This window comes from Vibrio sp. 99K-1 (genome assembly GCF_013114585.1).
GTDB classification, from domain to species: domain Bacteria; phylum Pseudomonadota; class Gammaproteobacteria; order Enterobacterales; family Vibrionaceae; genus Vibrio; species Vibrio chagasii_B.
The window spans coordinates 54,192-220,141 of sequence record NZ_VTXF01000005.1; the positions used below are offsets into that span (position 1 = coordinate 54,192).

The 165,950-nt window shown below is 43.7% G+C and carries 147 protein-coding genes (1 of these 147 only partly in view); 59 read left to right on the plus strand and 88 right to left on the minus strand.

Annotation, left to right across the window (positions count from 1 at the left end; all coding sequences use genetic code 11):
• Positions 1-167, plus strand: the 3' portion of a protein-coding gene (locus tag F0228_RS05535; RefSeq protein ID WP_171731189.1) for a DUF6434 domain-containing protein. The gene continues 49 nt to the left of window position 1, outside the view; only the last 167 of its 216 coding nucleotides appear in the window; its start codon lies beyond the left edge, outside the window; it ends in the stop codon at positions 165-167.
• A gap of 85 nt (positions 168-252) precedes the next feature.
• Here the strand turns inward: F0228_RS05535 and F0228_RS05540 are convergent, their stop codons facing one another.
• The 21 genes from F0228_RS05540 to F0228_RS05640 form a co-directional block, all read right to left on the minus strand.
• On the minus strand, positions 253-1,755 hold the full coding sequence (locus F0228_RS05540; RefSeq protein ID WP_171731188.1) for an efflux transporter outer membrane subunit: 1,503 nt from the start codon (positions 1,753-1,755) through the stop codon (positions 253-255).
• 12 nt (positions 1,756-1,767) lie between these two features.
• A complete protein-coding gene (locus F0228_RS05545) occupies positions 1,768-4,878 on the minus strand; it encodes an efflux RND transporter permease subunit (RefSeq protein ID WP_171731202.1) in 3,111 nt (1,036 codons plus the stop codon).
• Between the two features lie 9 nt (positions 4,879-4,887).
• On the minus strand, positions 4,888-5,997 hold the full coding sequence (locus tag F0228_RS05550; RefSeq protein ID WP_171731187.1) for an efflux RND transporter periplasmic adaptor subunit: 1,110 nt from the start codon (positions 5,995-5,997) through the stop codon (positions 4,888-4,890).
• 99 nt (positions 5,998-6,096) lie between these two features.
• Positions 6,097-6,975 carry a LysR family transcriptional regulator gene (locus F0228_RS05555; protein WP_171761982.1) on the minus strand — a complete coding sequence of 293 codons (879 nt, stop codon included), beginning with the start codon at positions 6,973-6,975 and terminating at the stop codon, positions 6,097-6,099.
• A gap of 177 nt (positions 6,976-7,152) precedes the next feature.
• On the minus strand, positions 7,153-7,812 hold the full coding sequence (locus F0228_RS05560) for a sugar transferase (protein WP_032498275.1): 660 nt from the start codon (positions 7,810-7,812) through the stop codon (positions 7,153-7,155).
• A gap of 9 nt (positions 7,813-7,821) precedes the next feature.
• Positions 7,822-9,009 (minus strand): glycosyltransferase family 2 protein, encoded by a 1,188-nt coding sequence (locus tag F0228_RS05565; protein ID WP_171731186.1) that lies wholly within the window; start codon positions 9,007-9,009, stop codon positions 7,822-7,824.
• Positions 9,006-10,106 (minus strand): glycosyltransferase, encoded by a 1,101-nt coding sequence (locus F0228_RS05570; protein WP_061034081.1) that lies wholly within the window; start codon positions 10,104-10,106, stop codon positions 9,006-9,008. The genes F0228_RS05565 and F0228_RS05570 overlap by 4 nt, the downstream gene beginning before the upstream one ends.
• A 278-nt stretch (positions 10,107-10,384) precedes the next feature.
• Entirely contained in the window at positions 10,385-11,809 is a 1,425-nt protein-coding gene (locus tag F0228_RS05575; RefSeq protein ID WP_061034080.1) for a Wzz/FepE/Etk N-terminal domain-containing protein, read from the minus strand.
• On the minus strand, positions 11,806-12,924 hold the full coding sequence (locus F0228_RS05580; protein WP_171761983.1) for a glycosyltransferase: 1,119 nt from the start codon (positions 12,922-12,924) through the stop codon (positions 11,806-11,808). Before F0228_RS05580 ends, F0228_RS05575 begins: the two co-directional genes overlap by 4 nt.
• Positions 12,917-13,702, minus strand: a complete 786-nt coding sequence (locus tag F0228_RS05585) for an acyltransferase (protein ID WP_116870549.1) — start codon at positions 13,700-13,702, stop codon at positions 12,917-12,919. The genes F0228_RS05580 and F0228_RS05585 overlap by 8 nt, the downstream gene beginning before the upstream one ends.
• A 93-nt stretch (positions 13,703-13,795) precedes the next feature.
• Positions 13,796-15,169, minus strand: coding sequence for an O-antigen ligase family protein (locus F0228_RS05590; protein ID WP_116870550.1), 1,374 nt, complete (start codon positions 15,167-15,169; stop codon positions 13,796-13,798).
• 197 nt (positions 15,170-15,366) lie between these two features.
• The gene (locus tag F0228_RS05595) at positions 15,367-16,497 is read right to left on the minus strand and encodes a glycosyltransferase family 4 protein (protein WP_253820280.1); all 1,131 of its coding nucleotides are present in this window, start codon (positions 16,495-16,497) and stop codon (positions 15,367-15,369) included.
• A complete protein-coding gene (locus F0228_RS05600) occupies positions 16,478-17,986 on the minus strand; it encodes a sigma-54 dependent transcriptional regulator (RefSeq protein ID WP_061034076.1) in 1,509 nt (502 codons plus the stop codon). The genes F0228_RS05595 and F0228_RS05600 overlap by 20 nt, the downstream gene beginning before the upstream one ends.
• A gap of 205 nt (positions 17,987-18,191) precedes the next feature.
• A complete protein-coding gene (locus F0228_RS05605) occupies positions 18,192-18,596 on the minus strand; it encodes an Hpt domain-containing protein (RefSeq protein ID WP_061034075.1) in 405 nt (134 codons plus the stop codon).
• A gap of 370 nt (positions 18,597-18,966) precedes the next feature.
• Positions 18,967-20,199, minus strand: coding sequence for a glycine betaine/L-proline ABC transporter ATP-binding protein (locus tag F0228_RS05610; protein WP_008217849.1), 1,233 nt, complete (start codon positions 20,197-20,199; stop codon positions 18,967-18,969).
• On the minus strand, positions 20,192-21,091 hold the full coding sequence (locus F0228_RS05615) for a proline/glycine betaine ABC transporter permease (RefSeq protein ID WP_008217852.1): 900 nt from the start codon (positions 21,089-21,091) through the stop codon (positions 20,192-20,194). The genes F0228_RS05610 and F0228_RS05615 overlap by 8 nt, the downstream gene beginning before the upstream one ends.
• A gap of 155 nt (positions 21,092-21,246) precedes the next feature.
• Positions 21,247-22,239: an ABC transporter substrate-binding protein gene (locus F0228_RS05620; RefSeq protein ID WP_061034074.1), complete on the minus strand. Its 993-nt coding sequence runs from the start codon at positions 22,237-22,239 to the stop codon at positions 21,247-21,249.
• A 530-nt stretch (positions 22,240-22,769) separates the two neighbouring features.
• Positions 22,770-23,459, minus strand: a complete 690-nt coding sequence (locus tag F0228_RS05625; RefSeq protein WP_061034073.1) for a tyrosine-protein kinase family protein — start codon at positions 23,457-23,459, stop codon at positions 22,770-22,772.
• Positions 23,459-25,558, minus strand: a complete 2,100-nt coding sequence (locus F0228_RS05630; protein ID WP_171731183.1) for an SLBB domain-containing protein — start codon at positions 25,556-25,558, stop codon at positions 23,459-23,461. Before F0228_RS05630 ends, F0228_RS05625 begins: the two co-directional genes overlap by 1 nt.
• Positions 25,555-26,388 (minus strand): OmpA family protein, encoded by an 834-nt coding sequence (locus F0228_RS05635; RefSeq protein ID WP_171731182.1) that lies wholly within the window; start codon positions 26,386-26,388, stop codon positions 25,555-25,557. The genes F0228_RS05630 and F0228_RS05635 overlap by 4 nt, the downstream gene beginning before the upstream one ends.
• Positions 26,389-26,451: 63 nt before the next feature.
• Positions 26,452-26,781, minus strand: a complete 330-nt coding sequence (locus tag F0228_RS05640; protein ID WP_061034070.1) for an STAS domain-containing protein — start codon at positions 26,779-26,781, stop codon at positions 26,452-26,454.
• 330 nt (positions 26,782-27,111) lie between these two features.
• Between F0228_RS05640 and F0228_RS05645 the strand changes: the two genes are divergently transcribed.
• Positions 27,112-27,957 carry a DNA ligase gene (locus F0228_RS05645; RefSeq protein ID WP_171761984.1) on the plus strand — a complete coding sequence of 282 codons (846 nt, stop codon included), beginning with the start codon at positions 27,112-27,114 and terminating at the stop codon, positions 27,955-27,957.
• A gap of 134 nt (positions 27,958-28,091) precedes the next feature.
• Here F0228_RS05645 and F0228_RS05650 read toward each other — a convergent pair whose 3' ends face one another.
• Positions 28,092-29,462, minus strand: a complete 1,371-nt coding sequence (locus tag F0228_RS05650; protein ID WP_061034068.1) for an MATE family efflux transporter — start codon at positions 29,460-29,462, stop codon at positions 28,092-28,094.
• Between the two features lie 142 nt (positions 29,463-29,604).
• On the opposite strand from F0228_RS05650, the gene F0228_RS05655 reads away from it, so the two are divergent.
• On the plus strand, positions 29,605-30,213 hold the full coding sequence (locus tag F0228_RS05655) for a riboflavin synthase subunit alpha (RefSeq protein WP_171731180.1): 609 nt from the start codon (positions 29,605-29,607) through the stop codon (positions 30,211-30,213).
• A gap of 105 nt (positions 30,214-30,318) precedes the next feature.
• Here the strand turns inward: F0228_RS05655 and F0228_RS05660 are convergent, their stop codons facing one another.
• Together F0228_RS05660 and F0228_RS05665 are read right to left on the minus strand one after the other, a co-directional pair.
• Positions 30,319-30,522, minus strand: coding sequence for a CPXCG motif-containing cysteine-rich protein (locus tag F0228_RS05660; protein ID WP_008217868.1), 204 nt, complete (start codon positions 30,520-30,522; stop codon positions 30,319-30,321).
• A gap of 58 nt (positions 30,523-30,580) precedes the next feature.
• Positions 30,581-31,447: a fructosamine kinase family protein gene (locus tag F0228_RS05665; RefSeq protein ID WP_061034066.1), complete on the minus strand. Its 867-nt coding sequence runs from the start codon at positions 31,445-31,447 to the stop codon at positions 30,581-30,583.
• Positions 31,448-31,953: 506 nt separating this feature from the next.
• Here F0228_RS05665 and F0228_RS05670 point away from each other — a divergent pair.
• Positions 31,954-32,298: a DUF3802 family protein gene (locus F0228_RS05670; RefSeq protein WP_008217871.1), complete on the plus strand. Its 345-nt coding sequence runs from the start codon at positions 31,954-31,956 to the stop codon at positions 32,296-32,298.
• 114 nt (positions 32,299-32,412) lie between these two features.
• Here F0228_RS05670 and F0228_RS05675 read toward each other — a convergent pair whose 3' ends face one another.
• A complete protein-coding gene (locus F0228_RS05675; RefSeq protein WP_061034065.1) occupies positions 32,413-32,898 on the minus strand; it encodes an NlpC/P60 family protein in 486 nt (161 codons plus the stop codon).
• Positions 32,899-33,002: 104 nt separating this feature from the next.
• On the opposite strand from F0228_RS05675, the gene F0228_RS05680 reads away from it, so the two are divergent.
• Positions 33,003-35,048: a methyl-accepting chemotaxis protein gene (locus F0228_RS05680; RefSeq protein WP_171731178.1), complete on the plus strand. Its 2,046-nt coding sequence runs from the start codon at positions 33,003-33,005 to the stop codon at positions 35,046-35,048.
• A 115-nt stretch (positions 35,049-35,163) separates the two neighbouring features.
• On the opposite strand, the gene F0228_RS05685 is transcribed toward F0228_RS05680, so the two are convergent.
• Positions 35,164-35,973 carry a sterol desaturase family protein gene (locus F0228_RS05685; protein WP_171731177.1) on the minus strand — a complete coding sequence of 270 codons (810 nt, stop codon included), beginning with the start codon at positions 35,971-35,973 and terminating at the stop codon, positions 35,164-35,166.
• 74 nt (positions 35,974-36,047) lie between these two features.
• Here F0228_RS05685 and F0228_RS05690 point away from each other — a divergent pair, with 74 nt between their 5' ends.
• Together F0228_RS05690 and nagK are read left to right on the plus strand one after the other, a co-directional pair.
• Positions 36,048-36,788 carry a tRNA-uridine aminocarboxypropyltransferase gene (locus F0228_RS05690; RefSeq protein WP_239962622.1) on the plus strand — a complete coding sequence of 247 codons (741 nt, stop codon included), beginning with the start codon at positions 36,048-36,050 and terminating at the stop codon, positions 36,786-36,788.
• Between the two features lie 163 nt (positions 36,789-36,951).
• Complete coding sequence (nagK, locus tag F0228_RS05695; RefSeq protein ID WP_008217891.1) at positions 36,952-37,860, plus strand: N-acetylglucosamine kinase; 909 nt, start codon at positions 36,952-36,954, stop codon at positions 37,858-37,860.
• Between the two features lie 127 nt (positions 37,861-37,987).
• On the opposite strand, the gene F0228_RS05700 is transcribed toward nagK, so the two are convergent.
• The 6 genes from F0228_RS05700 to F0228_RS05725 all read right to left on the minus strand — a co-directional run bounded on the left by F0228_RS05700 (position 37,988) and on the right by F0228_RS05725 (position 43,271).
• A complete protein-coding gene (locus tag F0228_RS05700) occupies positions 37,988-38,254 on the minus strand; it encodes a DUF2960 domain-containing protein (RefSeq protein WP_061034061.1) in 267 nt (88 codons plus the stop codon).
• Positions 38,255-38,472: 218 nt separating this feature from the next.
• Positions 38,473-40,290 carry a bifunctional molybdopterin-guanine dinucleotide biosynthesis adaptor protein MobB/molybdopterin molybdotransferase MoeA gene (locus tag F0228_RS05705; RefSeq protein ID WP_171761985.1) on the minus strand — a complete coding sequence of 606 codons (1,818 nt, stop codon included), beginning with the start codon at positions 40,288-40,290 and terminating at the stop codon, positions 38,473-38,475.
• A complete protein-coding gene (gene mobA / locus F0228_RS05710) occupies positions 40,290-40,874 on the minus strand; it encodes a molybdenum cofactor guanylyltransferase MobA (protein WP_017112061.1) in 585 nt (194 codons plus the stop codon). The genes F0228_RS05705 and mobA overlap by 1 nt, the downstream gene beginning before the upstream one ends.
• Complete coding sequence (locus F0228_RS05715; RefSeq protein WP_008217897.1) at positions 40,852-41,571, minus strand: energy-coupling factor ABC transporter ATP-binding protein; 720 nt, start codon at positions 41,569-41,571, stop codon at positions 40,852-40,854. The genes mobA and F0228_RS05715 overlap by 23 nt, the downstream gene beginning before the upstream one ends.
• 10 nt (positions 41,572-41,581) lie before the next feature.
• On the minus strand, positions 41,582-42,280 hold the full coding sequence (locus F0228_RS05720) for an ABC transporter permease (RefSeq protein ID WP_171761986.1): 699 nt from the start codon (positions 42,278-42,280) through the stop codon (positions 41,582-41,584).
• 184 nt (positions 42,281-42,464) lie between these two features.
• Positions 42,465-43,271 carry a substrate-binding domain-containing protein gene (locus F0228_RS05725; RefSeq protein ID WP_061034058.1) on the minus strand — a complete coding sequence of 269 codons (807 nt, stop codon included), beginning with the start codon at positions 43,269-43,271 and terminating at the stop codon, positions 42,465-42,467.
• Between the two features lie 303 nt (positions 43,272-43,574).
• On the opposite strand from F0228_RS05725, the gene F0228_RS05730 reads away from it, so the two are divergent.
• From F0228_RS05730 to F0228_RS05740, 3 genes are all read left to right on the plus strand, one after another.
• Entirely contained in the window at positions 43,575-45,038 is a 1,464-nt protein-coding gene (locus F0228_RS05730) for a sigma-54 dependent transcriptional regulator (RefSeq protein ID WP_061034057.1), read from the plus strand.
• The gene (locus F0228_RS05735; protein ID WP_171731172.1) at positions 45,028-47,055 is read left to right on the plus strand and encodes a cache domain-containing protein; all 2,028 of its coding nucleotides are present in this window, start codon (positions 45,028-45,030) and stop codon (positions 47,053-47,055) included. Before F0228_RS05730 ends, F0228_RS05735 begins: the two co-directional genes overlap by 11 nt.
• A 259-nt stretch (positions 47,056-47,314) precedes the next feature.
• The gene (locus F0228_RS05740) at positions 47,315-48,934 is read left to right on the plus strand and encodes a methyl-accepting chemotaxis protein (protein WP_061034055.1); all 1,620 of its coding nucleotides are present in this window, start codon (positions 47,315-47,317) and stop codon (positions 48,932-48,934) included.
• Positions 48,935-49,076: 142 nt separating this feature from the next.
• Here F0228_RS05740 and F0228_RS05745 read toward each other — a convergent pair whose 3' ends face one another.
• Complete coding sequence (locus tag F0228_RS05745) at positions 49,077-49,967, minus strand: mechanosensitive ion channel domain-containing protein (protein WP_061034054.1); 891 nt, start codon at positions 49,965-49,967, stop codon at positions 49,077-49,079.
• Between the two features lies 1 nt (position 49,968).
• Positions 49,969-52,314: an AAA family ATPase gene (locus tag F0228_RS05750; RefSeq protein ID WP_061034053.1), complete on the minus strand. Its 2,346-nt coding sequence runs from the start codon at positions 52,312-52,314 to the stop codon at positions 49,969-49,971.
• A 461-nt stretch (positions 52,315-52,775) separates the two neighbouring features.
• On the opposite strand from F0228_RS05750, the gene F0228_RS05755 reads away from it, so the two are divergent.
• Positions 52,776-54,359, plus strand: coding sequence for an ABC-F family ATPase (locus F0228_RS05755; RefSeq protein ID WP_008217915.1), 1,584 nt, complete (start codon positions 52,776-52,778; stop codon positions 54,357-54,359).
• A 173-nt stretch (positions 54,360-54,532) separates the two neighbouring features.
• Here the strand turns inward: F0228_RS05755 and F0228_RS05760 are convergent, their stop codons facing one another.
• The 10 genes from F0228_RS05760 to F0228_RS05805 all read right to left on the minus strand — a co-directional run bounded on the left by F0228_RS05760 (position 54,533) and on the right by F0228_RS05805 (position 64,520).
• A complete protein-coding gene (locus F0228_RS05760) occupies positions 54,533-56,422 on the minus strand; it encodes a methyl-accepting chemotaxis protein (RefSeq protein WP_171731171.1) in 1,890 nt (629 codons plus the stop codon).
• Between the two features lie 303 nt (positions 56,423-56,725).
• Entirely contained in the window at positions 56,726-56,830 is a 105-nt protein-coding gene (gene cydX / locus F0228_RS05765; RefSeq protein WP_116870564.1) for a cytochrome bd-I oxidase subunit CydX, read from the minus strand.
• Positions 56,831-56,855: 25 nt separating this feature from the next.
• A complete protein-coding gene (cydB, locus tag F0228_RS05770; RefSeq protein ID WP_171731170.1) occupies positions 56,856-57,992 on the minus strand; it encodes a cytochrome d ubiquinol oxidase subunit II in 1,137 nt (378 codons plus the stop codon).
• A 9-nt stretch (positions 57,993-58,001) separates the two neighbouring features.
• On the minus strand, positions 58,002-59,618 hold the full coding sequence (locus F0228_RS05775; protein ID WP_171731169.1) for a cytochrome ubiquinol oxidase subunit I: 1,617 nt from the start codon (positions 59,616-59,618) through the stop codon (positions 58,002-58,004).
• A gap of 119 nt (positions 59,619-59,737) precedes the next feature.
• Positions 59,738-60,346 carry a DoxX family protein gene (locus F0228_RS05780; RefSeq protein WP_116870567.1) on the minus strand — a complete coding sequence of 203 codons (609 nt, stop codon included), beginning with the start codon at positions 60,344-60,346 and terminating at the stop codon, positions 59,738-59,740.
• Positions 60,343-61,110 carry a putative DNA-binding domain-containing protein gene (locus F0228_RS05785; RefSeq protein ID WP_171731168.1) on the minus strand — a complete coding sequence of 256 codons (768 nt, stop codon included), beginning with the start codon at positions 61,108-61,110 and terminating at the stop codon, positions 60,343-60,345. The genes F0228_RS05780 and F0228_RS05785 overlap by 4 nt, the downstream gene beginning before the upstream one ends.
• The gene (locus F0228_RS05790; RefSeq protein ID WP_116870623.1) at positions 61,103-61,969 is read right to left on the minus strand and encodes a DUF692 domain-containing protein; all 867 of its coding nucleotides are present in this window, start codon (positions 61,967-61,969) and stop codon (positions 61,103-61,105) included. The genes F0228_RS05785 and F0228_RS05790 overlap by 8 nt, the downstream gene beginning before the upstream one ends.
• An 83-nt stretch (positions 61,970-62,052) precedes the next feature.
• A complete protein-coding gene (locus tag F0228_RS05795) occupies positions 62,053-62,367 on the minus strand; it encodes a hypothetical protein (protein WP_017630665.1) in 315 nt (104 codons plus the stop codon).
• A gap of 1 nt (position 62,368) precedes the next feature.
• Positions 62,369-63,310 carry an MBL fold metallo-hydrolase gene (locus F0228_RS05800; protein WP_171731167.1) on the minus strand — a complete coding sequence of 314 codons (942 nt, stop codon included), beginning with the start codon at positions 63,308-63,310 and terminating at the stop codon, positions 62,369-62,371.
• 385 nt (positions 63,311-63,695) lie between these two features.
• A complete protein-coding gene (locus F0228_RS05805; RefSeq protein ID WP_171731166.1) occupies positions 63,696-64,520 on the minus strand; it encodes a formate dehydrogenase accessory sulfurtransferase FdhD in 825 nt (274 codons plus the stop codon).
• A gap of 397 nt (positions 64,521-64,917) precedes the next feature.
• Here F0228_RS05805 and F0228_RS05810 point away from each other — a divergent pair, with 397 nt between their 5' ends.
• The 11 genes from F0228_RS05810 to cobB all read left to right on the plus strand — a co-directional run bounded on the left by F0228_RS05810 (position 64,918) and on the right by cobB (position 76,471).
• Positions 64,918-65,379: a DUF3305 domain-containing protein gene (locus F0228_RS05810; protein WP_061034050.1), complete on the plus strand. Its 462-nt coding sequence runs from the start codon at positions 64,918-64,920 to the stop codon at positions 65,377-65,379.
• Complete coding sequence (locus tag F0228_RS05815; protein WP_171731165.1) at positions 65,369-66,016, plus strand: DUF3306 domain-containing protein; 648 nt, start codon at positions 65,369-65,371, stop codon at positions 66,014-66,016. Before F0228_RS05810 ends, F0228_RS05815 begins: the two co-directional genes overlap by 11 nt.
• A gap of 301 nt (positions 66,017-66,317) precedes the next feature.
• Positions 66,318-67,985 carry a 4Fe-4S dicluster domain-containing protein gene (locus F0228_RS05820; RefSeq protein ID WP_061034048.1) on the plus strand — a complete coding sequence of 556 codons (1,668 nt, stop codon included), beginning with the start codon at positions 66,318-66,320 and terminating at the stop codon, positions 67,983-67,985.
• 9 nt (positions 67,986-67,994) lie between these two features.
• Complete coding sequence (locus F0228_RS05825; RefSeq protein WP_017059621.1) at positions 67,995-68,633, plus strand: molecular chaperone TorD family protein; 639 nt, start codon at positions 67,995-67,997, stop codon at positions 68,631-68,633.
• A 78-nt stretch (positions 68,634-68,711) separates the two neighbouring features.
• On the plus strand, positions 68,712-68,912 hold the full coding sequence (locus tag F0228_RS05830; RefSeq protein WP_008217926.1) for a twin-arginine translocation signal domain-containing protein: 201 nt from the start codon (positions 68,712-68,714) through the stop codon (positions 68,910-68,912).
• Positions 68,913-68,922: 10 nt separating this feature from the next.
• Positions 68,923-71,778 carry a formate dehydrogenase subunit alpha gene (locus F0228_RS05835; RefSeq protein WP_171731164.1) on the plus strand — a complete coding sequence of 952 codons (2,856 nt, stop codon included), beginning with the start codon at positions 68,923-68,925 and terminating at the stop codon, positions 71,776-71,778.
• Positions 71,779-71,789: 11 nt separating this feature from the next.
• Positions 71,790-72,398: a formate dehydrogenase FDH3 subunit beta gene (gene fdh3B, locus F0228_RS05840; RefSeq protein WP_004742271.1), complete on the plus strand. Its 609-nt coding sequence runs from the start codon at positions 71,790-71,792 to the stop codon at positions 72,396-72,398.
• A gap of 13 nt (positions 72,399-72,411) precedes the next feature.
• Positions 72,412-73,485 (plus strand): formate dehydrogenase subunit gamma, encoded by a 1,074-nt coding sequence (locus F0228_RS05845; RefSeq protein ID WP_061034045.1) that lies wholly within the window; start codon positions 72,412-72,414, stop codon positions 73,483-73,485.
• Positions 73,469-73,885, plus strand: coding sequence for a hypothetical protein (locus F0228_RS05850; RefSeq protein WP_004742273.1), 417 nt, complete (start codon positions 73,469-73,471; stop codon positions 73,883-73,885). Before F0228_RS05845 ends, F0228_RS05850 begins: the two co-directional genes overlap by 17 nt.
• A gap of 374 nt (positions 73,886-74,259) precedes the next feature.
• Positions 74,260-75,480, plus strand: a complete 1,221-nt coding sequence (locus tag F0228_RS05855; RefSeq protein WP_171731163.1) for an ammonium transporter — start codon at positions 74,260-74,262, stop codon at positions 75,478-75,480.
• A 256-nt stretch (positions 75,481-75,736) separates the two neighbouring features.
• Entirely contained in the window at positions 75,737-76,471 is a 735-nt protein-coding gene (cobB, locus tag F0228_RS05860; protein ID WP_061033408.1) for a Sir2 family NAD+-dependent deacetylase, read from the plus strand.
• A gap of 124 nt (positions 76,472-76,595) precedes the next feature.
• Here cobB and F0228_RS05865 read toward each other — a convergent pair whose 3' ends face one another.
• From F0228_RS05865 to potA, 6 genes are all read right to left on the minus strand, one after another.
• Positions 76,596-77,384: a GGDEF domain-containing protein gene (locus F0228_RS05865; protein WP_171731162.1), complete on the minus strand. Its 789-nt coding sequence runs from the start codon at positions 77,382-77,384 to the stop codon at positions 76,596-76,598.
• 97 nt (positions 77,385-77,481) lie between these two features.
• A complete protein-coding gene (locus tag F0228_RS05870; protein WP_008217941.1) occupies positions 77,482-78,519 on the minus strand; it encodes an extracellular solute-binding protein in 1,038 nt (345 codons plus the stop codon).
• 180 nt (positions 78,520-78,699) lie between these two features.
• Positions 78,700-79,734, minus strand: a complete 1,035-nt coding sequence (locus F0228_RS05875) for an extracellular solute-binding protein (RefSeq protein WP_061033410.1) — start codon at positions 79,732-79,734, stop codon at positions 78,700-78,702.
• Positions 79,735-79,881: 147 nt separating this feature from the next.
• On the minus strand, positions 79,882-80,652 hold the full coding sequence (gene potC / locus F0228_RS05880; RefSeq protein WP_008217945.1) for a spermidine/putrescine ABC transporter permease PotC: 771 nt from the start codon (positions 80,650-80,652) through the stop codon (positions 79,882-79,884).
• Entirely contained in the window at positions 80,652-81,509 is an 858-nt protein-coding gene (gene potB / locus F0228_RS05885; protein WP_061033411.1) for a spermidine/putrescine ABC transporter permease PotB, read from the minus strand. The genes potC and potB overlap by 1 nt, the downstream gene beginning before the upstream one ends.
• Positions 81,493-82,608 carry a spermidine/putrescine ABC transporter ATP-binding protein PotA gene (potA, locus tag F0228_RS05890; protein WP_061033412.1) on the minus strand — a complete coding sequence of 372 codons (1,116 nt, stop codon included), beginning with the start codon at positions 82,606-82,608 and terminating at the stop codon, positions 81,493-81,495. Before potA ends, potB begins: the two co-directional genes overlap by 17 nt.
• Positions 82,609-82,938: 330 nt before the next feature.
• On the opposite strand from potA, the gene F0228_RS05895 reads away from it, so the two are divergent.
• From F0228_RS05895 to ttcA, 4 genes are all read left to right on the plus strand, one after another.
• Positions 82,939-83,754 carry a membrane protein gene (locus F0228_RS05895; protein ID WP_004742282.1) on the plus strand — a complete coding sequence of 272 codons (816 nt, stop codon included), beginning with the start codon at positions 82,939-82,941 and terminating at the stop codon, positions 83,752-83,754.
• The gene (locus tag F0228_RS05900; protein WP_116870576.1) at positions 83,747-84,598 is read left to right on the plus strand and encodes a glucosaminidase domain-containing protein; all 852 of its coding nucleotides are present in this window, start codon (positions 83,747-83,749) and stop codon (positions 84,596-84,598) included. Before F0228_RS05895 ends, F0228_RS05900 begins: the two co-directional genes overlap by 8 nt.
• Before the next feature lie 122 nt (positions 84,599-84,720).
• Positions 84,721-85,371: a DUF2987 domain-containing protein gene (locus F0228_RS05905; RefSeq protein WP_171761987.1), complete on the plus strand. Its 651-nt coding sequence runs from the start codon at positions 84,721-84,723 to the stop codon at positions 85,369-85,371.
• Positions 85,372-85,668: 297 nt separating this feature from the next.
• A complete protein-coding gene (ttcA, locus tag F0228_RS05910) occupies positions 85,669-86,562 on the plus strand; it encodes a tRNA 2-thiocytidine(32) synthetase TtcA (protein WP_008221945.1) in 894 nt (297 codons plus the stop codon).
• Positions 86,563-86,685: 123 nt separating this feature from the next.
• On the opposite strand, the gene uspE is transcribed toward ttcA, so the two are convergent.
• From uspE to ccoN, 10 genes are all read right to left on the minus strand, one after another.
• The gene (gene uspE, locus F0228_RS05915) at positions 86,686-87,636 is read right to left on the minus strand and encodes a universal stress protein UspE (RefSeq protein WP_171761988.1); all 951 of its coding nucleotides are present in this window, start codon (positions 87,634-87,636) and stop codon (positions 86,686-86,688) included.
• A gap of 132 nt (positions 87,637-87,768) precedes the next feature.
• A complete protein-coding gene (locus tag F0228_RS05920; RefSeq protein WP_017632474.1) occupies positions 87,769-88,515 on the minus strand; it encodes an FNR family transcription factor in 747 nt (248 codons plus the stop codon).
• A gap of 86 nt (positions 88,516-88,601) precedes the next feature.
• Positions 88,602-89,276, minus strand: a complete 675-nt coding sequence (locus F0228_RS05925) for a sulfite exporter TauE/SafE family protein (protein ID WP_171761989.1) — start codon at positions 89,274-89,276, stop codon at positions 88,602-88,604.
• Complete coding sequence (ccoS, locus tag F0228_RS05930; protein ID WP_116870580.1) at positions 89,266-89,502, minus strand: cbb3-type cytochrome oxidase assembly protein CcoS; 237 nt, start codon at positions 89,500-89,502, stop codon at positions 89,266-89,268. Before ccoS ends, F0228_RS05925 begins: the two co-directional genes overlap by 11 nt.
• Positions 89,502-91,874: a heavy metal translocating P-type ATPase metal-binding domain-containing protein gene (locus F0228_RS05935; protein ID WP_171761990.1), complete on the minus strand. Its 2,373-nt coding sequence runs from the start codon at positions 91,872-91,874 to the stop codon at positions 89,502-89,504. The genes ccoS and F0228_RS05935 overlap by 1 nt, the downstream gene beginning before the upstream one ends.
• A gap of 5 nt (positions 91,875-91,879) precedes the next feature.
• Positions 91,880-92,359, minus strand: a complete 480-nt coding sequence (locus tag F0228_RS05940) for a FixH family protein (protein ID WP_008221951.1) — start codon at positions 92,357-92,359, stop codon at positions 91,880-91,882.
• Between the two features lie 85 nt (positions 92,360-92,444).
• Positions 92,445-93,419: a cytochrome-c oxidase, cbb3-type subunit III gene (gene ccoP, locus F0228_RS05945; RefSeq protein WP_061033419.1), complete on the minus strand. Its 975-nt coding sequence runs from the start codon at positions 93,417-93,419 to the stop codon at positions 92,445-92,447.
• On the minus strand, positions 93,419-93,595 hold the full coding sequence (locus F0228_RS05950) for a CcoQ/FixQ family Cbb3-type cytochrome c oxidase assembly chaperone (RefSeq protein WP_004742291.1): 177 nt from the start codon (positions 93,593-93,595) through the stop codon (positions 93,419-93,421). The genes ccoP and F0228_RS05950 overlap by 1 nt, the downstream gene beginning before the upstream one ends.
• A gap of 9 nt (positions 93,596-93,604) precedes the next feature.
• Complete coding sequence (gene ccoO, locus F0228_RS05955; RefSeq protein ID WP_004742292.1) at positions 93,605-94,225, minus strand: cytochrome-c oxidase, cbb3-type subunit II; 621 nt, start codon at positions 94,223-94,225, stop codon at positions 93,605-93,607.
• A gap of 11 nt (positions 94,226-94,236) precedes the next feature.
• Positions 94,237-95,670: a cytochrome-c oxidase, cbb3-type subunit I gene (gene ccoN, locus F0228_RS05960; protein WP_009846707.1), complete on the minus strand. Its 1,434-nt coding sequence runs from the start codon at positions 95,668-95,670 to the stop codon at positions 94,237-94,239.
• A 252-nt stretch (positions 95,671-95,922) separates the two neighbouring features.
• On the opposite strand from ccoN, the gene F0228_RS05965 reads away from it, so the two are divergent.
• From F0228_RS05965 to F0228_RS05975, 3 genes are all read left to right on the plus strand, one after another.
• Positions 95,923-96,288 (plus strand): hypothetical protein, encoded by a 366-nt coding sequence (locus tag F0228_RS05965; protein WP_171761991.1) that lies wholly within the window; start codon positions 95,923-95,925, stop codon positions 96,286-96,288.
• Between the two features lie 111 nt (positions 96,289-96,399).
• The gene (locus F0228_RS05970; protein ID WP_171761992.1) at positions 96,400-97,584 is read left to right on the plus strand and encodes an FIST N-terminal domain-containing protein; all 1,185 of its coding nucleotides are present in this window, start codon (positions 96,400-96,402) and stop codon (positions 97,582-97,584) included.
• Positions 97,584-99,308: an ATP-binding protein gene (locus F0228_RS05975; RefSeq protein ID WP_061033421.1), complete on the plus strand. Its 1,725-nt coding sequence runs from the start codon at positions 97,584-97,586 to the stop codon at positions 99,306-99,308. The genes F0228_RS05970 and F0228_RS05975 overlap by 1 nt, the downstream gene beginning before the upstream one ends.
• Positions 99,309-99,458: 150 nt before the next feature.
• On the opposite strand, the gene F0228_RS05980 is transcribed toward F0228_RS05975, so the two are convergent.
• Entirely contained in the window at positions 99,459-99,827 is a 369-nt protein-coding gene (locus F0228_RS05980; RefSeq protein ID WP_171761993.1) for a DUF3693 domain-containing protein, read from the minus strand.
• 145 nt (positions 99,828-99,972) lie between these two features.
• Between F0228_RS05980 and F0228_RS05985 the strand changes: the two genes are divergently transcribed.
• The 9 genes from F0228_RS05985 to F0228_RS06025 all read left to right on the plus strand — a co-directional run bounded on the left by F0228_RS05985 (position 99,973) and on the right by F0228_RS06025 (position 105,902).
• Entirely contained in the window at positions 99,973-100,176 is a 204-nt protein-coding gene (locus F0228_RS05985) for a hypothetical protein (RefSeq protein WP_171761994.1), read from the plus strand.
• A 2-nt stretch (positions 100,177-100,178) separates the two neighbouring features.
• Complete coding sequence (locus F0228_RS05990) at positions 100,179-100,379, plus strand: hypothetical protein (RefSeq protein ID WP_108167716.1); 201 nt, start codon at positions 100,179-100,181, stop codon at positions 100,377-100,379.
• Positions 100,369-101,481 (plus strand): replication initiation factor domain-containing protein, encoded by a 1,113-nt coding sequence (locus F0228_RS05995; RefSeq protein WP_171761995.1) that lies wholly within the window; start codon positions 100,369-100,371, stop codon positions 101,479-101,481. Before F0228_RS05990 ends, F0228_RS05995 begins: the two co-directional genes overlap by 11 nt.
• Positions 101,469-101,816, plus strand: coding sequence for a DUF1293 family protein (locus F0228_RS06000; RefSeq protein WP_171761996.1), 348 nt, complete (start codon positions 101,469-101,471; stop codon positions 101,814-101,816). The genes F0228_RS05995 and F0228_RS06000 overlap by 13 nt, the downstream gene beginning before the upstream one ends.
• A 2-nt stretch (positions 101,817-101,818) precedes the next feature.
• The gene (locus F0228_RS06005; RefSeq protein WP_171761997.1) at positions 101,819-102,043 is read left to right on the plus strand and encodes a hypothetical protein; all 225 of its coding nucleotides are present in this window, start codon (positions 101,819-101,821) and stop codon (positions 102,041-102,043) included.
• Between the two features lie 41 nt (positions 102,044-102,084).
• Positions 102,085-102,285, plus strand: coding sequence for a hypothetical protein (locus F0228_RS06010; RefSeq protein WP_108167720.1), 201 nt, complete (start codon positions 102,085-102,087; stop codon positions 102,283-102,285).
• 130 nt (positions 102,286-102,415) lie between these two features.
• On the plus strand, positions 102,416-104,194 hold the full coding sequence (locus F0228_RS06015) for a hypothetical protein (protein WP_171761998.1): 1,779 nt from the start codon (positions 102,416-102,418) through the stop codon (positions 104,192-104,194).
• A 2-nt stretch (positions 104,195-104,196) separates the two neighbouring features.
• The gene (locus F0228_RS06020; RefSeq protein ID WP_116872039.1) at positions 104,197-104,538 is read left to right on the plus strand and encodes a DUF2523 domain-containing protein; all 342 of its coding nucleotides are present in this window, start codon (positions 104,197-104,199) and stop codon (positions 104,536-104,538) included.
• A complete protein-coding gene (locus F0228_RS06025) occupies positions 104,538-105,902 on the plus strand; it encodes a zonular occludens toxin domain-containing protein (RefSeq protein ID WP_171761999.1) in 1,365 nt (454 codons plus the stop codon). Before F0228_RS06020 ends, F0228_RS06025 begins: the two co-directional genes overlap by 1 nt.
• A gap of 337 nt (positions 105,903-106,239) precedes the next feature.
• Here the strand turns inward: F0228_RS06025 and F0228_RS06030 are convergent, their stop codons facing one another.
• Together F0228_RS06030 and F0228_RS06035 are read right to left on the minus strand one after the other, a co-directional pair.
• Positions 106,240-106,734, minus strand: a complete 495-nt coding sequence (locus F0228_RS06030; RefSeq protein ID WP_171762000.1) for a hypothetical protein — start codon at positions 106,732-106,734, stop codon at positions 106,240-106,242.
• Between the two features lie 108 nt (positions 106,735-106,842).
• Positions 106,843-107,595, minus strand: a complete 753-nt coding sequence (locus tag F0228_RS06035) for a hypothetical protein (RefSeq protein WP_171762001.1) — start codon at positions 107,593-107,595, stop codon at positions 106,843-106,845.
• 369 nt (positions 107,596-107,964) lie between these two features.
• On the opposite strand from F0228_RS06035, the gene F0228_RS06040 reads away from it, so the two are divergent.
• Positions 107,965-108,138: a hypothetical protein gene (locus tag F0228_RS06040; RefSeq protein WP_171762002.1), complete on the plus strand. Its 174-nt coding sequence runs from the start codon at positions 107,965-107,967 to the stop codon at positions 108,136-108,138.
• 17 nt (positions 108,139-108,155) lie between these two features.
• The gene (locus F0228_RS06045; RefSeq protein ID WP_171762003.1) at positions 108,156-108,662 is read left to right on the plus strand and encodes a hypothetical protein; all 507 of its coding nucleotides are present in this window, start codon (positions 108,156-108,158) and stop codon (positions 108,660-108,662) included.
• Positions 108,663-108,794: 132 nt separating this feature from the next.
• On the opposite strand, the gene F0228_RS06050 is transcribed toward F0228_RS06045, so the two are convergent.
• Complete coding sequence (locus F0228_RS06050) at positions 108,795-109,160, minus strand: phage protein (RefSeq protein WP_171762004.1); 366 nt, start codon at positions 109,158-109,160, stop codon at positions 108,795-108,797.
• Between the two features lie 859 nt (positions 109,161-110,019).
• Here F0228_RS06050 and F0228_RS06055 point away from each other — a divergent pair.
• A complete protein-coding gene (locus F0228_RS06055; protein ID WP_171762005.1) occupies positions 110,020-110,607 on the plus strand; it encodes a porin family protein in 588 nt (195 codons plus the stop codon).
• Between the two features lie 315 nt (positions 110,608-110,922).
• Positions 110,923-111,525, plus strand: coding sequence for a DUF2971 domain-containing protein (locus F0228_RS06060; protein ID WP_061033436.1), 603 nt, complete (start codon positions 110,923-110,925; stop codon positions 111,523-111,525).
• Between the two features lie 94 nt (positions 111,526-111,619).
• Here F0228_RS06060 and F0228_RS06065 read toward each other — a convergent pair whose 3' ends face one another.
• The 4 genes from F0228_RS06065 to matP form a co-directional block, all read right to left on the minus strand.
• Positions 111,620-112,840 carry a hypothetical protein gene (locus F0228_RS06065; RefSeq protein ID WP_061033437.1) on the minus strand — a complete coding sequence of 407 codons (1,221 nt, stop codon included), beginning with the start codon at positions 112,838-112,840 and terminating at the stop codon, positions 111,620-111,622.
• A gap of 143 nt (positions 112,841-112,983) precedes the next feature.
• A complete protein-coding gene (locus tag F0228_RS06070; RefSeq protein WP_171762006.1) occupies positions 112,984-113,295 on the minus strand; it encodes a hypothetical protein in 312 nt (103 codons plus the stop codon).
• Positions 113,296-113,400: 105 nt separating this feature from the next.
• Positions 113,401-113,709, minus strand: a complete 309-nt coding sequence (locus F0228_RS06075; RefSeq protein WP_171731730.1) for a DUF3634 family protein — start codon at positions 113,707-113,709, stop codon at positions 113,401-113,403.
• A 23-nt stretch (positions 113,710-113,732) separates the two neighbouring features.
• Positions 113,733-114,188 carry a macrodomain Ter protein MatP gene (gene matP, locus F0228_RS06080; protein ID WP_008221970.1) on the minus strand — a complete coding sequence of 152 codons (456 nt, stop codon included), beginning with the start codon at positions 114,186-114,188 and terminating at the stop codon, positions 113,733-113,735.
• Between the two features lie 189 nt (positions 114,189-114,377).
• On the opposite strand from matP, the gene F0228_RS06085 reads away from it, so the two are divergent.
• Both F0228_RS06085 and fabA read left to right on the plus strand, forming a co-directional pair.
• Entirely contained in the window at positions 114,378-116,030 is a 1,653-nt protein-coding gene (locus F0228_RS06085) for a Lon protease family protein (protein WP_171762007.1), read from the plus strand.
• Between the two features lie 70 nt (positions 116,031-116,100).
• The gene (gene fabA, locus F0228_RS06090; RefSeq protein ID WP_004742305.1) at positions 116,101-116,616 is read left to right on the plus strand and encodes a bifunctional 3-hydroxydecanoyl-ACP dehydratase/trans-2-decenoyl-ACP isomerase; all 516 of its coding nucleotides are present in this window, start codon (positions 116,101-116,103) and stop codon (positions 116,614-116,616) included.
• 251 nt (positions 116,617-116,867) lie between these two features.
• Here fabA and rmf read toward each other — a convergent pair whose 3' ends face one another.
• The 14 genes from rmf to F0228_RS06160 all read right to left on the minus strand — a co-directional run bounded on the left by rmf (position 116,868) and on the right by F0228_RS06160 (position 138,291).
• Positions 116,868-117,041: a ribosome modulation factor gene (gene rmf / locus F0228_RS06095; protein WP_004742306.1), complete on the minus strand. Its 174-nt coding sequence runs from the start codon at positions 117,039-117,041 to the stop codon at positions 116,868-116,870.
• 162 nt (positions 117,042-117,203) lie between these two features.
• Positions 117,204-118,910 carry a DUF3466 family protein gene (locus tag F0228_RS06100; RefSeq protein WP_171762008.1) on the minus strand — a complete coding sequence of 569 codons (1,707 nt, stop codon included), beginning with the start codon at positions 118,908-118,910 and terminating at the stop codon, positions 117,204-117,206.
• Between the two features lie 9 nt (positions 118,911-118,919).
• Complete coding sequence (locus F0228_RS06105; RefSeq protein ID WP_171762009.1) at positions 118,920-120,836, minus strand: ABC transporter ATP-binding protein; 1,917 nt, start codon at positions 120,834-120,836, stop codon at positions 118,920-118,922.
• Positions 120,814-121,074 (minus strand): glutaredoxin family protein, encoded by a 261-nt coding sequence (locus tag F0228_RS06110; protein WP_081090360.1) that lies wholly within the window; start codon positions 121,072-121,074, stop codon positions 120,814-120,816. The genes F0228_RS06105 and F0228_RS06110 overlap by 23 nt, the downstream gene beginning before the upstream one ends.
• Before the next feature lie 21 nt (positions 121,075-121,095).
• Complete coding sequence (rlmKL, locus tag F0228_RS06115) at positions 121,096-123,225, minus strand: bifunctional 23S rRNA (guanine(2069)-N(7))-methyltransferase RlmK/23S rRNA (guanine(2445)-N(2))-methyltransferase RlmL (RefSeq protein ID WP_171762010.1); 2,130 nt, start codon at positions 123,223-123,225, stop codon at positions 121,096-121,098.
• Between the two features lie 507 nt (positions 123,226-123,732).
• Positions 123,733-124,284: a cell division protein ZapC gene (locus tag F0228_RS06120; RefSeq protein WP_008221983.1), complete on the minus strand. Its 552-nt coding sequence runs from the start codon at positions 124,282-124,284 to the stop codon at positions 123,733-123,735.
• Between the two features lie 220 nt (positions 124,285-124,504).
• Positions 124,505-125,515, minus strand: coding sequence for a quinone-dependent dihydroorotate dehydrogenase (gene pyrD / locus F0228_RS06125; RefSeq protein ID WP_061033444.1), 1,011 nt, complete (start codon positions 125,513-125,515; stop codon positions 124,505-124,507).
• A gap of 305 nt (positions 125,516-125,820) precedes the next feature.
• A complete protein-coding gene (locus tag F0228_RS06130) occupies positions 125,821-130,662 on the minus strand; it encodes an NAD-glutamate dehydrogenase (protein WP_171762011.1) in 4,842 nt (1,613 codons plus the stop codon).
• Between the two features lie 228 nt (positions 130,663-130,890).
• The gene (locus F0228_RS06135) at positions 130,891-131,109 is read right to left on the minus strand and encodes a DUF2835 domain-containing protein (RefSeq protein WP_081090361.1); all 219 of its coding nucleotides are present in this window, start codon (positions 131,107-131,109) and stop codon (positions 130,891-130,893) included.
• Positions 131,110-131,315: 206 nt separating this feature from the next.
• On the minus strand, positions 131,316-133,922 hold the full coding sequence (gene pepN / locus F0228_RS06140; RefSeq protein ID WP_171762012.1) for an aminopeptidase N: 2,607 nt from the start codon (positions 133,920-133,922) through the stop codon (positions 131,316-131,318).
• A 218-nt stretch (positions 133,923-134,140) separates the two neighbouring features.
• Complete coding sequence (locus F0228_RS06145; protein WP_061033448.1) at positions 134,141-134,824, minus strand: hypothetical protein; 684 nt, start codon at positions 134,822-134,824, stop codon at positions 134,141-134,143.
• A 260-nt stretch (positions 134,825-135,084) separates the two neighbouring features.
• Positions 135,085-137,079, minus strand: a complete 1,995-nt coding sequence (gene prc / locus F0228_RS06150) for a carboxy terminal-processing peptidase (protein ID WP_171762013.1) — start codon at positions 137,077-137,079, stop codon at positions 135,085-135,087.
• A gap of 17 nt (positions 137,080-137,096) precedes the next feature.
• Positions 137,097-137,720: an RNA chaperone ProQ gene (gene proQ / locus F0228_RS06155; protein ID WP_004742319.1), complete on the minus strand. Its 624-nt coding sequence runs from the start codon at positions 137,718-137,720 to the stop codon at positions 137,097-137,099.
• A gap of 97 nt (positions 137,721-137,817) precedes the next feature.
• Complete coding sequence (locus F0228_RS06160) at positions 137,818-138,291, minus strand: GAF domain-containing protein (protein WP_008224656.1); 474 nt, start codon at positions 138,289-138,291, stop codon at positions 137,818-137,820.
• Positions 138,292-138,380: 89 nt separating this feature from the next.
• On the opposite strand from F0228_RS06160, the gene F0228_RS06165 reads away from it, so the two are divergent.
• The 4 genes from F0228_RS06165 to rsmF all read left to right on the plus strand — a co-directional run bounded on the left by F0228_RS06165 (position 138,381) and on the right by rsmF (position 145,740).
• Entirely contained in the window at positions 138,381-140,177 is a 1,797-nt protein-coding gene (locus F0228_RS06165) for an ABC transporter ATP-binding protein (protein WP_171762014.1), read from the plus strand.
• Positions 140,178-140,243: 66 nt separating this feature from the next.
• The gene (locus F0228_RS06170) at positions 140,244-141,515 is read left to right on the plus strand and encodes a paraquat-inducible protein A (RefSeq protein ID WP_239939777.1); all 1,272 of its coding nucleotides are present in this window, start codon (positions 140,244-140,246) and stop codon (positions 141,513-141,515) included.
• On the plus strand, positions 141,502-144,159 hold the full coding sequence (locus tag F0228_RS06175) for an MlaD family protein (RefSeq protein WP_061033452.1): 2,658 nt from the start codon (positions 141,502-141,504) through the stop codon (positions 144,157-144,159). The genes F0228_RS06170 and F0228_RS06175 overlap by 14 nt, the downstream gene beginning before the upstream one ends.
• Positions 144,160-144,318: 159 nt before the next feature.
• Positions 144,319-145,740 carry a 16S rRNA (cytosine(1407)-C(5))-methyltransferase RsmF gene (rsmF, locus tag F0228_RS06180; protein ID WP_171762015.1) on the plus strand — a complete coding sequence of 474 codons (1,422 nt, stop codon included), beginning with the start codon at positions 144,319-144,321 and terminating at the stop codon, positions 145,738-145,740.
• Between the two features lie 311 nt (positions 145,741-146,051).
• Here rsmF and F0228_RS06185 read toward each other — a convergent pair whose 3' ends face one another.
• A complete protein-coding gene (locus F0228_RS06185; protein WP_008223483.1) occupies positions 146,052-146,960 on the minus strand; it encodes a S1-like domain-containing RNA-binding protein in 909 nt (302 codons plus the stop codon).
• A gap of 28 nt (positions 146,961-146,988) precedes the next feature.
• On the opposite strand from F0228_RS06185, the gene F0228_RS06190 reads away from it, so the two are divergent.
• Positions 146,989-148,344: a hypothetical protein gene (locus F0228_RS06190; protein WP_061033454.1), complete on the plus strand. Its 1,356-nt coding sequence runs from the start codon at positions 146,989-146,991 to the stop codon at positions 148,342-148,344.
• 102 nt (positions 148,345-148,446) lie between these two features.
• Here F0228_RS06190 and F0228_RS06195 read toward each other — a convergent pair whose 3' ends face one another.
• Complete coding sequence (locus F0228_RS06195; RefSeq protein WP_061033455.1) at positions 148,447-148,932, minus strand: DUF4442 domain-containing protein; 486 nt, start codon at positions 148,930-148,932, stop codon at positions 148,447-148,449.
• A 176-nt stretch (positions 148,933-149,108) separates the two neighbouring features.
• Positions 149,109-149,996: a putative PEP-binding protein gene (locus F0228_RS06200; protein WP_171762016.1), complete on the minus strand. Its 888-nt coding sequence runs from the start codon at positions 149,994-149,996 to the stop codon at positions 149,109-149,111.
• A 207-nt stretch (positions 149,997-150,203) separates the two neighbouring features.
• Between F0228_RS06200 and F0228_RS06205 the strand changes: the two genes are divergently transcribed.
• Positions 150,204-151,262 carry a 3-deoxy-7-phosphoheptulonate synthase gene (locus F0228_RS06205; protein WP_061033457.1) on the plus strand — a complete coding sequence of 353 codons (1,059 nt, stop codon included), beginning with the start codon at positions 150,204-150,206 and terminating at the stop codon, positions 151,260-151,262.
• Positions 151,263-151,274: 12 nt separating this feature from the next.
• Positions 151,275-151,757: a YajQ family cyclic di-GMP-binding protein gene (locus F0228_RS06210; protein WP_004742331.1), complete on the plus strand. Its 483-nt coding sequence runs from the start codon at positions 151,275-151,277 to the stop codon at positions 151,755-151,757.
• A 157-nt stretch (positions 151,758-151,914) separates the two neighbouring features.
• Here F0228_RS06210 and F0228_RS06215 read toward each other — a convergent pair whose 3' ends face one another.
• Positions 151,915-152,856 (minus strand): bifunctional precorrin-2 dehydrogenase/sirohydrochlorin ferrochelatase, encoded by a 942-nt coding sequence (locus tag F0228_RS06215; protein WP_171762017.1) that lies wholly within the window; start codon positions 152,854-152,856, stop codon positions 151,915-151,917.
• A gap of 480 nt (positions 152,857-153,336) precedes the next feature.
• On the opposite strand from F0228_RS06215, the gene F0228_RS06220 reads away from it, so the two are divergent.
• The 6 genes from F0228_RS06220 (at position 153,337) to F0228_RS06245 (ending at position 159,053) form a co-directional block, all read left to right on the plus strand.
• Complete coding sequence (locus F0228_RS06220; RefSeq protein ID WP_061033459.1) at positions 153,337-154,365, plus strand: amino acid ABC transporter substrate-binding protein; 1,029 nt, start codon at positions 153,337-153,339, stop codon at positions 154,363-154,365.
• 147 nt (positions 154,366-154,512) lie between these two features.
• Entirely contained in the window at positions 154,513-155,718 is a 1,206-nt protein-coding gene (locus F0228_RS06225) for an amino acid ABC transporter permease (protein WP_171731738.1), read from the plus strand.
• Between the two features lies 1 nt (position 155,719).
• Positions 155,720-156,817: an amino acid ABC transporter permease gene (locus F0228_RS06230; RefSeq protein WP_171762018.1), complete on the plus strand. Its 1,098-nt coding sequence runs from the start codon at positions 155,720-155,722 to the stop codon at positions 156,815-156,817.
• Positions 156,818-156,839: 22 nt separating this feature from the next.
• Entirely contained in the window at positions 156,840-157,604 is a 765-nt protein-coding gene (locus F0228_RS06235) for an amino acid ABC transporter ATP-binding protein (RefSeq protein ID WP_004742336.1), read from the plus strand.
• A gap of 293 nt (positions 157,605-157,897) precedes the next feature.
• Positions 157,898-158,563 carry a Bax inhibitor-1/YccA family protein gene (locus F0228_RS06240; RefSeq protein ID WP_008223498.1) on the plus strand — a complete coding sequence of 222 codons (666 nt, stop codon included), beginning with the start codon at positions 157,898-157,900 and terminating at the stop codon, positions 158,561-158,563.
• 160 nt (positions 158,564-158,723) lie between these two features.
• Positions 158,724-159,053, plus strand: coding sequence for a TusE/DsrC/DsvC family sulfur relay protein (locus tag F0228_RS06245; protein ID WP_008223499.1), 330 nt, complete (start codon positions 158,724-158,726; stop codon positions 159,051-159,053).
• 44 nt (positions 159,054-159,097) lie between these two features.
• On the opposite strand, the gene yccX is transcribed toward F0228_RS06245, so the two are convergent.
• Positions 159,098-159,385 carry an acylphosphatase gene (gene yccX / locus F0228_RS06250; RefSeq protein ID WP_008223500.1) on the minus strand — a complete coding sequence of 96 codons (288 nt, stop codon included), beginning with the start codon at positions 159,383-159,385 and terminating at the stop codon, positions 159,098-159,100.
• Positions 159,386-159,473: 88 nt separating this feature from the next.
• Here yccX and F0228_RS06255 point away from each other — a divergent pair, with 88 nt between their 5' ends.
• A complete protein-coding gene (locus F0228_RS06255; protein WP_171762019.1) occupies positions 159,474-160,877 on the plus strand; it encodes a methyl-accepting chemotaxis protein in 1,404 nt (467 codons plus the stop codon).
• Positions 160,878-161,027: 150 nt separating this feature from the next.
• Positions 161,028-162,221 carry a class I SAM-dependent methyltransferase gene (locus F0228_RS06260; RefSeq protein WP_008223506.1) on the plus strand — a complete coding sequence of 398 codons (1,194 nt, stop codon included), beginning with the start codon at positions 161,028-161,030 and terminating at the stop codon, positions 162,219-162,221.
• Between the two features lie 53 nt (positions 162,222-162,274).
• Here F0228_RS06260 and F0228_RS06265 read toward each other — a convergent pair.
• Positions 162,275-165,950 (minus strand): immunoglobulin-like domain-containing protein (locus F0228_RS06265; RefSeq protein ID WP_253820281.1); only part of this gene is annotated, 3,676 nt, incomplete at its 5' end.

Here is a 165,950-nt window from a genome sequence, read left to right on the forward strand (position 1 = left end):
TCACAGATAGCTATAAAACGACTCAGAATGTCCGTCGATATTTTAAATCCCAATTTGGTGAGCAGTTTAAGTTTGATCGTGATTTCATGCTTTGGATGAAAAGCTCAGCGGGATTAACGATGGGTGATGCCGTACAAGAGTGGGCGAAGCGCAACCAAGCTAAGTAGTCACGTTTGTTTGAATGGAAAAATACCGCTGATTGATTCAGCGGTATTTTTTGCTTATTGCTTCGGTGAATTGCGTGTCGGTCTCTTAATTTATAGCAGCTAACTCGACATTTTCTGTATTGTTAGAGACTTTCCAATCACCACCGAGTGCTTTGTATACAGCGATAGTCGTGTTCGCGGTTTGCAGCTTGGCGGCTACTTGGCGGTCTTGCATCATCTTTTGTTGTCTTTGTGCATCTAACACAGACAAGTAATCAACAAGGCCAGCCTTGTACAAGGATTTTGCCTTGCTGACGGCGTTATCAACAGCGAGGGTGGCTTCATCAATGCGCTTTTGATTCTCTTGGCTGCGGCCGTACGCGAATAAGCTTGAATCTACCTCAGCGAATGCGCTGTCTACCGAATGTTGGTAATTAAGTGCTGCTGAACGGAATCTCGCTTCGTTCATCTCGACCATAGCTTCACCACGGCCACCATCAAACACATTCCAACTAATACCCGCTGACGCAGCCCAACCGAATGAATCGCTGCTGAATAAGTCGTCAAAGCTTCCAGCGGTAACGCCAGGTGTGCCTGTTAAGAAGAACTTTGGATAACGATTGGCAATACTCGCACCAAGTTCTTCGTTGATAGCGGCCATTTCACGCTCTGCGATGCGAATGTCTGGGCGCTGCTCTAACAAATCTGAAGGGATGCCTGTTGGGATAACATCTTTCATTCTTGGAAGAGTATAGTCACCCGCCAAACGCTGATTAACGTCCGAAAGTGACTCGCCTAGCAATACAGCCATACGCTGCTTGTGAACTTGTTCTGCAATTTCTAGTTGAGGAACAATCGACTCTGTTGCGGCAAGCATTGCTTTGGCCTGTGCCAGATCTAATTCAGAGCCATAACCGCTGCGAACCACTTTGGTTACGAGTTCAAGTGTTTGTTGTTGGTCTTGTATGTTCTCCATGGCGATTGCTTTGCGTTCTTGAGCGCCACGGTATTGAAGGTAGTTGTGGATCACGTCTGCGGTGATTAAGGTATTTAACCCCGATTGGAAGATTTCGGCTTGTTCGACACGAATCGAAGCTGCGTTTGCTTGTCTGTCGATGCGTCCAAACAGGTCCATTTCCCACGCGATGCTCGCGCCAAGAAAACCGCCATCGTGTTGTGCCTCCAACAATGACATACCGGTTGCTGATTCAACCGCATCAGAGGCACCAAATACGGGGCCGAGTAGGGAGTCATTCTCACTCAGTTGGTAGTTGTAGTAACCACCACCGACATTTACGGTCGGTACTTTAAAAGATTCAACAACACTCTTATAAGAGTTCGCCATATTGATCCGTTCAGCAGCTAGTTTGAGTGGTATGTTTTGGCTTTGCACATCAGAAACTAACTGGTTGAGTGTCGGATCATTGAACTGAGTCCACCAATGGTTCTGCTGTTGATTCGTCTCACTGTGGCTTTCACTGTCTTGGCTGTACAAGAAGGTTTCTGCCATTGTGGTTTGTGGCTCCTCGTAATCTGGGCCAACCGCACAACCGGTAAGTAACAAGGCTAGCGCAATAGGAGCCACTTTAAACTTAGGTAATCGATACATGTTTACTGCTCCTTATTGAGTGACGTTAGTTTGTTGGTTACCTGTATTGCTAGGTGTCGTATCAAGCACAACAACAGCATCCTTTATAGCATCTGAAATACTCACTGTTTCTTCTGCTCGATAGAACAGTTTGTATAGCGCGGGCATAACGAACAGAGACAACACGGTTGCAGCCGCCAAACCACCAATAATCGTTGCCGCCATCTGGTCGAATAGGAGATCCGTCAGTAGCGGGATCATACCAAGAGCCGTTGTTAGTGCGCCCATTGAGATCGCCATGGTACGGTTCACGGTTGCTTCTTTAATGGCATCCGACAGAGTACGACCATTGGTGCGTTCCAGTTCAATTTGGTCCATCAGTACAATACCGTTTTTGATGATCATGCCTGTTAGGGTGACTGCACCAATCAAAGCCATGAAGCCGAAAGGTTTATCCAATAACAACAAGCTGAATGTCGCCCCCGTTGCTGCAAGCGGTAATGTGGTGAAGATAATCACAGGTTGCTTAAAGCCGTTAAACATCGCGACTAGAATGATCACCATCAACAACATCGCTTTTGGTAGTTGCTTGAGGATGTCACTCACTGCTTTATGTTCGTCATAGTATTCGCCACCCCATTCAAGGCTGTAACCTGGCGGAAGTTCGATAGCTTCAATATCGTCAATGACGGCATTTCTTACAGCAGCCGGAGTGGTGTAGCGGCCAACACCGGCTTGTGCGGTGATGGTTTTCACACGATCACGACGCCAAATCATGGTCTCTTCGCTTGTTAGTTCAAACCCATCCACCACTTGGCCGAGAGGTACGCTATGTAAGCCCAATAGTGAGCGAACTGGCAATGTCTCTAGTGATTGAAGGCTACGATCTGTGCGTCTAAGTTGGATCGTAATGAGTTCATCGTTTAGGTTCATGCGTCCTAGCGGCATGCCTTCAGAAGCACGCTTCATTGCGAATGCGCTATCAGCGCGGTTGATACCAGCTTGGCGAACCTTATCTTGGTTGATGATCGGCTGAAGCACTTTGCTCTTTTGTCGCCAGTCATCACGCACATACTTGGTATCAGGGTGCGCTTCAAAAATCGCTTTAGCTTGGTTAGATAAATCATGCAGTACAGCAACGTCAGGGCCAGAGAAGCGCGCTTCTACGCTGAATTTATCTGATGTCGCAAGCTTCAAACCTCTGAACCTTGGGTTCGCGTTTGGAAACTCTTTTGCAAGCCATTTGTCACCACGAGCGATTAAGGTACTGAGTGATGGATAATCGGTCGCGTTAATCAATATTTGGCCATACGCAGGGACGAATGGTTCTGGCTCGATCGTTACTGAGAATCGTGGTGCACCAGCGCCAACATAGGTAGAGATACTGGTCACTTCTGGTTGTTCTAATAACCAGGCTTCAATACGCTCCATATCTTGTGACGTTTGTTCGATCTTTGCGCCATTCGGGAGCCAGTAATCAAGGAACAAGATTGGACGGTCTGCTTGCGGGATGAAATTAATCGCAATGCTTGGAATCGCTAGCGCGGTAACCAGAATCAAAGGTATCAGTGCTGACAGTGCTTTAATTGGATTATCGACGGTCCAGTTCACGCTCTTTCGGTACAAGCTGACTTTTGTATCGGTTTTTTGCTCAGTTGGCTTAATGAACATCCAGCACATTAGCGCGGTAAACGTCATTGCGACAAACCATGACAGCAGTAGTGAAGAGGCGATGATCAAGAATACTGAACTCGCAAATTCAGCGGCATCTGTCTGAGAGAAGATAACCGGGCTCGCACCCATAATTGCAATCACGGTCGCGCCAAACAGCGGTGTTGCCGTCTCTTTTACTGAGTCGATAGCTGCAACCGTTCGGTCGATACCTTTGTTAATCTTCACGATCATCATGTCGGTAATCACAATTGCATTATCAACCAACATGCCCAGAGCAAGGATAAAGGTACCGAGAGACACACGGTGTAAGTCGATGTTTGCGATGTTCATATAGATGAGCGTCAGCAGAATCGTAAGTAGTAAACTAGAGCCAACAATGGTTGCACTCTTTAAGCCCATGAAAACGGATAGCACGATAAATACAATCGCAACACTTTCAAGTAGGTTGCTTACGAAGTTATCTATCGACTTTTGAACTTCTTCAGGTTGATTGGCAACGGTGGCGACTTCTACACCCAGAGGCAACGATGCTTGGAACTCATTGACGATTCGATTGATGTCATCGCCTAGAGATACGACATTCACACCAGACACAGGGCTCATGGCAAGCGTCACAGCTGGTATACCGTTGTAGCGGTTTTCTGTCATCATCGGTTCTTGATAGCCCATGGTCACATCAGCAATATCGCCAAGACGGATAAGGCCAGTACCTAAATCACTTACGCCACCTTTAATCATCAGGTTTTTGATGTCCGCTAAAGAAGTGAATTGGCTTGATTGCTGAACTCGAATTCGTTCGCTACCCGCAGAGAACTTACCTGCGTCAAACGTGGTGTTCTGCGTGTTTAACTGGCTCCATACCTGCGCCATAGATAAGTCGTACTGCGCCAAACGTTCATCAGGAATATCAATATGAACAACGCGCGGTTGGACACCATGCAATTCTACTTTTTTAATGCCATCGACGGTTTTAATGCGACGTTGTAACTCTTCCGCATAACTACGAAGCTCTGATGGAGTCGCGTCTTTACCGTAAACTGAGAAAAGCATCCCGTACACTTCAGAAAACTCGTCTTGTACTATGCTGATTTGCGCAGTACTCGGTAGGAGCATCTTCATGTCTGATACTTTACGACGAAGTAGATCCCATTCTTGTGGGAGTTCTTTTGAGTTTAGCGACTCTTTCAAATCGACAAACACCATCGACATGCCTGGACGAGAAAGCGAGCGTAGTCGGTTTAAAGTCGCCATTTCTTGAAGTTTGGTTTCAACCGTATCCGTGACTTGTTGCTCAACTTCTTCAGCCGAAGCTCCAGGGTAGAGAGTGACGACGACAGCCGTTTTTACGGTGAAGCTTGGGTCTTCAAGTTTTCCTAGATCAAAATAAGAATAGAGCCCAGCAATCACGCTTAACGCGGTGAAGAACAGGACAAAGGTTCGTTGCTTTATGGAAAAGTCAGCTAAGTTCATGGTGTTCACCTACAGCTCTTTAACTTGGATGGATGAGAAATGCTGGCCTTCCTTGATGTATTGCGCACCGCTTACGACGACAAAATCGCCATCATTTAAAGTTGAATCGACACACGCGCTGTTTTCTCTCACAGAGGTAATGTTGATCGGCACGGATTCAGCTTGTGAGCCCTTGATAACAAACACTTGTTCATCGCCAGACTGATTAACAATTGATGAGTAAGGTAGGCAGAAATTGTTGCTACTTTCACCTAAATCAGTGGTGAGCGTCACCGCTTTACCAGGTAATAGGTTACGAGAGTCTGTATTAGTTAAATCATCCAAACGATAAGTCACAGAATAGGTCTGTTTTATTGGGTGAGGGAGTGTGGAGATTTCAGTCGCATGACCAGTAATAGACTTTTTTGCGTGATACCAACTGATGGTAGCTTGTTGTTCAGCTTCGAATTGGTGAATCAAGTTTTCTGGTACGTCGATGGTCACTTCAAGCTGTTCCGGCTTATGAATAGTAAACACAGCTACACCAGGAAGCACTTGTTCATATTGATCGAAGTTTGATGAAGCAATCACACCATCGAAAGGCGCTAATAAGCGGGTGTAGCGCACCGAATCTTTCGCTCGACGAATGTTTTGTTCTACTACCTTAACTGCGGCTTCGCTGCGTTCGTAACCGCTGATTGCACGGTCTAGGTTTACGTTAGCAATAGCATCATCAGCAATCGCTTGTTTAACGCGGGCTAATTCGGCTTTTGCTAACTTATGTGCAGATTTCGCTTCTAAAGCGCGAGCTTGCAACTCTTCTAAAGCAACTTGGTAATCGTGTGGGTCGAGTTGAGCGATAGGCTGACCTTTTTGCACGCGATCCCCCGTTTTAACTAGCAATTTTTGTATGGTACCGGGAACACGAAATGCCACGCCTGCGGTTTCTACTGATTGAAGCTTCCCTGTGAAGGTTTTACTCGACTGTTGAGATGCAGATTCAAGTTGGATGACTTGAATAGGGCGTTCTTCCGTTACTTTAGATGAATCTGCAGTTGGCTCCGTAGAAACAGAATGGTTGCAACCGATAAGAGGGAGAAGAGTGGCTGCGAGTAGAGAGTAGCGATAGATGGACATCATGAATTGCTCCTAAATATTGATGGAGCAATTCTATCGAGATGAAGACTAGAGATAATCAGTGCTAACGGTATAACACTGTCATGCTATTTGTGACAATAATTAGAGATTTGGCAGTTCTTGTAACAAGAAATCAATCAATAATTGACTTGCGTGGCTGAGTGCTTTGCGCTGCGGGTACAACAACCAAGCTTCTTCTTGTTGCATGGTGTGATCAGGAAAAAGGTTAATCAGTGACCCTTCTTTAAGCTCTTGTCTCACCATCAATAGAGGTAATAAGGCGATGCCTCGATGGCGGGTAGATGCACCCTTCACAAAGCCGATACTATCACTAACGATAGAGGGTTCTACCTTTACAATTTGTCCTGATATTTCCCACTCTTTATCAACATCACCACTTGGCCAACGGAAACAGACAAACGGAAATTTAGACAGCTCTTCAAGCGTTGTAGGTTTACCCGATTTAGCAATGTATTCAGGGCTAGCAACGAAAATGCGCTGCAAATCCATTACCTTACGCGCGACAACATTAGAATCACTCAAACGACCACCATGCATCGCAAGGTCTAACCCTTGGCGATACATGTCGATAAAACCGTTACTGATGCTGCGAATATCGAGCTCTATTTCTGGGTAGAGATCTTGGAACTTGAATAGGGTGGCTTGGACAATATCACCGGTCTCTGGAAGCAAACCGATCTTGACTCGACCGTGAGGTACTTCCAACAAGTTCGACGCAACGTGATTGGCTTTTTCCAAAGCACTTAATGCCTTCAGCAGTTCGTTGTAATACAGCTCGCCAGACTTGGTAACGGATAGGCTTCGCGTCGTACGGAAGAACAATTGTATATTAAGTGATTTCTCTAAGTCATTGATTCGTCGACTGACATTTGCTCGCGGAAGATCGAGAGCCTTCGCGGCAGCGGTAAAGCTTCCAAGCTCAACAACGGTAGTGAATAGTTTAAGATCTTCAATTTTCATAGTGACGGCCGACTTAGCGTAGATAATTGGGTCAATTAGTCCGCATCGTATACCAGATGGTATATAAAATCGAAAAAACCAATGAGCAATTAACGACTCATTGGTTTTAATAGGACATAAATCAAAAAGTGAGGGACTAGAGTAGTTCGATACTGGTAATTGAATGCAAAGTCTATTTTAGCGCCCACGGCCATCAACCATAACGACGATCGTTTTGGTTATGATGCTTAGGTCTGTTGCAATCCAAGATTTGACCGAGCAAAGGCTCAATGCATAGCTGTGGTCGAATCCAACTTTACGACGAACATCGTCAATACAAGTGTCGTAACCTTGATTGACTTGCGCTAGACCCGTGATACCGGGCATAACGCCGTAGGTACGGTCTGCAAAGTACGGAATCTCGTTTTCTAACTTAGTGTAGAAAGTAGGACGTTCTGGACGCGGACCAATTAAAGACATTTCACCTTTTAGCACATTGAATAACTGAGGGATTTCATCAAGGCGAGTTTTTCTTAAAAAACGACCGACAGGTGTAATTCTAGGGTCGTTTTGTGTCGCCCAAACCGCACCGGAGCGAGACTCAGCATCTTCGTACATGCTACGGAACTTCATTATCTCAAAGATTTCCATTTTCTCTGGTGTTGATTTACCGACACGAAGCTGGCGATAAAGCACTGGACCACGAGAAGTAAAAACAATCGCTAGGGCAATGATAGGGAACACTGGCGACAGAATAATAAGTGCAACCAATGAGGCGACAAAATCGAAGGTACGCTTCGCACGAGAGACTTTGTATTGGTAAAGGTTGTGATTTGATAGTTGGTCAATGTTCATCATGGTCAATCCTTAACGATTTGCTCGAGTCCAAGGTGAGCTTTCAAGTCCGAATAAGTAGCGTAATCCGCCAATGAAGTTGGCATAATGCCCAACGACTAAATAAGAAATTAATGAAATAGGTTTGTTGACTAGGCGCTTAGGTAATATGCAGCCAAGTAAACCAATGGTGTATATCGCAATCTGTGCCCACAGCAGCGCTTCGAACACTAAATAGTGATTTAGGAGAGCTGAACACACTAAGCACATGATCATCAAATAGGGGGTCAGTAGGCGTAGCCCTTTACCTGAAAAGAAAGCGAAAGCGATGCCTTTGAACTTAGGGCTGAACAAGCCGAATAATCGGATGGCTTGCTGCATGTTACCTGCCGAGATACGTAAGCGACGTTTGAAGTCGGTTTTGAGGTTCGACTCTTCAAGCTCCAGTGCAACCATTTGAGTTTCATATTCGGCGATATAGCCTTGCTTGACGATTTGCATCGGTAAAATGAAATCATCATTAATGGTATTGAGTGGCAGTGGCTCGAAAAGTGATGTTCTAAATAAGTAGAAGGCGCCATGAGAACCTAAACTGGACCCCAAAGATGCTTCACACTGTTTCACCGCCGTTTGATATTGCCAATAGGTGTTTTCACCTTCGTTTCCTGTAGGGCATAACAGATAAGTAGCGTTAACGACACCAACCTTGTCACTTTCGAAGTGAGCAGCGGCAATTAAAAGTGCATCCAATGATATCAGGGCTGACACGTCACTAAGTGCTGTGATATCGCTGGTTATGTTTGTCACTTCTTCGTTTACTACTGAGACTTTACCTCGGTTCTGAGTGTGATCATGTATCTCGAAATGGATGTCACTGCATATTGCTTCTTGGATGGTCATTTGAGCAATTTCAACGGTGTTATCCGTACACCCATCACAAGCAATGATTACAGTAAGTTTTTTCTTCGGGTAATCCAATGATGCTAGGTTACGGATTTTATCCGCTATCCATTGCTCTTCGTTAAATGCCGGTACCAGAATAGTGATGCTTGGTAACGTACAATCTTGTTTTTCATCTTTGTAGCAGCGATGGCTTTCTTCTACTTGACGTATTGGATGGCCTTTCGCATACCATCGTAAAAGGATCGGATACGCTGCATGGTGATAGACAATCAACATTCCTGAAAACAAACACAAACCGGCTAATACCCAATCAATCATGCGCAAGCTCCTTGAGAAATATTGTCGTAAGACGCGACCATTTTCACTATATCGAAGTTGTCGAGCACATATTGGCGCGGTGATAGGAAGCGTTGCTGCTGACCCTCTAGCAGCGCGTTGGCTAACTCAATAATGTTTCCTTTTTTTACCAGCGTGCCACTAATTGGACATAGCGTTTCATCAATTGCACCAACATCCATTGCTACCGTAGGAATATTGCAAGCTTGCGCTTCTAACGTAGACAGGGGCAGACCTTCGTGTCGTGAAGGAAGACAGAAAGTATCGAGCGAGCCATAAAATGTGGTCATGTCTTCAACTAACCCCAGAAATATTACGCGTTCGTGTAAACCAAGTTTTGTCGTTAATGCTTCTAATTGGGTTCGCTTTGAGCCGTCACCTGCGAACGCAACAATGAAATTAGCGGGAAGAAAGGAGAGCGCTTTGATGAGTTGGTCTTGTCCCTTCACATGTTCTAAGCGTCCAGCACAGCCAACGATGTGTTTATCGTTAGGTAATTCGAGCTTTTGTCGAGCAATCGCTTTGGGCGTTGGCTTGAATTTATCGCAATCGACACCGTTTTTTATGGTGATGATATTGTTGTATGAAAAAGTATGACGAAGTTGGTCATAGACACGGGTCGCGTCGGCAACTAATGTCGGTTGAGCGGCTTTTAAAGCAAGGGCTTGGAGTCTTCGACGTTTGTTGTTTTTTAAATGCCATGCGTCGTGCTCTGTATGGATACGTGTTGGGACGCCTGAAACTCTCGCGGCGTATCCAGCGTAGAGCAATGGACCAATGTGATGCGTATGGACGACGTCCGGGCGTATTGCTTTAAAAGCTTTAATGAGTTTGACGATGATACCGAATTGAACACCCGGTGCTTTATCTAAAAACACGATCTGATTTTGATACGGTTGTAGTTTCGGCCAATTTTTTATCGCCTTATCTTTGGTTCCTTCTAAGCTAACGATTAGTACTTGGTCGAGTGGCTTTGCAAGACGTAACAAGTCGAGAGTGAGTGTTTCTAAACCTCCTGGCGCTAGGTGCTGAACCACATGTATGACTTTCTTACGTTGGTTTGTATTTGGCTTTTCCATAATGCGGCTCCTTGCACTGACGTTTTAAGTCTTTTTGCTAAACATATTTGTTGTTATGACTGCAATGTTGCACGTGCCGTGCCAGAAAATTAATTAAGTTTAATCAATGGCTTAATTTAATTTAGTGTCTGTTGATTTTACATTCTCAAAATAGGAATCAAAAGACAATCGACAGTGAGAGGAATCGGCTCAAATCTCCAATGGAACAACAATGCTGTTTATCGCTAAAAAAAGAGCACCAACATCAGGTTGGCGCTCGTTTCTTTAATAGTGAGCCCTTAGTTCATGTTCGGAATGACCGTTAATACCGACACGCCCATGATCGCTTCAATATCACTTTTTCGTTTGATCGATGAGTCAAACAATTCGAACAGTATCGCTAACCCCGCACCCAAGCCAATGCCTGCGATCAGACCTGCTAGGATGAATATGAAGGTCGGCATATTCGATTTGATACTCGGGGTGTAAGGTAAGTCGATAATCTTCACACGTTTATTTTCTTCGAACACACCTAGCGAGCCAGTTAACTGAGCCATCTCATAACGTTCATTAAGTTCATCGAATAGTTGTCGCTTAACTTCTACATCACGCTGCAAACGGTACATCTCTTTTGCGTTGTCACCGAAGTTGTTTGCCTTGTGTTCCAATTCAAAAATCATGGTTTTAAGGCTTTTTGTCTCTTCTTTTAATGACTCATAGCGCCCCCGAACAAGTTGAAGGTTATGAAGTTGAGTCACTAAAAGAGGTTGCGTGTCGGAGAGTTTGTCTAGTGAGGTGCTACTCGCTATATCCCACAATTGGTCACTGTTCATTCCGGGTTGCTTCTGTGCGAGCAGTGTTTTTCTTTCGTTCTCAAGACGTTCCAATTCAAGGACCTTCGCCTGTACAGCACTGTGTTTATTGGTGTACTTTGCTTTTAATAAGGTTAACGAACTTTGTGTGTCAATGATCTGATCTTCTAATCGTCCGATAACAGGATTGGTTTTTGATAGTTGTTGGTCAATTGACCCTAGGCTTTTTTCAACGCCTGATAACTCGGCTTCTTTCTCGGCTAGGGTTTGCTTTAACGAAGCCAATCGATTCAAGCTTTGGCTTTGAACCTCAGGAGTTGAGTGTACATTTTCATTAATATATCTCGCTAACTCTTCTTCCGCCTTTGCCAGTTCGGCGCTTCGCTCGTCGATGTGAATTCTAAGGAAACTACTCGAGTCTTGGATCGACGAACGTTCTGGAGCCAATATTTGCTCTATAAAATGCTCGCTGACGGAACTAAGTGTCTCTTCCATACCGATCGGCGTGTTAGAGGTAAGACTTATTTTTAAGAAATCTTTACCCATTTGAGTAACAGATAAACGTTCTGACAAATCCGTAATGATCTCTTGTTTTTGAACTTCCGACATATCTGGTTTTGTTAGCTGAAGCTCATCTGCCACCGAATAAAGAACGTGACGGCTGTGTAACAGGGTTCTAAGTGCACTCATTCTGTCTTTAAGCATGGTAGAAACGGCGATGTCCTCAAGAAACGGATTCATTTTCGCGGTTTCTTGTATCAGCATACTGGTGTGCGAATCGTATTTTGTTGGCGCAAGTTTACTCACACCAAACCCCACAAATGGCAAGATAAGAATAGGGATTAGAATCACGTAGCGCTGACGCCACATCCCGTTCAATATGCTTAATAAACGCAGCTTGAGATTGTTCATAATAGCTCCAGCATCCAATGTACGAAGTTGCCACGGTTTTTCCAGCTGTCTTTTTCGACGATAGAGATAGGCGAGTGAGTGAGTTGACGAGCGTTGTTAAGTGCTTGGATCATTTCCTGGGCATTGTTGATAGCTGTAACGTGCTTCTGATAAGACGCCATCGCAGGGAATGGTGTTGTTACGATGGGTGTGCCTGCAGCTAAGTATTCCATTAGCTTAAGTGGGCTACACGCTTGTATTTGCTCATTGTCTACGAAGGGCAGCAAACTAATATCCCAATGTTGTGAGTAACTTGGTAAGGTGTGATGTGGTCTTGGGCCAAGGTAATGGACATTGTGTAACTTTGGTAACATTAGCGTATCAAGCTCGTTGGGCCCAATGAATACAAAATCCCATTCAGGCATTGCGTGAGCAACATGTCCGATCATGTCATAGTCTAGCCACTTCGACAGGCTGCCATAAAACCCTGCAATCGGACGATGACTGCTTGGCAGGTCTTCAGCTCTGGCTACTGGTGTAGAAAATAGCTCAACATCAACGCCGTGTGGAAGCAGCTGCGTTTTAGATTTAGGAAACTTTTTCACTAACTCTTTACTCGCTGCGAAAATCAGATCCGCTTTATCTATAAGTTTAGATTCGTGCTCAGCGACAGTTTGGTGGTCAACGCCTGCGAGCGCATTGAAATCATCGCCGCAATAATAAACGACAGCAGACTCACCCAGATGCCCACACAGGTCAACTGCAGTAGGAAGTGACGTCCACAGGATAGGGTCTTGTAAGTTAAGCTCTTCAATCATTGGTTTTAACTGTTGCAACATCATCATTTGAGCGAGCTTGCGCGAAGCGTATGATGCAGGAGCAGGAATGGTTCTCAAGTTGGCGACTTTAATGTTATTGAGGCCAACAGAGTCCGACATGTTCTGGGTGATTGCGTTAGTCTTACCAAACAACTTATTGAACGCACGCGTTACATCTTTCACGCTTAAGCGTGGTTGTCTAAGGCCAATGGAGTTAATCCAAAGTACTTTATGTGTTTTAACTAGTTGGCGAACTAAGTGCTGGGTTGACGATGGAAGTCCGCCAAAGTCTTCACCGAATACAATGAGATCACGCATGGTCACCTCCGTGAGTCTCAAATGCATCAAAAACATCCGACTCCGTCACTTCTTCGGATTTTATTTCCCCAACCACTCGTGCGGGATTACCTGCGGCAATAGAGAATGGGGCAATACTTTTGGTTACAACGCTACCGGCAGCAATCACGGCACCTTCACCAATTGTCACGCCGCCTTTGACAGTTACATTGGTCCCTAGCCACACATCTCGTTCTAGTATGATGTCGCCAATCTGTTGTGGGTCATCACCTTCACCGTTTGCACGACGTGTCGCATCAAGTGGGTGGCCGGAGTAACCAAAAAGAAAGGCACCGCCAGCAATTCGGACGTTGTCGGAGATAATCACTCGTTTGCCGACCGCGATAGTTGATTGCCAACCCACATCAACATTATCACCAATTGACAGTAACGGATGCTCTAAACCGTCGAGCGGCTGCGTACACCCTGAAAATGTAGTGTGACCCGATATACGACAGTCATTCCCAATTGAAATTTGCAGTGGTCCACTTACGAAAGGTAGGCCTCCATACAAATATAGGCGCTTACCACACTGTGCGACTCTGCCTTTGAACGCTGGGGTCCAGTAGCAAAAGCGAGTAAATCCCCCGATGACATTCACAATCAATTTGTGTGTTTGGTATAGGCAACGATTGAAGATCTGAGGAGTAGGGAGCTCGGCGCTTCTGATGTTTTTCAAAATGAAAAAAACATTTCTAATTCGAGAATTAGGGTGAAACTTAAGCCAGTGTTTAAATTGATGGATGCTTGCTGACGTCATAATGAAATTCCTTCTCTGTTGTTATATAGAAGTACCTTCATATTGTGTGCCATATAGTAAAGCCCATATTTTCAATGAGTTAAGGTTTAGCTTTTAGATTTTCTCATTTTGACAAGCAGTTTGAGATACGTTTGAAACGCAAACTGTGAGTGCTGCAAGGATGTAAATCGGCCAGTTGAAGCCTTGAGTTAGAAAAGTGCCGGAAACAATGGTACCGATCAGGCCTGCGTAGACCGCGTAGGCGATAGCATTGAGTTCTGGTGGGACATTGGAACCCGCAGCTTTAAGTTGCGCCAAGGTGGCACGAGAGGTTTTGATCAGAGATACGATAAGCCCTACGAAAATGATCAACCCAATAAATCCAGTTTCAGCTAAAACGCCAAACCAGGTGCTGTGCACAGCATGATTTAATCCATCCCAATAAGCGCTATAAAAAAAGTAATTAGAGTAGAAGTTATTTAAGCCAACCCCAGTAAGAGGGTTGTCTAATGCCATTTTGAAAGCGGCTTCCCAAGCGTATATTCGTCCCATAGCGGATTCATCAATCCCTTCTTCGGCCGCACCACCTGAAGCTCTGTCTGATATTCCAGCAGCTAAGTAAAGGACGACTGCGGCAATTGCTCCGCCAGACATTAACAAGAGTTTAGAGTGAACCAACTTCCAAGCAAATATACCAATCACGGCAATACACCCTAATAGTCCACCACGGCTCTGCGTTGCGATGATAGCAGCGAGTAGTAGCACGCAAACGAAGCCACTTATAATTCGTTTAAATAATGGGATTCCGGAAGTGCTGGCTTGACTGATAGTAAATGCGAGAGGGAACATTAATACCAGCGCCAAATCGTTAGGATCTCCGAGCATTGACCCAAAATCACGACCTATGGTTACGCGTGTGCCTTCGACCAAACCAATACCGTTGATTGAGTTGTAAACGGCGATGGTGCTGACCAGAGCTCCCGCGTATATGATCGTCATCGCCGTTTTCGCTAAGTCTTCCGTGGTGTTCACGAGCCAAGTAATGGCAAGAGTCATGACAATAATCTTCCAGTAGATACCTTTAAATTCAGCTAACGCGATCGGTCTATTAGAGGCAAAAACAATCCCAATGATCGTGAGAATCCAAAAGATAACCAGCCAATTCAGAGAATGATGCCAAGAGATTTTAAGCTCTCTACTGACCAGTGAGTGCCACAGCAATGCCGACAATGCCCCCATGGACAGTAACAAAGGGATCTTCATTGGATAGAGTACTGGTAATGCTTCATGAATCCTGAAAAAAGAGAACACAACAAACAGAATTACAAACCAAAATGCCTTATTGATGACGAACAAGGCACCAAGCGGGATAAAGGCGAGTCCGATAGCCACTGCTGGGTGAGGAACGAGATACCAAGCAGCACCAATAACAAGGCTTAGCAATGAGAGCCCTAAAATTAGCGGTGTTCGGTTAACTTGGTCTCTCATTGTAAATCCCTAGCGTTTTTTATTATTCAACTAAAGACATAGCAAGGTGAATGCCACATATCGACTGACACTAAGTTATTGTATTTATGTTCAATTTAGATTTTTCTAAAACGTTGAGTTGAGGCGGGTCAAAATGAGAATCAAATTGGAAACGCGCTTGCCATTGTTATTTGGATTGAATCTATGGTGTGGCAACGTTATGCACTGTAGCAGGCTAGGATCTGGGGAATAACAGCTTGTGGAGAGTAATGCTCGCGGATGGTCGCTTTGGCTTTCATTCCCATAGTCTGCTTGTCTTGAAAAGGGAGGTCAAACCAACTCGTTAAACATGCAGTGAGTTCGCTTTCATTTGTAGCGATGTAACCATTGGATTCATGCTGAATCAGTTGCGATAGATTACCAACGTTGGTCGCTATAACCGGTATGCCGCGAGCCATGGCTTCTAATGCCGCCATAGGTAGACCTTCGTAACGAGATGGTATGACTAAAACATCAATGGTTTTCCATGCATGGTCCATACTGGTTTGGTGTCCATGGAATGTTAAGTTATTTGGTTTACTCTTTTCGAGCGTTTGCCTTTCAGGACCATCTCCAAATAGGTGAAATTTATGATTAGCCGCAAACTGTGCAAGAGCAACAAAACGGTCTGGCGCTTTTTCGTGGCTTAAACGGCCAATAAAACCTACCTGATAAATTTGTTCACTGTTGCTTTCGTTAACTAAATGTTGAGCATTCGGAGAGCTGTCTGGGATCGCAATGAAATTATTAAGCAGGGTAGTTCGTGACGGGATCTTATCTTGTATTTTGTTGCTGACAACAAAACAGTGATTGGACAGGAATCCAGTATATCTATCTAAAAAATCGTAGATCCAAACTTTGCCTTTAGGTGTTTCGCCTGCGTGATACGTCGATATTTGACGAGGCTTACAATGGCTTGGGGTCACTAGCTTCACCAGTTTACTCACAATGCTTGCTTTGTAGCCATGAGCATGGACATGCGTGGGTTTATATTGCGTGATTGCCAGTTTAAGTTGCGAAACTGAATAGGTTTTACTTGGTGCTAAGTCGTTAAGGTGACTGTAAGGCAGGTCTAAGTCTTTTAAGCGTGTTATCACTGGGGGAAGAGGAGCAAACTTGGTGAGCAGGACGACTCTAGCTTTGCGGTTATGTTTAAGTAAACCAAGTGCGAGCTCAATGACATGCGTTTCAATTCCACCAAAGGTTTGGCTATCGATGAGTAGCCAAATCTCTTGAGGTTCAGGAACTAAATGCCCCTGAACCTGAGTTGGTTGAGCTTGAGTATCCAAATTAGGCTTGGTTACACTCATCTTCAGACTCCCAAGCCTGTTTCTTACGGTAAACAGTGGAAGGGCTCAGCTCCAATAAAACGGCAGCGTTTAACACATTTCCATCACAATGATTGATCGCATGTTGAATGGCTTCGCGTTCTATCTGCCACATTGGACGTATCGCACCGTCACTAGTGGTAAATGCCGGTGTCATTGGATCATTTGTGTCTGGAGAGACAGATGAACGCTCAAGCTCTTCTGGTGTGACTGGAGGCAGCTTACCTTCTTGAACAACTGGCGACACGGCTTCCACAACAGCGCTACGTATTGGCGTAACGCTTTTTGAGGTTGTAGCGTCTGCTTTATTGATCGGAGCAGGTAACATCTCTTTGGTTACACTGGTTTCATTGTTTAACACTACGATGTTGCGAATGATGTTTTGTAGCTGACGAACATTGCCCGGCCATGGATAGCGCTTAAGTAAACCTTGTGTCTCTTTATCGATAGAATTGAATTTCTTCTTGTCTTGTTTGGCGTAAAGTTTCAAAAAGTGGTTAGCTAGAGTGACAATGTCACTTCCTCTTTCTCTCAGCGGTGGCATCTCAATAGGCACCACATGTACACGATAGTAAAGGTCTTCACGGAATCGACCTTCTTCTACTTCGACGAGAGGGTCACGGTTAGTCGCACAGATGATTCTGACATCTACTTTGATTTCTCGGTTGCCACCTAACGGGGTAAAAGTCCCGGTTTGTAGGAATCGAAGGAGCTTTTTCTGCATTTCCAATTCCATTTCACAAAGTTCATCCAGAAACAGTGTGCCACCGTGTGCTTGCATTGCAGCACCTTTACGATCGGTTGTAGCACCGGTAAATGCGCCTTTGACATGACCGAAGATTTCGCTTTCCATTAAGTCGCGGGGGATAGCACCACAGTTGATGGCAACGAATGGTTTATCACCACGCTGACTCTCTTGGTGAATTGCCTCTGCGCATACTTCTTTACCTGTCCCGCTCTCGCCATTGATGAACACACTTGCGGTTGTCGGAGCAACTGAGTCGATGATTTTATAGACGGCTTGCATCGGTAAACAAGAACCGATGAAGTTATGGAAACGGTCACGATCGAATTTGCTTTGAATATTGTCGACTAGATTTTCGAGTTTGGCTCTGCGCAGATGCAGGTTAACCGATGTTTTGAGGCGGTCGGCTTGAATTGGCTTTTCCAAGAAGTCTTCCGCACCGCGCTGAATTAGGTCAACGGCAATGTTCACTGAACCATGGGCTGTCGCGATGATTACAGCGGTTGGGATGTCGTTATCACTGATCCAATCTAAGACCTCTTCACCTGGCATATCAGGCAGTTTAAGATCGAGGATAACCAGTTGTGGGACGTGTCTCTCTATAAATGTTTTAGCTTCAGCTCCAGTTTCGACATGAAATATGTCGTATGGCTCGTCTTTTACGTACTGCTTGTAAAGTACGGCGAGGGAGGTGGAGTCTTCAACTAACAATACCTTAGGGCGCATTGTGTAATTCCTTTTGAAACTTTATCCTAACCAATCAATAACATAGTGATGTTTGAGCGTAGATACGAGTCGACGGTCTTTGTTACTTACTGGGCGCGCTGTCTTATTTGAGTTTAGTCTGTTTATGCGAACAGATGACCATGAAACGTAAATCGGTGATGACTATGTTTAGCTATTTAACTAATTTATATCTGGTGAAAGAGCGCTAACTAAAACCGGCTTCTTTTCTTTCTAATAACGCGTTGATTGAACGCTCTGCAAGTTCGATTAACTCGCCAACCTGCAGAAAGGCTTGTTCATGATGCGCTTCTAAACACTGCTGTTCTAATGCTCTTGCTAACTTACCTAAAGGCCGGTTACCTAGCGAAAGTGCGGTACTACCAAGGGTATGGACTTCAAACTCGAGCGTTTGAGCGTCGTTGTTGCTAACTGCTTCTTTAATGGTGAGTAAACGAGCCTGTGACTCTGTCACATAGTGGTCGATTAAAATTGGAATAATCTCCGGACTGGTATCTCGAACCATCTGTTCAAGTACGCTTTCTTCCACAAGCTCTTCATTTTTTAGCTTATTTTCACCTGAAGGTGTGTCTGACGTTAAAGTCGAGTTCATCAAACTAGTCCTTTTATTGAGCTGTAAATACTTACATCATCGAGAAGTCTAATACTCGTTTGCACTCTTAAGTTTTAGTCATTTTCTGGAATAATTTCAACTGGTTGCCTTATAAACAGCAGAATAAATCGACATTAAGCCATGCTTGTGGCTATCTTTGTGATAAACCTAACGGATTGATTATATGTATTTTTACTTACAAAATATGAACTTAGGTGTGTAATAGGAGAAGGGCTTAGACTCTAGTGCTAAAAAACCTCGTTTCCTCTAAATCTAGTAAACTAAAGAAAAAGGCCACCCTGTTGCTGAATAGTGGTGGCCTAGTGTTAATAAAGTCATTGGTTACGCCTTTGTCCAAGTTGGACTTGGACTAAGACGCTTTGTCAATTTTTGGCTTTGGGATAGGTTCTACTTCTTCCTCGCTTGTCTCTGAGAAGATGTCGGCAACAGCGCTTCTCTCTAGTTCACCTTTGAGGTTCCCATCTTCGTCCACGACCGGAAGAGAGTAGTCGCAAGACATGGTGTCTGGCAGAACTTCTTCAATCACTGCATCAGGTAATACCGCAGGAACTTCTTCGTAGATCTCATCACTGAAATCGTGAACCGAAGAATCTTCAACAGCGTCTTGTAAGCTCTCTTTTGTGACCAAACCTTGATAGCCATCGTCAGTAACGTGATAAGCGTAATCGTGCTTGAGCATCTTCATTTGAGCCAATGCACCTTCGATGGTCTCTGAGGTGATTCGATACAAAGGAGGCTGCATAACTGTTTCTACAGTCAAAGCACGAGCGCGATTCACGTCTTTTACGAATGCCTCAACGTAATCATCGGCAGGGTTAAGTAGGATTTCATGAGGCGTGCCTTGCTGTACTAACTCGCCATCTTTAAGGATAGCGATGCGGTCACCTAGGCGGAGGGCTTCGTCTAGATCATGGGTGATGAAGACAATGGTTTTATGGAGTTTCTCTTGAAGTTCAATTAACTGATCTTGCATTTCGCTTCGAATGAGAGGGTCGAGTGCAGAAAAGGCTTCATCCATTAATAAAATTTCAGCGTTAGTACACAGGGCGCGTGATAAGCCGACACGTTGTTGTTGACCACCCGAAAGTTGGGCAGGGTACTGATTGCCATACCCTTTCAAACCTACGGTTTCCAACCACTCATTTGCTTTTGATAGGCGCTCATCTTTTTTGATACCTTGGACTTCCAAGCCATAGGCGACGTTCTCAACCACAGTTCGGTGTGGCATCAACCCAAAGCGTTGAAATACCATCGACATTTTGTGACGACGAAACTCTTCCAGTTCTTTGGTATTCAAGCTCATTACGTCGATGCCTTCTACCGTGATTTTACCTTGAGTCGGGTCAATTAAGCGGTTGAAGTGACGGATGAGTGTTGATTTACCTGAGCCTGAAAGCCCCATAATCACAAAGATTTCACCGCGATTTATCTGAAGGTTAATTTCTTTAAGGCCAACGGTATGACCGGTGTCGGCGAGAATCGCATCTTTATGCTCGCCATTCTTAACGCGGTCCATTACGGACAGAGGTTTAGGCCCAAACACTTTGAACAGGCCACTAATTTCGATTAATGGTTTAGTCATGTTTGAACCCTCCTAGGTGGGCATTGGTTCTACGCGCATAAGCCTGTGACGCTCGGTCAAACAGAATCGCGAGTGCAACAATGGCGAAGCCGTTCATCAAGCCTAGAGTGAAATATTGGTTGGTAATCGATTTAAGAACCGGTTGTCCTAAGCCCTTAACACCAATCATAGACGCAATAACCACCATTGATAGGGCCATCATGATGGTTTGGTTTATACCTGCCATGATGGTTGGCATTGCCAGTGGTAACTGAACGCCCCATAAACGCTGTTTCTTGCTCGCACCAAAAGCAGTCGCAGCTTCTAACACTTCTTTATCGACTAAACGAATACCTAAGTTAGTTAGACGAATCACAGGGGGGATTGCGTAAATAACCACGGCGATAAGACCTGGAATTTTACCAATACCAAGCAGCATAACGACTGGGATTAAGTAAACAAACGCAGGCATTGTCTGCATAATATCCAGCAGTGGTGTAACGATCGATTGTGCGCGATTAGAACGCGCCATGGCGATACCAATAGGAATACCTAGGAAGATAGAAACTAAGGTACACACAGTGATGATGCTGAGTGTCCGCATTGTGTCTTCCCACATACCAAAGTAGCCGATGAGAAGTAGAGAGAGCACACAACCTAGAGCCAGTTTCCAAGAGCGACTGGCGGCATAAACTAAGCCCGTGCAAACGCCAAGAACGATCAGCCAAGGGGTAGAGATTAGAAGTTTTTCAAACCAAACTAGGAAGGAAAGAAGAGGGTCAAATAATGATTCGATCATTTCTCCATATTCACGGGAAAACTCACGATATGCGCCGTCTAGCGTCTTTTTAATTGCTCGCAAATCAGAGCGTTCCATTTCTGGGAAGCTCGATAACCAATTGCTGTCAGCCATTTTATATCCTTATAGTTCGGAGCCACTTGTTCAACACACTAAAATGCGATGTGAACAAGGCTCCGAATTACGAATAACATCAAGTATAGCGACGTTATTTCCATTGTATTGAAGCGTAGCCATAGACAAATATAACTACTCTCTAAGCATTGTTATTAAAGCTCAGCTTCAACCTTTTTTGCGACTTCTTCAGAAACCCATGGGTGCCATACTTCTGGGAATTCACTCAAGAAATGTATGCTCGCTTCTTCACCATCCGCTTGGTTGTCTTCCATCCAAGCTAGTAAAGCATTCATTTTTTCGTTGGTGAAACCACGCTTAGTAAAGTAGTCGTACGCTTCCGGTGCGCGCGATGCAAAACTTTCAGTGGTAATGGTGTGGACAGGAGAAGGCGGGTACATGGTTGCTTTAGGAGATTCACAGCCTTCTTGGGTCGTACAGCTGATAAATTCTTCTTTATCAACACCACTGCCAAAGTCGACTTTTACCATGTCATATTTGCCAAGAACTGCAGTTGGTGCCCAGTAGTAACCGAACCAAGCTTCTTCACGTTCATAAGCTTTCGCGATAGATCCAGATAAACCAGCACTTGAGCCAGGGTCTACGATGGTAAAACCGCTCTCTTCTAGGTTAAGTGCGTCAAACAGGTTAGCGGCACTGATTTGACAGTTCCAACCTGCTGGACAGCTGTAAAATGCGGATGTATCTGGGTCTTCAGGGTGCTTGAACAACGCAGCGTTCTTGCGTACACCTTCGATTGTTGCCATTTCTGGGTTTTGTTTAACTAGGTAAGCAGGAACCCAAAAACCCTCTTCACCACCATTTACAAGAGCTTTACCTGCGTAGCGAAGACGTTTCTCTTCAACACCTTTATCAAGAGCGTCTTTTAGGCTGTTACTCCATAGTTCCGGTGCAACATCTGGTTGGCCTTTTTCAATCATGGATGTGCCGGTTGGCATAGTGTCACCAGGGATGAGTTCGGCATCACAATCGTAACCATGCTCAAGGATGAATTGGTCGATGTTGGCGATAAGAGTTGCAGAGTTCCAGTTCATGTCTGCGATTGTTACGCTGCCACATTCTCCAGCGTTAGCATGACCACTGGCTGCTGCAACTAACAAAAATACGGAGCTTAACTTGTATTTCATATTGAGTTTCCTTTCTCTTTAATAATACAACCAAGCTAGTCAAGGTCAGTTGACTAACTGAATTGCTCGATGGTGATCCTTTCCATGTTTTGAACCATTTGAGCAGAAGGAGGGATGGGGGAAGTGTGTGAATCAATCAGCAAACCAATACAGCAACAAAGCATAAGTGTGATTTGCTTGATTTATCCACGGTGTTTCACCGCCATCGGATAACTTTGTCAAACTATTACAAATTCGTCAAAAACCACCTCTATTTATAATCTTAGGGAATATTCGTACGAATTCCATCTTTGACGCTATTTACATGGCACTTTAACAGGCTGTGTCACATTACCACCAAAGTTAGCCGGTTTGTGTTGATCTTTGAGGCGTTTTCAAGGTGAGATGACCACTAATTATGTGTATGAAATGCATTGAATGGTCGCAAAAATCGTATTTTCTATATTAAATTCGCCAAAAATTAGAAAATACGATTAATGTGCGATTTGAGGAAGTAATTGGCATTAATTCACCTGCTAGCAGGATACATTCTACATCGGCAGGTTCAAAAACTCGTTCCGATAGAGTTTATTAGCTAGACGCTCACGTAGCTTAACTGGGATAAACTTCATTCGGTTTATCTGTCTAACCAGTTCTTGTGCAAAGCTTGGCGTATCCTTCATATTCATGATGCAGCCCGTTAAGGAAATAGTCTGAGCATCGAGAAGCTTCTTAGCTTGCTCGAGATGATGAGACGATGTATCTCCGTAAGCGACAACAAGAAGCGTTGAATCACAGGCGCTAGCTACTGATTGAGCTGGGATATTACCTTTATTTATGTTGAGTAGCGGCGAAGTATCGATGATTACGCGGTCGTATTTAACTAGCCATTGAGCAACAGCCTGCTTTAATGTCGATGGATCTTTGTATGCTAACTGCGTCGATGCGACTTGCGGTGCGGGTACCCCGATAAACGTGCGTTGTGATTCAACATGCTCAATAAGCTGACCTGATTGTTCCTCTTCAAGCATATTGAGGTTCTTAAAAGCTGGGTTGAACAGGTTAAGGTCCACATACAGTGTAGAGTGACCCGCTAACAAGAAACGCTCGGCGAGGGCAGTTGCGACCGATGTTACGCCGTCACCTGAATGACAAGCAGTAACACAGATAGAGCGTTGTTCGTTTAATTCAGACGCCAAATAGATTTGCTCAACTTCGGCATGCGTTGCTGAAATAGTCATTATAACGCTCCTATTAGTACAATCGTGGTAGTAATACGTAGTATGTCCTCTAGGCCTACACGGGCTTTTTCCATAAAACTGTCACGACGGTCTGGAATGTAAATGGTGTCTCCAGCGCGCAAAACCGGTAGGTTATAAATGTTGGCTGTTTTACTAAATTCAACCAGGTCGAAAGTGCGAGCTTGTCCTTGGCAACAAGACATATTTACAATGGTAATCTTCTCAACGTATGCATTGTCAGTAGGGCCAGCCGCTTCAGCTAAGATATCTAAAATCGTCATGTTATCGTTAAACGCATAACGGCCGGGGTTATTAACGGCCCCTAGCACACGCACGGTTTCTTCTTTTGGCTTGTCTAGCCAGTTTTTGTTCTTCTCAGGGATATAGATAGTATCGCCAGTAGTGACATTCGGTAGTAACGATTCATCGCCTGTTTCAAAATACAAAGACAGATTAAGCTTGCTGACCTTGGCGTAAGGTTTATCACGATGGGTCACACGAATGTTGTGTATGTCTGCATCTCCAGTAGGGCCGTCGGCCGCAGACAAGATATCTAGGAAATGCATGTCTTTAGTGAAACGGTAACGGCCCGGTGCGTTGACTTGTCCAAAAATGTAAATAGACGCATCAGAGCTTTGGCGAACCCATTGTGATTTATTGTCTGATGGGTCTTGCGGTAAATCGTGTACACGAACGATTGAGCCAGCAGAGATATAGGGCATTTGGTCTCGTGGTGCACCGTTTTTAATAAACTCATCTAAATCGAATACCACGAGCTTTCTGCCAGTCACAATCTCAATTTTTGTAGTATCAGCGCGTAGAGTTGGTCCTCCGACATGCGCGAGTAGGCCCATGAAGTTCATTTCGTCTGACCACTCAATTCGACCAGGTCGGTTTACTTCACCAATCACGTTAACGGCTCTGTCTGGAGCGATCTTCAACCAAGATTTTTCGTTCATATCCGTTTTCTCAGGAACAAAAATCGCATCACCAGCTTTAATGTTTGGTGGGTTTGAGTTCGGTAAGCCTTCGGTATAGGCGGCTAAATCGAATCGAAGTACTCGACCATCGGCTTTGATAACGCGGATTTGGCGAGACTCAGCGAAGCGAGTAGGTCCACCGGCGTTAGCCAAGATATCCATGAAGGTCGCGCCTTTTTTACCTTCAAAGGCACCAGGTGCTGCCACTTCGCCCATTACATAAACCATGTTCGCACCGGATTTAATCTCTTCTTCCTGTTTTGGCACAAAAATGGTTGAGCCTGGGCGTAGCACTGGCAGTAGACTTTCGTCGCCAGAATCAAGGTAGCGCTTAAGGTTGAATAGCGTTGGAGTATTGTTTGAGATGACGCGGATTTGTTCGACACTAGCGTAGCGAGTTACGCCGCCAGAGCGCATTAAGACATCAACGAGATCGGTATTTTCTTTATAAGTGAATGAACCAGGTGCGTTGACCTCACCGAAGACTTTAATTGAACTTCTTGAATCCGCGCTGTCACCCGAGTTGGCAAGCTTAGCAGGATCAAATTCTTGTTCAATATTACCAACCAGTGGTGAAGCAGGGACAAATAGAGAATCAAGTGATTGCAGTGTAGGCAGGTAGTCCTCATCGCCAGAATCTAAGAAACGCTTGTAATTAAACTCTTTACGTTCTGCGCCACGCTTTAAGATTAACTTGTCCAATTGAGCCCCAGAACGTAAGCCTCCAGCCGCGTACAGCGCCATTTGGACGCTCGAGCCCAAAGCCAAGGTGTATTCACCCGGTTGTTCAACGTAACCTTGCACGTAGATAATGATCTGTTGTTCTTTTACATAAACAGAAGCATTCGATAGATCTTTATAAGCCGTCGCCAGTGACTCTAGAACGACTTTATTCAACTGTTCTTTATCGTAGCCTGCGACGAACACAGTACCTACTTCAGGTAGGGTGATTCGACCGCGTTTATCCACTTGGTAACCTTTGTTTAACTCGCTCTCTCCAGGCACATTCACTTGGATAAGATCACCGACTTGCACTGCGTCCGAAAAGTCGTCGTCGGCATGTACTAAAGTCGCGATGAACATCGATAACGTGATAAGTAACGCAATCAGTAATTTCATAGTGAGCTCCCCATCTTAGCCGCGTTTTCAGGGGAGATGACTTCGATACTCACTCTTCGATTGGTTAAGCGTGTACCTTCGGATTCACCTTCAAATAGTGGTACGGTTTCACCTACTGAGACGGCCTTGATACGGCTAGGGCTTAGACCAAAGATAGTGAGATAGCGCTCAACTTGTTGCGCTCGGCCTAGGGCTAATTTGTCGTTGTATTCTTCTGAGCCTGTTGCGTCTGAATGGCCTGTCACTATTAACTCTAGCGACTTGTTGTCTTTTAAGATGTAAGACGCCTCTGCAAGCTTACCCATATATTTAGGATTCACTTCGATAGAGTTGTGTGCGAATTGATTGTCGACGTTGAGTAGATCGTACAGTTGTTGAATTATCGACAGCTGCATACGGAATTGGTTTTCGTTCTTGGGAGGTTCACAACGCGCTTGTGAAGTTACATAGTCAAGTTGAACCTCAAGTTCGTTTAGGCGTTTTCTTTGGATAACCAAATCGTTAGCCGCATCTAAAAGTAGGCCTCCTTGAAGCTCGCGAGCGATGCGATTTTGCTTCTCGATGGCTTGGACAACCGCAGCGGGGAAGCACCAACGCGCGCCTTCTTGAATCAGCGCATCCAAATGCAATTTAGCGAGTTGCCAATCAAAACGTAAGCCATGCTCTGGACCTAACGGTTCGTCAGGCATAACCGGCGAGAAGTCAGAATTCTGATAGTTCATCGAATCATAACTCTCGGCTAGTCCGCCAGTGCCGTGTTCTGGGTAACTTGTGCAACCCAGAACTAGCACAGACAGAGATAGGGCTATGTAGTTTTTGATTGTATTCATGCCAACGTCCTTTGTTTTACGCTTTTTATTATTATTTTTTGTTACTTCTAGCTTAGTGGATCTTCATGAATTTGTAGGATTTTTTGAGTTAACAGGGATAGCGTGTCCAATTCGCAGAAGGTTCATGATTTCCAGTGGTTGACCCGACACGTTTTCTAGTCGCATGTTACGTTCACGCTCAGTTAGGCGTTTGAACATGTAAACAATCGCACCCACACCCGATGAATCAAGAAATTCGACCTGACTGAAGTCGACTTCGATCTCTTGATGACCGTCATTAGAAATCACGTCATCAATGTCGGTTTGTGCATCGCGACTGCCTGCCGCGTCTAAATCACCAAAAATTGAAAGTGTTAGTGTTGTTGTGTTTAGGTCAATCTTACGTAGTTCCATAGTCTTATCTCCTTTTGTTCATGAGTTTACAAAAGCACTGAATGTGCCAACTTTTTTGGTCTTACATATCAATGGCTTATAGTGTTTGATTTTTAGTGTTTCATATTGAGAAAGGTGATTTCTCAATATGAGAACTAAAATTGGTTGGATTTTTGGGAGGTGTAACGAATTGATTTTGCGAATGAAACGCCATTATGGATAAGGTTGATGCATTGATCGCATCTTAGATTAAAGATTGAATGATGAATGGTTAGAACACCTAGGATAGAAAGTAGATTTGAGCAAAGTGCTCATACTTTTAACCGCTCAAGCTACAAAAGGAATTTTGAAATGAGGCTAACCAGGTTGGCAATAGCAACACTGTGTGCGTTTTCTACGTTTCCTTCTCATGCTTCGTATCTGCCTCCTGCACAATTGGTTTTAGCAAATACCTATAAGCAAGGTATAGATGTGTCTGAATATTGGACCAGCGAAAAGCTCGATGGCATCAGGGCTTTGTGGGATGGAAAGCATCTATATACCCGCAATGGGAATCGAATTTATGCGCCTAAGTGGTTTGTCAAAGAATTACCGGATGTTCACCTTGAAGGAGAACTGTGGGCTGGAAGAGACAATTTTCACTTAGTCCAAACAACAGTCTTAGACCACACTCCAAGTGATACAGCGTGGCAAGAGATCGAATTCATGCTGTTTGATATGCCAGGTGCGGCGGGCGACTATCAGAAACGTTACTACAACATCTTGCACTGGGTAAGAGTGATAAACGAACCGCACATTGGGTATGTGGAGCATACACCGATTGCAAGTGAAGAGGCATTGTTTCATCAGCTTGATAATGTCGATGAGCGTAAAGGCGAGGGGTTGATGCTTCGTAAGATTACCAGCCGATATCAGGCGGGTAGAAGTAATGACTTGTTAAAACTAAAACGACATCACGATGCAGAAGCGACCGTTATTGGCTATAAAACCGGAACTGGCAAGTATAAGGGGATGATGGGCTCAATTTTAGTACACACAGAAGATGGTGTGGAGTTTTACATTGGAAGTGGCTTCACCGATAAGATGCGCTTGTCTCCTCCAGAAATTGGCAGTCAAATTACCTTCCGTTACAATGGCTTCACTCAAAATGGTAAGCCGAAGTTTGCAAGGTTCGTTAGAGAGAAAAGTGATTATTAAACAATTGCACATCAGCGTGCCGAACAAGCATTGTTGATAACTATTTTGGACACGGAAAAAGTGTGTACATGAAATAAAAAAGAGCTCTGATTATCAGTGCTCTTTTGTTTAATTAACTTGTCTTTAAGAAGCGGTTAGCGAGAGCCGAACTCCAACTGTACTTCATCACTTTGTTTGTGCATCCAATGCAAACGCATACCAAGCATAATTGCTGCTGAAGACAAACCAATAATAAAGCCAATCCAGAAGCCGTGTGCGCCCATTGGTTCAACAATCCAATCCGTCATCCCTAAGATGTAGCCAATCGGCAGACCAAGCAGCCAGTAAGCGATAAAAGTACGATTGAAGATTGAACGCATATCTTTATAACCACGAAGTGCACCCGCAGCGATGACTTGAATTGCATCTGTACATTGGTATACCGCCGCAAAAATCAGGAGCTGCATTGCGATGGTAATTACTGCTGTGTTTTCTGTGTAAAGAAGTGAGACCTGCTCTCTAAACAACACGGTGAGTGCCGCTGTGATAAACGCTGTTACCAAGCCAACAATGATACCAACGTGAGTCGCAATTTTAGCGCCTTCAGTGTTGTTTTCACCCAGTTTATGACCAACACGGATACTAACCGCAGCACCAATACTCATTGGGATCATAAACACCAGTGAAGAGAAGTTAATCGCAACTTGGTGCGCCGCTACGATCAATGAGCCGAGTGGGGCAACTAACAGCGCAACCACTGCAAACAACGTCACCTCGAAGAAAAGCGCAGCTGCGACAGGAAAACCAAGTTTAAATAAGCGAACTTGAGCTTTTAGTTGAGGTTTATGGAATTGACCGAAAATGTTGATTTTAGCCAAGCGCTTAGAGGTCAACACATAAGTAAACAGTAAGCCAAACATGATCCAATAAACGATAGCGGTTGCTACGCCACAACCCACACCGCCAAGGGCAGGAGCACCAAGCTTACCGTAAACAAACATCCAGTTAAGCGGAATGTTTAATAACAGGCCAATAAAACCAATGACCATTGCAGGCTTAGTCAAAGACATACCGTCAGTAAAACTTCTTAAGGTTTGGAACAACAAGAAAGCTGGCACTGCAAACATTACCGCATTCATATAGCCGATGGTCTTTTCTGCCATTAGGATTTCAATATCCATCAATTGCAAAATGGCTTGAGTTTGGAAAAGGACTCCAATGATTGGAATCGAAAGTACAAGCGCTAAGAATGCACCTTGCTGAATCTCAAAAGGAATCTTAACTTGGCGACCAGAACCATTTAGTTGTGCGACCACAGGCACTAACGCCATAAGTAATCCGACACCAAACAAAATTGAAGGAAGCCAGATACTTGCCGCTATTGATACCGCTGCCATATCGATAGCACTGACGCCACCGGCCATAACAGTATCAACGAAACTCATGCCAGTTTGCGCGATAGATGCGATCAATACTGGCGTCGCAAGTTTGATTAGATTTGAGGCTTCTTCTTTGTAACGATGCACAAACAACTCCAGATGAGAAAGAAAATGGGACAGGAATGAATATTCAGAAGGAATCAGAGACACTGATCGTTAAGCTTCCATTGGACGAATCATAAAGAAATGTCACAATAACTGCCATAGTAAAATGCTAAATAGGAAACTTATGTTTACAGGTATCGTTCAAGGCATGGCAACACTGGTTGCTATCAATAAAAAAGAGTTGTTTCAGACTCATACCATTGAGTTAAAGGATGAAATGGTACAGGGGTTAGCTATCGGCGCTTCTGTTGCTCACAACGGTTGTTGCCTGACAGTGACTGACATTTCAGGTAACCAAATCTCTTTTGACTTAATGCAAGCAACATTACGTCTAACCAACTTGGGCGAGTTAAACGTAGGTGACAAAGTGAATGTTGAGCGCGCCGCTAAGTTTGGTGACGAGATTGGTGGTCACAGCATGTCTGGCCACATTTCGTTAATGGCTAAGTTAGTTGAAGTTATCAAAACGGAAAACAACCGCACACTTTGGTTTGAACTACCAGAAACATCAATGAAGTATGTTCTAAGCAAAGGGTACATCGGTGTTGATGGTTGTTCACTTACGATCGGTGAAGTGGAAGATAACCGCTTCTCTGTACATTTAATCCCAGAAACCCTGAATCGCACGCTATTTGGTGGCCGTGAAGTCGGTGACGAAGTAAATATCGAGTTTGATCCTCAAACTCAAGCGATTGTTGATACTGTGGAACGTGTACTAGCGAATCAAAAGTAATCAACCGTCACATTTAATCTGCGTTGTTCTATTTACGCGATGACCAAATAAAAAAGAGCATCCTAGGTGCTCTTTTTTGATTTTGTTGCCTGTAAGAAACACAAATTAGAATACCTGCTCATCGTCTGCATCGATCGACAGGTTTATTCTGTCTCGCACTTCGTCGACTTGCATGTCTAGGTGAATGGCATTGCAGCAGGCAGGGCAGTCGTCGTAAAAATCTTGACTGCCATTGGATGCGTCGAGCGTTATATTAATACCGTGCCCGCAATGAGGGCAGGAGACATGTTTCTCTGTATATTTCTGCATGACAAATTCTCCTCAAGCTAACTTATACCATCTGACCGCTTATCTATTGTGATAAGTATTACACAGCCTGAATCTTCTGAATGCACGCTTCTGTTTGTGCCAGATATTCACCGCCAAATTGATTACAGTGATTAAGAAGGTGGTACAAGTTGTAAATGTCTTTTCGATCAGTATAGCCAACGTCAAGCGGCATGACGCTTTGGTATCCTTCATAAAACTCAGGTGGGAAGCCCTGAAACAGTTCAGTGAGCGCTAAATCACACTCATGGTCGCCCCAATAACAAGCTGGGTCGTAGCAAATAGGACCAAATGCTGAATTAGCCACATTACCATTCCAAAGATCACCATGAAGTAATGAAGGGCGAGGGTTGTGGCCAGCAAGTCTCATGTTCACCATCCCAACAATGTCGTCAATATCCCCGAACTCGATGCCTTTCTCTTTTAGGAGCTGGAGTTGAAAACCGATGCGTTGTTCAGAAAAGAAACGGCCCCATTTTTTATGCCAGGGATTTGGTTGAAGCGTGCTGCCGATGTAGTTGTCTTGGTCGCAACCAAACTCTTTTTGCTCACCCCACTGATGAAGTTTGGCAAGCTGGACACCAAAGTCATAACTGTTATTGCCTGTCTCGAGTGGTTTGGTAGGCAGATAGTTAAGAATGATAAACGAGCACTCTTTGGTTTTACCAATCAGCACCAGCTCAGGTACGTAGACTGTTGAAGTCTCTCTTAATAAACGTAGGTTCTCAGCTTCAATCTCAAACTTAGGTAGGAACTCTCGCTGATTCACCTTAACGAAGTAACGTTCATTACCGTCGCTGATCATATAGCAATCGTTAATGTCACCACCGGGAACCTTAACGCGCTCGGTAATCTGAAAATTGAATAAGAGTGTGTCTGAAAGCTGTTGAGAAATGGCCTGCCACATAGGAAATCCTCAATGAACTGTTGGAGTGAAATACTATCGTTTGATAGCAATAGTTTAGGACAAATCTGAGTGATTTATAGACGTTCTGGTCAATGTTCTCAGCACTAGTACAAGACAGTACGGATCAATTAACAGTTTTGTGAACTCGGGCTATGTGAATGCCTTTGATAAATCAGTAAAAAGTGAATCACCAATCGCAAAATAGTTGGAACAAATATCACGTGCGACACCAAATAACCTTACTTCCACTAGAAAACCAATAATAGCTTGGTATGGTTGACGCGCTATTGCTAAAGAGAGCTTTGAGATGTTGTGGTTTGAGCAAGGCGGGTAATTATTATTGAGTAAGCTGCTTCGCGTATTATTGATTCAATTTTGCACTTAAATACTAACAAAGATCATTTTAATCCTCGTTATAGCAATAAAATGATGACAAATGACTTCATATACATAGTATTAGCCTAATACGTATTAATCTGCCTTAGAGCTTAAAACGGAGATTTATTGTGGTTGTAGAAACCGATGGCTACCTAGCTTTGATCGAGCACTTATCATTTAACCTAGATGTATTTACTAACGGTAACGGTGATACTGGAAACGAAAGTGTCGAAGACATAGTAACTGACATGATTTCAAGCAACATTATGGCGATCTTCGAGCAAAACCCTGAGCTGCATTCAAGTGTACGTTTTCAGTTGCTTAAAGAAGCGGATGCCGTGGTTGCTGATCTAGGGGAAGTGCTTGCAGGCGTGTGGGCTAAAAAAGCGACAAACGAACAGATTGTTTTCTTGGATGAATACATCGCATTGGTGAAGAACCTATTCGATACTGCAGTAGCAAAATACGATTAACCTCTATTTCGTCGTTACTGACTATTTTTGTGGTTAGTACTCTTTATTGATGGACTGAAAGCGTAGCACCTCTATGAGGTTGCCTTTAATTCAATTGGTGGCCTCGCAAATACACTATATGCGCCTAAAGTGCCAAAATTTAGAAGCCCAATATGGGTTATCTAGCCTAGATATGATTACACCTTTCGACGTAGACGCATGTAGGAACTGGTTATTCCCCAAATACACACCTACATGCCTAACGGTGAAAGACGTCTTGAAAAATACCAAATCTCCACTCCTTGCTTGCTCATAAGCAATTTCAACACCTTGTTTACTCTGATCTTTTGTTGTTCTTGGTAATGCTTGCTGCGTCGCATTTTGCACGGCAATTTGGACAAAAGCGGAACAATCCACGCCTCTGAATGAAGTTCCACCGAAATGATAAGGTACGCCTTTCCACTGCTTGTACACACTCATATAAGCATTGGTAGTCAATTGTTCTGACTTTGATAGAGGTTTATTTGCAATTTGGCTGTTTTTAGAAGGGGATGGTGCTGAGCTACAAGCTGTTAATGTTGCGAAAGTTATTGTAACTGCAAGCATTTTTCTGAATTTCATATGTAACTCTTCTGAAAGAAAACTGAAATAAAAGCGTAATCAAGGGCTTCTAGTATACCGACTAACTTAAGGATATCTCTTTTTGTAGTCAAACTGGATTTCGCATGACTGACACCAATTTATCGGTAAAACCCTCACGTTATACATTCTCGCTCATTCAAACGGTTAGTGCCGTATTTATTTCGATCCTTCTACTTGTCAGCTTTTTATCTATGGTCAGTATTCGTGGCATAGATCGAGTAGGAGGTTACTTTGATACTCTGTCTGAACAAGCTCTGCCACTCGCTCTGCATAACGCAGAATTAACACAAAGCGTATTAGAACAAGTAAAACTACTCACTTATAGCACCCAATCGACTGACTTAGATACACTAAACCAAACACGTAATTTGATCGATGAACTCGCTGTAGAGAGTAACAACACGCTCGAGGAACTCCTTTTTATCTCCCAATCTTTTCCTGATGCGATTTCTCTTGAACAAAAGCAAAGCCTTATCGACGATATGGCACAGCTACAACAAATGACCGACACGGTTCTTTCTGCACAAATTGAAATACAAAGTAAGCAAAACCTAATCGACAGTAAAATTGGTGAGTTTCGTTACGGCGTAGGATCTATCGGTCCTGAAATGAATCGTATTAGCTCATTCTTAGTTGAAGATAATCCAGAAGCGAGCGATGCGGCCAACCGCTTTACGTCGAGTGCATCTGCGATGGCCAATACTTTCTTAATGTTGATGATGCAAAACGACCTAGAGAAAGCAGAAGATGAATATCGTCAATTGAGGAACCGAATCGCAGGTCTTAACTTGGCCTACAGTGATTTCTCAGATTGGCACCCAGACATTGCAGAATTCGCGAGCCTAATCGCTCCTTATGAAATGGTAAAAGAGGGCTTTACAGAAGAGGGCGTGATCAAACAAATATTGCTTAAGCTAGAGCTAGTCAAACAACAAGAGCAAAACTTAGCGCAAGTGATTGGACTAGCGAATACGGTGATTAACACGCTCAATCAGCTATCGTCGACAGCGTCTCAACTGATTGATGAAAGTGAACTGGTCGTAAACCAGACCATTACTAACATCGACCGTGTGCTATTTATTAGTGGGTTAGTGATCGCAATGATCATTACTACGTCATGGCTAGTACTGCGTCGTTGGATGAACAAAGGCTTAAAAAACATTACACGTCAGTTAACGTCTCTTGCAGAACATGACTTCTCGAAGCAGAGTGAGTTGCTTGGCCCACTCGAGCTACAAGTCATCACCTCTAAACTTAATACGGTTGTCGATTCAACTGCCGATTCTATACGTTTAGTTACTCGCAACTGTGAAACGCTTTATCAGACCGCAGAAGTAAGTCACGACGCTGCAGAGCAAACCAACTTGAGCCTGCATGAGCAGAATGAATCTCTGCAGAATATGATCACCACAATCACACAACTTGAAGCGTCGATTGGTGAAATCGCTCGTATTTCGAATGCCTCGAATGATGATGCCCAAGTCGCAGAAGACGAGTCAGTGAGTGGTAGCCAGGTTATTGGTTTAAACCAAGAGCGCTTACAAGCGTTAGAGCACTCTTTAAACATGAACGAACAGTCGATGGCTGATCTTGATGGGCGAGTGAAGCAAATTCGTGAAATGGTCGACATGATCAGTGGTATTGCAGAAAACACCAACCTGCTGGCATTGAATGCTGCGATAGAAGCAGCGCGAGCGGGAGAGCAAGGTCGTGGTTTTGCGGTAGTCGCAGATGAAGTAAGGAAATTAGCGAGTGGTACATCCCAACAAACCACTAATATCCGAAACATGATGAATGAGCTGGTGGCTGCGGCGGACCGTTCTCGTACGTCTGTTACTGAATCACGAACTGAGATGGCGAATGCACTTCAAGCGAGCGGCGATGTGAAGCAAGCTTTTGAGAAGATTGAAGTTGCGGTTAACCAGATTAAAGGCCGCGTCGAGCAAATCATGGTCGCAACAGAGCAACAGGCTCGTGCAACTGTTGATGTGACACACTCAATCACGCGCGTGTCCGAACAGGGCGAAAATACCAAACTGCAACTTGAGTCCATGATTGAAAGTTCTGAGCAAGTGGGTGAAATCGCAGGCCATCAACAAGCTATGCTTCATAAGTACGTATTGAAGTAGATGTGTCAACGTTGTCCGGAAGTGGGAATTGCCGCTGAAGGGTGAAAAGCTACGCATATAAAAATGGCGCAATCTCTTAATGAGTTGGCGCCATTTTTTATTATGTCTTGAGGCGTTAGGTCTTGTCTTCCGAATGAGGGAAGGAAGCGAATGGTTGGCGTAACATCAAGTCGAGTCTTTGTTCTTTTCCGTCTCGTATTTCTGGCACACCAATATTGACCTTGTCGTGCCCAAGCTTGGGTTGAGCACGATACGTTTTAAACCAGATATCCCAAACTGATAAGAAGAACCCAAAGTTAGAATGGGTTTCTTTGACAATCACAGAGTGGTGCACTCGATGCATGTCTGGCGTGACAATCACTTTACGAAGCTGTTTGTCGAACCATAAAGGTAAACGACCGTTACTGTGGTTAAACATTGCACTTACATTCAAAACGACCTCGAATACCACAACGGCTAGTGCGGGCACACCCAATACAAAAATTAACGCGACCTTAATCAACATCGACAAAATCATCTCAAAGGGATGAAAGCGGGTACCTGTAGTTACGTCTATATCCAGATCGGCATGATGAACACGATGAAGTTTCCATAGAGCTGGGATACGGTGAAACACCAGGTGCTGAGTGTAAATGGCAAGATCTAATAATACGACACAAAGGAACACGGTGATTTCAAAGGGTAGACTGATGTTATTGAACAGACCCCATTGGTTTTGTTCCGCAATCAGTGCCGCTTGAAATGCCGCAACAGGTATTAATGTCGCCAATAAAACACTGTTAAGCGCCATTAATGAGAAGTTATTTCCCCAACGAAACCATTTATTTTGAGTCAACGTTTTTCTTGGCGCACGATATTCCCACAACGCACACAAAACAAAAGCGCTAACAAAGAAAACAAGGCGAAGTAAGGATGGGTCTTGCATGAGAATTCCTTCTATCATTCTAACGATACTGTAAGTACAATCGGGCCACTTTTCTAGATTTACTGTTATTGTCCATGAGAATCCACGCTTTTCACCGTTTATATCAACACCGTTTGTCCCTTTCTACCAAGCCGTTCAATGCGCGCGGGTGTAAAGTGGTTCGATGTGAGTTCTGTAAAATCAAACAAGACAGCTGTATCTGTGACCACCAACCGAACATAGATACGAATATTGCCACAATGTTGATCTTGTCAGATAACGAAATATTGAAACCAAGTAATACAGGTCGTTTGATTGTCGACACAGTAAAAGACAGCCATGTTTACCTATGGCATCGAACAGAGCCAAACACAGAGATGCTGGATGTTCTGAAGGACGAGCAATATCAACCGGTGATTGTGTTCCCAGAAGATTATACCGATGACAAATCGCGAGTGGTTCAAGACCTGCCACAAATGCGTAATCCAAATAAAAAGCTACTACTGATTTTCATCGATGGTAGCTGGCGTGAAGCAAGACGTATCTTTAGACGTTCTGAGTACTTACAAGAGCTACCTGTGTTGTCGATTGAACCTGAATCCGTTTCTCAATACATGATGCGAAAGTCAGACAATGAGCAACACCTTTCAACTGCAGAAGTCGCGAGCTTAGTATTAAAACAAGCTGGTGAAGAGCAGGGCGCCAAAACATTACAACTATGGTTTGAAGCATTTCGCGAAAGCTACATGCTAAGTAAGACTCGTTACAAGTCAGATCCGACCAAACCAAGCCTGAATGCTTTCATAGAGCACAGTAAAAATGAGACGTCACTCTAACCTTTAACCGCTTTGTGCTGACTTGTTGTTCAAACAGACTCAAACACGAGATAAGTTTGTTATCTATCACGGTTTGTAGGGGGAGTGTTATGGATAATGTTCCCCAGTTGTTTTATTTAAAGAGTTTATTTGCCCGAATTTAGGGAAAAATTGGAGAGATTTCATGTATTACGGCTTCGATGTTGGCGGCACTAAAATTGAATTTGGTGCATTCAATGAGAAACTTGAGCGAGTAGCAACAGAGCGCGTTCCAACACCAACAGATGACTATCAATTACTGCTTGATACGATCGCTGGTTTAGTAAAGAAATACGATAGCGAATTCTCTTGCGAAGGCAAAATCGGCCTTGGCCTTCCTGGTATGGAAAACGCAGACGACGGCACTATGCTGGTTGTTAATGTTCCTGCATCAACAGGTAAGCCACTACGTAAAGATTTAGAAGCGCTAATCGGTCGTAGCGTAAAAATCGAAAACGATGCGAACTGTTTCGCGCTTTCTGAAGCATGGGATGATGAGCTAAAAGACGAGCCATCGGTTGCTGGTCTAATTCTAGGTACAGGTTTTGGCGGCGGTTTAGTTTACGAAGGTAAGGTATTCTCTGGTCGTAACCACGTTGCCGGTGAACTAGGCCATATGCGTCTACCTTTGGATGCATGGTTCCACCTTGGTGACAACGCACCGCTTTTAGGTTGTGGTTGTGGTAAAAAAGGTTGTCTAGATAGCTATCTGTCGGGTCGTGGTTTCGAATTGATTTACGAGCACTACTTTGGCGAGAAGAAGAAAGCGATTGAGATCATCCAAGCTTACAACGAAGGTGAGGCTAAAGCGGCTGAACACGTTGACCGCTTCATGGAACTTTTGGCTATCTGCTTTGCGAACCTGTTTACTGGCCTAGATCCACACGTTGTTGCACTGGGTGGCGGTCTTTCAAACTTTGAGCTTATCTACGAAGAAATGCCAAAGCGCGTTCCTAAGTACTTACTGTCTGTTGCTAAGTGTCCGAAGATCATCAAAGCAAAACACGGTGATTCAGGTGGCGTTCGTGGTGCTGCATTCCTAAACATCAAATAGTGATGGCTTTCAGCTAAACAAGTTACGCAGAATAAATAAAAATGCCGCAATCTCGAAAGAGGTGCGGCATTTTTATTGTTTGGTGTTTTTGAGCTATCGACTAACAAGAGCGAAGCTCGCTAAGAACTTACTTATTCTTTTTACCAACACCAAGGTTTTCTTTTTGCTTCAGCGTAAGCTTTGAAAAACCTAGCTTACGGAAGTAATTGTCTTGGTAGTTGCGAACTGCTTTAGTATCTGAAATCAACTCAAGCTGCTGCTCTGTTTTTAAATATTCAGTGATGTCGATGCCTTCAGCATCAGCAACCGCTTCTTGGATCGTGCGGTGTTCTTGTTTTGAAAACAGTAACTCTTTGTCTTCGTCTTTGTATGTGTACAGAATGGTACGAGCCATGATGCGCTCCAATAGAATTTTTACTTTGGGCGCACTCTACATAAAAACCGTACGTCGCTCAAGGTAATGGTAAGAAATCTTAAGATTAACTTAGTTAATGGGTTACTTATTAAGGTTAGCTCAGAAATATAAAAGCCCCTTACGACTAAACCTTAGAAGAAGGGGCTTCGAACGTTCGAGCTCTAGTGCAATCAACACACCTTAGGCAGTTTTACTAATTAAACACGGCCTTGCAGTGGAATGATCGTCACTGTTTCACCAACTTTGACGGTATCAACCGATGGTGAAATTTCAATTAAGCAGTTTGCTTCACTCATTGAGCGCAGAATGCCTGAGCCTTGTTTACCAGTCGTCTTAACTTCAAGTACACCAGATTCGTTCATAGTGAACACACCACGACTAAATTCAGTGCGGCCTTGGCGAGAACGCAGTTGCTCGGTAGCTACTGCATTCGCTTTTACTGGTGTCCAGTTTGTTTGACCTTGCAGCTTACGAATCGCTGGCTCAACAAAATTGATGAATGACACCATTACTGCGACTGGGTTACCTGGTAAACCGAAGAATGGTTTATCTTCAATTTTACCGTAAGCAAGAGGACGCCCCGGACGCATGTTGATACGCCAGAAGTTAATCTCACCCAGTTTATCTAGCGCAAGCTTGATGTAGTCAGCATCACCAACAGATACACCGCCAGACGTTAATACCATGTCAGTCTCTAACGACGCAGCATGAAGGACATCCATCATCTTTTGTTCGTCATCTTCAATAATGCCGTAATCAACGATGTCACAGCCCAGTTTTTGAAGCATACCAATAATAGTAAAACGGTTTGAATCGTAAATAGAATTTGGTTTTTGCTCGCTACCTGGTGCTTGAACTTCATCACCTGTCGAGAATACGCCAACTTTCACTTTACGTAGAACAGGGCAGGTACCAAAACCTAGTGATGCCATCATGCCCATTTCTGGTGCTTCGATTCTTGTACCACGAGTAAAGACAGGTTGGCCGATTTCAAGATCTTCACCCGCCATACGGACATTTTGTCCTACTGAAATTTTTGCGTCTGGGAAACTAACTGTGTCACCTTCTTGAACAGCCTGCTCACGCATAACAACCACATCAACACCTTCTGGCATTGGTGCACCTGTCATGATCTTAACCGCTTCACCTTGTTGAACGGTCTTGTCGTAGCTGTGTCCTGCCATAACTTCAGCAACAACGTGGTAGCTATCCAGTTCTAAGTCTTCACTACGAATAGCATAGCCGTCCATTGCAGAGTTCGTGTTCTGAGGTACATTGATAGGTGAGATAACATCTTCCGCTAATACGCGACCATATCCTTGTTCTAGGGCAACGGATTCCGTCAGCTCTAGTGAATCAATGCTATCAACAATCTTTTGCTGGCCTTGAGTCACGGTAAGGCCTGCAGGGGAAAAAGAGTCGCAACATACAATCGGTGTATTATCTTTTGGTGATGAACACGCTGCTGTTTTGCTTGTTTTCGACACAGGATCAAATGACTGAGCGTATTCGATGATGAAATCACGAATCGCTTCTAAGTCGCTGATCGCCATTTGTGGCAGGTCGGATTCGACTTTGCTGTCGGCTGCGATAGCAATGATGTTGACATCATTTGGATAAAGCCAAGGTTTACCCACTTCATCACGGTGAAGCTCGATTTTAGGAAAAGCGATGTTCTTGCAGCCTTCAACTAAAATCAAATCCAACGTGTTGGTATCGAAACGGGTAAGCAGATAATCAAAGTCAGCTTCGGCTTCTGGCGTTTCTGTCATCATTACATGACGGTTGCGAGAGCTGATCAACATTTGGTTTGCACCAGCTTTACGTAAGCGATAGCTGTCTTTGCCCGGCTTATCGACATCAAAATCGTGGTGAGCATGTTTAAGAACGCCAACTTTCAAACCTGCGTCGGTTAACAAAGGTAACAGGGCTTCAAGTACCGTTGTTTTACCTGTGCCGCTGTAGGCAGCAAAACCTAATAACGGCAGGTTAGGGCGTTGTTTTGAATCTTTCATTATTGAAGCGTTCCGAATTGGGTGAGTTCTTCTGGCGTATTAAGGTTTACAAAGCAGTTTGGTGCATCGCTGAAGTCGACGTACTCAGTGACGCACTCTTTATAGAGCAAGATTATCTTGCGATCGCCACGCTCTAAAAAGGCTTCTAGCTTTGGAAGAACACGCTTGTGGAATAGGGTAAACACGGGTTGTTTGAATTCGCCATCGTGAGCCACAAGAATGTCACTGTCTTCTTTTACAGCTGCACAAAATCGCTCTACAAGATCATCACTGATTTGTGGACTGTCACATGGGACAAAACCGACCCAATCAGTGGTCGCGTTTTTAAGGCCAGCATGAATACCGCCCAATGGCCCCGGATAATCAGGGAACGAATCGGAAACAACCGGAGCGAATGCTTGGTAACTGTCGAGGTTACGGTTGGCATTGATGGTGATGCTGACATCTTGTTGTGACAGCTTGTCTATAACGTATTGAATAAGCGGGGAACCGTTGAGCTCAACGAGTCCTTTATCTTTTCCGCCCATACGGCTGGCTTGTCCGCCAGCCAAAATAACCCAACTAGTTTGCGTTGGAAGCAGCATAAATATTCTCTTGTGCTTTGTTCTTTTTAATTACTTGCAGAAGCGGTGACTCAGCTAGCGTGTTATCTTTGATCCACCATTGCTTCTTGCACAAATCGGTTAACGCGTTGGTTTGGTGACTGGTAATGACTAAACTCGCGCCTCTCTGAAGAAGATCTTCGGCCATAATCACCAATCTTTCAATAGATTCTTTGTCTAAAGAAGCACTTGGCTCGTCCATCAGCAAAATTGATGGCTTGAGAATCCAAGCTCGTGCCATTGCTACGCGTTGACGTTCACCACCAGACAACACAGAAATGTGTTCATCTGCTAGGGTTTCTAAACCTACCATCCTCAACGCATTAATTATTTGAGCTCGCTTATCTTTTTGGCTCTCTTTACTAAAGCGAATCCCATAAGCGACATTCTGGTACACAGAACCATCAAATAGGTAAGGTGTTTGATGCAGATAGATGATGTCTTTAAATTTTAGTCTAGGGAACAGGTTATGTTGCCAACTTTGTGTCGGTGACTGAATACGGCCAGAAGTCGGCTTAATCAATCCAGACAGAATTTTTAATAGAGTGGTTTTTCCTACACCGTTATCGCCCTTAAGATAAATCGCATCGTTCGGACCGATCGACAATTCAGGGATGTGGAACAAAACACGCTCTTTGTAGCGCATTGAAATTTGCTGCGTTGTTATTTTTATACTCATGACAGCGTTCCTAAGTTCTTAAATAGCCTTTTCCTCTCACACTAGAAAGGAAAAAGTTAAGGGCTAATGCCAATGCCAATAAAACCATGCCTAACGCCACACCTTGAGCGAAAGCACCTTTGTGACTTTCCATTGCAATAGCGGTAGGGATGTTTCTTGTCATTCCCATAATGTTTCCGCCAACCATCATTGAACAACCTACTTCAGTGACGATGCGAGAAAACGCAGCAATGACTGCCGCCAGTAGAGGAAAACGAGTTTCCCAAATCAAGGTGCAGGCAACGCGAGTGGTTGAAACTCCCAGAGTGCATGCCGTTTCGACAGCTCGGCGATCACTGGCTTGCAGCGCACCGTGCATCATGGCAACTAGAATAGGAAAGCAGATCAGCATCTGACCTAGAATCATAGCCTTTTGAGTGAACAGCAATTGCCAGTCGCCCAGTGGGCCAGAACGAGAGAGCATCATGTACATCAATAAGCCAATAACCACGGTTGGTATTGCTTGCAATGTGTTGATTACTGAGAGTAACGCCCATTTCCCAGGGAATTCCGTGTAGGCCAATAAGAAAGCCATGATGATAGAGGGAACAATTACCAGAGAGATGGCGGACAAAGATACGCTGAAGGACACCGCGACAATTTGCCACAGGTCGTGGTCAAAATTCACCAGTAAATTCAATGCATCTAGCGTTGTTTGCCATAAGGTCATGAAGTATCTCGTGTGAATCGATAATAGGTTTTTATCGGTAATGACTGATGTTAATCATAGCTGACACAATATTAATGAGCCTTATTGGCCAGCTATTATTTCTTTACTTGTTTGGTTTGCTGACTCGTTAAGCCTAGTGCTATTTGACAAAAAACCTATTTAGCACAAGCTAGCGAGCGACAAACTACTCAGCACTCGCAACAAACAGTTGCTTGCCGTGCAGCTTAAAGTCGTTGATCAGTTTTTGACCTTTAGGGTTAACCAACCAATCGCTGAATGTTTTTGCTGCTTGGTAGTGAATGCTTGGGTAACGCTCTGGGTTAACTAGAATTACTTGGTAAGGGTTGAATAGGTTTTCGTCACCTTGGAAAAGGATTTTTAGATCCAATTTATTTTGGTAAGCCAGCCAAGTGCCACGGTCAGTCATTGTGTAACCTTGCATCTCTGACGCCATGTTTAGAGTAGGGCCCATGCCTTGACCAACGCTGCGGTAGCCGCCAAAGTTTGGCTCCATCTTAGTTTGAGCCCAGATACCCATCTCTTTCTTATGTGTACCTGAATCATCACCACGAGACACAAACGTTACATTGTTTGTCGCAATCGCTTTAAATACATCCGCCACTGCTTTTTGAGATTCAACTTTCGCTGGGTCACTTTCAGGGCCAACGATCACAAAGTCGTTGTACATCAATTTACGAGGTAAAACGCCGTAGCCTTTCTCAACAAAGTTAGCTTCTGCTTTTGGTGCGTGTGTCATCACCAAATCCACATCACCGTTTTCACCCATGCGAAGTGATTTACCAGTACCCGCCGCTAAAACATCGACTTTGATACCCGAATCTTTTTCGAATTCAGGCAGTAGATAATCCAGTAAGCCAGAATGATAAGTGCTTGTCGTTGTCGCAAGCTTGATATGAGTGGTGTCTTCTGCGCTGCTAGCCGAGTAACTGACGATAGATAGAGCTGCAATAGTTAGGGGAATTGCTTTCATTATTATTATTTCCATTTTGTTAGAAATGAATGACATGTCTTCAGTTTTAAAGGGCTCAAAGAAGGACATGTGCATAAGATGCTAATTATAGTAATTAGAAATCCTTTCCCTATAAGCAATCTTAATGCCAACAAATAATGCATCAAGTCTCATTAAATTGCTGTTATTTCGGACAAAACTGCGTCATTTCGCTAGATAAAATGAACCAAAACATGAGCTAGGACAAAATGTCGCACATTGTCCCTGTTGAACAAAAGGTTAATTGGTACACTCTGTCCCAACTTTCCCTTTCGGCTGATCATTATGTCTTTACCTAGTTCAAACGCCTCTAACCTCAATCCAAGCACCTTGACTCAATATCAGGCGTTTTCGGTCCTGGTGGTCGATGATGAAATTGGCATGCAGGCAATTTTAAAGAAAGCACTAGGTAAGTACTTTGGCAAGGTGTCGAGTGCAGGCTCTGTAGAAGAAGCAGAAACGCTACGTTGCAATGAACACTTCGACCTGATCGTTCTCGATATTAATCTTCCTGGTCGCTCTGGTATTGAGTGGGAAGAAGCCTTCAATGATAGCGACCGAAAAGCAGATGTTATCTTTATGACTGGCTATGCCGATCTGGAGATGACCATATCAGCACTCAAGCTCGGTGCTTCAGATTTCATTTTAAAGCCATTCAACTTAGAACAGATGATTCAAGCTGTACTTCGTTGTATGGATAAGCGCCTTGACCAAAGAATGCAGTACGCGTTGAAGCGTGATGTCAGCCGCCACATCAAAACCGAGATTATTGGTAGCTCAGATAAGACCAAACAACTTAAGCTTCTTATTAGCCAATTTGCTCCGTCAAGAGCGTCCGTGTTAGTAGAAGGTGAGTCTGGTACCGGTAAAGAATTGGTTGCACGTGGTGTTCATGAAGCCAGTAAACGAACTGGGCCATTTGTCCCAATCAACTGTGGTGCGATTGCTCCAGAGCTTCTTGAAAGTGAATTATTTGGCCACACCTCCGGTGCCTTTACTGGCGCGAAGAAGAATCGTGAAGGTTTATTCAGAGTGGCTAATGGCGGTACGCTATTCCTTGATGAAATTGGCGAAATGCCACTGCCTATGCAAGCTGCACTGCTGCGAGTGCTCGAGCAACGTACCATTCGCCCCGTCGGTAGCGAGACAGAGATATCCGTAGACGTTCGTGTTGTCGCGGCAACCAATCGAAACCTTCAAGAAGAAGTCGAGAAAGGGCACTTCCGCCGCGACCTATTTTACCGACTCAATGTACTTAAGATTGATGTGACTCCGTTACGCGAACGACCATCCGATCTGATTGAGCTTGTTCCATATTTTACGCGCCTACTATCGAGTGAATTAGGTATGCCGATACCTAATTGGGCACATGAAGATATCTTAGCGATGAATGAATACGAATGGCCGGGCAATATTCGCGAGCTTAAAAACCTCGTGGAGCGCTGCATTCTATTAGACAAGCCACCAGCTCACTATTGGCGAGAGATAAATGGCGACCCGGCACCTGCGAGTATTTCAGTGACGGTGTCACATGGTGCTGAAGTGCCGAACTTGAATACAACGGACGCTGCTGAAGGCTATCCAAACACTTGGACACTTAAAGAAGTGGAGAAAGCACATATCGAACAGCTTGTGAGTTTTCACGATGGTAATAAGTCTGCAGCGGCAAGAGACCTTGGCGTTGCTCGTAAAACCTTAGAACGCAAATACAAAGACTGGAACACAGAAGGCTCAGAATATGCCGATTAGACGTCAGTGGTGGGCAAAGTGGGCGTTCCGCTTCAAAACCATGGTGCGCTACCGTTTACTGTTTCTCACGTCAGCACCGATCTTTCTTACTCTGTGCGCGCTCGTTGCGATCACCTTTTATTGGTCTGTTCACTATACGTGGCAAGGCGCTTTGATCGATGTTGATGAACGTCTCGACGTCGCAGACAACAGTATTCATCTGATTCAAAACCAACAAGCTTATAACGTGCGCGCATTTGCTGAGTCTTACAACTTTCGAATGAAGCTTGCGAACGACGTGCCTCAAGATGAACTCATTCGTTGGGTCTCAGAGAATAAGTCACGATATGAGCTCGATTTTTTACGCTGGCGCAGCGTAGAAAGCATGGAAAAGAAGCTTGAATACCTGAATCTCACGCATAAATCATCGTTTTTCAGTGTGTTAGACAGAAATGAACTCGATTACTTAGATCGTGATCTTGCAAAAAAGGCAGAGGTTCCGATGCTTAATGGTCATGATGTTGAAACACGTGGCTTGGTTAGCCGTACTGTCGTATCCATTAAAGATAAACATGATCATGTGATCGGCTTTCTTGATGGCGGGATCTTGTTGAATAACAGCACTCAGTTGGTCGATCAAATCAGCAACCTGATCTATCCGCAGAGAGAGGGCTTCAACCGTCATGTAGGAACCGTCACCGTATTTCTTGACGACCTTCGTGTGAGCACTAACGTACCATTAAGCAGTGAAGACAGTGTAGGGCGTGCAATTGGTACGCGAGTTTCTCACGAGGTTCACTCTAAAGTCTTAAACGAGGGCAAAGAGTGGCTCGACAGAGCATATGTATACGATGCATGGTACATCACGGCTTATCAACCAATTCACGACCAGTTTGGCAACGTGATCGGCATGCTATATACGGGTTACCTAATCTGGCCGCTCATTGAAACCTACCTGACTAACCTTGGCGAAATCAGTATAACTATCGTTCTGTTGTTGCTGGTTTCAGGTTTGATCGTTCACAGAGGTGCGCGCGATCTTTTCAACCCTATCGAACGCATTCATAAAGTGGTGAAGCTAGTACAGATGGGGCAAGACAAGCGAATTGGTACGTTAGGACTGGATGATCAACATGAGCTTACCTTACTTGCTAAACAATTCGACAAGATGTTGGATCTGCTGCATGAGCGCAATCAAGAGATTCAACAAGCGGCGTTAGAACTCGAGTGTAAAGTCCATTCTCGCACCGCTAGTTTGAAAGAGAAAACCGAAGAACTCGAGCTGCATATCAAGCTGCTAAATCAAGCTAGAGATAAGCTGGTGGTCAATGAGAAACTGGCAGCGCTCGGTGAGCTAACCGCAGGTATTGCTCACGAGATCAACAATCCAACAGCGGTAATCCTTGGCAACGTTGAGTTGATGAAATTTGAACTAGGGGATGAAGTAAGCCGTGTCGAAGAAGAAGTCCATGCCATCATGGAGCAAATCGACCGAATCCGAAATATTACGCGAAGCTTGCTTCAATACAGCCGACACGGTGGCGTGCAGGATGAGATCACGTGGCAACACATCAACCCGATCGTCGATGAGAGTATCACGCTCGTGAAAACTGGGGCGAAAAAGCGCGGCATGGTTTACGTTTCGAACTTAAACGCTAAAACATCGGTTGAAGTAAATCGAAACCAACTGCTGCAGATTCTGGTCAACCTACAAATGAATGCTATTCATGCAATGGACGGGCAGGGAACATTAACAATCTCGAGTGAAGATTGGGTAGAAAACGGCGTGTCTCATGGCGCTATCGTGCATGTTGAAGACGAAGGTTGTGGCATCAAAGAAGAGCAGTTAAAGCGCATCTTCTCGCCATTCTATACAACGAAACGCGACGGGACTGGCTTAGGCTTATCTGTATCTCAAAGTATCTTAAGTCAAATTGGTGGCGAGATACGCGTAGAATCAGAAGTGGGTAAAGGAAGCCGCTTTAGTATCTACCTTCAGCAAAAAGCGACACCACAGTTATTGGTGTCTAACCTCTAAACCTGCTACGGCTATCGTTTGATGGTTGTCCTAGCTCGCTTGGGCTGTTGTTTTTACATTCAGCCCAAGCACGAAAATCCCGCACTACTAAACTATCACCAATCAAACCTCAACCTCTGCCTGTTTGACCTATACCTCTTTTTGATTATGTAACACAGTGTATATTTAGTGTTCTTGATGCATATCATCTGAACTGTACAAAATTTTGATAACTTGGTCGAAAATCCATAATCAAAACAAATAATAAAGTCAGTCAGCTATGAAATTAAGTAACTTATCTATCAAGTCAAAACTCGCCTCAATTGTCGTTCTATCGGTTGTACTGCTAGTAATGGCATCTACATTTAACCTCATGCAGCAAAGAGCCAGCTCTATGGAAGAGCGGCAAGATAAGCTCAGTGCTCAAGTTGAAACCGCAGTAAGCTTAGCCGGCTATTACTACAGCCAACGTAGTGTACTAGGTGAAGAAGTCGCAAAGGAGCGAGCGCTACAAGCCATTAAGACGCTTCGTTATGACAACACCAATTACTTCTGGATCCTTAACCAACAACTCAACATTATTAGTCATCCGCTCAAACCTGAGCTTAATGGTACCAACGCAGGTAATTTGAAAGACGGAGCAGGAAAGCACCATTGGCGTGAAATGGTGACGATCTCACGCTCACCTCAAGAGAAAGGCTTTCTCGATTACCAGTGGATGAGCCCTCAAGGTGAACTCAAAGATAAAATCTCTTACGTACAACTCTTCCCTGAGTGGAACTGGATTATTGGCTCAGGAATACTGGTCGCTGATATTCAAGAGGCTTTCTACGCATTAGCACTTAAAGAAGGCATGGTCGCAGTTGTTTTATCAGGCTTACTGTTTGCGATGGGTTATGCGATTTCAAATAACATAATCGTCCCGCTTAACAAGCTTATCGATAACACGCATAAAATTGCCGATGGTGACCTTCGTGTTCGCATGAATATGACACGTAAAGATGAGTTGGGCGATATGAGCCACCAGATCGACACCATGCTCGACAAACTGCAAACAACGCTTCGTACAGCAAACGAGTCTGCGGATCTGTCTAGTAATATGGCAAGTCATATCGCGCAGGCCAGTGAAGAGGCAGCAACCAGTGTGAATTCGCAACATGCACAGCTTGAACTGTTATCGACCGCAATGACAGAGATGAGCGCGACCATTTCAGATGTCGCGATGAATGCAGAAAACACCGCTGCGAGTACCAACAAAGTGGTCGATCACGCTAACCAAAATGATGAAAACATGCAGGTAACCGCAACGACCATATCTCAAGTATCTGAGAACATTTCAACTGCAAATAACTTGGTCAGAGATCTTCAATCTGGTGTTACAGAGATAAGCCAAGTGGTTGGTGTGATTCGCGATGTGTCTGAGCAAACTAATCTACTAGCGTTAAACGCCGCTATCGAAGCGGCACGTGCAGGGGAACAAGGGCGCGGTTTTGCTGTAGTTGCTGATGAAGTTCGTAACCTAGCAAGTCGCACGCAAAATTCTACCAACGAAGTGCAATCGACCATCGAGAAGCTAACACAACAAGCCGAACGTACATTTAATGCTATGCAAAGCAGCAACGAAAAAGTGGACCACAGCGTGGTTGCATCTAATGAGACACGCCAGCAACTCGATGTGATTGTGAATGAGCTACACAACGCCAATGATATGGTCTCGCAAATTGCTGCTGCGTCCGAGCAGCAGAGCACAGTAGCAACAGAGATGAGTGAGAGTGTTACTGGTATTCATTTGGCCGCTAACGAAGTCCTACAGGCTTCACAATCGCTGGCTGAAGACAGTCAGAAGATGGCAAACACCACTGAACATCTCACAGAACAGTTGAAGTACTTTAAGGTTTAGCGCTTTTCACCAGAAACTTATGGAGCCATAGAGCGGTAAAATTAATAGCTGTTACATAGGCGGCAACCATAAAAAAACACCTCCAATCTTATTCAAGTGCGGAGGTGTTTTTGTTTCGAACAATCGAGTAATCAACCTAAAGCTATGAGTGAGCAGCCACCGAGATTTTAGGTGGGTTGATGTTGTGTTTCTTAAACTCTTTCATGACACGAAGCGTAATATCTGTCTCGAACAGTTTCTCATAGGCTGTATCCACCACATAAGCTTTACAGGTTAGCTGTATTGCTAGGTAGTTGTCAGTAATGGTCTGTTTCACCAACACCGTCACAGGCTTAGGTAGGTGGATGTAACGGCTTGATGAGGCCGCTTCCTGTATCAGATCACGGGCGAGGGTGATGTCCTCATCCATACCGACGTAAAACGGAATCACCACCTGCATATCCAGCGCGCCATAGTTACCACTGGTGGTGACTTCGTTTAAGAACTTGTTGTTTGGAATCGTGATGATGTCGTCATTCAAAGTTCTCATACGTACCGAGCGTAAACCGATAGTAATAATGTCGCCGTAGTTACCTTCAAACGTGACGCGGTCACCGACTTGAAATGGTCTGTCAATCATTACGGTGATACCCGCGATGAAAGAGGCCGCCAAGTCTTTAAGCGCAAAGCCGACCGATACGGCAAGAGTACCGCCAATCAGAGCCAAGATTTGGTCGTTGATACGGAAACTCATCATGAACACGATAAGACCCGTACTCACATAAATGAAGAACTGCATGAACGATTGAAGCTTTTGCAACAGCATTCGATATTGAACGAACTGACTACCAAAGCTCGTCACCATTGAGTTGATGAACTTCAATAATAACCACATCGCTGCAATGACTATGATGGAGAAGAACACGCCACTCCAACGAACCAAGCTCGCGATCTTAGAGATGTTTTCTACATTGGCTAACTCTTCTGTCGCATAAGTCGGGAAACTTACCGCCGTTGCCAAGCCAACAAATAATAGGACAAATAACTTCTTCATTTTACTTCACCAATAAATGTTGACGGTCGAGAACGTTAGTAATGTGTCGGAACCAGTGGTCGGAAATTTTCGCCTTGTCTTCATTCCAACCAATGTAACCACGGCTTTCAAAATAGCGAAGAATACCGGTGACTTCAGCAATACTTAGCTGAGTACACTCTGATAGCACCTCGGTAGACGCGATCTCTAACTGAACGATAGAGCGAAGGACCGCCAACATTGGTTTTGGCATGTTCTCTAGTTCTTGCGCCTCGGGTACGTGGAACAGCCTTACCACCGCTTGGTCTGTCTCTTTATTTCTATTTAAAGAGAGACGGAAGAAGCGCAGTGCAACGGTTGGGTTACCATCGGAGTAGTGCCACAAGATACGATAGAAACCTTGGCGCGCGCGCTCTTCTTCGCTCATGTCATCTTGGTCCCACTGTTTTGGTACCACTAAACCATCAAACGACAATGGCTTATCGAGTTCAGTATTGATACGGCTGGTTAGCAACTCGCCAACTTGTTTCTCAGTCCAACGTGGAAGGAAACAAACCAAATCAAACAATAGACGCTCGCCACGAGCTCGGTCGACAAATCGCCAGCTAGACTTGGCAATCGACATCACGATTCTGTGGTTCTTCTTCGAACGACGAAGTAAGTTAGTTAATCGAATCAGATCAGAAAGACCACCAACCATTGGTTTAACTAGGCGCTGGGCATTATCAATTGCAATCAGATAAGTCGTTTCGCTCTTACGAAGATGTGCCAAGATTTGAATCTCAGTTGCGTCTTCTTCTAAGCCGATGCTTACTGCTAGGTGACACAGTAATTCTTGGTAACCCGCGTAAGGGCAACTAACGTAAATTGGTTCTGCATTCGATACCTTGTGCAGTAGGGTATACAGAAGCGTTGTTGCACCCACGCCACGTTCACCCGACACGATACAAATCGCTGGGCTGTCAGACATAAGATAACGAGACAGTTGTTTTACTTCATCGCCTGCATAGTCAATCAGCTCGCTGTCGATGGATCCAGGTAGAATGTATTCGTATGTCTGATCGCCTTTAATACGCACTAAGTTTTTCTGATTCTTATCAAGGTCAGACTGCTTAGCCACTTCAATCCTAAACAGGTAAGCCAGTGCTTGACTGAATACTGTGTAGTTCGAAAGCAGTGACATGATGCGATGCTGGAAGTGATAAACACTCAACCAAGCAATACCAAGCGCAGTCGCGATGATATTAAGTAAAAAAGTATCTTGGCGATTCACGGCCCAATTAACCCACACTGGGCGATCAGAGATATGTTCTAGGCTATTGAATACCTTCGCTCTCCATAATCGAAGTACCGAGATGGTCACCAACACAAACCAAAAGAATAGAACGCTGTAAATCCAACTGTAGATGGTGCCTTTACCCAGCGTGATGCTTGAGATTTGCAGAATCACACCAGCAACAATGAAACTCCATACGTAACGGCGAATCGTTGAAAGGCGTAGCGCAATGACTTCTTTGTTTGAGGTACGTCCCATGCGGTATGCAAACTCAAGAATGAAGCTGATTGCGATCGAGCCACCTAAAATCCACCACGTGAAGATCTCAAGGAATATCAGATGTTGCAGGCTAGGGATACTTGATAGCACACGCAGAGACAGGGTGATAGCAATTAACCAAGCAATGGCTCTATCCGCACGGCTCACATACCAAATTAAACGAATCAGGAATGGAGGGTTTGGCTTCGCTTCGAGCAGGTTAACGCGAAACAGTTCGATCAACCTTTTACTGTTCGCTAACCACCACACCAGCGCAAAATAGATGAACAGCACTTTTAACGCTGCACCAATCACAGGCACCGGGGAAATGAAGATGTCTTTAATAAGCGCTTTGAAGCTGCGTATTTGGAAATACACCAAGTATTCGACGTTTAGCTTTGTCAGTTCCCACTCTTGTTTGAACTGGGTAACACCGTAAGGACCAAAACCGGTCAAGCGTTCTCTGTTACTTGTGGTGCTTTGCTCCAATAAGTGCTGCTTGCTCACATTCAAGCTGTTCAACGTGACGTAGCTAGACTCTACATCGAACCACTGTTTTGGCTCGCTGTTTTCTCGATAAGCCTTGAGTCGTTTATCGAACGTTGCGATTTGCTGATTCTGAACACGGAGCACTTCAGCGAGCAACAGATTTACCTTGCGCTTATCTGACGCCTCCATAAAAAGAGGGTCGGGAAGCTCATCGATACGATTACTCAGATCTTGGGCAATGTCAGAGACCTGAGGTTGTGATTGTAAGTCATATTCCAAGTTGGCATGACTCGGCCATGAGAGCATGGCTAATATGAGGAATAAGAAGCGCGGTAATGAACGCATAAAAGTCTCTTAGAATTATGAGGTTAGGATTACTATAGTTAGATAATCGAGCTTTGTGAAATCTCATGCATTAATGAGGGCGAGTACTTTATCCCCGAATCTTGGTGTTTTGTCATGAAACTGTCAGGCGTTAGACTAGTATTTGTGCATTAGAGGGTGTTGTGAATAGCTATGTATAAAGAAGCTTTGGTTGTAACGGGTTGTTATGCGATATATTAAATTATTTATAAGAGATATGTCTTTATATAAGGCGGATTTTACTCAGTGGCTCAATACTTTATATGTTGCACAGTTTGGCTATTTATCGCTCTATAAATAGAAATCAAAAATGTGAGTTATCTCAAACTATGATTTAGCTAGGTTATCGCTCACTTATTAGCGGGTAATTGCAATCAATACTTGCAGTTAAAGCCCTGAACAAGTAACGTTGCGGCGTTTTTCACATTAAAAAGGTAAAGGCATTGATCTCCACAGCAAATATCACCCAACAATTCGGCGCTAAGCCACTTTTCGAAAATATTTCAGTTAAGTTCGGCGAAGGTAACCGTTACGGTTTAATCGGCGCGAATGGCTGTGGTAAATCGACGTTCATGAAGATCCTATCTGGTGAACTTGAGCCGAGTGCTGGTAACGTAAGCTACGATCCAAACGAGCGCGTTGCAAAACTGAACCAAGACCAATTCGCTTACGAAGAATTCTCGGTAATCGACACAGTTATCATGGGTCACAAAGAGCTTTGGACTATTAAACAAGAGCGTGACCGCATCTATTCTTTGCCAGAAATGAGCGAAGAAGACGGCATGAAGGTAGCTGATCTTGAAGTTCAATTCGCTGAGATGGACGGTTACATGGCAGAAGCGAAAGCGGGTGAGCTTCTTCTTGCTGTAGGTATCGAAGAAGCATTGCACTTCGGCCTAATGAGCGAAGTAGCACCTGGTTGGAAACTTCGTGTGCTTCTAGCACAAGTTCTGTTCGCAGACCCGCACATCATGCTTCTTGACGAACCAACGAACAACCTGGACATGGATACCATCAAGTGGTTGGAAGATACGCTAAACCAACGTAACTGCACAATGATCATCATTTCGCACGACCGTCACTTCCTAAACTCTGTTTGTACGCACATGGCTGACCTTGATTACGGTGAACTTCGCCTATTCCCGGGTAACTACGATGAGTACATGACGGCTGCGACTCAAGCGCGTGAACGTCTACTGTCTGATAATGCTAAGAAGAAAGCACAAATTGCTGAACTTCAAACCTTCGTTTCTCGTTTCTCTGCTAACGCATCTAAAGCGAAGCAAGCAACGTCTCGTGCTAAGCAAATCGATAAGATTCAGCTTGAAGAAGTGAAAGCTTCTAGCCGTCAAAACCCATTCATTCGTTTTGAACAGTCTAAAGAGCTATTCCGTAACGCACTTGTGGTTGAAAACCTATCTCAAGGCTTCGAAGAAGACCTATTCAACAAGTTCGATGCGATCTTCGAAGTAGGTGAGCGCGTTGCGATCATCGGTGAGAATGGTGTGGGTAAAACAACACTTCTGAACACACTAGCTGGCGAACTTGAAGCTCGCACTGGTGAGTACAAGTGGTCTGAAAACTCAAACATCGGTTACTACGCTCAAGACCACGCACATGACTTCGAACAAGACATGAACCTGTTCGATTGGATGAGCCAATGGCGTCAAGAAGGTGAAGACGAGCAGGTAGTTCGTGGCTTCCTAGGTCGTATGCTATTTGGTCAAGACGACATTAAGAAATCAGTTAAGGTAATTTCTGGTGGTGAGCAAGGTCGTATGCTTCTTGGTAAGATCATGATGCACAAGCCAAACATCCTACTTATGGATGAACCAACTAACCACATGGATATGGAATCTATCGAAGCGCTTAACTTGGCTCTTGAGAACTACAAAGGCACATTGTTCTTCGTATCTCACGACCGTGTATTCGTAGACTCTCTAGCAACGCGTATCCTTGAAATCAAAGATGGCAAGATCAACGATTTCCGTGGTACTTACGCTGAATTCCTAAAAGCACGTGGCTAATCTAGACTAGTGCTTCGGACAACCGCTGTTTATAGACACCTGTAGTCTGCAGATAACAGAAAGTGTCCTTATAGAATTAAAACGCCCTTATCAGCATAAAGCGATAAGGGCGTTTTTTATTACCTACAGTTTATGCAGAGGTGGTGACAGCCCACAACAAAGTAGGCTACACATCAGTATTTAAACTGAGCCACAATCTTCTCTAACTTCACACTCACGCTCGATACCTGCTCACTACAACGCACTGATCCTGATACTACGGTATGTGTATTACTTGCTAGATGAGCGATGTCGCTGATGTTTCGGTCGATCTCCGCAGATACCATGGATTGTTCTTCAGATGCTGTCGCTATCTGACTGTTAAGGTCGAACATCTCTCCGACTTGAAAGTGGATACCTTCAATCGCATTGACCACATCTTTAGTCTGGTGCTTAACTTGTTCGGTTTGCTCCAAGCTTGCCGACATCTTAGCGACTGTCTTGGCAATGCCGGACGTTAAACCATGAATGGTCGATTCAATTTGATGGGTTGAGTCGTTAGTCATTAAAGAAAGCTCTCTCACTTCAGAGGCGACCACGGCAAAGCCTCGTCCATGATCGCCTGCTCGTGCAGCTTCAATCGCAGCGTTAAGCGCAAGTAGGTTAGTTTGTTCGGCAATTCCCTGAATCGTCGTTACCACTTGATTGATTTCACGGCTCTGTTCTTCAAGCTGCACGATTAGGTCTTGCGACTCTGCAATGTTTTCAACCAACACATTGATACTCGCATCTGTTAAGTGTGTTTCTTGTAATGCTTGATGGGCGTTATCTTTAATTTTCTCTGCATTAGTTGCGGCATTTTCTATATTGGCTGTGACCTCGTTACTGGTCATCACCAGTTCGTTCACAGCGGTCGCGACGGACTCCGATTGTTGTTTCTGTTTCTCAGCATTACTCATGCTTTTGATCGCGGCTTCTTCAGAGCTACATGAACTCTCTGTCAACACTGTCATAACTCCCGACAACTCTTTAATGTTGCCGTGCAGCTTGTTGATGAAGGTATCAAACGAGTGAGCAAGTTGAGCGAGCTCGTCGTTACCTTTAGCGTTCATTCGCACCGTTAAATCACCATCGCCATTGGCAATCGACTCCATCATCACGTTTATCGCTTTGATACGACCCAAGATATTGCGACCGATGAACACCAACAGCAAAGAAAGCAACGCAACAATAGCGGCGCCAAACAGATGCAACATATTTTGTGTGTGCCTAACTGCCACTGTAATTGCATGGCTTATCTCATTCTGCACTTCTTCAATGGCTTGTTCCGTTTTATGGACATTGCTACGTAATGCGCCTCTAAGCCCCAACTCTGCAGACAAGCCTAGATTGCTGTTAGCGACCAACAGAGTTTCAACTGCAGCCTTATATTCGGAATAGGCTTGTTCAGTCGCAATCGAGGTTTGGGAGTAGGGTTCAAAATCAACAAGAGCATTGGTTAACGCCGCATTCGTTTGGCTATTAATATGTGCGAGGTAATGGAAGTCTTTTTCGATCAGCTCTAACAACGCAAGTTCCAGTGCCAAGCTTGATTCTGATTCGATTGCTGATTTCAGCGCTGTTCTTTTTCCATCAAGAGCGGCGACAAAGCCCAAAGGTGGGGTTGTACGTTCAATGTCGTTCACTTGATTGACGATCTGGTGGAACTGTTTCTGGTACTGATGAAGGGTATCGGAGATCTTGGTCATTTGCTCGGTCAGGTGAAGTTCGTGCGAGGTGAGAGTTTGGTTCAACGTCACCAATCTTTGATTCAATATGTCGGCGGTTTTATCGAAACGCTCTGCGTATTTTTGATTGTGGCGAGACAAGAAGTCTTTCTCATGTCGCCTAAGCGTTAATAAATCTACTGAGCTTCTGAGGTTTTCGGTCGCAGCGATCTCCAATGATTCCAATTTGTCTAAGCTGAGTTGCTCGTAGACGGCATAGATAAAAACAGAAATAAACAGGGTGAGGTTGATTAAAATAAACTTACTGCGAATAGAAAGAGACAGCAGAGGATGCTTAGGTTCCGATGGATTACTCATGGTTAATTCCCTTTAAGCCGGTGACGTTGATATTCATCTCTAATTTGTATTAATAGATTCATTAAACTGATGAATATGTAACTAATAGCTTATTGGGGTGTTAAATCAAGATTCATTTAAGGAAAAGCTAATTCAAGAGATAGGACCTGCAGGTTTAGATGGTACGAGTGGCTCATGTACGATCAAAAAAAGCCTCCATTTCATAGCGAAACGAAGGCTTTCCACAAACATTAGCGGGCAATTTTCAGTATAAAAAATGAAAACAACATACCCTATGTTCGTTTATATGAAACGAGTTATCCGTTAATCCGTCTCATCTAGAAGGTCTGTGTTTTCTAACCATAGCGCATTAATGATGCCAAATGCGCAAGCGAGCAAGATTCCCAGAACCCAACATAAATACCACATAAGTTATCCTCTTGGTTCGCCAAAATTAATACAGCGATGAACTGTTATCATGAATGTATTTACTGTCTAAGCGACCGAACATCTTGTAGTAACACCAGATTGTGTAACCCAAGATAATAGGCACAACGATGACCGCAACAACAGAGATAATGCTCAAAGTCAGTTGACTAGAGGTTCCGTCCCACAACGTCAAACTATGAGAAGGTACCAAGCTAGATGGCATGATCATTGGAAACAAAGCGACGCCCGCGGTTGTTATAATGCTTGCAATAGACAAGCTTGAAGATGCAAAAGCTAATCCTGCACGGTTCAGTCGAGTCATTAGTGCGCAGCTCAACATCCCAATGATGCCTAACGCTGGGATAATCCAAAGTACGGGATCAGTTTCGTAGTTGTGCAGAAGTAAATCATCAAACTTCACAACATGCTTCAGTAATGGATTTGAAACCGCATCCGTTACGACTGGACTAGTGATGAGATAGCCTGGCAGGGTGTAGGCAAACAAACCGCCCACAGCAAATAACCCAGCAGTAGTGAGTGCCATACATATAATGACTCTCTGTGCTCGCTGTTTTAAATCGCCCGTTGTTTTCATTTGTAAAAATGCCGCGCCTTGCGTCACAACCATAGCCAAGCTCACTAGACCGCATAATAGCGGGAAGGGCGTAAGTAGATCCCAAAAACCACCTTGGTACGACATCATTAGCAACTCGTTAAATTCAAACGGAACACCAATTAATAAGTTGCCGAAACCAACACCAAAAATAACTGGAGGAATAAAGCCGCTGATGATCAGTGCAATGTCACAGGCTTTTTTCCATTGTGGATTGTCGATTTTTGCACGGTAGTCCATACCTAATGGTCTCAACCACAAGGTCGCGAGCACTAATATCATTGCTAAATAGAACCCTGAAAACGCGGCGGCGTATATTGCTGGCCATATAGCGAATATTGCGCCACCTGCCGTTACTAGCCACACTTGGTTACCGTCCCAGTGAGGTGCTATGGAGTTAATCATAATTCGTCGGTCGACTTCCGATTTTCCAAGAACAGGGAGTAGAGTTGCGACTCCCATATCAAAACCGTCAGTGATGATAAAACCGATCAACAACACGCCAATTATTGCCCATGTAAACAGGCGAAGACTTTCGTAATCAAACATCTGAATTCCTTAATGAAGATCAATAGATTTATCTAACTGATTCGTAGTGTTGTATTCCAAAGAAGATGTTGGCTCGGTATGCGTTCTCTCGTGGTGATAACGGCCGGTTTTTAACGCGCTCGGGCCCATTTTTGCGAACTTGACCATCAGGAACATTTCCACGATTAAGAACAAGGTGTACAAGAGGTAAACCAAAGCAATAGAGAGCCACAAACTTGAAGCGGGTAGGTTTGAAGCCGCCATATTTACTGGGAGGATTTCACCAATAGCCCAAGGTTGACGACCATACTCAGCAACAAACCATCCGGCTTCACAGGCAATCCATGGTAGTGGTATCGCACATACGGTTGCTTTCAACAGCCAACGATTCGTCCCAATCTTACGACGGCAAATCTGGACGAATGAAAGCCCAATGATCGCGAACATCAAGACACCACACACCACCATGATTCGGAAACTCCAGAATAGCGGGGCAACCGTAGGAATGGTGTCTTTAGCGGCCTGCTTGATTTGGCTTTCTGTAGCATCCACCACGTTGTCACTGTATTTTTTAACCAGCAACCCATAGCCGAGATCGTGCTTAACCGATTCAAAATCATCGATATTTTGTTGTGATTTATCACCAGAGCGTAGTTTTTCTAATAGTCCATAAGCCAAGATACCGCTGCGCACTCGTTCTTCATTTTTTGCTAATAGATCATGAATCCCTATAACAGGTGTATCTAAAGAACGCGTTGCGATAATCCCCATCACGTAAGGGATTTTAATAGCGTAGTCTGTCTCCATGGTCTCTTGGTTTGGGAAACCGAACAGAGTGAAAGAGGCCGGTGCTTCTTCAGTGTGCCATTCAGCTTCGATAGCGGCCAGTTTCACTTGCTGAACATCACCTAACTCATAGCCAGACTCATCACCAAGCATCACGGTTGAAACAATGGCAGCCATACCAAAGGCACTCGCGATTGCAAATGAACGACGAGCGAACGGCAGATCACGACCTTTCAACATGTAGTAAGCACTGATACCCATGATGAATAATGCGCCGGTGGTGTAACCCGCGGCAACGGTGTGCACAAACTTCACCTGTGTCACAGGATTAAAGATCACCTCTATGAAATCTGTCATCTCCATGCGCATGGTTTCGAAGTTAAACTCGGCACCAACAGGGTTTTGCATCCAACCGTTGGCCATCAAAATCCATAGACCAGAGAAGTTAGAACCTAAGGCTGTTAGCCAAGTCACTGACAAGTGCTGACGCTTAGATAACTTGTCCCAACCAAAGAAGAACATGCCGACTAAGGTGGATTCCAAGAAAAACGCAATCAAAGCTTCTATCGCGAGCGGCGCGCCAAAAATGTCACCCACGTAGTGAGAGTAGTACGCCCAGTTAGTACCAAACTGGAATTCCATGGTTAAGCCGGTTGCTACACCAACCGCGAAGTTAATACCGAACAATTTACCCCAGAACTTAGTCATGTCCTTGTAGATTGTCTTATTGGTCATGACATACAGCGATTCCATCACTGCAAGTAAAAAGGAGAGTCCTATAGTGAGCGGAACGAATATAAAGTGATAAAGCGCGGTACTCGCGAATTGAAACCGCGACAGATCGACGACATCTGTAAGCATAAAAACTCCTTCCCGCCACGTGTGTGACGGGTAAGATAATGGAAAATAAAATGATAATTAGAGAGAACTAATTAGGAGGTTACATATAGCGCTATGGCGTTAGACGTAATTGGGTTTGATTACCAACGAAGTGCTTTGTCTTGCTTTTTAGAGAACTTTTTACGTAGCCAGTAATCAGCACTTACGTAGCGACCGCCACCGAAGACAAGAAGAACCAACAGCATGACAAAATAGGTGCCTGCGAACTCCATACCGTTATTCAGCATTACTGGGTCGCCAAGCTCAGTGATGTAGTTGTAGCGACCAGGGAAGTTAACAGACAACCATTCGATGAAACCATTCAGTCTAATGGTCGCTTCCATACCGCCAGTCGCAATCGCATCCCAACCGTGTTTCCAGTGAACCATTGCACTCGCTACGCTCATCATGAAAATCATTGGAATCGAGATAAAGCGAGTAAACAGACCTAACGCGATACAGATACACCCAAGCACTTCGGTTGCTGCCGCTAGGAATGCCAGTAACTCAGGAAAGGGAAGGTTAAGGCCTCCATCGGCTGCAGAAGCCCCAAACCATGCAACGGTTCCTGAGAAGCCAAGTACCTTTGAACGAGCACCCACATAAATCACTGGAATCAAGTAAAGGCGCACCAAAAGCAGTGCTAAGTAATCGTATTGTTTGCATTTTTCGACGATAGCGTCGTACCAGTTGACGGCTGACTTAATCATAAATTTTCTCCTAAAGAGTGAACGCCAATCAGCTCAATGTCACTGAAGTGTTCAACCCAATTAATAAACTCGAATCTCGCCAATTGTTGAGCAATTATTTGTTTTGTATTGGCTAGAGATTGATTTGGCTGTTGTTGGATCATTTGGATAATCGCAACATCGATTTCTCTAAGTTTTATGGTATTAACGCGCTGGTTTGAGTCTCGGTACATCGCGTAATACACCGGGTGGCGCCTTTGTGTCAGAAACGTCAGTGACTCACCATGAATCAGGAAAGGCACCTGAACGAGATTCATTGTTTGATTCACTGACAGCCCTAACTGAAGCTGTTGTCCATCCTCTCGAACGTCACATGTACACGTAACAGGTAACACTTTTTCTGTTGAATCAATCTCAACGCAAAACGCACACCACTCATATTCAAGAACTGCCAAGTGGTCTGTTGATAGAGCGTGGGCTGCGGTCAAGCGACTGCCATACATGGCTTCGGTTCGGCGTTGAATAAAGCTGACAAACTCAGTCGCGATATGGTGAAACTCCGGCTCAGAGGCGTAATGCACGACCACAAACTCATCCACCAATATCAGTAGTTGGTCTTGATCGACTTGCTGACAAAACAACGGGAAGGTGTTGTTTAATACCCCAAACACGTTATCTCTAATGAATTCGCTGTATCGACACACGGTATTGTCTTCAAGAGGCGAACGTATCAATGCGGCCAAAGCTTGTGTTTGCGTTACCATTGAGCTTGGTGGGTTATGCATATGACAACTCCTGCTCGATAGGGCGATGAGTTACACCCGCATCCAAGATCTGACTGTGTACATCTCGTAGCTCTTCTGTCAGCACAACCAAAGGAGGCACGTTGTTGTCTCGTTCGAGTAACAAAGGCTTGCTGCCATGAAGTGCAAAGGTATAACGTGCCAGGTCAATCACAGCCTGTTGTACTTCCTTACCGTGGGTATCTAGCAGCGATTTGTCACTCTCTACAAGATGCCCAGCAATGTGGTAGTAGCGAATCGCATCACTTGGCAGCGTCTTGATCATCTCAGCCGCATCGAAATGATGGTTCTGGCTATTCACATACAGGTTGTTGATGTCGACAAGCAGCTCACAGCCACTACGCTCAGCAATATCAGCGATAAACTCACCCTCAAGCATCTCTTGTCCGTAGTTATGGTAATAAGAGATGTTCTCCATCACCAAAGGACGTTGGATGATGTCTTGGACTTGTTTAATTCTGTCTGCTAAGTAGATGATATTTTCCGCTCGACGTGGCACGGGTAACAGTTCATACAAATACCCTTGGTTATCGCGAGAAAAGCTTAAATGTTCGCTATACACCTCGATATTTAACTCATCGAGAAATTGACCAACTTGACGAACAAACTTCGTATTTAGCGGTTGGCAATCCCCTATAGACAAGCTTAAACCGTGTGCGATCAAAGGGTATTGCTTCGCTATATCCTGTAGTTGTTCACGCTTTAGTCCGCCTAAACTCATCCAGTTCTCTGGTGCTAGCTCCAGGAAATCGATATCAGGGTGCTTTGGGGAACGAGCGAGCAGTTCTATGTGCTCACTGCGTAATCCAATGCCTTTGTCTGTATTCTGAATAGTTCGCACTTTATGGTTTAACTCTCTACTTGAAAGGGCTCGGTTATTTGATGCTAGAGCCTTAGTTTTTAACGCTTTAGTTTCATGTGTTTCTACTGGCCACATACTCCACCTGTTACCTTGCTGTTCGCCAATATGATGCGTTCTTTACTCGGTGAAATACCTTCAGCCGTTAAGCCACACTTACCATCACGAGCACGCACCAGGCGATCTTGCGGGTCGCTAGTAAGTTCAGCCTTTTCGAAACGTTTTTCGGTACCACACTTACCGGCTGCACATTTGCCCCCATGACCAGATGATGCTTTTGCCTCAACGGGCGCTTCTGGTGGCGTATCTGCAAATGCCATCGCAGAATGAAGACTAATTGCAGAAGTAATTGCGATTGAAAGGGCGATTTTATTGTTCATATTATTTCTCCTTTACGGCAGACATAGGGAAGCTTGCGAGGTCGCGGCCAGACATAATTGGCCCATCGTAGTATTCACGAACGATTTTCACAGATTCTGATTTAAGCTTGAGTCCTAAACCCATCCAGTGGTTGAGCACCAACATTTTCGGATTGATCTCTTGAGCAATCTTTCCAACGACAGAAGGCTTAGCGTGCATGAAGGTAGAAACACCATCGGCTTGTTCATGAATAGCCATTGGCATCATCATGATGTCAGCGCCACGAGCGAAGTCTAAGAAAGCAGGGTTGCTACCATTTTGGTCTGCTGAAATCACCATCACGCCTTCTTCACTTTCGATTCGGTAAGCGAGACAAGGCACATCACCATGAGGGATACCCAGAGCGGTGATCTTCAAACCATCCTTTTCATAAACGACGGTTGGCACTGTCGATTGGTAATCAACATCGATAAGGTTGACTGGGAATAGGCCATCGGTTCCATCGTATAAGCCAGCAAGATAAGCGTATGCGCCGTGGTCAGGGTCAAAGTTCGCTGCGAAGTAACCATTTAGGCTTGGGAAGGCTGAACCAGCGGCTGGGCCTGAAATCTCCAATGCCTTTTCACGCTCAAAGAAATAGCCACCTTTAAGTAGCGCAGGAACGTCATTTACGTGGTCGGTGTGAAAGTGAGTGATCCCCATAAAATCTAAGTCTTCAAGCTTTGCGCCTGCTTGACCGAAGCGAAGATAAACACCGCCGCCGGCATCAATCATGATGCGTGACTTTCCTTTCCACCAAATGATCTCTCCTGAAGATGCACGTAGGTCATCCGAGATAGGACCACCCGAACCAAGGATCTGAAGTGTGAAATCGGTATCAACAGGTTTCACTTCGATGGCATAACTGTTTGCTGCTAACGTCAATCCGAGCGCTAACGCGAGTGCTTTTAATGGCTGTTTCATATTGTTATCCAATTCTTTGTTTCTTATTCGTTTTTCTTTGATGTGAGCATTCAAAGAAGTGAAACTTTCGCCAAGCGGCACGTTGGGTGCGTGCTTCGTTCTGTTCACGGAGCACAAGATAAAGAATTGTTAACGTTTGGTATATCTAGTAATTTTGAAATTAATGTTCAATCAAACTTAACAAGAATGATGGAATAGTTTATGAGATAGAAAAGTGTTCAACATAAGAACAAACTAAGGGTGTTTAAGCGATCAGTGGGAGGGTATTTGATTAGAAAGTAAATTTGGCTAGGGGCTAGATTGGTCTAAAAACTGAAGAATATAAAAAAGGTGCAGCTGATACTGCACCCATAACAAATTAACTAAGCACGAGTTAACTTTACGTTTACTGCTCGCCTTTCACATCGAAATCTATTTTGTCTGCACCAGTAAACACTTGGAAGCGCAAGCCTTTAGCACGAGCAATCGTTGTTATGCCGAACCTCTGAGCTAAATCTAAGCCCATTTGTGTGACGCCAGAGCGTGACAGTAGAACAGGGATTCCCATCTGCGCTACCTTAATCACCATTTCAGACGTTAGGCGGCCTGTGGTGTAGAAGATCTTATCTCCGCCATCTTCTTTGTTAAGCCACATCTCACCCGCTAGGGTATCAACCGCATTGTGACGGCCTACATCTTCCACAAACGACAACACTTGATCGTCTTTGCAAACAGCACAGCCATGAACCGCACCCGCTTTCTTGTAGGTGTCGTTATAATGAGTCAGCGCTTCTAGAGCCGTATAGATTTCAGATTGCTTAATCTTGGTTTGAGGCACTTGGTAATCTTCCAATTGCTTCATCACGTTGCCATACATGGTACCTTGACCACAGCCAGACGTTACGGTCTTCTTCTTCAGTGCTTGTTCAAGTTGGCTCGTATCTTCTTTAGTAATAACCGCTGCAGAACTGGTTTCCCAATCGATAATGATTGATTCAACGGCTTCTGGATCAGACAGGAAGCTTTGGTTTTTCAAGTAACCCAAGACTAATGCTTCTGGGCGTGAGCCTAATGTCATCAGCGTTACGATCTCTTTCCAGTTCAACATCACGGTAAGAGGGCGCTCGCACGCAATTTGTTTCGTTAGCTTTTCGCCATATTCATCAAACACTTCAACTTCGATGGTCTGAAGTGGGTTTTCACTGGTTTTTATTATGTTTGGTTTTACCACAGTCACGTCCTACTTAATGAGATAGCGATTATAAGGGATAAGAAGTTAGGCAAGAGTCATCATACGACTCTTTAGAATACATGCGTTATCTGTCACTTAGTCATTCTTAGCTTTAACTCAAGCATTTAGCAATTCTCATTCCAAAATAGCGGCTATTCGAGAAAACATGAAGCATTCGATTAAAATAGCGCAAAATATGAGAGTTCACCGAGACTAACTGTCTCAAACCAGCGCAATCGACTAACGTTATAGGGGTAACTTTACGACAAACGCACTAAAGACGGAGCAGGACTTAAAATGTATTGGCGTGTTTATTGCTTTGTAGAGGGTATATGATTATGCGAAGTACAAAATGTCCTACGTACGATCAGAATAAAGAAAATCAATTGGGTGCAGTATGTCTGAGATAAAAGAATTCCAAGAACACTACGAAAAAACAGAATCAGCTTGGCCAATAGGTGTCCAAAGAATAGAGAAAGAGATCAAAACGGGCATTTGGGTAACGACTCAATGGGAACTCATCGGTTTTGAATTATCACCTGAACATGAAACCCCAGACGTATGTTTGCTCCAGTTACACAAAGACGAACGTACCGACTACCGCTTCAATCTAAGCTCTCAGCAACCTAAGCTATTCTTAGTTATGGATAATGTTGACTCCGGTAAGCCTATTATTCAATTACTGACGGCGTCACAAACAGTCGCAGGCCAGTACATGGACGGAGATAACCAAGTATTGTCTTACGACATGCCTTTACCTGTACAAGCGTGGATGGAAGCCTTTATCGGTCGTCATGGTGAATTATTAGAAGCGAGACGCAAGAAGCGTAAAGGGGCAGGTCGTTCTAATGGCAACTAACTTTTTTAGCCGTTGGTCTCAACGAAAGCTCGATGAATCGACTGATAAAGCGCGTGAAGCTGAACAGCCTCTTGAGGAAACCTCGGTTACCTCTCCTGAGTCTGCTTCTCAAACACCCACCTCTGCTGAAGAACTCGCACCAAATGACCCAGCTCCTATCGAGCCAACTAACGCTTTAGGAGAGTCAGGTGACACTAAAGAGTCGGCATCAGAGGCAACTGAAGAGCTGTCTATGGCTCAATTATTGGTATCAGAAGCATCAGAAAGCGTAAAAAAAGCCGCATTACGTAAGTTATTTCTCTCAGAAGAGTTTAACGTACGTGATGGCTTAGACGATTACGATGACGATTATAGTAATCTTAAGTCACTTTCTGAAGGTGTCGCTGAAAGCTTACGTGATTGGGTAAAAGAGAAGGCAGAAGAAGAAACGTCAAGCGAACAAGAGCAAGTTACTGAAAATAAAGAAGAAGTTTCAGTGAGCAACGCTGAAGACGCGGAATCAGATCTTGTTGAAAGTGACGAAATTACGGGACAACAAAAAGAACTGTATAAAAACACAGTACCGGTTGGTTTCGACACCGATGCTATCGAAAATGACCCAAAAGAGGTGGGACAAAATATACCACACAAAGAATAGGTACATTTTGACTAAACACTCAATGAACCGCTTGCGACAAAATGTCCCAAGCGGTTTTTTTATTATCAAAATCGATTTAAATTTAATCTAATCCATTGAAAATATTGAATTATTAAATTGGCACGGCATTTGCTAAAACTAGTCCATTATCGACTTTTTTGTAGATAACTCGCGTAAACTTGATGAGTGAATGAATAGTTAACGAGACCATACGTTGTTAACTGAATACTCAGCAAGTTCTCCAACGCTAACTACAATGAAGATTGAACAGATTATCCATATCCAAAAATGGAACTGAGCAATGCTTAAACAATTATTAGAACAAGCAACTTCAAATAACGCAAAGGCGAGGCTGTATGCGTTTGAGAATACCGTTGAGTTAACAAACCTAATTCCACCGACAGTAAGTTATGAAAGTGGTGGTAATACGCTAATTATTGGTCCAACTGCGATCATCGAAAGTGCTGCGGCGCAATTGCCTCAGTTAACAAGCCTGACACTACTTTCAACAGACGGTGCGAAAGCGACCAACACTGAGTCAGAGCTTTACTACGCAAATGCTGTTCAGGTTTCAGGGTTCCTTGGTACGTTCGAAGTTCTAATCGAAAACAAAGGCCTAACCAATAACCTTGCAAAAGTAGCAATCAATCATGACTGTTTTGATGTGGTTTTGGACTTATGTCTGAATAGCTGCATGACTGAAGAAGTGCCTGTTCCTGGTTATTACCCAGTAGGTCGTGGTTATCCAAAACTAGCTGAAGCGTTAGAAGAAATTCCTACGTTAATGGGCACGTTTGATAAGCCTAAGTTCTTCCGTTTGGACACAGACCTATGTGCACACAGTTCTCGTGGTGTTAAAGGTTGTGAGCGTTGTGTTGATGCTTGTCCTGCTGGCGCGCTTTCAAGTGAAGGCTCAGATAAGACGGGTCATAAGATCGAGATTAACCCTTACCTATGTCAAGGCGTGGGTACTTGTGCAACGAGCTGTCCGACAGAAGCTATCTCTTACGCATTACCTAACCCTGACGATACTCAAAAATTCATTGAACGTACGCTAGCTAACTATGAGCAAGCGGGTGGTCTGGATCCAATCGTACTTATCTGTAGCTCACGTCATGAAACTTACAACGTGATGGCTCTTAAAGCGCTACCAGATAACGTGATTCCAATTGTCGTAGAAGAACTGCCATCTATTGGTATCGATACTTGGTTTGCAGCATTAGTTAATGGCGCGACTCAAGTTCTGTTTGCGGCATCCCGCTTTATGCCAGAAACGATCATTCGTGTTCTAAATAACGAAGTAGGGATTGCACAAGAACTACTAGATCAAATCGGTATTCCAAAAGAAACCATCGATATTCTGTACTTAGAATCTCTACGTGAAGGGCCTCCAACACTTTGTGTGGATTCATTCGACCTTGCACTTGGCGATCTTCAAGGCAACAAGCGCCAACGTCTATTTACAGCACTTGATGCGATGTCTTCAGCTCGTATTCCTGTTGAAAATATTGTTGAGCTTCCGTCAAACGCACCTTACGGCAACGTTTCGTGTGATAGCAAAGATTGTACGTTATGTATGAGCTGTGTGGCTGTGTGTCCGACACGTGCACTTCATACCGACGGGGCTTCTCCATCACTTAAATTTGTAGAACAAGACTGTATTCAATGTGGCTTGTGTGAAAAGGCATGTCCTGAAAATGTTCTGACTCTTACGCCTCGTATGAACTGGGTAAAAGAAGAACGTCAAAAAGCAGTTGTGATTCATGAAGAGAAAGCTGCGGAATGTGTACGTTGCCATAAACCATTCGCACCTCAGTCTATGATTGACATGTTACAGAACAAGTTACGCGGTCACTCTCACTTTTCAGATGAAGCAGCGATTAATCGTATTGCTATGTGTGAAGACTGCCGTGTGGTGGATATGTTCGATTCAATGGCTCAAGACCCATTGAAACAATTGAAATACTAGGAGTTAGCCTTGGAAACGAATTTGGATCAGGCACAAGAACAGACACTAAGAACTGAGATCTATTTGGTTCTATCCGCACTGTTTCGCAGCGCACCTTCTGAAGAGGTGATCGACTTTCTAAAAACGCTAGACATTGAAGCGTCTGAAAGCGCTATGCAAAAGGCTTGGATTGCCATTCAACAAGCGGCAACAGAATCAAACCGTGAAGCGCTTGAAGACGAATATCAAGATTTGTTCATCGGCATTGGTCGTGGCGAGGTCGTTCCATTTGGTTCTTGGCATCGCACGGGCGCCATGATGGAAAAACCATTGGCAGAGATTCGTCATGACTTAGAGCTGTTAGGCATTGAGCGTGACGATCAAGTGAAAGAGCCAGAAGATCATATCGCAGCACTGTGTGAAGTGATGGCTATGCTAACGGCTGAAGAAGAAGCACTACAACAGGCGGTATTCAATAAGCACCTTGGCCCTTGGTTTAACTCTTTCACGCGTCAGCTTGAAGGGGCAGAAAGCGCGAACTTCTACAAATCGGCCGCTCAACTGTGTGAAGCATTCTTAACGTTAGAACAAGTGCGTTTTAGCGTGAATACAAAAAGCAGTAAGCACAAATTAAAGATTGATGTGAAAAACGTCACTGATTACGAGTAATCGAGCAGTACGCGATTATATCGATAGAGGGGCATTAAGCCTCCAAAAAAAGATCTACCGTAAGGTAAGGAAGCAATGATGAAAGATAATAAAGATATAAATACAAGCCGTAGGGATCTACTCAAAGGCTTGACGACTGCAGCCGTTGCTGGTGCCGTTGTCGCTGGTACAACTAAAGTGGCAACCGCTTCAGAAACTGTTGAAATTTCGAAAGAAGACGTGAAGAAGACAGGGTATCGTGAGACGCAACACATTCGCGATTACTACGACACACTTTAGGAGATAACGGATGAAACTTGTCAAACGCTCCGATAGTGTGAGCAAAGAAACCAATCAGCTAGGTGTGTCTCGACGTGCCTTCATGAAAAACACTTCATTAGCTGCTGGTGGCGCAGTGGTAGGCGCAAGTCTATTTGCACCAGGTATGATGAAGAAAGCACAGGCTAAATCAGTCGATCCAGAAGCGAAAACAGAAGTGAAACGTACTATCTGTTCTCACTGTTCTGTGGGTTGTGGTATCTACGCTGAAGTTCAAAATGGCGTATGGACAGGTCAAGAGCCTGCATTCGATCACCCATTTAACGCTGGTGGACACTGTGCGAAAGGTGCAGCACTTCGTGAGCACGGCCACGGTGAACGTCGTCTTAAGTACCCAATGAAATTGGAAGGCGGTAAGTGGAAGAAGCTTTCTTGGGAACAAGCGATTGAAGAGATCGGTAACAAAGCGCTAGAACTTCGTAAAGAGTCTGGCCCTGATTCAGTTTACTTCCTAGGTAGTGCGAAACACAGTAACGAGCAAGCTTATGCATTCCGTAAGATGGCTTCGCTTTGGGGCACCAACAACGTTGACCACCAAGCGCGTATTTGTCACTCAACCACAGTAGCCGGTGTTGCGAACACTTGGGGTTACGGTGCAATGACAAACTCGTTCAATGACATGCACAACTGTAAATCGATGCTGTTCATTGGTTCAAACCCAGCAGAAGCTCACCCAGTAGCGATGCAACACATCTTGATCGCGAAAGAGAAGAACAACTGTAAGATCGTTGTTGCGGATCCTCGTCGTACGCGTACTGCTGCGAAATCAGATCACTACGTTTCTCTTCGTCCAGGTTCTGACGTTGCGTTTATCTGGGGTGTGTTATGGCACGTCTTTGCAAACCAATGGGAAGACAAAGAATTCATTAAACAACGTGTATTCGGCATGGACGAGATCCGTGAAGAAGTCGCGAAGTGGAACCCAGCAGAAGTTGAACGCGTAACTGGTGTTAGTGAAAAAGACGTATACCACACCGCGAAACTACTTTCTGAAAACCGTCCGGGTTGTATCGTTTGGTGTATGGGTGGTACTCAACACACGACTGGTAACAACAACACACGTGCTTACTGTGTACTTGAGCTTGCGCTAGGTAACATCGGTAAATCTGGTGGCGGTGCAAACATCTTCCGTGGTCACGATAACGTACAAGGCGCAACTGACCTTGGCGTACTGTCAGACACACTTCCTGGCTACTACGGCTTGTCTGAAGGTTCTTGGCGTCACTGGTCGAAAGTTTGGGATATCGACTTTGATTGGATCAAAGGCCGTTTCGACGACAACGCATACGGTGGTCAAAAACCAATGAACAGTGCAGGTATTCCTGTATCTCGTTGGGTTGATGGCGTACTTGAAGACAAAGACAAGATTCGTCAGCGCGAAAACATCCGTGCCATGTTCTACTGGGGTCACGCGGTGAACTCTCAGACTCGTGGTCCAGAGATGAAGAAGGCGATGCAGAAGCTGGATATGATGGTTATCGTTGACCCATACCCAACAGTCGCAGCAGTAATGAACGATCGAACAGATGGCGTTTACTTGCTTCCAGCAACCACTCAATTTGAAACCTACGGCAGTGTAACGGCGTCAAACCGTTCTCTACAGTGGCGCGACAAGGTTGTTGATCCTCTATTCGAATCTAAACCTGACCACGAAATCATGTACCTGCTTTCTAAGAAGCTTGGTTTCTCTGATCAGCTGTTCAAAAACATCCGTGTTGAGAACAACCAACCACTGATTGAAGATATTACACGTGAATTCAACAAAGGTATGTGGACGATCGGCTACACAGGTCAAAGCCCTGAGCGTTTGAAAGAACACCAACAGAATTGGCACACATTCCACAAAACGTCTCTAGAAGCAGAAGGCGGGCCAGCAAATGGCGAGACTTACGGTCTACCTTGGCCATGTTGGGGCACACCAGAGATGAAACATCCGGGTACACACATCCTTTACGATACGTCTAAGACGGTTGCTGAAGGTGGTGGTAACTTCCGTACTCGTTTTGGTGTTGAGTTTGAAGGTCAAAGCCTACTAGCAGAAGACAGCTACTCGAAAGGCTGTGAGATCAAAGACGGCTACCCAGAGTTCAGTGACAAACTACTGAAACAACTGGGTTGGTGGGATGATCTAACGGCAGAAGAGAAAGCGGCTGCTGAAGGCAAAAACTGGAAGACTGACGTTTCAGGTGGTATCCAACGTGTGGCAATTAAACACGGCTGTATCCCATTTGGTAATGCGAAAGCACGTGCGATTGTTTGGACATTCCCAGACCGTGTACCACTGCACCGTGAGCCGCTTTACACTCCACGTCGCGACCTCGTTGCTGATTACCCAACGTGGGACGACAAAGAAGCTATCTTCCGTGTTCCTACGCTTTACAAGTCGATTCAAGAGCAAGACAAATCTGGCGAATACCCGATTATCCTGACCTCTGGTCGTTTGGTTGAGTACGAAGGTGGTGGTGAAGAAACCCGTTCTAACCCTTGGCTAGCAGAACTACAGCAAGAGATGTTTGTTGAAGTGAACCCGAAAGATGCAAACGACATCGGCTTTAAAGACGGTGACGATGTTTGGGTTGAGGGTGCAGAGAAGGGCCGTATTAAGGTGAAAGCGATGGTTACACGTCGTGTGAAACCGGGTCTGGCATTCATCCCATTCCACTTCGGTGGTAAGTTCCAAGGCGAAGATTTGCGTTCTAAATACCCAGAAGGCACTGATCCTTACGTTATTGGTGAAGCTGCTAACACAGCAACCACATACGGTTATGACCCTGTCACGTTGATGCAGGAAACGAAAGTAACCCTTTGTAATATTCGTAAAGCGTAAGGAGTCTTAAAATGGCTAGAATGAAATTTCTTTGTGACACCAAGCGTTGTATCGAATGTAACGGTTGTGTCACTGCATGTAAGAATGAAAATGATGATGCTCTGGAATGGGGTATTCAACGTCGTCGCGTTGTAACACTGAACGATGGCGAACCAGGTGAAAACTCAATCTCAGTAGCGTGTATGCACTGTACTGATGCGCCATGTATGGCCGTTTGTCCTGCAGACTGTTTTGAACATACAGAAGACGGCATCGTACTTCACAATAAAGATCTGTGTATCGGTTGTGGTTACTGCTTGTTTGCTTGTCCGTTTGGCGCACCTCAATTCCCTAAACAGGAAGCGTTTGGTGAGCGCGGTAAGATGGACAAGTGTACCTTCTGTGCTGGCGGCCCAGAAACAGAGCCAGGTTCTGTTGAAGAGCGTCAAAAATACGGTGCGAACCGTATTGCTGAAGGCAAACTGCCAATGTGTGCTTCGCTTTGTTCAACTAAGGCACTGCTAGCGGGTGACGCGGAGAAAGTTTCTGATGTTTTCCGTCAGCGTGTTGTTGAGCGTGGTGCGAAAGGTGCAGGTTGGACAGACGGCAATGACCTTTCTTACGATGCGACTAAGAGCTAAGTAGGAGAGACATATGCTTACAATGTTTAAGCGTCTCTTCCTTGTTGTGCTGCCGATGTTGGCAGCACTAACAATGCTTTCTCCTATGAGTCATGCATCTGAGACGAACTCATCACAAACTCAAACAAGCTCTGCTCAAAGAGAGATCACACAACTTGCGGGTGCCGATTTCTGGCGACAAGTAAGAAATGGTGAAGAAGGTTACACCACATCTCAATCGGCTGAGCACGGTGTGTTAATCAGTACACCAGGTCAAACGTGGTACATATTGAAAGAGAAGTGGATGTCACCAGCCGGTGCCGTCGCTATCTTTGGCAGTATTGCTTTCGTAACCCTTATGTATGTTGTGATTGGCCCATTGATGTTAAGTGCACCAAGAACAGGCCGTAAGATCAAACGTTGGTCTCGACTTGATCGTGCATTGCACTGGAGCATGGCGTTTACCTTCTTAACACTGGCGTTCAGTGGTTTGATGTTGGTTTACGGTAAACACTTCTTGAAACCTTATATCCCGACTGATCTATGGGGCTTCATCGTTCTACTGGCTAAGCAGTATCACAACTACATCGGCCCGATTTTCTATGTACTGTTGATGGCGGTTCTTATCAAATGGTGGCGTAAGTCGATCTTTAAGAAAGTCGATATTCAGTGGTTCTTGAAATTAGGCGGTATGGTAGGGAAACATAAAGGTTCTCACCCGTCTGCAGAATTCTCAAATGCCGGTGAAAAAGCGCTGTTCTGGCTACTTATCGTAATGGGTAGTGTCGCTGCGATCAGCGGTTTGGTATTGGACTTCCCAATCTTCGGTCAAACTCGTCGTGATATGGAGCTTTCAAACTTAGTTCATATGCTGGCAGCTTTGATTCTTATCTGTGGCTTTGTGTTCCACATCTACATCGGCTTGTTCGGTATGGAAGGTGCACTAGAAGGCATGGTAACCGGTGAAGTTGATGAGACTTGGGCGAAAGAGCACCATGACCTTTGGTACAACGAAGTAATGGAACAAGAGAAAAACGGCGTTGAACAAAGCGCAAACGCAACAACAGAGAAAACGGAAGGGGTGAATAAGAATGAACAAACCTCATAAAGGTATTTGGGTTGCTTACATCCTAAGCTGCTTTACACCATTTACGTGTCTTATCTCTGGTGTGATTGCGATTATCTACGCAGGCTACCGTTTAGACAAAGGCGAAGATGGCGAAGTAGTGGATACCCATTACTACGGTTTGATCCGCTCGTTCTTCTTGAACCTGACGTTCTTCGTGGTGCTTATCGTAACGGTAGCAACCTCAAACGGCGTGTTAATTGGTGTGAACGATTACTGGTATCAAAACCATATTATCGATGACATCGCTTACTACATTCCATATGTAGGCATGTTGTTCGGTGGTGTTGCGATTGTGGTTTGGTTTATCCGCATGTATCAAGGTATGCAGCGTTTAAGTCAAAACCTACCGCAAAACCCGTCGACAGGACCAAACCTGTAGCGCTAACGCGTTAACGACATATCTAAAGAAAGCCCAGTGATTCATTTCACTGGGCTTTTTTGTTTTTGAGCCTTTAGAACAGTAAATAGTTTTCGGTCGCTCCCTGCATCAGAACCTACTCATTGACCGCTTCAATATGGTGCAACTCCCTTATTTGGTGCAATTGTCGGTGTGATTTTTCCTACTTTCAAGAACCATAAAAGTGCACACAAATATTTAGACTATAAAAATCAACAAGTTAAAAAGGAAATCTGTTGCACGAAAATTACCCTTCGCACTTGGAACGCATCTTGCCTTTACTGTTGAGTCTTTAATTACAACATTGAATCGCACGATAGCAGTGCAAATCAGATAAAGCGAAGGAGAATGCTTTAATGAGTGAAACGGTGACTCAAGTTCATAGTGCAGTACAAACCCTTACCCAAAGTTCAGACACTTTATTCCTATTACTCGGTGCAATCATGGTCTTCCTGATGCACGCTGGCTTTGCGTTTCTCGAAGTCGGTACCGTCCGAAAGAAGAACCAAGTCAACGCTCTGGTTAAGATCCTTTCCGACTTTGGTGTCTCCGCCATCGCTTATTTCTTTATCGGTTACTGGGTTGCTTACGGCGCTCACTTTTTTGCCGACGCTGAAACGCTCTCACAAGGTAATGGATACGAACTGGTTAAGTTCTTCTTCCTAATGACCTTCGCAGCCGCAATTCCAGCCATCGTTTCAGGCGGTATCGCGGAGCGCGCGCGCTTCTATCCAATCCTAATTGCAACGTTATTTACCGTTGGTTTCGTATATCCATTTTTCGAAGGCATCATTTGGAATGGTAACTTTGGCTTCCAGGATTGGCTAGAAGGCCAGTTTGGTTATGGATTCCATGACTTTGCGGGTTCAGTCGTGGTTCACGGCGTTGGCGGTTGGATCGCTTTGGTTGCCGTTTACTTCTTAGGTATGCGTAAAGGTCGCATCCGCGCGGGTAAACACACTAACTTCGCACCATCGAACATTCCTTTCCTGGCATTAGGGGCATGGATCTTATGTGTGGGTTGGTTTGGCTTTAACGTGATGTCAGCACAAGCAATCAACGGCATCAGCGGCCTAGTGGCGATGAACTCACTGATGGCAATGGTTGGTGGTATTCTGGCGGCGCTTGTTGCAGGTAAAAACGACCCAGGCTTTATTCATAATGGTCCTTTGGCTGGCTTAGTAGCAATTTGTGCAGGGTCAGACTTAATGCACCCATTAGGCGCTCTGATTACTGGCGGCGTGGCGGGCGCTTTGTTTGTTTACCTATTTACTTACATGCAAAACAAAACACAGATTGATGATGTATTGGGTGTATGGCCTCTACACGGCGTATGTGGTGCCTGGGGTGGCATTGCAGCTGGTATCTTCGGCCAACAAGCTTTCTGGGGTCTAGGCGGCGTGAGCTTTGCTTCTCAGTTGATTGGTACAGTCGCAGGTGTTGCTGTTGCTGTCGTCGGCGCGTTAATCGTATACGGTGTGTTGAGCAAACTAACAGGCCTACGCTTAAGTGAAGAAGATGAATTCAACGGTGCGGATCTTTCTATCCATAAGATCTCTTCTATCAACGAAGACTAACGTTATTCACTTGGTGGGTTAAAGCACATCAAGTAGACAACTGTTGAACAGAACTAAGCGGCTTCGGTCGCTTTTTTGTTTCTATGGATAGCAAAACAGAGAATTTGAGTAACAACCACCACAACTATCAAGCGAGTTATGTCACAAATAGCCAATGAATTCAGTTGCCTAAGACTATGGTCTAATCCCCAAAACTATTGTTGGAATTTGAACAGTGCTAAGCTGTTACAAAGTGACATATCTAAAAGGACGTTATATGCATTTCCCATATCGAAATATCGTAATTCTTACTGGCGCTGGCATCTCTGCAGAGTCGGGGATACAAACATTCCGAGCACAAGACGGGCTATGGGAAAACCACAAAATCGAAGATGTCGCGACGCCTGAAGGGTTCGTAAAAGATCCTGACTTGGTACAAGCTTTCTACAACAAACGTCGTCACGGCCTGCAAAGTGAGAGCATTCAGCCAAATTCAGCCCACAAGGCGCTAGGAGAGCTCGAAGACAAGCTTGATGGCAAAGTTACCATCATTACTCAAAACATCGACAATTTGCACGAGAGAGGCGGTAGCAACAACATTATTCACATGCATGGTGAGCTTTTAAAAGCGCGTTGCAGTGAATCCAATCAAGTTGTAGAGCATAAAGACGATATTGAAACGGGTGAACTTTGTCATTGCTGCCAAATCCCTGCACAAATGCGCCCACATATTGTTTGGTTTGGCGAAATGCCACTAAGAATGGGCGACATTTATTCCGCACTAGAAGAAGCCGATCTATTTATCTCAATTGGTACATCAGGCGTGGTATATCCAGCTGCTGGGTTTGTACATGATGCGAAAATGCATGGCGCACACACGATAGAAATCAACCTTGAGCCAAGTGCAGTAGAGAGCGAGTTTGAAGAGAAGCGCTACGGCAAAGCCAGTATCGAAGTGCCCAAGCTAGTGAGTGAACTATTGTCGGTTGAGAGAGGCTCATTAACCGCTTAATCAATACTGCCACACTGTCGAATGAACATAAAAAGGAAGCAAACGCATGTCTGACTACAAAAGAGAGCCCAGAGACGTGTTTGCTTTTTTTGATCTGATCGTTTGAAATCTTGTCTTGGGCCGATCAAACGTCAGCGACAACGGAGCGTCGTGCTTGCTTCATCGCATACATCGCTTTATCCGATTCTTCCAACGCTTGTTGAAAGTTATCTTGGTTCGTCACTTCGATGCCGTAAGAAAAAGAGATGTTTTCACCGTGAAGCAGGTTACTGACTTGGCTTACGAACTCACCACTACGTCCCAGTTGTGCTGTCGCAACAAACTCATCACCACCGACACGAAACACCATTTCATCTTCCAATACCGACTGACTTAATGCTTGAGAAAAGCGTACGATCATCAGGTCACCAACTTTGTGGCCCTTGCGGTCGTTGACCTTTTTTAATCCATCTAAATCGAAATAGATGAGCTCGAACTCCTTCAGCTTGATCGCATCAAACTTTTTACGATTGTATAAGCCCGTTAGCTCATCTTGCTTACTTTGATCTTTCAATTGAGTGGTAAGTTCAGTAATGCCATAGGCAAGAAGTAGGAAAGCTATCTGCAACAAACCATCTTCGAGAAAGGTATCGAGCAATTCATTTTTATCTGCCCACTCATCGAGGTATTTGAGCTCAGTGGTCACATCATAGAATAGGTTGAAAATAAGCAGCAGTGCGCCGTAGCGGAGGATCTTATGGGGACGAATAGCGTGACGAGCGACGTAATAGATGTACATGGTAATCACGAGCGTATTCGTTTCGAAGAACAGGTCGTAATTAGAATCTATGTGAATGAATGAGCTCAGACCGAGCATCAAGAATGACGCCACGAGCATCAGAGTCACAATCAATAAAATAGGGTTTGCAGGCATACTAAATCGAACTTTATACGGTTTAAGTCAACCCTATATAAAGTTTAGGTAAAAATAAAGCGGCTTACGCCGCTTTAGTAACCAATCAGTAACAAACTTAGTTGTTTACTTTTAGTTTTTGGAAGTACTCGTCATAAATAACGCTCGCTTCACCAACTTCATCTTGCCATACGCCGTTATCCATCACTGATTGTGGTGGGAAAACGTTCTTGTCTTCAGCAAACTCTTTTGGAAGAAGAGGGTAAGCAGTCTTCACTGGAGTCGGGTAACCGATCTCTAGAGCAATCTTAGCTGCGTTCTCTGGGCGAAGAAGGAAGTCGATCATTTTATGAGCCGCTTCGATGTTCTTTGCACCTGAAGGAATCGCTAGGCTGTCCATCCAGAAGATAGCGCCTTTCTCTGGCCAGATGATATCAATCGTTGCGCCTTCTTGGCGTGCCATGTAAGCAGAGCCATTCCAAAGCATACCAAGAGACACTTCACCAGCAAGATAAGGGTTCGCTGGGAAATCTGAGTTAAATACCAATACGTTTGGCATTAGCTTACGAAGTTCTTCGTAGGCTTCTTTGATCTCTTCAGGGTTAGTTGTATTTGGAGAGTAACCCAGTTTAGATAGTGCAATATGGAAAACCTCACGAGAGTCGTCCATCATCATCAGCTGACCTTCCCACTGTGTATCCCACAGGTCGCCCCAGTTTTTCACCGAAGATTTGTCTAGCATGTCTGAGTTGATACCAATGCCCGTTGCACCCCAAATGTATGGGATAGAGTAGTTGTTGCTTGGGTCAAATGGCTTATCTAAGTAGTTTGGATCCAAATCAGCAAAGTGGCTTAGCTTGGTTTTATCAAGCTCTTGAAGCATACCTTCTTTACGCATCTTAGAAACGAAGTAAGTAGAAGGAACCACCAAGTCATAACCCGTACCTTGAGTTTTTAACTTAGCGTACATGCTTTCGTTCGACTCGTAAGTAGAGTAATAAACCTTAATGCCCGTCTCTTTTGTGAAGTCTTCTAATACTTCATTTGGAATATATTCAGACCAGTTGTAAAAATACAGTTCTTGGTCAGCTGCGAAAGAGGGTGTAGAAAGTAAAGTAGCAGCACACAATGCGCCGGTATACAGTGTTTTTTTCATTACTGTTCCGTTCATTTGTTTGATTTGAAGTTGGGTAGTGAGCCCAAAGTAAAAGGATTCCTAAAAATCGCGATATATTATAGCAGCGATATAATAAAATAGGCAGCCTAAGCTGCCTATTCATTGATATTGTTGTTTTTAACCAATTGACTGTCGAGTAAGACTCGTCAAGTAAGCCAGTTATTGACCCGCTTTAAGCTTCATGAAGTAATCTTCGTACTTCACGGTCTTATCGCCAACTGCAGCTTGCCATTCAACACGATCAAGGTCTTCTTGAGACGGGAACAGAGCCGGGCTGTCTTTGAACTTCTCGTTAGACGCTTTCACTGCTGTTAGGTAACCAGTATCACGAGAGATTTGCTCAGCGATTTCAGGGCGAAGTAGGAAGTCTATCATCTTGTGAGCCGCTTCTACGTTTGTTGCACCAGAGCTGATTGCGAAGTTGTCAACCCAACCGATACCGCCTTCTTTAGGGAATACCAGTTTAATTGGTAGACCTTCGTTTTGAGCCGCTGCTGCAGAGCCGTTCCAAAGCATACCAAGGCCAACTTCACCAGACATGTATGGTGCACCAGGGTTGTCTGAGTTGAACACAAGAACATTTGGCATTAGCTTTTGTAGCTCAGCGTATGCTTCGTCGATCTCTTTCTCGTTGGTTGTGTTACCTGAGTAACCTAACTTGCGTAGTGCAATGTGGAACACTTCGCGAGTATCGTCCATCATCATCAGCTGACCTTCAAGCTCAGGCTTCCATAAGTCAGCCCAGCTTTGAAAATCTTCTGGATCGTACATGTCTGTGTTAACAGCCAAACCAGTAATAGCAACTACGTGTGGAATAGAGTAGTCGTTATTTGGGTCGTAAGGCTTATCTAGGTAGTTTGTATCTAGATTCTTAAAGTTGTTCAGCTTGGTTTTGTCGATCTTTTGAAGCATACCTTCGTCACGCATCTTAGATACGAAGTAAGTCGACGGCACAACCAGGTCGTAGCCTTTGTTGTGTGTTTTTAGCTTTGCATACAAGGTTTCGTTCGACTCGTAAGTAGAGTAGATAACCTTGATGCCAGTTTCATCAGTGAACTGTTCTAGAATCTCACTGTTGATGTAAGGTCCCCAGTTCATGAATACCAATTCTTTGTTATCTTTTGCAAAAGACGGTGCAGATAACATTGAAAGCGCACATGCACTACCAGCTAATAGAGTAGCCCATTTTTTCATTGACGTTAGCTCCAAACTAAACGTTGCCCGAAGGCAGTAGATAGAAAAACAGAATGGCAATTTACCATTCTGTTTATGATTAACACTTTGTAGAACATGAAGTTTGTTAACTTCTTATCAAGTTAGTCTCTGTATAGAGTAGGAGACTTACTTAATTTTCTCTCTCGCTAATAACTGAGAAATAATCACCAGTACTAGCGACACCACTAACATCACTGTTGCTAGGGCGTTGACCTCTGGAGAGATACCCACTTTAACCATAGAGTAAATCTTCAGTGGCAAGATTTCATACGTTGGACCGGTTACGAAAGAACTGATAATCACATCGTCCAGAGACAGTGTGAAGCTCAATAACCAACCCGCAGCAACCGCAGGCTTAGCAAGAGGCAGGATGATCTGTTTTAGAATCGTCCATTCACTTGCACCTAAGTCTTTTGCTGCTTCGAGCATTTTCACATCGAAGCCATTCAAGCGACTGTAAACCGTTACAACAACAAACGGCAAACAGAAGGTAATATGCGCAGCAAGCAGGGTAAAGAAGCCTAGTTGCACACCCATTACTAAGAACAGAGCCAGTAACGAGATTGCCATTACGATGTCTGGTGACATCATCACGATGAACAACATGCCATTGACTACACCTTTACCTTTGAATTGGTAGCGGAATAGGGCTACGGCTGTAAGGCTGCCGACAATCGTAGCGGCTGTTGCTGAGAACACCGCTACGTTAATCGAGTGCCACGCAGCCTGCATTAGGCTGTCGTTGTTAATAAGTGCGTCATACCACTTGGTGGTGAAGCCACCCCATTTCATACCAAACTTGTTGGCGTTAAATGAGTTCGCAATCAATACGATAATAGGTAGGTATAGAAAAGCGTATACCAACGCCATAAAGCTGAACTTAACTGTGCGACCCATTAGTCTAGCTCCACCTTCTTGTTCAATAGCTTGCCTGCTCGGTAGTAGGCATAAAGCATAATTGCCATCGCAACCGTCAGCGCAATACTCGTAGCCGCGCCAAACGGCCAATCTCGTGCGTTGAGTACTTGGCTCTTAATCACGTTACCAATCAGCAAGTTCTTAGCGCCGCCTAGCAAGTCAGAGATATAGAACATGCCTAACGCAGGAAGAAGTACTAATAAACAACCACCGATAATGCCAGGCATCGTTAGCGGTAGTACAACTTTCAACAAGGTTTGAAGCTTGTTTGCGCCTAAGTCTTTTGCTGCTTCTAGGTACGTGTCATCCAGTTTTTCAATCGCTGAATACAACGGCAGAATCATGAATGGCAGTAGGATATACACCAAACCGATCATCACCGCCGTTTCTGTGTACATAATACGCAGTGGCTTATCGATGATATCTAGCGCTAGTAAGCTTTTGTTCAAGACACCTTGAGTACCCAGTACAATCTTCAAGCCGTAGGTACGAATCAAAGAGTTCGTCCAGAATGGCACAATCACCAAGAACAGCATGAAAGGGCGCCATTTCACCGGCATTTTTGCCACGATGTAGGCAAACGGGTAGCCAATAATTAAACACAATAGCGTCGCGATAATCGCCATATAGAAAGAGTGCATCAGCACTTTAAAATACAGCGGGTCGGCCAAACGGATGTAGTTATCGAGAGTGAAGGTCATCTCGATCAAGTTTGCTTCGTCACGAGTTAAGAAGCTGGTACCGATGATCATGATGTTTGGAATCATCACGAACAGCACCAACCAACCTGTGATTAAAGCAACAATCGCGTTTTGTAAATTAAACTTCTTGCTCATCTTCTAATACCACTTCCCAGCTCTCAACCCAAGTTACTGCAACTTTTTGGCCCAGTGAGTGATCAACATCAGGGTCATCTTCGTTGAAGAATTCGCTTACCATTACGCGCATGCCAGATTCTAGCTCTACAACTGAATCCAAAGTCATGCCTTTGTAGGTACGCTCGACAATGTGGCCAACAATACCGCGTTGCTCAGACTCTTTAATCTCTTCAATACGAAGATCCTCAGGACGAAGCAATACCTGCAGTTTTTGACCAGAGGTGATGTCTTTATCGTGGTAGATAACCGACTCTTCACCTTCAATTGTCGCAACAATGCGTTTCTCATCTAAACGAGATGTCGCTGTCGCATCGAATACGTTAATTTCACCAATAAAGCGAGCGACAAAAAGGTTCTTAGGCTCTTCGTAAATCTCTCTTGGTGTTCCGTCTTGCTCAATCACGCCATCACGCATCACAATAATACGATCAGACATAGACAGCGCTTCTTCTTGGTCGTGCGTTACAAAAATGAACGTGATACCAAGCTGGCGCTGAAGTTGTTTCAGCTCGATTTGCATCTGCTTACGAAGTTTGTAATCCAGAGCAGACAGAGATTCATCCAACAAAAGAACTTTAGGCTTATTAACGACAGCACGAGCGATTGCGATACGTTGCTGTTGACCACCAGAAAGCTGGTGTGGTTTTCTTTGTGCCATCTGTTCTAGGCGCACCATTTTTAAAGCTTCCAATACACGAGGTTCAATCTCGCTGTTTGGAACTTTCTGCATGCGTAAGCCAAATGCCACATTTTCGAAAACGGTCATATGTGGGAATAGCGCATAGCTTTGGAATACAGTGTTAACATGCCTTTGTTCAGCAGGGACGTGGGTTACGTTCTGTTCAGCTAGCAGTATTTGACCACTATCTGCCGTTTCAAAACCCGCAATCATTCTTAGTACCGTTGTTTTACCACAACCTGACGGGCCTAAAATCGTGAGAAACTCACCATGATTTACGTTTAGATCAAGATTGCCGATGACTTCCTTACCATCGAAGCTTTTACTAATACCAGTTAGCTGTACTACTGGTTTTCCTACTGATTTTTTAGCGTTCAACGTCTGTTTTTCTCCACCTTGGTTCTGTTTGAGAACCTGTTGCTATACACCTTTGAGGCGCGCATCATAATCACCAAAAACGTGAAATCAAAGCATTTTTTACCATTCGAAGATAAAAAATTTCGCAGGTAAAAGTAAACATCCTTTACCATACTGTTATTTACTGGGTTTACGCCCCAACAAGTGTCTAATTATTAACCATTAAGACGTAAAAGCAAGCCTTGTTACAGATTCATATTTTAGTTTGTATCCGACATATGAGTATAATGAAGGTAATTTTTTATCAATAAGTTAGGTGGCTCAGTTTAATTGGCGCACCTAGGTATCACTATGAACAACGACATCGAAAAAGATTTTAATTTGGGCGGTAGTATCGACCGTGCACTTTCTGGCGATTATGAGCTCAAAGCAACGGCTGTATTCCAAGAGGCATGGAAACATACGGTAAGTCACTTTCTTTCGTTTTCCCCTGCGATTGTTGCTCTGATGTTCGTGCAACTGGCTATCTTTTATATCGCACTAAAACTGCAACTGGGTGACCCTGCGGTTATCTTAGACGCGGTTATCGACCCTGAGGCGTTTACGCCACAAATCGTTGAGTCCATTTTTATTGCCAACTTCAGCTATGAAGTTATCAGCGCGCCTATCTATGCAGGGATCTGTTTGATGGCGATGAGCCACGCAGCTGGGCTACAGACCAAAGTACGTCACATTGGCAAAGGCTTACAATTTACGATTCCAGTAATTCTTGTGACTCTGTTCAGCCTGATGCTTCAAGGTATTGCAGGTATGATTCTGCCGTTTCTGTCGATTTACTTCTCACTTGCATTCAGCCACTCAATCCTGTTGATTTGCGATAAGAAAGTACCACCAATGCAATCGCTTCTGCTTTCTCTGCGTGCTGTAAACAAGAAAATCTTCACCGTTGCTTCTATCTACCTATTAGTAATGCTGATGTTCATTGTCGCGGCAATGATGTACGGCATTGGCCTTATCTTCGTTTTACCTTTCTTCTTCCACGTGAAAGGCATTCTTTACCGTGAGATGTTTGGCATTAAACTCAAACTGATTGCGTCAGACAGACCAAAGAGCGACGACGACCACAACGGTAGCAACAACAAAGACCCACAGGTATTCGATGCATAACAACTCTAAATCAAGCGCAAGTAAATCACTTGCGCTAAAAGTGACAGCATTAGCCCTAGTTGGCTCGATCTCGTTAGTTGGCCCAATGCTTTACCAACAAGAAGAAGAGCGCAGGCGAGCGGGGCAAAAGGCCCCAGACTCAGAGCAAAACTTTGGTGACTTGACCGTCTCTTCTAATAAACCAGATTTCGCAGCGATTGAAGATGTAAATGAAAAGAAAGACACCTTCTTTTCTTATCTTCGCCCAAGTATCAACATCGAAAACAAGCGAATCACGAAAGAACGTGCGTTTCTAACCAAGCTTTCAGAAGCGGGGCTGAACAATGTTGACTCTGAAGATGCGTCATACGCAAAGAGACTAGGGAAACTGTATAGCCTGCCTGTACCTTCATCGGGCTTAGATGACGCTTGGCTGAAAGAAATGTTGAATCGTGTAAACGTGCTACCTGAAGCGCTTGTGTTAACTCAGGCAGCCAATGAATCGGCATGGGGTACATCTCGTTTCGCCACTAAAGCGAATAACTATTTTGGTCATTGGTGTTACACCAAAGGTTGTGGCCTAGTTCCGCTACAACGTAACGAAGGTAGCTCACATGAAGTGGCAACATTCTCTTCAAGCCAAGAGTCTGTGCACCGTTACTTCATGAACCTAAACCGAAACCGTGCTTATGCAGACCTAAGAGCAATTCGCGCAAAACTAGCGGCACAGGGCGACGATCTGTTAACAACCGAAACCGCAACAGAGCTCACCAACGGCTTGCTAAAATATTCTGAGCGAGGTTCAGACTATGTGACTGATTTACAAGCTATGATCCGTCACAACGAGGTATACTGGAAAAAGTAACTCGATTTGATAGTCATTTGGCGAGCTTAAACGGTAAGTTTGACCAAATAACATCACATAAAGAGCAGCTCATTGGCTGCTCTTTCTATTTATAAACGCTCAACTTCGACAAGACTATAACAATGAAAAAGACAGCACTCGCTTTATTAGCTTCTCTAAGCCTAGGGATCTCTTTACCTGCTGCAGCGCAAGAATACATGTTTACCTATTCTAAGCTTTACACACAGCTTAAAAACAACACCAAAGAAGGGCATGAGGACGTTAAAGTTGCGGTCTTCTTTGTCGATCAGCAAGCCCAAACAACCTGTCATATCAGCAAAGCTTGGATGGAAAAAGAAGAACACTATGAAGAGCTGAAAGTCTCTCCAGCTAACGAGCTTCTGCTACCAGTAGACCAAAACCTTCGTTCAGCAAACCCGCTTATTTTTGTGCAAACAAAAGAACAAGAGTGCGCATACTCTTTGGTTGTTATGACTAAAGCACCTTTAGCTGGAACGGTTGAGGTGGCACAGCTGGAAAACCTGTTACCACAGATGCAAGCAATGTTAGAAGACGTAAGCGGCATGTTCTCAAGCTGGTTCACACCGGAAATCCAAGGGTTAACACTTGAGTTCGCAAACAAACTTGAAGCTAACATCACGCTTTCTAACGGCAAGCAGCTCCCAATTACCCAAGGGCGCGCTAAGTTCACACTAGAAGAACTCAATGGGAGTGACAGCATCACGTTACCAGAAGCGACAACTCGTGTGTTACCTTACATTCCGGCTCAATAACCTTGGGTTAGGCTACTGACCACACGGCGTTAATCTAAGCAAAACATCGTAAAGCAGCCAACTCAAACCAAATAAGGCTGCTTTTCTTTTCCTACAACCAGTATGGTTTGCGCTTTTGAAGCTCATTCTTTATGAAAGATGAGCGGTTATCACTAGATAAAGTGGCATCTTTCAACCAGTCACCTTGTTTATCCTGCCGTTACTATTTCAACATGAAATAAAAATCCGTATAATCCACGCCCTAAAACAGTCCCACTAGCAATCTACAGTCAGTAATACGACGGTGTGAGAGTCGCAATGAACCAAAACGATAATAGAAAAGAAGTACTAGAATTCAACAAACTTCAGAAACGTCTGAGAAGAAATGTTGGAAATGCCATCATCGACTACAACATGATCGAAGAGAATGATGTGGTAATGGCATGTATCAGTGGCGGTAAAGATTCATTTGCGATGCTAGATATTTTGCTACGTTTACGTGAAGCGGCACCAATCAAATTTGATGTTGTTGCGGTAAACCTAGATCAAAAACAACCAGGGTTCCCTGAGCACATTCTTCCTGAATACTTTGAAACGCTGAACATTCCTTACTACATCGTAGATAAAGATACGTACTCAGTAGTTAAAGAGAAGATTCCAGAAGGTAAGACAACATGTGGTCTATGTTCTCGTCTGCGTCGTGGTACTTTGTACTCATTCGCTGAGAAGATTGGCGCGACTAAGATCGCTCTTGGTCACCACATGGATGACATCGTGGAAACTATGTTCCTTAACATGTTCCACGGCGCTCGTCTAAAGGCTATGCCACCTAAGCTACGTTCTGATGATGGTCGTAACGTTGTTATTCGTCCACTGACTTACTGTCGTGAAACAGACCTAATCAAATACGCTGAACACAAAGAGTTCCCAATCATTCCTTGTAACCTATGTGGTTCGCAAGAAAACCTACAACGTCAAAGCATTAAAGCAATGCTGATTGATTGGGACAAGAAGACACCAGGCCGTGTTGAAAAGATCTTTAAGTCAATTCAAAACGTTAGCCCAAGCCAACTGGCTGACCGCGAACTGTTTGACTTCGTAAACCTTCCACTAGACCGTAGTGGCGAGCGTGAAGAGTACGAATTCCAAGAAGCTGAAATTTCATCTTCTAACATCGATGAGTCAATGTTCATCGACGTAACGAACGTATAATAAGAATAATCGTTGTAGAGCAATAAGATGCGCCTACAACAGACAAACAAAAACGCCTCAAGCAATGCTTGAGGCGTTTTTTTATAAGTTGAACTCGCCGTTAAGTTCGTCTGCTTAAACGCATTAACCTTTCGAAAGGTTAGGGTCGAGTGGGCTCACGTAACCAGATGGCTTAAGCGCCAAAACATCACAGTTAATCTTATCGATAACATGCTCCGCAGTATTACCGATGAACACCGCAGATAAGCCGGTACGACCGGTTGTACCCAGGATTACCATTGCAGCGTTGTTTTCAGACGCGACACGTGGAATCACATCTTCTGGTAAGCCTTGCTCAACAACGGTCTGCTCTTCACACATACCGTGCTTCTGACGCAGTGCCTTCATCGCTGTTAAGTGATGACCACGAACTGCATCTGTGTAAGACGTAGGATCGAACTCAGGCAGTTCGATAGTGATATTCGCCGGAGTGACTGGGTAAGCGTTAACTAAGAAAGGTTCCGCATCCAAACGACCAGTAATCTCAAGTAATCGATCGACCATAGTATCGTTAAGTTCTAAATGCGCTTCCGTCTCTGAGCCTACGTGAACGGACGCATAAATTTTTGCGTGCTCTGGCCAGAAATCGTTTTTAACGAGCAGTACAGGGCTAGGGCATTTTCTCAATAGGTGCCAATCAGTCGGCGTGAAGATAACCGACTCCAAGGTGTCGTGCTTGCGCGTGCCCTTAATCAAGATATCGTGACCACCACTGTATACCTCTGCAATGATGGCTTCGTAAGGGCGGTTATGCCAAACCACCTGCACATTAAATTCGATAGAATTATCTAGATAAGGCTGTGCTACTTTGTTCATCCAGATTTCACGCTGATGAATCACGCCCTTGCGCATTGCGTCTCGTTCATCGACAGAGAGCATAGATGTCATTTCATACGAGAAGTCGTAGATAGACAAAAAGAAAGTGATATGGCTTGTTGAGGTGCTTTTCTTAGCAAGTTGGATAGCACGAACTAGAGCAGGTTGCTCATCGTGATTAATGTCTGCGACAACTAAAATTTTGTTATAGATACTCATAACTAAGCCTACTTTTCAGACCGAACATATAAATAATGTAGCGTAGTTATGGGGAGATTAAGAGAAATAAAAGAGGTTTTAAGAGAGAAACATGATGTAGCTCATTATTGAACTACATCATTGATATCTAGACTATTCTTTTGAAACGCCAGCAAGTTCCATCAGCGCATCGTGATCTTCGATAGTGATATATTTGCCTTTAACGCTCAAGATGTCTGCTTTCTGGAAACGGCCTAAAAGACGGCTAATCGTTTCAACCGTTAAACCTAGGTAATTACCAATATCACCACGAGTCATCGTTAAACGGAATTCACGCGGGCTAAAGCCACGTTGAGAGAAGCGAGTTGAAAGATTGTAAAGGAATGCAGCAAGACGCTCTTCTGCGTTCTTCTTAGAAAGAAGCAAAATCATTTCTTGGTCACCTTTAATCTCGTTACTCATCAGGCGCATAATTTGCTGACGCAGCTTAGGCATTTTTCCTGATAGGTCATCAAGAATCTCGTATGGGATTTCACATACCATCGAAGTTTCTAGTGCTTGTGCGAAACTAGGGTGTAGATCACCAGTGATCGCGTCAAAACCTACAAGATCGCCCGCTAGGTGGAATGCAGTAATCTGCTCGTCACCTTGCTCGGTAATCGTGTAGCTCTTGATCGTTCCAGAGCGAATAGCGTAGAGAGATTTAAGCTCGTCACCGGCTTTAAATAACTCTTGGCCTTTTTGAATAGGCTTTTTTCTCTCAATGATCTGATCAAGTTGATCAAGTTCAGATTCATTCAAAGTGAACGGAATACAAAGTTGGCTAATACTACAATCCTGGCAATGGATCGCACAGCCACCAGATTGGACACGTTTCGTTACAGGCTTTTCAGAAATCATAACAATCTTTCACTATTTGATATACGTCAATATTTTAGCATTCCTTTATCCAGTTGGGTAGTAAAAAAACCGGATTTAAAGAACGGCTATACGGTATAAATGATGAGCTGTAGTGCCATATATCCGGTGTAGAAACCGTAAATCAGGATTAAAATCGCACCGAGTTGACGAAATAAGTCAGCTTGTTGCAATTTCTTGAGGAAGCTAGCGCCCATACCAACCGTCAGCATCGCAGGAAGCGTGCCTAGACCGAATGCGAGCATGATTCCAGCTCCGTTGTACCAACTTCCTGAAACCGCAGCCCACGTCAACATAGAGTAAACCAGACCACACGGTAACCAGCCCCATATGAAGCCAAATGGCAGAGCATGGCTTGGGTGCTTGAGTGGAAGGAAGGATTTACCAATTGGAGAAATATAACGCCATAGCCTCTGACCTACTTTTTCAAAGAATAATAAGCCGAACCACCACTTACCGATATATAGACCCAGAATGATCATAAAGATGGCAGCGAACAAACGTAGCCAATTAAGTAGCGCGTTGAAATCGCTAAGCTGGCCAATTGAAGATATAGCACCGCCAATCACACCACCAATCACAGCATAGCTGAGGAGGCGACCAAGGTTGTAAAGAAGGGGAATAAGCGGGGAAGGTTTGGTATTGCCTATTGAAAGCAGCGACGCAATGCCACCACACATTCCCATGCAGTGGCCCGCGCCGATCAAACCGACAACAAAGGCTCCGATCCAATCAGGCGTCATCGGTCTTTTTATCTAAGTTAGTTTGGCTTTCTGTATTGGCTTTATCATTCTTAACAGGCTTGCTGTCAGAGTGATTGTGGGCCTTTTCGTCTTCATCAAACAAAATATTGTGACCTTGACGCTCCAGGTCTTCAAACTGTTCGCTCTTAACGGCCCATAGAAAGATACCAACAGCGATACACACGAGTACGATCGCAATGGGAATCAGAATGTATAAACTTTCCATTATTTACCTTGCTCTTTTAAAAGCCTTAACGAGTTAGACACAACAATAATAGAGCTTGCAGACATACCAACAACGGCAATGTACGGAGCAACCAAACCAGCGACAGCCAATGGAAGGATGAGTAGGTTGTAACCCAATGACCATGCTAGGTTTTCTCGGATTATCTTACGCGTTTTTAGCGCCAATGTACGCGACTTAAGTAATCTATCAAGCTTGTCGCCCAACAAAACCATATCAGCCGATGCTTTAGCTACATCTGTACCACCGCCCATCGCGACAGAAAGGTGAGCCCCTGCAAGAATAGGCGCATCGTTAATACCGTCGCCGACCATCATGGTAATGTCCTTTTCGTCACGAGAATTAAGGTAAGCAAGCTTATCCTCTGGTTTCGCGTTCGCGACAATATCGGTAATCCCAATTTCTTCAGCCACAGGCTTCGCGTTAATCAAGGAGTCGCCAGTCAACAGGGTAGTTTTAATACCCGCTTCTTTGAATTTTTGGATGAACTCGATGCTTTCTTTACGAATCGGGTCTTCATAAGTGAAGGTTGCGATATGACGTCCAGCCATCGACAAGTAGATACCGTTGCTTTGTGTTGGCTGAGCTTCACCAAGAATAAACTCGCTACTACCAATCGCAACTTCTTGACAGTTCCACTGACCAGTAATACCTGAACCAATAACGTTGTTTACCGAATCGACTTCAAAATCATCTGACACGTGAGTCTTGAATGCTTTCGCAATAGGGTGGTTAGCATGCTGTTCTAGGCTCGCAGCCACTTTTAAACACGTCTCTTTATCAAGCTCAGAGAAAGTTTCCACTCGGCTGATACGAATATCACCCTCGGTCAATGTACCCGTCTTATCGATGATCAAGTGATTCACTTTACATAAGGTTTCGAATACATGGCCTTTACGCAGCAAAATACCAAAGTTGCCCATACGGGATGTTGAACAAGTAATTGCAGTCGGTGTCGCCAATGAAAGAGCACAAGGACAAGTCGCTACCAATACCGACAACATGATCCAGAATGCATCTTCTGGACGAGTTTGGTGCCAGTAGAACCAAGTACCGAAAGAGATAATCAAAATAACCGCTACAAAGTAACGCGCCACAATATCTGCAATCTCCGCGATACGAGGCTTAGACAACTGTGCTTCATCTTGAAGACGAACGATATTAGAGATGACCGAGTCCGCTTTTGATGTCATCACTTCCAGTTCAAACGACTCGTCACCATTCAACGTGCCAGCGAAGACAGTATCGCCTTCGTTTTTCACGACATGGATAGATTCGCCAGTCAGCATGGATTCATCAATGTGAACTCGACCTGAAAGTACTTTACCGTCCGCAGGAATATGCTCACCCGGTAGTACGCGAATCTGATCGCCTACTTTAAGGGTTTTCACTGGAACTTGGTCGCCATCTAACGTTGTCGCCATTGCAGGAACGAGCTTAAGCAGATTACCACTCGCTGCCGCCGCTTTACGACGCGCTCTCATCTCTAAGAAACGACCAAGCAGCAGGAAGAAGGTAAACATCGAAATAGATTCGAAGAAAACTTCTCCTTTCTCTGTCACGGTTGCCACCAAGCTCGCAACGTAAGCAAACAGCAGAGCAATCGACACAGGCACATCCATACCCAGCGTTCGCCCCTTAATACTGCGCCATGCATTGATGTAGAACGGCAGAGCAGAATAAAGCAATACCGGCGTTGCAAAGATCAAGCTTACCCAGCGGAAGTAGTTTTTAAACTCAGGCTCAAGATTGCCAAATACTTCAAGGTATAGTGCGACCGCCAGCATCATCACCTGCATGGTTGCTAAACCAGCAACGCCAAGGCGATAGAGGTAGTTCTTCATTGAGCGGTGATAGGCTGCTTCTTGTTGGTCAGCCTCGAAAGGCGCAGCTTTGTAACCTAAGGTATGGATCGCCGATAACAACTCACTCAATTTAACTTGCGTGTTGTCCCAGCTGAGTAGGGCGCGGTTGGTGGTGGTGTTCACCCGGATGCTACCAACACCTTGTTTTGAAGAGACTTGTTTCTCGATTAGCCATGCACATGCTGCACATGAAACACCCTCTAGTGACAATGTCACTTCAGAAACATTCTCAGAGTTCCTTACAAACTCCAATTGAACGTCTTCATTATCATAATGACTGAGTGCCAGAAGTTGCTCTGGCACTAGATCCGCTTTCTCAGCGGGAGCGGTACGGTATTGGTAGTAAGAAACCAAACCGCTATCAACGATTGTCTGAGCTACAGTCTCGCAGCCCGGACAACACATCTTACGAGGCGATCCTAAGATCTCGACTTCAAAATCCGTTTCCGCTGGTACATCTTCACCGCAGTGATAACAGGATTCACACATAAGCTTTAGTTCGTTAGTTGAGTAGGAGTTTCAATCGGGAAGTTCATGCGACCTTGAACTAACCATTGTTCGTCATGCGGCGTCAACTCAATGAACCACGGACCTTCTAAGTGATGATCCAGAGTCATTGTGTAGTTGCCTCTCGCATCAGCGGTTAGTAGCTGAGTGAAATCGCGATCTGGTAGTGTTCTGTGAACAAACATTGCGCTGATAGCAGGGAAGTGATCAAGTTTGCCTTTATCTAACGTGATGATAACTGAGTTACCTTTCTCATTAAGCGAAGCTGATAAACCCAGCTCTTTGGCGATATTTACTTTTGAAATGTCGACATTAATGCCTTTTCCTTTTTTATAGTAATCCTCAGTCACTAGGTCTACAGAGTTCTGTGTAAACACAATAACCGTCATAATGGTCCAAATAACTACTGTCGCTGGCAACGCGATTAAGAACCACGGCCAAAACTGTTTATACCAAGGCTTTACCATAAAAAAGATCTCAAAAAAGAATAAAAAGAAGAGGTTATAAAATAAAGGAAAGACAGCCTCTTAGAAAGAGGCTGTTATTGAAATGTTACTTATTATCTGAGTTGCTTAAGCTCCACACGTAAGATGAAACCAGTTGTACTTTGTCTTCGCCTAGAATGTCTTTCCAAGCAGGCATTACGCCAGAACGTCCGTACATAACTGTTTCAGTTACGTCTGCACGAGAATCGCCAAACAACCAATCGCGGTCAGTTAAGTCAGGTGCGCCAACAGCAGGGTTACCCTTACCATCAGTACCGTGACACGCTGCACACACAACAAAGCGAGCTTTACCAGCTTCTGCTTCACGTGCGTTTACGCTACGACCAGAAAGGCTAAGAGTGTAGCTAACTACTTCTTTTACGCCTTCTTCGCCAAGCGCGTCTTTCCAACCTGGCATTTGGCCAACACGACCGTGCATGATTGTTGTAACGATAGCCTCAGGTTCACCGCCATATAGCCATGCGTCATCAGTTAGGTTAGGGAAACCTTTCTGACCACGTGCATCAGAGCCGTGACACTGAGAACAGTTTTGCAAGAATAAACGTTGACCCACTTTGATTGCGTCAGCGTCTGATGCAATGTCAGGGATTGAACGTAAACCGTTTTCGTCGTGAGCTAGCTTTCTGAATGCTTCACCGAAGTAGGTGTCTGCATCATCAAGCTCTTTCGCGTACGCATCTAACTGTTTGTTTGCTTGCGCAGCAGCAATTGCAGAGCGAGACTCTTCAACGCTACGTACCGTTTGGTCTGAACTTGTCCAACCTAAAAGGCCTTTAAAGTTACCTAGGCCAGGGTATAGAGCAAGGTAAACCGCTGCAAAAACAATCGTACTGATGAAAAGGTATGTCCACCATTTTGGTAGTGGGTTGTTAAGCTCACGAATACCATCGTATTCATGGCCCATATCTTGACCTTCTTCTACGCCTGTTTTGTCTTTAAAACACCAACGAAGTAAGACAGCACAACCAATTAGGGTACCAATCGTAATCGCACTAACCCAGATACTCCAGAATGTACTCATTACTTTGTCACTCCTTCATTTTTAGAACTTGTTGCTGGCTCGTCGTCAGCAAACACTAGGTTCGCATCTTCGTCGAAACGTGATTTACGGTTCTTGCCATATGCCCACCAAACGATGCCGATGAAGCAAGCAAAAACAGTCACAGTCCAAACACTTTGAAATGTAATAATGTCCATAATTATTCCTTATTTCATTGCGTGGCCAAGCGATTGAAGGTAAGCGATGATTGCATCCATCTCTGTTTTTCCTTCAACATCTTGTTTAGCGTTAGCAATTTGTTCGTCTGTGTAAGGAACACCAAATTGATTACGGAAGAGTTCAAGCTTCTGTTGAGTCAATTTGCCATCAAGTACATTCTCAGCAAGCCATGGGAAACCAGGCATGTTTGATTCAGGAACAAGTTCACGAGGGTCGATAAGGTGAACACGGTGCCACTCATCAGAGTAACGATCACCAACACGCGCTAGATCAGGACCAGTACGCTTAGAGCCCCATAGGAAAGGGTGTTCCCAAACGCTTTCGCCAGCTACAGAGTAGTGGCCGTAACGTTCAGTCTCAGAGCGGAAAGGACGAATCATTTGGCTGTGACATACGTTACAACCTTCACGAATGTAGATATCACGACCTTCCATTTCCAAAGCAGAGTAAACACGTAGGTTTTCTACAGGTTCAGTTGTCTGCTTTTGGAAGATAAGAGGGGTAATCTCTACTAAAGCACCAAAACTGATAGCAATAACGATCAAGATCGCTAGTAAGCCAACGTTCTTCTCTACCAACTCATGGCGATTATTTGAATTTGAGCTCATTCTAAATCTCCTTAAGCCGGTTGAGGGATAGCTTTAAGGCTATCTTTAGGTGCAGAAACAGTTTTGTACGTGTTGTATGCCATTAAGAACATACCAGATAGGAAGATGAAACCACCTAGGAAACGTACAAAGTAGAACGGGTAAGACGCTTCTACAGATTCAACGAAGCTGTAAGTTAATGTACCGTCAGAGTTAACTGCACGCCACATCAGACCTTGCATCACACCAGAGATCCACATTGCAACAATGTAGAAAACCGTACCAATCGTTGCTAACCAGAAGTGAACATTGATTAGAGATACAGAGTACATACGCTCTTGACCAAATAGTTTAGGAACTAAGTGGTAAACCGAACCGATAGAAACCATTGCAACCCAACCTAACGCACCAGAGTGAACATGACCGATAGTCCAGTCCGTGTAGTGAGATAGTGCGTTAACCGTTTTAATTGCCATCATTGGGCCTTCGAAAGTCGACATGCCGTAGAATGATAGAGAAACGATTAGGAAACGTAGGATAGGGTCGTAGCGAAGCTTATGCCACGCACCAGATAGAGTCATGATACCGTTGATCATGCCACCCCAAGAAGGAGCAAACAGAACCAAAGACATAACCATACCTAGAGACTGAGTCCAGTCTGGAAGTGCAGTGTAGTGTAGGTGGTGAGGACCAGCCCAGATATACAGAGACACAAGTGCCCAGAAGTGAACGATCGACAAACGGTAAGAATAAACAGGGCGACCAGCTTGTTTAGGAACGAAGTAGTACATCATACCTAGGAAACCAGCTGTCAATAGGAAGCCTACCGCATTGTGTCCGTACCACCATTGCACCATTGCATCAATTGCACCTGAGTAAATCGAGTACGACTTAAACGCAGATACAGGAACAGCTAGGCTGTTAACGATGTGCAACACGGCAACCGTGATGATGAAGGCTCCGAAGAACCAGTTTGCTACGTAAATGTGTGATGTCTTACGTTTAATCATGGTTCCGAAGAACACGACCGCATAAGCTACCCACACAAGAGTAATAGCAATATCGATTGGCCATTCTAGTTCTGCGTATTCTTTACCAGAGGTCAAACCTAACGGTAAAGTAATTGCAGCGGACAGGATAATCGCTTGCCAACCCCAAAAGGTAAAGGCTACGAGAGGGCCACCAAAGAGACGCGTCTGACAGGTACGTTGCACAACATAATATGATGTTGCAAACAGCGCACTTGTACCGAACGCAAAAATAACCGCATTAGTATGCAGGGGACGTAAACGACTGTACGTCAACCACGGCGTATCAAAGTTTAGCTGTGGCCAAACTAATTGAGCGGCAATCAAAACACCAACGCCCATACCGACAATACCCCACAAAATTGTAACCAGGGTAAATTGACGGACGACCGTATAGTTGTAGTTTTGTTCAAGCTGCTTTTCTTGGCTCATTTGCATGCTTCCAATTTCTTATTTACTACACTTTACTTCCAACACGACTCACGTCGTAATGCCACCCAAATTAGAAAAGGAAATTCAGCCTATTCAGGACCTTATTTCCACTTGCTGATTTTAAAAAAAAGTGGCATTTTCAACGCGACACTATACTTGAATTAACAAATCAATGACAGAGTAGTAACCTTACGCTTGGTCTGGAATTGGATTTTTATTTAAAAACTTTGAACTTTGTAACAAGGAGTAAAGATTATAATGGCGGCACAAAAGCTAACAAAAGGCAGGCTTGTTCAAATTATCGTCATGTTGGTTGTTTTAATAGCTGCATTTACTTGGAGAACAGTGACATACGATAATAACGAGACAATAACCTGTATCGTTTCAAAACCTTGTGAATTTGGTATTGATAATAATAATGTTTTGATTTCGGACGATAGTCAGGGGTATTCGATCGAAACATCTAAAACTGGCAAGTTTATCATTAGCTATGAAGGAAGCGGAGTTTTAGAATCGAAAGGGTCTTCATCTTGGCTTTTACAAACCGATGATAAGAGCGCCTCAATAACGGTTACATTTCCACAACAGGTCATGACGTATACAGTAAACCTATCCAAAGAATAAAATGGAAAACTGAGCAACACCTCGCTCTTTGATAGAAATGTTGACTAAACCAGTGAAACCTTGTGCATTAAAGTGTTATAAAGAAGACATTAATAAAGTTTCCAGAAATCTATGAAATTTCTATCAAAAGTCTCTTATTCCCTAGACGATAAAATCGCAGTAGATGAACTGCTTCAAGGGGTAGAAAACCCTGAGAATATCGCTTGCCTCATTTGTTACTGCACAGAAGAGTACTCCACGCTCGCTGTGCAGAGATATTTCGTAGATGCGCTTCCCAACACTCCCATACACGGCTGTACCACCTGCCATGGAATAATGACGGAAACAGGCTTTCATTCAGGTCCAGTCATCGGTGTACTCATCATCTATGATTCAGGTATTAATGCCTACGGAACGGGTATTAAACACTTCAGCCAATCCATCGAGCAAAGCACCTTCGACGCGATAGATACAGCGCTTAAAAACGCAAATAGAGAAGGTGAGATCCCAGATTTAATCTTGCTTCATTCTACTCCTGGTAACGAGGAGAAAGTAATGGCAGCTATCGATACTAAGTTCGGGACTGAGGTTCCTATCATTGGTGGCAGTGCTGCCGATAATCAGGTATCTGGTAACTGGAGTATCTTTACCGAAGAGTCGCTTTCTATTAACGGGATCTCTTTAACGGTCTTTTTCGCCTCTCAATCCATCTATTCATCATTCAGTGCAGGTCACACGCCCACGCGTTACTCAGGTACCGTGACTAAAGTACGAAACAGAATCTTACTGGAGATAGACCATAGGCCAGCTGCTACGGTTTACAACGAATGGACCAATTTCCACTTAGGGGGCAGCGACGACGGCTATATCTTTGAAAAATCGTCTGTTTATCCTTTGGGAAGAAAAGTCGGTTCGTCTTACAACTATCCGTATTTCAAGCTTTCACACTCTATCCGAGAAACAGAGTGCGACGGAATCGAGTTATTTACCGACATCAACGAAGGCGACACCATATACTTAATGCAAGGTTCCAAGCAGCAGTTAATTAGCCGCGCCGCCAACATCATTCATTCGTCTTACTACAATGACATGGATCTGGAAGAGAAATTAGGTGCTATTAACATCTTTTGTGCCGGTCCAATGTTAAACCTTAAACAAGACATGGATGAGGTTTGTGAACAAATAAATCAAGCACTTAATGGGCTTCCTTACATATGCCCATTCACTTTTGGTGAGCAAGGGAGACTTTCTGGTGGAGAGAACGCACACGGTAACTTAATGGTGTCATCAGCAACATTTTATAGGTTAAAAAAATAATGGGTTCTGAAGGTCAAGAAGCGCTGCAAGAAGCACGTATTGAACTACAAAAACTAAAAGCCCGTGAGAGGAAACTGGCTGAAGAGAATAGGGTGATCCTATCGACTATCTCTGCGATCAGTAAAGCAAGTAACATATCTGAGATATTTTCTAGCCTTGAGTTTGTCTTAAAAAAGTACATCAAATTTGACGACTTTATCGTAGTCTCAAGAGTAGGGAACGAAGGTAATTTCAAGACTCTACTGACAAATAATAAAGTCTTTGAACAGATGCACTGGACAGATTGTGGCAAGCTGTCTCGAGTCATTAATGGGGAATGCGCTATCCTTTTTGAGCCCAAGTCTCTGGGTGAATTCAACTCTTTGCATCCCATTATTCTTGACCAAATAAACTCGGTGTTGATTACTGGTATCGATAGCGGGCTAACGCAATCGGTCATTATTTTTATTCACTCGAATACCAAACATTTTAGTATCGAAACTAAAGCAACTCTAAACCGTTTTCGCCCGCTTATTGAGCGCGCTGTTTTCGACATAGAGAACAAAGAGAAACTCGAAGCCACAGTGAGAGAGCGAACCGCGGAGCTTGTAACAGCAAGGAAAGACGCTGAAAGAGCCAACAAAGCAAAGTCAGAATTCCTGGCAATGATGAGCCACGAGTTAAGAACGCCACTGAACGCCATCATTGGGCTAATCGACACGTTAAAATCGACTCAACTAACGCCAGAACAACAGTCTATACTGCTAAATATGAGTACATCGTCTGAGCTTTTGCTAGCGATCATCAGTGATGTATTGGACTTTTCCAAAATAGAATCCGGGTGCTTCTCATTAGCACCACAATGGAGCAATGTAAGAGACACTGTAACTTTTGTTTTATCTGAACAAAAGAAGGCGGCAGACGATAAAGGTCTAACGCTCACGATTTCTAGTGATATCCCTGAGGGTGAACTTCACTATATAGACCCGAGCCGTTTAGCACAGATCTTGTTTAACCTAATAGGCAATGCCATCAAATTTACGGAACATGGGCACGTTCATGTATCCATAAAATACCAACAGAGCTCATTCTACATAGCAGTCGAAGACACCGGCATTGGAATTAGTTCGCAACAGCTATCGTCATTGTTCAGCCCGTTTGTGCAAGCAGATAGTACAATCACACGAAGGTTTGGTGGCACAGGCTTAGGTTTGGCAATCACCAAAAGATTGGTCGAATTGATGCGTGGACGTATATCAGTGGAAAGTGAGCCTGGGAAAGGTTCTAAGTTCGAAGTCCAACTGCCAGTGCTCACCAGAGTGACTAGCAATTGCAATCAACTGGAAGATGATGTCTGTTCAAGAGAACTAAGAAGCCGATATTCAGTGCTAGTTGTTGAAGACAACCCAACAAACCAAATGGTGATTAAGCTTATTCTAACAAGACAGGGTCATGAAGTTTTTATCGCAAGTAATGGCGAAGAAGCGATAGGATTTGTCGAAGACAACAACGACTCGATAGACATTATCCTAATGGATGTATCGATGCCGGTAATGGACGGTTTAACCACAACCAAATACATGAGAGAAGCAAACATACAAACACCGATCGTGGCTCTAACAGCGCACACATCGGTTGAAGATAAATGTTCATGTTTAGATGTTGGTATGAATGATTTCGTTACCAAACCAGTAAGAACAAAAGAAATAACAGAAGCTATAGATAGATTAATGCTTGAGATCTAATAAACGTATTCTTAATCGAAGATTAGGAAATATGTTTATTAGGTATTTTATGGTAAATAGCCATTATGGTTAAATACACAGTATCAGTTGGATAGAAACGGAGGCAGGGCATCGTATATCGAACTCTGCCTTATGATTACCAAACCATATTTAACATAATATACATAATACGCAGTTGGCTAGTGCATCTTGAGTAGGCATCATCCATAACGCCAATCCACCACAAGCCATTGAAATACCTGACATATTAAGCCCGTTAAACTTTTTTGCGATGTTCTGCCAAGCCTGTTGAGCCTTGTGGTTTTTACTGCGGTCAGCCGCTAAATACACTAAGACTTCTTCTTCTGACAAACCAATTCTTTCTGCAATAAAAAGTGCTTCTGTTTCAGTTAGATAGCGAGCTCCGCTTCTAATTGCGCTTATCTTTTGACGACTTAACGCCAAGTCGTGTGCAATCTGCTTATCTTGTACGTAGTTTTGAGCCTCTTTATAGGCATCTAACAGTTTATTTTGGTACATGGTTGTCCCTCCATTTCCTTCAATTGTATACCGTCAGTCCACAAAAAGCGGTCTTGTCAGTCCTGATTTTTGTGTCTTATAGTACACACAAATCAGGACTGAGTTGTTTCACCTCAGTCAAATTCAAATTTTCAAGGTGATCACTATGGTAAATGTTCTATTAGTTTCTGGTTGTTTCCCTCGTTACTTTGCAGGCTTTGGAGTTACTGCAACTGGTAAACGCTTTGTGATCACCACAGCTCAGCACTTTCAAAGTAAATTCCTTTCTGTGTCAGATGCTCATGCGGTTGTTAACCAACTCCAAGCTTCTTGGCCTTTGGCTCAAACTTCTTACCCTGTGAGCCGTTAATCATGGATTCAATCTACTTCGACAATGAACCCAATCACGGTATCAACGCCTATTTCCCTTGGGGTCACAATTTCTTTAAGACTCCGCGTGATTTCTTCCAGTTCATGGAAGCTCACTATGGAATGGTGTCATTTCAGATTGTTGAAATCACTGATGAAAACTACCAAGAGCTTTTGGTTAAGGGCGTGTTCAGTGCCATCTAAAAAACCACATAAGTTCCATGATGAGATTCGTCCAGTTCAAGTGGATCACCTAGCCTTTTCATTTTCGTATGGCTCGCTGAGGCATTTGGATAACTCTAACGAACAAGACTTTATCAACTTGCAGTTTCCTGAGTTTAAGAAGCAAACCGTTAAAGGCCGTCTTAACTCACCAGAAGCGATAGAAAAATCAATCGAGTTACACCGTAACAAATGTCGTAAGGTTTTGGCTGATAGGTTTGATGAGTTCATGGCGAAAGTCTTTAACTTCCGTCTGTCGCCTATGCGCGGTCGTGGCTTGCATGGCTATGAAGATTCGATGGTGATTTACGATTCTACGGGAACTGTTGAATGTGGTTTGGTTGGTGTTGGCGGCAACAATGACACGGTCTATGTACAGATTAATGGTACTGGTTGCGCGAAGGTATTCGACTTCACCACACACAAAAAGCTGCACTGGTGGCTTTCTCTCTTGGGTATCACTCGCCTAGCCCGTTTGGATCTCTGCGTGGATGACTACACCGGAATCTTTGATTGTAAGTATGCTGAGAAATGTTTTTATGAGGGAGCATTTCGCACTGCTTCTCGTGGTCGTGGTCCGACAATGGTTCCTCATAAGCGCGTTTCACAGTCTGGTGAATTATCAGAGGAAGCGGTTCTTGTTGGCTCTCGTACGTCTGCAGTTTACTGGCGTATCTACAACAAGAAGTTTGAGCAAAACATCGCTGACCCTGAAGTGATTTGGTACCGCAATGAAGTGGAATTGAAGAAGTGCGATTTAGCTCTACTCGCCTCGCCTGCTTCGGCCTTTGCTGGTCTGTGTGACTTCGCCGCCAGTATCGACCCTGCTGAACCAATGAAGCTTGAACTGAATAAGAAGAAAGCCGGACTGGAGTTTATGGCTCGTATTGCTTGGGTTCGTCGTCAATGTGGTAAGGCTCTATCTGAGGTTGTTGCTATGACTGAGGGAGACTTGGGTGAAGCGTTTGGAATGCTTATTCCTACGCACCATCGCCGCGCTAATTTCAATACATCGTTGGGCATTCCTGACGAATACACTAAACAGAAAATCGAAATTTTGGAGTCAAGAATATGCCTACAATAACTGGTATCTCTATCAAGCGTTTCCCTAAATCTGGCATGGAGTTCGCCGAGCTGTCTGTACTTCGTGCCGTTGAAGAAGTCGATAACGAGAAGTTTCAACAAACGGGCATCGGCTTTTCAACTGACATCCCATACAACAAGCAAGCACTGAAAATTGATGTGGAATACGCACGTCAGCTAATCCAATCACGCGCTTTTGTGGCTAACCGTGACTACGAGCTCAACTTTGGTGCTAACCCAAATGACCCGCTCGATATCTTGGTCAACAAGCTTGTCCCTGTCGATGAGGAAATCAAAAAGCACTTCGATAACTTCATGAAAGCTAACAAGGCTTAACAATGAACTGCATTACGACCACTCAACAAGGTTACTTAAGAACGTCAACCGACTTTGACTGTCAGCTCGTAATGCTTAGCGACAGCGAATACAACAAATTAGTCTCTGGAGCACAGTCTCTAACTATTGATTCAGAGCTATACACAACTGTTTCAGGTTGGGTTTTATTATCTTTCGTTTCAGGCCATGTGCTTGGACGAATCTTAAAAACTCTTGGCAAAGGCTAAGGGTCAATGTTTAGTAACACACTCTTAAAAAAGGAAATAACATGAAAAAACGTCTATTGGTTCTAGGTTCTACAGCGCTTGTATCGGCTTCATCATTCGCTGATACTTCACCTATCACAACCGCGATTAATGACGCGGTAAGTACTGGTCAAGCAAACTACGGTTTAGTTGTTGTTGGCCTGATTGGTCTTGCTGCACTTGGCTTTGGTCTCCGCGCTATCGTCAACTCTATGGGGAACTAATGGGAGACATTGTCTCTCAAGTTGTAACCATCCTGTTTGGGGTGGTTATGGCGATGTCATTCGTATATGGCGTATATACGGGTATCAATGCCTCCTAGTTTGGAGGCGTTTTCTTATCTAGGGTTTTACAGTGAAACGATATCGACAATACCTCTCACTTTCTTTGGCTCTTATCGCTTTCAATTCTAATGCTTTGCAGTGTGGCGCGGGTGAAGTTGAGGTTGATGGCGTTTGCGTGAGTTCCTGCAAGATATTAAAAGGCACCGGAAAAAACTTAACTTGGGACTCTTACATTTGGGGGGATAATCCCCGCTCTTACTGTATTGGCGATCGCTCTACTGGTGCTGCCTGCAACATGGCTCCGAGTACAGTGTCAGTTTCTGTTGAAGCAGGACGTTGGACTAATAAGTTTTACTACACAGGCTCGACTTGTAGCTTTGACCAAATCAACCGTTATTCAGGTGACGTTCCTGAGCTCTTTCCATTTGAAGGTGATGTTAACCAAAATGGCGTTCAAGATGACTTAGAGGATTGGGATGGCGACGGCATTAAAAACGGTGAAGACCCTAACCCTTATAGCAATGACAACCAAGTTACGGATTCTGATGGTAACAATGTTCCTGATAATTTAGACGAGTTTTATGAACGTCTAGAAGAAGCACAAACCATTAATAATTGTTTTGTTGACGACGATAATAGAGATTGTCTCCATTACCGTTATGTTATGGATGATTTGAACGATAATAACTCTAAATTAATAGGAATTGTTTCTGATTTAAGCAGACGTAATTTAACCAAAGAAGATTTTAATCGAGCGGTTGCAGAGTTAATCAATACTCAAAAGACCAATGATTTATCTTTTGCTCACAAGATAGACTCTTTAACGGCCGCTCAAGGTGGATTAGAAAACACCGTTAGAGAGAGTGTTTTTGCTGCGAGACAAGATATCAAAAATCGTTTGGATGATCGTTATAGACAGACCTTTCATAGATTTGATGATCTAGATGAAGAAGTCGCGATTGTTAAACGCAACACTCAATCCATAATCCACTCCATTTCAGATTTCCCTGCTGGCGGTGGCGGCGCTCTCACTGATGCTCAAAGCAATTGGCTCTTAGATTCTGTTCGAAACAGTGTTAGCAATATGACTAAAAATGACCAACTCATTGCCGGACAAAAAACCGAGCGAGATTTGATGGTCACTTTGAATCGCGATTTAGCCAGTAAGATTCAAGCTTTGGAGGTTTCTGGCGGTGGCCTTACTGACCAACAAAAAAGTCAAATAAGGAACGCAGCAAAAGCAAACCTTAACAACAAGCTCTTAAAAGCCATGTCCTCTGATGTTGCCCGCCTTTCAAATATCGAAGAAAAGGTTTTAAGCAATAACTCTATGATTGATGGCCTTTACTATGAGTTCGAAGACGTTAATTCAAAAATAGACTCTTTGGGCACACCTGATTTATCCGGTATTGAAGCCAGTCTTTCTGACCTATCAACAAAACTAGACGGGCTTGAAACTGGTGACATGTCGGGTGTCGAAAACAAATTAACAGACCTCATCGATAGTGTAACCAACACCAATAACTTTAATGAACCCAATTACGGATTCAGCGGTGAAGACTTCATCATCACTCCAGCTCAAATAGCTGAAGCTCAAAATGAGGTCTTGGAGATCAAACAAGAGATGGCAGATGAATATGAAAAGTTCAAAGCGCTCTTCTCTATCGATACCAGTTCGTTTAACAACGGCACCTATAAAGAGCACTCATTAAACCTTAACGTAAACCACACTGAACGCTCTTTCAAATCAGGAGTCTTCGAAGCGTTACTCGATAACGCATCGCTGATTGCAGCTGTGATTATGTTTATGTTTGTGGTGTCTGGCATCAAAATGTTAGGGAAGGATTAGTTATGGATTACATCTACTCTTTTATCGATTGGATCAGCTTACAGATGTCGTTTATCACTGACTTCTTTAAAGCCATCCCGCAGATGACACTAGACCTATTTTCATACATTCAGATCTTCATGATTAAGATGAAATTGAAGGCGGAATTGGAGTTCATCAAGCTCTCTTATAACTCGGCACAAATTCTTCTACAGGAGATCGGCTTTAACGAGATTCTGTCTAACGTTTTTAACGCTTTACCTGATGAATTACGATTTTATGCGTTTAAGTTTGGCGTCCCTCAAGCCCTGTCGGTATGGGCCAACTTCTTCACTACGGCTTTAGTTATGAGGCTCTCTAGATAATGGCTATCACGATTAGAACCGGAGCAAATGGCTCTTACAAATCGGCTTACACGGCTTACTTCTCTATCTATCAAGCTCTAAAGGCAGGACGAACCGTTGTTACCAACATGGAAGGAATGCAGCCCTTAGCTGTCATCGAAGAGCGCTTTGATATTAAGTTTCCAAGCACAGCTAAACTCTTTCGTGTTAGCTCTAGAGATGAATCAGGGGTTCACCTCTGGACTCATTTCTTCTGTTGGTGCCCTATTGGCGCGCTGATTGTCATTGATGAGTGCCAGGATATCTTTTCTAAGAACGTGGGTTTTGATATACGCAAAGTGAAGTATAAACCGCTCTCTGATTTCATCACTCAATCACCACAAGACGGGCTACTCCCTAAAGATTACGAACGCTTTTTTAACTCTCGTTACACGCCTGCCAACATGGACGCATTGAAAGACTCAGAGATAGATGATCGCGGAATTGCCGAATACGATTCCGAAGGAAGAATCATCTATCCGCACAGCTTTAATGAAGGCTTCATGAGACACCGAAAGTACGATTGGGACATCGAGTTACTTTCCCCTGATTGGAAGCAAATCGATTCAGGAATCAAGGCATGTGCTAACCAGAACTTTTTTCATAAGGGCCGTGACCAGTTCTTTTGGACCAAGCGCAACCCTTATATTTGGAAGCACGACAAAGCAGTAACAACGCCAGCCATTCCTAAGAAAAAGGACGTTAACTTAACCAATCAGAAAATCCCCTTAGACTCTTTCCTGCTCTACAAATCAACGGGGACAGGCAGCGCCAAACAACAATTAGCTATGAATACGCTGTTTCGTAGCCCTAAAGCTATTTTGATTTTCCTACTATCCATATTCTGTTTCGGGTACATAATTTATGACTTATCCAATCGTTTTATTGAAACTACTGAGACGGTGGAGGAAGCGAGACAAACAACGTCTTCAACTGCCGTTCCTAAGCAAAATCAAACACAACCTAACAAAGATACTCAAGCTTCTGGGGATGTACGTTCTAGTGGGGATAGCAGTAAAGGTAACCACAAAGATGATGTTGCTCATGTTCCTATAGCCGAGGTGCTGCCGTTTGAGGGCATCAAGAAAGCTTTTGTTACTGGTGTGAATTTCGCAATCAAAAATGGCACGATTGAAAGACATGTTAGCATTGAGGTGGAAGCTCTTGATGGCTTCTACTCAGTAAACGAAAGCTTCCTCAAAGCTTACGACATTACGTTTGACCGTATTGATGATTGCTTGTTGAAGTTAAACAGAGGCGAGCTAACCAAGTTAATAACATGCAAGCCCTACTCAGCTGCGGTTGCTGTGCCAGAAGTAAGACAAGCGGAAGTCAGTTTGTTTTAAGCCCCGCAGGGATAAGAGAGTGCGAAGCGCGAACGAGGCACCGAGCCACACCGTAGAGGTTATTAGTCCGTATGTCTCAACTGGCGAGTGTTTCTAACTGCCAATGCTAATGAGCCGCACCCTCCCTCATCCTGCCAGAATGCTCTTTAAGGCCTTACCACATCGGTAAGGCCTTTTTGTGTTCACTGGCTTTCTTTAAGATCATTTGGGTGCTGAAAAGGATCTCTTTCTAATGCTGACGGACAACAAGTGAGGACGACGAAGACTGAGGAGGACGAGCGCGGCGGGAGGAAGCCAACCCCCGTGTTGTATCACGGGGGTAAATTCAACCAAGCTATCAGCTCTTAGCAAGACTTTTCTTATTCTTTAGCTGCTCTATTTCTTTCTCAAGCTCGGCTAACCTAGCTTTGTACCAATCTTTACTCTGCTTTGACTCAATATCGATATGAGATGCTTTTAAAGCTCGGTAAAAATATGCCAAAGAAACAAGGAATGCTAGATTTGATAAGCTACCAATAAAAGGTTCTGATATTAAGCCTAATATGACATATATAGCACCATGTATGCTTCGATTTATAGCTACTTGAATTGCTAGAACCTTGATACCAGTGCGTGCGCGCCTAGCCTCCTCTCCTTCTAATAGCTCTTGAATAACGTGAGATTGTTGTGAAAGAAGATACTCCATTCGCCATTCGTGATTAATACGTGTGCCAAATTCCAGCACAAGGTCGAAAAATCTTTTAGTCAGCTCGTAAGCAAGCCAAAATAAGAATGAGCCAAGGGCTCCTTGTATGATTACTGGTAAGTCTACGATTTTATTGATTAATTCCATGTTCACAACATATAAGTATCTAAGTCAAATTAGTTAGTTCTGGAAACCTAACCTTCAGTATGATCATATTTAAAAATCTGATGAATCAAGAAAGTTGCCATTTTTTGCTTATGTCAAGCGAGCTAAATGGTCCATCACTTCAGAGCCTCTATCGATCAGTTTCGCCCATGTATCAGCAGACTTGTTTAGTTGAGCCGCCTTTTCAGTTGCCCCCTGAACCTGTCCCCACGCTTTATGAAGCAATTGTACAATTGGTTGTTCTTTGTTCTCATCGATTAAATCTGCGTTTTCAACAATCTCACCAAGACCATCCACGTAACATTTTTGTATAGCTTTCGACCCACGAATTTTAACGTCGTGCAAGCCACGTTCTAAAAGTTTAATCTGTTCAGAAACGAAATGAACAAGTTCAGCATCTACTGTTGACTCATTTAGACTTGTCTTCAATTCATCAATAAGATTTATTATTTGCTGAATACTTTGTTCATCAAAATCGACCTCGTTCTCTTCAATTATAAACTCTGAAAACTTGAGACAAAGTAACAACTCATTAGTGATTTTCTTTTTAAAGTTAGACCATGTTGCATTCATGCTCTCAATTGAAGTTGCATTGTAAGCACTGTTGAAATGAGCCACATAAATATTTTGTGGAACGCCTGCTTTTATCAGTTTTCTCTCTATATTTTTGATTTCACTTCGCAACAAATTCACCAACCGGATCACTTCAAAAGAGTCCATGGGTTCATTAGATTGAGTTAATACTGATTTCCATACAGTAACAGTGACGGAGTTTTCTTGATGAGTACGAGCCTTACTAAGCAGATTAAATGCTCTAGTGGCTGAGTTATTTTTGTGTTCCACAAACTTTCCTTTCTCTAATGGGGTAGTTGTTGGTGAGATAGAAACTCAACACGATGGACTTCATCTCCCTACCTATCAATTGATTTTTCATTGTATTGATTCACACTCTTAATGATAGTGTTTTGATCATGAAAACAGTTAGTTACTGTAATAAAGATATTAAGTACTAACACATTCCCACGAAGTACGGTTACAAAAGAACATCAAAGTTGGTGTCTGAGTAAACTTATCAACAATCGATTAGAAACACTTCTATGGCAACTCACATGTCTTGGTAAAAAATACTTACTATTTGATTAGTGCAATGACATAACGTAGTATTAGATAGAACCTGTTTCGTTTGACAGGTTAATCTAGAAGGTGCATATTATGCAAAAACAGACATCTAATGCTAAAGCCATTGTAAAACAAGAACTAAACAAACGTGCAAGCTCTAGCGAGCATATTGGTTTTTCGTTGGACAACAAAATGTCAGGCAGTCAAATTGAATCAGCTATGCTAGCGAAACTTTTTGCTGTTAGAAAGGAGCTTGGCTTAGCTTAACCGGGAAAGCCGAAAAATTGCCAGTAGATAAAATACATTTCCACAATGATTTCTTTCGAGGTCTTACAAATACAGCGTATTTTAAAGATTTTGCCACCTTTGATGTTATAAACAGTTCATCAGATCGTATGCACTTTGCACGAATCACTAAATTTGCGAAATCCGTACTAAGTGGCGAACCTCTGATTGGAAAAAATGTCGAGAACGACGGCAGTTATTCTGATTATGATACATGGCACTATCATAGTGGCCCTTGGGATAATGTTTCCAACGCCTCTAGTGCAAAAGTTGATAAAGAAAACCCTCTAGGAGCTACGTCAGGTCCTGCAATCCATTATACTTGGCAAGGGGATTTGAACGAGATTGTGATAATTGGTTACTCACCTGAAAGACATGACAAACCCTTTCCTCAATTAGATTCTCCAAACAATCCATTGACTGATCGCGTCAAAGTTGGAGATGAATATTTCACGAGTGAAGAGTTGGAAGACTTAACTCCACATTTCGCTGAAGATACTGCTTAAACCTGAAAATACAACTAATCAATTATTCTTCTTCAGATGTCAACCCAACGCTAAATTAATGCGTTGGGTATTGAGTATTATTTTAAGTACTAAAAACTAAAGTTACTAACTCCTATCAGTGATTGACCTGAGCTATTTAATTCTCGCTATCGATCGAGCAATTTTTAGTAGATATGTTGACGTCTTGATCTCTAGTTCAGATTGAATCCCTAACAGCGCAATCCCTGCTAAAATCTGTTGTGGCGTAACAACTTGCCCTGTCGGCAGTTCCATTCGGTCGTATAACATTTTGAACTGTTCCCAGTCCTCACTAATACTGAGTTCCCGACCTCTAGCCATTCTCATTAGCCTTTTACACTCGGGAGGAATTGGGTTCCCCTCATCCCATCCCGTGACAGTCCTCACACTTTTAAAACACAGTTCAGCGACCTCTTCCTTGGTCATTTGGCATTCTAATTCTCGAAAAATGTAATTCTTACTCATTTCGCGACACTTCACAGATGAAACCTCTAAATACAAGAGGTTGCACTGCATTGATAAGATATGCACTATTGAACATAAGCAGACATAATACGCACCGAAGGAGATTGAAATCTGAGGCGTTTCAGTACATTAGTCCTTGCAGATTTTACGTACAGCGCTTGATTAAGTCCTTAATGTCGTTGGTTTTATGGATTGGCTACATGTTTAATCGATATAATTCCCACCACCTTGATTGCATCAGATAAACACTCTTACAGGCTCCAATCAAAGCGTCTGTCAAAATTAACTTTTACCTCATTACATTACAGCGCCTGCTGGAAAAATTTCAGGTCGACTTCTTGCAAAAACTAACTCTATCTTGATGTTATCCACTCGCTGTTGAAAACAGTTTATCTCTGAGACCTGAACAAACTGAAAAGCCTGAATAACCTGGCCAGCTCATAGTGCTCGTGCATTCCAAGATCTCCCACACATGACTAATGTCTAATCTGAATTGCTGATTACTTAGTTGGGCTCTTTCAAGTTGAGCTCGCTTTAAGCTCTATCAATTTACATCGTTCTCATTACTCAGGCTTAATTAGCTTGTCTCTGATACTCAAAAGAGATTCTTAGAAAGCTGCATAGCATTGAAAATGTATCCGTAGTTAATCGCACTGCAGTAAATTGTGGATAAGTGACAACGCAACGTATTTACTGTTCATATTCATCACTTTGTTGGTGCTCTTCATACCTTGTCTTACATGTGAGATGTTGATACTTCTATTACCTACAAGCTTTTAAAATCAGATATTTAGACAGGTTTCGTATTAACTAATACGTCTTTTGTTTGATAGCATGTCCGGGAAATCAATAACTTACTAAATAAAGGTTTTACATGAAAAGCAGTATGGTCGCCCTATCACTATTATCTATCTTCGCAATGAGCTTCCAAGCGGTTGCTAGTGATAAAGAAGCTTCATCTAAGGAGCTTGGTCAGTTTTATGTTGGTGCTGATATCGGCTTTTACAATGAAACCGAATTTGAATTCCCTAACAACGCTATTGAAGATTCATCAGACCTTTCTGACCTCAGTTATAACCTAGTTGGAGGCTACGAATTCAATACTCATGATGTTGTTAAGTTAGGACTAGAAGCCGAATACCGAAAAATTGGTAAGGTAAGCTATAGCGATTCGATGGATATCGAAGGTCAGGCTTTCTTCGTCAACGTTAAGCCAAAATTCATTGTTAAAGGAGATGCGTTAGACTTATACGTATCACTATTAGCTGGTGTTGGCTCGATGGATATGGACGGAACCTCGGAATCTAAATCAGAAGCAGCTTACCAAGTTGGTGCAGAGCTTGGTGCGATAGTCTCAAACAATATCGACATCCACCTTGGCTACCGAAATGCACGTGTTGAAATCTACGATGTCGATGTTTCTTCACAAACCGCTTATATTGGTGCGCGATACAAGTTTTAACCCCTTCGAATAACCGTTAGTCCACTCTAGCAAAGCCTTCCTCTCTAAAGTGGGCGTTACTCGGTCCTTTATCTTGACTGAATCGGCCTATATAAGTTACGTTGTATCTTATTTTGTGTAGGTATAGGAAGTTTAAGGGACTACGTTTTGCAAAATAAACCACCTAAACAGACCACTATTTCGTGTTTAAATTTTGATCTATCAAACAGTTATAATTGAAAATAAGGTGATTAAGCAATCAAATGCTGTGCATTCGGAGTTGCATTACCAATTAAAGTGTTAACATCAGGAAATGTTGTAAACTAGGTGTTTGATATGTTGCCTAAACTTTATAAGTTCAGATCGCTCCACGATAGAAACATACAATCTATATCCGAGTGTTCGTTGTGGTTTGATTACGCTAAATCCTTTAACAACCCTTTTGATTCTAACCACATCTTCAGCCAGTGCCTTCAAAATGATTTTAAGGTGATGTGTTTCTCGCAGTCCAGCGACCACCCTATACTGTGGTCTCAGTATGGTGACAACTTCAAAGGTATGTGTATTGAGTATGACCTTAACTATTATGAGGGTGACGCGAACCTAAATTGCTTTGAGGTTCAATATGAAGACCATCCAAACAATATCTGTTTGCCTTTGTTAGAGAAGTTACCGCCATTAAACTTAGGTACCGAACTCTTTAAGGTAAAGCACTCTAATTGGCGCTATGAGCGAGAATATCGCTGGGTACTTCCTAAGGAAGAGCTCGAAGGCAATAAACTGTTTCTTAACAAGCAATGCCTTACTTCAGTCATTCTCTCAGAGCATGCTCCAGCGGATAGAAAGCTTAAACTGTTAATGACATGCCAACGCCTAGGTATTCCAGTCAAACAAGCAATGGCCAAACAGGACTCATTCACGTTTGAAGTGGTTTGCTAAACAGCCACTGTTGGTAAGTCCGGCTTTGTCAGCAACCTAAATAAAGTGACAGTGCAACTTAAAAGAAAGAGCCACACAAGTGTGGCTCTCTTCATTACATCTTATCGGTGATTTTACCTGGTACCCTATTCTGCATTTGCTCAATTGTCGTTGCTGACATTTGAACATTCGAGAACCAATAAGGTCTGTGCTTAATATTAAAGAAATCACTGTTGCTCAGTGCTTCAAAAATTGAGAACTTTCTTCCTTGAGCCAGTGCTGCTCCGTAGAGGGTTCTTTCTAACGCTGGAACATCGTTCACTTCCTCTAATAGAGCTCTCTTTATAAACTGGTTGCCAGGACTCCAATCAATGAATTCAACAAGCTTCTGAAGCAGTTTCAACTCAAGTTGCTCTACCATAGACTCAAGAAACTGAGTATTTGGAATGACTTCAGCACAAGCGTAATATTCTTCATGCCTGTCACTGGCATCTCGATAACCGAGCATAGTTTTCACCAAGGCATCTTCGAAAGTTGAAGAAAAGTGATTACAAATCAAGAATAAAGGTAACACTCTCAAAACGCCAAGAAGGATGCCAACGTTCGGATCTGTAACGGACGTTTCTTGTAGTCTTATACGCGTAGCATTTGAAGTCACCACCAAGTGTTGCCAAACCTTTGGCACAATATGCTTGATATTGCCGTCGTTCCACTTGATCAACTGTTGGCTCATCAATAATGGAAACAACAACCGACAGTTTTCTATACCAATTTGCCTTGCTGCAACTTTAGGGTCGAGTATGATTTTCGATTTCTTGCCGTATTTCTCTGTAAACTCACGATTGGAAACAAACTCAACAAGACTAGAGCTAAGTCCCCGGCTCTCGGATGAAATTTTGTGTAACTTGGAAAAGTTTAAAGATGGAGAATACGCCACACTCGCAAACTGATTGTAATCTGGCAGCTGTGTGAACAGAGAGCTTATCAGTGTACCTTGAAGCTTCTCTAACATGAGCACTGAAGCCGCGTCACTCACATCGTCAATAACGTAACGCAGTGTTTGTTGTTTGGCCGCTACCTTCTCACGTTTGGCATTAACTCTATCTTGTTCACAACGCAAAAGAATACGTTGGTTATGTGAGATTCGGTCTGCCTCATTAAAGATGACGCTCTCGCAGTATCTATTTTCTAAGCTAAGTAGCGTATCGACCGTGGATTGGTCAAGTTTATACTTTTCAGATATCAACCACTTAGTAAAACGAGCCTCAACGTTAATTGAAACTTTTCTAGAGATCTCTATGACTTCTGGGGTGTAATTTTTATTTGCTAGCAACAACCGAGACTTTCCTTTGCCCTAATCTTCTTTTGGCAGCATATGCTGACTTTATAAGTGAGCTAAATATTAATAGAAATTAGAGATTGGTTCACGAAATTGTTTCATTAAAATTATAGATATTTAGTTATAGTGCATTAGAGCGATTATTCTGATATGTGAAGACGAATGTATTTCTCAGGAAAGCTGTACTTGAACTTTTTACGCTTAGGCAGATGCTTTTTAGCTTCTTTACAGATTTTGCTATCCCCAGAGGTTCTGACCTTTTTGATTCTTGCATAACCTTTGGCGTGCTTCATCTCAATCATAAGATCACAATATCCTTCTACCTCAACATGACTCTTACTGAGCCCTTTAAGGACAGAGGTCTTAATCTTCTTTGCTACTGGGTTAATCAAGGCATCGTCGGAAAGTGTTAGTGGTGACAAAAAGCACAATAAAATTACAAGATATCTCATACTGTTCTCTTTTAGTTAAGATTGAAAACAGTATGCAGATAATGGAGAGATGTTTAGGATTAACTTAGTATGATGTTGTATTGGATAACACGTAATTATCGAAAATTAAGCTTTCTTTGAGCCTTTAGACTTGAATCCGTTATGCGGGAACACATTGCGAATGCGTTGCTGTACGCTTTTAGGTACGTCCTTAGTGAACTTCAAGTTATAGCCAGAACGTTTCGCATACACTTTTAATTCGCCCTTAAACGCATTGTTGTGGCCGATCTCTTGAAGGTTGTGCTTAAAACTCGGCGGAAGATGACCTTTAACCTGCTCAATAGCGCCATCATTGAATTTGATTTTCAGGACGGGTCTATCTACAGCGACCAACCAAAATACCAACACTGCACCGATTAAGATTACATACATCATAACGTCACCACTAATATTGATGGTTACTTATCGTCAGAAAGAAGCTTGCTTAAATCTTCTTTAAGGCTCGTTACCGTTTTACTCGCCTGTTCGCTGCGTGATGCTTCACTCACCAAATATTCGATGGCGTCAGACAAGGTACAACCTAGCTCATTCGCTCTTTGAGATAGCTTTTCCCAGACGCGATAATCGAGGTCGATTGATTTCTTTTTGGTATGAACTTGTTCAGCGTTAAAGTGGCGTTTGCGCTTCGCCCTAATCGCTTGTTTGAGCTTATTGTCGAGCTCTGGAGACATGTTGTCTGATATCCACTCAAGCACACCTGTAGGTTGGTGTTCGAGCTTTAATAACGCCTGAATAGCGACGTCAGCTTCACTTGAATCAATGTGGCAGGTGATCGATTCGCCTTCTTTCCATTTTTTGACCAGATAGTTCCATTTCCAACCACATTCTAAGTTTTCAAGTTGCTGATATTTCATGTCTAATCTCGAGTGTTAATCCTAGTGACAGCGTAACCCAAAATGGGCGATTTAACAATTATTGTCTTGAAAGAATAGACCAAGATCATACTTATATTAGTCCAGTGATCGGTAACGTCCATATAGAGCTACAAGCGAGATCGGTTTTTCTATATACTCCCTACCTCATTATCATAATCAGAAACTTAAATGACTCAAGTAGATTGGCGACATGTTACGCCTCAGTACGACGAATATAGCGCTCAATTAGAGCAATTCCATGACATCTCGCCTCTCCCATTTTCAGATATTCAACACAGATTCAGAGACGCGTTGACTCGCTTTGTCCGCTTATCAAACCTTTCACGTGTTTTGTTGGTCAACTCTCCGGACAACTCAATCTATCGCCAAATGATCGTTGAATCTTTAGTCGCTGAACTGAATGACGATACACAGCCCGTTATCAAAACCGAATCGCTGAATGCAATTTCTCTGTTTGACCAAGTTCAGTCTAGAGATGGAAAAATAATCGCGACGAAACCTGGTCTACTCACCAGAGCAAACAACGGCTACTTGATCGTATCTGCAAATTTGATTCTTGCTAATCCGGGTAGCTGGTTATTATTAAAATCTGCGCTTCTTGGCGAAGCTGTGGAGCCAATCAGCAGTAACCCTGAGCACTTGAATCAATCACCAACGCTTCCTCTTACATACAACATCAAATTGATTGTCGTTGGAGACAGAGCGCAACTCGGTGACCTTGATTACTTGGATAGCGATATTCAAACCGGTTTTTGTCTTTTTAGTGAAATTGAACAAGACATTAAACTGTCTGAAGAGACTTTGACTCAATATCTAGGCTATCTGAAGTGGCTTCAGCAGCGTTACGAACTGCCCAATATTACTCAACAAGCGTTGACGGCGATTTTGACCGCAGGCGCCCGAGAAACAGAAGATCAAAGTTACATTCCATTGTGTCCGATTTGGCACAACGCGCTACTGAATGAAGCGCTGATTGAAGCCAATAACGGCAAGATTGATATTCAGCATATCCAACAAGCTCAACAGCATAAATACAATCGAGAATCATACCTACCAGAGCGCGCACTTGATGATATTCGAGATGGCCAAGTCATCATCGAAACTGAAGGTGAACAAGTGGGCCAAGTGAACGGCCTAACCGTTATCGATGTTCCAGGTCACCCAATCTCTTATGGTGAGCCTGCACGTATTTCGTGTGTGATTCACTTTGGCGATGGTGATATTGCCGATGTTGAACGTAAAGCTGAGCTTGGTGGCAACCTGCATGCGAAAGGCATGATGATCATGCAAGCGTTCGTTAGCAGTGCGCTAAACCTGGAAGATCCATTGCCATACGCTGCGTCTGTCGTGTTTGAACAATCGTATTGCGAAGTTGATGGCGACAGTGCTTCACTTGCTGAGCTGTGTTCTCTAGTGAGCGCACTATCTGAATACCCTATCGACCAACAAATCGCTGTAACAGGCGCAGTCGACCAATTTGGTCGTGTGCAAGCGGTCGGTGGCCTCAATGAGAAGATCGAAGGTTTCTACCATGTTTGTAAGCATCAAGGCCTAACAGGCAAACAAGGCGTGATACTTCCAAGGTCTAATCTGAGACATCTTGCACTGAAACCAGACCTTATCGAAAGCATCAAAAACGAAGAATTTCACATCTGGTCTGTGTCAAATGTAGACGAAGCTATTCCTCTCATTATGAACAAACCATTTAGAGACGATGAAGAAGAAAGCGTTCTTAGTAAAATCGCGGAACGTATTGAAAACTTTGAAAGACATGAGCACCCAATTGGAATTGTTGGACGCATGAAAAACTGGTTTGTCTAGTACTGATCGGACTTGTTTAGCGTACACCTGTTCACTAATATGCACCTATCAAAAATCGGAGTAATTGATAATGCAAAACAAACGTGATTCTTACACTCGCGAAGAGCTTCTAGCTTCAAGCCAAGGCGAACTATGGCCACAAGGTCCTCAACTACCAGCACCAAACATGTTGATGATGGACCGCATCACTAAAATGTCTGAGACTGAAGGTGATTTCGGTAAAGGTTTGGTTCTTGCTGAGCTCGATATTACTCCTGACCTATGGTTCTTTGATTGTCACTTCCCTGGTGACCCAGTAATGCCTGGTTGTCTAGGTCTAGACGCTATGTGGCAACTGGTTGGTTTTTACCTTGGTTGGGTTGGCGGCGAAGGTAAAGGCCGAGCTCTAGGTGTTGGTGAAGTTAAATTCACAGGTCAAATCCTGCCTACAGCGAAAAAAGTAACATACGAGATCCACATGAAGCGTGTTGTTAACCGTCGCCTAGTTATGGGCCTTGCTGATGGTCGCGTACTTGTTGATGGCAAAGAGATCTATGTTGCTAAAGATTTGAAAGTTGGCCTTTTCCAAGACACGTCAGCATTCTAATTAGATAGTTAAATTTAAATAAAGCAGCCAATGGCTGCTTTATTTTTATCTGCAATATATTTAGTTATAGTGCATTAAGGTTCGAATTAATTGAGATATCACGTCCACCAGCTATGAATGAAACATGAATATCATAGAAACATTGCTCTTGGCCGTTTCGCCGTTTGCAAACTTTATCTCCCCCTTTAACTAACAAGGCTCCATTGTATTTGAAACAATGGAGCCCTGACCTTGAATTCGTTGCGCTCTATCTACTTGTAGAGACCTGCTTGTTTATCATCTCTGGCATCTCGCCAACCACCTAACCAATAAGACCGAGAATCCATTTGGCTATATGGGCAAGCTTCTTGTGACCTACCGTTTAAACCAGCTTTATAGCCTTGAGATTGTGCTCGTTCTAGTCGATCACGTTTTTGTCTCTTCATAGTGCAGTCCTCATACGGGTATTTCGATTTACTAACATACAATGATTACAACTTTGCGGAGTTTTTGTGACTCCAAGTTTAAGAATCGACCAATTTTTCGATTTTCTCAAGGCGAAAAAAAGCCCGAGTTCAGAATTGTGAACTCGGGCTCAAGAGAAGATATTATTTAAATTTCCTACGGAACCCTAACAGACCAAGCACAGTCAAAGTTAACCAACCAAGGCTACCACCTTGACGATCGACTTTCTCTGAGTCGGCACTACGAGCTTGAATATCAGCTTGAGTTTTACCAGCAATAGGAACAAGTTTAACCGCTACAACCTCTTCTACCGCATTAGATGATGCGCCACCACAGTATGAGTTGTGAGACGTTGTATCATACGGCTGAGCTGTTCCACCAACAGTACACTTAATCGCAGTCGCCGAGATTACACCAGCGTCGTTGATGTCAGTTGCGTCGATGATTCTAAACTTGTTGTTTTCACCAGAAGCATCACCATCATTGGTTAGATCGTCTAGCCACCAAGCTTTGCTCTGAAACAGCGCAATTCTTGATGAGTCAGTGCCATTTGCTTGATACGGGTAAATAAAGCCACGATGTCTACGTTCACTACCGTCAACTTCACGAGTCGTTTCCGCATCAATCTGGCCTACAAATTCATTGTAGTTATTTACCGCTTTAGCTTCGCCACTTGAGCCGCTAAAGAAAATGCCATCCGACAAGAATGTTGCAGTTGGTTTTTTCGCATCGGTAACAACGAAAATCTTATTCCCTGCGCTGCCGTTTTCTGGCACATAGCCATTACGTTTAGCATAACCAACAGCGAACAAGTTATCGTTAATATCAGTCGCGACAGAGTTACTGTATCTCGCATCGTCGTTAGACGAGCCAGACTTAACCTCTGCGCCGCTAATCTGTGTAGTTGTCCATGTCGCACTCGTTAGATCTAACGAATTGCTCACAAAGACACTGGCATTCATGTCTTGTAGGTCGCCGTTACCATTTTCGGTATTATAGCCAACACCATAGAAAACAGAGTTTGATTCAACGATTGAGCGCATGCTGCCTTGAGCAAAATAATCACCTTCTTGAGCATTACCGCTGCGAATCCAATCAATTTCTTTGGTCGTAGTGTCATCCCAGATTGCCGCTTTAGAAGCAAAAGCTTTGTCTGGCTCAGATGTATCTGTAGGTGCAAACTCCTCAGACACACTACCTACATTGTAAACAGTGCCGTTACTTGCTGTGATAGCTTTCCAAGCACGTGTTTCAGAAGTACCAGTAGGTCCATTTGTCGTCGTAAATAGTGCGTTGTTGCGGATACCACCTTCAGATTTAACACCTAATGGTTGAGCTGTATCATCTAGAGAGTTAATCACCGTATTACGGCTCTCATATGTGGCACCACCTTCGACAAAGGCTTTAGCGTTTACATGAGTGAGATCATTTCTTTCCTTGCTCCAAGTATCGTTCCAACGATTTTGAGCCCAGCTCTCACATGTAGAATATCTCAGTTCTCGATAGCAATAGTTTTCGAAATCATCAAACTCTTGGATGTACTGGAATGGAGCATCCATAGCGAAAGGCACTTCTTCGCGATAACTTACCGCTTCAACCGTATTGCGAGTTTCGCCAGCAAGTTTGAATGTAGTGTCAGCACAGTTTGTTGCCGCTGAGTCAAAACATCCTAGTGCAAGGTCATTCGTTCCGTCGGTAGCACTACCAGGCTGGATCGCTACACCAAAAATTTCAGATGCACCGGTAATCGAAGGCGTTACTTCAACGACCTTATACAGCGCAGCGTTGGCATTAGTTGCAGCCAAAACTAGAGCTGCAACTGTTGTTAATTTAAATTTAGTACAAGTCATTATTACTTCTTAACTTTCCTGTTGTAGTGCCTCGAGCTCTTCCCAGCGCTCAAATGCAACTTCAAGCTCCTGCTCTGTCGCAGTTAGCTTATCTAAAACTGGCTGTGTCTGCTCTACAGATTTCGAAAAGAAGCTTGGATCATTAACTTCTTCCTGAAGAGCTTCAATTTGTGTTTCCAATTCTTCTAAACGTTGTGGTAACGCTTCTAGCTCTCGCTGTAGCTTATACGATAACTTCTTAGGTTTAGCTTTAACTGGTGCAGTTTTGGGAGTTTCCTCAACTACTTTCGCTGGCTTTGATGGCTTTTCAACCTGTCGGTATTCAAGTGCCTGCTTTCTTTGCTGTTGCGCATCGTGATAGCCACCAACAAATTCTTCAATCACGCCGTTACCTTCGAAGATCCAACTTGTCATCACTGTATTATCTACAAACTGACGATCGTGGCTTACTAAAAGAAGCGTACCCTGATAGTTGGCAAGCAAATCTTCTAAAAGTTCCAAAGTTTCGATATCTAGATCGTTGGTTGGCTCATCGAGAATAAGTAAGTTGTTTGATTTAAGGAAAATACGAGCTAATAGAAGACGGTTTTTCTCACCACCAGACAGCGCTTTAACAGGAGTACGAGCACGTTTAGGCGAGAATAAGAAATCTTGTAAGTAGCTAAGCGCATGACGCTCACGACCGCCTACAGTTACTTCTTGCTTACCATCCGCTAGGTTATCGATAACCGACTTCTCTGGGTCAAGGATCTCGCGGTATTGGTCAAAGTACGCCACTTCAAGTTTCGTACCGCAATGCAGACGACCTGAATCAGGTTTTAACTGGTCAAGTAGCAACTTCAGAACGGTACTCTTACCACAACCATTCGGACCGATAAGAGCGATACGATCACCACGCATGATATTGAAGCTGAAGTCTTTAACAATCTCTTTGCCTTCGAAACCAAAGTTAATATTCTCAGCTTCAAATACAATCTTACCTGAACGCTGAGCATCATCGATTTGGATAACCGCTTTGCCCTGCACTTCACGACGATTCAAACGCTCTTCACGTAGCTTTTTAAGCGCACGTACACGACCTTCGTTACGAGTACGACGAGCTTTGATGCCCTGACGAATCCAAACTTCTTCCTGAGCAAGCTTTTTATCAAATTCAGCGTTCTGCATTTCTTCCACGCGAAGCGCTTCTTCTTTCTCAACTAGATAATTCTCGTAGTCACCAGGGAAAGAACTCAGCTTACCGCGATCAAGGTCTACGATACGTGTTGCCATCGATTTAATGAATGCACGGTCGTGCGAAATAAAGATGATTGAGCCGCGGAAGTCTTTCAGGAAGCCTTCTAACCATTCAATAGTAGCAACATCCAAGTGGTTAGTCGGTTCGTCGAGTAAAAGCACGTCAGGGTCACACACAAGCGCACGAGCGAGAGCTGCTTTACGTTGCCAACCACCAGACAGGTCTGTCAGTTTAGTTTCGGCAGTCAGCTTTAGAGCGCCCAGAACATTCGTTACACGATCTTCAAAACGCCATGCATTAGCGTGATCCAATTGTTCTTGTACACGAGTAAGACGGTTTAGGTTCTTTTCACTTGGGTCGGTCGCGATTAGATCTAGAAGATCATGATAGATCTTTAGCTGCTCGCCGATTTCAGCAAGACCACCAGCTACATAATCATAAACTGTGCCTTCTTCGTTACGCGGCGGATCTTGTTCTAAGCGAGACACTACCACATCTTGTGTAATTTGCATCTTGCCGTCATCCATGATGATGTTGCCAGAGAGGACTTTCATCAACGTAGACTTACCTGCACCGTTGCGCCCTACTAAACAAACACGCTCGTTTTCTTGCAGCGCGAAGTCTGCACGGTCTAATAGTGGGTGGTCGCCAAATGCTAACTGCCCATTATGAATTGTAAGTAATGCCATTCTTCTTTAACCAATCATTAAGTTCTAACAAGCCAAATGGCCAGTTAAGCTCTGAGTGTTGAGAACCGTCAGAGCTTTCAAATTTGAGCACCGGAATAGTGACCCCGTAACGGGAAAAGAGCTCATCATCGAATGCGATGTCGACAACATTGATATGATGGCTAATGTTTAACTGTTCCGTGAGTTGGAATGCCATCTCACATAGATGGCACCCTTCTGTACTGTAGAGAGTCAGCACTATATATCCTTATACAATCTCTTAACTACTTATGAGATGAGTAATCAACCAGCAGTTATGAATATGCTTATTGCGAGAGAAATCTAGTGGAAGTGTCTTCGCTGAGATGTTCTGAGCCTTAAGACCTAATTCGTCTAGAGCTTCCAAGTCCATTTTGAAGTGACGCTTGTTGTTAGAGAACACAATCGTACCTTCCTCACGAAGCAGGCGTTTTAGGTTCTCCATCAATTGGATATGATCACGTTGAACATCGAAAGATTGATCCATACGCTTCGAGTTAGAGAACGTTGGTGGATCAATAAAGATCAGATCATAAGAACCCTGCTCTTTAGCCAGCCATTGTAGACAGTCAGCTTGAACAAATTGATGTTGACGACCGACACGTCCGTTAAGCTCCATGTTCTCTTTCGCCCACTCTAGGTAGGTATTCGACATGTCAACGGTGGTTGTAGAGCGTGCGCCGCCCACAGCAGCGTGTACAGATGCACTACCTGTATAAGCAAACAGGTTTAGGAAATCTTTGCCTGCTGCCATTTCACCGATACGACGACGAGTAATCTTATGATCAAGGAATAAACCGGTATCTAGGTAGTCGTGAAGGTTAACAATCAGCTTAACGCCGTATTCATTTACTTCTAGGTTCGATGAATCTTGAGAAAGCTTCTGGTATTGAGAACGCCCTTTTTGCTTCTGACGAACTTTCAGCACAACGTTATTGGCTTCAACGCCGGTCACTTGAATAGAAGCACGGATAATATCGGTTAGACGACGTTTTGCTTTCTCTTCCGGTACATCTTTAGGTGCAGCGTATTCTTGAATCACAAGGTGACCTGGGTATACATCAATCGCTACATTGAACTCTGGTAAATCTGCATCATAGATACGGTAACAATCTAGTTGCTCTTTCTTGGCCCACTTGCCAATTTTGCCGATGTTCTTCTTGAGACGGTTCGCGAAATCAGGCGCAATCTGCTGTTCTTGTTGCTCTGCAGGACGCTCTGACATCGGACGATCTGAAATTGAGTAGTTCTTTTGGTGACACGGTAACGCACCATTATTCAGTTTGAACTGTTTATCAGCACGCATACGTAAGCAGCTTAGTAGCTCGTCTGAGCTAGAGAAGATAGATGCGTGACAACCACCAAACTCAGCTTTAAGCTGTGCGCCAAATGCCGTGTATAGTGCAATCAAGCCAGGCTCTGTGCCTAAACGCTCACCATAAGGTGGGTTTGATACAACCACGCCGTTATCGAAATCAGCAGGACGCTTAACTAGCGCAGCATCACCTACTTCAAATTGAATTAAGTCTTCAACACCGGCACGACGCGCATTGTCACGTGCAGTCTTGATCATTCGCTCATCGTTATCGTAACCGTAGAACTTACACTCGACTTTCTTAACACCACGGCGACCTTGAACATTCGCTTCTGATTTAACTTCAGCCCATAGCTCTGGTTCAAAATCTTCTAAAGCTTCGAAACACCATTTCTGACGCTTAACACCCGGAGCCATGTTCGCAGCCATCATTGCCGCTTCAATAACAAGCGTACCTGAACCACACATAGGATCTAAGAAAGGTTTTGTTGCATCCCAACCACTACGAAGAAGAATCGCTGCAGCCAATGTTTCACGTAATGGTGCACGACCTGATTCAGGACGGTAGCCGCGTTGGTGAAGGCCGCTGCCGACCATATCCAAACCAAGAATCGCTTTGTCACGGTGTAGACGAACGTGAATACGAACATCTGGGTTTTCTTTACTAATAGAAGGACGAGGCAATGACTTCTTCTCGAAGCAATCAACGATAGCGTCTTTCACTTTCATCGCGCCGTATTGGCTGTTGCGGATTTCACGGTTAGTACCGTTGAAGTCAACCACAAAACGCTTAGAGCTATGGAATTGATTCACCCAGTTAACCGCAGTAGTCGATAGGTACAAATCCATGTCGTCCTGACAAGTGAATTCAGAAAGGACACGTACAAATCGAGAAGCCAAACGACTCCACAAACAACAACGATAAATTTGCTCATTGGTCGCTTTGAATTTAACACCTGCTTGAACAGGTTTTGCGTTTGTAATCCCTAGTTGGGTTAGTTCTTCAACTAATAAATTCTCAAGGCCGTTTGAGGTAACCGCTAGATATTGATTCATAGTGTTCTTTTATTGATAAAAATGAGCTCGATTATACCTGATTTTGTTACCAGAGCATCACTCTAAACTCGTCTTTTCATTGAATCTTTCGACTAACTGGCTAGCAAACACACAGTACTGAAGCGATCGCTTACCCAGTCCCCCTTACAGCATAAGACCTAACAAACCCAATTTTTTTACATCCAATTCTCGACCGAATCAACATTGTGAATTAATATTCACCTTAAAATTGGTATATACCAACAGGAAATAATGGGTGAAATTTAGCTACAAAAGAGCGAAAACAGGGAATAAAGAAGACTAAATTACACTTTTGAGGAATTAAATGAGGTGAAATTAACGTAAAAAAAATTGTCTTAACTTCACTATTTTGATGGTTAGCGAGTGATGCATTTATCAGGATGAGGTTTTTTAGGCACAAAAAAATCGGCTATTAAGCCGATTATTTGGAAGGTTTAGTGAGGTTGTTCTGTGCGACGTATGGCGAAATGATGTATTAAACTTGGGTTAGCCTACCATCGCAATATGATGAGATTGATGCAGAATTGCGTTAGCATCAAGCATTCTATCGTGCATCACCTTGATTGAGTCGCCAAAGCGCAATCCTTTTGAAGGAGTCAGTAGGAACTCTTCTAGGTCTACAAACGCGCACAAGCTCGCACACTCGCCCACTTCTAATACAATGAAGTAACCAAGGCTATGCTCGTTATTCATTTGTACAATATCCCCTTCCTGAGGATACTCATGGCCTGCACCTTGAGGTGCAAAGAACCAACTCTTTGGTTGTACAGGCTTGTGGAAACGCTTCGCAGCCACGCAGTAAAGCGCTAGTTCTGCTTGGCGAGGCTCAGATAGCTCTAAGCCAGAAATTTGTTCTTTGAAGGTTTGGTATGAGGATGCGTCATCAACGGTGAATTCATTATCTCGAAACGCGCAGTCCACCAGCTTATTGCGGACCAGATTCGTTTTGAAAATCATATCCTCTCCGAGGTTTAGCATTAATGAACATTGCTGCTCATCGTAATACCAACTCCATGTATCGCTAGGTTTAAGCATCATTTCGTCTCACACTGTTGAACCATTCCATTAGGTAAAACGCAAAATTACCTTCAATTGCAGTAATTTTACTGAGCAATAGGCAAAAAAAAAGAGGAAATGAATTCCTCTTTCTTATCGCTTTTCTCTACAACTCAGGGAGTTACAGTGTCTCTTTTAGTAAGACGATGTCAGTTTATAGGTACTTCTGATATTGATGTTCTATAACGACCTAGTTTACAAACTACAGGTTTTTGACAATGTCAGCTACAAGGCGTGGACCTTTGTAGATAAAGCCAGAGTAAACCTGAACAAGCTTAGCGCCTGCCATCATTTTCTCTTTTGCAGCAACATAAGAGTCAACGCCACCTACCCCGATGATCGGCAGTTGGTCACCTAGCTCTTGGTGAAGTTTACGAACTACTTCAGTACTACGAGACTGAACTGGACGTCCACTTAGGCCACCGGCTTCGTCACAGTGTTTCATGCCTTCGACAATTGAACGATCCAATGTCGTGTTTGTTGCGATCACACCATCGATCTTATTTTTGATCAATGATTCGCAAATTTGGCTGATTTCGTCGTCACTTAGATCCGGCGCAATCTTAAGAGCTAGAGGAACATACTTACCATGCTTCTCTTCTAGTTCAGCTTGTTTTGCTTTCAGCTCAGACAGCAAATCATCAAGTGCTTCGCCGTATTGTAGAGAACGTAGCCCTGGTGTGTTTGGTGAAGATATATTTACCGCAATGTAACCCGCGTATTGGTATACCTTCTCCATACAGATCAAGTAATCTTCTGCGCCCTTTTCAATTGGCGTGTCTTTATTTTTACCAATGTTGATGCCCAAGATGCCGTCGTAGTTTGACTTCTTAACATTCTCAACCAGGTTATCTACGCCTAGGTTGTTGAAACCCATGCGGTTGATGATACCTTCAGCTTCAACAAGACGGAATAAACGAGGTTTATCGTTACCCGCTTGTGGACGTGGAGTCACAGTCCCTACTTCTACAAAGCCAAAACCCATCGCGCCAAATGCATCAATACACTCGCCGTTTTTATCTAGGCCAGCCGCAAGGCCAACTGGGTTTTTAAAAGTAAGACCCATGCATTCTACAGGTCGATGAGGTAATTGTTGGCGATACAAAAGATCAATGGGAGTGCCGGTAAAGCGTTTGAAATTTTGAATTGCAAGATCATGTGCCTTTTCGGCATCAAGTTGGAAAAAGCCAGTTCTGGCTAGACGGTAAAGCATTGTGCCTCCGATAGAAAAAAGCCCCGTGTAAACGGGGCGATATTATTTACTTATTTACCCAACTATTCAATCTATTACTGTCTGTAAGGGTAAGATAATCGAGTTTGCTAACGAATGAGCTTCTTTATTAAGCAAACGTTACCGTTATCTAGGCAGTTAGCACTCTTTAATTCACTATCCAGTGAATCGGTTTGAGACATTACGAATTTACGGCTACTCACTTTCCAGGGTAAGCAATCATAACCCGAAACGAAAAAGGCAGACCAAATGGCCTGCCCTGAAATCGTTTTACTTGAGTCTAATCGTTAGTCTTTCGACATGCAGTTTAGATTCAGTAGCATCAATTCGCGCAACGCAACTGAGAACTTAGCAAACTCGTGAACAGAACCCACTTTGAATTCGTTCAGGATACTTTCCCAACGATGTAGAGAAACAGAATTGCTTTCCATCCAATCGTCGAGCGCTTTGATCACATCAAGATCCGAACCACAACCGCAGTTAAGTACTTGACCTGTTAATTGACGTTGCTGCCAATCCAGATCTTCTCTGAATGCAGCGCGTGCCAATGCTTGCCAGTTGTTGTCGACGGCTTGGCCATTGATCTGCTTCAAGAACCAGTGCAGAGACAGGCGGTCGCCAAGGTTGAAGTAAAGCTTAGATGCTTGCTGTACTGTTTTACCCGTTTCACGGGCCACTGTGGATATATCCAGTGCTGAATACAAGCTAGACAGACGAGCTACTGAATTCGCCAATTCTGCTGTAACGCCTTGGTCAATCCATACTTGCGCCATTGCTTGATGCTCTTCTACTTCTGAAGCAACCAGATTTTCATCCAGTTTCTCAGTAATAGCTACTACATCGCCTTGGTAAAGTTCAACCAGTGCTTTCACAGATTGTTTGCCAGTACGGTTTCTTAGTAACCAGCGTGTTAAACGGCGTAGTGTACGACGTACATGGTACAGCAACTCATATTGAGCTTCTGAGCTAGAGATATTGTCCAGTTCACGGATGCTCTTAAGCACTTGACCCAAACCATAGATTTCACGTGATGCCGCGTAAGCATTCGCAATATCGACAATGTTTGCGCCCGTCTCTTCTTGTAGACGAGTGATGAAGTTACAGCCCATTTCGTTAACCATTTGGTTAGCAAGAGCCGTCGCAATGATCTCTGCACGCAGTGGATGGTTATCCATGTGTTGAGAATAGTTACGGCGTAACTCTGTTGGGAAGTATTGCATCAATTGTTGCGCATGGAACTCATCATTCGCAATATCATCACTCACAAGATCTTCTTTTAGAACCATCTTACCGTAAGCAATCAATACTGATAGCTCAGGTCGCGTCAGGCCTTGACCTTGCTTCTCACGCTCTAGCAGAGTTTCATCATCTGGGATGTATTCCAAACCACGATCCAGATACCCTGCTTTCTCCATAGTATGAATGAAGCGGATTTGCTCTTTAACTAAACTCACGCCTTGGTGTTCAGTTACCGAAATAGATTCAGCTTGGCAGTACGCGTCATCAAGAACGATTTCACCAACTTCATCTTCCATTGACTCAAGCACTTGGTTACGTTGCTTAACAGTGAGATCACCATTAGACACCAAACCGTTCAAGAAGATCTTAATGTTTACTTCGTTATCTGAACAGTCAACACCACCCACGTTATCAACGAAGTCTGTGTTCACTCGGCCGCCGGTAAGCGCATATTCAATACGACCCAATTGAGTCATACCCAAGTTACCGCCTTCACCAACAACTTTTGCTTTCAAATCGCCGCCATTGATACGCAACACGTCATTAGCACGGTCGCCAACATCAGTGTGAGTTTCACTAGAAGACTTAACGTAAGTACCGATGCCACCATTCCAAAGTAGATCAACTTCCATAGACAAGATCGCTTTGATCAGATCATTTGGCGCCATTGATGCTTTCTTGGTACCCAGCATTTTCTGAATTTCAGGTGTTAGAGAGATAGACTTCGCTCGACGAGAGAAGATGCCACCCCCCTGAGAAATCAGTTCTTTGTTATAATCTTCCCAGCTTGAGCGAGGTAGATTGAACAAACGATCACGCTCTACCCAGCTTGATGCTGAATCTGGATTCGGATCAATGAAGATGTGCATGTGGTTAAATGCAGCTTGTAGGCGGATGTGCTTAGATAGCAGCATACCGTTACCAAATACGTCACCTGCCATATCACCAACACCGATCGCAGTGAAGTCTGTAGTCTGACAGTTAATGCCCATTTCACGGAAGTGACGCTTAACCGATTCCCAACCACCTTTTGCTGTGATACCCATCGCTTTGTGGTCGTAACCGTTAGAGCCACCCGAAGCGAACGCATCACCTAACCAGAAGTTGTACTCTTCAGATACTGAGTTCGCTAAGTCAGAGAACGTTGCTGTACCTTTATCAGCTGCAACAACCAAGTACGGGTCATCTTCATCATGACGAACCACGTTCTTAGGTGGGATAACCTCACCTTCAATGATGTTGTCTGAAACGTCTAGTAGTGCACGGATGAAGCGCTTGTAACAGCGTTGACCTTCAGCAAAGATTTCATCACGGCCAGACATAGTGTGCTGACGTTTACAAACGAAACCACCTTTTGCACCAACAGGTACAATTACCGTGTTCTTAACTTGTTGTGCTTTAACTAGGCCCAGAATCTCAGTACGGAAGTCCTCTTGACGGTCTGACCAACGTAAACCACCACGTGCTACTTTACCGCCACGTAGATGAACACCTTCAATATCTGGTGCGTAAACGAAAATCTCAAACGCAGGAACCGGCGCAGGGATATCTGGAATCTCGCTTGGTCTCATTTTCAGAGCCAACCAAGGCTTAGACTGCTTGTTTTCGTCTACTTGGTAGTAGTTAGTACGAAGCGTTGCAGTGATCATTTCCATGTAGCGACGAATGATACGATCATCATCCAAGCTCTCTACATGATCCAACTGTTCAGTGATCTTCTTAATAAGATCTTGTTGGCCTTTCGCGCTGCCCTTCAATTTCGGGTCAAAACGCTTGCCAAACAAGCTCACTAGCCCTTTTGCTAACTCTGGGTAATGAGACAATGTGTCTTCGATATATTGTTGGCTGAATGGGAAACCTACTTGACGCATGTAACGAGCATAAGCACGTAAGATTGAGATTTCACGGCCAGAAAGACCAGCGCCAAGTACTAAGCGGTTGAAACCATCGCTGTCTAACTCACCCGCCCAAATTGCAGCAAAGGCTTGTTGGAAAAGATCGCGCGCTTCACGAAGATCAATTGTTTGGTCGCTCTTATGAAGCATTGAGAAATCTAAGATCCAATAGGTTGTACCGTTGGTCTTACGCACTTCGTATGGCGACTCACCGATTACGCGTAGGCCAAAGTTTTCAAGCATTGGCATCACATCAGAAAGGTGAATTGGCTCTGCACTGTGGTAGAACAGCTTTAAGCGCACTGCTTTCGAGTCTGCAGCTTCTTCTTGTGGACGGTAGAAAAGCATACCAAGTTTGTTGTCTTCACTCAGTGCTTCTAAACGTTCGATGTCTGCAACGGCAGAACCTGGCATCATGTCTTCTTTGTACGAACGTGGGAATGCACGCATGTACTCTTTCGACAATGGAAGCCCTTTACTCTCACCAAAGTTTGCAATGATTGATTCAGATAGACGGTCATCCCACGTAGACGATACTTCCATTAAATTTTGCTCAATTGTTTTCACGTCCACATCCATGTTGTTGTTATCAACACGAACAATATAGTGCGTTCTTGCCAGAGGGCTCTCAGAGAAGTACGTTGTAAATTCTACTTCTTCTTCACACCCAAAGTACTGCTTCAAGATGCGCTGTGTTTGGCGACGAAGTTCAGTGTTGTAACGATCTTTTGTTACGTAAACCATACAGCTAAAGAAACGGCCAAACGGGTCTTTGCGAACGAACAGACGCAGAAGATCACGATCTTGCATCTGTACGACACCCGTACCCACTTCAAGCAGTTCTTCTTCTCGAGCTTGAAGCAGTTCATCACGTGGGTAGTTTTCAAGAATGTTGTGCAGAGCTTTGTAAGAGTATGAACCCTCACGATAACCACTCGCGTTTAAGATACGCTCTACTTTCTCACGAACTAGAGGAATCGTTTCAACGGTTTGGTTATAAACAGCAGAAGTGTAAAGACCAGTGAAACGGTGCTCACCAATTACCTTGCCGTTCTTATCGAATTTCTTAATGCCGATGTAGTCATTGTAAGCTGGGCGGTGAATGCGTGAAGCCGTGTTGCCCTTTGTTACGATAAGTACATACGGTTTTTTTGCTTCTAAACGCGCCGAGTCAGAAAACTCAGACAACTTAACGTTACGTACACGATCTGAATTCGCAAACAAACCAAGACCTTGCTCCTTGGTCGGTTGCAGCTCAGTATCGCCGTTAACTGAAACTAGGTCATATTCCTTATAACCCATAAAGGTAAAGTTGTGTTCACCTAACCAACGAAGAAACGCCAACGTCTCATCAAAACGTTGACCATCTACTGGAATGCTTTCTTTTTGCTGTTCAACTTGGTCAGTGACTTCTTTCAGCTTTTCAACCATCGTTAACCAGTCGTTAACCACTAGGCTAGTGTCAGTGAAAATGTCTAGAAGCTCTGTCTTAAGTGCCGTCATTTCTGCTTTGCTACTTAGACGGTCAACCTCGATGTGGAACAAAGATTGGAAAACACCTTCACCACTGCTCACACCCACTACACTTCCCGAATCAGAGCGAGAGATTTGCGTTGGGTTATGCAGCATAAGGTGAGAAGAAAGGTCTAGGCGAGTCAGTGCCATTTTTACAGAATCAACAAGGAAAGGACTGTCCGGTACCACTATCTCAACGATAGTGTGAGTGGACTGCCAACCTTGACGACTTACCGTCGGGTTGAAAACGCGTACTGAGATTTCGTCAGCTTTCTTTTCGTTGATGTGGTGCCATAAACTAACTACAGCACCATATAAATCGGATTCATTTCTCTGAGTCAGGTCGTCATGAGAAACGTTACTAAACAAGTGTTGAGCAAGTTGAGTTACGAGAGGTCGATGAGCAAGGTCAAGTTTGTCTTGAATCAGCTTGTAAACTTTTTCAAGTAAAACTGGAACCACAGTTTCACGTGCGGTCATAGTCACACTCCACAATTAGAATTATATTTTATTATTAGGGGTATCACTTAATCTGGCGTTTGAATCGCGCTTTTGAACACTTTTCTACTAACGAGTTAAGCAAAGGTAATGCATTCATTTATTGTAAAAGCATTATTGAAAAATGGTTAATTGTTTTGGAGGTGGTAAGAGGTGAAATGTTTGATTATGTGATTAAGATTCCTTTTAACTCACTAGGCATGCCAAGCTTTACAGAGCTTCTAACTTAATAAACTTATTTTTTTGGTCAGTTGTCAGCCTAAATTGCCCTCTAACCCCTATTTGTGTAAGAAAAGGTCTGAACCGAGTTGCAGGTAACTGAATACGCAATCCTGTTGTTGTCATTACTTGTACTTTACTTGCCGCACCAGAATAACTGGCCAAAAACTGCTGATATGAGATGTTAAGTTGGAAAATATAGTGATTCATACGATACCTGTATAAATATACAGTGCCGGTATTTTTTGGCACTTAACGATGTCTGACAGTGAGACTGAGCTTGAAACTGTTCTAGCTTATCGAAAATTCGATGAGCCAGAAACAAAAAATCAGTGGCAGATATTCTCTACCACTGATGACTTTTCTTTGTAAGTAAACAGTTTATAAGTAAACCGTTAGCCTTGAGAACGCTTAACTTAAGCTTCTAGTGCTTTCGTTACTTTCTCAAATAAGTCTTTTGCTAAGTTATCCATGTTCTTCAATGTCTCAAGTTCTTGCTTGATAAGAGCTTGGCGATCATCATCATACTTACGGAATTTAAGCAGTGGATCAATCAGACGTGAAGCCACTTGCGGGTTACTGCTGTTTAGCTCACGTAAGATCTCGCCAGCAAATGCGTAGCCCTGACCTGATTTGTCATGGAACTGAACTGGGTTCATGTTTAAGAACGAACCGACCAAGTTACGAGTACGGTTTGGGTTCTTTAAGCTGAACGCTTGATGTGACATAGACTCTTTGATCACTTCAAGGGCATTTGAACTTGGGTTTGTACCTTGCAATGCAAACCACTTATCCATAACAAGACCATCGTGTTTCCACTTGTCACTGTAATCCGCCATCAAGGTTTCACGACATGCTAGTTGTGCACTGTTTGCCGCACCCATTGCTGCCATCGTATCTGTCATGTTATTCGCTTGTTGGTACATCGCAACAACCAAGTCATTACCCTGCTCAGTGTGAGCTAAGTAACTTAGGCAAACTTTACGTAGAGTACGCTTACCAATCGAATCGTGATCGATCGTGTATTCTGTTAGAGCGTGGCTGTGATAAACAGCCGCTAACTCGTCTTCAAGTTCTGCAGCTAGTGTTACTTTCATCGAGTTAAGGACCGATGCGACCGCATCAATATCAACACGCTCGTACCAACCCGATACTTCATTGTGGCTTGGCAGTGAAAGCATTTCTGCAATAAACGCAGGCTCTAGTGAATCGCTCAGCAGTACGCCACGGAATGCGTCAACAACAGAATCAGAAAGCTCAAACGCTTGACCCTGTTGAACCTTCTCCACGTTACTGCGGATGTACTTCGCTAATAGCATTTGACCCGCATCCCAACGAGAGAACTCATTGCGAGCATTCACCATCAAGAAGATCAGCTCTTCATCTGAATAGTCGTATTCCAATTTCACTGGCGCAGAAAATTCACGAAGTAATGATGGGATCGGTTGTTCCGCAACGTTTTCAAACACGAAAGTTTGTTCCGCTTCTTTCACGTCTAACACGTTATGAACTGGCTCACCGTTACATTGTAACTCAACAACATCACCCGACGCAGTGTACAACTCGATATCTAGAGGGATATGCAAAGCCTGCTTTTCAGCTTGTTCGTGAGTTGGCGCCGTTACTTGACGGGTTGTTAATGTGTACTGTTTCTTCTCTGCGTCGTAATGGCTTTCAACGGACAGCGTCGGCGTACCAGACTGGCTGTACCATAAACGGAACTGAGACAGATCAACACCCGATGCATCTTCCATTGCGGCAACAAAATCTTCACACGTTGCTGCCGTGCCATCGTGACGTTCGAAGTACAGTTTCATGCCTTTTTGGAAACCGTCTTCACCCAATAATGTGTGGATCATACGGATCACTTCACTGCCCTTTTCGTACACGGTCAATGTATAGAAGTTATTCATTTCTATCACTTTTTCAGGACGAATTGGGTGAGACATTGGGCTTGCATCTTCGGCAAATTGTGGACCTCGAATGATACGCACATTGTTGATACGGTTAACTGCGCGAGAACCAAGATCCGAAGAGAACTCTTGGTCGCGGAATACGGTTAAACCTTCTTTCAGACTCAATTGGAACCAATCACGACAAGTCACTCGGTTACCCGTCCAGTTATGGAAGTATTCGTGACCAATTACCGCTTCAATACCTAAGTAATCGGTATCCGTTGCTGTTTGGTCGTTCGCTAAAACAAACTTAGAGTTGAATACGTTGAGACCCTTGTTCTCCATCGCACCCATGTTAAAGAAATCAACCGCTACGATCATGTAGATATCAAGGTCGTACTCTAAGTTGAAACGCTCTTCATCCCACTTCATTGAATTAATCAAAGACACCATTGCATGGTTTGCACGGTCTAGGTTGCCTTTATCAACAAAGATTTCTAGGTCAACTTTGCGACCCGATTGCGTGGTGTATGCGTCACGAAGTACATCGAAGTCACCGGCTACGAGTGCAAACAAGTACGCTGGTTTTGGATGCGGGTCTTGCCATTTCACCCAATGACGACCATTTTCTGCCTCGCCTTCATCAACACGGTTACCGTTACTTAATAAGAACGGGTTCTCTGCTTTGTCGGCGATAACTGTTGTTGTGAATTTCGCCAACACATCTGGACGGTCCATGTAGTAAGTAATACGACGGAAACCTTCGGCTTCACACTGAGTACAGAAAGCGCCACCTGACTTGTATAAACCTTCTAGTGCACTGTTACCTTCTGGGTTCACTTCAGTAACGATGGTTAACGTAAATTCCTTCGGAAGATCAGTTAACGTTAGTTGAGTTTCAGACTGCTCGTATTGCGTCCACTCATTGCCTTCAACCAACACAGAAACCAACTTCAAGCCTTCACCATCCAGTACTAATGTTGAGCTGTCTTTTTCTTGCTTAACACTAGACACCGCAGTAATGATGGATGCTGAATCGTATAAATCGAAAGTAAGATCGATTTCAGAAATAGTGTGAGATGGTGATTGATAATCTTTACGATACTTGGCTTGAGGTGTATGTGCCATGACGAGTTCCTTTTGATCGTTATACGTAATAATTTTTTAACTGTATATATCTAAAGGTTGATCGCCAATAAAACAAGGGGAATATTAAAAAAAGGAGGCATTGTAGGAAAATGCCTCCATGTTTTGCTATTTTATCAATCAAACTAGACAGGAACGACTAATAAATGAACTGTGCACAATATTATCAACGAGTACCACTTTACGTCTAAAACTCACGATTATCGGATGCGATTCAGCACCGCAAACATATCTCCCTCTTCACCTTGTAGCGTTAACACATCGCTGTTCAGTGTATATCGAGTGCCGTGTTCACCGTTTTCATAAAGTAACACTAGTTGGTCGCCTTCGGTGTAATACACCCCGCGACGAATAACTTCGCCACCTTCTTCATCAGACACGCGGAACATGAAGATAAAGTCAGGCTGCAAAACCAAATCCATTTTTTGGATGTTACTCGCTCTTAAATCGCTACCCGATAGCTCAGCGCTAGACCAAATACCCGCCAGTGCATTGGGTAATGCTTTAGTAAACATCACACCATTAAGATTCAGCATGTTGTGATTACTGCTGTAAGAATAGACTTGAGGCTCAGAAGTGTTCAGACCCAGAATAATTGTGTCTTCATTGGCATTATATAAACCTTCCCAATGGTCGACACTATAGTCTTTTTTCTGGATATCGATAGTAAACGAATAATTTGAATCGAGAGTCAGCTTTATTGCTCTAAAGTTTTCAGTGCCTTGCTCCGGATCTGGATTCATTAAATACCAGTCACCAAGCAACAAAGGAAGGTCAAAATGGGATAAGTTACTATCACTTTTTGATTGCTGACCGTTAGGAGTAACTTCACTCCCAAAAGCAGCAAAACTTAAACAAGATAAAAATAGTAGAATCCATTTCATAAGCGCCCCCTCGTTTTTCTTTAAGCTTAGGCACGTAATGAATAGAAAGCGAAAAAATATGATCCAAGTCACTAAATTTTAAATGCGAAGTAACTTAAATGTCATTATTTACCAAACAGAAATCTAGAAAACTCACAGGGCATTCGCTTACTAACTAGCAATAAAAACCAAAAGAAACATATAGATAGAGATACATCAGACCGAACAGATACAAAAAAAGCGAGCCTAAGCTCGCTTTTTAATTTCAACAGGCGGTAAGCCTATTTCTTTATCATATCTAGCATGATTGCAACCGACTCATCAAGATAAGCGTCAGGGGCTTCATAGTCGTTCGGAACATCGTCCAACGTTTTGAAAGGCTCTAACTTAGCGACTTTTTGACGTTGATTAATACGTTCTAAACGAAGTGCTTCCGCATCATCACTCTCTTGCTGGCGAACCTTTTCATTCAGAGAAAGTTCGTTGTCGTCTTTATCCGCCTTATACTTTTCAATATCTTGCGCAATAAAGCCGAATTCCATGTCTGTCGCGATACGAGCTTGGTGTTTAGCCGTTAACGCCGCGATTTCCTCATCGTTACGCTGTAACACAGAGTACTTCGCTTTGTCGATGCTATCCCAAGGTAGTGCATTATCTTCAACACTTTCACCTGTATCTGCTGGATCAATCGGCGTTGGGTATGCAATATCAGGAACTACCCCTTTGTTTTGCGTACTACCACCATTGATACGGTAGAATTTTTGGATTGTGTATTGAACATAGCCTAACTCTTTATCGAACAAATCATAGATATGATTCAAAGAACGATGCTGTTGTACCGTTCCTTTACCGAAAGAGTTCTCACCCAGGATTATCGCACGACCATAGTCTTGCATTGCAGCGGCAAAGATCTCAGATGCTGATGCACTGTAACGATTCACCAATACCGTTAACGGACCTTGGTAGCTGATCTTACCATCGGTGTCACTGTTCACTTTGACACGACCATAGCTATCACGAACTTGGACAACAGGTCCCTCTTTGATAAATAGACCAGAGAGTTCCGTTGCTTCGGTAAGTGCACCACCACCGTTATTACGAAGATCGACAATGATACCCTCGACACCTTGCTCTTTGAGCTCAGCGATCAGTTTGTCGGTATCTTTAGAAAGGCCAACGTAGAAACTTGGCACTTCTAGTACACCAATCTTCTTACCATCTTTCTCGATAACTTCTGATTTAACAGCACGGTCTTCTAGACGAATCTTATCACGAACAATTGTGACAACGTGACTTTTTGCATCTTTACCATCAGGTAAGATCTGCAGCTTCACTTTAGTCCCTTTCGGGCCTTTAATAAGTTGTACTACATCGTCTAAGCGCCAGCCAATAACATCAACAATCTCTTCTCCATCTTGACCAACGCCGACAATACGATCGCCATCGCTCAATTGTTTACTGTTTGACGCAGGGCCACCAGCAACTAAAGAACGGATAACGGTGTAGTCGTCTGTCATTTGAAGCACAGCACCAATCCCTTCTAGAGAAAGATTCATCTCAGATTGGAATTGCTCTGCATTTCTTGGAGAAAGGTAGCTAGTGTGAGGATCGACCTCTCGTGCAAATGCGTTCATGTAGATCTGGAAAGCATCTTCATTATGCGATTGCGTAATACGCTTCATCGCATTGTTGTAACGCTTTTCCAAAACTTCTTGAATCTCTGGCCACTCTTTACCAGTTAGTTTTAGATTCAACGCATCGTATTTAACGCGTTTTCTCCAAAGCTCATTCACTTGAGCGATATCTTTCGGCCACGCTGCTTCACTACGATTAAGTTCGATAGTTTCATCGGTATCAAACTTGATTTCAGTATCGAGCAAAGACAATGCATACTGGAAACGTTCAAAACGCTTCTGCATAGACAAATTGTAAACATCGAAAGCAATCTGGTTATTGCCTGCTTTTAACTGGTCATCGATTTGCTTCGATGCCGCAGAGAAAGAGTCAATATCAGCTTGGGTGAAGATATTACGATTGTAATCCAGCATCTCTAAGTAACGATTAAAGATAGCTTGAGAGAAATCGTCGTTGAGATTGAAGTGTTTATAGTGGGAACGAGTAAATCGAGAAGTAACACGTTTACTAGCAGTTTCGTGTTGGACCTCAGGAGCGAGTAGAGGTAAATCGTCCTGATCTAATTTGGCTTCAAGAGCCTGAGCTGAAGCTGCTAGCAAAAAGCTAGCAGCAATCAGTGTCAATTTTGAACGGCATTTCATGCGTAGGAGTATCTCCTTTAAGCGCGCAAGTGCTCCGCTTTAACAACCATTTGTAGGCCGTTTGCTAACTGAACACGTACATCTTCCTTATTGATTTCAACAATGGTCGCAGCCATGTTTCCTTTACCCATGTTCACATTTACTTCTTTGCCAGCGATGAATTCGTCAGCGTTCAAAGCGCGTGTTTCTACAGGCTTTTCTACTTTTGGTGCTTTAGGCGCTTGGCGACGAGGCTGTGGAGCTTTCTTCGCCTTAGGTTTCGCTTTGCCTTCTTCGCGAGCTTTTTGTGCTTGCTCTTTACGACGAGCCTGAACTTTAGCTTTGCTTTCTGCAAGTGTAGCTTTAGCGTGCTCAACGTGCTCTTCTTCTAGTGTGCCACACGCGTTGCCGTCTAGGTCAACACGCTCTGCACCAGCTTTTACGCCGTGCAGGTAACGCCATGATGATGTGTACTGTCTTAACGCTGCACGAAGCTGAGTCTTACTTACTTTTTCGTCTTCATTTAGACGTTCAGCAAGATCTTGAAAAATACCAATTTTAAGTGGCTTCGCTTCACCTTCTAAAGTAAAGCATTTAGGGAAACATTCAGCAATATATGCGATAACTTCTTTGCTGTTTTTTAACTTTTCAGTGTTTTCCATGTGGGTTCCTGGTTTTTGCGGTTTTCCGCGAGCATTAAGAAAATATTTTTACGTATTATAGAGAGATGCTTGGGAAAAACCACAGTAAGAGAATAATTTATGCCTTGTTCGCGTGCGAATTAAGCAGCTTTTCCACTTCAGCCATGAAAAACGTCAGTCCTTCCTCGTCAATTTCGCTAAATCGACCAACATTTGGACTATCGATATCCAGTACGCCTGCTATTTTTCCATCAATCGTAAACGGAATCACAATTTCTGAGTTACTTGCCGCGTCACAAGCAATGTGACCTTCGAACTCATGCACGTCGTATATACGTTGAACGGTGTTTGTCGAAACCGCAGTTCCGCATACACCACGACCGACAGGAATACGTACACATGCAGGCTTACCCTGAAATGGACCAAGAACCAATTCATCGCCCTTCATTAAGTAAAAGCCTGCCCAGTTAAGATCGTCAAGTTCCATCGACAGTAATGCACTGATATTTGACAAATTTGCGATCATATCGGTTTCTGATTCGATTAATGCAACGGCTTGTTTGGTTAAGCGATGGTAATGTTCTATTTTCATATTAACTTCCAATTAAATTGAGACTTCCATTATTAAGAGAACACAGTAGAATGCGACCACCCACCTAAATAGGACTTATTCTCATTAAAATGACCAATTCAGATGACACTATTAGCCGTTCTTGGCTGATAACTCAAGTAAAAAAACACAAGTCCAAACTGGTGTTTGCCAACATCATCGCCATACTCGCGACATTAATTAGCGTCCCTATACCACTACTTATGCCACTGATGGTCGATGAGGTACTTCTCGATAAGCCAGCATCTGGGCTTGAGATGATGAACCATCTATTGTCAACCTCAATGCAAACTCCTACCGGCTATATTGCATTAACCCTATTACTTGTCATTTTGATGCGTACCGTCAGCCAAGGGCTTAACATCCTTCAAGGACGTCAGTTCACTCTAGTCTCTAAAACCATCACTTATAAGATGCGCAGCAAAATGATCGACAAACTCGGTCGCATCAGCATCAAACAATACGAGACAAAAGGCAGTGGCGGCATTAATGCTCACTTAATCACAGACATAGAGACCATCGATAAGTTTATTGGTTCAACACTGTCTAAATTCATTATCAGCTTCTTAACTGTGTTCGGCACCGCTATCGTTTTGTTGTGGCTTGAGTGGCGCTTAGGGCTGTTCATTTTACTGGTCAATCCTGTTGTCATTTACTTCTCACGTAAACTAGGCAGTAAAGTTAAGCACCTGAAGAAACACGAGAACCAATCATTTGAACGTTTTCAAAACCGATTAGTAGAAACACTAGATGGCATCTATCAACTGCGTGCAGCTAACAAAGAACGTATCTTCCTGGATGAACTCAAAGTTCAAGCGAATCAAGTAAGAATCGATGCTGACAAATACGCATGGCAATCAGAAGCTGCCGGGCGCGTTTCATTTCTACTTTTCTTATTAGGCTTTGAGCTGTTCCGAGCGGTCGCGATGCTGATGGTTCTGTTCAGTGACTTAACCATTGGTCAAATCTTTGCGGTATTCGGCTACTTATGGTTTATGTTAGGACCTGTTCAAGAGCTACTCGGCATTCAATTCTCGTGGTATAGCGCTAAGGCAGCACTGCAGCGTATTAACGATCTCCTACAACTGGAAGAAGAGAGACGCCCGGTTAGTAAGGTAAATCCATTCCATGATGATAAGGAAGTGACAGTCGACATTGAAAACGTTACATTCTCTTACACATTAGAAAACACTGTTTTAAATAACCTTTCGCTACACATACCTGCTGGTAAAAAGGTGGCTTTGGTGGGCGCAAGCGGGGGTGGTAAATCCACACTAATCCAGTTACTGATTGGGGTTTATCAAGCTGACTCTGGGTGTATACGTTATAACGGTGAAACCACCGACGACATCAGCTTTGATATTATACGCAATCAAATTGCTGTTGTTTTACAACAACCTATACTCTTCAACGATACATTAAGGCATAATCTGACACTTGGTGCTGACTACGATGAGATGTCGTTGTGGCGTGCGCTTGAAGTCTCTCAAATGCAAGACGTAATCAAGCAGCTAAGTAACGGTTTAGATACTCAAATTGGTAGGAATGGCGTTCGCCTTTCAGGTGGTCAACGACAACGCCTAGCCATCGCCCGCATGGTGCTGAGTAATCCTAAGTTTGTTATTCTTGATGAAGCGACATCAGCACTAGATACGGCAACAGAGTCCGCTTTACACAAAGCATTGAGCGAGTTTTTGAAAGATCGCACAACTTTGATCGTGGCTCATCGATTATCAGCGGTGAAACAAGCCGATTTAATCTATGTTTTAGAAGATGGGCAAGTCACACAGACGGGAACACATGGTGAACTGGTTGAACAACAAGGACTTTATCAAACACTCTATGGCAGTGTGCAGTCGCACGCCTGATGTTTATTGTTCTACTTACGTACACCACACTTCTAAACTGACGCACAATTCTATTTGGGAGGTCGCATGACCTCCCCATCCGTACCCCAAGACTTATCAACCGAACATCAATGCGACAGCAGCTCTGTGCGACTATGCCAAGGCTGCGAACTGCCCGTTGATAAAATGGATATCCCGTTAGGTAAGTCGGCCTATTGCCCAAGGTGCGGCACTCAACTTTACCGCGGCGGCACCCCTAGCCTATCTGGAAACCTAGCAATTGCAATTACCTGCTTATTGCTGTTTATCCCATCGCACTTTTTTGAATTCATCAGTATTCGCCTGATTGGCGTCATGATACCCGCGACGTTACCATCCGGCGTCTTTACCTTAATGGGTGAAGGTTTTCCACTACTTGGATTGCTTATCCTGTTCTGCAGTTCCATTGCCCCTTTATTGGTATGTGGCTCTGTGCTCATTAGCCATTTTTCACTTCGTTTCGCACTTTTTACGCCGTTCCGCTACTCGCTGGCAATCATTCAAACCTTAAAACACTGGATGATGCTGGATGTATTCTTAGTCAGCGTTGCTATCTCGTGCTTTAAGCTACAAGACTATTCAGACATCTTTGTTGGCCCCGGCTTAATTGGCCTTATCTTGTTGCAGCTGTTTAGCGTTTTACTGGTGAGCCGAATTAGTGTTCGACGTTACTGGGAAGCATGGGCAAAAGAGTCGGAATACAGCTTTACCGAAAGCAAGAACGTGCACTGCCATAACTGCCATCTTTCTCAGCCCGAAGGTCACGCTTGCGTTCGTTGTCATCATGCTCTGTATCACCGCAAGCCTTACTCGATACAAAAAACATGGGCACTACTGTTTGCCGCCGCCGTTGCGATTGTGCCAGCCAACGTGATTCCTATATCTATTCTTATTACAAACGGGCAAAGGCTGGAAGATACGATCATCTCCGGTGTTGCCTCTCTTATCAATAGTGACATGTACGGCATCGCTGCCATCATTTTTATTGCGAGTATTGTCGTTCCCGTTGCCAAAATCCTTGGGCTTGCTTACATACTGATTTGCATTCAAATGAAGCGAGCTCTCTACCACAGACAACGAATGACCATCTATTTTATCGTGAAGTGGGTGGGAAAATGGTCCGTTATGGATCTGTTCGTTATTTCGATCATGATGACACTGGTCGACCGTGGACAAATTTTAAACTTCACACCAGGTTATGGTGCAGTCGCTTTCGGCGTTGTTGTGGTTCTCACAATGCTGGCAGCGGAAAGCTTAGATCCTAGGCTAATTTGGGATAACTATACCTCTAAAGATGAGTCAGTGAATGAACGACAATAACCAATCACAAACATCATATTCACCGGAAGTCAGAAAAAACAAAGGCATTTCCCCTTTGTGGATTCTCCCGATCCTCACCGTCGCGCTTGCGGGCTGGCTAGTAATGAAGTCAGTCCATGATGCAGGCCAACGTGTACAGATCTACTTCTCAGATGCGGCAGGCTTAGTCGCAGGACGCACCACAATTCGCTACCAAGGCTTAGAAGTGGGTATGGTTCGCGATATTACCCTCTCGAAAGACTTATCTAATATCTATGTTGATGCTGATATTTATCCGGAAGCGAAAAAGCTGCTGTCTAAAGGCACTCGATTTTGGTTAGTGAAGCCGACCGCAAGCTTATCTGGTATTTCTGGGCTAGATGCGCTTGTATCTGGTAACTACATTGCAATTCACCCAAGTGAGACCAAACAAGAGCCAGAAACTGTTTTCCAAGCTTTAGAGTCTGCACCTTCTGACTTGTTAGCTGCCGATGGCTTGAACATATCACTGACAACAAAAGATTTGGGTGGCGTCTCTGTTGGCTCTCAGATTGTTTATCGTAAGATCCCAATCGGTGAGGTCTACAACTACCAGCTTAACGAAAGCGGCAAGTCAGTCACGATTCAAGCGGCTATTAAAGATGAATACAGCCATATCATTACCGACCAAAGCCGTTTCTGGAATGTTAGTGGCTTAGGGGCAAGCATTGGGTTTTCAGGCGTTGATGTTCGTTTAGAGAGCCTAAGCGCTCTATTAGGTGGTTCTATCGCCGTAGACTCACCTGGAGATGGTCAGCCAGTTGAGATGAACACCAAATTCAAACTCTACCCAGATCTAAAAACTGCTGGTCGTGGTATTTCTATTAAGATTGCTGTTCCTGATGACAATAAGATCAGTGCAACTGGCGCTCCAATCATGTACCGCGGCATCGAAATCGGTCAAATTACCGACTTATCACTCAGCGAAGGCCGAGAAAACGTTGTTGCTTCAGCAGCTATCCAGCCTGCTTTCAGCGACTTCCTAAACAGTGGTAGTAAGTTCATTCTTGAGGAAGCCGAACTATCACTGACGGGTATGAAGAATATCGCGAACTTAGTAACAGGCAACTTCTTAACGCTAGTCCCTGGTGAGGGTGAAAAAGCGCGCCGCTTTACCGCGATTCGCAAAACGGAATACAGCCAAGAACAGGAAAAATCAGTAGCGATTCGCTTAACCTCCAATAACTCTTTCGGTTTAGATGTTGGTACGCAGCTACTTTACAAAGGCATTGCAGTCGGCTCTATCATCAAAGTCGGTTTAGTTGATGGCGTTGGCACAGGAAGCGATAAGCATGAAGTGTTCATGGATGCGTTGATCGATAATGAATACGCGCATCTCATAAAAAGCAAAAACCGCTTCTTCGTAACAGGTAGCGCGAGTGCAGAATTAACTGAGTCTGGTTTAAGCGTTACCGTTCCGCCTGCAAAACAACTACTGACTGGCTCAATTAGCTTTGTAAGTGAAGGTAAGGCTCAAGCAAGACCAAGTTACCAACTGTTCCAAAGCAAATCACTGGCAGAAATCGCCAAGTTCAACCAATCGGGTTCGAAGACACTGTCACTGTTTGCCAGCGAATTACCGTCAATTTCAAAAGGCAGCCCACTACTCTACCGCAATCTTCAGGTCGGTGGCATCAGTGACTTCCAGCTTGCCGACGGTGGTGTGAGAATCCAGGTCACCATTGAAAACCGTTACACACACCTAATCAACAAACACACGGTTTTCTGGAACCGTTCAGGTGTTGAGGTTGACGCGTCTTTGTCTGGTATCAGCATCAAAGCGGCTCCGGTTAAAACTCTGATTCAAGGCGGTATCGCGTTTGATTCACTGCCAGGTATCGACAACAAACTGGGTGATGTTTGGAAACTCTATACTGATTCTAAATCTGCTCGTAAATTTGGTCGTGCTATCACGATTACTTCTTCGGGCGATCAAGAGATTAGCAAAGGTACACCAATTAAATATCAAGGCGTCAATGTCGGTGAAGTGACTTTAGTCGTTCCGAATTTCACTAAAGGTGGCATTGAAATTACGGCTCGTATCCTGCCTGAGTATGTCGATAAGATAGCTGTTGCTGGTAGCCATTTTTGGCTAGCTGAACCGGAGATTGGTTTGAATGGGATTAAGAATGTCTCTTCTCTGATTTCTAAGCACATTAAAGTTGAACCGGGTAAAGGAAGCAAAACCACAGCATTCAAGCTAAGTAATGGTCCGGTTCAACCTGAAGGCAAGATTTTCACGCTGCAAAGTGAGAGTCGCGGTTCAGTATCAGAAGGTACGCCGATTCTATTCCGCGAACTAGAAATCGGCACAGTCATTGACGTTCAACTTGGTGAGTTTGCAGATCGTATTATCTCTACCATTCAAATCAAACCAGAGTTCGCTTACTTAATTCGTGCCAACAGTGTGTTCTGGAATGTATCGGGTGTGGATGTGTCTATCGGCTTGTCTGGTGCAAACATCAAGGCAGGTACTGTCGATAGCTTAATCAGAGGTGGTATTACTTTCTCAACACCACCCACTAATGAACTTCAGCCTTTGGCACAAGAAGACCAGTCATTCTACTTGTACCCTAAAGCCGAAGACGAGTGGAAGTCGTGGAGAACCGCTATCCCTCGCCCATAAACGCGCGTTATAGCATCGGTTCTCTGAGCGAATAGCCGACAATTAACATCCAAATGCAGCCTTTGAGCTGCATTTTTATTGTTTAAAGCAAATTTGGTTTAGGACAATCTCATTTTGCTTTAAACTGCCCGCATTAACGCTATAAATCGAGATACCCTTTTGCACGCTAACGTATATATCCCAGAAGAATTCCTTACTCATATTGAAAGCATTATGCCTAGCCATTTAGACATGGCTTCGTTTGTCGCTTCTTGTCAAAAGCCACTTCGTAAAAGTATTCGAGTGAACACTCTCAAAATCAGTGTTGAAGACTTTCTGGTACGCGCGAAAGATAAAGGTTGGGAACTGGAACCAGTACCTTGGTGTGAAACGGGTTTTTGGATCAATGCCGATGAAACTGAAGCGCCACTAGGTAATACTGCCGAGCACATGTCTGGCTTGTTCTACATCCAAGAAGCCAGCTCAATGATGCCACCGTCAGCTCTTTTCCAAGGTGAAGAGAACTATCAAGCAGTTCTAGATACCGCTGCGGCTCCAGGTTCTAAAACCACTCAAATAGCAGCGCTGATGAACAACCGTGGTGTGTTGGTTGCCAATGAATACGCAGCAAGCCGAGTTAAAGTGCTTCACGCCAACATTGAACGCTGCGGCGTAAGAAACGCAGCACTCAGTAACTTTGATGGTCGCGTGTTTGGTGGATGGTTACCTGAACAATTCGACGCTGTATTACTAGATGCGCCCTGCTCTGGTGAAGGCACGATTCGTAAAGATGCCGACGCAATGAAGAACTGGACGTATCAATCGGTTGTTGAAATTGCTGACACGCAAAAAGACCTCATTGAAAGTGCATTCCACGCTCTCAAACCTAATGGTGTATTGGTCTACTCGACGTGCACGTTAAGCACAGAAGAAAACCAACAAGTGTGTCATCACTTAAAAGAGACCTTTGGTGATGCGGTTGAGTTTGAATCTCTAGAATCTCTATTCGATAACGCGAAAGCGACCACAACAGAAGAAGGCTTCCTACACATATTCCCTCAGGTTTATGACTCTGAAGGTTTCTTCGTTGCTCGCATCCGAAAATTAGCATCAGTGACACCACCAAAAGTGAAGAAGCGTTTAGGCAAGTTTCCATTCGAGAAGGCTTCGAAGAAAGTACAACAAGAAGTTGCAGAACAGCTTTCAAGTGCGTTAGATATTGAGTTACCAAGCGATACTCAAGTATGGACACGTGACAAAGATGTATGGCTATTCCCTGAAGCGTTAGAGCCGATGATTGGTGAGTTTCGTTTCTCTCGCATGGGCATCAAGATCGCAGAAACCCATAAAAAGGGCTACCGCTGGCAACACCAAGTGGCGACAACCCTCGCGACAGGCAACGAAGCTAACATTGTTGAGCTCACTATCGACGATGCTCGCGAATGGTTCATGGGTAGAGATGTTCGCCCAGAAGGCTTATCCGGCAAAGGTGAAGTGCTGGTCAAATACAATGGCGTAGTCATTGGCCTTGGTAAGTGGGTTGGCAATCGAGTCAAAAACGGTCTACCACGAGAATTAGTGCGTGATAAGAACCTGTTCTAACCAACATTCCGGTTCTATCGCAAATTAGACAAACGAATGAACAAAAAGCCCAAACAACGCACGTTGCTTGGGCTTTTTCTATTGAACTTGAGTCATGCTATCTATATAGAAAGGTCTTTCGAACCAATACTTAATAACAAAACAATCAATTCAAGTCGCTATTTTAACGGTCAAAAATCGCATATTAGGAAAATTAAACTAAACTTCATCTAGTAAACAAAGAATTGAAACGATTAGCGTAGGCTCTTCGGAGCCCTTTCCCCTAAGCCCAAACAGGAAAGTTTGGGCTTTTTTTTAACCGAGAGCTCGTCTTATTTAGCTAAGCTAATGCCTTCTTTATCGATAGAGATCTTGCCAGCTTTGTACAAACCACCGATGGTCTTTTTGAATGTACCTTTACTGGTTCTGAAAGCAGAGAAAATAGCTTCAGGTGAAGACTTATCATTCAAAGGCAAAAAGCCGCCTTTCTTCTCAAGCAAGTCTAAGATCTTAATGCTTAAGTCATCCATCTTAGCTACGCCAACTTTCTGAAGGGAAAGGTCAATCTTACCGTCTTCTTCACGAATGTTTTTAATGTAGCCTTTCAGCGTCTTACCGATAAATAATTTACCGATGATGTCTGATGGGAAAATCATGCCCCAATGTTCGCCATTAACTATCGCTTTGTAGCCTAACTGACTACGTTCAGCGATGATTAAGTCAACTTGCTGGTTGCGTTTGTAATTCGCAGGAGTGTTGTCTAACCACTTGTTAAACTTAGTTGTACCTACAATGCGGCTAGATGCTTTATCAATGTACACATATACTAAGATTGACTGGCCTTCGTTTAATCGACCACGTTGTTCGCTGAAAGGAACCAATAGGTCTTTGCCTTTCACGCCCCAGTTCATGAATGCACCGGTGCTGTTTACACCTTCAACAGTCATCAAGCCAAACTGGCCAACTTGTGCGATAGGTTTTTCAGTCGTTGCAGCGATCTGGTTGTCAGAATCAATGTATAAGAACACATCTAACTTTTGACCAATTTCAACACCTTCAGGAGTAAATCGTTTCGGCAGCAACACCGTTCCATAGTCGCTAGCGTCAAGGAATACACCGAAATCTGCTTGTTTTACTACTTCTAAGTTGTTTATTTGACCAATATTAATCATCAAGATTGTCTCTACTTTAAATTTGGCGGAGATTATACGTGATCTCTGATATGCTTTCGCTAGTTTCATTCATATTTTTACATTCTAGGAGCCATCGTTGATCACCGTTGATAAACAAGATGCGATAACACTCAAAATTAACCATGCAATGGCTAAAACCAAAAAGCTCGACATGGATGTTTATCTATTCATTCCCGGTGAACTTGGACTCACTCCAGAAGTACTTTCTGAGAGCGCATTTTTCTATAGCTCAATCACTCAAAAACGCGCGTACTACAGTGATAAAACACTACTCCCCCTAGTACACAGCCGTTTAGCAAAACGTGGACGACTGTCTACCACTCAATACCGTGTAAGCTTGAGCTTGTTCGCCTACCAATATGTTATCGCTTTAGATAAAGCGGTCAGCAGCTTAAATAAAAATGATAGTGACGACGTAACGGCTGACGAAGTGGATGAGGTTATCGAACTGGCTTTAGACATATTAAAGAAGCTGCGTCGAAGTATCCCTTATGAAGAAAACCTGAAACGCTACTATGCCAATATAGACAACTACCTATCTTGGTATACCGAGCAAAAATTCCTATCGCTAGTGTCACACATGCCTCGTGGTAGCGAGTATTCAACCATCAAAGAGCGTCTTTTAACACTTTGCGATAAAGAGACCGCTCACCGCAAACTTAACCGCTACAACTCAGCCAAAGTTCGAGAAGATGTAACCCGCTTGAGTAACAAGATGCGTTTGCTGCGTCGTTTGATTGAGCACCCTATCGTACTCAAAGAGAAAACCACCTCAATGGGTAAAAACGTTAAACGAGCAGTGAAAGGTGTTGCGACTGGTTTAGTGATGGTGGTTGTGACCACAACGGTTATCTTAGCCCGAGATTTCCTAGGAGAGATTACCGCTTCTTTCATCGTCGCAATGTCTTTCATCTATGCACTACGTGAGATATTCAAAGACGATTTAAGAGACATTCTTTGGCGCTGGCTTCGTAAAGGCAAGCCAAAGTGGAAACGCCGTTATTACGATCCAACAACCAATAAGTCAGTTGGTCATAAACTTGAGTGGTTGGACTACGCAAACTTTTCTAAGCTCGCTGACCGCATTCAGTCGATACGTAAGAAACGTGTGGTGCAGCGTGAAGAGCAAATCTTGCATTACCGGTCGCACACAGAGATGTCGACATCAACCTTTATGAGTGGCTACGAGGAAACGCGTGAAACCTTGTCGATCAGTCTAAGAGCGCTGACACGCTTAATGGATAAGGGCTCGAACAAGATTTATCGATTGAATGAAGGTCAAGTGAGTCGAGAGTCCGTTGAGAAGCGTCACCTGCTCAATCTGATCATTAAAGAGAACAACCACGATAATGAACCAACTTACTATCGTTGGAAAATAGTCATGAACCGTTCAAAGATTGTCGATATCGAGCAAATCACACAAGAGTCATAGAACTACTGCGATTCGTGCTATTACGGTATGTGGATATACATTCACATACCGTTTTTGTTAGTTCGAGCCCCACCAAATACCATTCTAAGCAGATACTTGTGGTTACTTTCTAGATGGGATTTTTTTGATAGAGAGCGTGAGTGTAAATTCTGCCATGGGCTCTTCGCCATGCAGTGATGGGCAGGTTGCGATAATGGTTACTGGCTGATTTACTCGCTCTCCGGTCGACATGGTTTCTGCCAGCATAGTGTTGATCAGCTCACCGTCAGTACAAGTGAAATGCACATCGCCTTCAGGTCGCTTCAGAAAGTTACCTGTCACCTCTTTAAACGCCAAAGAGATCTTCTCACCTTGCTGTTGAGATTTACTCATAGCAAGAAAGCCACCTGCTACATCCGCACCTACAGCTAAAACTCCGAAATACATGCTATTGAGATGGTTTTTGGTGCGCCTTCTAAGCGGAATTTTCACCTCTACACGCTCGTTATCGAGTACCAGAAGCTTTGGACGACACAGCCAGATGAGTGGGACTTTGAAAAAACCAAACATGCTTAAATAGAAATTTGCTTTTTGTAGAGAGGTTAACATTGGAATTACCTAGCCTAATCAGTCATCAGACCAGTTAATCGACTAACGATTAAGATGTCAAAAAAATGTTACAAAAAAGAGATATCATCACACAATGATATCTCTTTTATTCTCAAAGCATTAGCGCTTCGAACCAACTCATACGCCAAGTTGATAAATTACAGCAACAGACTGATTTATGCCGTCACGACGGTTTCAACCCCTTCAAGGTCAGCGATGTAACCTTGTAAGCGCGGATAATCAACCAAACCTTGAGTAACAAGTAAAACGGGTTTCTTAGCGTTCTGTGTCGCCTTAACAATCATATCTAGCAGTGTAATTACCGCTTCGTTTTGTGGATCAAAAGCGTGTTGCTGCGCTTCATTCTGCTTATCAACACCAAGTGTGAAAGACGCTAGGTTGTCGACATTCACCACAACACCATCAAAGTAATGCAGTAGACGTTCACTCAGTAGAACGGCAGATGGCACATCGCATGAGAACAATACCTTCAAGCCATTCAAACCGCGAGGCAAGCCTTGCTCTGCAAGTAAATCGATGATCTTAGCCGCGTCGCTTAATGCGCGTACATAAGGAACCACGACTTCGACATTGATGCCTTGTTCGCGCAGTGTTTTAACTACCTGACACTCCAAAGCAAACGCTTTGCTGTACTCTGGCGTCGCATAACGAGCAACACCACGAACACCCAGTGCCGGGTTCACCTCTTCTACTTCGCAATTACCACCTAACAGCGAACGAAAGCCGTAGCTGTCAGCATTGCTTAAAGCGATACGCACAGAACTATGGTTTGGTTGAACAGCCGCTTGAATCGCCGTTACCAAGGTCGAAACGAAATGTTCATCAACGCTTTTGCCACCAAGAATCGCGTCTAGAGAGGTTTTCTCTATATCAGAAAGTGTGTCTAAATGGCTTTCAATACTTGGATGATAGAAGACACGATCCATGACCAATTCAGAGAGAGATACGTATAAGTGGTTGGAATTATTATTATCGTTATAAGAAGGCAGCACATCGCCTAAGACCAGTTCTGGGTGCAAAGTGCTTTGATTTTCTTGAGTCATTGCTGCTCCAGCATTTTTATGTTGTGTTCAAACGAAAATACCGATAGCTGCCTGTTAATACAAGTGAAAATCCCGTATTTAGCGTCGGGCTGCTGATAAAAATAAGAATATTAGTAATAACAGAGATAACTTTGACTTAAGAGAGTTTATTCCTCGGTTCAATTCCGTTATCTTAACCACTTCGCAATAGAATAAAAAAGCTATCACATGCCATTAAAAACTGATGAGTTGAGAACCCAAGCTCTGGGTCCTATGCCAACTCCTGCCGAATTAGGCAACGCACACCCTATTACTGACGACGTTGCTGAGCGTATTGCAAATTCTCGCCGCCAAATCGAAGATATCCTAACTGGTCGTGATAACCGCCTATTAGTTATCGTAGGCCCTTGCTCTGTTCACGATACAGAAGCGGCACTTGATTACGCTGAGCGTCTAAGCCAGATTCAAGAACAATACAAAGACGAATTGTTTGTTGTCATGAGAACCTACTTCGAGAAACCTCGTACGGTTGTAGGTTGGAAAGGCTTAATTACCGATCCAAACCTTGATGGTTCTTACGCACTTGAGACAGGCTTAAACAAAGCACGTCAGCTTTTGCTTGATATCAACAAGCTTGGTCTAGCAACCGCAACTGAATTCCTTGATATGATCACAGGTCAATACATTGCAGACCTGATCACTTGGGGCGCAATCGGGGCACGTACTACCGAATCTCAGATTCACCGTGAAATGGCTTCAGCATTGTCTTGCCCAGTTGGCTTCAAAAACGCGACAAACGGCAACATCAAGATCGCTATTGATGCAATTCGCGCGTCACAAGCTTCTCACTACTTCTACTCACCAGATAAAAATGGTCGCATGACAGTTTACCGCACTTCGGGCAACCCATACGGTCACGTAATTCTGCGTGGTGGTGATAAAGGTCCAAACTTTGATGCACAATCTGTGGATAGCGCATGTAAGCAACTAGCTGAGTTCGACCTACCTCAACGTTTGGTGGTGGACTTCAGCCACGCTAACTGTGAAAAGCAACACCGCAAACAGTTGGACGTTGCAAAAGACATCTGTGAACAGATCAAATCGAACAAAAATCAAATTGCAGGCATCATGGCAGAAAGCTTCATTAAAGAAGGTAACCAGCCAATGACGGATATCAACAACCTAGAATACGGCAAGTCGATTACTGACCCGTGTCTAAGCTGGGAAGATACCGCGACAATGTTAGACATGCTTGCAACAGCAATCAAAGATAGAAACTTAGCTTAAGGAAATAAAACAATGCCATCATTTGACATTATCTCTGAAGTAGAAGCAGTAGAACTACGTAACGCTGTAGACAATGCTAACCGTGAACTATCGACTCGTTTCGATTTCCGCGGTGTTGACGCTAGCTTTGACTACAAAGATGAGTCGGTAAAACTGACTGCTCAAGACGATTTCCAGCTTAAGCAAATGCGCGATATTCTTCGTAGTAACCTAACGAAGCGCAATGTTGACCCTAACGCGATGGAAGCGAAAGCAGCAGATCAAACAGGTCGCACTTGGCACCAAACGGTTATCTTTAAGCAAGGTATCGAAACTGATGTTGCAAAGAAAATCGTTAAGCTAATTAAAGACAACAAGATTAAGGTTCAAGCGTCTATTCAAGGTGAAAAAGTACGTGTAACAGGTAAGAAGCGTGACGACCTACAAGCTGTAATGGCACTAGTTCGTAACGGTGAGCTTGGTCAACCTTTCCAATTCGATAACTTCCGCGACTAATTTTGAGTTAAGCAACTACGTTTATTTGTTGCTCATTGATCGTCACGATATTGTGTTCGAAATAGCAAAAAGCCACTTCCTGCGAAGTGGCTTTTTATTTATCTAGTGATATTAGCGTATTAGACACCAGTTTTATGACAGCTAGCTGGTCTGCTTCTTAGCTCAAAACCTTGGCAGAAGACAGCTTGAGGTCTTTCCCTACCAACAAATTGAATTCAACGCTCGCTGGTGGGATGAACACACATACTCTTAAGTTTTCAGCTTTTGCTTGCTCAAGCTTCGTTGAGAGCTCTCCACTGTTTGCGTAACTTTCTCTTTCCGCATCACGACGACATAGATCTACGTATTCGAATGGGCACTCTTTCGGAGACAATACCAGCTCAGCTTCCTGCATCAAGCGTAACGCCTTCATAGACAGCAACTCGACATCTTGTTCAAATTCGATCCAGGTTACCTGCCCTTCACTATCAACGCCTTCTGTCAGCGCTTGCTGATAATACGTTTCTAATTGCTCTCTATCCGTTACCTGCTCGATAAAACTGGACGATAAAAAGCGTTCCCAAAACTTGCGACGTTCATCGACGGTAGGAAACGACTCTTTGATCGAGTTGCGTTTTGATGCACCAAAGTCTGCGAGAAGGCCGATATTCTGAGGCAATACGGTTTCGAGTTTTTCTCTAATATTTCTCACTAAAACAGGTGATGCACCACCACTAGATATGGCAATTTGGATTCTTCCACGATTTATCATTGAAGGTGTAATGAAGTCACAGTATGGCAAATCATCAACCACATTGACTAAAATACCCAGTTTCTTTGCATCATTATACACCTGATGATTCAAGCTAGGGTTATCTGTGGTCGCCCATACTTGAAGGTATTCTTTCGATATAATTTGTGATGAGTAAAAGTTTTGAACCCAGTGAAGTTTGTTCTCATCAACAAGCTGCTGTAAGTACGGCGCAACCTTAGGAGAAACTAACGTAACGTTAGCGCCTGCTCTTAGCAAGCTATCCACTTTACGGCAAGCAACCTCACCCCCACCGACCACGAGAATCGGCTTATTCTCTACATCCAAAAACATTGGGAAATAACGCATGTTCTTCCTTGAGACGACTTCAATAACTATTCAGCCATGCTACCAAATTTGGAGCATATTAATAACTATCGAAGTGTAATAAAAATATTTATTGACCAAATTTCAATCTTTTTTAAGTTTAATGTTTCACCAACGTGAGATTCATTCAGGATTTTTATCTAGTCGATTATCAATATAAAAATCTAAATCTTGTTGCACCAACAGTGTGAACCCTTGCACTATTTACATTCAGTTAACATTTGGTCATTCTAAATGTGTTCGGATTTGTGATTTCATTCAAAATTCTTTTTAAATTATACATTTGTGAAACTACGGATCCTTTCCTAACCTTATAAACAGTTGATTAAATCGCACACAGTTTCATTTGCAAAATGCAACTCGTTTGATTTAGACAACGAGGTCATAGAAAACGCAACACATATAGAAAACTCAAATGAGCACGAGTATCAGGTGTCACCTGGTTAACAAGGAAGGATACAAATGACAAATAAACTAACACTTCTTGCTTCAGTAGTAGCTGCATCAACTGCGATGATGGCAACATCAGCATCAGCGGCAGAAAGCACTCTGGACAAAGTCACATCTCAAGGCTTCTTAACTTGTGGTGTAAGTACAGGTCTTCCAGGGTTCTCTAACCCAAACTCAAAAGGTGAATGGGAAGGAATCGATGTTGAGTATTGTCAAGCTCTTGCAGCGGCTGTACTCGGTGACAAGACTAAAGTTAAGTATGTACCTCTAACAGCAAAAGAGCGTTTTACTGCGCTTCAATCTGGCGAAATCGACGTACTGTCTCGCAACACAACATGGACACTGCATCGTGATACCGCTCTAGGTCTTAACTTCGTAGGCGTTAACTACTACGATGGTCAAGGCTTCATGGTTAAGAAAGATCTTGGCCTAACCAGCGCTCTAGAACTTGATGGCGCGTCTGTATGTGTTCAATCAGGCACAACGACTGAGCTTAACCTAGCCGATTACTTCCGTAACAACGGCATGTCTTACAAGCCAGTGGTATTTGATACAGCAGCACAAACATCTAAAGGTTTCGACGCAGGTCGTTGTGATGTGCTAACCACTGACCAATCTGGTCTATACGCGCTTCGCCTTAACCTAGCTGATCCTAAATCTGCACAAGTACTTCCTGAAATTATCTCTAAAGAGCCTCTAGGCCCAGTTGTTCGTCAAGATGATGACAAATGGTTCAACGTAGCTAAGTGGACACTTTCAGCAATGGTCAATGCGGAAGAATACGGCATCACTTCTAAAAATGCTGATGAAATGCTCAAGTCAAAAGATCCAAACATCAAACGTATTCTTGGTGTAGACGGTCCTAAAGGTAAAGGCCTTGGCATTCGTGACGACTGGGGTTACCAAGTAATCAAACAAGTTGGTAACTACGGTGAAAGTTTTGAGCGTACTGTTGGTACAGGTTCTCCACTTCAGATCGATCGTGGTGTAAATGCGTTATGGAATGCGGGCGGCTTTATGTACGCTCCACCAATCCGTTAATAGCACAGGACGTGATTACTTGTTCGTAATCGTTGCTATCGCTCTTGTTGAGGGTGATAGCAGCAACCCAAAAATGAATGTTTGAGTAACACGATTTAGGGCGGTTTTTCCGCCCTAAATGTTAAATGGATTTGAGGTTATTGCAGTATGAAACCTAACAACACTCTTACTCCTTCCCAGGAAAAGCCCGAAGCTAAAAGTGCTAACCTTTTATACAACCCGACTTTTCGATCTGTCGTTTTCCAGATCATCGCCATCGGAGCACTTGGCGCTTTCTTCTATACCATCGTAAACAACGCCCTTACCAACCTTGAAGCCCGAGGCATTGCCACTGGTTTTGACTTTTTAAGTCAAGAGGCGGGGTTTGGTATCGGCCTTACCCTCGTCGAATATGACGAAACCTTCTCATATGGTCGAACATTCGTTGTCGGCTTATTAAACACCGCTTTAGTATCTGTGTTAGGTATTATCTTAGCAACGGTTCTTGGCTTCTCTATGGGTGTCGCTCGTCTGTCATCTAACTGGCTAGTGAGCCGATTTGCCGCGGTATACATTGAAATCTTCCGAAATATCCCACTACTACTTCAAATCTTCTTTTGGTATTTCGCGGTTCTTCAAGCTCTCCCCTCTGCAAGACAAAGTCTCAGTTTGGGCGAAGCGATTTTCCTAAACGTGCGTGGTCTTTATTTCCCAGCCCCTGTTCTTGAGCAAGGAAGCAGCATCGTTATTGCGTCACTGATTGCTGGTATCGTAGCTACCATCATCATCAACATTTGGGCTAACAACAAACAGAAACTAACTGGGCAACAAACCCCTATGTTTCGAATTGCTCTTAGCTTGATCGTGGGTTTGCCTCTAGTTGTCTATTTTGTGCTTGGTATGCCGATTTCAGCTGAATACCCGGAACTGAAAGGCTTTAACTTCAGAGGTGGTATCAGCATTATTCCTGAATTAGCCGCTCTTGTATTAGCACTAAGTATCTATACGGCGTCTTTCATCGCAGAGATCGTTCGTTCTGGTATTAATGCAGTTAGCCACGGCCAAACAGAAGCTGCGATGTCTCTAGGTCTTCCTCGAGCTCGCACATTAAAGCTGGTTATTATTCCTCAAGCGTTGCGAATCATTATTCCACCGCTAACTAGCCAATACTTAAACCTCACTAAGAACTCTTCGTTAGCAATGGCTATTGGCTACCCTGACTTAGTTTCTGTGTTCGCAGGTACAACTCTCAACCAAACAGGTCAAGCTATCGAAATCATTGCCATGACCATGGGTGTATACCTAACGCTAAGCTTATTGACATCTGCGTTAATGAATATCTATAACCGTAAAGTCGCATTGGTGGAGAGATAATATGAGCACACATCAATTTCAACCGGATCTTCCACCTCCCGCTAATACCGTTGGCGTAGTCGGCTGGTTAAGAAAGAATCTCTTTAATGGACCGGTAAACAGCATCGTCACCGTTGTTTTGGGTTACATCGCCTTTTCACTGCTCTGGACAACCTTCGATTGGGCTTTCCTAAATGCAGACTGGGTTGGCACAACACGTGATGCTTGTACTAGTGACGGTGCTTGCTGGGTGTTCATCAACGTTCGCTGGGATCAGTTCATGTACGGGTTCTACCCTGAGGCAGAACTGTGGCGTCCTCGCCTTTTCTACGCAACGTTGGCTATCTTTGTAGCACTATTGGCTTACGAGAAAACACCTAAACGCACGTGGATTTGGTTATTTTTCGTAAACATCTACCCATTCATCATTGCTGGTTTGCTATACGGCGGTGTGTTTGGATTGGAAGTTGTTGATACGCACAAATGGGGTGGCCTACTCGTTACGCTTATCATTGCGTTGGTGGGTATCGTTGTATCGCTGCCGATTGGTGTCGCACTGGCGCTTGGCCGTCGCTCTGAAATGCCAATCATCCGTAGTATTTGTACTGTGTACATCGAAATTTGGCGTGGTGTTCCGCTGATTACTGTGCTGTTCATGGCGTCTGTAATGCTGCCACTATTCCTTACTGCGGGTTCTGAGACCGATAAGTTGTTCCGTGCGCTAGTAGGTGTGGTTCTATTTAGTGCCGCTTATATGGCCGAGGTAATTCGTGGTGGCCTGCAAGCTATTCCCAAAGGACAATATGAAGCCGCTGACGCACTGGGCTTAACCTATTGGAAAAAGATGGGGCTGATTATTCTTCCTCAAGCGCTGAAAATCACAATCCCATCAATCGTAAACACATTCATTGGCTTGTTTAAAGATACCAGTCTGGTACTTATCATTGGTATGTTCGATGTACTGGGTATTGGTCAAGCAGCGAACACCGACCCTGAGTGGTTAGGTTTCGCTACAGAAAGTTATGTATTTGTCGCGTTAGTGTTCTGGGTGTTCTGTTTTGGCATGTCGAGATACTCGATATGGCTAGAAAACAGACTTCACACCGGTCACAAACGATAGTTAATAAGATCAAGGACGTATTATGACGCAACAACTAAATCCAGAATCGCAAGAGTTGATGATTGAACTGAAAGACATGAACAAGTGGTACGGTGAGTTCCACGTTCTTAAGAACATCAACTTAGAAGTAAAAAAAGGCGAGAAAATCGTTATCTGTGGGCCTTCTGGCTCAGGCAAATCGACTATGATTCGCTGTATCAATAGACTGGAAGAGCATCAAAAGGGACACATCTTTGTGTCTGGCAATGAGCTTACTGAAGATCTAAAAAACATCGAAGCCGTTCGTCGTGACGTTGGCATGTGTTTCCAGCACTTCAATCTATTTCCGCATCTTACGGTACTAGAAAACTGTACCTTAGCCCCTATCTGGGTGAAAAAGATGCCGAAAGAAGAAGCTGAAGCGATTGCGATGAAATATCTAGAGCGTGTAAAGATCCCTGAGCAAGCAGACAAGTTCCCAGGTCAGCTCTCTGGTGGTCAGCAACAGCGTGTAGCGATTGCTCGTTCTCTGTGTATGAACCCACAAGTCATGCTGTTTGATGAACCAACATCAGCGCTCGACCCAGAAATGGTTCGTGAAGTTCTAGACGTTATGGTTGAACTAGCAGAAGAAGGCATGACCATGCTTTGTGTAACGCACGAGATGGGCTTTGCTAAGGAGGTAGCCGATAGGGTTATCTTCATGGATGCCGGGGAAATCATTGAAGAGAACAACCCTGTCGACTTCTTTGAAAATCCGCAGTCAGACAGAACGCAAAACTTCTTGAGTCAAATCTTACACCATTAATGTGTTATGATGCATAATTAAGAGAGGCGGCTTAGGTCGCCTTTTTATTTTTCAAATTGATAGTTGGTTGATAGAAGGATATAAATAGGTACGCAAGTATAAAGGTTAAACATCGGGTGTTCGTGGCACTTTGATATCAGCATAAGACATACTTTGTTACACCTTCAGAAATACTTAACCAGCTATTTTGATTATTATTTTAAGTATACAAGTGGACTGTAAGACTTGATTTTTCGAACTTTCAGCCCCATAAATGTACTAATAACTATTGAAGTCACCTTACGAGGAAGATTATGAACAGCCCTATGTTTTCACGCACAGCATCTCAAGAAAGTGCTCTGCAAACCAATAAAGTGTTGCGTAATACCTACGCACTACTGTCTATGACACTACTTTGGTCTGCTGTTGTAGCAGGCGTATCTATGGCGATGAACCTTCCACGTCCTGGTCTTATCATGATGCTAGTTGGTTTCTACGGCCTACTTTTCCTAACAGAGAAGAACCGTGACAACAGCATGGGTCTAGTCTTTACGTTCCTGTTCACAGGTTTCCTAGGCTACACCATCGGTCCAATCTTAAACATGTACGTTGGCGCAGGCATGGGTGATGTTATCCTAACTGCTCTAGGCGGCACCGCATTAGCATTCATGGGGGCATCGGCTTACGCTCTTACTACTAAGCGTGACCTGTCTTTCCTTAACGGTATGCTACTAGCAGGTTTCGTCGTGCTACTTGTAGGCATGGTTGCAAATATCTTCCTACAAATGCCGATTCTGTCATTAGCAATGAGTGGTATGTTCATCCTGTTCTCGACTGGTGTTATTTTGCTGACAACGCAAAACATCATCCGTGGCGGTGAAACTAACTACATCTCAGCGACAGTTAGCCTATACGTATCAATCTACAACATCTTCATCAGCCTACTAAGCATCCTAGGCATCATGGGCAGCGACGACTAATCACTCGCCTAATTGAAGAATATCTAGCCCAAGAGCCTATCTCTTGGGCTTTTTTGTATCTATAGGATCAATATTTTTCAAGATCGCAACGATATCTATTGAGAAAGGTAAACTTGGTCATGTACCCTACCTAAATAGTTAATTGGATTCTGGACTAAACATGTTTGAATATAACGGCAAGCAAATCGAAACCGACGCTCAAGGCTACCTGTTGGATTACACACAATGGGAAGAAGGTATGATTGAAATTCTTGCACAAGATGAAGCCATTGAGCTTACCGAAGCGCACTTAGAAGTGGTGCATTTTGTAAGGAGCTTTTACGAAGAGTTCAACACTTCCCCTGCGGTTCGCATGCTGGTTAAAGCGATGGAAAAAGCCCATGGCCCAGAAAAAGGTAACAGTAAATACCTGTTCAAATTATTCAAAAAAGGCCCAGCGAAACAAGCGACCAAACTCGCAGGCTTACCTAAACCAGCAAAGTGTCTGTAACAACAGGTTACTAATTATCTCAATCAAATACTGTGGCCTGTTAGCTACAGTATTTGGAACTCCCCAACACGCACATTGCGCTTTTCACCTTCTCCCAACCTTTGCTTAACCACATTGTCTACCGTTGCGCTCGCAGGACCTACTTGCAACCATTGGTATAGCTTATCTACCTGGCCACTTTCGCCAACAGCCAACACTTCAACTCGACCATCATTTAAGTTCTTGGCATACCCTGAAATGGCAAGCTTCTGCGCTTCTCTGCTGGTGTGATAACGGAAGCCAACACACTGAACTACGCCTGACACGACAAATATAGATTGTGAATTTTTCATAACGTTGCCTCATAAATTGTATGAATGATATAGTTGAGACTCTATTCATTCACCGCTTATTGGTGGACTTACTTCGAGTATAACGATTATGAAAGAAATCCCATTTCGTTGGATTGATAAATATCTCATTCACCTAAAAATCCAAGAAAAGTTTTATCTCCTCTTTTTATTACCTCTTCTCGCTCTTGTTATATTAACTCTCGTTTTAGATAGTGCAGCAGATTCACTACTGGCCCACCTCTATCAAGAAGAATTGCTCTTAATGAAGGGGCTTATCGAAGCTGGTCAACTCACCAAAGAACAAGTTGCTCAACTGGTTAATAGCTCCGAAACTATCTCCCTTGGTTATGGCGCAGGCTCTGTTTCAGTTATGAATGGTGCATTTAGTTTGGTTGCTAACCACGACCAAAACCTGTGGTCTGCGCTTTCAGCAACACAGGTATCGATCATTGCGGTCACCCTAACTTTAATTGCACTCGGTGTTTACTACATCATGACTTTCATTGGCGGAGCAATGTTCTCAATGAACAAAGCACTGAGCACACTCGCGAATGGTGACCTAACTTGTCGTATGAACTACTTCCCTGTTCGTGATGAGTTTAGTGAAATCGCAATTACTATCGACAAGGTAGCAGAACGCGAGCAAAACATGGTGCTTTCGATTCAAGAGTCTGTAGCGCTCATGCAGCAAATTAGCTCTGACTTGAATCAGTCAACACAGCAAAGCTCTGATATCTCAGGAAACCAACAAGAGCATCTGAACAGTCTAGCAAGTGCGACTGAACAAATGGCCGCAACCATTCGTGAGGTAGCAACCCTTGCTCATGCATCAAGCTCTCAAACGATGGACGCTCGTGGTGTTGCACAAAGTGGTCAAGTAAAAGTTTCAAACACGCTGGAATCTATCTCTAACCTATCTCAAGAGATTCAATCTGCTTCACAAGCCGTTGAAGAGCTGGATGCAAACGCAGCGCAAATAGATGAAGTCGTGACAACCATCAATGGTATTTCAGAGCAGACCAATCTACTTGCATTGAACGCCGCCATCGAGGCCGCTCGCGCGGGTGAACAAGGTCGAGGTTTTGCGGTTGTTGCTGATGAAGTTCGTGCACTTGCCGGTCGAACTCAACAAGCAACGGTTGAGATCCAAAGTATGATTGAATCATTACAACGTAACAGCCAGTCGCTGACAAAGCTGATGGAAGTGACGGTGAACAACGCCAATGAAGGGCAAACATTGATGTCTGAAGTGAATGTTGAGATCGGCTCGCTAGCTGAAAAGAATCAATCCATTTCTGATAGCAGTACCCAAATCGCGACAGCAGCCGAAGAGCAAGGTGTCGTTGCTGATAACATTGCACAGAGCGTCGAAGAAATTCGTCATCAATCAGATAGCATCTGTGAAATGATCAGTAAGAGCAATTCTAATGTTGACCAGCTTCGTAAGCAAAGTGACACCATGGAAGGCTTATTGACAGGTCTTAAAGCATAATCTTGGTCTTTCAAAGGCAGTATTTAGAATATTGCTATCTAACTGATTAAAATCATGACAAGGGCTGCTCACGTGGCCCTTTCTTATTTGCTTTTCACCTGCACTTCCCCGACAATACCCCTCCTTCAAATTCAACAAACAGAGTAAATTATGACTCCTTCTATTCATCTAGCGAAAGGCCGTGACAAATCATTACGCCGCAAACACCCATGGGTATTTTCACGCGGTATCGATAAAGTCGAGGGTGAGCCAAAACAGGGTGAAACGGTAGACGTATATGCTCAAAATGGTCAGTGGTTAGCGAAGGCTGCTTACTCACCATCTTCTCAAATTCGAGCACGTGTTTGGACATTTGAAAAAGAAGACATCAACAAAGCGTTCTTCGTAAAACGAATTCAAGACGCACAGTCATTACGCGAAGACATCATCGAACGTGATGGCCTAACAGGTTACCGCCTGACCGCAGCAGAATCAGACGGCTTACCAGGTATCACCATCGATAAGTATCAAGACTACTTAGTTTGCCAACTCCTTAGTGCTGGTGCTGAATTTAACAAAAGCGTATTGGTTGAAGCGCTAATTGAGTGCTTCCCAGACTGCAATATTTACGAGCGCTCTGACGTAGCGGTTCGTAAGAAAGAAGGCTTAGAACAAGTGGTTGGCGTTCTTCACGGTGAAGAGCCACCAAAGTCTATCGTAATTGAAGAAAACGGCGTTAAGATCAGCGTAAACATCATGGAAGGTCACAAAACAGGCTTCTACATGGACCAACGTGATAGCCGTAAAGAGTCAATGAAATACGTAAAAGGCAAAGATGTCCTTAACTGTTTCTCGTACACTGGTGGTTTTGGCCTGTACGCGCTTAAAGGCGATGCAAAGCGAGTCATCAACGCAGACGTATCTCAACTTGCTCTTGATACAGCCAAATTCAACGCTGAGCTTAACGAGTTTGATATCTCGAAAAAGCGCGCTGTATTCCTAAATGCTGACGTCTTCAAGCTGCTTCGCGAATACCGTGACCAAGGCACTAAATTTGACGTGGTGATCATGGACCCACCGAAGTTTGTTTCAAGTAAGAACAACCTGACATCAGGTGCAAACGGCTATAAAGATGTAAACATGCTTGCAATGCAAATCCTAAAGCCAGGCGGTACGCTACTTACCTACTCTTGCTCTGGCCTAATGGGTACAGACCTATTCCAAAAGATCATCGCTGATGCGGCCATTGACGCTGGCAGAACCGTTAAGTTCGTCGAGCGCTTCGAGCAAGCCGCTGACCACCTAACCGACACTGCTTACCCGGAAGGTTTCTACCTGAAAGGCTTTGCTTGTAAAGTTCTGTAGACAGTTAAGCTTTCAATAACGAGTTAATAAAAAAGGGCCTTTCGGCCCTTTTTTTAGTATTGGTCAGGTAAGTTCACAAACAACTGACTCACCAAGTTGGTCAAATCACCATTAACAACAGAGCCATCAACTTGTGAATTCACCGAGTCGAATTGGTCACCGACATTATCTAGGACAATCGTTTGGGTCTGTCCTGTATTATCTGTGTTTTCAGAGATGGTAATGACAAGGTCTTTGTCACCGCTACCATTATCGACTTTTTCAATAGTGATGTGATCAAGAAGATCAAACATTGAACTTTCATTTGGTAACAACTCTGATATATCGAGGTGGTCTTCACCCAAAGCAAAATCAGTTATTGTATCGACGTCATCTTGGAACGGTTCATCAACCCATTTGAACAAGTCGTCGCCTTCGTCACCAGTTAGAATATCGTCTCCAATACCACCAATGAGTATATCATTACCAGAACCACCGATTAGCGTGTCTTCACCAGTGCCACCACGAAGTCCATCGTTTCCTTCTCCTCCGTCAAGGCTATCATTACCTTCACCACCAAAAATCAAATCTACACCACCTTGACCATAAATAGCATCGTCTCCGCCCCCGCCATGACCGAGGTCGACATAAGCATTCGAAGATGCAGCTAACGTTGTAAAACCGCCAGATTCAAGGCCGCCTTGTAAGTGAGAGCTATCAGAGCCATTACTAAAAGTGTCATCCAGCAACTGTTGTGCATTATCAAGTTTTTGTTGGTGTGAGGCATCATTATCCAAACCAGAAGCATGACTATCCCCGAGGTAAATTGTGTCGTCACCGGAGCCTAGATATACATCATCACCGGCTGCACCGACATCAACGACTAAGCCAGATTGAGTTTGGTCTAAGTTAAACGTAGTAGGAACTTGACCTGAAGGAGCCCATTGTGTGAACGCATATTGAGTTTCAGCATGTACTACCTGCACAGAATCTACTATGTCGCCTTCAGATTTAACATCCGCAATAGAGCTTAGTGATGTCGCCGCGATATTAATTTGAATAGTGCTAGAGCTTGTATCTCCATCGTTATCAGCGATCGTGTAGGCAAAATCGAACGAGGTATCCGCCGCAACGCTAGCACCATAAAATTCATAGTCGCCGGTTTCCAAGTTGATAACAAATGAGTGTTCGTTGTTTATAAACAAAGATAGGGTATTGTTAGAATCATCAAATGAATGATTCGATGAAGACTGGCTTTGTGGATTAATTAAGGTGTTACCATCAAATTGATAAGTCACTCCATCAAATACAATACTTTGGATATAACCTCCATCTGCACCAAAACCATTACCCGCAGAACCAGATCCCCCAATATTACCTGAAACAGGGGTAATAATAGATTGCAAAAGAACGGGGGGTAGCTGACTGATATCTGAAACAATCACAGGGCTAATATCGATACCTTTATCACCATCGAAAGCGACAGGTTCCATATGTTCGCTCGAAATGTTCGCGCCCATCCCGTATGCAAGTGATGTGACGCCATACTTGGTTAACTGAGATTCCCAAGCGGCCTGCTCTGAAGCATTGATCCTATGATTAGCTGAGCTAGGATCTCCATCGGACAAGAAGTAACTGATATTACTTCCTCCTGAAACCATATCACTGTTACCCCAAATGCTATCACTACCCGCTAACCGAACAGCGTCATCGTAATCCGTACCACCACCTGCTGTTAAAGAATTTATGACTCCGATTGCGGTATCAACATCCATCCAAATCGTTGAAAGGTTAGAAGGCAATGAGTTATCAGAAGACCAACTGCCATTTTCATTAACAACATTCGCGTCAGATTCAAATACAGTTACTTGAACTTTGGTTTCTCCAAGCAATTGATACCCTTGAAGCAAAGCTATCGCAGATTGCTTCATAACTGTCATTGCATTTCCTGACATCGATCCTGAGACGTCTAGAATTAATTGCACGTTTGCACCATCTTTAACTACTGATGCCAAATCATGAACTTTAGCCTGAGCAACAGGAACATCATCATCGATAGTCAATGAAATCGTGCCGGATTGAGTCCCGGTATCGTTAGTTGCTACAACACCGATATCAATCGACATATTGTTGACAGGTGTACTTCCGTTTAAATGATCAACCGGTCCGCTTAAACTTACTGAGTAATTTCCGGAATCGTCAATCATCGCGGTCACAATCTCAACCCCATTAGCGCTACCGACAAGGCTTTGACCACCATTTGAAGATACCCAAGTGATGCTTTGACCACCTGACGTATAGCTTTCTGAAGGCTCCTGCAAGGTAACGCTTTCTGCATAGAGAACATCTACATTGCCAGAAACAGTTTGTGTCGTAGTAGCATCCTCAGATACATCACGTGAAACGCTAGTCACTTCTGGAGACGGTTTAACGATAGAATCCGTCTCAATCGTGACTTGCGCTGTTGAGCTCTCTAAGTCACTAGAATCTTCTGCTTTATAATCAATGGTCTCTGTAACTTTGGCGTCCACAACATCAACGCCTTTAAAAGTAATGTTTGAATTTCTATTTGGATTTGATGAACCGTCTTGGGTAGTGAACACTCTAAGCTCTGTAAACGGAATAAAACCACCATTACCATCAGGAATAGAGACATTAACAGTCGCATTACCACTAGAATCAATGGATAGCGTATATTCGTTGCCAGAATTGGAGCTATTTTCGGTGTTGAAGTTGAAAGTACCAACAACGTTACCGGCAGAATCCAGTGCAACAACGTTGATCTCGCCATCAGCGCTACTATTAGGATTGTAATTCCCGTAAACGCTACCGAAATCTAGATTAGCAGACAAAATTTCCGCACCACTATTACCAAAGTCGACAGAAATAAATTCTTTAGACGTTACATCTAGCTCACTATCACCGCTCTTATTGGTAGAAACACCAAAACCATCCTCAACACCACTGCCGTCATAGTTCAGATAAACACCAGGGTTACTAACAACATCGTTGCCAACAGGTGAACTTCCCGTGTATGTACCAGCAGAAATCGAAATAAGATCGTTAAAATAAGAAATCGATGTGCTTCCGTTTGATGTATCAATATCAGAAGCAAGATCAGATGCACTAAAGCTAAGCTGGTCAGCAATATCTGAATCTACAACATATTCAAAATTATCAGCATCGCCATACTCTTGCCCAATCACAACTTCAGTTTTAGTACCATCATCCGCGACTTCATACAAAGTACCGAAAATAGGTTCACTCTCGACAATTACCGAAGTTTCAATACCAGCGGCGTCATCCTCTTCGTCGCTAGTATGTGGCGCGAAATCGACTGTGGTTGAACTGTTGGTTGTAGTTTCAGTGAAATCGTTGGCTTCCGGGGCATCATTCATATTAACTAGCGCAATACTTGTGATATCTAGAGCTTCAAAATCCCCTCCACTAACTGAGTCAATAGTCAGGGTTTGGTCATCTAAAACAGAAAAGAGCGTTGAGGAGACCAAGTCTCCCGGGATGTAAGCTGTTCCAAAAGTAATGGATGCGCCGTTGCTTAGCGTAACGGTAAACTCTGACGCTGGTGTATGATCTAGTGAAGCAGTGATAGCTGCGCTAGTCCCTACTTGGTCTATAGAAATACCAAACAAGCTCACTGTGGTCACGTCTGAGTCATCATTGATGGTCGTCGTTGCTGCTGTTGGGTCTTTCACCAAGCTCTCGAAGTTGCCGCCCGTTGCATCAGTGATA

Coding starts and splice junctions, on each gene's coding strand:
- F0228_RS06100 (WP_171762008.1), bottom strand. CDS start 118,910: ATGACTTGTACTAAATTTAAATTAACAACAGTTGCAGCTCTAGTTTTG.
- ccoP (WP_061033419.1), bottom strand. CDS start 93,419: ATGAGTACATTCTGGAGTATCTGGGTTAGTGCGATTACGATTGGTACC.
- F0228_RS05975 (WP_061033421.1), top strand. CDS start 97,584: ATGGGTTCTGAAGGTCAAGAAGCGCTGCAAGAAGCACGTATTGAACTA.
- F0228_RS05845 (WP_061034045.1), top strand. CDS start 72,412: ATGCTTACAATGTTTAAGCGTCTCTTCCTTGTTGTGCTGCCGATGTTG.
- F0228_RS05560 (WP_032498275.1), bottom strand. CDS start 7,812: ATGATGAACATTGACCAACTATCAAATCACAACCTTTACCAATACAAA.
- F0228_RS05680 (WP_171731178.1), top strand. CDS start 33,003: ATGACTGACACCAATTTATCGGTAAAACCCTCACGTTATACATTCTCG.
- F0228_RS06070 (WP_171762006.1), bottom strand. CDS start 113,295: ATGAGATATCTTGTAATTTTATTGTGCTTTTTGTCACCACTAACACTT.
- F0228_RS06205 (WP_061033457.1), top strand. CDS start 150,204: ATGCCATTAAAAACTGATGAGTTGAGAACCCAAGCTCTGGGTCCTATG.
- F0228_RS06260 (WP_008223506.1), top strand. CDS start 161,028: ATGACTCCTTCTATTCATCTAGCGAAAGGCCGTGACAAATCATTACGC.
- F0228_RS06130 (WP_171762011.1), bottom strand. CDS start 130,662: ATGACCGCACGTGAAACTGTGGTTCCAGTTTTACTTGAAAAAGTTTAC.
- cydX (WP_116870564.1), bottom strand. CDS start 56,830: ATGTGGTATTTATGTTGGGTTCTGGGAATCTTGCTCGCTTGCGCATTT.
- uspE (WP_171761988.1), bottom strand. CDS start 87,636: ATGAGTATCTATAACAAAATTTTAGTTGTCGCAGACATTAATCACGAT.
- F0228_RS05810 (WP_061034050.1), top strand. CDS start 64,918: ATGTCTGAGATAAAAGAATTCCAAGAACACTACGAAAAAACAGAATCA.
- F0228_RS05620 (WP_061034074.1), bottom strand. CDS start 22,239: ATGAAATACAAGTTAAGCTCCGTATTTTTGTTAGTTGCAGCAGCCAGT.
- F0228_RS05870 (WP_008217941.1), bottom strand. CDS start 78,519: ATGAAAAAAACACTGTATACCGGCGCATTGTGTGCTGCTACTTTACTT.
- F0228_RS05700 (WP_061034061.1), bottom strand. CDS start 38,254: ATGGCTCGTACCATTCTGTACACATACAAAGACGAAGACAAAGAGTTA.
- F0228_RS06030 (WP_171762000.1), bottom strand. CDS start 106,734: ATGGAATTAATCAATAAAATCGTAGACTTACCAGTAATCATACAAGGA.
- pepN (WP_171762012.1), bottom strand. CDS start 133,922: ATGGCACATACACCTCAAGCCAAGTATCGTAAAGATTATCAATCACCA.
- F0228_RS06120 (WP_008221983.1), bottom strand. CDS start 124,284: ATGATGCTTAAACCTAGCGATACATGGAGTTGGTATTACGATGAGCAG.
- pyrD (WP_061033444.1), bottom strand. CDS start 125,515: ATGCTTTACCGTCTAGCCAGAACTGGCTTTTTCCAACTTGATGCCGAA.
- prc (WP_171762013.1), bottom strand. CDS start 137,079: ATGAAATGCCGTTCAAAATTGACACTGATTGCTGCTAGCTTTTTGCTA.
- F0228_RS05610 (WP_008217849.1), bottom strand. CDS start 20,199: ATGACTAAACCATTAATCGAAATTAGTGGCCTGTTCAAAGTGTTTGGG.
- ccoO (WP_004742292.1), bottom strand. CDS start 94,225: ATGAGCTCAAATTCAAATAATCGCCATGAGTTGGTAGAGAAGAACGTT.
- F0228_RS06165 (WP_171762014.1), top strand. CDS start 138,381: ATGACCAATTCAGATGACACTATTAGCCGTTCTTGGCTGATAACTCAA.
- F0228_RS06085 (WP_171762007.1), top strand. CDS start 114,378: ATGACTCAAGTAGATTGGCGACATGTTACGCCTCAGTACGACGAATAT.
- F0228_RS05940 (WP_008221951.1), bottom strand. CDS start 92,359: ATGGTAAAGCCTTGGTATAAACAGTTTTGGCCGTGGTTCTTAATCGCG.
- F0228_RS06075 (WP_171731730.1), bottom strand. CDS start 113,709: ATGATGTATGTAATCTTAATCGGTGCAGTGTTGGTATTTTGGTTGGTC.
- potC (WP_008217945.1), bottom strand. CDS start 80,652: ATGGGTCGCACAGTTAAGTTCAGCTTTATGGCGTTGGTATACGCTTTT.
- F0228_RS05705 (WP_171761985.1), bottom strand. CDS start 40,290: ATGAAAGATTCAAAACAACGCCCTAACCTGCCGTTATTAGGTTTTGCT.
- F0228_RS06185 (WP_008223483.1), bottom strand. CDS start 146,960: ATGAAACTAGCGAAAGCATATCAGAGATCACGTATAATCTCCGCCAAA.
- F0228_RS05775 (WP_171731169.1), bottom strand. CDS start 59,618: ATGCTTACAGATGTCGTCGATCTGTCGCGGTTTCAATTCGCGAGTACC.
- F0228_RS06005 (WP_171761997.1), top strand. CDS start 101,819: ATGAACTGCATTACGACCACTCAACAAGGTTACTTAAGAACGTCAACC.
- F0228_RS05685 (WP_171731177.1), bottom strand. CDS start 35,973: ATGCAAGACCCATCCTTACTTCGCCTTGTTTTCTTTGTTAGCGCTTTT.
- yccX (WP_008223500.1), bottom strand. CDS start 159,385: ATGAAAAATTCACAATCTATATTTGTCGTGTCAGGCGTAGTTCAGTGT.
- F0228_RS06210 (WP_004742331.1), top strand. CDS start 151,275: ATGCCATCATTTGACATTATCTCTGAAGTAGAAGCAGTAGAACTACGT.
- ccoS (WP_116870580.1), bottom strand. CDS start 89,502: ATGGAAAGTTTATACATTCTGATTCCCATTGCGATCGTACTCGTGTGT.
- F0228_RS05595 (WP_253820280.1), bottom strand. CDS start 16,497: ATGAGTGTAACCAAGCCTAATTTGGATACTCAAGCTCAACCAACTCAG.
- F0228_RS06220 (WP_061033459.1), top strand. CDS start 153,337: ATGACAAATAAACTAACACTTCTTGCTTCAGTAGTAGCTGCATCAACT.
- F0228_RS05865 (WP_171731162.1), bottom strand. CDS start 77,384: ATGCCTGCAAACCCTATTTTATTGATTGTGACTCTGATGCTCGTGGCG.
- F0228_RS05665 (WP_061034066.1), bottom strand. CDS start 31,447: ATGTGGCAGGCCATTTCTCAACAGCTTTCAGACACACTCTTATTCAAT.
- F0228_RS06225 (WP_171731738.1), top strand. CDS start 154,513: ATGAAACCTAACAACACTCTTACTCCTTCCCAGGAAAAGCCCGAAGCT.
- F0228_RS05970 (WP_171761992.1), top strand. CDS start 96,400: ATGAAATTTCTATCAAAAGTCTCTTATTCCCTAGACGATAAAATCGCA.
- ccoN (WP_009846707.1), bottom strand. CDS start 95,670: ATGCAAATGAGCCAAGAAAAGCAGCTTGAACAAAACTACAACTATACG.
- F0228_RS05545 (WP_171731202.1), bottom strand. CDS start 4,878: ATGAACTTAGCTGACTTTTCCATAAAGCAACGAACCTTTGTCCTGTTC.
- F0228_RS05730 (WP_061034057.1), top strand. CDS start 43,575: ATGTCTTTACCTAGTTCAAACGCCTCTAACCTCAATCCAAGCACCTTG.
- F0228_RS05820 (WP_061034048.1), top strand. CDS start 66,318: ATGCTTAAACAATTATTAGAACAAGCAACTTCAAATAACGCAAAGGCG.
- F0228_RS05750 (WP_061034053.1), bottom strand. CDS start 52,314: ATGCGTTCATTACCGCGCTTCTTATTCCTCATATTAGCCATGCTCTCA.
- F0228_RS05690 (WP_239962622.1), top strand. CDS start 36,048: ATGAGAATCCACGCTTTTCACCGTTTATATCAACACCGTTTGTCCCTT.
- F0228_RS05550 (WP_171731187.1), bottom strand. CDS start 5,997: ATGATGTCCATCTATCGCTACTCTCTACTCGCAGCCACTCTTCTCCCT.
- F0228_RS05735 (WP_171731172.1), top strand. CDS start 45,028: ATGCCGATTAGACGTCAGTGGTGGGCAAAGTGGGCGTTCCGCTTCAAA.
- ttcA (WP_008221945.1), top strand. CDS start 85,669: ATGAACCAAAACGATAATAGAAAAGAAGTACTAGAATTCAACAAACTT.
- F0228_RS05800 (WP_171731167.1), bottom strand. CDS start 63,310: ATGAAACAGCCATTAAAAGCACTCGCGTTAGCGCTCGGATTGACGTTA.
- F0228_RS06000 (WP_171761996.1), top strand. CDS start 101,469: ATGCCTACAATAACTGGTATCTCTATCAAGCGTTTCCCTAAATCTGGC.
- F0228_RS06230 (WP_171762018.1), top strand. CDS start 155,720: ATGAGCACACATCAATTTCAACCGGATCTTCCACCTCCCGCTAATACC.
- cydB (WP_171731170.1), bottom strand. CDS start 57,992: ATGTTTGATTACGAAAGTCTTCGCCTGTTTACATGGGCAATAATTGGC.
- F0228_RS06105 (WP_171762009.1), bottom strand. CDS start 120,836: ATGGCATTACTTACAATTCATAATGGGCAGTTAGCATTTGGCGACCAC.
- F0228_RS05640 (WP_061034070.1), bottom strand. CDS start 26,781: ATGGAACTACGTAAGATTGACCTAAACACAACAACACTAACACTTTCA.
- F0228_RS05555 (WP_171761982.1), bottom strand. CDS start 6,975: ATGAAAATTGAAGATCTTAAACTATTCACTACCGTTGTTGAGCTTGGA.
- nagK (WP_008217891.1), top strand. CDS start 36,952: ATGTATTACGGCTTCGATGTTGGCGGCACTAAAATTGAATTTGGTGCA.
- F0228_RS06020 (WP_116872039.1), top strand. CDS start 104,197: ATGGATTACATCTACTCTTTTATCGATTGGATCAGCTTACAGATGTCG.
- F0228_RS06240 (WP_008223498.1), top strand. CDS start 157,898: ATGAACAGCCCTATGTTTTCACGCACAGCATCTCAAGAAAGTGCTCTG.
- F0228_RS05625 (WP_061034073.1), bottom strand. CDS start 23,459: ATGACTATTTCAGCAACGCATGCCGAAGTTGAGCAAATCTATTTGGCG.
- F0228_RS05725 (WP_061034058.1), bottom strand. CDS start 43,271: ATGAAAGCAATTCCCCTAACTATTGCAGCTCTATCTATCGTCAGTTAC.
- F0228_RS06175 (WP_061033452.1), top strand. CDS start 141,502: ATGAACGACAATAACCAATCACAAACATCATATTCACCGGAAGTCAGA.
- F0228_RS05935 (WP_171761990.1), bottom strand. CDS start 91,874: ATGTGTGAATCCTGTTATCACTGCGGTGAAGATGTACCAGCGGAAACG.
- F0228_RS05600 (WP_061034076.1), bottom strand. CDS start 17,986: ATGCGCCCTAAGGTATTGTTAGTTGAAGACTCCACCTCCCTCGCCGTA.
- F0228_RS06160 (WP_008224656.1), bottom strand. CDS start 138,291: ATGAAAATAGAACATTACCATCGCTTAACCAAACAAGCCGTTGCATTA.
- F0228_RS05990 (WP_108167716.1), top strand. CDS start 100,179: ATGGATTCAATCTACTTCGACAATGAACCCAATCACGGTATCAACGCC.
- rmf (WP_004742306.1), bottom strand. CDS start 117,041: ATGAAGAGACAAAAACGTGATCGACTAGAACGAGCACAATCTCAAGGC.
- potB (WP_061033411.1), bottom strand. CDS start 81,509: ATGAGCAAGAAGTTTAATTTACAAAACGCGATTGTTGCTTTAATCACA.
- F0228_RS05835 (WP_171731164.1), top strand. CDS start 68,923: ATGAAACTTGTCAAACGCTCCGATAGTGTGAGCAAAGAAACCAATCAG.
- F0228_RS05565 (WP_171731186.1), bottom strand. CDS start 9,009: ATGATTGATTGGGTATTAGCCGGTTTGTGTTTGTTTTCAGGAATGTTG.
- F0228_RS06195 (WP_061033455.1), bottom strand. CDS start 148,932: ATGTTAACCTCTCTACAAAAAGCAAATTTCTATTTAAGCATGTTTGGT.
- F0228_RS05895 (WP_004742282.1), top strand. CDS start 82,939: ATGAACAACGACATCGAAAAAGATTTTAATTTGGGCGGTAGTATCGAC.
- F0228_RS05925 (WP_171761989.1), bottom strand. CDS start 89,276: ATGACGCCTGATTGGATCGGAGCCTTTGTTGTCGGTTTGATCGGCGCG.
- F0228_RS05815 (WP_171731165.1), top strand. CDS start 65,369: ATGGCAACTAACTTTTTTAGCCGTTGGTCTCAACGAAAGCTCGATGAA.
- F0228_RS05585 (WP_116870549.1), bottom strand. CDS start 13,702: ATGACGTCAGCAAGCATCCATCAATTTAAACACTGGCTTAAGTTTCAC.
- F0228_RS05540 (WP_171731188.1), bottom strand. CDS start 1,755: ATGTATCGATTACCTAAGTTTAAAGTGGCTCCTATTGCGCTAGCCTTG.
- F0228_RS05655 (WP_171731180.1), top strand. CDS start 29,605: ATGTTTACAGGTATCGTTCAAGGCATGGCAACACTGGTTGCTATCAAT.
- F0228_RS05965 (WP_171761991.1), top strand. CDS start 95,923: ATGGCGGCACAAAAGCTAACAAAAGGCAGGCTTGTTCAAATTATCGTC.
- F0228_RS05795 (WP_017630665.1), bottom strand. CDS start 62,367: ATGAACAATAAAATCGCCCTTTCAATCGCAATTACTTCTGCAATTAGT.
- F0228_RS05605 (WP_061034075.1), bottom strand. CDS start 18,596: ATGAACTCGACTTTAACGTCAGACACACCTTCAGGTGAAAATAAGCTA.
- F0228_RS06235 (WP_004742336.1), top strand. CDS start 156,840: ATGACGCAACAACTAAATCCAGAATCGCAAGAGTTGATGATTGAACTG.
- F0228_RS06255 (WP_171762019.1), top strand. CDS start 159,474: ATGAAAGAAATCCCATTTCGTTGGATTGATAAATATCTCATTCACCTA.
- F0228_RS06040 (WP_171762002.1), top strand. CDS start 107,965: ATGCAAAAACAGACATCTAATGCTAAAGCCATTGTAAAACAAGAACTA.
- rlmKL (WP_171762010.1), bottom strand. CDS start 123,225: ATGAATCAATATCTAGCGGTTACCTCAAACGGCCTTGAGAATTTATTA.
- F0228_RS05575 (WP_061034080.1), bottom strand. CDS start 11,809: ATGAACAATCTCAAGCTGCGTTTATTAAGCATATTGAACGGGATGTGG.
- F0228_RS05875 (WP_061033410.1), bottom strand. CDS start 79,734: ATGAAAAAATGGGCTACTCTATTAGCTGGTAGTGCATGTGCGCTTTCA.
- F0228_RS05720 (WP_171761986.1), bottom strand. CDS start 42,280: ATGACCTTATGGCAAACAACGCTAGATGCATTGAATTTACTGGTGAAT.
- F0228_RS06215 (WP_171762017.1), bottom strand. CDS start 152,856: ATGCGTTATTTCCCAATGTTTTTGGATGTAGAGAATAAGCCGATTCTC.
- F0228_RS05830 (WP_008217926.1), top strand. CDS start 68,712: ATGAAAGATAATAAAGATATAAATACAAGCCGTAGGGATCTACTCAAA.
- F0228_RS05780 (WP_116870567.1), bottom strand. CDS start 60,346: ATGATTAAGTCAGCCGTCAACTGGTACGACGCTATCGTCGAAAAATGC.
- cobB (WP_061033408.1), top strand. CDS start 75,737: ATGCATTTCCCATATCGAAATATCGTAATTCTTACTGGCGCTGGCATC.
- F0228_RS05645 (WP_171761984.1), top strand. CDS start 27,112: ATGAGGCTAACCAGGTTGGCAATAGCAACACTGTGTGCGTTTTCTACG.
- F0228_RS05850 (WP_004742273.1), top strand. CDS start 73,469: ATGAACAAACCTCATAAAGGTATTTGGGTTGCTTACATCCTAAGCTGC.
- F0228_RS05675 (WP_061034065.1), bottom strand. CDS start 32,898: ATGAAATTCAGAAAAATGCTTGCAGTTACAATAACTTTCGCAACATTA.
- F0228_RS06135 (WP_081090361.1), bottom strand. CDS start 131,109: ATGAATCACTATATTTTCCAACTTAACATCTCATATCAGCAGTTTTTG.
- F0228_RS06200 (WP_171762016.1), bottom strand. CDS start 149,996: ATGACTCAAGAAAATCAAAGCACTTTGCACCCAGAACTGGTCTTAGGC.
- mobA (WP_017112061.1), bottom strand. CDS start 40,874: ATGCTGCTTCCAACGCAAACTAGTTGGGTTATTTTGGCTGGCGGACAA.
- matP (WP_008221970.1), bottom strand. CDS start 114,188: ATGAAATATCAGCAACTTGAAAACTTAGAATGTGGTTGGAAATGGAAC.
- F0228_RS05905 (WP_171761987.1), top strand. CDS start 84,721: ATGAAAAAGACAGCACTCGCTTTATTAGCTTCTCTAAGCCTAGGGATC.
- F0228_RS06010 (WP_108167720.1), top strand. CDS start 102,085: ATGAAAAAACGTCTATTGGTTCTAGGTTCTACAGCGCTTGTATCGGCT.
- F0228_RS05980 (WP_171761993.1), bottom strand. CDS start 99,827: ATGTACCAAAATAAACTGTTAGATGCCTATAAAGAGGCTCAAAACTAC.
- F0228_RS05590 (WP_116870550.1), bottom strand. CDS start 15,169: ATGAGAGACCAAGTTAACCGAACACCGCTAATTTTAGGGCTCTCATTG.
- F0228_RS05950 (WP_004742291.1), bottom strand. CDS start 93,595: ATGGACATTATTACATTTCAAAGTGTTTGGACTGTGACTGTTTTTGCT.
- F0228_RS05785 (WP_171731168.1), bottom strand. CDS start 61,110: ATGCATAACCCACCAAGCTCAATGGTAACGCAAACACAAGCTTTGGCC.
- F0228_RS05760 (WP_171731171.1), bottom strand. CDS start 56,422: ATGAGTAATCCATCGGAACCTAAGCATCCTCTGCTGTCTCTTTCTATT.
- F0228_RS05580 (WP_171761983.1), bottom strand. CDS start 12,924: ATGCGTGATCTCATTGTATTCGGTGAAGACTTTGGCGGACTTCCATCG.
- F0228_RS05635 (WP_171731182.1), bottom strand. CDS start 26,388: ATGAATACAATCAAAAACTACATAGCCCTATCTCTGTCTGTGCTAGTT.
- F0228_RS06170 (WP_239939777.1), top strand. CDS start 140,244: ATGACCTCCCCATCCGTACCCCAAGACTTATCAACCGAACATCAATGC.
- F0228_RS05900 (WP_116870576.1), top strand. CDS start 83,747: ATGCATAACAACTCTAAATCAAGCGCAAGTAAATCACTTGCGCTAAAA.
- F0228_RS06145 (WP_061033448.1), bottom strand. CDS start 134,824: ATGAAATGGATTCTACTATTTTTATCTTGTTTAAGTTTTGCTGCTTTT.
- fdh3B (WP_004742271.1), top strand. CDS start 71,790: ATGGCTAGAATGAAATTTCTTTGTGACACCAAGCGTTGTATCGAATGT.
- F0228_RS05570 (WP_061034081.1), bottom strand. CDS start 10,106: ATGGAAAAGCCAAATACAAACCAACGTAAGAAAGTCATACATGTGGTT.
- fabA (WP_004742305.1), top strand. CDS start 116,101: ATGCAAAACAAACGTGATTCTTACACTCGCGAAGAGCTTCTAGCTTCA.
- proQ (WP_004742319.1), bottom strand. CDS start 137,720: ATGGAAAACACTGAAAAGTTAAAAAACAGCAAAGAAGTTATCGCATAT.
- F0228_RS05745 (WP_061034054.1), bottom strand. CDS start 49,967: ATGAAGAAGTTATTTGTCCTATTATTTGTTGGCTTGGCAACGGCGGTA.
- F0228_RS05615 (WP_008217852.1), bottom strand. CDS start 21,091: ATGGCTGACAGCAATTGGTTATCGAGCTTCCCAGAAATGGAACGCTCT.
- F0228_RS06025 (WP_171761999.1), top strand. CDS start 104,538: ATGGCTATCACGATTAGAACCGGAGCAAATGGCTCTTACAAATCGGCT.
- F0228_RS05855 (WP_171731163.1), top strand. CDS start 74,260: ATGAGTGAAACGGTGACTCAAGTTCATAGTGCAGTACAAACCCTTACC.
- F0228_RS06055 (WP_171762005.1), top strand. CDS start 110,020: ATGAAAAGCAGTATGGTCGCCCTATCACTATTATCTATCTTCGCAATG.
- F0228_RS05920 (WP_017632474.1), bottom strand. CDS start 88,515: ATGATTTCTGAAAAGCCTGTAACGAAACGTGTCCAATCTGGTGGCTGT.
- F0228_RS05660 (WP_008217868.1), bottom strand. CDS start 30,522: ATGCAGAAATATACAGAGAAACATGTCTCCTGCCCTCATTGCGGGCAC.
- F0228_RS06245 (WP_008223499.1), top strand. CDS start 158,724: ATGTTTGAATATAACGGCAAGCAAATCGAAACCGACGCTCAAGGCTAC.
- F0228_RS05715 (WP_008217897.1), bottom strand. CDS start 41,571: ATGAGTATAAAAATAACAACGCAGCAAATTTCAATGCGCTACAAAGAG.
- F0228_RS05740 (WP_061034055.1), top strand. CDS start 47,315: ATGAAATTAAGTAACTTATCTATCAAGTCAAAACTCGCCTCAATTGTC.
- F0228_RS06060 (WP_061033436.1), top strand. CDS start 110,923: ATGTTGCCTAAACTTTATAAGTTCAGATCGCTCCACGATAGAAACATA.
- F0228_RS05630 (WP_171731183.1), bottom strand. CDS start 25,558: ATGAAATTACTGATTGCGTTACTTATCACGTTATCGATGTTCATCGCG.
- F0228_RS05985 (WP_171761994.1), top strand. CDS start 99,973: ATGGTAAATGTTCTATTAGTTTCTGGTTGTTTCCCTCGTTACTTTGCA.